The 230,686-nt window shown below is 41.3% G+C and carries 227 protein-coding genes, 5 pseudogenes and 2 riboswitches (2 of these 234 running past the window's edge); of the genes and pseudogenes, 166 read left to right on the top strand and 66 right to left on the bottom strand.

What is annotated here, in order from left to right:
* A protein-coding gene (locus C6W18_RS06995; RefSeq protein WP_105926887.1) for a hypothetical protein crosses the window boundary here: on the top strand, window positions 1–777 show its 3' portion. Its footprint begins 57 nt before the window's first position; only the last 777 of its 834 coding nucleotides appear in the window; the start codon falls outside the window, past its left edge; the stop codon is at window positions 775–777.
* A gap of 209 nt (window positions 778–986) precedes the next feature.
* On the opposite strand, the gene C6W18_RS06990 is transcribed toward C6W18_RS06995, so the two are convergent.
* Complete coding sequence (locus C6W18_RS06990) at window positions 987–1,226, bottom strand: hypothetical protein (protein ID WP_105926885.1); 240 nt, start codon at window positions 1,224–1,226, stop codon at window positions 987–989.
* Between the two features lie 240 nt (window positions 1,227–1,466).
* Between C6W18_RS06990 and C6W18_RS06985 the strand changes: the two genes are divergently transcribed.
* The 10 genes from C6W18_RS06985 (at window position 1,467) to C6W18_RS06945 (ending at window position 12,605) form a co-directional block, all read left to right on the top strand.
* Window positions 1,467–3,077 carry a histidine kinase N-terminal 7TM domain-containing diguanylate cyclase gene (locus tag C6W18_RS06985; RefSeq protein WP_105926883.1) on the top strand — a complete coding sequence of 537 codons (1,611 nt, stop codon included), beginning with the start codon at window positions 1,467–1,469 and terminating at the stop codon, window positions 3,075–3,077.
* A gap of 256 nt (window positions 3,078–3,333) precedes the next feature.
* Window positions 3,334–3,789 (top strand): DUF6376 family protein, encoded by a 456-nt coding sequence (locus C6W18_RS06980; RefSeq protein WP_105926881.1) that lies wholly within the window; start codon window positions 3,334–3,336, stop codon window positions 3,787–3,789.
* A gap of 106 nt (window positions 3,790–3,895) precedes the next feature.
* Window positions 3,896–4,201, top strand: a complete 306-nt coding sequence (locus C6W18_RS06975) for a metal-sensing transcriptional repressor (protein ID WP_034316779.1) — start codon at window positions 3,896–3,898, stop codon at window positions 4,199–4,201.
* Window positions 4,202–4,285: 84 nt separating this feature from the next.
* Complete coding sequence (gene copZ, locus C6W18_RS06970; RefSeq protein WP_024423475.1) at window positions 4,286–4,492, top strand: copper chaperone CopZ; 207 nt, start codon at window positions 4,286–4,288, stop codon at window positions 4,490–4,492.
* An 81-nt stretch (window positions 4,493–4,573) separates the two neighbouring features.
* Window positions 4,574–7,009: a heavy metal translocating P-type ATPase gene (locus tag C6W18_RS06965; protein ID WP_105926879.1), complete on the top strand. Its 2,436-nt coding sequence runs from the start codon at window positions 4,574–4,576 to the stop codon at window positions 7,007–7,009.
* The gene (locus C6W18_RS20450) at window positions 7,006–7,140 is read left to right on the top strand and encodes a hypothetical protein (protein WP_262982633.1); all 135 of its coding nucleotides are present in this window, start codon (window positions 7,006–7,008) and stop codon (window positions 7,138–7,140) included. Before C6W18_RS06965 ends, C6W18_RS20450 begins: the two co-directional genes overlap by 4 nt.
* Window positions 7,141–7,500: 360 nt before the next feature.
* The gene (locus C6W18_RS06960; RefSeq protein WP_105926877.1) at window positions 7,501–8,778 is read left to right on the top strand and encodes a cation:dicarboxylate symporter family transporter; all 1,278 of its coding nucleotides are present in this window, start codon (window positions 7,501–7,503) and stop codon (window positions 8,776–8,778) included.
* 18 nt (window positions 8,779–8,796) lie between these two features.
* Window positions 8,797–10,242, top strand: coding sequence for an aspartate ammonia-lyase (gene aspA / locus C6W18_RS06955; protein ID WP_105926875.1), 1,446 nt, complete (start codon window positions 8,797–8,799; stop codon window positions 10,240–10,242).
* 117 nt (window positions 10,243–10,359) lie between these two features.
* Complete coding sequence (locus C6W18_RS06950) at window positions 10,360–11,676, top strand: sensor histidine kinase (RefSeq protein ID WP_105926873.1); 1,317 nt, start codon at window positions 10,360–10,362, stop codon at window positions 11,674–11,676.
* The gene (locus C6W18_RS06945; protein ID WP_034316791.1) at window positions 11,673–12,605 is read left to right on the top strand and encodes a response regulator; all 933 of its coding nucleotides are present in this window, start codon (window positions 11,673–11,675) and stop codon (window positions 12,603–12,605) included. Before C6W18_RS06950 ends, C6W18_RS06945 begins: the two co-directional genes overlap by 4 nt.
* Before the next feature lie 15 nt (window positions 12,606–12,620).
* On the opposite strand, the gene C6W18_RS06940 is transcribed toward C6W18_RS06945, so the two are convergent.
* The gene (locus C6W18_RS06940; RefSeq protein ID WP_105926871.1) at window positions 12,621–13,229 is read right to left on the bottom strand and encodes a TetR/AcrR family transcriptional regulator; all 609 of its coding nucleotides are present in this window, start codon (window positions 13,227–13,229) and stop codon (window positions 12,621–12,623) included.
* An 88-nt stretch (window positions 13,230–13,317) separates the two neighbouring features.
* Between C6W18_RS06940 and C6W18_RS06935 the strand changes: the two genes are divergently transcribed.
* Window positions 13,318–13,866: a hypothetical protein gene (locus C6W18_RS06935; RefSeq protein ID WP_034316797.1), complete on the top strand. Its 549-nt coding sequence runs from the start codon at window positions 13,318–13,320 to the stop codon at window positions 13,864–13,866.
* Between the two features lie 36 nt (window positions 13,867–13,902).
* On the opposite strand, the gene C6W18_RS06930 is transcribed toward C6W18_RS06935, so the two are convergent.
* Genes C6W18_RS06930 through C6W18_RS06920 form a run of 3 tightly spaced genes read right to left on the bottom strand, consistent with a single transcriptional unit; the run spans window position 13,903 to window position 16,470 of the window.
* Entirely contained in the window at window positions 13,903–14,841 is a 939-nt protein-coding gene (locus tag C6W18_RS06930; RefSeq protein ID WP_105926869.1) for a metal ABC transporter substrate-binding protein, read from the bottom strand.
* 13 nt (window positions 14,842–14,854) lie between these two features.
* Complete coding sequence (locus tag C6W18_RS06925) at window positions 14,855–15,727, bottom strand: metal ABC transporter permease (RefSeq protein ID WP_034316802.1); 873 nt, start codon at window positions 15,725–15,727, stop codon at window positions 14,855–14,857.
* Window positions 15,727–16,470, bottom strand: a complete 744-nt coding sequence (locus C6W18_RS06920) for a metal ABC transporter ATP-binding protein (RefSeq protein WP_034316804.1) — start codon at window positions 16,468–16,470, stop codon at window positions 15,727–15,729. Before C6W18_RS06920 ends, C6W18_RS06925 begins: the two co-directional genes overlap by 1 nt.
* Window positions 16,471–16,900: 430 nt before the next feature.
* On the opposite strand from C6W18_RS06920, the gene C6W18_RS06915 reads away from it, so the two are divergent.
* From C6W18_RS06915 to C6W18_RS06885, 7 genes are all read left to right on the top strand, one after another.
* Window positions 16,901–19,000: a heavy metal translocating P-type ATPase gene (locus C6W18_RS06915; protein WP_105927425.1), complete on the top strand. Its 2,100-nt coding sequence runs from the start codon at window positions 16,901–16,903 to the stop codon at window positions 18,998–19,000.
* Between the two features lie 143 nt (window positions 19,001–19,143).
* The gene (locus C6W18_RS06910) at window positions 19,144–19,830 is read left to right on the top strand and encodes a DsbA family protein (protein WP_105926867.1); all 687 of its coding nucleotides are present in this window, start codon (window positions 19,144–19,146) and stop codon (window positions 19,828–19,830) included.
* The gene (locus C6W18_RS06905) at window positions 19,827–20,240 is read left to right on the top strand and encodes a disulfide oxidoreductase (RefSeq protein WP_034316809.1); all 414 of its coding nucleotides are present in this window, start codon (window positions 19,827–19,829) and stop codon (window positions 20,238–20,240) included. The genes C6W18_RS06910 and C6W18_RS06905 overlap by 4 nt, the downstream gene beginning before the upstream one ends.
* A gap of 148 nt (window positions 20,241–20,388) precedes the next feature.
* Window positions 20,389–21,000: a trimeric intracellular cation channel family protein gene (locus tag C6W18_RS06900; protein WP_034316812.1), complete on the top strand. Its 612-nt coding sequence runs from the start codon at window positions 20,389–20,391 to the stop codon at window positions 20,998–21,000.
* Window positions 21,001–21,326: 326 nt separating this feature from the next.
* A complete protein-coding gene (locus C6W18_RS06895; RefSeq protein WP_105926865.1) occupies window positions 21,327–23,342 on the top strand; it encodes a Na+/H+ antiporter in 2,016 nt (671 codons plus the stop codon).
* A gap of 63 nt (window positions 23,343–23,405) precedes the next feature.
* A complete protein-coding gene (locus tag C6W18_RS06890; RefSeq protein WP_105926863.1) occupies window positions 23,406–24,275 on the top strand; it encodes an ROK family protein in 870 nt (289 codons plus the stop codon).
* A gap of 68 nt (window positions 24,276–24,343) precedes the next feature.
* The gene (locus C6W18_RS06885) at window positions 24,344–25,189 is read left to right on the top strand and encodes an aldo/keto reductase (RefSeq protein ID WP_034316820.1); all 846 of its coding nucleotides are present in this window, start codon (window positions 24,344–24,346) and stop codon (window positions 25,187–25,189) included.
* 39 nt (window positions 25,190–25,228) lie between these two features.
* On the opposite strand, the gene modB is transcribed toward C6W18_RS06885, so the two are convergent.
* The 4 genes from modB to C6W18_RS06860 form a co-directional block, all read right to left on the bottom strand.
* A complete protein-coding gene (gene modB, locus C6W18_RS06880) occupies window positions 25,229–25,894 on the bottom strand; it encodes a molybdate ABC transporter permease subunit (protein WP_105926861.1) in 666 nt (221 codons plus the stop codon).
* Entirely contained in the window at window positions 25,894–26,670 is a 777-nt protein-coding gene (gene modA / locus C6W18_RS06875) for a molybdate ABC transporter substrate-binding protein (protein WP_105926859.1), read from the bottom strand. Before modA ends, modB begins: the two co-directional genes overlap by 1 nt.
* A 271-nt stretch (window positions 26,671–26,941) precedes the next feature.
* On the bottom strand, window positions 26,942–28,792 hold the full coding sequence (locus C6W18_RS06865) for an LTA synthase family protein (RefSeq protein WP_105926855.1): 1,851 nt from the start codon (window positions 28,790–28,792) through the stop codon (window positions 26,942–26,944).
* A 125-nt stretch (window positions 28,793–28,917) separates the two neighbouring features.
* Window positions 28,918–29,409, bottom strand: coding sequence for a metal-dependent hydrolase (locus tag C6W18_RS06860; RefSeq protein WP_105926853.1), 492 nt, complete (start codon window positions 29,407–29,409; stop codon window positions 28,918–28,920).
* A gap of 170 nt (window positions 29,410–29,579) precedes the next feature.
* Between C6W18_RS06860 and C6W18_RS06855 the strand changes: the two genes are divergently transcribed.
* The 3 genes from C6W18_RS06855 (at window position 29,580) to C6W18_RS06840 (ending at window position 32,133) form a co-directional block, all read left to right on the top strand.
* Window positions 29,580–30,008, top strand: a complete 429-nt coding sequence (locus C6W18_RS06855; protein ID WP_105926851.1) for a MarR family winged helix-turn-helix transcriptional regulator — start codon at window positions 29,580–29,582, stop codon at window positions 30,006–30,008.
* 82 nt (window positions 30,009–30,090) lie between these two features.
* Window positions 30,091–30,234: a small acid-soluble spore protein SspJ gene (sspJ, locus tag C6W18_RS06850; RefSeq protein ID WP_008347117.1), complete on the top strand. Its 144-nt coding sequence runs from the start codon at window positions 30,091–30,093 to the stop codon at window positions 30,232–30,234.
* 121 nt (window positions 30,235–30,355) lie between these two features.
* A riboswitch (Lysine riboswitch) is annotated at window positions 30,356–30,534 on the top strand.
* A 192-nt stretch (window positions 30,535–30,726) separates the two neighbouring features.
* A complete protein-coding gene (locus C6W18_RS06840) occupies window positions 30,727–32,133 on the top strand; it encodes an amino acid permease (RefSeq protein WP_105926849.1) in 1,407 nt (468 codons plus the stop codon).
* 35 nt (window positions 32,134–32,168) lie between these two features.
* Here the strand turns inward: C6W18_RS06840 and C6W18_RS06835 are convergent, their stop codons facing one another.
* A complete protein-coding gene (locus C6W18_RS06835; protein WP_105926847.1) occupies window positions 32,169–33,107 on the bottom strand; it encodes an iron-hydroxamate ABC transporter substrate-binding protein in 939 nt (312 codons plus the stop codon).
* Between the two features lie 258 nt (window positions 33,108–33,365).
* On the opposite strand from C6W18_RS06835, the gene C6W18_RS06825 reads away from it, so the two are divergent.
* The 14 genes from C6W18_RS06825 (at window position 33,366) to C6W18_RS06760 (ending at window position 50,162) form a co-directional block, all read left to right on the top strand.
* Window positions 33,366–34,418 (top strand): FecCD family ABC transporter permease, encoded by a 1,053-nt coding sequence (locus C6W18_RS06825; protein ID WP_034316849.1) that lies wholly within the window; start codon window positions 33,366–33,368, stop codon window positions 34,416–34,418.
* Window positions 34,419–35,441 carry a FecCD family ABC transporter permease gene (locus C6W18_RS06820; protein WP_105926843.1) on the top strand — a complete coding sequence of 341 codons (1,023 nt, stop codon included), beginning with the start codon at window positions 34,419–34,421 and terminating at the stop codon, window positions 35,439–35,441.
* Between the two features lie 21 nt (window positions 35,442–35,462).
* A complete protein-coding gene (locus tag C6W18_RS06815) occupies window positions 35,463–36,278 on the top strand; it encodes an ABC transporter ATP-binding protein (RefSeq protein WP_105926841.1) in 816 nt (271 codons plus the stop codon).
* A 177-nt stretch (window positions 36,279–36,455) separates the two neighbouring features.
* Window positions 36,456–37,178: a response regulator transcription factor gene (locus C6W18_RS06810; RefSeq protein ID WP_105926839.1), complete on the top strand. Its 723-nt coding sequence runs from the start codon at window positions 36,456–36,458 to the stop codon at window positions 37,176–37,178.
* 3 nt (window positions 37,179–37,181) lie between these two features.
* Entirely contained in the window at window positions 37,182–38,936 is a 1,755-nt protein-coding gene (locus C6W18_RS06805) for a HAMP domain-containing sensor histidine kinase (protein WP_105926836.1), read from the top strand.
* Between the two features lie 137 nt (window positions 38,937–39,073).
* Window positions 39,074–40,510 carry a glucuronate isomerase gene (uxaC, locus tag C6W18_RS06800; protein WP_105926834.1) on the top strand — a complete coding sequence of 479 codons (1,437 nt, stop codon included), beginning with the start codon at window positions 39,074–39,076 and terminating at the stop codon, window positions 40,508–40,510.
* Between the two features lie 68 nt (window positions 40,511–40,578).
* Window positions 40,579–41,589 (top strand): LacI family DNA-binding transcriptional regulator, encoded by a 1,011-nt coding sequence (locus C6W18_RS06795; RefSeq protein WP_105926833.1) that lies wholly within the window; start codon window positions 40,579–40,581, stop codon window positions 41,587–41,589.
* A 61-nt stretch (window positions 41,590–41,650) separates the two neighbouring features.
* Window positions 41,651–43,108, top strand: a complete 1,458-nt coding sequence (locus C6W18_RS06790) for a tagaturonate reductase (protein ID WP_105926831.1) — start codon at window positions 41,651–41,653, stop codon at window positions 43,106–43,108.
* Window positions 43,105–44,598 (top strand): UxaA family hydrolase, encoded by a 1,494-nt coding sequence (locus C6W18_RS06785; RefSeq protein ID WP_105926829.1) that lies wholly within the window; start codon window positions 43,105–43,107, stop codon window positions 44,596–44,598. The genes C6W18_RS06790 and C6W18_RS06785 overlap by 4 nt, the downstream gene beginning before the upstream one ends.
* Window positions 44,599–44,618: 20 nt before the next feature.
* Entirely contained in the window at window positions 44,619–46,010 is a 1,392-nt protein-coding gene (locus C6W18_RS06780) for a glycoside hydrolase family 28 protein (RefSeq protein ID WP_105926827.1), read from the top strand.
* A 172-nt stretch (window positions 46,011–46,182) separates the two neighbouring features.
* Entirely contained in the window at window positions 46,183–47,133 is a 951-nt protein-coding gene (locus C6W18_RS06775) for an ABC transporter substrate-binding protein (protein ID WP_105926825.1), read from the top strand.
* Window positions 47,099–48,157, top strand: a complete 1,059-nt coding sequence (locus C6W18_RS06770; protein WP_034316881.1) for a FecCD family ABC transporter permease — start codon at window positions 47,099–47,101, stop codon at window positions 48,155–48,157. The genes C6W18_RS06775 and C6W18_RS06770 overlap by 35 nt, the downstream gene beginning before the upstream one ends.
* Window positions 48,154–49,440 carry a heme ABC transporter ATP-binding protein gene (locus C6W18_RS06765; RefSeq protein ID WP_105926823.1) on the top strand — a complete coding sequence of 429 codons (1,287 nt, stop codon included), beginning with the start codon at window positions 48,154–48,156 and terminating at the stop codon, window positions 49,438–49,440. Before C6W18_RS06770 ends, C6W18_RS06765 begins: the two co-directional genes overlap by 4 nt.
* A 152-nt stretch (window positions 49,441–49,592) precedes the next feature.
* On the top strand, window positions 49,593–50,162 hold the full coding sequence (locus C6W18_RS06760) for a cob(I)yrinic acid a,c-diamide adenosyltransferase (protein WP_105926821.1): 570 nt from the start codon (window positions 49,593–49,595) through the stop codon (window positions 50,160–50,162).
* Window positions 50,163–50,475: 313 nt separating this feature from the next.
* On the opposite strand, the gene C6W18_RS06755 is transcribed toward C6W18_RS06760, so the two are convergent.
* The 4 genes from C6W18_RS06755 to C6W18_RS06740 form a co-directional block, all read right to left on the bottom strand.
* Window positions 50,476–51,525 carry an NAD(P)/FAD-dependent oxidoreductase gene (locus C6W18_RS06755; protein ID WP_105926819.1) on the bottom strand — a complete coding sequence of 350 codons (1,050 nt, stop codon included), beginning with the start codon at window positions 51,523–51,525 and terminating at the stop codon, window positions 50,476–50,478.
* Window positions 51,526–51,824: 299 nt separating this feature from the next.
* Window positions 51,825–52,793 carry an ABC transporter substrate-binding protein gene (locus C6W18_RS06750; RefSeq protein WP_105926817.1) on the bottom strand — a complete coding sequence of 323 codons (969 nt, stop codon included), beginning with the start codon at window positions 52,791–52,793 and terminating at the stop codon, window positions 51,825–51,827.
* Window positions 52,794–52,827: 34 nt separating this feature from the next.
* A complete protein-coding gene (locus C6W18_RS06745) occupies window positions 52,828–54,132 on the bottom strand; it encodes an NtaA/DmoA family FMN-dependent monooxygenase (protein ID WP_105926815.1) in 1,305 nt (434 codons plus the stop codon).
* A 346-nt stretch (window positions 54,133–54,478) separates the two neighbouring features.
* Window positions 54,479–55,294: an AraC family transcriptional regulator gene (locus tag C6W18_RS06740; protein ID WP_105926813.1), complete on the bottom strand. Its 816-nt coding sequence runs from the start codon at window positions 55,292–55,294 to the stop codon at window positions 54,479–54,481.
* A gap of 474 nt (window positions 55,295–55,768) precedes the next feature.
* Here C6W18_RS06740 and C6W18_RS06735 point away from each other — a divergent pair, with 474 nt between their 5' ends.
* From C6W18_RS06735 to liaR, 6 genes are all read left to right on the top strand, one after another.
* Window positions 55,769–56,161 carry a V-type ATP synthase subunit I gene (locus C6W18_RS06735; RefSeq protein WP_034316899.1) on the top strand — a complete coding sequence of 131 codons (393 nt, stop codon included), beginning with the start codon at window positions 55,769–55,771 and terminating at the stop codon, window positions 56,159–56,161.
* A gap of 15 nt (window positions 56,162–56,176) precedes the next feature.
* A complete protein-coding gene (gene liaH / locus C6W18_RS06730; protein ID WP_034316902.1) occupies window positions 56,177–56,842 on the top strand; it encodes a stress responsive protein LiaH in 666 nt (221 codons plus the stop codon).
* A 111-nt stretch (window positions 56,843–56,953) separates the two neighbouring features.
* Window positions 56,954–57,823, top strand: a complete 870-nt coding sequence (liaG, locus tag C6W18_RS06725; protein WP_105926811.1) for a LiaG family protein — start codon at window positions 56,954–56,956, stop codon at window positions 57,821–57,823.
* 30 nt (window positions 57,824–57,853) lie between these two features.
* Window positions 57,854–58,618, top strand: a complete 765-nt coding sequence (liaF, locus tag C6W18_RS06720; RefSeq protein ID WP_223251669.1) for a cell wall-active antibiotics response protein LiaF — start codon at window positions 57,854–57,856, stop codon at window positions 58,616–58,618.
* Entirely contained in the window at window positions 58,615–59,682 is a 1,068-nt protein-coding gene (gene liaS / locus C6W18_RS06715) for a two-component system sensor histidine kinase LiaS (RefSeq protein WP_034316911.1), read from the top strand. Before liaF ends, liaS begins: the two co-directional genes overlap by 4 nt.
* Window positions 59,679–60,314 (top strand): two-component system response regulator LiaR, encoded by a 636-nt coding sequence (liaR, locus tag C6W18_RS06710; RefSeq protein WP_024423423.1) that lies wholly within the window; start codon window positions 59,679–59,681, stop codon window positions 60,312–60,314. Before liaS ends, liaR begins: the two co-directional genes overlap by 4 nt.
* Before the next feature lie 42 nt (window positions 60,315–60,356).
* Here liaR and C6W18_RS06705 read toward each other — a convergent pair whose 3' ends face one another.
* The 4 genes from C6W18_RS06705 to C6W18_RS06690 are packed head-to-tail and all read right to left on the bottom strand — an operon-like array spanning window position 60,357 to window position 64,389.
* On the bottom strand, window positions 60,357–60,725 hold the full coding sequence (locus C6W18_RS06705; protein WP_034316915.1) for a hypothetical protein: 369 nt from the start codon (window positions 60,723–60,725) through the stop codon (window positions 60,357–60,359).
* A gap of 37 nt (window positions 60,726–60,762) precedes the next feature.
* On the bottom strand, window positions 60,763–61,887 hold the full coding sequence (locus C6W18_RS06700; RefSeq protein WP_034316917.1) for a Ger(x)C family spore germination protein: 1,125 nt from the start codon (window positions 61,885–61,887) through the stop codon (window positions 60,763–60,765).
* Complete coding sequence (locus C6W18_RS06695) at window positions 61,884–62,978, bottom strand: GerAB/ArcD/ProY family transporter (protein ID WP_105926807.1); 1,095 nt, start codon at window positions 62,976–62,978, stop codon at window positions 61,884–61,886. The genes C6W18_RS06700 and C6W18_RS06695 overlap by 4 nt, the downstream gene beginning before the upstream one ends.
* Window positions 62,965–64,389, bottom strand: a complete 1,425-nt coding sequence (locus C6W18_RS06690; protein ID WP_105926805.1) for a spore germination protein — start codon at window positions 64,387–64,389, stop codon at window positions 62,965–62,967. Before C6W18_RS06690 ends, C6W18_RS06695 begins: the two co-directional genes overlap by 14 nt.
* 113 nt (window positions 64,390–64,502) lie before the next feature.
* On the opposite strand from C6W18_RS06690, the gene C6W18_RS06685 reads away from it, so the two are divergent.
* From C6W18_RS06685 to C6W18_RS06675, 3 genes are all read left to right on the top strand, one after another.
* Window positions 64,503–64,670 (top strand): YvzF family protein, encoded by a 168-nt coding sequence (locus C6W18_RS06685; protein WP_003213147.1) that lies wholly within the window; start codon window positions 64,503–64,505, stop codon window positions 64,668–64,670.
* A gap of 87 nt (window positions 64,671–64,757) precedes the next feature.
* Window positions 64,758–66,152, top strand: a complete 1,395-nt coding sequence (gene fumC, locus C6W18_RS06680; RefSeq protein ID WP_105926803.1) for a class II fumarate hydratase — start codon at window positions 64,758–64,760, stop codon at window positions 66,150–66,152.
* A gap of 123 nt (window positions 66,153–66,275) precedes the next feature.
* Complete coding sequence (locus tag C6W18_RS06675) at window positions 66,276–66,614, top strand: hypothetical protein (RefSeq protein ID WP_034317442.1); 339 nt, start codon at window positions 66,276–66,278, stop codon at window positions 66,612–66,614.
* Window positions 66,615–66,635: 21 nt separating this feature from the next.
* Here C6W18_RS06675 and C6W18_RS06670 read toward each other — a convergent pair whose 3' ends face one another.
* Entirely contained in the window at window positions 66,636–67,514 is an 879-nt protein-coding gene (locus tag C6W18_RS06670; RefSeq protein WP_105926801.1) for a TetR/AcrR family transcriptional regulator, read from the bottom strand.
* Between the two features lie 192 nt (window positions 67,515–67,706).
* On the opposite strand from C6W18_RS06670, the gene spxO reads away from it, so the two are divergent.
* On the top strand, window positions 67,707–67,871 hold the full coding sequence (gene spxO, locus C6W18_RS20020) for an anti-adapter protein SpxO (protein WP_003212782.1): 165 nt from the start codon (window positions 67,707–67,709) through the stop codon (window positions 67,869–67,871).
* Between the two features lie 21 nt (window positions 67,872–67,892).
* Here the strand turns inward: spxO and C6W18_RS06665 are convergent, their stop codons facing one another.
* Entirely contained in the window at window positions 67,893–69,224 is a 1,332-nt protein-coding gene (locus C6W18_RS06665; protein WP_034316928.1) for a HAMP domain-containing sensor histidine kinase, read from the bottom strand.
* Window positions 69,221–69,898 carry a response regulator transcription factor gene (locus C6W18_RS06660; protein ID WP_105926799.1) on the bottom strand — a complete coding sequence of 226 codons (678 nt, stop codon included), beginning with the start codon at window positions 69,896–69,898 and terminating at the stop codon, window positions 69,221–69,223. Before C6W18_RS06660 ends, C6W18_RS06665 begins: the two co-directional genes overlap by 4 nt.
* A 336-nt stretch (window positions 69,899–70,234) precedes the next feature.
* Here C6W18_RS06660 and C6W18_RS06655 point away from each other — a divergent pair, with 336 nt between their 5' ends.
* Entirely contained in the window at window positions 70,235–71,620 is a 1,386-nt protein-coding gene (locus tag C6W18_RS06655; protein WP_034316934.1) for a S1C family serine protease, read from the top strand.
* Window positions 71,621–71,661: 41 nt separating this feature from the next.
* Here the strand turns inward: C6W18_RS06655 and C6W18_RS06650 are convergent, their stop codons facing one another.
* Window positions 71,662–72,504, bottom strand: coding sequence for an oxidoreductase (locus C6W18_RS06650; RefSeq protein WP_223251651.1), 843 nt, complete (start codon window positions 72,502–72,504; stop codon window positions 71,662–71,664).
* Window positions 72,505–72,630: 126 nt separating this feature from the next.
* Here C6W18_RS06650 and C6W18_RS06645 point away from each other — a divergent pair, with 126 nt between their 5' ends.
* The 3 genes from C6W18_RS06645 to C6W18_RS06635 all read left to right on the top strand — a co-directional run bounded on the left by C6W18_RS06645 (window position 72,631) and on the right by C6W18_RS06635 (window position 74,378).
* The gene (locus tag C6W18_RS06645) at window positions 72,631–73,077 is read left to right on the top strand and encodes a YusW family protein (RefSeq protein ID WP_189318069.1); all 447 of its coding nucleotides are present in this window, start codon (window positions 72,631–72,633) and stop codon (window positions 73,075–73,077) included.
* A gap of 146 nt (window positions 73,078–73,223) precedes the next feature.
* Window positions 73,224–74,054 carry an ABC transporter ATP-binding protein gene (locus C6W18_RS06640; protein WP_008347057.1) on the top strand — a complete coding sequence of 277 codons (831 nt, stop codon included), beginning with the start codon at window positions 73,224–73,226 and terminating at the stop codon, window positions 74,052–74,054.
* A 72-nt stretch (window positions 74,055–74,126) separates the two neighbouring features.
* On the top strand, window positions 74,127–74,378 hold the full coding sequence (locus tag C6W18_RS06635) for a YusU family protein (RefSeq protein WP_105926793.1): 252 nt from the start codon (window positions 74,127–74,129) through the stop codon (window positions 74,376–74,378).
* 34 nt (window positions 74,379–74,412) lie between these two features.
* On the opposite strand, the gene C6W18_RS06630 is transcribed toward C6W18_RS06635, so the two are convergent.
* From C6W18_RS06630 to C6W18_RS06620, 3 genes are read right to left on the bottom strand one after another with little or no spacing between them, the layout of a single operon-like run.
* Window positions 74,413–74,760, bottom strand: coding sequence for a spore coat protein (locus C6W18_RS06630; RefSeq protein ID WP_105926791.1), 348 nt, complete (start codon window positions 74,758–74,760; stop codon window positions 74,413–74,415).
* 12 nt (window positions 74,761–74,772) lie between these two features.
* Window positions 74,773–75,006: a hypothetical protein gene (locus C6W18_RS06625; protein ID WP_223250686.1), complete on the bottom strand. Its 234-nt coding sequence runs from the start codon at window positions 75,004–75,006 to the stop codon at window positions 74,773–74,775.
* Window positions 75,007–75,050: 44 nt separating this feature from the next.
* A complete protein-coding gene (locus C6W18_RS06620) occupies window positions 75,051–75,188 on the bottom strand; it encodes a YuzL family protein (protein WP_003212904.1) in 138 nt (45 codons plus the stop codon).
* A gap of 199 nt (window positions 75,189–75,387) precedes the next feature.
* Between C6W18_RS06620 and C6W18_RS06615 the strand changes: the two genes are divergently transcribed.
* From C6W18_RS06615 to C6W18_RS06500, 25 genes are all read left to right on the top strand, one after another.
* Window positions 75,388–77,775 carry a 3-hydroxyacyl-CoA dehydrogenase/enoyl-CoA hydratase family protein gene (locus tag C6W18_RS06615; protein WP_105926789.1) on the top strand — a complete coding sequence of 796 codons (2,388 nt, stop codon included), beginning with the start codon at window positions 75,388–75,390 and terminating at the stop codon, window positions 77,773–77,775.
* Window positions 77,776–77,787: 12 nt separating this feature from the next.
* Window positions 77,788–78,963 carry an acetyl-CoA C-acetyltransferase gene (locus C6W18_RS06610; RefSeq protein WP_099727003.1) on the top strand — a complete coding sequence of 392 codons (1,176 nt, stop codon included), beginning with the start codon at window positions 77,788–77,790 and terminating at the stop codon, window positions 78,961–78,963.
* Between the two features lie 14 nt (window positions 78,964–78,977).
* A complete protein-coding gene (locus C6W18_RS06605) occupies window positions 78,978–80,759 on the top strand; it encodes an acyl-CoA dehydrogenase family protein (protein WP_105926787.1) in 1,782 nt (593 codons plus the stop codon).
* 111 nt (window positions 80,760–80,870) lie between these two features.
* On the top strand, window positions 80,871–81,227 hold the full coding sequence (locus C6W18_RS06600; RefSeq protein ID WP_105927424.1) for an arsenate reductase family protein: 357 nt from the start codon (window positions 80,871–80,873) through the stop codon (window positions 81,225–81,227).
* 66 nt (window positions 81,228–81,293) lie between these two features.
* A complete protein-coding gene (gcvH, locus tag C6W18_RS06595; RefSeq protein WP_008347039.1) occupies window positions 81,294–81,677 on the top strand; it encodes a glycine cleavage system protein GcvH in 384 nt (127 codons plus the stop codon).
* 44 nt (window positions 81,678–81,721) lie between these two features.
* On the top strand, window positions 81,722–81,958 hold the full coding sequence (locus C6W18_RS06590) for a YusG family protein (RefSeq protein ID WP_034316955.1): 237 nt from the start codon (window positions 81,722–81,724) through the stop codon (window positions 81,956–81,958).
* Between the two features lie 131 nt (window positions 81,959–82,089).
* Complete coding sequence (locus C6W18_RS06585) at window positions 82,090–82,434, top strand: ribonuclease M5 (RefSeq protein ID WP_105927423.1); 345 nt, start codon at window positions 82,090–82,092, stop codon at window positions 82,432–82,434.
* A 12-nt stretch (window positions 82,435–82,446) separates the two neighbouring features.
* On the top strand, window positions 82,447–82,749 hold the full coding sequence (locus C6W18_RS06580; protein ID WP_105926785.1) for a thioredoxin family protein: 303 nt from the start codon (window positions 82,447–82,449) through the stop codon (window positions 82,747–82,749).
* 120 nt (window positions 82,750–82,869) lie between these two features.
* Window positions 82,870–83,211: an SCP2 sterol-binding domain-containing protein gene (locus tag C6W18_RS06575; RefSeq protein WP_034316958.1), complete on the top strand. Its 342-nt coding sequence runs from the start codon at window positions 82,870–82,872 to the stop codon at window positions 83,209–83,211.
* A gap of 102 nt (window positions 83,212–83,313) precedes the next feature.
* Window positions 83,314–83,422, top strand: a riboswitch (SAM riboswitch).
* Between the two features lie 155 nt (window positions 83,423–83,577).
* The gene (locus tag C6W18_RS06570) at window positions 83,578–84,603 is read left to right on the top strand and encodes a methionine ABC transporter ATP-binding protein (protein WP_105926783.1); all 1,026 of its coding nucleotides are present in this window, start codon (window positions 83,578–83,580) and stop codon (window positions 84,601–84,603) included.
* Window positions 84,596–85,264, top strand: a complete 669-nt coding sequence (locus C6W18_RS06565) for a methionine ABC transporter permease (RefSeq protein ID WP_024423401.1) — start codon at window positions 84,596–84,598, stop codon at window positions 85,262–85,264. The genes C6W18_RS06570 and C6W18_RS06565 overlap by 8 nt, the downstream gene beginning before the upstream one ends.
* A 14-nt stretch (window positions 85,265–85,278) precedes the next feature.
* Window positions 85,279–86,100, top strand: a complete 822-nt coding sequence (gene metQ, locus C6W18_RS06560; protein WP_034316965.1) for a methionine ABC transporter substrate-binding lipoprotein MetQ — start codon at window positions 85,279–85,281, stop codon at window positions 86,098–86,100.
* A gap of 104 nt (window positions 86,101–86,204) precedes the next feature.
* Complete coding sequence (locus tag C6W18_RS06555; RefSeq protein ID WP_003212803.1) at window positions 86,205–86,573, top strand: carboxymuconolactone decarboxylase family protein; 369 nt, start codon at window positions 86,205–86,207, stop codon at window positions 86,571–86,573.
* 215 nt (window positions 86,574–86,788) lie between these two features.
* A complete protein-coding gene (locus tag C6W18_RS20015; RefSeq protein ID WP_167331417.1) occupies window positions 86,789–86,926 on the top strand; it encodes a YuzK family famiily protein in 138 nt (45 codons plus the stop codon).
* Window positions 86,927–87,136: 210 nt separating this feature from the next.
* On the top strand, window positions 87,137–87,922 hold the full coding sequence (sufC, locus tag C6W18_RS06550; protein WP_034316968.1) for a Fe-S cluster assembly ATPase SufC: 786 nt from the start codon (window positions 87,137–87,139) through the stop codon (window positions 87,920–87,922).
* 18 nt (window positions 87,923–87,940) lie between these two features.
* Window positions 87,941–89,254 carry a Fe-S cluster assembly protein SufD gene (sufD, locus tag C6W18_RS06545; RefSeq protein ID WP_105926781.1) on the top strand — a complete coding sequence of 438 codons (1,314 nt, stop codon included), beginning with the start codon at window positions 87,941–87,943 and terminating at the stop codon, window positions 89,252–89,254.
* Complete coding sequence (locus tag C6W18_RS06540; protein ID WP_105926778.1) at window positions 89,254–90,474, top strand: cysteine desulfurase; 1,221 nt, start codon at window positions 89,254–89,256, stop codon at window positions 90,472–90,474. Before sufD ends, C6W18_RS06540 begins: the two co-directional genes overlap by 1 nt.
* Window positions 90,464–90,910, top strand: a complete 447-nt coding sequence (sufU, locus tag C6W18_RS06535) for a Fe-S cluster assembly sulfur transfer protein SufU (protein WP_012011181.1) — start codon at window positions 90,464–90,466, stop codon at window positions 90,908–90,910. The genes C6W18_RS06540 and sufU overlap by 11 nt, the downstream gene beginning before the upstream one ends.
* Before the next feature lie 17 nt (window positions 90,911–90,927).
* Window positions 90,928–92,325 carry a Fe-S cluster assembly protein SufB gene (gene sufB / locus C6W18_RS06530; RefSeq protein ID WP_105926776.1) on the top strand — a complete coding sequence of 466 codons (1,398 nt, stop codon included), beginning with the start codon at window positions 90,928–90,930 and terminating at the stop codon, window positions 92,323–92,325.
* Window positions 92,326–92,561: 236 nt separating this feature from the next.
* A complete protein-coding gene (locus C6W18_RS06525; protein ID WP_142392787.1) occupies window positions 92,562–93,128 on the top strand; it encodes a TetR/AcrR family transcriptional regulator in 567 nt (188 codons plus the stop codon).
* Between the two features lie 58 nt (window positions 93,129–93,186).
* A complete protein-coding gene (locus C6W18_RS06520; RefSeq protein ID WP_105926772.1) occupies window positions 93,187–95,055 on the top strand; it encodes an alpha/beta fold hydrolase in 1,869 nt (622 codons plus the stop codon).
* Between the two features lie 733 nt (window positions 95,056–95,788).
* Complete coding sequence (locus C6W18_RS06515) at window positions 95,789–96,367, top strand: restriction endonuclease subunit S (RefSeq protein WP_105926770.1); 579 nt, start codon at window positions 95,789–95,791, stop codon at window positions 96,365–96,367.
* Between the two features lie 4 nt (window positions 96,368–96,371).
* Window positions 96,372–99,428 carry a type I restriction endonuclease subunit R gene (locus C6W18_RS06510; protein ID WP_105926768.1) on the top strand — a complete coding sequence of 1,019 codons (3,057 nt, stop codon included), beginning with the start codon at window positions 96,372–96,374 and terminating at the stop codon, window positions 99,426–99,428.
* Between the two features lie 42 nt (window positions 99,429–99,470).
* Window positions 99,471–100,679, top strand: coding sequence for a restriction endonuclease subunit S (locus C6W18_RS06505; protein ID WP_105926766.1), 1,209 nt, complete (start codon window positions 99,471–99,473; stop codon window positions 100,677–100,679).
* An 18-nt stretch (window positions 100,680–100,697) separates the two neighbouring features.
* Entirely contained in the window at window positions 100,698–102,314 is a 1,617-nt protein-coding gene (locus tag C6W18_RS06500; RefSeq protein ID WP_105926764.1) for a type I restriction-modification system subunit M, read from the top strand.
* Window positions 102,315–102,646: 332 nt separating this feature from the next.
* On the opposite strand, the gene C6W18_RS06495 is transcribed toward C6W18_RS06500, so the two are convergent.
* The gene (locus C6W18_RS06495) at window positions 102,647–103,852 is read right to left on the bottom strand and encodes a DUF418 domain-containing protein (protein ID WP_105927422.1); all 1,206 of its coding nucleotides are present in this window, start codon (window positions 103,850–103,852) and stop codon (window positions 102,647–102,649) included.
* Window positions 103,853–104,105: 253 nt separating this feature from the next.
* Here C6W18_RS06495 and C6W18_RS06490 point away from each other — a divergent pair, with 253 nt between their 5' ends.
* From C6W18_RS06490 to C6W18_RS06445, 10 genes are all read left to right on the top strand, one after another.
* Window positions 104,106–104,801, top strand: a complete 696-nt coding sequence (locus C6W18_RS06490) for a response regulator transcription factor (protein WP_105926761.1) — start codon at window positions 104,106–104,108, stop codon at window positions 104,799–104,801.
* The gene (locus tag C6W18_RS06485) at window positions 104,788–106,095 is read left to right on the top strand and encodes a HAMP domain-containing sensor histidine kinase (protein ID WP_105926759.1); all 1,308 of its coding nucleotides are present in this window, start codon (window positions 104,788–104,790) and stop codon (window positions 106,093–106,095) included. Before C6W18_RS06490 ends, C6W18_RS06485 begins: the two co-directional genes overlap by 14 nt.
* Before the next feature lie 37 nt (window positions 106,096–106,132).
* Entirely contained in the window at window positions 106,133–106,561 is a 429-nt protein-coding gene (gene psiE / locus C6W18_RS06480; protein ID WP_105926757.1) for a phosphate-starvation-inducible protein PsiE, read from the top strand.
* Window positions 106,562–106,886: 325 nt separating this feature from the next.
* A complete protein-coding gene (locus C6W18_RS06475) occupies window positions 106,887–107,432 on the top strand; it encodes a PadR family transcriptional regulator (RefSeq protein WP_105926755.1) in 546 nt (181 codons plus the stop codon).
* Window positions 107,425–108,171 carry a transporter gene (locus tag C6W18_RS06470; RefSeq protein WP_105926753.1) on the top strand — a complete coding sequence of 249 codons (747 nt, stop codon included), beginning with the start codon at window positions 107,425–107,427 and terminating at the stop codon, window positions 108,169–108,171. The genes C6W18_RS06475 and C6W18_RS06470 overlap by 8 nt, the downstream gene beginning before the upstream one ends.
* A 411-nt stretch (window positions 108,172–108,582) precedes the next feature.
* Entirely contained in the window at window positions 108,583–109,491 is a 909-nt protein-coding gene (locus C6W18_RS06465) for an alpha/beta hydrolase (protein WP_223251650.1), read from the top strand.
* 139 nt (window positions 109,492–109,630) lie between these two features.
* The gene (locus tag C6W18_RS06460; protein WP_105926752.1) at window positions 109,631–110,584 is read left to right on the top strand and encodes an ABC transporter substrate-binding protein; all 954 of its coding nucleotides are present in this window, start codon (window positions 109,631–109,633) and stop codon (window positions 110,582–110,584) included.
* Between the two features lie 73 nt (window positions 110,585–110,657).
* Complete coding sequence (locus C6W18_RS06455; protein WP_034317007.1) at window positions 110,658–111,674, top strand: FecCD family ABC transporter permease; 1,017 nt, start codon at window positions 110,658–110,660, stop codon at window positions 111,672–111,674.
* Window positions 111,667–112,704: a FecCD family ABC transporter permease gene (locus tag C6W18_RS06450; RefSeq protein WP_034317009.1), complete on the top strand. Its 1,038-nt coding sequence runs from the start codon at window positions 111,667–111,669 to the stop codon at window positions 112,702–112,704. The genes C6W18_RS06455 and C6W18_RS06450 overlap by 8 nt, the downstream gene beginning before the upstream one ends.
* A 21-nt stretch (window positions 112,705–112,725) precedes the next feature.
* Window positions 112,726–113,469, top strand: a complete 744-nt coding sequence (locus C6W18_RS06445; protein ID WP_105926750.1) for an IucA/IucC family C-terminal-domain containing protein — start codon at window positions 112,726–112,728, stop codon at window positions 113,467–113,469.
* Window positions 113,470–113,484: 15 nt separating this feature from the next.
* Here the strand turns inward: C6W18_RS06445 and C6W18_RS06440 are convergent, their stop codons facing one another.
* Window positions 113,485–114,363, bottom strand: a complete 879-nt coding sequence (locus C6W18_RS06440) for an endonuclease I family protein (protein ID WP_105926748.1) — start codon at window positions 114,361–114,363, stop codon at window positions 113,485–113,487.
* A gap of 171 nt (window positions 114,364–114,534) precedes the next feature.
* Between C6W18_RS06440 and C6W18_RS06435 the strand changes: the two genes are divergently transcribed.
* The 3 genes from C6W18_RS06435 to C6W18_RS06425 all read left to right on the top strand — a co-directional run bounded on the left by C6W18_RS06435 (window position 114,535) and on the right by C6W18_RS06425 (window position 118,087).
* Window positions 114,535–115,770 (top strand): pyridoxal-phosphate-dependent aminotransferase family protein, encoded by a 1,236-nt coding sequence (locus C6W18_RS06435; RefSeq protein WP_034317020.1) that lies wholly within the window; start codon window positions 114,535–114,537, stop codon window positions 115,768–115,770.
* A 159-nt stretch (window positions 115,771–115,929) separates the two neighbouring features.
* Window positions 115,930–117,129: an MFS transporter gene (locus C6W18_RS06430; protein WP_105926747.1), complete on the top strand. Its 1,200-nt coding sequence runs from the start codon at window positions 115,930–115,932 to the stop codon at window positions 117,127–117,129.
* 229 nt (window positions 117,130–117,358) lie between these two features.
* A complete protein-coding gene (locus C6W18_RS06425; RefSeq protein ID WP_105926744.1) occupies window positions 117,359–118,087 on the top strand; it encodes an NPP1 family protein in 729 nt (242 codons plus the stop codon).
* Window positions 118,088–118,336: 249 nt separating this feature from the next.
* Here the strand turns inward: C6W18_RS06425 and C6W18_RS06420 are convergent, their stop codons facing one another.
* Window positions 118,337–119,494, bottom strand: coding sequence for an oxalate decarboxylase family bicupin (locus tag C6W18_RS06420; protein WP_105926742.1), 1,158 nt, complete (start codon window positions 119,492–119,494; stop codon window positions 118,337–118,339).
* A 65-nt stretch (window positions 119,495–119,559) separates the two neighbouring features.
* Window positions 119,560–120,729 carry a PucR family transcriptional regulator gene (locus C6W18_RS06415; RefSeq protein WP_105926741.1) on the bottom strand — a complete coding sequence of 390 codons (1,170 nt, stop codon included), beginning with the start codon at window positions 120,727–120,729 and terminating at the stop codon, window positions 119,560–119,562.
* Between the two features lie 320 nt (window positions 120,730–121,049).
* Between C6W18_RS06415 and C6W18_RS06410 the strand changes: the two genes are divergently transcribed.
* From C6W18_RS06410 to C6W18_RS06385, 6 genes are all read left to right on the top strand, one after another.
* Entirely contained in the window at window positions 121,050–121,901 is an 852-nt protein-coding gene (locus C6W18_RS06410) for a DUF72 domain-containing protein (protein WP_105926739.1), read from the top strand.
* 63 nt (window positions 121,902–121,964) lie between these two features.
* Window positions 121,965–123,338, top strand: coding sequence for a bifunctional metallophosphatase/5'-nucleotidase (locus tag C6W18_RS06405; RefSeq protein WP_034317035.1), 1,374 nt, complete (start codon window positions 121,965–121,967; stop codon window positions 123,336–123,338).
* 67 nt (window positions 123,339–123,405) lie between these two features.
* Window positions 123,406–123,711 (top strand): YunC family protein, encoded by a 306-nt coding sequence (locus C6W18_RS06400; protein ID WP_034317038.1) that lies wholly within the window; start codon window positions 123,406–123,408, stop codon window positions 123,709–123,711.
* A 75-nt stretch (window positions 123,712–123,786) separates the two neighbouring features.
* Complete coding sequence (gene yunB, locus C6W18_RS06395; protein WP_267587093.1) at window positions 123,787–124,551, top strand: sporulation protein YunB; 765 nt, start codon at window positions 123,787–123,789, stop codon at window positions 124,549–124,551.
* A gap of 217 nt (window positions 124,552–124,768) precedes the next feature.
* On the top strand, window positions 124,769–125,332 hold the full coding sequence (locus C6W18_RS06390; protein ID WP_105926734.1) for a TetR/AcrR family transcriptional regulator: 564 nt from the start codon (window positions 124,769–124,771) through the stop codon (window positions 125,330–125,332).
* A 67-nt stretch (window positions 125,333–125,399) separates the two neighbouring features.
* Complete coding sequence (locus C6W18_RS06385; RefSeq protein WP_105926732.1) at window positions 125,400–128,501, top strand: MMPL family transporter; 3,102 nt, start codon at window positions 125,400–125,402, stop codon at window positions 128,499–128,501.
* A gap of 57 nt (window positions 128,502–128,558) precedes the next feature.
* Here C6W18_RS06385 and C6W18_RS06380 read toward each other — a convergent pair whose 3' ends face one another.
* The gene (locus C6W18_RS06380) at window positions 128,559–129,500 is read right to left on the bottom strand and encodes a M23 family metallopeptidase (RefSeq protein ID WP_223251668.1); all 942 of its coding nucleotides are present in this window, start codon (window positions 129,498–129,500) and stop codon (window positions 128,559–128,561) included.
* A gap of 328 nt (window positions 129,501–129,828) precedes the next feature.
* On the opposite strand from C6W18_RS06380, the gene lipA reads away from it, so the two are divergent.
* Window positions 129,829–130,725 (top strand): lipoyl synthase, encoded by an 897-nt coding sequence (gene lipA, locus C6W18_RS06375; protein ID WP_034317455.1) that lies wholly within the window; start codon window positions 129,829–129,831, stop codon window positions 130,723–130,725.
* Window positions 130,726–130,764: 39 nt separating this feature from the next.
* Here lipA and C6W18_RS06370 read toward each other — a convergent pair whose 3' ends face one another.
* Complete coding sequence (locus tag C6W18_RS06370; protein WP_034317043.1) at window positions 130,765–131,400, bottom strand: YhcN/YlaJ family sporulation lipoprotein; 636 nt, start codon at window positions 131,398–131,400, stop codon at window positions 130,765–130,767.
* Window positions 131,401–131,520: 120 nt separating this feature from the next.
* Here C6W18_RS06370 and C6W18_RS06365 point away from each other — a divergent pair, with 120 nt between their 5' ends.
* The 3 genes from C6W18_RS06365 to C6W18_RS06355 are packed head-to-tail and all read left to right on the top strand — an operon-like array spanning window position 131,521 to window position 133,042.
* Window positions 131,521–131,796: a YutD family protein gene (locus C6W18_RS06365; RefSeq protein WP_003213192.1), complete on the top strand. Its 276-nt coding sequence runs from the start codon at window positions 131,521–131,523 to the stop codon at window positions 131,794–131,796.
* A 19-nt stretch (window positions 131,797–131,815) separates the two neighbouring features.
* Window positions 131,816–132,250 carry a DUF86 domain-containing protein gene (locus C6W18_RS06360; RefSeq protein WP_034317046.1) on the top strand — a complete coding sequence of 145 codons (435 nt, stop codon included), beginning with the start codon at window positions 131,816–131,818 and terminating at the stop codon, window positions 132,248–132,250.
* Between the two features lie 18 nt (window positions 132,251–132,268).
* Window positions 132,269–133,042, top strand: a complete 774-nt coding sequence (locus C6W18_RS06355; protein WP_105927420.1) for a TIGR01457 family HAD-type hydrolase — start codon at window positions 132,269–132,271, stop codon at window positions 133,040–133,042.
* A gap of 45 nt (window positions 133,043–133,087) precedes the next feature.
* Here C6W18_RS06355 and C6W18_RS06350 read toward each other — a convergent pair whose 3' ends face one another.
* On the bottom strand, window positions 133,088–133,588 hold the full coding sequence (locus C6W18_RS06350) for a phosphatidylglycerophosphatase A family protein (protein ID WP_025094161.1): 501 nt from the start codon (window positions 133,586–133,588) through the stop codon (window positions 133,088–133,090).
* A gap of 115 nt (window positions 133,589–133,703) precedes the next feature.
* Here C6W18_RS06350 and yutH point away from each other — a divergent pair, with 115 nt between their 5' ends.
* The 6 genes from yutH to C6W18_RS06315 all read left to right on the top strand — a co-directional run bounded on the left by yutH (window position 133,704) and on the right by C6W18_RS06315 (window position 141,373).
* Window positions 133,704–134,744, top strand: a complete 1,041-nt coding sequence (gene yutH / locus C6W18_RS06345; RefSeq protein WP_105926728.1) for a spore coat putative kinase YutH — start codon at window positions 133,704–133,706, stop codon at window positions 134,742–134,744.
* A 74-nt stretch (window positions 134,745–134,818) separates the two neighbouring features.
* The gene (locus C6W18_RS06340; RefSeq protein ID WP_034317055.1) at window positions 134,819–135,787 is read left to right on the top strand and encodes a 2-hydroxyacid dehydrogenase; all 969 of its coding nucleotides are present in this window, start codon (window positions 134,819–134,821) and stop codon (window positions 135,785–135,787) included.
* A 223-nt stretch (window positions 135,788–136,010) separates the two neighbouring features.
* A complete protein-coding gene (locus C6W18_RS06330; RefSeq protein ID WP_034317058.1) occupies window positions 136,011–137,312 on the top strand; it encodes a homoserine dehydrogenase in 1,302 nt (433 codons plus the stop codon).
* A complete protein-coding gene (thrC, locus tag C6W18_RS06325) occupies window positions 137,312–138,373 on the top strand; it encodes a threonine synthase (protein WP_105926724.1) in 1,062 nt (353 codons plus the stop codon). The genes C6W18_RS06330 and thrC overlap by 1 nt, the downstream gene beginning before the upstream one ends.
* Window positions 138,370–139,290 (top strand): homoserine kinase, encoded by a 921-nt coding sequence (gene thrB, locus C6W18_RS06320; RefSeq protein WP_105926722.1) that lies wholly within the window; start codon window positions 138,370–138,372, stop codon window positions 139,288–139,290. The genes thrC and thrB overlap by 4 nt, the downstream gene beginning before the upstream one ends.
* A 112-nt stretch (window positions 139,291–139,402) precedes the next feature.
* Window positions 139,403–141,373: a S9 family peptidase gene (locus C6W18_RS06315; protein WP_105926720.1), complete on the top strand. Its 1,971-nt coding sequence runs from the start codon at window positions 139,403–139,405 to the stop codon at window positions 141,371–141,373.
* A gap of 45 nt (window positions 141,374–141,418) precedes the next feature.
* Here the strand turns inward: C6W18_RS06315 and C6W18_RS06310 are convergent.
* Window positions 141,419–141,718, bottom strand: a pseudogene (locus C6W18_RS06310) (NifU family protein).
* Window positions 141,719–141,839: 121 nt separating this feature from the next.
* Here C6W18_RS06310 and C6W18_RS06305 point away from each other — a divergent pair.
* Window positions 141,840–142,169 carry a YuzD family protein gene (locus C6W18_RS06305; RefSeq protein WP_105926718.1) on the top strand — a complete coding sequence of 110 codons (330 nt, stop codon included), beginning with the start codon at window positions 141,840–141,842 and terminating at the stop codon, window positions 142,167–142,169.
* 100 nt (window positions 142,170–142,269) lie between these two features.
* Window positions 142,270–142,500, top strand: a complete 231-nt coding sequence (locus C6W18_RS06300) for a WYL domain-containing protein (protein ID WP_034317072.1) — start codon at window positions 142,270–142,272, stop codon at window positions 142,498–142,500.
* Between the two features lie 50 nt (window positions 142,501–142,550).
* Here C6W18_RS06300 and C6W18_RS06295 read toward each other — a convergent pair whose 3' ends face one another.
* The gene (locus C6W18_RS06295; RefSeq protein ID WP_105926717.1) at window positions 142,551–143,618 is read right to left on the bottom strand and encodes an NAD(P)/FAD-dependent oxidoreductase; all 1,068 of its coding nucleotides are present in this window, start codon (window positions 143,616–143,618) and stop codon (window positions 142,551–142,553) included.
* Window positions 143,619–143,873: 255 nt separating this feature from the next.
* Between C6W18_RS06295 and C6W18_RS06290 the strand changes: the two genes are divergently transcribed.
* From C6W18_RS06290 to erpA, 3 genes are all read left to right on the top strand, one after another.
* The gene (locus tag C6W18_RS06290) at window positions 143,874–144,110 is read left to right on the top strand and encodes a YuzB family protein (RefSeq protein WP_008346813.1); all 237 of its coding nucleotides are present in this window, start codon (window positions 143,874–143,876) and stop codon (window positions 144,108–144,110) included.
* Between the two features lie 270 nt (window positions 144,111–144,380).
* Window positions 144,381–145,235, top strand: coding sequence for a diaminopimelate epimerase (gene dapF, locus C6W18_RS06285; RefSeq protein ID WP_105926715.1), 855 nt, complete (start codon window positions 144,381–144,383; stop codon window positions 145,233–145,235).
* Between the two features lie 73 nt (window positions 145,236–145,308).
* Window positions 145,309–145,671: an iron-sulfur cluster insertion protein ErpA gene (gene erpA / locus C6W18_RS06280; RefSeq protein ID WP_034317079.1), complete on the top strand. Its 363-nt coding sequence runs from the start codon at window positions 145,309–145,311 to the stop codon at window positions 145,669–145,671.
* Between the two features lie 136 nt (window positions 145,672–145,807).
* On the opposite strand, the gene C6W18_RS06275 is transcribed toward erpA, so the two are convergent.
* On the bottom strand, window positions 145,808–146,221 hold the full coding sequence (locus C6W18_RS06275; RefSeq protein ID WP_105926713.1) for a hypothetical protein: 414 nt from the start codon (window positions 146,219–146,221) through the stop codon (window positions 145,808–145,810).
* Between the two features lie 206 nt (window positions 146,222–146,427).
* Between C6W18_RS06275 and C6W18_RS06270 the strand changes: the two genes are divergently transcribed.
* Window positions 146,428–146,634: a hypothetical protein gene (locus C6W18_RS06270; RefSeq protein WP_024425965.1), complete on the top strand. Its 207-nt coding sequence runs from the start codon at window positions 146,428–146,430 to the stop codon at window positions 146,632–146,634.
* A 46-nt stretch (window positions 146,635–146,680) separates the two neighbouring features.
* Here the strand turns inward: C6W18_RS06270 and yumC are convergent, their stop codons facing one another.
* Window positions 146,681–147,679: a ferredoxin--NADP reductase 2 gene (gene yumC / locus C6W18_RS06265; RefSeq protein ID WP_079920600.1), complete on the bottom strand. Its 999-nt coding sequence runs from the start codon at window positions 147,677–147,679 to the stop codon at window positions 146,681–146,683.
* Between the two features lie 390 nt (window positions 147,680–148,069).
* Between yumC and C6W18_RS06260 the strand changes: the two genes are divergently transcribed.
* The 4 genes from C6W18_RS06260 (at window position 148,070) to C6W18_RS06250 (ending at window position 150,694) form a co-directional block, all read left to right on the top strand.
* The gene (locus tag C6W18_RS06260; protein ID WP_189318068.1) at window positions 148,070–149,287 is read left to right on the top strand and encodes an NAD(P)/FAD-dependent oxidoreductase; all 1,218 of its coding nucleotides are present in this window, start codon (window positions 148,070–148,072) and stop codon (window positions 149,285–149,287) included.
* A 135-nt stretch (window positions 149,288–149,422) separates the two neighbouring features.
* A complete protein-coding gene (locus tag C6W18_RS20010; protein ID WP_160171266.1) occupies window positions 149,423–149,548 on the top strand; it encodes a YuiA family protein in 126 nt (41 codons plus the stop codon).
* An 81-nt stretch (window positions 149,549–149,629) separates the two neighbouring features.
* Window positions 149,630–149,950, top strand: coding sequence for a YuiB family protein (locus tag C6W18_RS06255; protein WP_034317087.1), 321 nt, complete (start codon window positions 149,630–149,632; stop codon window positions 149,948–149,950).
* A 99-nt stretch (window positions 149,951–150,049) separates the two neighbouring features.
* Window positions 150,050–150,694, top strand: coding sequence for a 3D domain-containing protein (locus tag C6W18_RS06250; protein ID WP_105926709.1), 645 nt, complete (start codon window positions 150,050–150,052; stop codon window positions 150,692–150,694).
* Window positions 150,695–150,734: 40 nt separating this feature from the next.
* Here the strand turns inward: C6W18_RS06250 and C6W18_RS06245 are convergent, their stop codons facing one another.
* Entirely contained in the window at window positions 150,735–151,211 is a 477-nt protein-coding gene (locus tag C6W18_RS06245) for a divergent PAP2 family protein (RefSeq protein WP_034317092.1), read from the bottom strand.
* A gap of 325 nt (window positions 151,212–151,536) precedes the next feature.
* Here C6W18_RS06245 and C6W18_RS06240 point away from each other — a divergent pair, with 325 nt between their 5' ends.
* Together C6W18_RS06240 and C6W18_RS06235 are read left to right on the top strand one after the other, a co-directional pair.
* Complete coding sequence (locus C6W18_RS06240) at window positions 151,537–153,027, top strand: leucyl aminopeptidase (RefSeq protein ID WP_105926707.1); 1,491 nt, start codon at window positions 151,537–151,539, stop codon at window positions 153,025–153,027.
* 141 nt (window positions 153,028–153,168) lie between these two features.
* The gene (locus tag C6W18_RS06235; RefSeq protein ID WP_105926705.1) at window positions 153,169–154,497 is read left to right on the top strand and encodes a Na+/H+ antiporter family protein; all 1,329 of its coding nucleotides are present in this window, start codon (window positions 153,169–153,171) and stop codon (window positions 154,495–154,497) included.
* Window positions 154,498–154,830: 333 nt separating this feature from the next.
* Here C6W18_RS06235 and C6W18_RS06230 read toward each other — a convergent pair whose 3' ends face one another.
* The 3 genes from C6W18_RS06230 to adeR form a co-directional block, all read right to left on the bottom strand.
* Window positions 154,831–155,427 (bottom strand): biotin transporter BioY, encoded by a 597-nt coding sequence (locus tag C6W18_RS06230; protein ID WP_105926703.1) that lies wholly within the window; start codon window positions 155,425–155,427, stop codon window positions 154,831–154,833.
* 115 nt (window positions 155,428–155,542) lie between these two features.
* Window positions 155,543–156,679: an alanine dehydrogenase gene (ald, locus tag C6W18_RS06225; protein WP_105926702.1), complete on the bottom strand. Its 1,137-nt coding sequence runs from the start codon at window positions 156,677–156,679 to the stop codon at window positions 155,543–155,545.
* Window positions 156,680–156,789: 110 nt separating this feature from the next.
* Entirely contained in the window at window positions 156,790–158,019 is a 1,230-nt protein-coding gene (adeR, locus tag C6W18_RS06220) for a sporulation transcriptional activator AdeR (protein WP_034317105.1), read from the bottom strand.
* 405 nt (window positions 158,020–158,424) lie between these two features.
* Between adeR and C6W18_RS06215 the strand changes: the two genes are divergently transcribed.
* The 8 genes from C6W18_RS06215 (at window position 158,425) to C6W18_RS06180 (ending at window position 169,990) form a co-directional block, all read left to right on the top strand.
* Entirely contained in the window at window positions 158,425–158,718 is a 294-nt protein-coding gene (locus tag C6W18_RS06215; protein ID WP_003213769.1) for a WXG100 family type VII secretion target, read from the top strand.
* Between the two features lie 95 nt (window positions 158,719–158,813).
* On the top strand, window positions 158,814–159,053 hold the full coding sequence (yukD, locus tag C6W18_RS06210; RefSeq protein WP_003213579.1) for an ESX secretion system protein YukD: 240 nt from the start codon (window positions 158,814–158,816) through the stop codon (window positions 159,051–159,053).
* Window positions 159,054–159,067: 14 nt separating this feature from the next.
* Window positions 159,068–160,381 carry a type VII secretion protein EssB gene (gene essB / locus C6W18_RS06205; protein WP_034317111.1) on the top strand — a complete coding sequence of 438 codons (1,314 nt, stop codon included), beginning with the start codon at window positions 159,068–159,070 and terminating at the stop codon, window positions 160,379–160,381.
* Between the two features lie 51 nt (window positions 160,382–160,432).
* Window positions 160,433–164,908 carry a type VII secretion protein EssC gene (gene essC / locus C6W18_RS06200; protein WP_105926700.1) on the top strand — a complete coding sequence of 1,492 codons (4,476 nt, stop codon included), beginning with the start codon at window positions 160,433–160,435 and terminating at the stop codon, window positions 164,906–164,908.
* A complete protein-coding gene (gene esaA, locus C6W18_RS06195; protein ID WP_105926698.1) occupies window positions 164,905–167,802 on the top strand; it encodes a type VII secretion protein EsaA in 2,898 nt (965 codons plus the stop codon). The genes essC and esaA overlap by 4 nt, the downstream gene beginning before the upstream one ends.
* A gap of 7 nt (window positions 167,803–167,809) precedes the next feature.
* Window positions 167,810–168,277, top strand: coding sequence for a type VII secretion protein EssA (gene essA / locus C6W18_RS06190; RefSeq protein WP_223251649.1), 468 nt, complete (start codon window positions 167,810–167,812; stop codon window positions 168,275–168,277).
* A 99-nt stretch (window positions 168,278–168,376) separates the two neighbouring features.
* Window positions 168,377–169,120 (top strand): (S)-benzoin forming benzil reductase, encoded by a 744-nt coding sequence (locus tag C6W18_RS06185; protein WP_223251667.1) that lies wholly within the window; start codon window positions 168,377–168,379, stop codon window positions 169,118–169,120.
* A 336-nt stretch (window positions 169,121–169,456) separates the two neighbouring features.
* The gene (locus tag C6W18_RS06180; RefSeq protein WP_099681759.1) at window positions 169,457–169,990 is read left to right on the top strand and encodes an HD domain-containing protein; all 534 of its coding nucleotides are present in this window, start codon (window positions 169,457–169,459) and stop codon (window positions 169,988–169,990) included.
* On the opposite strand, the gene C6W18_RS06175 is transcribed toward C6W18_RS06180, so the two are convergent.
* On the bottom strand, window positions 169,987–171,471 hold the full coding sequence (locus C6W18_RS06175; protein WP_105926693.1) for an esterase/lipase family protein: 1,485 nt from the start codon (window positions 171,469–171,471) through the stop codon (window positions 169,987–169,989). The two genes, C6W18_RS06180 and C6W18_RS06175, sit on opposite strands and share 4 nt — an antisense overlap.
* 180 nt (window positions 171,472–171,651) lie before the next feature.
* Between C6W18_RS06175 and C6W18_RS06170 the strand changes: the two genes are divergently transcribed.
* The 9 genes from C6W18_RS06170 (at window position 171,652) to C6W18_RS06130 (ending at window position 178,028) form a co-directional block, all read left to right on the top strand.
* Window positions 171,652–171,888 (top strand): YuzF family protein, encoded by a 237-nt coding sequence (locus tag C6W18_RS06170; protein ID WP_099681761.1) that lies wholly within the window; start codon window positions 171,652–171,654, stop codon window positions 171,886–171,888.
* 182 nt (window positions 171,889–172,070) lie between these two features.
* Complete coding sequence (locus tag C6W18_RS06165) at window positions 172,071–173,174, top strand: AI-2E family transporter (protein WP_034317128.1); 1,104 nt, start codon at window positions 172,071–172,073, stop codon at window positions 173,172–173,174.
* 65 nt (window positions 173,175–173,239) lie between these two features.
* Window positions 173,240–173,461, top strand: coding sequence for a spore germination protein (locus tag C6W18_RS06160; RefSeq protein WP_003213446.1), 222 nt, complete (start codon window positions 173,240–173,242; stop codon window positions 173,459–173,461).
* Between the two features lie 102 nt (window positions 173,462–173,563).
* Window positions 173,564–173,785, top strand: coding sequence for a spore germination protein (locus C6W18_RS06155; RefSeq protein ID WP_034317131.1), 222 nt, complete (start codon window positions 173,564–173,566; stop codon window positions 173,783–173,785).
* Window positions 173,786–173,879: 94 nt separating this feature from the next.
* Window positions 173,880–174,128, top strand: coding sequence for a YueH family protein (locus tag C6W18_RS06150; protein WP_034317134.1), 249 nt, complete (start codon window positions 173,880–173,882; stop codon window positions 174,126–174,128).
* Between the two features lie 27 nt (window positions 174,129–174,155).
* On the top strand, window positions 174,156–174,563 hold the full coding sequence (locus tag C6W18_RS06145) for a YueI family protein (protein ID WP_105926691.1): 408 nt from the start codon (window positions 174,156–174,158) through the stop codon (window positions 174,561–174,563).
* 60 nt (window positions 174,564–174,623) lie between these two features.
* A complete protein-coding gene (locus tag C6W18_RS06140; RefSeq protein ID WP_105926689.1) occupies window positions 174,624–175,175 on the top strand; it encodes a cysteine hydrolase family protein in 552 nt (183 codons plus the stop codon).
* A 17-nt stretch (window positions 175,176–175,192) separates the two neighbouring features.
* Window positions 175,193–176,662, top strand: a complete 1,470-nt coding sequence (locus C6W18_RS06135) for a nicotinate phosphoribosyltransferase (protein WP_034317142.1) — start codon at window positions 175,193–175,195, stop codon at window positions 176,660–176,662.
* 139 nt (window positions 176,663–176,801) lie between these two features.
* The gene (locus tag C6W18_RS06130; RefSeq protein WP_105926687.1) at window positions 176,802–178,028 is read left to right on the top strand and encodes an EAL and HDOD domain-containing protein; all 1,227 of its coding nucleotides are present in this window, start codon (window positions 176,802–176,804) and stop codon (window positions 178,026–178,028) included.
* Between the two features lie 128 nt (window positions 178,029–178,156).
* On the opposite strand, the gene C6W18_RS06125 is transcribed toward C6W18_RS06130, so the two are convergent.
* A complete protein-coding gene (locus C6W18_RS06125; RefSeq protein ID WP_034317148.1) occupies window positions 178,157–178,510 on the bottom strand; it encodes a YuzC family spore coat inner layer protein in 354 nt (117 codons plus the stop codon).
* A 505-nt stretch (window positions 178,511–179,015) separates the two neighbouring features.
* Between C6W18_RS06125 and degQ the strand changes: the two genes are divergently transcribed.
* From degQ to C6W18_RS06095, 6 genes are all read left to right on the top strand, one after another.
* Window positions 179,016–179,156, top strand: coding sequence for a degradation enzyme regulation protein DegQ (gene degQ, locus C6W18_RS06120; protein ID WP_003213123.1), 141 nt, complete (start codon window positions 179,016–179,018; stop codon window positions 179,154–179,156).
* A 151-nt stretch (window positions 179,157–179,307) separates the two neighbouring features.
* Window positions 179,308–180,231, top strand: coding sequence for a polyprenyl synthetase family protein (locus tag C6W18_RS06115; RefSeq protein ID WP_105926685.1), 924 nt, complete (start codon window positions 179,308–179,310; stop codon window positions 180,229–180,231).
* Window positions 180,209–180,379 carry a competence pheromone ComX gene (gene comX / locus C6W18_RS06110; protein WP_034317154.1) on the top strand — a complete coding sequence of 57 codons (171 nt, stop codon included), beginning with the start codon at window positions 180,209–180,211 and terminating at the stop codon, window positions 180,377–180,379. The genes C6W18_RS06115 and comX overlap by 23 nt, the downstream gene beginning before the upstream one ends.
* A 13-nt stretch (window positions 180,380–180,392) precedes the next feature.
* Entirely contained in the window at window positions 180,393–182,699 is a 2,307-nt protein-coding gene (locus tag C6W18_RS06105) for a sensor histidine kinase (protein WP_105926683.1), read from the top strand.
* Window positions 182,700–182,779: 80 nt separating this feature from the next.
* Window positions 182,780–183,421, top strand: a complete 642-nt coding sequence (comA, locus tag C6W18_RS06100) for a two-component system response regulator ComA (RefSeq protein WP_058013793.1) — start codon at window positions 182,780–182,782, stop codon at window positions 183,419–183,421.
* 26 nt (window positions 183,422–183,447) lie between these two features.
* Complete coding sequence (locus tag C6W18_RS06095; protein WP_034317162.1) at window positions 183,448–183,837, top strand: hotdog fold thioesterase; 390 nt, start codon at window positions 183,448–183,450, stop codon at window positions 183,835–183,837.
* 151 nt (window positions 183,838–183,988) lie between these two features.
* Here the strand turns inward: C6W18_RS06095 and mnhG are convergent, their stop codons facing one another.
* The 7 genes from mnhG to C6W18_RS06060 are packed head-to-tail and all read right to left on the bottom strand — an operon-like array spanning window position 183,989 to window position 189,759.
* A complete protein-coding gene (mnhG, locus tag C6W18_RS06090; RefSeq protein WP_034317165.1) occupies window positions 183,989–184,363 on the bottom strand; it encodes a monovalent cation/H(+) antiporter subunit G in 375 nt (124 codons plus the stop codon).
* A complete protein-coding gene (locus C6W18_RS06085; protein ID WP_034317167.1) occupies window positions 184,347–184,628 on the bottom strand; it encodes a Na(+)/H(+) antiporter subunit F1 in 282 nt (93 codons plus the stop codon). The genes mnhG and C6W18_RS06085 overlap by 17 nt, the downstream gene beginning before the upstream one ends.
* The gene (locus C6W18_RS06080; protein WP_034317170.1) at window positions 184,628–185,107 is read right to left on the bottom strand and encodes a Na+/H+ antiporter subunit E; all 480 of its coding nucleotides are present in this window, start codon (window positions 185,105–185,107) and stop codon (window positions 184,628–184,630) included. Before C6W18_RS06080 ends, C6W18_RS06085 begins: the two co-directional genes overlap by 1 nt.
* Before the next feature lie 6 nt (window positions 185,108–185,113).
* Window positions 185,114–186,592 carry a Na+/H+ antiporter subunit D gene (locus tag C6W18_RS06075; protein WP_105926681.1) on the bottom strand — a complete coding sequence of 493 codons (1,479 nt, stop codon included), beginning with the start codon at window positions 186,590–186,592 and terminating at the stop codon, window positions 185,114–185,116.
* Window positions 186,585–186,926 carry a Na(+)/H(+) antiporter subunit C gene (locus C6W18_RS06070; protein WP_105926679.1) on the bottom strand — a complete coding sequence of 114 codons (342 nt, stop codon included), beginning with the start codon at window positions 186,924–186,926 and terminating at the stop codon, window positions 186,585–186,587. Before C6W18_RS06070 ends, C6W18_RS06075 begins: the two co-directional genes overlap by 8 nt.
* Complete coding sequence (locus C6W18_RS06065; RefSeq protein WP_034317176.1) at window positions 186,926–187,357, bottom strand: Na(+)/H(+) antiporter subunit B; 432 nt, start codon at window positions 187,355–187,357, stop codon at window positions 186,926–186,928. The genes C6W18_RS06070 and C6W18_RS06065 overlap by 1 nt, the downstream gene beginning before the upstream one ends.
* Window positions 187,354–189,759, bottom strand: coding sequence for a Na+/H+ antiporter subunit A (locus C6W18_RS06060; RefSeq protein ID WP_105926677.1), 2,406 nt, complete (start codon window positions 189,757–189,759; stop codon window positions 187,354–187,356). Before C6W18_RS06060 ends, C6W18_RS06065 begins: the two co-directional genes overlap by 4 nt.
* Before the next feature lie 219 nt (window positions 189,760–189,978).
* Between C6W18_RS06060 and C6W18_RS06055 the strand changes: the two genes are divergently transcribed.
* Window positions 189,979–190,188 (top strand): hypothetical protein, encoded by a 210-nt coding sequence (locus C6W18_RS06055; protein ID WP_034317182.1) that lies wholly within the window; start codon window positions 189,979–189,981, stop codon window positions 190,186–190,188.
* A 73-nt stretch (window positions 190,189–190,261) separates the two neighbouring features.
* Here the strand turns inward: C6W18_RS06055 and C6W18_RS06050 are convergent, their stop codons facing one another.
* The 7 genes from C6W18_RS06050 to malK form a co-directional block, all read right to left on the bottom strand.
* Window positions 190,262–191,599 carry a 2-hydroxycarboxylate transporter family protein gene (locus C6W18_RS06050; protein WP_034317186.1) on the bottom strand — a complete coding sequence of 446 codons (1,338 nt, stop codon included), beginning with the start codon at window positions 191,597–191,599 and terminating at the stop codon, window positions 190,262–190,264.
* A 176-nt stretch (window positions 191,600–191,775) separates the two neighbouring features.
* Window positions 191,776–192,735 (bottom strand): ABC transporter permease, encoded by a 960-nt coding sequence (locus C6W18_RS06045; RefSeq protein WP_050944038.1) that lies wholly within the window; start codon window positions 192,733–192,735, stop codon window positions 191,776–191,778.
* A complete protein-coding gene (locus C6W18_RS06040) occupies window positions 192,736–193,782 on the bottom strand; it encodes an ABC transporter permease (protein WP_105926676.1) in 1,047 nt (348 codons plus the stop codon).
* The gene (locus C6W18_RS06035) at window positions 193,775–195,310 is read right to left on the bottom strand and encodes an ABC transporter ATP-binding protein (protein WP_105926674.1); all 1,536 of its coding nucleotides are present in this window, start codon (window positions 195,308–195,310) and stop codon (window positions 193,775–193,777) included. The genes C6W18_RS06040 and C6W18_RS06035 overlap by 8 nt, the downstream gene beginning before the upstream one ends.
* A gap of 159 nt (window positions 195,311–195,469) precedes the next feature.
* Window positions 195,470–196,552, bottom strand: coding sequence for a BMP family lipoprotein (locus C6W18_RS06030; RefSeq protein ID WP_105926672.1), 1,083 nt, complete (start codon window positions 196,550–196,552; stop codon window positions 195,470–195,472).
* A gap of 393 nt (window positions 196,553–196,945) precedes the next feature.
* A complete protein-coding gene (locus tag C6W18_RS06025) occupies window positions 196,946–197,653 on the bottom strand; it encodes a response regulator (protein WP_105926670.1) in 708 nt (235 codons plus the stop codon).
* A complete protein-coding gene (gene malK / locus C6W18_RS06020) occupies window positions 197,646–199,244 on the bottom strand; it encodes a malate sensor histidine kinase MalK (protein ID WP_105926668.1) in 1,599 nt (532 codons plus the stop codon). Before malK ends, C6W18_RS06025 begins: the two co-directional genes overlap by 8 nt.
* Before the next feature lie 185 nt (window positions 199,245–199,429).
* Here malK and C6W18_RS06015 point away from each other — a divergent pair, with 185 nt between their 5' ends.
* Window positions 199,430–199,987: a YufK family protein gene (locus tag C6W18_RS06015; RefSeq protein WP_034317205.1), complete on the top strand. Its 558-nt coding sequence runs from the start codon at window positions 199,430–199,432 to the stop codon at window positions 199,985–199,987.
* A 43-nt stretch (window positions 199,988–200,030) separates the two neighbouring features.
* On the opposite strand, the gene C6W18_RS06010 is transcribed toward C6W18_RS06015, so the two are convergent.
* The 3 genes from C6W18_RS06010 to C6W18_RS06000 form a co-directional block, all read right to left on the bottom strand.
* A complete protein-coding gene (locus tag C6W18_RS06010; protein ID WP_034317207.1) occupies window positions 200,031–200,441 on the bottom strand; it encodes a thiol-disulfide oxidoreductase DCC family protein in 411 nt (136 codons plus the stop codon).
* Between the two features lie 18 nt (window positions 200,442–200,459).
* Window positions 200,460–202,361 carry a transglycosylase domain-containing protein gene (locus C6W18_RS06005; RefSeq protein ID WP_105926666.1) on the bottom strand — a complete coding sequence of 634 codons (1,902 nt, stop codon included), beginning with the start codon at window positions 202,359–202,361 and terminating at the stop codon, window positions 200,460–200,462.
* A gap of 108 nt (window positions 202,362–202,469) precedes the next feature.
* On the bottom strand, window positions 202,470–203,648 hold the full coding sequence (locus C6W18_RS06000) for an MFS transporter (RefSeq protein ID WP_275574574.1): 1,179 nt from the start codon (window positions 203,646–203,648) through the stop codon (window positions 202,470–202,472).
* A 218-nt stretch (window positions 203,649–203,866) separates the two neighbouring features.
* Between C6W18_RS06000 and kapD the strand changes: the two genes are divergently transcribed.
* Window positions 203,867–204,484 carry a 3'-5' exonuclease KapD gene (gene kapD, locus C6W18_RS05995; protein WP_105926664.1) on the top strand — a complete coding sequence of 206 codons (618 nt, stop codon included), beginning with the start codon at window positions 203,867–203,869 and terminating at the stop codon, window positions 204,482–204,484.
* On the opposite strand, the gene kapB is transcribed toward kapD, so the two are convergent.
* A complete protein-coding gene (kapB, locus tag C6W18_RS05990; protein ID WP_034317215.1) occupies window positions 204,481–204,873 on the bottom strand; it encodes a kinase-associated lipoprotein KapB in 393 nt (130 codons plus the stop codon). The genes kapD and kapB overlap by 4 nt on opposite strands.
* Before the next feature lie 90 nt (window positions 204,874–204,963).
* Between kapB and C6W18_RS05985 the strand changes: the two genes are divergently transcribed.
* Window positions 204,964–205,143 carry a hypothetical protein gene (locus C6W18_RS05985; RefSeq protein ID WP_034317217.1) on the top strand — a complete coding sequence of 60 codons (180 nt, stop codon included), beginning with the start codon at window positions 204,964–204,966 and terminating at the stop codon, window positions 205,141–205,143.
* Here C6W18_RS05985 and C6W18_RS05980 read toward each other — a convergent pair whose 3' ends face one another.
* Both C6W18_RS05980 and C6W18_RS05975 read right to left on the bottom strand, forming a co-directional pair.
* A complete protein-coding gene (locus C6W18_RS05980; protein WP_105926662.1) occupies window positions 205,144–206,436 on the bottom strand; it encodes an ATP-binding protein in 1,293 nt (430 codons plus the stop codon).
* Window positions 206,437–206,577: 141 nt separating this feature from the next.
* Complete coding sequence (locus C6W18_RS05975; RefSeq protein ID WP_105926661.1) at window positions 206,578–207,744, bottom strand: MalY/PatB family protein; 1,167 nt, start codon at window positions 207,742–207,744, stop codon at window positions 206,578–206,580.
* Window positions 207,745–207,827: 83 nt separating this feature from the next.
* Between C6W18_RS05975 and C6W18_RS05970 the strand changes: the two genes are divergently transcribed.
* A complete protein-coding gene (locus C6W18_RS05970; RefSeq protein ID WP_034317226.1) occupies window positions 207,828–208,088 on the top strand; it encodes a DUF1871 family protein in 261 nt (86 codons plus the stop codon).
* On the opposite strand, the gene C6W18_RS05965 is transcribed toward C6W18_RS05970, so the two are convergent.
* A complete protein-coding gene (locus C6W18_RS05965; RefSeq protein ID WP_105926659.1) occupies window positions 208,085–208,909 on the bottom strand; it encodes an alpha/beta fold hydrolase in 825 nt (274 codons plus the stop codon). The genes C6W18_RS05970 and C6W18_RS05965 overlap by 4 nt on opposite strands.
* A gap of 170 nt (window positions 208,910–209,079) precedes the next feature.
* Here C6W18_RS05965 and C6W18_RS05960 point away from each other — a divergent pair, with 170 nt between their 5' ends.
* The 3 genes from C6W18_RS05960 (at window position 209,080) to yugI (ending at window position 211,365) form a co-directional block, all read left to right on the top strand.
* A complete protein-coding gene (locus C6W18_RS05960) occupies window positions 209,080–209,580 on the top strand; it encodes an Lrp/AsnC family transcriptional regulator (RefSeq protein WP_003213765.1) in 501 nt (166 codons plus the stop codon).
* Window positions 209,581–210,774: an aminotransferase gene (locus C6W18_RS05955; protein WP_034317231.1), complete on the top strand. Its 1,194-nt coding sequence runs from the start codon at window positions 209,581–209,583 to the stop codon at window positions 210,772–210,774.
* A gap of 198 nt (window positions 210,775–210,972) precedes the next feature.
* On the top strand, window positions 210,973–211,365 hold the full coding sequence (gene yugI, locus C6W18_RS05950) for a S1 domain-containing post-transcriptional regulator GSP13 (RefSeq protein WP_003213420.1): 393 nt from the start codon (window positions 210,973–210,975) through the stop codon (window positions 211,363–211,365).
* Between the two features lie 63 nt (window positions 211,366–211,428).
* Here yugI and C6W18_RS05945 read toward each other — a convergent pair whose 3' ends face one another.
* Window positions 211,429–211,665 carry a DUF378 domain-containing protein gene (locus tag C6W18_RS05945; protein WP_003212952.1) on the bottom strand — a complete coding sequence of 79 codons (237 nt, stop codon included), beginning with the start codon at window positions 211,663–211,665 and terminating at the stop codon, window positions 211,429–211,431.
* 144 nt (window positions 211,666–211,809) lie between these two features.
* Between C6W18_RS05945 and C6W18_RS05940 the strand changes: the two genes are divergently transcribed.
* The 5 genes from C6W18_RS05940 to C6W18_RS05915 all read left to right on the top strand — a co-directional run bounded on the left by C6W18_RS05940 (window position 211,810) and on the right by C6W18_RS05915 (window position 216,674).
* A complete protein-coding gene (locus tag C6W18_RS05940; protein WP_034317234.1) occupies window positions 211,810–212,973 on the top strand; it encodes an iron-containing alcohol dehydrogenase in 1,164 nt (387 codons plus the stop codon).
* 121 nt (window positions 212,974–213,094) lie between these two features.
* Window positions 213,095–214,267 carry an iron-containing alcohol dehydrogenase gene (locus C6W18_RS05935; protein WP_034317237.1) on the top strand — a complete coding sequence of 391 codons (1,173 nt, stop codon included), beginning with the start codon at window positions 213,095–213,097 and terminating at the stop codon, window positions 214,265–214,267.
* A 126-nt stretch (window positions 214,268–214,393) separates the two neighbouring features.
* Window positions 214,394–215,749 (top strand): glucose-6-phosphate isomerase, encoded by a 1,356-nt coding sequence (locus C6W18_RS05930; RefSeq protein ID WP_105926657.1) that lies wholly within the window; start codon window positions 214,394–214,396, stop codon window positions 215,747–215,749.
* A 275-nt stretch (window positions 215,750–216,024) separates the two neighbouring features.
* Complete coding sequence (locus C6W18_RS05920) at window positions 216,025–216,243, top strand: hypothetical protein (RefSeq protein WP_034317243.1); 219 nt, start codon at window positions 216,025–216,027, stop codon at window positions 216,241–216,243.
* 29 nt (window positions 216,244–216,272) lie between these two features.
* Window positions 216,273–216,674: a YugN-like family protein gene (locus tag C6W18_RS05915; RefSeq protein WP_034317245.1), complete on the top strand. Its 402-nt coding sequence runs from the start codon at window positions 216,273–216,275 to the stop codon at window positions 216,672–216,674.
* Here the strand turns inward: C6W18_RS05915 and C6W18_RS05910 are convergent.
* Window positions 216,671–217,657 (bottom strand): potassium channel family protein, encoded by a 987-nt coding sequence (locus C6W18_RS05910; RefSeq protein ID WP_105926655.1) that lies wholly within the window; start codon window positions 217,655–217,657, stop codon window positions 216,671–216,673. The two genes, C6W18_RS05915 and C6W18_RS05910, sit on opposite strands and share 4 nt — an antisense overlap.
* A 126-nt stretch (window positions 217,658–217,783) precedes the next feature.
* Here C6W18_RS05910 and C6W18_RS05905 point away from each other — a divergent pair, with 126 nt between their 5' ends.
* The 6 genes from C6W18_RS05905 to C6W18_RS05880 all read left to right on the top strand — a co-directional run bounded on the left by C6W18_RS05905 (window position 217,784) and on the right by C6W18_RS05880 (window position 221,960).
* Window positions 217,784–218,008, top strand: a complete 225-nt coding sequence (locus C6W18_RS05905) for a YuzI family membrane protein (RefSeq protein WP_105927419.1) — start codon at window positions 217,784–217,786, stop codon at window positions 218,006–218,008.
* Window positions 218,009–218,088: 80 nt separating this feature from the next.
* The gene (locus C6W18_RS05900; protein ID WP_034317468.1) at window positions 218,089–218,763 is read left to right on the top strand and encodes a zinc metallopeptidase; all 675 of its coding nucleotides are present in this window, start codon (window positions 218,089–218,091) and stop codon (window positions 218,761–218,763) included.
* Window positions 218,764–218,811: 48 nt separating this feature from the next.
* Window positions 218,812–220,104: a hemolysin family protein gene (locus tag C6W18_RS05895; protein WP_034317250.1), complete on the top strand. Its 1,293-nt coding sequence runs from the start codon at window positions 218,812–218,814 to the stop codon at window positions 220,102–220,104.
* A gap of 137 nt (window positions 220,105–220,241) precedes the next feature.
* Window positions 220,242–220,643, top strand: a complete 402-nt coding sequence (locus C6W18_RS05890; protein WP_105926653.1) for a secondary thiamine-phosphate synthase enzyme YjbQ — start codon at window positions 220,242–220,244, stop codon at window positions 220,641–220,643.
* A 14-nt stretch (window positions 220,644–220,657) separates the two neighbouring features.
* A complete protein-coding gene (locus C6W18_RS05885; RefSeq protein WP_105926651.1) occupies window positions 220,658–221,689 on the top strand; it encodes a nitronate monooxygenase in 1,032 nt (343 codons plus the stop codon).
* A 22-nt stretch (window positions 221,690–221,711) separates the two neighbouring features.
* Window positions 221,712–221,960, top strand: coding sequence for a hypothetical protein (locus C6W18_RS05880; RefSeq protein ID WP_105926649.1), 249 nt, complete (start codon window positions 221,712–221,714; stop codon window positions 221,958–221,960).
* 21 nt (window positions 221,961–221,981) lie between these two features.
* Here the strand turns inward: C6W18_RS05880 and C6W18_RS05875 are convergent, their stop codons facing one another.
* Window positions 221,982–222,722 carry a protein-glutamine gamma-glutamyltransferase gene (locus C6W18_RS05875; protein ID WP_060698140.1) on the bottom strand — a complete coding sequence of 247 codons (741 nt, stop codon included), beginning with the start codon at window positions 222,720–222,722 and terminating at the stop codon, window positions 221,982–221,984.
* A gap of 156 nt (window positions 222,723–222,878) precedes the next feature.
* Between C6W18_RS05875 and C6W18_RS20610 the strand changes: the two are divergent.
* From C6W18_RS20610 to C6W18_RS20575, 8 genes and pseudogenes are all read left to right on the top strand, one after another.
* Window positions 222,879–223,928: pseudogene (locus C6W18_RS20610) on the top strand (cache domain-containing protein); the annotation flags it as partial.
* Window positions 223,920–224,870: a methyl-accepting chemotaxis protein gene (locus C6W18_RS20605; RefSeq protein ID WP_373465700.1), complete on the top strand. Its 951-nt coding sequence runs from the start codon at window positions 223,920–223,922 to the stop codon at window positions 224,868–224,870. The pseudogene C6W18_RS20610 and the gene C6W18_RS20605, both read left to right, overlap by 9 nt.
* A 125-nt stretch (window positions 224,871–224,995) precedes the next feature.
* Window positions 224,996–226,042, top strand: a pseudogene (locus C6W18_RS20600) (HAMP domain-containing protein); the annotation flags it as partial.
* Window positions 226,037–226,987, top strand: coding sequence for a methyl-accepting chemotaxis protein (locus C6W18_RS20595; protein ID WP_373465699.1), 951 nt, complete (start codon window positions 226,037–226,039; stop codon window positions 226,985–226,987). The pseudogene C6W18_RS20600 and the gene C6W18_RS20595, both read left to right, overlap by 6 nt.
* A gap of 228 nt (window positions 226,988–227,215) precedes the next feature.
* Window positions 227,216–228,253 (top strand): annotated as a pseudogene (locus C6W18_RS20590) (HAMP domain-containing protein); the annotation flags it as partial.
* On the top strand, window positions 228,245–229,192 hold the full coding sequence (locus C6W18_RS20585; protein WP_373465698.1) for a methyl-accepting chemotaxis protein: 948 nt from the start codon (window positions 228,245–228,247) through the stop codon (window positions 229,190–229,192). The pseudogene C6W18_RS20590 and the gene C6W18_RS20585, both read left to right, overlap by 9 nt.
* Before the next feature lie 165 nt (window positions 229,193–229,357).
* Window positions 229,358–230,401, top strand: a pseudogene (locus C6W18_RS20580) (HAMP domain-containing protein); the annotation flags it as partial.
* On the top strand, window positions 230,393–230,686 hold the start of the coding sequence (locus C6W18_RS20575; protein ID WP_411266072.1) for a methyl-accepting chemotaxis protein. The gene runs 660 nt beyond the window's last position; only the first 294 of its 954 coding nucleotides appear in the window; the start codon lies at window positions 230,393–230,395; the stop codon falls past the right edge of the window. The pseudogene C6W18_RS20580 and the gene C6W18_RS20575, both read left to right, overlap by 9 nt.

Raw genomic sequence — 230,686 nt, 5'->3', positions numbered from 1 at the left:
ATTAGTTCATTATCAACTCTAACTAGTTTTGCAGAGTCAAATAATGAGAAACAGCCTGTTTTAGAGGGAGTTTTAGTAGAAGAAACAGTAGAGGGCATAAATTCAAATGATGTTCAACTGAGTAAGAATGTTTTATCTGAGGAATTCGATCTTGAAGAAGAGGTTAGAAATATGCCTTCGATAGATGAAATGACGAAAGATGAGAGAAAACTTTTTGATGAAATAGTAGAAGAACAAACAGAACTTTCAAATGTTAATGAGAAAGAAATATTTAAAAAAGAATTAACAAATTTCTTCGATAAAGAGTCTGATACATATAATGATTTGTCAGCAGCACAAGAAGAGTTAGTGGAAGAAATGAACGATTCAGCTCTAGTAGATAATGATTATTTTGCTTTTGCTAAAGATATATTTGTTTCTTCCTTTGGAGTTAAAGAAATTCAAGCTGCTAAGAAGAAAAAATCATCAGGTATAAAAGTCGGTGTAACTGTTAGGTTTGCAGGTGCAGTTTTCAATGCTGTGATTGGTTTTGCTGTCGGGGGTGGTGTAGGTGCTATACAATCATTTATTATTAAAAAAGGAAAAGCGGAAGCTAAAAGAATATTTACTAAAACCGTGACAAGTAGATTAAAGGCGTGGGGAGCTAAAAAATTAGCGATTTCTATTGGTGTTGCTGTCGCGATTGCTCTGAATTATTTGGATATCGGAACTCAAATTGCTAAACAGTTGGATAAGAGGGATAAACGCCCTAATAATGGTTGGGTGGATATATATTAGGAGGAATTTTGTGAAAAGTATTATGAAGTATGCTGTTATGATTTTGTTTATCAGTGTATTTTTTTATTATTACAATATGTTTGTACCTAAAAATTTTCTGTATATTATTATTGCATTTCCTATTTGTTTTTTTGCTATTAGCATAATTGATAAGTTATTTACTAATAAGTGATTTTTGAAAATAAGCAAGCTCTAAGCTTGCTTATTTGTCATATACCTTTCCTCGAAGAAGTCTGTAAAAGCCTAACAAACAAAGGACACACCACAATCACTGCAATCATCATCAAAAATCCATCCGACACAAGCTCCACAAAAGTTGATTGAATCACATAAACTGCAATCAGCAGTAAATAACTCACCAAAAATATCAACCCAGATCTTCTCTTCTCAAATGGCTTCTCCAAAAGAATCAGCATAAACAAACCTGCCATGATGATCAAAAAAGTCATATTCCTTCTGAGCCTCCTCTTCATAGATCCCCACATTGTACAGATATTTCTTCTGTCACAACATGCTTCTCCGTCAAATTGAGTAAAAAGTATTGAAAATAAGAGGCGTCATCATAAGGAAAACGACCAAAACTTTACAAAAAATCTCCAACCAAATCAAAATCACACCTTCCCATTTTTGACTTCCTCATATATAGTAAGATGAGACTAGTTCTAAATAACTGAAATTGGGGCGTTTACATGGATTCGATTGTTTTACATTTTATTGTGATCATGAGTGTTTCTGGCATTCTGTCCGTGATATTATCAATCATTGCTCATGCAAATCGCCATCGTTATATTGGCTGTCAATTGTTTATGTACATGTCTGGAGCAACTGCGATTTATATTTTTGGGCATACGTTTGAATTATTGGCGCGTACCCCTGAAGAAGTCATGTTCTGGGTTTGTTTTCAATACATAGGTCTTCCGTTTATCGCACCATTCAGCCTCATGATTGTGCTGCAATTTACGGGTTTCCATCAATATTTAACAAAGCGCCGCGTGCTTCTCATCTTACTGATTCCAGTTCTCACAACCATAATGGTATTCACCAACTCTTTTCATTCACTCTTTTACCGAAGCATCACGATGAATACAGTAGACGGATTTTTATTGGCTGATTTTACGATTGGCTATTGGTATATCATTCATGGGGTCTACACATTTGGCTGTTCGATGCTTGCTATTTTTATGCTGGTTTGGTTTTTACGTGTCACAAAAAAAGAATATTTAAAGCAGATCCTCATTTTGCTAGTGGGGATGTTACTGCCAATCACGACATCTTTTATCTATTTGTTAGGCGTTACACCTCTTCATATTGACCCGGTCCCTGTGGTGATGTTTTTAACCAATGCGCTCTACTTATGGGCGATTATGTCGTTCCAGCTCTTTAAGCTCTCTCCCATTGCGATGGAGCGTGTGTTTGAGCATATGTCTGAGGGGGTTCTCATTTTAGATCGATATCGGACACTCATTGATTACAACCCCGCTGCTGCATCGATCATTCCGGCACTTGCGAATAAGAAGGGAATTGGCTATAAAATCGACGATGTTTTCTCAGAAATCATCAAAGAGTCAGCGTTCATTCAGTGGCTGCGTTCTCCGCAGGATCATTCGCAATATGATTTAATGTTGAAAAGGGAAAAAGATCATTCCAGCTATTATCACTTGACTGCTACGTCGCTATTTAATAGAAGAGGAGAGATCGAGGGCAGGCAAATTGTGATCAGTGATGTAACAGAGCAGCGTTTGCTGCAGGAAGAGCTGGAGCGTCGTGCATATATCGATGGATTGACGAATATCTTCAATCGTTCTTCTTTCATCGAACGAACGCAGATGATCTTGGAAGAGGATGCGCAGGATACGGCTGTTATGCTGTTTGATATTGATTTCTTTAAACAAATTAATGACACACACGGACATCATATTGGAGACGAGGCGCTGCGTCATGTTGTCACCATTTGTCAGCAGCATTTACAGATGGACGATTTATTCGGACGATACGGCGGAGAAGAGTTTGCCATTTGTCTGCCGCATCATTCATTTGAAGAGGCATGTCATATCGCGGAGCGAATGAGACATTCGTTTGAGATGAGTTTCTTTGAGAATGATGAGGAAAAAGTGCGAGTGACAGCGAGCTTTGGAATTGCTCATACAGCTTATGATCCCAATGTATTAGAAACTCTTCTATATGAAGCGGACCAAGCCTTGTATATGTCAAAACGCCAAGGACGGAACCGGATTTATGCGTCAACTGGAGCGGACTATATGCTGTATCAAGAGCACGATCAGCCGCCAGCTTCTCATTGACTGTTGTCCTGACATTCGATATGATAAACATAACATTTGAACGGTTTCCTAAAGGGGAGTAGCTTTTACGGTTTGGTCGTCATTACAGAAACACACGTTGTTTCTCGGCCATTCCGGCATGAACATGTTAGCCAGACCTTTGCCTATGACACATGAGGCAAAGGTCTGGCTTTTTTTAAAGTCCTTTTGCATCAGTGTTTTAGGGGAGCAGAACAAATGAATGCTTTCAACACAATAGATGAAAGGATGATCGATCTTGAAAAAATATGTGATGGCTTTCCTATTTTCTGGTACGCTTGTGTTAAGTGGATGTTCCGGCTTGCTTGATCAGGTCAACGATACGACGACATATGTCACAGAGGCAAATGACTATGTAACTGACATTCAGCAGTTTACGGAGGACTTTCCAAAGCTCGCTGAAGAAGCTGTACAAAATACCGCCAAAAAAGCAGAATTGACGCAGCAGCTTGAATCATTGAAGGCCGACATTCAAAACTTTAATGAACTAACTGCTCCAAAAATAGCGGAAGATCTGCATGCACAAATCATTGAAAAAAATAAGGTGCTGTCTGAGGACATTCAAGTCTATTTACAGCAATTGAAAGCTGACAATATCGATGTTGCCGCCATTTTAGAGGACCAGCAAGGGTTGATCAAGCAGCTTCAGCAGTCCGTCAGCCTTCTACAGGATATTGAACAATTAACAAACTAGGACAAACACTGCTCTTAGACGGGCATTCAGCATATCTTTGCCTTTTCCGGTGGAGATATGCTTTAATTTAATTAAAGACAAGTCATAATAGAAAAAAGGTGATCACATGACAGAACATGAAGAAAGACACATTGCTTCGCCTAGAGCCCAGAAGGAAAAAGATCAATTAATCAATCGCTTGAAACGAGTGGAAGGACAAGTACGTGGGATTCAGCAAATGATTGAAAATGATCGTTACTGTATAGATGTCGTCAATCAAATTTCTGCTGTCAATGCAGCATTAAAAAAGGTCAGTCTTCAATTGATGGAAAAGCATACACATCACTGCGTAGCGGATGCCATTAAGAGCGGCAACGGGGATGAAGCCATTGAAGAATTGATGAACGTCTTTACGAAACTGACAAAATCGTAGCAAATAAAGCATCATTTATGTTTACAATGATACCCTACTAGGGTATAGTAAGGTGTAGAAAATGATTGATGGAGGCGATGAGAAGTGGAACAAGCAACACTTCAAGTGCAGGGCATGTCTTGCGGACATTGCGTGAAAGCAGTCGAAGGAAATGTAGGAGAATTAGCAGGTGTTGAATCTGTGAAAGTTCATTTAGACAAGGGACAGGTGGAGGTTTCTTTTCATCCTGATCAAGTCACGTTACACCGAATCTCTGATGTGATTGAAGAACAGGGATATGATGTTGTATAAATGATATACGTGCTGCATGTGACAGCGCGTATTTTTTTCAAAAAAAGATACCCCCATGGAGTATGTGGAGAGGTGAGATGAATGAAAAAGGAAATCGATTTTCAAATTACAGGAATGACCTGTGCTGCCTGTGCAGGACGCATTGAAAAGGGTTTGAACAAGCTGGAAGGTGTGGATGAAGCCAATGTGAATTTAGCACTTGAAACATCTCATATCGTATATGAAACGGAGCAACTATCACCAGATGATCTGACGAAAAAAATTCAATCTCTTGGCTACGATGTTGTGATGGAGCAAGCAGAGTTTGATATAGAGGGAATGACCTGTGCGGCTTGTGCAAACCGAATCGAGAAAAAAATCAACCGGTTGGACGGTGTCGATCACGGATCTGTGAACTTTGCGCTTGAGACACTACAGGTCACATATCATCCGGGACAAACGTCTACAAGCGATATAAAAGATGCCGTTCAGTCCATTGGGTATTCACTAATGGAACCAGCTGAAGATCTAGCAGAGGAAGGGAAAAAAGATCATCGCCAAGCAGCGATAGAGAAGCAAACGGCACGCTTTTTATTCTCGATGATCTTGTCACTGCCCCTCCTTTGGGCAATGGTCAGCCATTTTTCTTTCACGTCTTTTATTTGGCTGCCAGAAGCGTTCATGAATCCATGGGTTCAGCTGGCATTAGCAGCGCCCGTTCAATTCATTGTCGGCTGGCCCTTTTATGTAGGTGCGTATAAGGCTTTAAGAAATAAAAGTGCCAATATGGATGTCCTTGTGGCACTTGGGACATCAGCTGCGTTTTTCTATAGTTTATATGAAAGCATTCAGTCAGCGGTTCAAGGCACACATGAGGCAGCACTCTATTATGAAACAAGTGCTGTACTCATTACGTTAATTGTGCTCGGAAAATTAATGGAAGCAAGAGCAAAAGGGAGATCATCAGAAGCGATTCAAAAGCTGATGGGCTTACAAGCGAAAGAAGCTGTCATCCAGCGAGATGGGAAACAAATGACTGTTCCTATTTCTGATGTGAAAGTGGATGATCTTGTGTTTGTCAAACCGGGTGAGAAAGTGCCGGTAGATGGAGAGATCATGGAGGGGACAACCGCAATAGACGAATCCATGATTACAGGAGAAAGTCTGCCTGTTGATAAAACCGCAGGAGATGCGGTCATTGGGGCAACCATCAATAAAAATGGGTTTATCAAAGTGAAAGCGACAAAAGTCGGGAAAGAGACGGCTCTGTCACAGATTATTCGAGTCGTAGAACAAGCGCAGGGTTCAAAAGCACCCATTCAAAGAATGGCAGATCAAATATCAGGGATATTTGTTCCCATTGTTGTAGCAATTGCTGTGCTCACCTTCCTTATATGGTTTTTCTTTGTTGATCCTGGGAATGTGACTTCAGCACTTGAAACCTTTATAGCGGTCATCGTCATTGCGTGTCCTTGTGCACTCGGTCTTGCTACACCAACCTCTATTATGGCTGGCAGCGGCCGTGCGGCTGAATCAGGCATTCTGTTTAAAGGCGGAGAGCATTTAGAAGTGACCCAATCACTGGACACGGTGGTTTTAGATAAAACAGGGACTGTGACAAAAGGGGAGCCGAGTCTTACAGATGTAGTGGCATATGCAAATTGGACAGAAGATACGCTGCTTCAGCTAGTAGGGTCGGCAGAACAGCAGTCGGAACATCCACTTGCCCGAGCGATTACAGACGGAATGAAGGAACGAGGTCTTGAAGCGGCCGAGGTAGAAAACTTCCAAGCAGATCCTGGTCATGGCATTGAAGCAAAGGCCGCCGGGCGCAAGCTTTTGATTGGGACGCGGAAGCTATTACAGAAACACGATATCCAATATGATCAAGTTGAACCGTCCATAACAACGCTGGAGGAACAAGGGAAAACGGCTATGCTCGTTGCTATTGACGGCGAAGTCGCCGGCATTGTAGCGGTGGCAGATACGATCAAATCATCCTCTCCTCAAGCCATCGCCCGGTTGAAAGAGCAAGGGATTCACGTTGTCATGATGACAGGGGATAACAAGCGCACAGCAGAGGCGATCGCAAGACAGGCGGGTATTGAGCATGTCATCGCTGAAGTTCTGCCTGAGGAGAAGGCTGCTCACATTGCAGCGCTTCAAGAACAAGGAAAGAAAGTCGCCATGGTCGGAGACGGCATTAATGATGCCCCAGCCCTTGCGACAGCGAATATTGGGATGGCGGTTGGAACAGGTACAGACGTTGCCATGGAAGCGGCAGATATCACGCTCATGACAGGAGACCTCCATGCCATTGCAGATGCGCTTGCGTTTAGCAAAAAAACGATGAGAAATATTAAGCAAAATCTATTTTGGGCGCTTGCCTATAATTGTATTGGGATACCAGTAGCCGCATTTGGATTCCTTGCCCCATGGCTTGCAGGAGCGGCAATGGCCTTTAGCTCCGTGTCGGTTGTGCTGAATGCGCTCAGATTGCAGCGGTTGAAACCTGTAAGAGAGGGAGTGGCAGAATGAAGCTGAATGTCAAATGGATTTGGACATTGAGTGCATTAATCTATGTTACTTTCGTACTCATTGGATATGCCATATATGATGAATTTTATGCAAATCAAGTTAAGCCAAGTGAACAGATGCAAAATCATTAAGACTTCGCCAAAAGCGGTAGACAAACCCTCGTATTCTTTGTCAGGTCTGCGCGCCAGTGCTCACGAATGTCAATTCGCTCCGCGCTGGTGCTCGCCCTTTCTAGACTTCAAGGGTTTTCCATTACTCTGAAAAGAAGACAAAATGCTAAAATAAAGATCATTTTAGCATTTTGTCAATAGTCTAAGACTTCGCAAAAAGCGAAGTCTTTTTTTTACAATTTTGTGGATAAACCCACCTTTTTAAACATTTTTCATAAAAAATTCATTTGTTTTTGTTCCTTTTTGTCGTTTTTTGTAGGTTCGTCGTTAAGATGCGATTAAGCAACAAAGAAAGCGTTATCAAAAAAAGGGGGTTCACGTATGAAAAAGTTAGGGTTAGCTTCTCAAATACTCATTGCACTTGTTCTGGGTGTTATCGTAGGAGCGCTGTTTTATCAAAATGAAACCGTTATTAATGTGTTAACGCCAATTGGCGATATATTCATTCATTTAATTAAAATGATCGTTCTTCCAATTGTCATTGCTGCATTGATTGTAGCGGTAGCTGGTGTAGGGGATATGAAAACCATTGGAAGACTTGGTGGGAAAACGATCCTTTACTTTGAGATTGTCACAACGATTGCATTAGCAGTTGGGCTGCTTGCAGCGAACGTCTTCCATCCTGGTACAGGAATTGATATGAGCAACATGGAAAAGGGAGATATCTCAAAATATGAAGAGACGTCTAAGGCTTCTTCCGAAAAAGCTAGTTTCTCTGAAACAATTGTTCATCTTGTGCCAACAAACGTTTTCCAATCAATCGCAGAAGGTGATCTATTACCAACCATCTTCTTTACAGTCTTATTCGGATTAGGAATTGCCGCAGTAGGAGACAAAGGAAAACCAGTGTTAGGGTTCTTTGAGGGCATACTCGAAGCCATGTTCTGGGTGACCAATAAAGTGATGAAGTTTGCACCATTTGGTGTATTCGCACTCATCAGTGTGACGGTGATCAAATTCGGGGTCGGAGCGCTCCTCCCACTAGGTAAACTTGTACTTGTCGTTTACGGCACAATGGCATTCTTCGTTATTGTCGTACTTGGCATTATTGCAAAAATGGCTGGGACAAGCGTCTTTACACTATTTAGAGTGTTAAAAGAAGAAATCATTCTTGCATTCTCAACTGCAAGCTCAGAGGCTGTACTGCCTAGATTAATGGACAAAATGGAGAAGTTCGGCTGCCCGAAAGCGATCACGTCGTTCGTTATCCCAACAGGCTACACCTTTAACCTGGATGGAAGTGCGATCTATCAATCCATTGCCGCCATATTTGTTGCACAAATGTACGGCATGCCGCTTTCCATTTATGAGCAAATTACGTTACTATTAATCTTAATGCTCACATCAAAAGGTATGGCTGGTGTACCAGGTGCATCTATCGTTGTTGTCATCACGACACTTGGTGCAATGGGACTTCCGCTTGAAGGACTTGCCTTCATCGTTGGGATCGACCGTATTCTTGATATGGTTCGTACAACAGTTAACGTATTTGGTAACTCACTTGCAGCGATTGTTATGTCTAAGTGGGAAAAAGTATTTGATCAAGAGAAATCGAAAAAGTATATTGAGGAATTAAAGCAACAAACAAAAGCAGCGTAAAAAAGGAGATCTTTTCAAATGACGAAGCTACAGGATAAGCAAGTTCGAATCGAACGAGACTTTCTAGGTGAAAAGGAAGTAGACACTCAAGCATATTACGGAATTCAAACATTACGTGCAGTGGAGAACTTTCCAATTACAGGCTACCATGTTCATGAGGAACTCATTAAAGCACTAGGGATTGTCAAAAAGGCAGCCGCACTTGCAAATATGGATACACAGCGACTATATGCTGGTCTTGGAGAAAAAATTGTTCAAGCGGCAGATGAAGTGATTGAAGGAAAATGGAACAACCAATTTATTGTCGATCCAATTCAAGGCGGGGCTGGCACTTCAATGAATATGAATGCCAATGAAGTCATTGCAAACAGAGCGCTTGAACTACTAGGAAAGGAAAAAGGCGCTTATACTGAGCTAAGTCCAAACACGCATGTGAACATGTCGCAGTCAACAAACGACGTTTTCCCAACAGCGATTCATATTTCAACATTGAATATGATTGAAAAGTTACTTTATACGATGGAAAACATGCATCAAGTCATGACTGAAAAAGCGCAGGAATTTGATCATGTCATCAAAATGGGACGTACGCATCTTCAGGACGCTGTTCCAATCAGACTTGGGCAAGAGTTTAGTGCCTATGCAAAGGTTCTCGCTCGTGATATTAAACGTATCAAGCAGTCTAGACAGCATTTATATGAAGTCAATATGGGTGCAACAGCAGTCGGAACTGGACTGAATGCAGATCCTAAATACATTCGTCAAGTGGTCGGCTATCTATCTGATATCAGTGGATTACCATTAGTTGGAGCTGAAGACTTAGTCGATGCAACGCAAAATACGGATGCTTATACAGAAGTATCTGCTGCGTTAAAAGTATGTATGATGAATATGTCCAAAATGGCTAATGATATTCGTTTGATGGCTTCAGGTCCAAGAGCAGGCTTTGGTGAGCTTCATTTGCCGCCTAGACAGCCAGGTTCATCGATCATGCCTGGGAAAGTCAACCCAGTGATGCCAGAGGTCATGAACCAAGTGGCGTTCCAAGTCATAGGGAATGATCATACAATCTGTCTCGCATCAGAGGCTGGTCAGCTTGAGCTGAACGTGATGGAACCAGTCCTTGTGTTCAACTTGCTTCAATCTCTCAGCATCATGAAAAATGTATTTGAGTCCTTCGTAGACAACTGCTTGCGTGACCTAAAAGCAGATGAAGCTAGATTAAAAGAATATGTAGAAAAAAGTGCTGGTGTCATGACGGCGGTCAATCCGCACATTGGTTATGAAGCTGCTGCACGAATTGCCAGAGAAGCGATTCTTACAGGCGTATCTGTACGTGAGCTTTGTCTGCAAAATGATGTTTTATCAGAGGAAGAGCTTGATGTCATCTTAAATCCTTTTGAAATGACAAAACCAGGTATTGCTGGCGCATCACTTTTAGAAAAGGATCGTTTAGAAGATTAAGCTGCATTATGATAAGCGCACACCGACAAAGTTCCGGTGTGCGCTTTTTCATGGGCTGTTTGTTTTTCTCAAGCTCACATAGTATACTATCGTCAATTATTAGGGATGTGACTGCATTTGAATCTACTGAAAAAATGGCTGAATACAGAGCCTTATTTAATTGTCATGCTCATTGTACTAACACCGATTGGTGGAGAGTTAAAATTTTATCCGTTTGAGGACAGCTTTCGGGTCAGCTTTGGAACCGTTGTCTTTTTCTTTATCCTGCTTCAAATGAAAAAATTCCCGGCATGGGCAAGCGGAATCATCGCGGGGGGATCTGTATTTGCATTTCGGGTGCTGCTTGATACAGCCGTGTCAGGTCACCTGCCGCTTGAAGAGGCGGTTTCATTAAGGTTTCCTTCCATGCTTTATTATGTGGTCTATGGCACGCTTTTTTATTTATTGCGGGTCAGACGTTTCCGTGACAAACCTTGGCTGATTGGAGCGACAGGCATCATCATGGAACTGTGCGCAAGCGTTGTTGAGATGGTTGCGCTTCGGGGAGCCATTGATGAAATTTTAACGGTGCGGACGCTATTTCAACTATTTGTTTTAGCGATTTTTAGAAGCTTTTTCGTGTTGGCTTGTTATACAATGATTCGGTTATACGAAGAACAGGCGAGAGAACGTCAAATGAAAAAAGAAAAGGAACATCTGCTCATGCTGCTTTCGAACCTTTACACGGAATCTACATACTTTTATAAGACACTTGCACACGCTGAGCACATTACAGCTACTTCCTATCAATTGTATCAATCCCTTCACCACGCAAAAGATGCGGAATCATTAGATTTGAAAAAGCTTGGAAAAACAGCCCTGCAAATTGCAGGAGAGGTGCATGAAATTAAAAAGGATAATCAGCGGATTTTTTCTGCTTTATCAAAGCTGATTCATGAGGAGAAATTTCAGGAGTATGCAAGTCCCGCCCATATTGCAGGTCTTGTGATTCGTATCCATGAAAATTACGCAGAATCACTTAAAAAAAACATCGTCTTTCATTATGATGAAGAAGGGCAGCATCCCGCCTATCATGTGTATACCATTCTATCTTTGTTAAATAACATAGTATCCAATGCCGTTGAAGCCATTCCAGTCGATGGAGAGGTGTCACTATCCATTTCACGGGTAGAGAAAGATGTGATCTTTCAAATCAGCGACAACGGGCCTGGCATTAAAGAGCGTAACCATCATGTTATTTTTAAACCGGGCTTCACTTTAAAATACGACCAGGCTGGGAATCCATCAAGCGGCATCGGTCTTTCCTATGTGAAGGATACAGCAGAGAAACTTGGCGGAAGTGTTGAGATGAAGAGTATCCCAAATAAACAAACGATTTTCACTTTAACGATACCAGTTGATCAAGTCAGTAGAAAAGAGGGGATTGGGAGATGAGATTTTTTATTGTCGATGATGATGAAGCCGTTCGTTCTTCACTGGCTCAGCTCATTGAAGATGAAGAACTTGGCATTGTGGCTGGAGAAGCAGAAGATGGCGCAGAATTAACAGCCAGCTACTTAAATGATTTGCACATTGATATCTTATGTATTGATCTTCTGATGCCGGAAAGGGACGGGCTTGAAACGATTCGAGCAATCAAGGATGAGTTTCATGGGAAATACTTAATGCTTTCACAGGTAGAAACAAAGGAATTAATTGGACAGGCCTATACGCTTGGTGTCGAGTATTATGTGACAAAGCCGATCAATCGTGTAGAAGTCTTAAGTGTGCTCCACCTCATGATTGAACGTCTTCATTTAGAGCACTCGATTGAAAATATTCAGCACTCACTCAAATCGGTGATGCAGTTCCAGCAGCGAGGCCAAACGAAAACGAAGCAGCGGGGGAAAAGTCTTGCAGAGGCAGGTCAGTTCTTACTGGCGGAGCTTGGGATTGTCGGCGAGAAGGGGTCTAAAGATTTATTAGATATGATTCTCTTTACTGATCAGTATCTAGCGCTGCATGTCGATCAGCACGATTCCTTTCCTTCTTTGAAGGTCATTTTCACCGGGATCACGGAGGATAAATTAAATGAGCCTTACACATCAGCAGACATCGCAAGAGAAGCGAAGGCAGCGGAACAAAGGGTAAGGCGTGCGATCAACCAATCATTGAAACACATTGCATCACTCGGGTTAACGGATTATTCCCATCCAACGTTTGAAAACTATGCATCAAAATTTTTCGATTTCACCATTGTGCGAAAGAAAATGAGTGAATTGACAAAAGAGACAAGTGGGAGAGAAGAACATACCCGCATCAATGTGAAGAAATTTGTGCAGGTGCTCTACTACGAAGCAAAGCGTATTTTTATGGAAGATTAAAAAAGACACGCTCTCCTATTGCGGAGGCATGTCTTTTTTTGTGATGGATTGCAGGTGCATCTGCAACACGGAGCGCATGAGCTGAGGCGGTAGACGGTGAGGCTGCAAGATTCCATTCAAAGCAAGCCCATTGACGACCGCATAAAGCCGCTCAGTTTCTAGTAAAAGATCGATATGATCTAGCAGAAGCCTATCCTCTTTCAATTTCATTAAACAAAATTGAACCGTTTGGAAAAGCTCGTCATACATTTCTGCGTTGAGCGGCTGTAAATCTGGTTCAGTGAATGATTTAATGGTAAAAGCCTGCCACACCTCCATTTCAAATCTTCGTTCTTCATCAAGTGGAAGGACTTGCTCCAATAAAGTGAGGACATTTTCTTTAGTCGAACCGTTTAATGAAAGCCCTGCCATTCGCTCCTTGACTCTTTCCTGAATCAGATTCATAGAGAATAGAAATAACTCCTGCTGTGTGGCAAAATAATGCCGCATAGAGCCGGCAGAAATCCCAGCTTCAACAGCTATTTTCCGTACAGAAGCGTTCTCTAATCCCTCCTGTTTAATCACTCTCATCGCAGCTTGAGCGACCTTTTGTTTTTGTTTTTGGTGATCGACGATTTTTGGCATACATTGATTTTAGCACAGCTATTGTTTTTTTAATACGACTGTGTTAAATTTTATTTAATACAATTGTATTAAAAAGGGTGTGGGAATCTTGATTGGGTTATTGATTGTGGCATGTGAGATTGGCTTTTGGTTGTTTATTCTAATGGGTTTAACGCTACGTTATGTGTTTAGACAGAAAAAGTGGGGAGCTTTTTTCCTGATCTGTACGCCGATTTTGGATCTGGTCCTTCTTGCGGCTACTTATATGGATTTGAGGCAAGGGGCGATGGCGAGTGTCATCCACGGACTTGCGGCTGTTTATATTGGCGTGAGTCTGGCCTTTGGGCATCAAATGGTGAAATGGGCAGATGCCCGGTTTGCTTATCGATTTGCAGGAGGCCCGAAGCCAAAGGGAAAACCAAAGTACGGTAAGGAGAGGTCTGTGTATGAAATGGTTGGCTGGGCGAGGCATTTAGCTGCTTGGGTCATCGGAGCCGGTTTACTATTTGGGCTCACCTATCTCATCCAAGCACCAGAGCGAACAGAATCACTGATGCAGCTCGCTAATGTGTGGGGGATGGTTTTAGCCATTGATTTCCTCATTAGCATCAGTTATGTGATTTGGCCGAAAAAACATCCACAAAATATGGCAGGCTAACAAAAAGACAGGCGGACTCACTCCACCTGTCTTTTCTTATGATGACAACCCTTTGTAAATGGTGTCAATATTCCATTTCATCATCTTATAGTAGCTGTCTCCATCTTCACCTTTCTTTCCAATGGAGTCCGTGAATACTTTTCCTTTAATCGGAACCCCAGTTTCTTCAGAAAGGCTTTCAAGGCTGCGTTTATCTACACTTGTTTCAAGAAAGAGAGCAGGAACTTGATGATCTTTGACAAAATGAATGATGCGTTTCATTTGCCCAGGTGTTCCTTCGTTTTCTGTATTGATCTCCCAAATATAGCCCGCTTTCAGTCCATACGCATCTGCAAAATACTTGAATGCCCCCTCACTTGTGACAAGGAGCTTTTTGTCTTTTGGTAGCTGATCAAACTTGTCTTTTGCTTCATGATGAAGAGCTTGAAGCTTCTTGATGTAGGCGTCTGCATTTTTTTCGTAATCTTCTTTATGTTCGGGGTCCGCTTGAATGAGCGCATTCCGGGCGTTTTGGGCATAAATAATGCCATTCTCAACATTCAGCCAAGCGTGGGGGTCCTGCTGACTTTCCAGCCCTTTTGAAGATAAATGCTTTACTTTGACGCTCTTACTCAATTCGGCTACAGGTGCATCATTCCCATTCTTGCCGCTCGATTCAAGCAGCTTTTGAAACCAGCCGTTTCCTGTTTCAAGGTTTAAGCCATTATAGAGAACAAGGTCTGCATCCGTCGTATGCTGAACATCCTTTGGCAGTGGGTCAAATTCATGTGGGTCTGTACCAATGGGAACAATGCTGTGAATAGAGACATGCTGGCCGCCTACTTCCTTCACGATGTCATAAAGAATAGAGTAGGTCGTGACAACTTTTAATTTGCCATCATCTTTGCCGGAATTATTTTGTTGAGTAGAACAACCTGCGATGACCATAAGGGCAATGAATACTGCGGTCAAACGGATTACAAATACCTTCTTCATATAGGTCCTCCTTTTACATAGACGCTTCCTTTTTTAACTGCGCTCGTTTTTGTTTTGATTTTAATGATCTCCATAAAATTCCTTGCTTTGGTGAAAAGATAAAGGCACTGCCGAATAAAATAGTCGCGACTAGCACGATGGAAGCACCAGACGACAAGTTATACGTAAAACTCAGCCCAAGTCCCACGATGGCGGAAATGGCACCGAAAAATGCAGATAAATAAATCATGATCCATAGCCGGTCTGTCAAAAGATAAGCGGTGGCGGCCGGCGTAATAAGCATCGCAACGACAAGAATAATACCAACGGTTTGCAGCGACGCGACGGTTACAAGGGTCAATAATGTCATAAGAAAATAATGGATCATTCGATTCGGTAAACCGTAAACAGAAGAAATCACCGGATCAAACGAACTAATGAGGAGTTCTTTGTAGAACACGATGACGGCCAGTAAAATAAAAATGCCGATTCCGAGCGTAATCCACATATCAGAGGAACGGACAGCTAGTACGTTTCCAAACAAGATATGATATAAATCACTGGAACTTTTCAAAAATGTAATTAAAATGATCCCAATTGAAAAAAAGGCGGTGAATACAATGCCGATGGCCGAATCATTTTTGATGCGGCTGTTTTGACTGACATATCCGATGCCAATCGCTGTTAGCACACCAGTTAAGACGGCTCCGAAAAAAAAGTTAATTCCTAGCATATAGGAGATGGCGACACCGGGCAGCACAGCGTGTGAAATGGCATCTCCCATCAGTGCCATGCCGCGTAAAATGATAAAGCAGCCAATGACACCGCAAATGATGCCCACCATGACGGAAGTAAATAACGCTTTTTGTAAAAACGCATATTCAAAGAGTCCGGTTAAAAATTCCATTACACGTCTCCTCCTACTGATTTTAAGAATGGTAGCTGCGTTTCATATGCCTCCAGCATCACCTCTGGACGAAGGATGTCGTGCACTGGTCCTGCTTTGATCAATTTTTTATTTAAAAGAACGAGATGGCTGAAGTAATCATCGGCCTTACTTAAATCATGGTGGACGACCAAAATGGTTTTCCCATCATCTCGTAATTCCTTCAAAATGCGAATCATCGTTTCTTCACTTGCCATATCAATCCCGACAAAAGGTTCATCTAAACAAAAGAGCTGTGCGTTTTGAGCAAGTGCTCTTGCAAGGAAGACACGCTGCTGCTGACCGCCGGATAATTCACCGATCTGTCTTTTGGCAAAGTCCTGCATCCCGACTTTTTCTAAGCAATGGTATGCATAGGCTCGGTCTTCTTTTTTAGGTCGTTTCATTAGTCCAAGCTTCGGATATGTTCCAAGTAGAACGGTATCCAGTACGTGAATAGGAAACGTCCAGTCTAGATCATTTCTCTGCGGTACATATGCGATCTGTTTTCTGACTTGTTTAAAGGGCTGTTCAAAAAAGTGAATATCCCCTTGATCTTTTTCAATTAAATCCAAACATGCTTTCAATAAAGTAGATTTACCGGCACCATTTGGACCAATGATTCCTGTCATCGTCCCTTCCTGTATGGAAAGAGAGATGTTTTCTAATGCATCCTGTCCGTGATATGAGACATATAGACGGTCGATTGTTAAAGCATTTGACATCTCTTGCGGCCCCTTTCGATCATCATTGCATTTCCTAAAGATATATGCACACATTAAATAATTTTGACTAAAGGATGAAATGATTCTCTTGCGCTAATTTGTTTCCTTAGGGAAACTTTTATCTTATTCTAAGCGTAAGTCCTTCTTTTGTAAAGAGAAATACTGTTTTCTTATTATGTGAGAGATCAAACGATCGTTTTCATGGTATGCGAGAAGCGGGGGACATGAGCATGGCTTATTGAAAATCAAAGTGACAGCATTGGACACAAAAAAACCATTCATTTGCTCATAAATGATTGACAGTTTATAAGATCTCCTCATATAATAAGGGTAATTCAATATATGAATATGTGCTCATATATAATATCTACAGCAGCTGATAGGTTTGATTGAATCAGGGAAGGCTACTTATATAGAAAAAGGTGAGAACATGAAGAAAATGAAGGATGAATACGTATTAAGCGGTCTTGATTGCGGAAACTGTGCACGTAAAATTGAAACAGGTGTCAGCAAAATGGATGGAGTTGAGGCATGCTCGATTAATTTTGCGACAGGTACATTAACTGTGACACATGCAGATACACAAGAAACCATGTCAAAGCGCATTGAAAAAACCGTTCAGTCCATTGAACCTCATGTGAGTGTATCACCTAAAGAAGAAGGGCATCACCACGATCATGATCATGGGACAAAGAATTTGAAAACGATTGTGCTGAAATTAATTGGCGGTGCAGTCATTGGAACAGCAGCTTATTTTATACCTGAAGATGGTTTACTGAAGTTCATCATGTTTTTCGCAGCGTATTTACTAGTCGGCGGTGATGTCGTCTTTAAAGCGCTGAAAAATATCGTGCGCGGCCAAGTATTTGATGAGAACTTTTTAATGACCATTGCAACGGTTGGTGCTTTTGTCATTCAGCAATATCCTGAGGCACTGGCTGTCATGCTGTTTTACCAAGTTGGAGAGCTCTTCCAAGGGGCGGCAGTGAACCGTTCAAGACGATCAATTAGTGAATTAATGAATATCCGCCCTGAATATGCGAATCTCAAAATGGGACTTGAAACGAAAAAAGTGAAGCCGGAAGAAGTAAGAGTTGGTGATCGCATCGTCGTCAAACCGGGTGAAAAAATTCCGCTGGATGGACTTGTCATTGAAGGTTATTCACTCGTGGATACCTCTGCACTAACAGGGGAATCTGTTCCTCGAGATGTAGAAGCAGGGAAAGAAGTTTTAGCAGGATTTGTGAATCAAAACGGGATTCTTGAAATTGAAGTACAAAAAGAGCTAAGCGAATCGGCTGTCACGAAGATTTTAGATTTGGTCGAGAATGCGAGCAGCCGAAAAGCACAAACAGAAAACTTTATCACCAAGTTTGCAAAATATTATACCCCTGCTGTCGTCGTGCTTGCCTTATTGCTTGCCTTTGTGCCGCCGATTTTCATTCCATCAGCACAATTGTCTGAATGGGTTTACCGGGCACTTGTCTTTCTCGTGATCTCTTGTCCTTGTGCACTTGTTGTGTCCATCCCATTAGGATTCTTTGGGGGAATCGGGGCAGCATCTAAACGAGGCATCCTTGTGAAAGGCAGTAACTATTTAGAAGCATTGAACGCTGTGCGTTATGCTGTGTTTGATAAAACAGGCACCCTCACAAAAGGGAACTTTACGGTGACCAATATCGCAACAGCCAATGACAAATGGTCAGAAGGGGAGCTGCTTTCTTTTGCGGCTCTAGCAGAAGCACATTCCTCGCATCCTATTGCTGAATCAATTAAAGCTGCATACGGTTCGCCGCTTGATGAGAGCCAGATCGAAGCATATGAGGATATTGCTGGACACGGAATTAAAGCCACGATTAGCGGTGTCCATGTATTAGCGGGAAATCACCGCTTGATGGAACGAGAAAGCATTGCGTATGAAAAAGAAAAACGTAGCGGCACCGTTGTATACATGGCCATAAACGGCGAGTTTGCTGGATCTATCTTGATTGCAGATGAATTAAAGGATGATGCGATCGAAGCTGTCTCTGCTTTAAAAGCGTCTGGGATTAAAACAGTCATGCTCACTGGTGACGCCAAACAAGTAGGGACTGCGGTCGCCCAGCAAATTGGTATTGACGAAGTGCATACTGAATTATTGCCACAGGATAAAGTAACGAAATTAGAAGAAATCGATCAGAAAAAAGCCCCTCAAGAAAAATTATTGTTTGTTGGGGACGGCATTAATGATACTCCGGTATTAGCAAGAGCAGATATAGGGATTGCGATGGGCGGACTTGGTTCAGATGCAGCTGTAGAAGCGGCTGATATCGTCATCATGACGGATCAGCCATCAAAGGTAGCAGAAGCCATCGCTGTCGCTAAAAGAACGCGAGCCATCGTTTGGCAGAATATCGCATTTGCTCTTGGCGTCAAAGCAGTTTTCCTCTTACTTGGTGCATTCGGTATTGCAACCATGTGGGAAGCAGTCTTCTCGGATGTAGGTGTAACCGTACTGGCTGTTCTAAATGCAATGAGGGTCATGAAATGAAATTGTAAGGAAAAATTCATGAATAGCGTCTTTCATAATGGACCCCCTCTTGTTAAAATAGAAGAAGTTGGATAATGGCATTTCCTTGAGCTATTATCCTTTTTCTTATTTTAAGGAATGAAAAAGATAAGGTAGGTGCTTTTGTGAGTAAAAAAAATAATCAATCTTCATCCATCAAGTTTGCTGTTATTTTAACCATCATTGCAGCTCTTCTCATCGGTATTTTCGTTGTCATTGGGGGAGGCAACAGCCAAGAAGCACAAACAGTTGACGGGACACCTTCTATTAAAGGACAGCCTGTCATGGGAGATAAAAAGGCAAAAGTGCAAATTGTCGAGTTTGGGGACTACAAATGTCCATCATGTAAATCATTTGAAACCGACATTTTCCCAAAGCTGAAAGCAGACTACATAGATAAAGGCGATGTATCTTTCTCGTTTATTAACTTACCACTTCCTGTTCATGGAGATGGTGCGGTGTTAGCAGCACTCGCTTCTGAAGAAGTGTGGAAAGAAGACCCAAAGAACTTCTGGGCATTTCATGAAGCTGTCTATGATGCACAGCCAGATAGTGAAGCAGAATGGGTCACACCTGCTAAGCTGACTGAACTAGCGAAAAAGACAACAAAAATTGATACGGACAAGCTAAAAGACAACTTATCGAAGAAAACGTATCAACCACAGCTGAACACGGATGATCAGTTGGTAAACCAGTTCAAAGTAAATGCCACACCAACTATTATTATTAACGATAAACAAGTCCAAAACTTTTATGACTATGATGAAATCAAGGAATTAATCGATCAAGAGCTCAAAGGGAAAAAATCATGAAGAATAAGCTGATTTACTTATACAGCGCTTGGATCGTCTCTATTGTTGCGACGATGAGCAGCCTGTATTTAAGTGAAGTAAAGAAGTTTATCCCGTGCGATCTGTGCTGGTTTCAGCGCATTTTCATGTACCCGCTCGTGCTTTTACTTGGAATTGCTACATTCCGCGGCGATGTCAAAGTGAAATATTATGTTCTGCCTTTGGCTGCGATTGGTGCTTGTTTTTCCATCTATCATTATATGGAACAAAAGATACCTGGTTTTGCATCTATTCGCCCTTGCCTTAGCGGCATTCCTTGTTCCTTTGATTATCTGAATTGGTTTGGTTTTATCACCATTCCACTACTAGCCCTTATTGCATTTATTCTCATCATCATCAGTATGCTGCTGTTAAATGCAAAAGAAGATTGAGTGAAAAAGCCTGCTTTTGAAGCAGGTTTTTTTATTTTTGCAAAAAGATAAAATTTAAGGAAAATTTGTATTGCTTTTCGCCTGTGTCAGATATACATTAAGGGTGTAGTGTTAGATGATCAGACAATGGTAAGGAGATAAGCGGAAAATGGCATGGGAAGTCTTAAGTATCATTGGTATTGTCGCATTCGCCATTAGTGGCGCGATTGTGGCAATGGAGGAAGAGTACGATATTCTTGGTGTGTACATTTTAGGGGTTGTGACAGCATTTGGCGGTGGAGCGATTCGGAATCTATTAATCGGTCTTCCGGTGTCGGCTTTATGGTCACAGGGCAAGATGTTTACGATTGCCCTTGTATCCATTACGATTGTGTTTCTATTTCCAAAGCTTTTGCTCAAGCACTGGAGCACATGGGGGAATTTCTCGGATGCGATCGGGTTAGCAGCGTTTGCGATTCAAGGCGCATTATTTGCTGTGCAAAGAGAGCTCCCGCTCAGTGCGGTCATTGTGGCAGCCATTTTGACTGGAAGCGGCGGCGGGATTGTGCGTGATCTCCTGGCAGGGCGCAAGCCGCTTGTTTTAAAAGCGGAGATTTACGCAGTATGGGCAGCACTTGGCGGCTTATTTGTAGGACTTGGTTTAGCCCAAGGAGAGCTCGCACTGTATTTGCTGTTTCTCATCCTCGTCACATGCCGGGTTTGTTCCTACTTATTCAAATGGCGGCTTCCCGCTAGGTCTTATTTTTTAAATAAAGGGTGAAACAAGAAAGAGCGATGTCGCTCTTTTTTTTGTTCATTGTGTTTTATGCAAGCTGGATGTCAGCAGATGATGGAGTTTTCGTGTAAAATAGAAGCAGGGTCTTTGTTCATCTTTGGAACAATACATGTGATAAAAATTTTGTCAGTCGGCTGAATATTTGGATTCAGTCTTTTTTTGCCTAGATGGATTGTTATGTGTTGGTTTCACTTTTTGCGGAATACTAAAGAAGCACTCATGATGGGACGGATGGATCAAAATGAAAATGAACACATCTTTGCACGTAAGCAAAACATGACGAAAAAATGAAATAGGAGGGACATGTACTAGTGGAAATTTTTTTAGCAGTGCTTGTATTACTAGCACTCATTGCATCATCTAATATTATCAATCGATTCGTACCATTTATCCCAGTTCCGTTAATTCAGATTGGACTCGGAATTTTAATTGCCGCTTTTCCTTCAGGTTTACATATTTCTTTAAATCCTGAACTATTCTTCGTTTTATTCATTGCGCCGCTGTTATTTAATGATGGGAAGCGTACGCCAAGGGACGAGCTATGGAAATTAAGAGCGCCTATTCTTCTCTTAGCACTTGGTTTAGTGTTTGCGACAGTGATTGTAGCAGGATATACCATTCATTGGATGATTCCAAGCATTCCGCTTCCAGCCGCATTTGCGCTTGCAGCGATTCTTTCACCAACAGATGTGGTCGCAGTAAGTGCCTTATCCAGCCGTGTGAATATGCCAAAAGGCATCATGAGGCTGCTGGAAGGCGAAGGGCTGATGAACGATGCATCAGGACTTGTTGCCTTTAAATTTGCCATTGCTGCAACGGTTACTGGGGCTTTTTCAATTGCTGAGGCATCCTTTAGTTTTGTCCTTATTGCCGCTGGTGGATTATTGACTGGATTTATTCTATCCTTTTTTATCATTCGTTTCCGCTATTTCCTCCGCCGTTTAGGAATGGACGATGTCACAATGCACATCATCCTGCAAATCCTCACGCCATTTGTGATTTATCTAGCTGCTGAAGAAATCGGCGTATCCGGCATTTTAGCGGTTGTTGCTGGTGGTGTGACGCATGCAATTGAGCAAGATCGAATGGAAGGAAATTTAGCAAAACTGCAAATTGCTTCTTCAAACACATGGAATATTATTTTATTTATTTTAAACGGCCTTGTTTTCGTTTTACTAGGATTACAGATTCCTGATGTATCCACAGTTATTTTCCAAGATGAAGCATTTAATAATATGCAGGTCATCAGTTACATTTTAATCATTACACTCTGTCTCATGGTTCTAAGATTCTTATGGGTATGGCTGTTCTGGGCAGGTAACTGGAGTGTAACGAAAAAGCAGAATGTGAAAAAACCGAAGCTGCGGGCTTCGATGCTGATGACATTCTCTGGTGTTCGTGGTGCTGTCACTTTAGCCGGTGCCTTCTCAATACCATTTACGCTTGCGGACGGATCACCGTTCCCCGAGCGGCATTTGATTATTTTCCTCGCAGCAGGCGTGATTTTATGTACACTCATTTTAGCTAGTGTATTATTGCCTCTTTTATCTGAGAAAAAAGACAAGCAAATCGATGTGGACTTAGATACAAAGATTCAACACGCGAAACGGAAGTTACTTAGAAGTGCCATTAAAACCTTAAGAGAGGGAATGAATGAGGACAATAGGGAAGTGTCACTTACACTCATCAATGATTACCGGATGAAGCTGAGAAATATTCAGCGTGAACCGTACCAATTTGGGATGAGAAAACAGGAACGAAAAATCAGATTGCATGGCATTAAAGCAGAGCAAATGAAGCTTCAGCAATTAATTGATGAAGAAAAATTAGATAAAGAAGAAGCCTATGAGCTACAGGAGAGATTTCATGAGCTGGAAATGCTGTATTCCAACTCCTTTAAAATTCGTTTTTCAAAAGTGAAGTTTCTGCGCTTGCTTCAATGGCTCCAATTATGGCGGCCGGATGAGCGCGTTTCAAGCGGTATTTTAGAAAACGAGGGATCGTACAAACAAATCCGTAAGAAAACCGCTGAAGCTGCAGTAGATTCGATCAAACAGCATATGACAGATGAAAATAAACAAACATGTCATCAAGTCATTGGTTTTTACAATCAAGTGATTTTCCGCTGTGAACACGGTCCATCTTTCTTTCAGCAAAAAGATCGTGCCTTTGACCGGAAGAAAAAGGAGCTCAACTTCCAAGCTGTACAGACAATTCGTAATGAAATTCAAACCTTATATGAAGATGGCGAAATCAATCGTGATATTGCCCATCATTTAAGGGAGTATATCAATGACATGGAAGCAGTCTTGCTAACCAATACGTGATGTTGTCATCTTCTCCCCTATGTTTTATGATGAAGAAAGAGAATGCGCAGGGGGAGATCAATGATGGCGTATTATGGAGCAATTGAAGCTGGAGGTACAAAGTTTTGTTGTGCAATTGGCAACGAGCATGGGGAAATTGTAGAGGAATGGACCATTCCCACAGAGCACCCGGAAAAAACATTACAAACACTCATTCCATTTTTTCGAAAACATGCAATTGAAGCGTTAGGGGTCGGCTCTTTTGGTCCGATCTGTGTCCAAAAGGACGATCCTTTTTACGGTTATATCATGAACACGCCGAAATCTGAATGGAAGCATTACCCGTTCATCCCAGAGCTAGAGAAACAATTAGGAGTACCTGTCTCTTTTACAACAGATGTAAATGCGGCGGCATTAGGTGAATTGACAAAAGGGGCAGCCAAAGGGCTGAACAGTTGTATGTATATCACGGTCGGCACGGGGATTGGTGCCGGGGCTGTTGTGAAAAATGAGCTTCTTCATGGTCATTCACATCCAGAAATGGGACATATCCTGATAAGGCAGCATGAATCAGACCAGTTTGCAGGTGTCTGCCCAGCCCATGGTTCTTGCTTAGAAGGGCTGGCAGCTGGACCAGCGATTGAGAAAAGGTGGGGAAAACCGGCCAAAGAGCTTGCTCAGGAAGAATCTGTTTGGGCACTTGAAGCGGATTATTTGGCACAGGCTTTGATGCAATACACGCTCATTTTAAGCCCAGAACGCATCATTATGGGCGGAGGCGTGATGAAGCAAAAGCAGCTATTTCCGCTGATTCGAGAGAAGCTTGCTGCATATGTAAATGATTATGTAGACATGCCGCCGCTTGATACATACATTGTCTCTCCTGGACTTGAGGACAAGGCTGGCATGACAGGCGCTTTGCTTTTAGCCATCGAAGCGAAGAGAAACGTCTGATAATAGAGTTTTGAAGCGCAACATGAGATAATGAAATAGATGGAATCTATGAAAAGGTGGTTGTTAACATGGTCAAAAGCTTGAATGATACCGTAACACTGAATAACGGAGTGGAAATGCCTTGGTTTGGTTTAGGTGTATTCAAAGTGGAGGACGGCAATCAAGTGGTAGATGCCGTAAAAGCAGCCATACGAAACGGATATCGCAGCATTGATACGGCTGCTGTTTATAAAAATGAGACAGGCGTAGGGAAAGCCATTAAAGAATCTGGCGTGAAACGAGAAGATTTATTCATTACGTCTAAAGTATGGAACACAGATCAAGGCTATGACAAGGCGCTAGCTGCATTTGATGCAAGTTTAAATCGTTTAGGTCTTGATTACTTAGATCTCTATTTGATTCATTGGCCTGGACCAAATGCAGATACATTTAAAGACACATGGCGTGCGCTTGAAAAGCTTTATAAAGATGGTAAAGTCAGAGCCATTGGCGTCAGCAACTTCTACGTTCAGCATTTAGAAGAGCTGTTAAAAGAAGCTGAGGTTGTTCCAGCTGTGAACCAAGTTGAGTTTCATCCGAAACTGACACTTGTCGAGTTACGTCAATACGCAAAAGAAAAAGGCATTCAAATTGAAGCGTGGTCTCCGCTTATGCAAGGGAAGCTGCTAGATCATGACGTATTGAAGGATATTGCTGCACGCTACAACAAATCTGTTGCTCAAGTCATCTTGCGCTGGGATCTGCAAAGCGGCGTCGTGACGATTCCAAAATCGATCAATGAAGAACGCATTAAACAAAACGCAGACATTTTTGACTTCGAGCTTTCTCAAGAAGACATGGAAAAAATCGATGCATTAAATAATAATGAGCGCGTCGGCTCGAATCCAGAGACGATGACGGTTGGGTTTGAATAAATGAAAAAATCCTCTTTCTCTTTTGAGAAAGGGGATTTTTTACGTGCTGCTTCGGCGCACAGCCAGCAGCATGATAAAAGACAAGATCACAATACAAATCGTCCAAGCCCAAGCAAGTTCCATTCGTCCAGAATCGATGGCCACATAGATAGCGGTTGGGAGTGTTTGAGTTTTTCCTGGGATGTTGCCGGCAAACATTAAGGTCGCCCCAAATTCTCCAAGAGCCCGCGCAAAACTAAGAACGCTACCTGACAGCAGGGAAGGCAGGGCAAGTGGTACGGTGATATAGGCAAAGACTTGGAATGAATGAGCACCGTCTACTTTTGCAGCACCTTCAATGTCTGACTCAATTGTAGAAAACCCCGCTTTTGCTGATTGATACATGAGCGGGAAAGCCACAACCGTTGATGCAATAACTGCCGCCCACCATGTGAAGATGACAGGCTGATGGAAGATCCATTCAATGGCGCTTCCAATCACACTATGCTTTCCGAACATGACAATCAATAAAAACCCTACGACCGTTGGTGGGAGGACAAGCGGCATCATGAGGAGCGTTTCAACGATCATTTTCCCCTTAAAAGATGTTCGTGCCATCCAAAAGCCAATCGTTGTGCCAAAAACAGTAGCCAATAGTCCGCTGACGATGGCAACTTGAATCGAAAGCCAAATAGGAGATAAAAAGTCTTCAGTCAGCATAGGCATTATTTCACTTGAAAGCCGTACTTTTTAAAAATTGATGCGGCTGTATCTGATTGGAGATATTGAAAAAATGCCTTGGCTTCCTCTAAATGTTCTGTCCCTTTTACAATCCCTACAGGATAAATGATGGGAGAATGCATGTCCGGTTTTGCCTCATCCACAATCTTTACTTTTTTGGAAACGAGGGCGTCTGTCTTATACACAACACCTGCTTCCACATTTCCTGTTTCCACGTAGCTTAGAACTTGACGCACATCTTTGCCGTAGACAGCGTTCTTTTTCACTTGATCCCATATGTTCAGCTTTGTGAAAATCTCTTTTCCGTATGTACCAGCAGGAACAGATTCAGGTGTACCAAGAGCAATCTTTCCTTTTAAGTGCTGGACGTCTTGAAAGCTTTTGATAGAGGAAGAGCTCTCTTTTGGCACAATGAGGACAAGCTCATTTTGTATGGCATCCTTTATATGATCCTGATCGATGTCTCCAGATTGGACAAGTTCATCGAAGGGCTCCTCAGCCGCAGAGAAAAAGAGATCCGCTTTTGCTCCTTGAGCGATTTGCTGCTTCAGTGCGCCTGATGACCCGAAATTATTCGTTAATGTCACGTTCGGATGCTGATCGTTAAAGGCGGATTCAATTTCCTTTAGTGCATCTTGAAGGCTTGCAGCTGCTGAAATTACAAGCTCCATCTTTTTGCTCTTATTTGATGACTTCATCTCTGTTTGACATCCGGTCAGGAGCAAACATATGGTGATGAAGGCTAAGAATGTATACTTCATGTTCACACCTCTCATCATTCAATATATCGTGTATCTCTTATTATAATCAAACTTAACTGACCATTCATAGACTTTCAGCGTGTAGGCAAGCCCTCGCATTCTGTGCCAGTCCTGTGTGCCGGTGCTCACGAATCCCAAATTCGCTGCGCTCCGGTACTCGCCTTTCCTAGACTGCAAAGGTTTTCTATCACGCTTAAAAGAAGACAAAGGGCTAAAATGATCTTTATTTTAGCCCTTTGTCAACAATCTGAAAGCCGCCATCTGGCGGCTTTTAATGCTGATAAAAACGAAGTAAATTCCCATTGATGACTTTGTCTGATAAGGACAGCTCTTTATTGGCTTTTTCTATATACGGCTGACACACATCATCTTGTTCAACAGGCTCTTTTGTTTTTTGGTCATAGCAGGTGTTCTTTGTATAGAGATAATCATCTGTAATGAAGTTTCCATTTCTCAGAACAGCGAAAGGCGTCCGTTCGTTTGAAAATAAGTCATTTCCAAATTGAATGGCATCCTTGGATTCTATACCGAGCAAGTGAAGGAGTGTTGGCTTCACGTCCATTTGGCCGGCTGTTTCAGAAATTGTTTGCGGTGCTTGATCCGTGACACCAGGAATGTAAATTAAAAATGGTACCCGCTGTAGTTTGACAGCATCAAATGGTGTGATTTCATCCTTTTTGAGGAGATCCGCCATTGCCTCATGATGTGCCTCTGAGATGCCATAATGATCACCCATGAGGACGAACATCGTATTTTCATACAGTCCTTCTTCTTTCATGCGGTTAAAAAATGTTTTAATGGCTTCGTCTTGATAGCGAACGGTCGTCACGTAGCGGTTTAAAATGGCGCTAGACGAATCATATTCATCAATAAATTGATCCTTTGGGTCGATTTCAAATGGAAAGTGGTTAGTCAATGTAATGAACGTGCTGTAATAAGGAGTCTTCAACTTCTTTAAATAATCAATGGATTGATCAAAAAAGTCGATATCCTTTAAGCCCCAGCCAGTCGAATTCTGTTCATTGACATCAAACGAATCGACATCATAAAAGCGATCAATCCCAAGCGATTCATACATTACATCACGATTCCAAAACGTTTTATTATTCGCATGAAATTGAACGGATTGATAGTTCTCTTTTTTCAATTGCTTGTATAACGTGTCATATTCGTTGTCACTCGCTGTGAAAAAGACAGCGCCGCTGCTAGATGGATAGAGGGAATTTGCGACAATAAATTCTGAATCCGATGTCTTCCCTTGCTCTGTCTGCTGATAAAATTCATCAAAATAAAAACTCTTTTTGGCCAGTTGATTTAAAAAGGGTGTGATGTATTGTCCATTCACTTTTTGGTCAACGACAAATTGCTGCGTAGATTCAAGTGAAATGAACACGACGTTCCTGTCTTTAGCAAGTCCAAAGTAGTCTTCGTTTGGTGCACTGTAATCAGCCTTTGTGTAGTTTGCAACTGTTGAAAGTGTATCTTCGTCTGCAAAGGCTTTTTGTCCAATACGAGCCGTTTGGGCAGCGCCGTCATACAGGTGGAATTGGAAAAGCCCAAGGTTTCGTACGATGACTTCTCGATCATAAGAGCTTGTCAGAAATCGAGGATGATCCATCATGGCTGAGCTGACATGAAATAATAGAAAGCTGCAGCATACCGCATAATACGTTTTGATCGTTTTGAATGACGCTTTTGGAGCCAATGGTTTACGTTTTAACAGCCACGCCAGTACCACGAAATCAATGAGCATTAGCACAAACAGCGGGTGGAACAATTCAGTCATACTACTGCCCATATCTCCCATGTTCTTGGCTTGAAATAACACGGGTATCGTAATGAAATCAATATAAAATCCGTAAAAGATTGTATTTGATATGAGAATCGCCGTCAGTATAAAATTTGCGGTCAATAAAAAAACCTTTTGTTTGGTTTCATTTAAAAAAAGAGCTATCCCAAACAAAGGGAGCAAAAAGCTAAGTGGATTGATCAAAAGCAGCCATTCGTGAAACAGATTGGCCGTTCGTATATGAAATCCGAATTGATAAATGATGTATGTTTTCATCCACATAAAGAGGATGGAGTACACTAAAAACCAGTGATCTTTGAAAAACGCTTTCATTTATGTAGCTCCTCACCATTCTGTATTCAGCTGCAAGGCAAAAACACTTATCTTAAAACTACTAAAAAAATGAGGAATGATCAATTCATATCCTGTCTTTTTTGCAAAACTCTTTTTTCATTCTCTTAGAACTGGAATGGGACGGGTATACCGCAAATGACGGCGATGTAATAGCAGGTGACGATTGTGAGAGCAGCTAGTACGACTTGTTCACCTGTGCTGCCTGTTTTGACATAGAAGGGGAGACGTACTTTCATGGTAGCTGGGAACAAAAATTTAATGCCGTTCACTGTTCCTGCATCAAGGATGAGGTGGCTTGCCATCCCAACTAGTAAACCGATACTAAGGCTGTCATTTGGAATGTATGTGGTCGCAATAAAATAAATGATCAGCAGAAATAATAAACTGTGTGTAAAGGTGCGATGACCGAAAACATGACTAATTAGTGTCGAGAGCAGGGGGAATTTCCTGCCGATTTTACTTTTTGTATGACAAATATCTGGGATAAGGGCACCTACAGATCCAGCAGCAGCCATAATGACTGGGTCGAGTCCGTAGTAGTAGGCGACGGCTGTGGAGGCGGCAATTCCGCCCATGATATGTGTTTTTCCTGTCATGATGCGTACTCCTGTTCTATCTTTAGTTCAAGTACTCACTATATCAAGGGTGAATTCATTCATCAAGGCTTATTTTTAAAGAAAAAAGGACAAAATGGTTGGCTGATTGGAAAAACATTCTATAATAAGAGGGAAGTCATGTTGATACTAACGATAAGGATGCGATTCGGATGAGTAATGCAGACATTTTAAAAGAAATTGTTCTTGTACATTATGAAGTTAGCCGTAAATTAAACCGCAAGTTACTTGAGTTAGAAAAAGACATCACGCCTCCGCAGATATATGCTCTTTCTATTTTGATACAAGGCAAAGTGTCACATGCCGAAGAGCTAAAGCAAAGACTTTCTTTAAACCCAGGTGCCGCCTCGATTTCACTCAATAAATTATGTGAGCAGGGCTATATTCAGAGAGAACGGGACAAGGAAGATCATTCACTTGTCCGGTTAGAAGCCACGGAAAAAGGGCTGGCTATTTACGAAAAGCATACACGCCTTTTTGGAAAGGTGATTCAGCATATGATGTCAGACTTCACAAAGGAAGACTTGCAGACCTTTTTGACTTATTTGCAAAAAATGAGACAGACCTTTCATGATGAATGAGCCACTTCTCCTTGTATAATGCTGAGCGCTGTAGCACAAATTAAACAGGCAAACGCATTTTATGAAAAGGGGGGAAGCAGCGATGTCATTTTTCCAAAAGGATAAAAAGGCAAAAAGTGAAAAAGACCATCAGCAGGTAGATCAGCTGTTAGAAGAAGCAAGTAAAGAACTAGCAGGCGATCCGCTTCAGGAAGCTGTACAGAAGAAGAAAAACAATCATCAATAAGCAGGTAAAAGGCAGAGAATCACTCCTCTGTCTTTTTTCTATGTTTTTCCCTTTGACAGATGTGAGAATGTTTGATAACCTTCGTGTAGTAAAAATGAATAGAAATCCTCACGCTATGTCTCAGTGAGGTAGAGGTTGCGCGGATGATGAGTCACTCATGGGAGAGATGGAATCGTTGATCATGAGAAAAAAGGCATCAGCGCCGAAGTGTAGAGAGAGCTCCAACTTTCTTTATGCTGGGTCTGCATTGAATAAATGCAGGACTGCCACGTCTAAAAAGCGTGGAGGGCTATCCGGAGATCAAGGTGTATGTTTTGAAAAGCATGGACTTTTGTTCAGGCTTTTTTTTATGTTCTGAGTGATAAAGATAAGGGTATGCTGTTAAGAAAGTGACCCATAATGAACATAAAGAATGCAAGTCATTGCTTCACAAATATATCAATGAAGATACTACCGGGTCTGGTCCAAAGTGAATAAAACGGAGGTACGGAAATGGAACAGACAAAAAAATGGGGTTTTTGGTTATTGACGGCATTTGTCGTCGGAAATATGGTAGGTTCAGGCATCTTTATGCTGCCAAGTACGCTTGCCCAGCACGCAAGTCCTTTAGGTGTGACGATGGCATGGCTTGTCACAGGTGGCGGTGTGTTGATGATTGCACTTGTATTTGGGCATTTGTCTATTCATAAGCCGCAGCTGACGGCTGGACCACAAAGCTATGCAAGGGCGCTTTTTAAAGATCCGAAAAAAGGAAAAGCAGCCGGTTTTACAATGGTATGGGGATATTGGGTGGCAAGCTGGATTAGTAACGTCGCGATTATTACGAGCCTTGCCGGCTATTTAACAACCTTTTTCCCGATTTTAACCGTCAAGACCGTGATCTTTACCTTTGGGAAAGAAGCGATCACACTTGGTCAGCTCATGACCTTTATCGTATGTACCATCCTTCTATGGGGAACACATACCATTTTAATCACAAGCTTAAGTGCTGCAAGTAAATTAAACTTTATTACGACCTTTTCAAAGGTGCTCGGATTCGTCCTTTTTATTGTAGCGGGCTTATTTGCATTCCAAACGGCATTATTTGAGCATTATTACTTCCCGGTTGCATCAGGGGGCGAAGGAGTGCTCGGACTTGGAGGCCAAATTCATCATGCGGCCATTTCCACCCTATGGGCATTTATCGGAATCGAATCTGCGGTTATTTTATCAGGGAGAGCGTCTTCACAGCGTGATGTGAAACGTGCAACGATTACGGGTCTTTTAATCGCACTTTCGATCTACATGATTATTACCCTGATTACAATGGGCGTTCTGCCGCACGATCAATTGCAAGGCTCAGACAAACCATTCGTGGACGTGCTTCAGCTTATTATTGGGCCGGCTGGCGGGATTGTCATGGCACTGCTTGCGATCATTTGTTTATTTGGTTCAATGCTTGGCTGGATCTTACTCGGTTCAGAGGTACCTTATCAAGCAGCAAAGGCTGGCGACTTCCCAGCAGTGTTTGCAAAAACAAACAAAAAAGGCAGTCCTGTCTTCGCTTTGACTGTCACAAATATCATGTCACAGCTGTTTATTTTCTCAGTCATGTCACGCACGATTAATGAAGCCTTTACCTTTTTAACAACATCAGCGACACTTGCGTATCTCATTCCGTATATCGTGTCTTCGATCTACAGCTTTAAGGTCATCATGCAAGGTGACACGTATGAGCTTCAAAAAGGTAATCGAACAAGAGACGGGATCATCGCGCTTGTTGCTATGGGGTATTCTGCTTGGGTCATTATTTCAGGAACAGCTGATTTGAAAACATTTGGTCTCGGAATAGGCCTGTTCTTAGTTGGTATTCTGCTTTATCCATTCATGTCAAAAGGATTTGCCAAAGGAACAGAATAAGGAAGACGTTTCTCCAAAAATGGAGAAACGTTTTTTTATGATGTGGATGTTAATCGGTCCACAATAAACTCTAGCTGTCCTTCTAGTGATACTGGGTCATTAAAGAAGTAACCGACCGGGTCTATTTCAAATACATGTTTATTTTGAACAGCAGGAAGTGAAGTCCAAATGCTGCTTTTATACACATGGTCACCATTACTTTTTGAGCCGCTCCATGGGCTGGTGAAAATATAATCGCCTGCAAACTCTGGCAGCTTCTCAAGAGAAATATTTGCATAGCCGACACCACTGTCGATGGCTTCTTTTTGGACGGCTTTCGGTGCTTTTAATTTCAGCTCGTCATAAATAATTTCACCGCCGCGTGCAAAGGTGTTACCGAAAATATAAATGCCTTTATCGAATGGTGATACGATCGAAACGGTTTTGTTTCCTACAGCTTTTGTTACTTTTGGTTTCACTTCAGCAATTTTGGCATTCCATTTTGTGATCCAATCTGCTGCTTTTTTCGGTGTGCCTGTCATTTTTCCGAATTCTTTTAGTTGATCTTTAAAAGAATATTGATTGTATTTAATCGCAACTGTTGAGGCAATTTTTTGATATTGATCAAATTTTTCATCTTCTCCCCAAGCAATAATCAGATCTGGCTTCAAAGCTGCTACTTTTTCAACAGAGGGAGTCTTTCCAAGATTTTTGACCCCATCTGTTTTTCCTTGATAGAAAGGATTTTTAAAGATGGACGCAGTTGCAGCAATTGGCGTCTTACCAAGTGTGATAAGGTCCCCATAGTAGCTATCTGCAAGTAGCACAATTCGTTTCGGATCTTGAGGGAGTTTGACCTCGCCCTTTGCATCCTGATAAGTAATCGTGTCATTTTTTTTGGCTGTAGATTTTTTATTTGAAGTGCTGCCGCAAGCAGCTGTAAAAAGCATGAGGATGGTTAAGGAAATCAAAAGAAATCCAGTTCGTTTTTTCACAAAAGATCTCTCCTATTCAATCATTTTTGATAATGATTCTCAATTTCAATTATATCGTAACACGATGGAAGCAAAAATACATCGGCTATTTAGTACCTATATCAAAATGAAGAAATTCTCCTATTTTTTCAATGAAAATAAAGAAAATTATCAGAACAATGATTTCAAAAAGAAAAGAAAGTGATATACTAGACTTCGAGATTGATAATCATTATCACTGATAAGGAATAGATATGAACGGAAAGGAAGAGACTGGTTTTGGGCTCACAATCGAATAAACAGCTGCCAGCCAAAGACGATGTGATCGAAATTGTCACGAAGCCCTTTGGAACAGCAGTTGTTGTCATCATAGGAATCATCGCTTTAGCATTTGGTGTTTTTTTATCGGTATCATTAGGAGCGGCGAACATTCATTTGCACACTGTGTGGGATGCCGTCTTTCATTTTGATCCACAACAAACTTCACATCAAATCATCCGGGAATTAAGGTTGCCTCGTACAATTGGAGCAGCACTCGTCGGTGCCTTTTTAGCCGTATCGGGGGCTATTATGCAAGGCATGACAAGAAATGCGCTTGCGTCTCCTGAAATTATGGGTGTGACAAATGGCTCTGCATTTGCGATTGCCATTGCGTTTGCTTTTTTCCCAGGACAATCTTCTTTTACATTAATTCTTTGGTCATTTGTTGGTGCAGCACTCGCTGCCTCTATTGTGTTTGGTGTCGGTACTCTTTCAAAGGGTGGATTGACCCCAGTGAAGCTCGCACTAGCTGGTACGGCTGTTGGGGCACTTTTAAGCTCCATCTCCTCAGCAATTGCCATCCGGTTTGACGTCGCTCAAGATATGAGCTTTTGGTATGCTGGCGGTGTGGCAGGTGTGAATTGGAGCAATATTCACATCATTATTCCGGTTGCGATTGCAGGACTGATCATCGCAATGATTCTTGCCCGCTCAATCACTGTTCTCAGCTTAGGGGATGAATTGGCAAAAGGACTTGGACAGTACACGAAAACTGTCAAGGTACTTGGAATATTGGTCGTCATTCTACTAACAGGTGCTGCCGTGTCAGTGGCCGGTTCTATTGGTTTTATCGGGCTTGTGATTCCTCATGTCACTCGTTTCTTGGTCGGAGTTGACTATCGATGGATTATCCCATGCTCAGCTATTTTAGGGGCGGTTCTGTTAATTTATGCAGACATTGCTGCAAGGCTGGTCAATGCCCCATTTGAAACGCCAGTCGGTGCCATTACTGCAATTATAGGCGTTCCTTTCTTCTTATATTTAGCTAGACGTGAAAGGAGCGGGATTTAGATGGAAATGGTGCAGCAGGCAAAGAAAAAGAAATACAAACGAACGATGCTCATGATCTTTTTGGCGATCGTGGCTGTGTTCCTTATTAGTTTAAATACCGGAGAAATTCGCATTTCTCCGATGGATACATTGAAAACATTTTTTGGATTCGGAAGTGAAATGGATGAGCTTGTATTATTCGAGTTCAGACTTCCAAGAATGGTCATCGCTTTACTTGTTGGCGCATCTATTGCTGTATCAGGAGCGATTTGGCAAGGTGTTTCTCAAAACGGTTTAGCCGATCCCGGCATTCTTGGTGTCAATGCGGGCGCAGGCTTTGCAGTGGTTTTGTTTATTTTTGCTTTCCAAGGCTCTATGTCAAACTTAGGTGATTTTACGATCTTTGTACTGCCGCTCTTCGCTTTTGTAGGTGCAGGCTTTGCTGCATTTCTCATCTATGTGTTAGCGTGGAAAAAGGGCATCACACCTGTTCGTTTGATCTTAACTGGTATTGGCGTCAATGCTGCATTTTCAGCAGCGATTGTGGTGATTCAATTAAAAATGAGCCCAAATGATTTTAACCAAGCCATTGTGTGGTTATCTGGCAGCATTTGGGGCTCAAGCTGGACGTATGTCCTGGCTGTCCTGCCATGGATGCTGATTTTCCTTGTATTAGCGATTGTAAGAGCACGCTACTTAAATATCATGAATTTGGGTGACCAGCTTTCCTACGGCTTAGGGATTTCGGTTCATAAAGAAAGAAGCTTTTTTATGCTGGTTGCTGTTGCATTAGCAGGTGCTAGTGTCGCTGTTGCAGGAAGTATTTCTTTCTTAGGATTAGCTGCGCCACACTTGGCGAGAAAGCTTGTTGGACCGAAGCATCAAGCAATGATCCCAGCCTCCGCTCTGATTGGCGCGCTACTATTATTACTGGCAGATACACTTGGCCGCGTCATACTTGCACCATCAGAGGTGCCAGTTGGTCTTGTCGTTTCGGCTTTAGGCGCACCTTACTTCATTTACTTATTGATGAAAACGAACTAATAAGGAAGGAGAGTACAACATATGAAATCGCTCGAAACAGAAAATCTTTGTATTGGCTATAATGACCGTTTGATTGTAGACGATTTAAATATCAGTATCCCAAAAGGCAAGGTGACGACATTGATTGGACCGAATGGGTGCGGGAAATCAACGATTTTAAAAACAATGTCCCGTATCATGAAGTCCAATCAAGGAGCTGTTTACTTAAATGGCCAGGCCATCCATCAAACGCCAACAAAAGAAATTTCAAAACAAATGGCGATCTTACCGCAGACTCCCGAAGCTCCAAGCGGGCTGACAGTCTACGAGCTAGTGTCATATGGACGTTTCCCACATCAAAATGGATTTGGACGCTTATCAAATGAAGATAAACGAATCATCAGATGGGCGCTTGAGGAAACTGGGATGATCGCTTTTCATGACCGGCCAATTGAAGCACTCTCAGGTGGACAGCGTCAGCGTGTATGGATTGCGATGGCACTTGCTCAGGAAACAGAGCTGCTCCTATTAGATGAACCTACGACATATTTAGATCTTGCGCATCAGCTTGAGATTCTTCAGCTATTAGAACGCTTAAACAGAGAGCAGGGCCGAACTGTGCTGATGGTCATTCATGATTTGAATCATGCAGCGCGCTTTTCACATTACATGATCGCCCTCAATCAAGGAAAAGTCATAAAAGATGGTACACCTCATGAGGTCATGACCAAAGAGGTACTCGGTCAGGTGTTCCACATTGATGCAGAAATTGTTCTTGATCCTAGAACAAATAAGCCGATCTGTTTAACATATGACTTAATGAATCATGAAAGAAAGCTAGAAGCTGTGAATGGATAATAGATGGACAAGGAACTCGGTGTGGCTACCGGGTTTTTTTGTGTTCCCCGAAAATACCTAGTGCTTCCATTTTCTCCAGTTGATATTTTTTCGCTTTTATGCAGAAAAGAGGTACTTTTTTACTTTAGACAATGGTAATATACGGTTAGAGATCATAGCTGGAAAGGAAAGAGATGCGTGGAAACAGCAAAAATATTGATTGCAGATGACGAAGAAGCAATTGTAAAAATGGTTGAACGCGTATTAAAAAAAGAAGGATTTCAACATATTTATAAAGCCTACCATGCAGATGAAGCATTAGATATAGTCAAAAACGAGGACATCCACCTCTTACTTCTAGATGTGATGATGCCCGGTAAATCTGGCTTTGACGTGCTTCCTGAAATGAGAAAATATACGAAAGCACCCATTTTCTATTTAACTGCAAGAACGTCTGATGTAGATAAACTGACTGGCTTTGCGCAAGGCGCAGACGATTACATCACAAAGCCATTTAACCCGTTAGAGCTAGTGGCTAGAATTAAGGCCCACTTAAACCGAACATATATCTCCTTACAGGAAGAGCAAGAAGAGGCTCAAAACCAATATGAATATGCCCATTTCTCCTATCATCCTCATGCAGCCGAACTGAAAGTGAGAGGAGAGATGACGGCATGCTCAGCTCAGCTTCTATCCTTGCTGAAGTACTTTTGTGATCATCCGAATGTGGTTCTTTCAAAAGATCAAATCTATGAGAAAGTATGGGGCGTCCCGTCGTATGGTGATAACAACACCGTCATGGTTCATATTCGAAAGCTGAGAGAAAAGATTGAATTAGATCCAAGTCAGCCTGAATATATTGTGACCATCCGTGGTATGGGATATAAATTTATTCCGCACCCTGTGAAGGTTCTTAATTAATTCATGAATTTACGAACAAAACTTTTCTTTCACTTTGTCGGACAGATGTTTATCGTTATTGCGATTCTGCTGATCGGGAATACGTTCTCTGAAAATCTATATTATAAAAAACACTATGAGAATATGACCGAAACTGGTTTAACAAAGGCTGATGGGGATACACTCATGAGCTGGCTCTATTTTAACGAGGATGGCAAAATGGAAGCCGAAGATCAACTCAAGCAAGCAGTGAAAAAACGTGACGGTTGGCTACAAGTGATTGATTCAAAAAAACATAACGTATATAGCTATCACCTTCCTAAAAATATTCCAACATCCTATCAAAAGGATGAAATGATCAAGATCTTTGAAAAAAGACAATTTAAAGATTATAAGATGTACTTCTGGCCAATTGAGATTGATCAAGAAAGCTTTATCGTGTTATATGGGTTCAAAACGAACAGCACAAAGGTAGCCAATTATCTTAAGCAGCATGAGAAAAATCTGGCTGCACTTTCTCAATATTCGCTTGAAACGAAAGAATTCTTGAAAAGAATGAATGGATCGGTGCACCTGTTCAATGAAGAAGGAAAATACTTAAAAGGCATTCGAGCCAAAAACGATTTGAAGCATAACATAACAGATGTTGAATTGCTTAAGTACCAATCGAAGCCTTGGGAGTTTAGAAGTGACCTATCTTATATCAGAGTGAATAAAAATCTATATTTGATCGTTTCGGTACCAAACAAAGTATATAGCCCAGACGAATTGTATGATAAAGAGACAGATGCTTTAAATCAATATAGAACCATCTTGATTGCAGGTCTTGCACTCACTATTATTATCGTCATGACATTATGGTACTCGTATCGCTATGGGCTGCCGATTTATCACATTATTCGCTGGCTGATTTTTTTATCAAGAAATAAATTGCAGGAACCCACAAACAGAAAAGGGATTCCAGTTAGTAAAAATAAAAAGGGCCGTATTAAGCGGGAATACCGGTTGTTTGAGGATATCCTCAAAACAATGGATCAGCTCACGAATACCTTAAAAGAGAATGAAGCAAACCGCAGAAAAATTCAAACCACAAGAGAAGAATGGATTGCAGGATTGTCTCACGATTTGAAAACGCCCCTTAGTACGATTTACGGCTATGGACTGATGCTTGAATCCAATCAATATCAATGGTCCAAGGAAGAAGTCATGGAAATGGGACAGGTCATCCGTGAAAAATCAGAGTACATGTCGACCTTAATTGAGGATTTAAACCTCACGTATCGACTAAAAAATAGCGCATTGCCTATTAATCGAAAACCTGTCGAGCTCGGTGAATTCTTAGCATCCATTATGGACGAGTTTTCAAGGAGCTCATTTTCAGAAGATTTCCCATCCTCCTTCGAAGATCAAACTGATGGTGTCATGTTTGAAATCGACAAAGCCTGGTTCAGACGAGTGATTGAAAACCTGCTAGCGAATGCAGTCAAGCATAACCAAAAAGGAACTCATATTACAGCTACCTTATCTGAAACAAATGAGGAAGTTCGGATCGAAATGAAAGACAACGGATGCGGAATGGAACAAGAAACGGTTGACCATTTATTTAACCGCTACTACAGAGGAACAAATACGAACGATCCAACGAATGGAACAGGACTCGGGCTGGCGATTGCAAAAGAGCTCGTCTTGCTGCATGACGGTGATATTCAAGTTGAAAGTGAACTAGGTGAAGGAACAACTATTGCGATTGTCCTAAAAAAATCAACACCTGTAAAATAGCCAAAAAACGATTTTCCTTTCAAAAGGAGATCGTTTTTTCCTGTTTTAGGATTGAAATCAACTTTGTAAACGATTACAATAAAATTGTTAACGTGAACAAATTATGTTTGATTCTATAAGAGAGATGGGGGAGTTTCATGAAAGCCTTTTTAGATGAGCAGTTTTTACTAAACAGTCAAACGGCGGAAAAGCTATACCATGAGTTTGCAAAAGACCTTCCGATTATAGATTACCATTGTCATTTAAGTCCAAAAGAAATCTATGAAAATAAAACATTCCAAAATATAACCGAAGCATGGCTTTATGGAGATCATTACAAATGGCGTGCCATGAGAGCAAATGGCATAGCCGAAACGCACGTAACAGGTAATGCATCAGACCATGAGAAATTTTTAGCGTGGGCAAAGACCGTTCCAATGACTATAGGAAATCCGCTCTATCACTGGACCCATTTAGAACTCAGGCGATATTTTGATGTTGAGGAACTTTTGAATGAGGAGAACGCAGACATCATCTGGAAAAAAGTAAATGAAAAGCTGCAGGGAGAGGGTTTTGGTGCGAGAGACTTCATTGTGAAATCGAATGTTGAAACGGTTGTGACAACAGATGATCCGGTCGATACGCTTCACTATCATCAGAAACTGCGGGAAGAAGGATTCTCTGTGCAAGTGCTGCCAGGGTTTAGGCCTGATAAGGCACTCGATATAACGAATGATCTGTTTGTCGAGTATGTTCAACAGCTGGCAGAGGTTTCCGCTATCACAATACAATCCTATCAAGACTTTTTAAAAGCGCTTCGTGTGAGAATTGATTTCTTCCATGAACAGGGCTGTTTGATCTCAGATCATGCCATCAATGAAATGACGTATGAAGAAACGACAGAGGAAGAAGTCGAAATCATCTTTCACAAAAGGTTGTCTGGGCATCCATTGACGGAAGAAGAGAAGATCAAATTTAAAACGCAGACATTCATTGTGCTAGGTCAGGCATACTGTGAGCGGGACTGGGCGATGCAGCTTCATATCAATGCGCTTAGAAACAACAATACGAAAATGTTTGAGCGGCTTGGACCTGATACGGGATATGATGCGATGAATGATGAGGACATTGCCAAGCCGCTTTGCCGCATATTAGATCGCTTAGAACAAGAACACGCACTACCAAAAACCATCCTCTACTCCTTGAATCCTAGGGATAATGTGGTGATTTCAACATTGGCTGGAAGCTTTCAAGATGGGAAGACACCTGGGAAGATGCAGCACGGCACAGCCTGGTGGTTTAATGATACGAAGCAAGGAATGACAGAGCAGATGATGGCTCTTTCCAGTATTGGACTGATCAGCCGTTTCATTGGTATGCTGACAGATTCACGAAGCTTTCTGTCATATACAAGACATGAATATTTCCGAAGACTGCTTTGTGATATCATCGGAGATTGGGTAGAAAAAGGAGAAGCACCACTTGATCTCGAACTGCTCGGAGGAATCGTGAAAGGAATCAGCTATGAAAATGCCAAGCAGTATTTTCAATTTGACCGGGCAAAGCAGTTCCAGCATCAAAGCAAGATTACATGAAGAAAAAGGCGAGAAAATGAAAGCGGTTTTATGATAAGATGGTAAAAAATCATAAAAGGCGGAATAGCATGACAGTCACAATCAAAGACATAGCAAAATTGGCAAATGTCTCTCATACCACGGTATCAAGGGCTTTAAATAACAGTCCTTTTATTAAAGAGAAGACAAAACAAAAGATTTTGTCGATTGCAAAACAACTGAATTATTCACCGAATGTCCATGCCAGAGGCCTTGTATCACAAAAATCATTTACAATCGGTCTATTCTTTACGAGTTTAACAGAAGGCACATCCTCAAGTTTCTTTGTGGATGCGTTAAAAGGCGTCAACAGTGTCATGACAGAGCACTATAATCTGTTTGTACGAGGAATTGACGACTTTCACGATTACACGACCATTCATAAACAACGCTATGATGGCATTTTGCTCATGAGTCAAAGCGAGCACGATGAAGCGTTTATCCATCATGTGAAAAAACAGGGCATTCCCATCATTGTGCTGAATCGCCGTGTGGAAAGTAATGAAGTAATGAATATATTAGCTGATGATAGTCAAGGGGCATACCAAGCAGCGGACTATTTCATTCAGCACGGTCATGAACAAATCGCTATCATTGAAGGGAAAGAAGGCTTTAAATCGACTCAGGAAAGAAAAGCTGGCTTTTTGCAAGCGTTAATTGATCATCATGTGCCCATGAAGAAAGAATACATGATCACAGGCGACTATCACATGAAAAGCGGCTATGATTCAATGGAAACATTGCTCTCTCTTGATGATCCGCCAACAGCGCTTTTTTGCTCAAACGATGACATGGCCATTGGTGCAATGAATGCTTTATATGCAAAAGGCAAAACGTGTCCAGGCGATATCTCTATTATCGGTTTTGATGATATTGCATTTTCATCCTATACCACGCCTGCACTCACAACAGTGAAAAAGCCGATTGAAAAAATGTGTGCACTTGGAGCAGAAGCCATCCTTTCAGTCATAAACGGTGAAGAGCAAGAAGAAGATCATATGGAAAAAGTGTATGTACACACAGAACTAATGATCAGAGATTCAGTTAAAAAGGTGCAGTAATCAGCACCTTTTTAGGAAGAAATGTTCACGTGTGCATAAACATACAGGGAGGGGAAACCATTTGAAACGACTATCTAAAGCTATATACCCGGCGGCTGAGTATCCGGAAACGATTTTGCAAATCGGTGAAGGGAATTTTATGCGTGGATTTATCAATTGGCACATCCAAAAGCTGAACGACTGCACAGATTTTAAAGGAAGAGCCGTTGTTGTTCCTCCTCGAAAAGGGTCAGTTACAGCTTTAAATGAACAAGATGGTTTGTACACCTTATGTATTCAGGGCTATCATAACCAGAAAGAAATGAATGAACGCATGGTCATCCAATCGATTAGCAGAGGAATCAGTACGTATACCGATTACGAAGGCTTTTTACATGTAGCTGAAAGCCCGGATTTGCGCTTCGTCTTCTCCAACACGACAGAGGCAGGGCTTGTGCTCAGAAAAGAGGATCGCTTGGAGGATCGGCCACAGGCGAGTTTTCCAGGAAAGCTAACGGCCTTTTTGTATCAAAGGTTTAAAGCGTTTTCTGGAGATGAGCAAAAGGGGCTGATTATCCTGCCTTGTGAATTGGTCGAGCACAATGGTGATCGATTAAAAGAATATGTGATCGGCATGGCAGCTGAGTGGGATCTTCCGCCAGCCTTTATAACTTGGATAAAGGAAGCCAACACGTTCTGTAATACGCTTGTGGATCGGATTGTACCTGGATTTTCTCAGGAAGCGGCTGAAGCCGTACAAAGGGAAGAGGGGTATAAGGACGAATTGCTTGTCACGGCAGAATATTATCACCTGTTTGTCATTGAAGCCCCTGCCTTTGTGGAAAAAGAGCTTCCCTTTCAAGAAGCAGGACTGAATGTGCTTTTTGTAGAGGATATTGCGCCTTACAGAATGAGCAAGGTCCGCATTCTAAATGGGGCACATACAGCGATGGTGCCGATTGCGTATTCTTGTGGTTTAGAGACCGTAAAAGAGGCTGTGGAAGATGAGCATGTTGGTCCGTTCATCCGACATATGCTGGAGGAGGAAGTACTGCCAGGGCTGAAGCTTCCTGAAGATGAGCTGGTTCTTTATACACAATCTGTTTGGGACCGCTTTTGCAATCCATTTGTGAAGCATCAATTACTGGATATTGCTTTGAATGGTGTATCTAAATTTCAAACGCGTATTCTCCCGTCCTTGCTTGATTATGTCGTGCTAAAGAAACAGTTACCAATGAAGCTCATCTTTTCACTGAGCAGTCTCATTTATTTTTACAGAGCAAGCCCAGATAAGGTAAAGGATGATGAGACTGTGATGACATTGATGAAGGAAGCCTGGGAAGAGGAGAACCATTCCAATGACACGATTGCAGTCCACATTCTTTCAAACGAGCAATTATGGGGAAGGGATTTAACCGATATAGAAGGATTGAGCCACGCGGTAGCCGATCAGCTTACCTTCATACAGGAGCATGGGATGAGAGCAGCTGTTCACCGAATGCTCCATCATCAATATGAAAGTCAGGGGGAGAAGGCATGAAAGACTTTATTGTGATTCACCCTTCAGATAATGTAGGGATCGCTTTAAAAGTGCTTGAGCAAGGTGAGGAGCTACAGCATCAAGGACATCCCGTTGTCTTAAAAGAGACCGTCGCAAAAGGTCATAAATTTGCTTTGGCTGATATTAAACAACGAGAGAATATCATCAAATATGGTTATCCGATTGGTCATGCAACGAATGCGATTTCTGCCGGAGAATGGGTGCATACGCATAACATTAAAACCAATCTATCAGGCAAGCTCGATTACGAATATCGGCCTTCTTTAACAGAAAACCCCTATGAAAAAACGAATCTTACATTTAAAGGCTATAAACGAAAAAATGGCGAAAGTGGCATACGCAATGAGCTTTGGATCGTCCCAACCGTCGGCTGCGTTAATGGTATTGCCGATCAAATCATCCAAATATTCACTGCTGAAATGGGCGGAAACATTCACCCTTTTGAAACAGCTCTTGTATTAAAGCACAATTATGGGTGCTCACAGCTTGGGGACGATCATGAAAATACAAAAACCATTTTACAAAATGCCGTGAAGCATCCAAATGCAGGAGGGGTACTCGTTCTAGGGCTTGGTTGTGAAAACAATGATATTGAAGATTTTCAATCGACATTGGGTGAGTATGACCGTGCGAGGGTGAAATTTTTAAGAAGCCAAGAAGTAGGGGATGAAATTGAGACGGGAGTTGCATTACTCAAGGAAATTTATGACGCGGCGAAAGAAGATCAGCGTGAAGAGATCCCGTTATCTGAGCTGAAGATCGGCTTGAAGTGCGGAGGATCAGATGGGTTCTCAGGTATTACTGCAAATCCGCTTTTGGGCAGGCTGTCCGATTTTATTGTGGCCCAAGGCGGAACGACGGTGTTAACAGAAGTGCCCGAAATGTTTGGTGCTGAAACAATCTTAATGGAGCGAGCGGAATCAGAAGAGACATTCGACAATATTGTGCAAATGATCAATGATTTTAAACAATACTTTCTGGATCATCGACAGCCAGTATATGAAAATCCTTCCCCGGGAAATAAAGCAGGTGGAATTTCGACATTAGAAGATAAATCTCTCGGCTGTACACAAAAAGCAGGTACTTCTGATATCAAAGATGTATTGAAATACGGAGAACTGCTGAAACGAAAAGGACTGAATTTATTAAGTGCGCCTGGTAATGATTTGGTTGCTTCATCCGCCCTTGCAGCATCTGGCTGTCAGCTGGTGCTCTTTACAACAGGCAGAGGTACACCGTTTGGCACATTTGTCCCAACGATGAAGGTATCAACCAATACAGCCTTATATGAAACAAAAAAACACTGGATTGACTTTAATGCTGGGGAATTGCTTGAGGATGTACCAGAAGATGTTGTGTTAGAAAAATTCATTTCAACAGTTATTGATGTGGCGAGTGGAAAGCTATTAAATCATGAAAAAAACAATTTTAGAGAGCTGGCTATTTTTAAAACTGGTGTCACACTTTAAGGCGATTGGGGGATGAGAAAATGTCTAAAAAACGGGATTTGATGTATATCACAGCAGGAACGGTACTAACAGGAATCGGACTCGCACGTTTAGCAAAGCAAGGGAAGAAAGACAAAGTAGTAAACGGTATGGATCATGTGTTAAAGCAGATAAAAGCGCCAATGTTCCCCGATCGTGAATTCAATGTGATTCATTATGGTGCAGACGAAAAAGGGATTGAGCTTTCTACAAATGCTATTCAGTCTGCAATCGACGATGCACATCGTTTGAAAGGGGGGCGTGTGCTGATTCCTGAAGGGACGTTTTTGACAGGAGCTCTTGAATTGAAAAGCAATGTAGAGCTTCATCTCCATGAGAACGCCTATGTGACATTTAGCCAAGATCCACGCGATTACCTTCCACTCGTACTGACAAGATATGAAGGAATAGAGCTTTATAATTATTCTCCGCTCATTTATGCTCACCATGCAGAAAACATCGCCATTACAGGAGCTGGAACGCTTGACGGGAGAGGTGATGAGCATCATTGGTGGCCTTGGAAGTATGGAACGAATGGTCAGCCCTCTCAGGATCAAGATCGACAGCTTCTGTTTGAAATGGCTGAAAAGAGAATACCGGTGGAGGAAAGAGTTTTTGGAGAAGGTCATTATTTAAGATCGAGCTTTATACAGCCATACCAATGTCAACAAGTTCTCATTGAAGGAGTAACAGTAAAGGATTCACCAATGTGGCAAATTCATCCGGTGTTAAGTGAAAACGTCATCGTCCGCGGGGTCAATATCATCGGGCATGGACCAAACACAGACGGTGTGAATCCAGAGTCTTGTCGGAATGTGCTCATTGAAGATTGTTATTTTGATAATGGAGATGATTGTATTGCCATTAAATCTGGCAGAAACGAGGACGGACGTAGAATCGGGGTCCCATCTGAAAATATTGTCATTCGTAGAAATGAAATGCGTGATGGACACGGCGGAGTGACGATCGGGAGCGAGATCTCTGGCGGGGTCAGGTATGTATACGCAGAGGATAATTTAATGGATAGTCCAAACCTTGACCGGGCACTGCGCATTAAAACCAACTCTGTCCGAGGCGGTACCATTGAACACATTTATTTTAAAAACAATACAGTCAAAAGCTTAAAGCATGAAGTTGTCTGTATCGACATGATGTATGAGGAAGGAGATGCTGGTCCTCACCGTCCTGTTGTACGTCATATTGAAGTAGAAGGACTAAAAAGCATTGGCGGACGATATGGTGTGAAAATAGCCGCATACTCACATTCCCCTGTCACACATTTCAAAATGAAAGATTGTGTGATAGATGATGTGACGTATCCACTTTCTTTAGAGCATGCAGTCTCTCCTTCTTTTCAGAAAGTCGTCATCAATGGGGAACAAATCAACCGTTAGAAGAGTGAAAAACAGTCTTTTTAGAGGCTGTTTTTCTTTTATAACGTCAGAAAAGACGCTTTTAGAAATCACATATACAACCTATCTGCACTGTAGTATAATATTCCCGAAATTAGAAAAGAATTGACGAAAGAGATTTCGTCAAGCAGTACATAAAGCAGGGGGTTCATTCATGAAAAAGTTAACAGCCATTTGGCTATCTTTATTGCTAGTGATGGGTGTTTTAGCAGGATGTGCAGGTGCTGAAACAGATCACAAATCAACGGGTTCACAAAATAAAGAAACAGCAGCTGCGGCATTTCCTGTATCGATTAAAGATGCAGCTGGCAAAACAGTTGAAATCAAAGAACAGCCCAAACGAATTGTTTCTTTAATTCCAAGTAATACAGAGGTTGCCTATGCACTTGGTCTTGGAGACAAAATCGTCGGACGATCAGATTTTGACAATTATCCAAAGGAAGTAGAAAAGGTAGAGAAGATTGGTGGTCTTGAATTCAATGTAGAGAAGGTCATTTCATTAAAACCTGACCTTGTATTAGCACATGCATCACAGATGGGATCAAAAGATGGATTTAAACAGCTTGAAGATGCAGGTATTCAAGTGCTGACTGTAAATGATGCCACTTCCTTTAAGGATGTGTACAAATCGATCAATATGATCGGTGAAGCAACAGGTGCAAAAGAAGCATCAACAAAGCTTGTAGACGAGATGAAAGCAAAATTGAATAACATCAAGAAACAAGCAGAGGCGATCTCTAAAGACAAACAAAGAACAGTCTTTGTTGAAGTGTCAGGTGCTCCTGAAATCTATACAACAGGTCAACATACATTTATGGACGAAATGCTTTCTGTCATTCATGCAAAAAATGCCGCGGCCGACCAAACTGGCTGGGTGCAAATGACGGAAGAATCGATTATCAAACGAAATCCTGATGTCATTGTCACAATTGATGGTTCCAGCTTAACTGATCTGAAAAAAAGAGACGGCTGGAATACGATCAAAGCAGTCAAAGAAAAACAAGTCTTTCAATTGAATACGGATCTCGCATCAAGACCGGGACCGCGATTGGTTGAAGGAGTCGAGGCTCTTGCGAAAAGCATTTATCCTGACACGTTCAAATAAATATATCATCGCATACACACTAAGTGCTTTACTTCTTGTGGTAAGCATTGGAATGGGAATCTCATTTGGCAGTTTAGGGATTCCCATTCCTTCTATTCTTCGTATATTTGTTCATGAACTATTTGGTGTCCAGGTCGGAACCATTGATACCATTGATCGCAATATTATGATGAACATCCGACTGCCGAGAGTGATATTAGCGGCATTAGTCGGGGCAGCGCTGGCGTTATCTGGTGCAGCCTTTCAAGGTTTATTAAAAAATCCTCTCGCTGATCCTTATACGCTAGGGGTTTCTCAAGGGGCATCTGTTGGAGCCGTTGCGACTTTATTTTTTAGCTGGCAGCTCCCCTTGTTGGGCAGTTTTACACTGCCTTTTTTCAGTATGACAACAGCGCTTGTAACACTATGTCTCGTCCTCTTTTTTGCACGTCTTGTTCATCGGGGGATGAGCATCTCCTCTTTAATCTTGACAGGAGTGATTTTTAGCTCTTTTTTGGGAGCGCTTATTTCATTAATGATCGCTTTAACGGGTGATGATCTAAAAGAGATTATTCATTGGCTTCTTGGCAGTGTGTCCATGAGGGGTTGGCGTTATATCGCCCTTTTCCTCCCTTTCTTTCTCGTTGGTACCTTTGCGCTCATGTTGATGGGGCGAGATTTGAATGTCATGACATATGGCGAAGAAAAGGCAAAGCTATTAGGGGTTCATGTGAAACGGAGCAAATATGTGGTTCTGCTTGCTGGTTCAATTTTGACTGGAAGTGCGGTAGCAGTATCAGGAACGATCGGATTTGTGGGACTTGTGATCCCGCATTTTATCCGTCTTTTAGCGATCACGGATCATCGGCATCTGCTGCCTTTGTCTATGCTGAATGGCGCTTCCTTTCTCGTTTTAGCAGATGTGTTATCCCGTACCATCATTGAGCCGACTGAATTGCCTATTGGCATCATTACTGCGTTAATTGGTGCACCTGTATTTGGCATCATCCTCATTCGCAGATATAGAGGAGGAACGCATCTATGATTCAAGTGAAGGATGTCAGAGGTGGATATGGTGAGAAAGAGGTCATTCGTGGCATCAGTTTTAATGTGAAGCAAGGAGAATTTCTCGGTATACTTGGACCAAATGGGAGCGGCAAGACGACCTTGCTCAAAATGATAGCAGGTATTTTAGCACCAGAGAGCGGTCAAGTATGTCTGAGCGGTCATCCAATTCAATCCTACCGCTCAAAGGTGCTTGCGCAAAAACTAGCTGTTTTACCGCAGAAAACCGAGCAGGCCTTCTCGTTTACAGTCGAAGAAACTGTTCAATTTGGGCGTTATCCTTATCAAAAAGGATGGCTGCAATCTGTCACGAAAGAAGATGTGCAGGTCGTAAGCAGAGTGATGGAACAAACGGATGTTGCTCAATTTAAGAATCAATCCATCCATGAGTTAAGTGGGGGAGAACAGCAGCGTGTGTATTTGGCCCAGGCGTTAGCTCAGCAGCCTGAATATTTATTACTGGATGAACCAACAAGTTTTCTTGATTTAGCCTATCAAAAAGAATTGCTTGATTTAATTAAAGAAGAGACCACTTCCTCTAGATTAACGGTGGTTGGTGTGTTTCATGATGTAAACATCGCCAGTCTTTATTGCGATCGGCTTCTGTTGCTCCATGAAGGAAAGGCTGAAATGTTAGGACAACCGCATCATGTCTTGACGACAGAGCGGATCAACCGTGTGTATGAAACAAGTGTTACACCGCTTCAGCATCCACTGCGAGCAAACCCACAGCTGATGATTGAACCTGCTGCCACTTCTAAAGCATCAAGTGTGAAGTTAGCGGATGGCTGGAGAGCACATGGCTCAAAAGGAATGACGTTTTCCATCAAACAGCCGCTTCGTATACTTTCTTCACATGAGAAAAGCGGAGGCTTCTTTTGGAAAAGATCACTCGTAACGGGAAATGAGACCCTTCATGAAATGCTAGATGGTTGTGAGGACAGCTTGTTTCTCGGCCAATCTGACGGACCAAAGCAATACGCCGCAGAAGACAATGAAGAGGATATGGTTCTTTACGGGATGCGTCAGCAAGAAGAGCTGACTGTTTGGCTTGTGCTGAAAGGGTCTTTATCAGATGGAGCGTCTATTCAGCTGATGGGCCAGCTTATGCAGAACATTCAACAAAAGACGAGCATCCCCATCCATCATCTTTGTATCGCTTCTGCCTATGCGAAAGAGAAGGAACCTGATGTGATTTTACTCGAAAGATTACGAAAGAAAGTGCACCGGCTTCTTCATACATTGGCTGCAATTAAAAAGTGAACTGACTCGTTCACTTTTTTGCGTTTCAGTCATCGTTTCGTATTCTAATCGACAGAACATGAAAATCACAGTGTTTCATAGTAAAAACAAATACATCCTATCCACTTCAAGGGTATACTAAGAGGACAAAGTAATGAACAAGGGGGAAACCGATGAAACTTTATACAAAAACCGGGGATCAAGGCCAAACAGGCTTGATTGGCGGGAGAGCCGATAAAGATGACATAAGAGTAGAAGCGTACGGTACGTTAGATGAGGCGAATAGCTTCATTGGACTTGCGCATGCAAACTTACGACAGCATGGCGAATTGTTTCAAGATATTTTGTCAGAGCTGATCGTCATTCAGCATGAGCTGTTTGACTGCGGCGGTGATTTAGCAGCGGTGAAACCACGTAAAGAAGGCAAATTAACAGAAGAATCGGTGGCAATCCTTGAGCAAAGAATGGATGTATATGTAGAGGAAGCCTCACCGCTCACCAAGTTTATTTTACCGGGTGGCCAGGAAGGCGCTGCTTTCTTACATGTGGCGCGGACAGTCGTCAGAAGAGCAGAGCGGCATATTGTGACGCTGGCGAAACAAGAGGAGATTCCAGCAGTTACGCTCACATATGTGAACCGGCTTTCTGACTATTTGTTTGCAGCAGCACGTATTGTCAATCATCGGCTCGATGAAGCTGATGTTGAATATGAACGAAGTGCAGACGTGTTTCGCAGTGTGTAGACACTATCGCAGTTGCGTACAGAGGCTGTCGAGAAAATCTCGACAGCTTTATTCATTATATTGTGACTTTTCCTTGATACGATGACCTAAATAAAAATCAACGAAATGTGATTGTTTGAGTGTGTATTCCATGGACTTAATGAGCGTCACATATAAGATTATGACGATATAAGTAAGTACTGTCTCATATGAAACGTAGTAGAGAATTTGAAATCGAGAAATAACTTTTCAGACATCCCTTTCCCTCTGTATGCTTAGAAGCGATCGAGCTTGCTATTCATTGTCTAACCCTTGCTCAAATTCGCACTGCCATTTATTTCGTATACAAATGCTTCATTAGCTCCCTGTTTTTTTGAACAAACAAGTCATTGTGCGAGGAAACCATCCCATGCGCGCTGGCATCAGGCATCACATATTGTTTTGCTTGGTTCACCGCATTCGCGGCATCTTGAAATGCTCCTGCAATCAAATGTAATTTTCCTTCATGATGCAAAATATCACCTGCTGCATAAATGCCCTGAATCGACGTTTCACTCCTCGGAGTTCCGGCGATCCAGTAATCCTTCTGTTCCAGCTGAATCGCACTGTTCGCCAGCAATTCTTTGTCTCGCTCGTAGCCATGATTGATAATGACCTCATCTACGGCCAGCTCAAATAAGGCCTCGTCCTTATTATTTTTCAGCACGACCGTTTCGATCCGCTCATGATCTGCCGCCGCGACTAGCTTTTCAATCGATGTATGAAGCAGGCATTGGACAGAGCTGTTTCTAAGGCGCGATATTTCGGCTTCATGTCCTTTCAGGGCATCCTTCCGATAGGTCAAATATACCTGCTTGGCAATCGGCTCCAGCTCATTCGCCCAGTCAATGGCTGAATTACCGCCACCTGAGATCAACACAGTCTTCTCTTTAAAGCGTGCAAGCGATTTGACCGTATAATGCAAATTTCTGACCTCGAATCGTTCTGCTCCCTCGATGTCCAATTTAATCGGCTTGAGAATTCCTCCTCCAACAGCCAAAATGACGGTCTTGGAGCAATGTGTTTGGTTGGTGGCCGTATGTAGAACATAGTTGCCTGCTTCATCTTTAGAAATGGAGGTGACCTTTTCTCCAAGAACAACCTTCGGGTGGAATGTCATTCCTTGGGCGACAATTTGTTCGATCAGTTGCGAGCCTGGAACAGGCGTCAAGCCTCCTATATCCCAGATCATCTTTTCCGGATAAACATGGACCTTCCCGCCAAGGAATGGCTGGAATTCAATCAGTTTTGTTTTCATTTCACGCAAGCCGCTATAAAAGGCGGAAAACAATCCAGCAGGGCCACCGCCAACAATCGTTACATCATATATTTCCTTGTCATTCATCGTACATTTCGCCTCACTTCTTTTGACTTCATTTATTTTCTTTTTTTAAAATTGCAGATAAGCCGTGTAGCTGGAGAAGAAAATCGTCTTCCTGATCATTTCCATCTAATATCAATGAATAATGAAATGATTTTTTTCCCCGAATCGAATTGAACAAGTGACTGCTACACAGCTCCATCGCTGATTGATTTCAATCCATAAAAAACCGATATGAGGATGTTCTTACTAAAAAGAAGGCCAAGCCAAAAGATTTGAATCCATCTCTTGCTCAACAACTGAAGCATTTCCGCTCTCATCCATTACTTATCTAGGTGCTGCTGCAAGCTTTTCAAAAACTTGATTCGGCTGTAAGCAGGTCCACCCTCCAAAAGCGGATCAACTACGTTGACATAGACCTGTTCCTTTTTAAAGGCCGTTATATTTTGGATAACGGGATTCCTTTTCAGGTCATCAAATGCATTTTGTGCCTCTTGATTTTCATTCGTAGAAAATTGTACAAATAAATAATCCGGATTCATTTCCCCCAACTGCTCGACAGAGATTGCTTCTTGCGTTTTTGCCAGACTAATCTGTTGAGGGACCTCCAGACCCAACTCGTTATACAAGATCGGATTAAAGTAAACATCCTCCGGGTATACGAAGGCTTGTGCTCCCCGAATTCGAATTGCGGCTATTTTTTTCCCTTGGAGTTTCTCTTTTAACGATGCCTTTACAGCTTTGATATCTGTTTTGTATTGTGCAAGGATTTTATCTGCTTCAGCCTGTTTCCCTGTTAATTCTCCCATTAGCTCTAAATTGGCCTCCCAATTGGTCGCAATATGGGATATCAAAATTGTCGGAGCAATTTTCTCTAATTTATCCTGCACCACTTGTTGAAACTTGGAGGAGCCTAAAATAACGTCAGGCTTCAATTTCATTATTTTCTCAAAATTCGGCTGCTGTTTCTCACCGATTGATTCCGAATTGTTTGTTATTGAAGCAAATATTTCTGGAAACTTCCCTCCTACAGATATTGCTCCTGTAGGATGAACATCAAGGACAACCGCATCTTCCATGGCTTCCATCGCCCCAGTAATGACAATCTTTTCGACCTTTTTCGGGACGGTATACTTTTCTCCAAGGTATTCTACTGTTCTTGTGTCTGAATTTTCTTCCGTGTTGCTTCCCGAGGCTGTGTTTGATTGCTTCGATTTGTCTCCTCCTCCGCATGCAGCCATAACAAGCATGAATAATGTAATCAAGACCATGAGTATTAACTTTTTATTCATCTTTCCAGTACTCCTCTCAAATCGTATATTGTCGTTATTTAATCCCCATATGCTCACGCAAGGTATTGCCTGTATATTCGCTCCTATACAAGCCATGTTGGGTGAGCATAGGTACCAACTCGTCAAAAAATAATTCCAGTGATTGTACCGAGCCCGGAAGAGCAATGAATCCGTCCATTGCACCCGCTTCAAACCACGTAGTAATTTCTCTTTGTGCATCTTCAACCGTTCCCACGACCACCCAATGCGCCGATCCGATGACCTCCGGCCTGAATAGCAGCTCTTTTACAGTAGGCTGCTGTTGTACAATCAGACTGCGCAGCAAATCAGCATGTGTCTGACTACGTACCGGATGATTGATCCCTTGCAGCAAATCGGCAGTAACGGGTTGATCCAAGGGCAGGTGACTAATATCGAGACCGAGAATCGATTGAATCGATGCATAGCGATGTGCAGTGCTCAGATGGGTATGCGCCTTCCGATATAATTCACGCGCCTCGTCACGCGTCTTTCCTAAGAAGAAATACAAACCGGGCAGAACACGAACCGCATCTGGCTGGCGGCCATGCCTTCTTGCTCGCATTCTTAGGTCTTGCCGTAATTCGATGCCTGAGGTGATATCAGGGGTCGCTGCAAAAATAGCATCCGCAGTCGAAGCGGCAAAATTTCGTCCCGTTTCCGAAGCACCAGCCTGAAACAAGGGGATCGATCCCGACTTATGGGTCGGCAAATTGAGCGGTCCCTTAATATTGAAGAAATCACCGTCATGATGAATGGGGGAAATCTTCTCCTTGTCGGCAAATTGTCCCGTTGTTCGGTTGATGAGCAATGCCTCATACGGATAACTCTCCCAAAGCTTGCGTACAACATCCGTAAATTCCATCGCTTTCGCATACCGCTCTTCTGACGACGGCATGGGTGCATTACTGAAATTATCGGCACCGTCGATAGAAGTGACAATATTCCAGCCAGCACGTCCGTTACTGATCCAATGCAAAGACTGAAGCTGTCTAGCCACCACATAGGGCGGATTGAACGTAGTTGAGGCAGTTGTCACGAGTCCGATTCGATCCGTCTCACTAGCAATCGAGGCAAGCAAAACGATTGGATCAAGGCCCCCAAAGCCAGGCGATTGATCCAATACCTCTGTGTTGAGAAGCAACGCATCAGGCTTAAAAAGAAAGTCAAGTTTAGCCTTTTCCGCTCTCTTCGCTAGCATGACGTAAAAGTTGCTCGAGTATAAGTGTTCTACCATGCTGTCAGGCTGCTGCCAACCTGTCCCTTTCAACCAGGTTGTTGACAGGGACAACCCGATGCAAAGCTGTCTTTTTTCAGTCAAGTCTTCACCTCCTTGCTGTTGCAGAGCACTGTGTATATCACTCTGCAACAATTGAAAATGATAATCATTATCAATAGATAGTATAGCAAGGACCTCATGAAATGCGAATACACAAATGACGAATATAACATGCATTATTATCTAATCTGGTCTGACTGAATAATGGTGAACCTGATGGACTTCAATGGCTGAGGCATTCATGCTGTTCGCTCCGTAGAAGGATGGGGCTCCAATAAAGTCCTTTGGTTAACCGTCGCAGAAGGGGATGATTCCAATCAAGGTTGAACGAATGAGTTAGGCTGCATTGATTGTAGAAAACAACGTTTTGAGGTGAAATATAAGGCTCCTACAGATGATGATCTAATTTTGAGATGTATGCGCTGGGAGACACACCAAATTTCTTTTTAAATACTCTGCTAAAATATAGCGGGTTGGGGTAGCCGACAGTCACAGCAACATCGCGGATTGGAATGTTTCCTGCCTTAAGTATTTCACGCGCTCTTTCCATACGATACTGGATCACATAGTCAATTGGGTGAAGTCCGGTATATTTGTGAAAAAAGTATGAGAAGCTTTTTGGATTCATATCATACAATTCAGCTAGATCATGGAGTGTCAATGGATTCATATATTGCCCTCTAATGTAAGCAACGGCTTCCTCAATGACCCTTTTGTTTGGAGAGCTATCTCTATCTCGCTGCTTACAGCCCATCAGAACTTGATACATGATGCGTAGAGATAACTCTTTGACACGAAGCTTTCCCATTCCGCCAGGTGTATGAACATTCTGATGGAGCATGGTCAGCAATTCTATTACTCTCGGATTTGCTCCCGGTTCTAGCTTAAAAGGTTTATTACATTCAGATGCCTTATCACGGTCCAAGCTATAGAAAAGTGAATGGTACTCGTACTCTGACTGGCCGATAACTTGCAAGGCAAGCTGACTCTTTGGCGTTACATGTAATACTGAACCTGGTTGCAGCTCGTAGGCCATTCCATTGACACTCATTCTAGCTTCCCCACGAATGGTAAAAAGAAAGCCATGATTTTCCGCCTTAAACTCACGTAATGTACTATTAGGCTGGATGACTAAACGATAAACATCTTGTATGTCAAAAGAACCTCTAGCAAATAGGTTGGCTAATTTATCTCCATCTGTCAATGTACTGCACCTGCTTCCTCTTTACGTATTTTTTATATAGTAATTCCCCCTGTATTTTATCATACGATTAGCACCCTCAAGAGATAGAAATAGTGAAAGACGATGCTTATGATCAATCAATAAAATGGGATAGTGAAAAATATGATTCAAACATCAAAATCTTCATAAATATGCTATAGAACATAGCTTAGATCCCTTTGAGAAGAGTCATTTCAACAGAATCGATGGGGCATCTTTAAGTTCCTTGTTACCAGGGCTTACAGTGAACGTAAAATGAATCTATTTAAGGTCGTTAACTACTTTCAACTTGTAAAAAAGCTTCTCTACAAGCTGAGTGCTTTTTTAATTAGATTCAAAGGCAAGTCTGAGCATAGTTACGACTCTGGTCGCAATCAAAGATCAATCTGCGACACGTTTTGCTGGCTTTCTTTTTTGACTATAGTAAAAGCAAGGAGCAAGAAAGGAGGCATGAAGATGAAAATAACAGGTAAAACAATCATCGGTTCGATTCTTATGTTTGTTGGTTTATCCATCTTCTTTGGTGGTTCACTCGGAGGGCTGATCCCAACTCTAATTGGGGCGTGGCTCATCTATGTAGGTGTAAAAAAATATGATAAAGGCAGTAAAACCACAGGCGTCATTTTAGCTGTCATCGGTGTGCTACTCGTCGTGCAATCTCTGCCATTTTTACTCGGAATCGCATTTGCTGGAGCACTTCTCTATTTTGGCTGGACGATGCTAAATGGTGAATCTGCTAAAGAATCATCAGGCAGATCATATAGGGAGCCAAACACGGCACCGCACATGGAAGAACCCATCAACACGTCATTTGATCAAGAATGGGAAGATTTTTTAAAGAAAAAATAAAGGGAGGAATATCAAATGGTATTAAGAAGAGTAAGAGATATGTTTGTTGCAACCGTCAATGAAGGCTTAGATAAATTGGAGAATCCACGTGTGATGCTGAATCAATACGTTCGTGATATGGAGGACGATATTGCCAAAGCGAAACATGCGATCATCAAACAACAAACAATTCAGCAAGGCTTCCTGCGTCAAGCAAGTGAGACAGAAGCATTTGCTGATAAGCGAAAGAAGCAGGCTGAGCTGGCATTTCATGCGGGAGAGGAAGAGCTTGCACGAAAAGCGCTCACTGAAATGAAGTATTTTGAAGATAAGCATAAGGAGTATCAGGATGCCTACCAGCAATCTGTGAAACAATTGAAAGAGCTGAAAGAACAATTGCAGCATTTAGAAACGAAGCTGCGTGATATTAAAGACAAGAAGCAAGCGCTCATTGCAAGAGCCAATGCCGCACAAGCAAAGCAGCATATGAACGAATCCATTAATAAAGTAGACAGTGAAAGTGCATATAAGGAATTTCTTCGAATGGAGAATCGTATAGAAGAAATGGAGACAAAAGCAGGCAGCTATGCACAATTTACAGAGCAAGGTGCATATGCTCATCTAGATTATGCCGATGAGGTTGAAAAAGAATGGCAGAAGCTCAAGTTGGAGAAGAAGCCTGAACAGCAGCAAGCAAAATAAGGAATATGTGTCAAGTCGGAAGAAAAGTAGGTTTTTTCTTCCGATATTTGATTTCTTTCTGGTTCGCTTTTCCTTATAATAAAAAGGTCAAAAGATAAAGGGATGATATGAATGAAGCGGTTAATCGGTCTAATTTGTATACTTGTAGGAGTTCTTTTAATGATTGGGATGCTTTTCAAAAATGGAGATCTCTTTCATTTGAGTTTCTCCCGTGAAAAAGCGGTGACAACAGCTTCAGCGAAAAAAGATGAGGTTGATCAATTGGATATCTCTCTTTCTCTATTTCGCGTGAAGGTGGTGCCTGAGAATCGTTCTGATATTTCCGTGTCTGTTGTCAATGGAAAAGGAAAGATGTATGCGGAGCAAACAGGCGGTACATTCAAAATCCGTGCTGAAAATAAAGGATTCTTGTTTTTCTCTCGCTTTGAAAAGGGAGAACTCTTAGTGAAGATTCCAACAGATTATCATAAAAATGTGAAGATTACGGGTGGAAGTGGTGTGAGTGAGGTAGATGGCGAAGGGAAGCTGTCTCTTCAAGATGTGACGCTCAAATCAACGAGCGGACGCCTGACAGCTGAGAACTTCTCAGCAAAGCGTGTTGAAATCAATACCACATCCGGCAGATTGGCGGTATCTCATATCGATGCCGAGGATAGTGATATCAGTACAACATCAGGTCGTGCGGATATTAAAAATGTCAAAGGGCAGCTGCAATTGGGTATGACAAGCGGTAGGTTGACTGCCAGCTTTGATACAATTGATGCACCTGTCTCCTTTCAAATGACATCTGGCAGTGCGAAGTTTAACTTACCAGATGAAGGGGACTTCAAGGTTCAAACAAGGAAAACGACTGGAAGTATCGATCATTCTTACAACTTTGATCAGGTCGATAATGAAGGACGAGGCTTTATGGGCACGAGAGGAAAAGGAACGCACTTAGTCGATATTGAAATGACAAGTGGCAACTTAAAACTACGGTAATGAACGTGAGAGAGGAAGGAGGCGAGTCAACTGCGTTTTTCAAGAAATCAAATCTTAGGCATCATTGTTGTGATTTTTGGTATTAATCTATTTCTCAAAATTATTGGGATCGGAGCAGATTTGTTTTGGCCTGTGTTTTTTGCTCTAGCTGGCTATTGGCTGCACTCACGATCCAAACGTTGGCTCGGTTCAGTTTCCTATATTTTTGCCGGCTTTCTCTTCTTGAAGTTTCTGCTCAATATCACTTTTAGTTTAACAGGATATTTATTTGCTGCCTTTTTGATCTATGCTGGTTATCGATTATTGAAGAACAAACCCGTTTTTGATGTCGATAAAAAGGAATCATCAAAGAAGGAAAAACCTTCACTGAAAGTCAATCTTGAAAAAAAGAGCGACCAAAAGAAAACAAAAAGCCAGACAAAGCCAAACAAAGAGCATGACTTTTTTATCGGTGAAGTCAGGCTGATGAAAAAGCCGTTTCAATTAAGTGATTTGACGATTTCAGGCTTTATTGGTGATGTCAAAATCGACTTATCAAAGGCCATCATCGCGGAAGAAGAAAGCACGATCGTGATTAGTGGACTCATCGGAGATGTAGATATTTACGTACCGCAGGATATTGAAGTATGTGTGAGTGCTTCTGCTGCCATTGGTGATATGAAAATCATTGATGAAAAAAGAAGCGGGTTCGGCAGTAAGGTCTATGTGATGACCAATGATTACGATGAGAGTAAGCGAAAAGTGAAAATCTCCATTTCTCTACTGATTGGGGATGTGGATGTGAGGTACTTATGAAAAAACTGCACTTAGGCATCCAGTGGCAATCGGTTCGTCTCGCAGTAGGGATCTCGCTCGGTGTTGTCATCATGACGACGCTGCCGATGTTTTTATATTATCAGCTTGACCCCATGATCCTGCTGTCTACGCGGTGGTTCGGCATCCCGTTTTTTTGTATTTTACTCATCATTAGTCTCGCCATTGGCGTTTCAGCGGGCCATGTGTTTGGCTACCAGCATAAGAAGCGTCTGGATCAGCTTGTGGAGTCGATTTTGAAGTTTGAAAATGGGAATTTTGCGTATAGGCTGCCATCTCTAGGTGATGATGAAATTGGCTTAGCGGCCGATCAATTAAATGAGATGGCGAAACGGATTGAGGGGCAAGTAGCCTCCTTACAAAAGCTCTCAAATGAGCGGGCTGAATGGCAGGTTCAAATGAAGAAATCGGTTGTTTCAGGAGAGCGTCAGCGTCTAGCACGTGAACTACATGATGCGGTCAGCCAGCAGTTATTTGCGATTTCCATGATGACCTCTGCCATTCTTGAAGGAATGAAGGAACAGGACGAAAAGGTTTTAAAGCAAATGCGTCTTGTCGAACGAATGGCTGGCGATGCACAAAATGAGATGCGCGCACTACTTCTGCATCTAAGGCCGATCACGCTTGAAGGAAAAGACTTGAAAAAAGGCTTGATTGAGCTGCTAAATGAATTCCAGGCAAAGCAGCCGATTGATATTGATTGGGAAATCGAAGATGATGTCCCGTTATCTAAAGGGGTGGAAGATCACCTATTCCGAATTGTGCAAGAAGCCCTTTCAAATGTGTTTAGGCATGCAAAGGCGACAAAGGTAACCGTGCGACTGCTCATTAGAAATCGGCAAGTGCAGCTGAAGATTATCGACAACGGTATTGGTTTTCAAACGGATCATGTGAAGACGACGGCCTCCTACGGACTTGAATCGATTCGAGAAAGAACAAGTGAAGTGGGCGGTGTCGCAGAGATTATGTCATTTGAGGGAAAAGGAACACAAATTGATGTGAAGGTTCCCATTTTTGATGAAGGAAAAGGAGAGAACGTTCGATGATTCGAGTGCTTTTAATCGACGATCACGAAATGGTGAGAATGGGGCTTGCCGCCTTTTTAGAGGCACAGGCTGATATTGAAGTCATCGGTGAAGCGTCAGATGGACAAAAAGGTGTAGAGCTAGCGGTTGAACTAAAGCCAGATGTGATTTTAATGGATCTTGTGATGGAAGGGATGGATGGTATCGAAGCAACGAAAAGAATTTGTCAGGAAATCGAAGATGCCAAAATTATCGTTCTGACGAGCTTTATTGATGATGATAAAGTCTATCCAGTCATTGAAGCTGGTGCTTTGAGCTACTTATTAAAGACATCCAAGGCAGGAGAAATTGCTGATGCTATTAGGTCTGCGAGTATCGGCGAACCAAGACTTGAATCAAAAGTGGCTGGAAAGGTCATGAATAAACTCCGTCATTCATCAAATGGGTCAATCCTGCACGATTCATTAACAGCAAGGGAAATGGAAATATTGAAGCTGATTGCGGATGGGAAATCGAATAAGGTCATTGCCGAGGAATTATTTATTACAATTAAAACGGTGAAGACGCATATTACCAACATTCTTTCAAAACTCGATGTAGAAGATCGCACACAAGCGGCTGTGTATGCACATCGCCATAAGCTGATTCAATAAAAAAACAGCTTTCAAATGAAAGCTGCTAGAACATGCGTAAAATTAGTCCTTCTGTCCTGTGATCGGACGTTCGGATAGTTGATGGAGTTCAGGAACTGGAAAAGCCTCCTGCTCCACGGCCGATTTGTCTTCCAGGGTTTTCTTCATTTCGGATAATAGCTTTACGCTCTCCTTTGCCACTGCTGCTTTTTTCTCCTGCAAATCAATGATCTGTGAAAGTCCGACGAATAATCCGCCTCCAATCAGAAGGAGCGCAGGGGTTTGTCCATAATAAATCACGATCAATAATGTGCTCGAAAAGCTGTCGGCTTCAATGAAGAAATCTTCTTTTGACTGCATGAATACAACGATTAACAGAAGTATTCCTAAAATCAAAAATAGAATGCCGGCCGAAAGTAAAGCTCGTTTCATGATTGACACCCTTTTTTTCTTACCATTTTAACATACTCTATAAGGATTGTGTTGCGCCCTTAGTCCCGAAGTCACGGATTTTCACATTTGCCTTGTAATGAATATCCGATTCACTAAAAATCTCATCCCAATGCTTTGCTTCTTTTCGAAAGTCCTTCGGGTATGCAATACTCGCTTTTTGATAAAATCCACAAATATCTGCTTTGAACTCGTGCTGTAATACTTCGGTGAAATTCTTCACGTTGTTCTCTATCTTCTGTTGAACAATTTTCTCTACCTTTCTCAGGTATTTTTCATCAAAGGCATTTTCACGCTTATTCCAATCCTCTGACAACCTTCCCTCTATCTCAACCGTCACATCAAATTGATATCTTCCGCTGGCTGATTTAGTTGTTCGAACCTTTTGCTTTAGTTTAAACAACTCATATGAATAGATATTATTTTTATCGTCTTTGAATTCAATTACTCCACCCTTTGCTTTACCGGTTAATAGATTATAGGCCTGTACATCGAGAAGAGAGAGATTCGTTAAAAAGCGTTTGTTTTTAATAATAGAAGCTCCGTCAATCATTAATTTTCCTTTGTCTTGAGAGACCCTTGGGATAGCAAATGATACATTGTTTTGCATGGCTGATGAAATATCCCCGAGAGATACAGGGGGAAATAATTGAATAGATGACTTTGTGTTCTGAGCAATATCATATAGGGTCGATGATGCTGGTTGCCCATCATCATTGATTTTAAGCAGTTCACCAGGTTTTTCAGAGGTCATGAATACTAGGCTGCCTCTGCGAGTTTCATTATCCCGAATAAATTGGTTAATCACCAAATCAAAATCGTTTTCATTAATGAGCTCTTGAGAAAACAGATAAATTCTCAGCTGCTGTGCGAAAATGCGGTGACTTTTGAGCGTAGTGGATCGAAAGATTTGGTGTACAGAATTACCGTTTGTTTCAATGATTTTGGTCGGGTCTTTCACACTAGCTTGCTGGTCAATTTTTTGAGGCACGAGTACTTGCAAGGATAGCTTTAATTTATGATCATGATCACCTTTGTCAAGTGCATAGCCGATGGCCATGTTCAGTTCTTCAATATTTGTACTGTCCCAGCAGCCGCATAACAAGATAAGGGGCAAGAGGGTGAGGACCGCTCTCTTTTTCATGTTGATTTTCTCCTCCTTTTCAGAACCACAATAACGAATAAGAGAAAGGGGAGTATTCCGAACAAAAGGAAAAATAGATTGTTCACATATATTAAATAATTTCGCACTGTATCGACATCCTTTGGGAAAATGGCCGCAAAATAGATCACAATTGTCATCAGCGCGAGCACCATTATTTTAGGAAGCTTGGTTAGTTTTGAGACACCGATTGCTGCAAAGAATGTATAACCAACAAAGCTTGTATAAAGCTGGACAAGCCATACGATCAGTAAAAATGATTCAAATCGTTCAATAAAAATACCTTGGATATCAAAGGATTGAAACAAAGCGATGGTTGGCCAAGTCAACGTCGCCGTTTCTTTTACAGTGAGCGCACCAACGACAAGCACATAGGTGAAGATATAAATGATCGAAGGTATCAAAAAGCCGACTGTACTGTATGCAAAGGTGTGTTTTTGAGTTTTCATATATGCGGGCATAAACAGCATCATCTCGATCCCTACAAAAGATATTGCCGACGCATTGAGTGATTTCATGACAGGGGAGAAGCCTTCTCCTAATACGGGCCGGAGATTATCTAGCTTAAACTCTTGTAGACTGAATCCATAGGCGACAAATAAGATGATAAGTGTGACGATGAGAAAAAAAGGACACAGCCTGGCAAAATCACCAATCCCACCAATTACAAGATAAAAGCCGACCAAAATAAAGCTAAGCATTGTGACAGTTGTTGGCGTGTTTTGAAGCAGGAAGAACTTCACCATTTCCGACATGGCCCGTACTTCATAACTGGCGACGCCAAGAAAATAAATAATGATCAACAGGTTGGCAATAGAGCCAATCCATTTCCCAAGCCCTTCCTTCGTATAATCATAGTAAGAGGAGAAAGGAACCTTTTTCATCATGAGCACGTTCACAAAAATAAACACAATGTAAACGGAACTCATCAGTAAGAGTGCAATCCAGCCGTCAGGTGTAGATGCAGCCTGAGCCATCGCTCTTGGCATGATCACCATACTTGCGCCTAGTGTGGTATTGGCAATAATGGCACTTGCCTGATAGCTTGTAATTGACTCTTTATGATTGACCATGTCGTTCTCCTTTCTTTTGATTTTTCAAAGGCAATCGAATGATGGAATTGTCTTCGTTTTTATAGCTGAACACAAAATCCGGCGAGAAGTACGGTGTGCCAAAGCTTTTTTGGCGAGTCAAATGTGTAAGTAGTACGAGCATGAACAGCACAAGCCCGTATAAGCCAAATGCAGCCGCCGTAAACATGGATACAAAGCGAAGCACGCGGAATGACATGCCCATCCCGTATTGAGGAACGGTAAAGGATGCAAGTGCAATAACACTCACGATAATCACCATGATCGAACTCACAATATGAGCTTGTACGGCAGCCTGTCCAATGACCACTCCGCCCACAAGTCCGATCGTTTGACCAAGTGGATTTGGCAGCCTTAAGCCAGCTTCCCGTAATAGCTCAATGGTCATCTCCATAATGAGTGCCTCCACAATAGGTGGAAAGGGGACATTCTCCCTTGTGCTTGAGATCGAAATGGCCAAAGTAGTTGGCAGAAGCCCTTGATGGAAGGACACGAGAGCAATATAAATTGCTGATAAAAACAGCGTGAGAAAGATCGAGGTAAATCGCAGCAAACGAATAAGAGAGGCGGCGATCCATCTTTCATAATAATCATCAGGTGATTGCATAATCGTCGCAAGGGAAGCAGGCACAATTAATATAAAAGGCGAATGATCGACAAAAATGGCGACTCGCCCATTGTTCAAAGCAGAGGCGACTTTATCAGGCCGTTCTGTGTTTTGAATTTGCGGAAAAGGAGAATACACATTGTCTTCAATGAGCTCCTCAAGAACACCAGAGTCTTGTATATCATCAATGGTGACTTGTTTGAGCCGTTTTTTTACCTCTTTTAAAACAGAGGTTTCAACGATACCGTCAATGTACATGATGGTCACTTGGGTGTATTTCTTTTCCCCGATCTTCATGTTAACTGTTTTGAGGTCAGGGTTTTTCAAGCGCTGTCGCACGAGAGCCAAGTTCGTGTTTAAATCTTCAATGAAGCCAACTTTTGGCCCTCTTACGACTGTTTCAGATGTAGAATCCCCTAAACTGCGTTTCTTCGTTCCCTTCGTCTCTAAAATATAAGCATGTTGAAATCCGTTAATCAGTACCACACAATGTCCTTGAAAAATCGCATCGATTATTTCTTCAAATGTCTTCACCGTACGGGTTGTCATCATCGATAAATTGGATTCCATCTTCTCTTTTGTCAGAGAGGTATGATCTTGCAGCAGCAGCTTTAAGAAGGTTTGAATGTGCATGGTTTCGTTCATTTCTTTAATGTATAAATAATAAACAACCTGTCCGTGAGGTAACGTTTTTTTCTCATGGATCAAATCGTCCATATCCTTTAACTGCGGGAGAATGACGGAGAGATTATCGTATAAGTGCTCTTTCAATGGAGTTTGATTCAAAAGGATCACCCGCCTTAACATCTTTTTCTTAGCATTACCTGCTTGAAAAAACAATATTCTGTGTTACATTATTTTGTGGTAAAAGAAAGAATGAGGGTTTTGGAGGAAACAAGATGGCACAAATTCGTTTAGCAGGAACAAAAGAGGAGATTGACCGTATTCTACAGTCGTTTGACAAGCATTACGAGGTGACGTATACGTCAAAGGATTACGGAAAAACGAACCCAAAATACAAATATTCGAAAGATGTTCGCGTTTATATTGAACTAAAATTAAAATAAAGATAAAATTTTAATTGAAAACGCTTAAAGGATTTTCGTTTTTTGTATAGAATAGAGTTGAGTGATGAAGCTATGGAGGGATACATAATGACGGAATTTAGAATCGAAAAAGACACAATGGGCGAAATCAAGGTGCCAAAGGACAAGTTCTGGGGTGCACAAACACAACGAAGCAAAGAAAATTTCAAAATCGGTTCTGAGAAAATGCCAAAGGAAGTTGTGAATGCGTTTGCAATTTTGAAACGTAGCACAGCGATTGCCAACGAACGTCTTGGCAACCTTGAAAGTGAAAAAGCAGAAGCGATTGCTGCTGTATGTGATGACATCATCAGCGGAAAGTATGACGAGCATTTCCCGCTTGTTGTTTGGCAGACAGGTAGTGGAACGCAAAGTAACATGAACATGAACGAAGTCGTTGCAAATAGAGCAACTGCTTACTTGAAGGATAAAAATAGTGAATTCAGCATTCATCCGAATGATGACGTAAACCGCAGCCAAAGCTCAAATGATACATTCCCAACTGCTATGCACGTAGCAGCTGTTTTAGCTGTGTACAAAAAATTAGTACCTGCGATTGATCAGTTAAGAGCAACTCTTGATGAGAAAGCAAAGGCGTATCAAGAGATCGTCAAAATCGGTCGTACGCACCTGCAAGATGCAACACCACTTACAGTTGGTCAAGAAATTAGCGGCTGGGTTTACATGCTGGATCGTTCGAAAGAAATGATTCTAGAATCAACTGAGAAAATGAGAGAGCTTGCGATTGGCGGAACCGCTGTTGGTACAGGGATTAACGCACATCCTGAGTTTGGTAAATATGTCGCTGAAGAAATCAGCCAGCTGACAGGTCAAACATTCAATTCTTCACCAAATAAATTCCATGCGCTAACAAGCCATGATGAAATTACGTATGCACACGGTGCCTTAAAAGCACTTGCGGCTGATTTAATGAAAATTGCCAATGATGTGAGATGGCTTGCAAGTGGTCCTCGCTGCGGAATTGGCGAATTAATCATTCCTGAAAATGAGCCAGGAAGCTCTATTATGCCAGGAAAAGTCAACCCAACCCAAAGTGAAGCTTTAACAATGGTTGCAGCGCAAATCATGGGAAATGATGCAACAATCGGTTTTGCAGCAAGCCAAGGAAACTTTGAGCTTAATGTATTTAAGCCGGTCATCATCTATAACTTCCTGCAATCAGTTGAGTTACTTGCTGACGGTATGAACTCATTCCATGACAAATGTGCAATTGGAATCGAACCAAACCTAGAAACAATCGAGAAAAACCTGAATAATTCATTGATGCTTGTGACGGCACTTAACCCGCACATCGGGTATGAAAATGCAGCGAAAATAGCCAAACTTGCGCACAAAGAAGGATTAACATTAAAAGAAGCAGCACTTCAATTAGAGCTCTTAACAGAAGAGCAGTTTGAACAGTTTGTCAAACCAGAAGAAATGGTGACACCGAAAGCAAAATAAGGAACCAGGGGCGGCTGCCCCTGGTTTTTATTTGAACAAAAATATAGAGGTGAATGTTTGTTGAGAACGTTAAAAACAAGATTTATCAGATGGTTACGTACACGTGATGTAGAATTTTTTCAAGTGATCTCGCACGACTCTAAAGAGTCGGCCTTTTTGTTATATCTTGATCAAAGGCGGTCGCAGGATGGTAATCATATTGATGTATTTTTGATCTCTCATTTTGACCTGTCAGAAGAAACATATGAAGATGTTTTAAGTTTCAATAATGATATGCTTGGCTCTAAGCCGAATTGTTCGTATTGTATGGACACAATATCAGTGGAAGAAGAATTTGAATTTGATTTTCCTTGTGACATGCTTGCCATTCAAAGATATGTAGATAACCTACTAAAAAGAGTTCAAGCCAACAAACTTCCTGCACTGACAGAAAAGGATTTTAATTATTTATCACAACAATAAACCCAGGGGCTGCCCTGGGTTTTACAAGTGATCCTCTTTCAAAATGCGCAAAAGTGATTCAGAGATGGCTTGAAGCGGCACGTGCAATTTCAGTTGATACAGCATGCCTTTGACGATAACTTGTCTTGGCTTTTGTTTGTTGAACTCATTTTCTAAAATGCCAAGCGCTTCAAATAAATCAGGCTCGTCTTTCACTTCATAGTGTTCTTCTGCAAGCTCTCTTAATTCTTTTAACAGAGATTCTGTCAGCGGGTCGAATGACCGTTCATAAATAGGACCAAACCAATCACTCGCTTGATCTACGGAAATGAGCGGAACATCGTTTCTCTTCATCATGCCGCCCATCAAATCATCAATACGGTGAATCATGGTTGTGGCAAGCTCCTCAGCCTCTAGCTGAAAATCATATAAAATCGCAAGCTCAAAATAAACGTGACTCATGCCCTCTATCGTCAAACAAAGATCAGCCATATAAGGAATAGCAGCGTCTCCATACACCTGTTTAATGTTATCAATGTGAAGCTGGATGGTCGCAAGCCTAATTTGTTTCGCGAGCTGCTGCGTTTCTTCATTCAATGGAAGCGCTCTATCGCTCAGCTGCATTTTAATAAAATCTTTTTGCTGCAAAATATTATCGTAATAGACAGTGAGCTGTTTACGATAGGCTTCTTTTGGTGTGCCGCCCTCTGTTTGAACCTCGTGAATGCGGGTAAATACCTTATCGTAATAGTAATGCAAGATCGAAATGAGCAGTGCTTCCTTTGATTTAAAATAAAGGTAAAAAGCACCCTTTGATATATGGCAATCATCCGCAATTTCCTGAACAGACGTTGTATTGTAGCCTTTACTGGCAAATAATTTCATGCCGGCCTCAATAATCATTTTTTCTTTCTTTTTCAATATGGATGTCATCCTTTCTTACCGAGAGACAAATGTCTTAGGGAACGTACGCAAAGAGATGTGACTTATCGGTCATAAACGACGAAAGTTTTCAAAAATTAATCAGATTGTAACTTGTTTTTTACAGTGTAATTCTTTATATTATAAAGTAAGGTGACCAACTGGTCAAAATATGTGAAAGGATGATGTTCTATGAGAGAAATCGATGATATGATTAGACGCTTGCGAACAAAAGGGATTCAAGTAGAAAAAGTCAAAATGCCGAAAGAAACCACAATTGAAAAGAAATGGATGTATCAAGCTGGCAAGAAGATCAAAGCCACATACCGTGATTTCAATGGGTATTCATTCATCTAAAAAAAGACTGCGGTCAAAAACCTACAGTCTCTTCTTTGGAACAGTGATCGTATAACGTACACCTAGATCATCATTTTCAATAGATATGGACGCTTGATGCATTGAAAGGATTCTTTTGACAATGCTTAATCCAATACCGAATTCGCCCTTTTTTCCCTTACTAAAAGGTTCGTATAGGTTGGATAGCATATGTTCTTCAATTGGAGGACCGTCATTCCGAATGACAATGCGGACTTGTTCCTCTTCCTGCTTCATATGAATATCAATTTTACTTTTCGCGTAGCGAAGTTGATTTTCTAGTACATTTTCAAATAATTTGCTCCATTGTTCTGGATCGCCTTCAAGTGTAGCCTCATCATCTAAGTCCACGTTCCACTGCAATTCATTTTTCGACCAGCGTATTCGGTCGACCACTTCCAGCATCGTATTACTCACGAGGAAGGAAGAATGTGCAGGGTGTTGTTTTGATAAATAATCAAGCTTTGTTAAGTACAGCAAATCCTTGATTTTCTTCTCAAGCTTTTCCGCTTCACCTTCGATGACTTCTACCGTTTGTTCAAGATCTCCTTTGGGAAAAATACCATCTTTAATGGACTGCGTATAGCCGCGGATGACCATGACAGGTGTCTTTAAGTCATGTGATATATTTTGCAAAAGTGTTCGTTCCGTTTCATCCTTTTGAATGAGTTTTTGCCTCATTTCTTCAATGGTGTGACCGAGCTTGCCGATCTCATCTTGCCGGTCAACGATCACAGGGTCGTCCCAGTCCTCTTGTGCAATCCGCTTCACGTGCTTTTCAAACGCAACGATCGGACGCGATAAGTAGCGTGCAAGCCAAATAGATGGAATCCAGCTCAGTAAAATAACGGTGCCTAAGATAAATATCAGCTGTTTAAACAGCGTAAAGGACAAGTCGTCTCGATAAGAATCTGGTGCATAGGACAGGAGAATATATTGTGTATTGCCTGTTGATACCTTTTTGATCACAAAAAAGATATGCTGGCCATTGACCTCTTCAGAATAGCGTTTTGTTGCGCTTTTTTGCTTTTTCACAAAGGATTGGACCTTCTCAATAAACGCATGCGGGAAAAACTGCGCCATCTGGTTTAATTCATCAGACGGGATCAGAATGTGCTGAACCGAGCGATTTTCTGGAGTCGACTTTGGCGAGCCGTCTCGGTTCAACGGGTATTCTGTTAGCACTTGCTGTTCATTTTCAATATTTTTATAAATTTCATTCGTGAAGAAATTGCGTAATGTGTTTGAAAATAAAATGATCAGGACAATCGAAATCGTTAGCAAAATACCGGAGATCACGACCCAAATTTGAAAAGCGAGTGGTTTGTTCTTCATCCCTTTAGCATCCTATAGCCAAATCCATAGATGGTCTCGACTTTTAAGTCAGGCATTTTTTTGCGCAGCCGTCTGACAAGGTCATCGACAACACGATCTGTCCCGAAGTAATCGTGTCCCCAAATCTTGACGAGTATATCTTCTCGTGAAAAAGCATGTCCTTGATGATGTGTAAATAAGAGCAGCAAATCAAATTCCTTAGAAGTTAAGTTAATGAGCTGATCCCCTTCATACACCTCTCTTACATCCTCATGAATAACATAGGAGGAAACGGGAGTGATACTTTGCTGCTGCGGGGTACCGCTGTTTTTATACACAAGCTCCAGCAGTTTTTGCACCCGGATAATCAGTTCACGCGGAAGAAATGGTTTCGCAATATAATCACTGCTCCCTAGCTCTAAGCCGAGGACACGATCAATATCTGCATCACGTGCTGAAATGAAAATAACCGGTACGTCAGGTGACGCGGCCTTGATTTCTTTAATGAGTGTGTAGCCGTCTGTATCAGGCAGCATGATATCTAAGATCCATAGATGCGGCGGATTGTTCATTGCCTCACGTGCCGCTTCTCCGGTTAAAAAAGAGGAGACATTCCAATTTTCACTTTCTAAATATTTGGTTAATAGTTCATTTAAGTTTTGTTCATCTTCAACTAAATATATGGTGTACGACAAAGTCTTCCACATCCTCTCAACGTCATTATAACGGGATACAAAGGCGGCATGTCAACAATCACACGCTTTTTTCACAATTTCACATATTCTTCTCATCATTATCCCATAATGTTTGATTATGATAAGCTCAAGGGAAAAAAGGGCATAGACAAAAAGCTGATAAATAGGTGCTTTTCACCAATGTGCGCACCTTGCTTTTTTTCTATGAATAAGTATTATATAATTTGACATATTGCCATAAAGTATTTTCAATGATTTTGCCATTAAGAGGACATGAGTCCTATCTACACATATGAATGAAGCATGTCATGAAAATGATGCAAAGGAGTGCAAGCGATGGATTTCCGAAGAGAAGATGAAGAGAAAAAGATGAATCATCAAGAAGACGCACATCAAGAAGAAACACATCAAGAGAATGAACAACAAATAGACGAACCACAAAAAGAGAAAGAACTCGTTTTTCACCATCATGAAAACGAAACATCTGCATCTCAGGAGAGTGTGACAAACAAATCTCCTCAAATGATGGATGACCGTGCTTCTAAAAAAGAGAAAAAACGGAAGGCAGCATGGCTGAGCCCGATTCTTGGAGGGATTATTGGCGGAGGTCTTGTGCTTGGCATTACGCCGCTTTTGCCGCAGTCACAGGATACAGCCGCAAACACTCAAACCCAAACAGCGTCAAGTGAACCAGCAACCTCTGATAATTTCTCAACAAAACAAATCACAAATGCTACGAATGTAGCTGATATGGTAGAAGATTTAGAGCCGACTATTGTAGGGGTTTCAAACTATCAATCTACACAAAATTCGTTCGGTCTTAGCGGTGATTCAACAGAAGCTGAAGCTGGAACGGGTTCAGGTGTCATCTTCAAAAAGGATGGCAAGAAGGCGTACATTATTACAAATAACCACGTAGTCGAGGGTGCCAATAAATTAAAGGTCACGCTTTATGATGGGAAAACAAAAGAAGCGAAGCTAGTTGGTAGTGACGTCATGACAGATTTAGCCGTTGTCGAGATTAACGCTGACGGTATTGATAAAGTGGCAAGCTTTGGTGACTCTTCTAAGCTTCGTGCTGGAGACAAAGTAATCGCCATTGGAAATCCGCTCGGTGCGCAGTTCTCAGGTACTGTGACAGAAGGGATTATTAGTGGTGTTGACCGTACCGTTGAAGCGAATACGTCATCTGGTACTGTTGAGATGAATGTGCTGCAAACAGATGCAGCGATCAACCCAGGGAACAGTGGAGGTCCACTGATCAATACGAATGGTCAAGTCATTGGTATCAACAGCTTGAAAATCAGCGAAAGCGGTGTGGAATCACTCGGATTCGCGATCCCAAGTAACGATGTGAAACCGATTGTAGATGAGTTATTGAAAAATGGAAAAGTCGAACGTCCTTACCTTGGCGTACAAATGATTGACCTTGAGCAAGTGCCTGAAACGTATCAGGAAAATACGCTCGGATTATTTGATAAACAAATCGGCAAAGGCATTTACGTAAAAGATGTATCAAAAGGATCACCTGCACAAAAGGCAGGCTTGAAATCTGGAGATGTGATCATCAAGTTTAAAGGGAAAGACGTGGCGAACAGCTCTCAGCTGAAAGAAATTCTTTACAAAGAAACAAAGATTGGCGATAAAGCCACAATGACCGTTATCCGTGATGGGAAGAACAAAAACCTAGATATTACCCTTGGACAGTCTGATAACGAATAAATGAAAACAGGTGGATGAAAGGTCCACCTGTTTTTTTGTGCTTATTTTTTTGATGAGAGTGTACGTAAGATGATTTTTTCCCACAAGTTCCAAGGCAAGAGTTGCTTTGCTATGAATGAAAGTCGAACGCCTTTCCCAACAAGATATCTTAGTTGTTTTAGCTGTTTCTTCTCTGCAAGTGTGACAACGAGATCCGCGACTTCACGAGGATCTCCGTAGTTTGATTTCTGGGCATCGATGTAGCCCATCATCTTTTGATAGATGCTTGTGTATTTAGAATCTTTTGCTGGCTGAATCATCTGTTCGTTCATGGAGGTGTTCCAAATATTTGTTTGGAAAGAGCCTGGCTCGATCAAGGCCGCCTGTATCCCAAACGAAGCCAGTTCAATCCGCAAGCTCTCAGTATAGCCCTCTAAAGCAAACTTGGACGATACATACGGAGAGAGCGCGGGCATTCCCATTAACCCGCTGATGCTGCTCATATTGAATATCTTTGCACCACTTGTCATGAACGGAAGAACCGCTTGTGTCATTGCCATTACACCAAAGACATTCACCTCGAACTGCTCGCGGTACGTGTCAATAGGAACCTCTTCAGCAAAACCAGCATAGGCTGTCCCTGCATTGTTCACAAGCAAGGTGATGGGTGCATAGGCATCTAGCTTTTTCTTAAATGCTTGAATCGACTGCGTGTCCGTCACATCTAATGCTTCAATATGTATAGATTCGAATAAAGAGGCTTGCTTCATTTCTTCGGCGAGTTTTTTGGCATTGGCTTCCTGCCTGACACCAGCAATCACTGTATAACCTTGCTTGGCGAGGCGCATCGTGATGAGTTTTCCAAAGCCGCTATTGGCACCAGTCACAATGGCTGTTTTTTTCATCATCTGGTTCTCCTTTTGGCGTATATGTTTTGTTTTCATTTACCATAACACAGTGTTTAGTTGAATAACGAAAAGAAGCTTGGAGAAGAATAAAAAACGATGATGTGAAATAGGAGGAAACACATGATGTGTTGGAAGAAGGCGGGACTAATAGGAGTGCTGCTCTTTATGCTGTCCGGCTGTCAATCAATCGAACCGTTACAACATACAAATGAAGCAGAAGCAGAGAGTCTGTCAGCTGTTCAAATGAAGGAACTGCCATTTCAGCATCTGCACTTCCAAGTACAATATGGACAAAAAAACGAGCTATACGAAGCTACCTACCGTCAGGCGAGCGGCAAAGAAGAAGCGCTCATTCGCGATCATATGAATGGTGTCCGCTATGAGGGAGAAGAAGCTCTGCGAGAGATGAAAATGAAGTTAAATGATATGTCTATTCCTAGTGCAAAGCTGAATGAGACGTATGTAAATGAACTGTTAGCTGCTTTTAATTTAGATGACGATTATCAGCGGATTCAGGTCGATATAAAGCTCGAAGATGGGACAAAACGTACATTCCAAAAAAAGAAGTAAACGAGACTTTCTCAATTTTTAATTGAAAATGATTTTCAAGATCACTTAAATCTGATACACTAAATTGAGATAAGTGATCTTTTACGTCTATACATAGACGATATTCAATATAAAAATTTGGATGAGAAAAGGAGCGTTTGAGCGGAATGAGTGCCATTTCTACTGAAGGTTTAAGCTTAGGCTACGGAGAAACAATGATCATAGATGAACTAAATGTATCAATCCCTAAGGGTGAAATCACAGTATTTATTGGCAGCAATGGATGCGGTAAATCCACGCTACTTCGCTCTTTGGCCCGTCTTATGAAGCCAATGGGTGGTTCTGTCCTGCTTGAAGGTCATTCCATTGCAAAATTACCAACAAAGGAAGTAGCGAAACAGCTCGCCATTCTTCCACAAGGACCAGAAGCGCCAGAAGGATTAACCGTGCATCAGCTAGTGAAGCAAGGTAGATATCCTTATCAAAATTGGCTGAAGCAGTGGTCGAAGCAAGACGAAGAAGCGGTGAATCGCGCACTGAAGTCAACAAAGATGGAAGACCTCGCTGATCGAACGGTTGATTCATTATCAGGTGGACAAAGACAGCGTGCATGGATTGCGATGACGTTAGCGCAGGAGACAGATATTATCTTGTTAGATGAGCCGACGACGTATTTAGACATGACGCATCAAATTGAAATCCTTGACCTTCTTTTTGACTTAAATGAAAAGGAGCAGCGCACGATTGTGATGGTTCTTCATGACCTCAATCTCGCATGCAGATATGCGCATCACCTTGTTGCCATTAAAGACAAGTCGATTTATGCAGAAGGAAGACCGGAAACCGTCATTAACTGTGATCTCGTGAAAAATGTCTTTGATATGAACTGCCAAGTGACAACAGATCCTTTATTCGGAACACCATTATGTATTCCGCACGGCAGAGGACGTTGTATTGTACAGCAGGCACAAGCCGAGACATTTCTTGCTGCAAGATAATCGTATGTCAAAAGCCTGACATCTGTTACGCACAGAGTCAGGCTTTTTTCTTAAAAAGGGGGCGGAAAATGAATGGGAAATGAATTAGACGAAAAGCTTGAAGGCTTGCTTGATAAATATACAGAGCTGCTGCTTGGTGAAACGACCGAAGCACTGAAAAAAGATGTGAAACAGTGGGTGATCTACTCACACATTGCAAAAAGCATGCCGCCTTTAGCAAAGCATTTTAACGAAACGTATCCAGAGGCAAAAGAGGAGATCAAAGAAACCATTCAGCGGATCAAGCAACTGAATGAAGCACATCGAGCTAAAAAAGATTGTTAAAAACCTGCCAGCTTTATACTAGCAGGTTTTTTCTTTATGACATCTGTGATGAACCGTATGGAGATTGATCTGTCAGTGTTTGCTGGAATTTCTGGTGTGCCTGCTGGAGTTTTTGCTGGTCAGCCGCTTCAACAGAATACCAGCCATATCTGAACATGACATCATATAAATGTCTTTGTGTTTTCTGTGTTTCAAGCGCAATTCGCTGAATATCTTGGTAAAGAGATTCATGACTGAATTCATTGAGCGCTGTGTTATATCCACTTGTCATATATTTCTCAGTCGACAGCAGATCTGTGATAAAATCACGATCATTCATGTTTGTTGTCGCGGGAACCGGGGTTTGTGGATTCCCGATTTTTTGTTGGTTTTGTTGTTCCATGTTTTTTTCCTCCTATTGCATAAAGCCAGTAGACTGGCCTTGCCCTGAGCTGCCTAAATGCTGAAGAATTTGTGTGTAATGCTGATGGTGCATTTGGCCCACTTGGTTTAATTCTTGTTTCAATGTTTGGTCCTGGCAATGCTCGGCCATAAAGTGAGCCTTTTTCATAGCGATCAAGTTCCAATTCAGCATATCCTCTAAGTACAAGGAATCCTTTACTGAAATGACTTGCGGGGGCATATTCATTTGCTGATTGTTCAAGGTGTGTTCCTCCTTACAATTTTGTTTCCTTACTGATTCTTTTTATATTGCTGATTTTGACTGGTCTTTTTTCCGCCTAGGTCTGCTTCCTGTGATGGACCTGCGTTTCCTTTTACACTTGCAGCACTTACGCCTGCTTTCGATGGATTTTTCTTCAAACGAGACATGTGGACATCACCTCCATTCTTACATTTCCCCCTCGTCTTTAATTCATACGCTGTAATGTCAAGCACAAGAGAATGTGTAAATTTTTGAAATCTGCTATTGAACTGTTTCCGAAAATCTTTTAAGATAAAGGAAGAGGTATTGCTTTTTTTTGGACAAAAAATGAATGACTGTTCATTCAAAATGTTTAGGGGGATATTTATGGGCAAACATATTCGCAAGGCGGCTGTCATTGGTTCAGGTGTCATGGGCTCAGGCATTGCTGCGCATCTAGCCAATATCGGGATACCAGTAACATTGCTAGATATTGTGCCAAATGAACTGACAAAGGAAGAAACGGCAAAAAAGCGCACGCTTGATCACCCTAGTGTTCGGAATAGATTAAGTCAAGAAGCGATGAAAAAGTTGTTAAAGCAAAAGCCAGCACCTCTTACTTCAGCAAAAAACCTATCATACATCACACCCGGAAATCTCACAGATCACCTTTCCTTATTATACGAAGCTGACTGGATCATCGAAGTCGTCACTGAAAAGCTCAGCATTAAACAACACGTATTCTCTCTCATTGATGAGCACCGCAAAGAAGGCAGTATCGTATCAAGCAATACTTCTGGTATTTCTGTTGAAAAAATGGCAGAAGGCCGATCAGATGATTTTAAACGCCACTTCTTAGGCACTCATTTTTTTAACCCAGCTCGATATTTAAAGCTCTTAGAAATGATTCCTATTCAAGAAACAGATCCAGAAGTACTTACATTTATGAAAACGTTTGGTGAGGATGCTCTCGGAAAGGGCGTTGTTGAAGCGAAAGATACGCCGAACTTTATTGCCAACCGTATTGGTACTTATGGACTACTTGTCACAGTGCGTGAAATGCTTGAGAACAAATACACAATCGGAGAAGTGGATTCTGTCACAGGTCCCCTCATTGGCAGACCGAAAAGTGCGACCTTCCGTACACTTGATGTGGTCGGACTCGACACGTTTTCTCATGTTGCCCGCAACGTATATGAACAGGTAGAAGGAAAGGAGAAGGATATTTTCCAGCTGCCTGAGTTCATTGAAAGAATGCTTGAAAAAGGGTGGATTGGCAGCAAGGCAGGGCAAGGATTTTATCAAAAAAATGGGAAGACCATTTTAGAGCTTGATCCTGTGACACTCACATATGGAGAACGGACGAAGCTGAAGGACCCAGGCATTGAGATGGCGAAGCAGCAAAAGGGAACAAAAGCAAAATTGAAAGCGCTTATTTATCAAGATGGGCGTGCAGGGCAATTGCTCTGGAACATGACGGCACCAGTACTTCTTTATTCAGCCCAACTCAAAGGCGAGATTGCGGATGATATCCAGTCCATCGATAACGCCATGAAATGGGGATTTGGCTGGCAGCATGGCCCATTCGAGCTATGGGATGCGATTGGTGTCAAAAAAGCTGCCAGTCGAATGGAAGCAGAAGGTCACAGCATCCCAGCATGGGTGCAAGATATGCTGTCAGAAGGACATGAAACATTCTATCAAGAGAATGCCGAAGGAGAGCGTGCTTTTTATCAAAATGGGGCTTATGAACAGGAGAAAGGAAACGAAAAGAATATTTCTCTAGCTAGATTGAAAAAGAAACAAGGTGTCATTTTCAAAAATACAGGTGCAAGCTTAATGGATATCGGTGATGATGTCGCCTTGCTTGAATTCCACTCTAAAAGCAATGCCATTGGGCTTGATGTCATTGATATGATCAATCGCGCTGTAGATGAAACGGAAAAGAATTATAAAGGGCTTGTCATCGGAAACCAAGGGAAGAACTTCTGTGTTGGCGCAAATCTTGCCCTGATTTTAATGGAAGCGCAGGACGATAATTTCTTTGAAATTGACTTTGTCATTCGCAGGTTCCAGCAGGCGATGATGAAGGTGAAATATAGCGAGCGTCCAGTCGTTACTGCACCGTTTGGCATGACGTTAGGAGGAGGGACGGAGCTTTGTCTCCCGGCAGCGGCTATACAAGCGTCCAGTGAAACGTATATGGGACTTGTGGAAGCAGGGGTCGGACTGATTCCGGGCGGCGGAGGAAACAAAGAGTTATATCTTCGCCATCTGCAAGGAGCATCTAAACCGTCGCAGACCGCTATACAAGATGCAACGCTGCAAACTTTTGAAACGATTGCGATGGCAAAAGTTTCGACTTCAGCTGAGGAAGCGCGTGATATGAAGATGCTGCGCGTGAATGATCGGATTAGCATGAACGGTGATCATTTAATCTATAATGCGAAACAACTGGTTCTTTCTCTTGATGAAGCAGGCTACCGTGCGCCGCTCAAGCAAAAGGTACCCGTCATGGGAGAAACAGGCTATGCAGCGATGATATTGGCTGCTGAAAATATGAGATTGTCTGGATACATTTCAGAGCACGACATGACCATTGCGAAAAAGTTAGCTCATGTCATTTCTGGCGGTAAGTTGCCATTTGGTACAGAGGTGGATGAACAATACTTATTAGAGCTTGAAAGAGAAGCCTTTTTAAGTCTTGTAGGAGAAGTGAAATCACAGGCACGCATGCAGCACATGCTCGTCAAAGGAAAACCTTTACGTAACTAGGGGGGAGTCAAAATGAGAGAAGCAGTCATTGTGGCTGGCGCAAGAACACCAGTAGGGAAGGCCAAAAAAGGATCGTTAAAACATGTCAGGCCTGATGATATGGGCGCATTGTGTGTCAAAGAAACGCTAAAGCGCGCGGGTGATTACGACGGGCAGATCGATGATTTGATTATCGGATGTGCGACGCCAGAAGCAGAGCAAGGGTTAAATGTGGCCCGGAATATTGGGGCATTAGCTGGGCTGCCTTATACGGTACCTGCCATCACCATTAACCGCTACTGTTCGTCTGGTCTTCAGTCTATCGCTTATGCGGGTGAACGAATCATGCTTGGTCAGGCAGAAACGATTTTAGCCGGAGGAGTCGAATCGATGTCGCAAGTCCCTATGATGGGTCATTCCATTCGTCCGAATGCTCTGTTGGCAGAGCAAGCGCCTGAATACTACATGAGCATGGGTCACACGGCGGAGCAAGTGGCGCAAAAGTATCAGGTCACACGTCAAGATCAAGACGCCTTTGCGGTGAGAAGTCATCAAAAGGCAGCAAAGGCATTGCAGGAAGGAAAATTTTCAGATGAAATTGTGCCCGTTGATGTAACGGAAAGACGGGTAGGAGAGCAATATCAATTAGAAGAACATCCATTTACGTTCTCACAGGATGAAGGCGTGAGAGCTGGCACAACAGAGGAAATTCTCTCAACCTTACGACCTGCTTTCTCAACAAAAGGCACAGTGACCGCAGGAAACTCTTCACAAACAAGTGATGGCGCGGCATGTGTGATGATGATGGATCGCGCGAAAGCATCTTCTCTTTCACTTCAGCCACTTGCCAAGTTTAGAGCGTTTGCAGTTGGCGGTGTACCGCCTGAGGTGATGGGAATAGGTCCAGTTGAAGCCATTCCGCGTGCGCTGAAAATCGCTGGGCTTGAGCTGAAGGATATTGGGCTATTTGAATTAAACGAAGCCTTTGCTTCTCAGGCGATTCAAGTCATTCGTCATTTAGGGATCGATGAAGAGAAGGTGAATGTCAATGGAGGGGCGATTGCGTTAGGGCATCCGCTCGGCTGTACAGGAACGAAACTAACGCTGTCACTGATTCATGAAATGAAACGGAGAAACGAGCAATTTGGCATTGTGACAATGTGTATCGGCGGGGGCATGGGAGCAGCAGGCATTTTTGAATTGATCTAAAGGGGGAAATCAGGATGAAAGCAATGGAAGATGTAAAAAAGGGTGGAAGCTTTTTAATTGATGAGACGAATTATGAGCATATCTTTACACCAGAGGATTTCTCTGATGAGCATCAAATGATTGGAAAGACAACAGAGGATTATATTTTACAAGATGTTGTTCCGTATATAGATCAAATTGAAAATCATGAATTCGAGCATTCTGTCCGCCTTCTAAAAAAGGCTGGGGAGCTTGGACTGCTTGGAGCTGACGTGCCTGAGGAATTCGGCGGACTTGGGTTAGATAAAATCAGTTCAGCCATCATTACTGAAAAATTCGCCAGAGCAGGTAGCTTCTCACTTTCCTATGGCGCTCATGTTGGCATTGGTTCTCTGCCAATCGTGCTGTTCGGAAATCAAGCGCAAAAGGAAACGTACCTACCTGGACTCGCCTCTGGCGAGACCATTGCAGCGTACGCACTAACAGAGCCAGGATCCGGCTCTGACGCTCTTGGGGCAAAAACAACCGCGGTCCTGAATGATGCTGGAACCCATTATGTCCTCAATGGAGAAAAGCAGTGGATCACGAACTCCGCATTTGCAGATGTCTTTGTTGTGTATGCGAAGATTGACGGTGAACACTTCTCTGCTTTTATCGTAGAAAAGGATTTTCCAGGTGTCAAAACTGGACCTGAGGAGAAAAAGATGGGCATTAAGGGATCATCGACGAGAACGTTAATTTTGGAAGATGCCCAAGTGCCGAAGGAGAATTTGCTTGGTGAAGCAGGCAGAGGACATGTGATAGCCTTCAACATTTTGAATATCGGACGCTACAAGCTGGCTGTCGGCACAATCGGTGCATCAAAACGGGTCATTCAATTATCGGCGGAGTATGCGAACCAGCGTAAGCAGTTCAAAACACCAATTTCTCAATTTAGCTTAATTGGAGAAAAAGCAGCCAATATGTCAGCAAAGCTTTATGCGATGGAAAGTGCTGTTTACCGCACAGTCGGGCTATTTGAACAGCGGATGGGTCTATTAAGTGAAGAAGAGCAAAAGGACGGGAAACAAATTGCTCAATCCATTGCTGAATATGCAATTGAATGTTCTCTCTGTAAAGTGCTTGGCTCTGAAACATTAGATTATATCGTGGATGAAGGTGTGCAAATTCACGGCGGTTACGGATTCATGCAAGAATACGAGGTGGAAAGAGCCTATCGTGATTCAAGAATTAACCGTATTTTTGAAGGTACAAATGAAATCAACCGTTTGCTTGTACCAGGCACATTCTTGAAGAAAGCGATGAAAGGGGAGCTTCCGCTTCTTCAAAAAGCGCAAACCTTGCAGGAAGAGCTGATGATGATGATGCCGGAAGAACCAGGTGATCAGCCGCTCGATCAAGAAAAATATTTGCTCGTCCATGCGAAAAAGATCGCCTTGATGGTGGCAGGTATGGCAGCGATGAAATACGGGAAAGCATTAGACAAAGAGCAAGAAATTCTTGTGAATATAGCGGATATCGTCAATGAGATTTTCGCTGCTGAATCAGCGATCCTGCGTACAGAAAAAGCACTCGCTCTATCAGGCGCAGAAAAGAACGCTCAAAAGCTCGCCTACACACAAATTTTCACGCAGGAAGCCTTTTTCAAGATTGAAGCCCATGCAAAAGAATCCTTGATCGCGATGGAAGAAGGGGATTCACTGCGCATGAGCCTATCAGCTCTCCGCAAACTGACAAGATTCACGCCGATCAATGTCATCGCCAAAAAGCGTGAGGTGGCTAAACGGATCTTCGAAGCAGAGAAATATATTGTATAAGAACGATTCGAAAGGTGCGGATATCACTCCGCACCTTTTTGTAAGCATACATTTAGGTTTTTAAAATATTTTGTGATAAAATGTTGTCACAATTTGCAGGAGGTGAAAATGGTGGCTTTAGATTTTTACGAATACCCATCTTGCGGTACATGCCGAAAAGCAAAAAAGTGGCTTCAAGAACACAATAAAGACATCAACAGCATACATATCGTCGAAGAGACGCCTGATAAAGAAACCCTAAAAGCCCTTTACGAAAAAAGTGGTTTAGAGCTGAAGAAATTCTTTAATACAAGCGGACAGAAATACCGGGAGCTACAACTGAAAGATCAACTTCCTGCAATGTCAGAGGACGAGCAGCTAGAATTACTCGCGTCTAACGGAATGCTAATCAAGCGTCCGATTACAACAGACGGTAAAAGAGTCACGGTTGGATTTAATGAAGATACATTTAAAAGCGTCTGGAAATGATGTAACTTTCATTCAGATTGTGGTATCTTCAATATAGACGGAAAGAAAAGACTGGAGGGGTATTGAATGAGCACACCAAAAGATTTACGTTATTCAGAAGAACATGAATGGGTCAAAGTAGAAGGAGATAAGGTGCGTATCGGTATTACGCATTTTGCTCAATCTGAGTTAGGCGATATCGTGTTCGTTGAGCTTCCTGAAGTAGGAGACAAAATCACAGCGGACGAGCCTTTCGGAAGTGTAGAATCAGTCAAAACTGTTTCTGAACTTTATGCACCGATCAACGGCACAATCGTTGAAGTGAACGATGAGTTGGATGACAGCCCGGAATTCGTGAATGACTCTCCATACGAAAAAGCATGGATGATTGTTGTAGAACCAGCTGATGCATCTGAAATCGAGAACTTAATGACAGCTGAACAATACGAAGAAATGACAAAAGAAGACTAATTTATGTGAAATTGGACACTCTACCTTTATGGGGGGTGTCCAATTTGTCTTTTCAAAAAGAACAGGTGGATATAACAGAACATGTCACTGGGCGATTCAAAGAAAGCGGCATGGTGCTTTACCATCAAAATGAAGAGATTGGCACGATGATTAGTGAAAATCAATATGAGTTGAAATCGGGTTATTCCTATGATCAAAATCGTTTTTATCGTCTGTCAGATACATTGACCCACGGGACAGAACAATATGTAGACTGTGACGATGAAAATGGCTGGTGCTAATCACAGTTAAGGCTGCAGTGAGTGAGTGCTGCAGTCTTTTTGTCGACCAAGTGCCCGATCTTTACAAGCTGAATGAAAGATTGTAATCTAAGGAAGAAGTGAATCAACGTCAAAAGGGCCGGGTGATCGTGATGAACGTCGAGATAGAGAAGGTCATCATTGTAGAAGGTAAATCAGACAAACAAAAGCTAAAAGAAGTCATTAGTGAACCTGTTACCATCATTTGCACCAATGGCACGATCAGTACATCGAAGCTGGATCAGCTCGTGGACGATTTATTGGGAAAAGACGTTTACATATTAGCAGACAGTGACGATGCTGGCGACAAACTGAGGAAGCAATTTCGAAAAGAATTCCCTGAAGCACTTCATCTGTTTGTCGACAGAACGTACCGTGAAGTGGCCGCTTCACCGTCAGCCCACATTGCATCTATCATATTAGCTGCAAACATTGATGTTCATTCGAAATATTTATGAGGGTGGACGTATATGAAAGAGATTGAAGAACATGAATTCAAAGAGATAGAGGACGATTTATTTCTTTTGTACTTATATACACCGTTTTGCGGAACATGCCAACTGGCAAAGAAAATGCTCACAGTGGTAGATGCCATGCAGCCGGATGTTCCATTTTATGAGAACAATTTAAACTATTCACCAGAATTTGCGAAAGCATTTGAAATCGAAAGTGTACCTTGCTTTCTACTGTTTAAAAAAGGTGAAATTATACAAAAAGGCTATGCCTTTCACTCAGTTCCATATCTTCATGAAATGATTGAAACCGCTAAATAAAGCGGTTTTTTGTCATATTTCAAGCAATTCATTTGAAAATTTGTCGAGCTATTTATAAAGGACAAGCCGATGTTTGTAGAGAAATGTTATGTATAACCAAATGACAGGGAGGTTATACATGTGGAAAAAGTGAAAGCCCATGGAAACGCAGGGCAGCGATTATTGCTAAAGCCGCTACTCTCCTCCTCATCCTTGAAGATTACATTTGAGGCGGAAACAGACTCTTGTACATTGATTGTGGATGAACGTGGTGAAGTGAAGAAACTACCTGCAATTGAGTTATCGGATCTCATTTTTTATGGTGAGAGGAAAGAAATTCTTCAATTATTAGATGGAGACATGTCCTTGCAGCAGCTCATTGGCAGGGGACAAGTCAAGGTCAAAGGCTCATTCCGTGCACTTCTTAGACTAGAGGCTGTGCTTTGGCTGACGAACGGTTTTTTTCGAAAAATGATAACGTAGTCGTTTACTTGGAAATTAGCGATTTACAGCGTTGACATATCTCGGGTAGCATGATATTCTACGTTAGTAAAAACATGAACATCACATAAAACAACATATTTTCTCTTATTAAGAGAGGTGGAGGGACGTGCCCTATGAAACCCGGCAACCGTCAGCATAGCTGAAATTGGTGCCAATTCACTCAAAGCCGCAACGCTTTGAAAGATGAGAGAAAGGCGTATTTGAAATAAAAGGCCTTTCTGCTTGCGTTGCAGTTAGGTCTTTTTTACTGACCTGGCAACAGGCTAGAGTCATGACAGCACGAAGAATAAATGAACGTATGTGATGGCAACCTATAGATTCAGCAAGAAAGCAGGTGAGCAGACTGTGATCCATTTACAGAATGTATCAAAAACGTACCACTCAAAAAGCGGAAATGTTGATGCCGTGAAAGACGTCAACTTGGATATTGGTAAAGGTGAAATATTCGGAATTATCGGGTATAGCGGTGCCGGAAAAAGCTCGCTTATTCGCCTATTAAACGGTCTGGAGCTGCCAACAGAAGGAATTGTTGAAGTGGCAGGCAACCGGATCAATGAAGTATCGAATGCGAAACTTCGGAAAGCAAGACAAGAAATCAGCATGATTTTCCAGCACTTTAACCTACTTTGGTCAAGAACAGTGAGACAAAATATTATGTTCCCGCTTGAGATCGCAGGTGTACCTACATCGAAACGGAGAGAGCGTGCGAATGAACTGATTAAATTAGTCGGTTTAGAAGGAAAAGAAAATGCGTATCCGTCTCAGCTTAGCGGCGGACAAAAGCAGCGTGTGGGGATTGCGAGAGCATTAGCAAATGATCCAAAGGTTCTTCTTTGTGACGAAGCAACATCAGCGCTTGATCCGCAAACAACGGATTCTATCCTTGATCTTTTAGCGGATATCAATAAACGTTTAGGGCTGACAATTGTGCTCATCACACACGAAATGCACGTCATTCGCAAAATTTGTCATCGCGTCGCGGTCATGGAAAATGGACGCATTGTCGAAGAAGGCGAAGTATTACGCGTCTTCAGACAGCCGAAGGAAGAGATGACGAAGCGATTTGTACAGCAGCTTGCTGAACCAGAGGAAGCGAAAGAAACAATCGAGCACGTCTTAGAGCGTGTAAAAGAAGGTCAGGTCGTACGGTTGTCCTTTATTGGCGATTCTGCCGAGCAACCGCTGATCACTGAAATCATTCGATCCTTCAATGTCGATGTAAACATCCTTCAAGGAAAGATTTCTCAAACGCAGGAAGGCGCGTTTGGAACACTCTTTATCCATATAAATGGAGAAGAGACCGAGGTAGAAAAAGCCATCGCCTATATCCAAAGCAAACAGGTTGAAATTGAGGTGATGACACATGTTTGAGAAATGGTTTCCGAACGTTGATCTAGACGTCATCTGGAGTGCAACAGGTGAAACAGTGTATATGACACTCATTTCATTGGCATTTGCTTTTGCAATCGGGATTATCCTAGGACTCCTGCTCTTCCTTACAGGAAAAGGCGGTCTTTGGGAAAATAAACCGATCAATGCTGTCATCGGTGCAGTCGTCAACATTTTCAGATCGATTCCTTTTATCATTTTAATTATTCTTTTATTAGGGTTCACGAAATTCTTAATGCATACAATTCTAGGTCCAAATGCAGCACTCCCTGCCCTTGTCATTGGGTCAGCTCCATTCTATGCACGTCTTGTCGAAATTGCACTGCGTGAAGTAGACAAAGGAGTCATTGAAGCAGCACGATCAATGGGAGCTAAAACGTCTACGATTATTTTCAAAGTATTGCTGCCAGAATCATTGCCAGCCCTCATTTCAGGTATTACCGTAACAGCTATTGCTCTAATTGGCTCTACTGCGATCGCAGGTGCAATTGGAGCAGGCGGACTTGGTGACCTTGCTTATGTGGAAGGATACCAATCTGGTAATACAGATGTCACACTTGTAGCTACTGTGTTTATTCTCATCATCGTCTTTATTATTCAAATAATCGGTGATTTGATTACAAATAAAATTGATAAACGTTAAGGGAGGATTTATTCATGAAGAAATTGATTTTAAGTGCACTATTTCTAGCATTTGCAGGCATCTTAGCTGCATGCGGTTCATCTAATAACGCAAGTGATAGCAAAACCATTACGGTTGCCGCTTCAAAAACACCCCATGCCGAGATTCTTGAAGAAGCAAAACCACTTCTAAAAGAAAAAGGCTACGATCTAAAAGTGAAAGTACTTAGTGATTATAAAATGTACAACAAAGCGTTAGCTGAAAAAGAAGTGGATGCAAACTTTTTCCAACATATCCCTTACTTAAACGAAGAAAATAAATCAAACAAAGATTATAACCTAGTAAGTGCTGGTGCTGTTCACCTTGAGCCTTTTGGTATCTACTCTAAGAAATACAAATCAGTCAAAGAGATTCCAAACGGCGGAACGATCATCATGACAAACAACGTAGCTGAACAAGGCCGTATGCTTGCACTATTGCAAAATGCTGGTGTCATTAAGATTGATCCTAAAGTTGATACAATCAACGCAACAGTAAAGAACATTAAAGAAAACCCGAAGAACCTAAAGTTCAAAAAAATCGCTCCTGAACTAACAGCGAAAGCTTATGAAAACAGTGAAGGCGATGCCGTGTTTATTAACGTCAACTATGCGATTCAAAATAAATTGAATCCGAAAAAAGATTCAATTGAACTTGAGCAAACAAAGAACAACCCATATGCAAACATCGTGGCGGTTCGCAAAGGTGAAGAAAAATCAGATAAGATCAAGACATTAATGGAAGTTCTTCACTCTGATAAAATCAAAGAATTCATCGACAAAAAATATGACGGTGCTGTACTACCGGTATCTGAATAACAATGTGTTAACCTCGCTTTCATCAAAGCGAGGTTTTTTTGTGTATTTTTTCAAATCTCGCTCATAATAAAAACGTACAAATGACCTGAAGGGATGGAATCAAGATGAACGAACAGCATATGAGCGGATCCATGCAGCAATCACTGACTGATTATAAAACGGCAATGGGTGAATTTCAGAAGAAAATGCCGGTGTTTGGGAAGAAATTTAATGAATTTACGGAGCAGTGCTTCCAAAGCGATTCATTAACGCAAAAAGAAAAACAAATGATTGCCCTTGGCATTAGCATTCATGCACAGGATGAATACTGCATGATTTATCATACAAAGGGAGCGCTCGATCAAGGGGCGACAGAAGAGAATTTACTAGAGGTCGTTAGTGTGGCGGCAGCGTTCGGAGGCGGGGCAGCCCTTAGCCAAGGAATCACTGTCGTTCAGCAATGTATTGATGAATTTGGAGGACAGACGCATTAATAGAAGGAAAACATGGTATCTTTCCATCTCGGAGAGTTGAGTGCTTCTCATCCGAGTGTGTGAGAAAATATGCCAGCATAACGCGTTATATCCCTTTTGAGTGAAGCAGCATTCCTTTGATATAATAAAGCTACACTAAAAGAAGGGAATGGTTTATTATTTGTTCGGACCAGAGTACACTGGGATTGGATTATACCGCCGAGATGGAAAAGGCCATGCATAAATCTCATGGCATGAGCTATGCAGAGTACGAAAGAGACCATGACTTACGGATGAAAGTGGAATATAAACGAGAGCAGTCCTATCGAGATGAGAAAAGGCAGCTCGCAAAAATGAATATACGAGGCTATTGATAGCTAAGGGGCGGGGAGAACAGTTTCCCGTCCTTTCTTTATGGAAACAGTCTTTTCGACATAAATCCTTTTATCTACCTGCATTTTTTGTTAGAATTTTGAGAGCATCCTCTCACGCATATCGTGAATGTGTTGTATTCAGTTTTAATTTGTTATAAAATTAGAATGAGAATAAATTGAGAATAATGATTATTTTGGAGGTATCGATATATGACTGCTTCGACATTAACAATTAAGGACTTGCACGTTGAGATTGAAGGGAAAGAAATCTTAAAGGGTGTAAACCTCGAGATAAAAGGTGGAGAATTCCACGCAGTAATGGGACCAAACGGTACAGGTAAATCTACTTTATCTGCTGCCATTATGGGTCACCCGAAATATGAAGTCACAAAAGGTAGCATCTTGCTTGATGGCGAAGATGTACTTGAAATGGAAGTAGATGAGCGCGCTCAAGCAGGTCTTTTCCTTGCGATGCAATACCCATCTGAAATCAGCGGTGTGACAAATGCTGACTTCCTTCGTTCTGCTATTAACGCACGCAGAGAAGAAGGCGATGAAATCTCTCTTATGAAATTCATCCGCAAAATGGACGAAAACATGGAGTTCCTTGAAATGGACCCAGATATGGCACAGCGCTACCTAAACGAAGGATTCTCAGGCGGGGAGAAAAAACGCAACGAAATTCTTCAATTAATGATGATTGAACCAAAGATCGCCATCCTTGACGAAATCGATTCTGGTCTTGATATCGATGCCTTGAAAGTTGTTTCTAAAGGAATTAATCAAATGCGCGGCGAAAGCTTCGGCTGCTTAATGATCACTCACTATCAGCGTCTACTGAACTACATCACACCAGATCATGTCCATGTGATGATGCAAGGACGTATCGTGAAATCTGGCGGACCAGAACTTGCACAGCGTTTAGAAGCAGAAGGCTATGACTGGATTAAAAAAGAGTTAGGAATTGAAGACGAAACTGTTGGTCAAGAAGCGTAAGCGTTAGGAGGATTATTGATGACATTAGAAACGAAATTATCAGTAGATCAAGATTATGTCAAAAGCTTCTCCGAGAAGCATCAGGAACCGGCATGGATGAGTTCCCTTCGCTTACAGGCTCTTGAAAAAGCAGAAGATCTCCCAATGCCAAAGCCTGACAAAACGAACATTTCAAAATGGAATTTAACCAATTTCAAACAGCATACAGTCGAAAGTGCGCCATTTGCATCATTAGAAGAGCTTCCAGAAGAAGTGAAATCGCTGATTGATCTAGAGGACACGGATAAGACGGTCTACATTCAGCGTGATCAAACGCCAGCATACTTGTCTCTTTCAGCTGAAGCAAAAGACAAAGGCGTGATCTTCACTGATATTCATACAGCGATCCGCGAACATTCAGATTTAGTGGAAAAATATTTCATGACAGACGCGGTGAAAGTGGATGAGCATAAACTAACAGCTTTACACGCTGCTTTAGTTAATGGTGGAGCTTTCCTCTATGTACCGAAAAATGTAGAGCTTGAAGCACCAATTCAAGCAGTCTACCTTCATGAAAATGACGAAACCACGTTGTTCAACCATGTCATTGTCGTAGCGGACGATCATAGTGCTGTCACATATGTAGAAAACTACATTAGTACTGCAAAGCCGGAAGAAGCGATCTTCAACATCGTTTCTGAAGTATTTACAGGAGCAAATGCTCGCATCACATACGGTGCAGTAGATAACCTTGCAGAAGGTGTCACAGTGTATGTGAACAGACGCGGTATGGCAAATGGCCGTGACAGTAAAATCGAATGGGCGCTTGGCCTTATGAATGATGGAGACGTAGTGTCTGAAAACATCACAAAGCTCATAGGCGATGGCACATTCGGTGATACGAAATCAGTTGTTGTTGGCCGCGGGAATCAAACGGAAAACTTTACAACAAGCATCATCCACTTCGGTAAAAACTCTGAAGGGTATATCTTGAAGCATGGTGTGATGAAGGATCAAGCATCCTCTATCTTTAACGGAATTGGTAAAATCGAGCATGGTGCAACGAAGTCAAATGCAGAACAGGAATCACGTGTCCTCATGTTGAGTGAGAAAGCACGCGGTGACGCAAACCCAATTCTTTTAATCGATGAAGATGATGTAACAGCAGGGCACGCTGCTTCTGTTGGACGTGTAGATCCAATTCAATTGTATTACCTCATGAGCCGAGGGGTTTCCAAAGAAGATGCAGAAAGACTTGTCATTTATGGCTTCTTAAATCCAGTTGTCAAAGAACTGCCGATTGAAGGAGTTAAAAAGCAGCTCGTTTCTGTGATTGAAAGGAAAGTAAAATAATGAATATCAAAGACGTTCGTGAGCAGTTTCCAATCCTTCATCAGCAAGTGAACGGACATGATTTGGTGTATTTGGACAGTGCGGCGACTTCTCAAAAACCAAGAGTGGTCATTGATGCAATGAATGAGTATTACCGGTCTTACAACTCGAACGTCCACCGGGGTGTTCATACCCTTGGAACAAAAGCAACGGACGCATACGAGGGTGCCAGAGAGAAAGTTCGTGCATTCATCCGTGCTTCATCTGTCCAGGAGATTATTTTTACTAGAGGTACAACAACAGCACTGAACACAGTGGCGATCAGCTATGCAAGAGCAAACCTCAAAGAAGGCGATGAGATTGTCATTACGCACATGGAGCATCATGCGAATATCATCCCTTGGCAGCAAGCAGCAAAAGCAACTGGCGCCACATTAAAATATATTCCGTTACAGGAAGACGGCACGCTATCGCTTGAAGATGTGAAGCAAACGATCACACATCAAACGAAAATCGTCGCTGTCACACATGTCTCAAACGTACTAGGAACCATCAACCCGATTAAAGAGATCACCAAAATTGCGCACGATCATGGTGCCATTATTGTCGTCGATGGTGCGCAAAGTACCCCGCACATGCAAATTGATGTTCAGGATCTAGATTGTGACTTTTTCGCATTCTCTGGGCATAAAATGTGTGGACCGACTGGTATCGGTGTGCTTTACGGGAAGAAGGACCTTTTGAATAATATGGAGCCTGCTGAGTTTGGCGGTGAAATGATCGACTTTGTGGATCTATATGATTCCACTTGGAAAGAGCTGCCGTGGAAATTTGAAGCGGGAACACCGATTATTGCAGGAGCAGTCGGACTAGGAAAAGCGATTGATTTCTTAAATGAAATCGGTATGGAGGAAGTCAGCCGTTACGAGCATCAGCTTGCCACTTACGCGCTTGAGCGCTTTAAGGAGCTTGAAGGTGCGACTGTTTATGGACCGCAGCACCGGGCTGGACTTGTGACGTTTAACTTAGACGACGTCCATCCGCATGATGCGTCAACTGTTCTGGATACAGAAGGTGTCGCCATTCGTGCTGGACATCACTGTGCACAGCCGCTCATGAAATGGCTTGGTGTATCAGCGACTGCAAGAGCAAGCTTCTATCTGTATAATACAGAAGAAGAGATTGACGAGCTCATTGCAGCGCTCCGTAAGACAAAGGAGTATTTTACGAATGTCTTTTAATGTAAACTTAGACACACTGTACAGACAAGTGATTATGGATCATTATAAAAATCCGAGAAACAAAGGTGTGTTAAACGACAGCATTGTCGTCGATATGAACAACCCAACGTGTGGTGACCGCATTCGTCTTACGATGAAAATCGAGGACGAAAAAGTCACTGATGCGAAATTTGAAGGAGAAGGATGCTCTATTTCGATGGCATCTGCCTCTATGATGACGCAGGCGATTAAAGGGAAAGATATTGAAACAGCTTTGAAAATGTCTCAGATTTTCTCCGATATGATGCTAGGAAAAGAATACGACGATTCCATTGATCTTGGTGACATTGAGGCGCTGCAGGGAGTGGCAAAATTCCCAGCCCGCATCAAATGTGCAACATTATCCTGGAAGGCGCTTGAAAAAGGCGCATCTGCCGAAGATAACGGCAAATCATAAGATTGGAGTGAAAATGGATGGCTAAAAAAATGCCAGATGTTGGTGAATATAAATACGGCTTTTCTGATAAAGACGTTTCCATTTTCCGTTCAGAGCGCGGACTGACAAAAGAGATCGTTGAAGAAATTTCTCGTATGAAAGATGAGCCTCAGTGGATGCTCGACTTCCGTTTGAAATCTCTTGAGCACTTTTACAACATGCCGATGCCACAATGGGGCGGAGATTTAAATGCATTAAACTTTGATGAAATTACGTACTACGTAAAGCCATCAGAGCGTTCAGAGCGTTCTTGGGATGAAGTACCAGAAGAAATCAAACAAACCTTTGATAAGCTTGGTATCCCTGAAGCAGAGCAAAAGTACTTAGCAGGTGTATCTGCTCAGTATGAATCTGAAGTGGTGTACCACAATATGAAACAAGACCTTGAAGACTTAGGGATTGTGTTTAAAGATACAGACAGCGCATTAAAAGAGAACGAAGACATCTTCCGTGAGCACTGGGCAAAAGTCATTCCTCCGACTGACAACAAATTTGCTGCGCTTAACTCGGCTGTATGGTCTGGTGGTTCCTTTATCTACGTACCAAAAGGGATAAAAGTAGATACACCACTTCAAGCATACTTCCGTATTAACTCTGAAAACATGGGTCAGTTCGAGCGTACACTGATCATCGTGGACGAAGGCGCACATGTGCATTATGTAGAAGGCTGTACAGCACCAGTGTACACAACAAACTCACTTCACAGTGCGGTAGTTGAAATCATCGTGAAAAAAGGCGGCTACTGCCGTTATACAACGATTCAAAACTGGGCAAACAACGTCTTCAACCTTGTGACAAAACGTACGGTATGTGAAGAGAATGCGACAATGGAATGGATTGATGGTAACATCGGTTCTAAGCTGACAATGAAATACCCAGCGGTTATCCTAAAAGGTGAAGGCGCTCGTGGTATGACATTAAGTATTGCCCTAGCAGGTAAAGGTCAGCACCAAGATGCAGGTGCAAAAATGATTCACCTTGCACCAAACACATCTTCAACGATCGTATCGAAATCGATTTCCAAACAAGGCGGGAAAGTCACATACCGCGGAATCGTTCACTTCGGACGCAAAGCAGAGGGTGCACGCTCAAACATCGAGTGTGACACACTCATCATGGATAACAAATCAACATCTGATACAATCCCTTACAATGAAATCTTAAACGACAACATTTCATTAGAGCACGAAGCAAAGGTATCAAAAGTATCAGAAGAACAACTTTTCTACTTGATGAGCCGCGGAATTTCTGAAGAAGAAGCAACAGAAATGATCGTCATGGGCTTCATCGAGCCATTCACAAAAGAACTACCAATGGAATACGCAGTTGAAATGAACCGCTTGATTAAGTTTGAGATGGAAGGTTCTATTGGTTAATAAAAAACATTGATACACAACGCTTTTTGAAGGCATTTAATTTCGAGTGATACCACTTGTTAATTAAAGGCCTTCATGGCGTTGTGTTTTTTAGTGAATGGGGAAAAGTATACAGTGTGAATCCTCAACAAATGGCTTTAGTTCGAGAAGCCAGGTCCATCCCTCCAAATAAACATAAATACTTGCAATATTTAAATTAGTACTATATAGTACTAATTATGACAAAGGTAAAATTAATGAATCAAAAACGTGTAATTGAAGTAGCTGCAACATTATTTTTAGAAAAAGGGTTTGCTTATACAAGCATGGATGAATTGGTACGTGTAAGCAAAGTATCAAAGTCTAATGTGTATTATCACTTTTCTAATAAGGAAGAATTATTAGAAGGGGTCGTTGATTATTGGATTGACATGTATCAATCTGCAATGGATGACGTACTGTCTCAGACCCAATTTTCAGTTGAAGATCGAATTCAACTGTTTTTAAAGCAATTATCACAAGGAGTTCAGTCGAGAGAGTATAAGGGGAGCTGTCCATTTATTACTCTTTATATTCAAAGCCCTGCAAAGGCCACACAAATAAAAGAAAAAATAGGTCTTTTTTTCACAGGATTACAAGAGAAAGTTTCTCTATTACTGAAACAAGGGGTAGAGAAGGGGGAATTCATACATACGATTCAGATTGATGAGGTGGCATCACTTTTTATGACAAATCTTGAAGGAGCGTTATTTCTTTCAGAAACATTGAAGGATGCCACTGTCATCACAAAGACAGCAGATCATTTATTTAACTTGCTTCGATAAAAGAAGCATTTTTTTTACATCAAATTAGTACTGTTTAGTACTAAAAAGGAGCCTTCATATGAAAACAGTATTTTTAATTGGTGGAACGGGCTTTATTGGGAAGCAATTAGTCGAAGAATTAGTGAAAGAGGATGTGAACATTCTTCTTTTAGTAAGGTCGAAAAGCAAAGCAACACGCATTTTTCAAGAAAGAGGCATTTTAAAAGAGGCAGTGATGCACTTTGTTGAAGGTGATTTGACGAAAGTTGATTTGGGTCTAAGTGCTGAAGATCAGGAGAGGGTATTGAAAACGGATGTGATCATTCATGCAGGTGGACCCATGGATATTCAAGCAACCAGTAAAGAGGCAGCTTCTGTCTTTTTAAATGGCGCCAAATACATTAGTGAGTTAGCTAAAAGTATTCATCAATCGAAGGGCTTGCAGCAATTTATCCATGTTGTCGGTTATATGAGCCCCTTTGATGATCAAAATAGCAAGATTGCAATTGACGTGTTTGAAGAAGGAAACGATTATTTGAAAATAAAAAATCCTTATGAGAGGACAAAATTTTTAGCAGATCTTTATATCCGTCAACAGGCATCAGCTGTAGGTTATCCGCTTTCTGTCATTAATCCGCCAACTGTCGTTGGTAGTAGTAAAACAGGGAGTACAGAGCAAATTGCAGGATTGGGTTTGCTTGTAAAGAGTATGCGAAGAGGGCTCATGCCGGTGATTCCTGGAGGTAAGGACTATCGGTTACCACTTATTTCAAACGATGAGTTTGCGAAGTTTATTGTACAGGTTTTCAAGTTGGAGCAGCCGGCTATTCAAACATATACACTTGTTGAAGACAAAGAGCACGATCAGAACATTGCTGAGTTATTAAGTATGATGTCGGAAAGTATGAATATGAAGGCACCAAAAATCTCTGTCCCAATGCCACTTATGAAAGGAATAATGAAAAGTGGAGTAAGTAAAATAACAAAAATTCCTTCCGATGGACTGAATTTTATGACAAAACGAACATTTTCAAATGCTTCAACGAAAAAAATGATGGGAGGAGAGTGGTTTAAGAAGACGAGTGTCATGAAGTTTTTACCTGCCGTAGTAGCTGATCTGGATTATCGAATGATGTATCAAAATGGCCAGTATCATTATTTATTTAAACGAACATTATGCGATCATAATACCCTTTACCAATTACAAGGAGAGGGCAAACCGTTTATTTTATTACATGGGTTATTGAGCGATGGAGAGGATTTATTTCCTTTAGCACAAGCGCTTCATGAAAAAACGGGTCAACCTGTATGGATCTTGGATCTTCCAGGCTTGGGACGTTCTCCTTTTAAACGAGAGAAAAATCTTCTAGATATCTATTTGAATGTAGTGAAAAAGTTATTGGAGAAAGCTGTGAATGGTGCACATCTAATTGGCCATTCATTCGGTGCATTTATTCTTCTGAAAGCTTTGGCACAAGATTACATAGATGATAAGAAGTATTCAATCACTTTACTTCAGCCGCCTGTTGCTAAAAAAAATGCTAAATCGCTACCTCAATTGATGAACAAATGGTCATTAAAATTGGCAACTCCTCATTTGATAGAGCGTTATTTATTAAGACATGGTTTGTTTGAAAGGACGGAGAGCATCCCTGAATATTATATTGAAAAATTAAGTAACAGTTTTACTTCTCCTAGAATTTTAAATACGACGGTTCAGCTTAACGATTTATTACTGAAAAACGATCAAGGAGATTTCAATGAAGCAACAAAGTATAAACTTCACATGATTTGGGGGAATTATGACAAAGGCTATTCTGCTCCAACGCATCTTGGTCAGGTTGATTTTGTTCCATATGGCCATCATTTTCCTCTTAGCCATCCGAGTGAAACGGCAGCATTAGTCATAAAAAATAGCATACTAGCAGATGAGAGTGTGGGTAAATAAAAAGTGTGTAGTAAGATCTTGGGGCAGTTGTATTTTCTTAGATTGATGGTGATGTGGGCACACCTACAAATAAGCTTGAGATGGAAGGTTTAATCGGTTAAATTTTAAAAAACTATATTTATCAAGGATTGAATAGTGTAGAAGGCGAACTTTTGAAGTTCGTCTTCTTCTATTTTTCAGTAATATCTAGATAAATGCCCACTGTTGTTTGAATAGATTTATGCCCCAAAGCACTTAGAAACAAAATAAAATTATTCCTCATTAAAGAAGTAGTATTACGCATGTGTATGTTTTAAAACCATGTGTACCTTTATATTTTGTACATTTTACTGTGTCTTGAAAAGTTTCCTTAAGCACACCAGTCATGAGGAGACGAACGCACTGTGAAAATAGAAAATTGTAACCAATGGGATTACTTATGATGAGATTTTAAAGGCTTCTGTTTGTTCGTGTGGAATTTTAAAGCTGAATTTGGTTTTAGCGGTTTGAGGTAGTTTGTGGTAACAAAAATGACATTGAATAGAGGATGCATTTTCGCAATGATAGTTTAATAAGTTGCGCGGTAGAGTAAAGAATCGGGAATTACAAAATAGTTTCAGTAGGCTTTTTCAAAAACGATAATATGAAATACATAAATATTTCATATTATCGTTGACGAAGTAATCTCGATATGCTTTAATTTGTAATATAGAAATATTTCAAAAAATCACATCTGTGATTAGGGGCGATTTATTTGGAGAAAAGAAAATTAAATGAATTTGTAACGTTCGTTCCTGGTATTAATCCAACAAGAGCACAAAAGCAGTTTGAAACTCAAAAAATAAATTATTATGACCAAGCGTCTTTTGAAGCTGATTATCATCGTGAGGACGTAGCTGTTGAAGAAAAGGCAAAACCTTTATTTCAAAGTAACCTATCGTTAAATGAAGGTGATGTTGTTATCAGTAACTCATTGCAGCTAGCAACAATTGTCGGAAAAAATAATGTTGGTAAAGTGTTGTCTCTCAACTTCACAAAAATAGAGTTTGATAGCGAACAACTTGATAAGAGATATTTTCTTTTCTTGTTTAATGCTTACAAAGATGTGAAGCAGCAAAAAGAAAGGGGGTCACAGGGGACTGGCCCTATTCTAAGAATTCCGCTTCGTGCGCTTGGGGAAATTATCGTTCCTGTTGCTCCGATCGAGGAACAGAAGAAAATAGGCGCTATATACGTAGAAACACTGAAGCTGCAAAATAAGTTAAGCCAATATGCAGACTTGATTGGGCAGTTTACGAGCTCGGTAATAGAAGGAACATTAAAGGGGGAGTAATGAAATGAAAAGTCAATCGGAATTAGCATTTGAAAATGAAGTTATCGATTATTTGACCAAAATCGGTGGAGTAAAACAATGGGATTACAAAAAAGACATTAAAACAACTGAACAACTTTGGGATAACTTTAAAATAATCCTAGAACAAAACAATAGCGCACGATTAGATGAGCCCTTGTCTGTTACTGAATTTAACCAAGTGAAGAAAATCATCACTAGTATCGAATCACCTTACCAGGCCGGACAGTTTTTGTATGGCGTTAATGGTGTTTCTGAAATTGAAGTTGACCTTGATAATGGTAGACATGTGTTCTTGACAGTATTCGACCAAGCCCAAGTCGGTGGCGGGAATACCGTTTATCAAGTAGTAAATCAAATTAAGCGGCCAAAAGTTGTTGATGGTAAGCCGACTCGCAGGTTTGATGTGACTTTGCTCATTAATGGTTTGCCGATTATTCAAATTGAATTAAAGAAAGCACTTCATAGCGCTACGGAATCTTTAAATCAGATGGAACAGTATATAGCTGAAAAACAATTCAGCGGTATCTTTTCAACTTTGCAGATTTTAATCGCGATGACACCGTTTGATATTCGTTATATGGCAAATACCCCACTCGAAAACTTTAACCGAGCTTTTGCTTTCAACTGGCAAAATGAAGATGATGCTCGCCCTATTCGATCATGGAAGACGTTTGCGGATAAAGTGTTGTCCATTCCAATGGCTCATGATTTGGCAACACGTTACATGGTACTAGATGGTACAAAAAATAAAGAAAGTATCAAAGTCATGCGTCCCTATCAAGTCTATGCCACAAAGCGTGTACTTGATAAAGTTAGAAAGTTTGACTTTAAATATGATGGTGGTAAATTAGGATACATTTGGCACACGACAGGCTCAGGTAAAACAATCACAAGTTTTAAGACAGCGTGGCTGGCAAGCCGCCTATCAAATGTAGATAAAGTGATCTTCTTGGTTGACCGGATCGCACTTACCAACCAAACAGCAGATGCTTATAAAGCCTATGATCCTGTTGCTGGTTTTGAAGGGAAAACTGGTGTTGTGGGTGACACAGCCAATATCTCAGACCTTCATCGCAAACTAACGAAGAAAAGCGATAAGAACATCATTGTGACAAGTATCCAAAAAATGTCACGTTATGTAGTGCGGGACAGCTTCAAGCCACTTAATGAAAATATTCTTTTTATTGTGGATGAAGCCCACCGATCAACTGGCAGTGGTACTGAAAATGAAGGGATGCTTGAATCGATTCGAAAAGCAGTTCCTAATTCTGCTTGGATTGGTTATACTGGTACACCAAAATTCCCTGAAACACGAGAAATCTTTGGTGAACTATTACACGCATATACCATTAAAGAAGCGATTGCGGATAAAAATGTATTAGGGTTTAACGTTGAATTTAAGGAAACGATCGAAGCTCCCGAAGATCCTACCGAAGATGATATTGATGATAATATTCGTGGTAGTGTTTATGACTATAGTCCAGAACATGTGAACTTAGTAGTGAAAGACATCTTCGATAACTGGAAGAAACGTTCAAATGAGCGTAAATATAATGCCTTGTTTACAGTTCACGTTGGTGGTAATAAAGCAAGTACACCAAGAGCGATGGATTATTTCGATAAGTTTGCAGAAGAGAATGCGAATCGTCCAGCAGATCAACGATTAAAAGTTGCGGTGAGTTTCTCGGCAGATACATCCAATAGTGTTCATCAACTGAAAACGAACGAGAACTTGCACAGAGCTATCAAAGCCTATAACGCAACGTTTGGTACAGCTTTTGATATGACGACAGTTAAAGCCTACACAGAAGACTTAGCAAGACGTTTGAACAAGACAACTGATGATGGCAACTATTTAGATTTAGTCATTGTTGTGGATCAACTTTTGACCGGTTTTGATGCACCTGAGATGAATACGCTCTATATTGATCGAACGCTTAAGGGTGGGAACTTGATTCAAGCATACTCACGTACAAATAGAATACATAACCTTGTCGATAAGCCTTGGGGAAATGTCGTGAATTATCGTTGGCCGGAGCAAAACGAGTATGAAATGAATAAGGCTTTTGCTATTTATTCAAATCGTGCATCTGCCGACGAACAGCTTCCACTTGAAGAATTGAAGAAAGGCAACGAAGAGTCTGGTATTACTTCTAAACCATTTAGCAAGGTCCAAGCTGAGATGCAAGAAGTCATCAAGAAGCTTTCCACGCTCACAGACGATTTTATACAATTACCACCAAGTGAAAAAGCACAGGATGAAGTTTTTGAGAATCTGAAAGAGTATAATCGTTTGTTAAGTCAGTTGAAACAATATACCGAAGACGATGATAAAAATCCTATTTCCGTCTATGATAATCCCGAAGAGTTTTATGAACGTCTTGGTATTACTGAAGAGCAGGAAGTTATTTTAACAACTGTCATTGCTGGTGAGTTGAAAGAACGACGTGCAAAGCGAGAAGACATTGATATTTCTCAAGTCAATCTCTCTATGGTTCATATTCACGATGTGACCATCAACTATGATTATTTGATTGATTTGATCGCCCGGATGGCTGATGAAGTGCATGCGAACGAAATGTCGAAAGCGGAAAGTACACGTGATGAAATCCAAGTTGAAATCGCCAAGTCTGACAATGAAAAAGAAAAATCTAAGGTGAGTCATTTTGTATCTAAGATTTTCTCAAAAGAGTTTGAATTTGATCATTATCCAGCACCTCGAAGTGTTGAAAAAATGAACCAAGCTATGGATAAAGCACAAAAGGATACGAATATCCAACTTCTAACGAACTTCATCCGTACTTGGGGACTTGATAACAGCACAAAACCTAAGGAACTTGAAAACTTGATTAAAAAACACCGATTAGGTCAAGAAGATATGGATAAACAAGGGGAGTTAACCGCAATCTTGAATGACGCAAGGGCTGATTATAAAGAAATTGCAGTTGAAGAGATTGCAGCTTTAAGTTGGGTTCGGTATCGAATTGAATTTCGTAAAGCATTTTACGAAATGGCCGACGAAATTAAGAAGGGGGAATAGTCAAGTGATAAAATTATACAGACTACAAAAAGGAGATCAGAAATGAGCGATAAAATAACAAAATCACCTCAAATCAGATTCACAGGATTTACCGATGCTTGGGAACAGCGAACATTCTCTGAATTAGTTAATCGTGTATCAAAATCTAGTGAAGTGGATGAATTGCCACGAGTTGAATATGAGGATATTGTTTCAGGTCAAGGGGAACTAAATAAAGATATTTTTACCAAAGAAAGTGATAAAAAAGGTATTGAGTTTGAATTCGGAGATACATTATTTGGAAAATTGCGTCCGTATCTTCAAAATTGGCTATTAGCTGATTTTAAGGGTATTGCCGTAGGTGATTGGTGGGTTTTACGTCCTAACGAAATGGATAGCAAATTCATTTATAGTTTAATTCAAAGTAGCAAGTACCAAATTGTAGCCAATCTATCAACTGGCTCAAAAATGCCACGTTCAGACTGGAATGTTGTGTCACAAACTGAATTTTCTGTGCCTACAGATAAGGGAGAACAAGCGAAAATTGGACAGCTTTTCAACCAACTAAACCACCTCCTCACCCTTCATCAGCGTGAGTTGGGACTGTTAAAGGATACGAAAAAAAGTCTACTTCAGAAAATGTTTCCGAAAGATGGAGCCAATATTCCAGAAATTCGCTTTGCAGGATTTACTGATGCTTGGGAACAGCGTAAGTTAGAAAGTATTTGCGGAAAAATCAGAAATGCTTTTGTTGGTGTAGCAACGCCATATTATGTGGAAGGTGGTCATTTTTATTTAGAATCAAATAATGTTAAGGACGGACAGATAAATAGAAATAAACAAGTGTTCATCAATGATGAATTTTACAAAAAGCAAAAAAATAACTGGCTTCATACTGGTGACATAGTTATGGTTCAATCTGGACATGTTGGACATACAGCAGTGATTCCTGAAGAATTAGATAATACTGCTGCTCATGCTTTGATTATATTTTCAAACTACCGAGAAAAAGTTGATCCATACTTCTTAAATTATCAGTTTCAAACCCATAATTCAAAAAAGAAATTGGGTAACATCACAACTGGTAATACTATAAAGCATATTTTGGCATCCGAGATGAAAAATTTTCAAGTTGATATTCCAAAATACGAAGAACAAAAAAAGATTGGTAACTTTTTTAAACAACTGGATGACACTATCACTCTTCATCAGCGTGAGTTAAATTCACTTGAAAATTTGAAGAAAACACTGCTTCAACAAATGTTTATATAAGAAAAGGAGATGACACAAATGAGTAATGCAAAAGATATTACATCAAAACTATGGGGAATGGCTAACAAACTACGTGGGACAATGGATGCAAGTGAGTACAAGAACTATATTTTGCCATTTATGTTCTATCGCTACTTATCAGAAAATCAAGATGAATACTTAAAAATCAATGATCTGGAAGAGTTCTACGAAGTGACAGATGAAACTGAAAAAGAAGATTATCTTGAGGAAATTAGTAAAGGTATCGGATATGCGATTGATCCTGCCTACACTTGGGACAAAATCGTATCAAAAATTGAAAATCATAAAATCAAAGCTAGTGACTTCCAAGATATGTTTGACTCATTCAATACAAATGCAAAACGTAACGCGATTGCAGAAGCTGATTTTGCTAATGTATTTTCAGATGTTAACCTTGGGGATACACGTCTAGGTTCAAGTACAAATGAACGTGCAAAGGCTTTGAATGATATCGTGTTGATAATTAACGAGTTCACTTTCAAAGACGATTCAGGGCACGACATTTTGGGTGACGTTTATGAATACTTAATTGGACAATTTGCTGCAAATGCTGGTAAAAAAGGCGGGGAATTTTATACACCTCATGAAGTTAGTCAAATCCTAGCAAAGATTGTGACGAATGATGCAGATGGATCTGACGGTCAATTCCGTGTTTATGACCCTACAATGGGATCAGGTTCACTTCTTCTAACAGTCCAAAAAGAATTGCCAAATGGTGATGAAGAAGGAAGCGTTGAGTTTTACGGTCAAGAGTTAAATACGACGACTTATAATTTAGCTCGCATGAACTTAATGATGCATGGGGTTAACTATCGCAATATGGAGTTGAAACGAGCAGACACACTTGATGCTGACTGGCCATTTGCTGAAAAAGATGGCACACAAATTCCTTTGAAGTTCGACGCTGTCGTATCAAATCCCCCATACTCTCATAAATGGGATACAAAAGACGTTGATCGAGAAAAGGATACACGTTTCAAGGGTTATGGTGTAGCACCTGCATCTAAAGCAGATTATGCTTTTGTACTGCATGGACTTTATCATTTAGACAAAACTGGAACAATGGCTATCGTATTGCCGCACGGGGTACTATTCCGAGGTGCTTCTGAAGGTAAAATCCGCAAAAATATCATCGATAATAATCTATTAGATACTGTTATTGGATTACCTGCTAACTTGTTTTATGGCACAAGCATCCCAACCTGTGTCTTGGTATTTAAAGGTCGTGAAGCTCGCAAGAATAAAGACATATTATTTATTGATGCTTCAAATGAGTTTGTAAAAGGAAAGAACCAAAACAAACTCTCCCCTGAAAACATCGACAAAATTATTGAAACATACAGTAACCGTAAAGACGTTGAAAAATATGCTCATGTGGCATCTTTGGATGAAATCAAAGAAAATGATTACAATTTAAACATTCCACGTTATGTCGACACGTTTGAAGAAGAAGAAGTAATTCCACTTTCTCAAGTGGCTCAAGAGTTGGTAGAAGTTAAAGCAGAAATCGCGAATTCATATGATAATTTGTTTGGGTTATTGAATGAGCTGGAAGGGACAACAGATGAAGCCAAAGAAGAACTGAGTAAATTTATCAATCTTTTAGGTAAATAATAGTTTGAGAAAAGTGCTAAGGATTTAAAAACTTGGCTCTTTTTGGCTTTTAATAAATACGTTCTTGAATAACAATTATTTTATGTGGCTTCAGTATATATCAAATTCGTATGCAACAACCGTGAACAATTTAAAATAATAATCTCTTTTAAAACATTTGAAGAAATGACTTTATATCAAAGATTTGACCGGTTTTATTGTTAATTAGTTCGTGCCGTTACGAGCAACATTAATCAAGTTTCGAGATGGAAGGTTCAATCGTAAATCAATATCGAAAAAGGCGAACTACTTTCAGTTCGCCTTTTTCTTACTCTTTTTAGCTGCCATGTCAGTTATTTCGCCACATGGAATGTATTTGATTTTGGTTTGTCATGTACTTTTCCATACGTCAGCTGCCGCCAGATAAACTCCATCGGTCCGTACTTAAACCGCTTTAACCAAAACGTACTGAAAAGCACAAGGAAGGCATACACGCCAATTCCAATGAAGAACGTACCAGCCGGCTGAAGGTGATCGACAAGCCCCGCTCCATACTTTAGAAATAGCATGGTTCCAATGATCGAGTGAAGCAAATAACAGGTCAGGGACATCCGTCCGACTTTTGTAAAGACCATTAAAGCACCTCGCAGCTGAGGAACGTGCAGAAATAGCATCGCAAGTGAACTCATATAGAACATACTGCCAGTTAATCCGCCGTTTTGTTCAAGGGCAGAGATAGTGTCCATCCAGAGCGTATTTTCAAAAGGATTGACCGCCGTAATGATCGTACTGCCTTGTGTGATGAGAAAAGCGATTGTACAAATGATCCAAATGCGATTCCAAATCGCTTTTTTCGCCTCCATGTTTTTAAAAAACTCCATTTTTACAAAATAAACACCAAGTAAAAACATGAAGAACATGGAATAGACCGTGAAAAATGAGCTGGAAGCCATCGTCACCATATCGGCCCATCGATCACCAATGGATGCTAGATAAGTCAGGCTGTTGTGGCTAGACAGCTCGAAATCAGCAAAATCCGGCTTGCCTGATGATCTCGTACTGATGGTATTGAGCAGCATTGTGAATAAAGGCGTGAGCAATTGAATCACAAAGAGTGTGATCAGCCAGTACAGGATGGTTTTGGCTGTGCGTTTGTAAAAGAAAAGCAATAAAAAGCCAGCGACTGCATAATAGGCCAAAATATCACCAATCCAAACAAAGGTGACATGCAGAAGGCCGAATCCTAAGAGAATCGTTAATCTGCGAGCAAACAGCTTGTTCGGACTGTCCACCTTCTGAGCAGCTCGATCCATAAAAATCATAAACCCAACCCCGAATAGAAAGGAAAATAACGTAATGAACTTCCCTGAAGCAAACCAATTCACCAAGTTGTGAAATACATCATTTGATTCCATTTCGAACCCCTTTGCCGAATCCACGATCAAAAAGTAATTGACCAGAATAATTCCCATTAAGGCGAATCCCCTTACGATGTCTAAGAAATGAACCCGATCCCGCAGACTCATCGGTTGTCCGTGTGCTACTTTGTTTGCATTCATATCCATGCTCCTTTTCCTGTTATGATAGATGTGATTCGGATCTGATCATTGATCCTTACAATGAATCAATATAAAGACCAATTCTTAACAATTTATGAAGAAGCAATTTTTGGGAAATAAATGTGACAAATTGATGGCAGACCTTCACTTTCATATCCTGTTAAGATTTATACCGTATTCTTTTCAAGTAGCTAGATGATATATAGTAAAGACATAAAAGAAAGTACATCACTTATCATGAGGTGAGATAGACATGACCCATCGAATATTAGTCGTAGAGGATGATCAGGATATTGGAGACCTTTTGCAGGAATCCCTGACACGTGCAGGATATGAGGTGCTAAGAGCGATGAATGGCGAGCAAGCATTGCAGCTTGTGAACGATTCGCTCGATTTGGTGATGTTGGATGTGATGATGCCAGGCATCTCAGGCATCGAAACGTGCCAGCAGATGAGAGCCTCTTCTAACGTCCCCATTCTATTTCTGACAGCCAAATCAAGTACATTCGATAAAACCGAAGGCTTACTTGCCGGCGGGGATGATTATATGACAAAACCTTTTTCAGAAGAGGAGCTTCATGCTAGAGTCATTGCACAATTACGCAGGTATACCGTCTATCAGGAAAAGAAGGAACAGGATGAGACTTTTCTTGTTGGGGGCAAGCTAAGAGTGAGTGAAGAATTTAACGAAGTATGGAAAGAAAATCAGCAAATCAAGCTGTCTGATTTAGAATATCGTATGTTGAAGCTGCTCATGAGCAGGCGAAACAAAATATTTTCTGCGCAAAATATTTATGAGAGCGTGTGGGGACAGCCATATTTCTATTGTTCCAACAATACGGTGATGGTGCATATTCGAAAGCTGCGTGCCAAAATTGAAGATGATCCGGCTCGTCCCGTGTATATCAAAACGGAATGGGGAAGAGGCTATCGATTTGGCACATCGTAAATATTCGCTGACCAAAAAGCTGGCATTGCTCATTTTGGTGGCTGCCGTTGTGAGTGGAACTGTCTTTTTGACGCTGCAAAAGATGACCGATCACCTGATCGAAGGATATTTGAGTTCGGATGAGTATTATCAGGAAGAGTCAGCCAAGTACATTCAAAAATTCAGCCGCTACGTGTCAGAGAATGAGCTGTCTTCAACTGATCGAAAAGCGTTTGGTGAGTGGGTGAAAAAAGAAAATTACATTAATCTCACCATCTTCAAGGATCAAGTGCTACAATATGATTCCATTTATTCCGCTGCCGATGAATCGGCATATGGAAAAGAAAAGGTGAACCAGTACGCTCAGCATCATTCGTATCCGGTTCAGTTCAGCGACGGTGAAGGCCGTGTTATGGTGGACGGCTTTTACTCATCTCGATATCACGATCTTGCCTTTACACTTGAACTGCTCGGGGCGACGCTTATTTTTCTCATCATTGTTCTTCTTGGCATTCGCAAAAGTTTACGCTACCTGCAAACGATTCACCAAGAAATCCATATTCTTGAAGGTGGCGAGCTGGACTATGAGATGACGGTAAAAGGGCATGATGAATTAGCCATGATTGCCAAAAGTATTGAGGATCTTCGTAAAGCTTTTCTGGACAAGCTTCAAGCCATCGACGAGTTGCAAGGAGAGAGCCGCAGCTTGGTGACCGAAATGTCACACGATATGAGAACACCGCTGACATCGCTGATGATGAACCTGGAGTTTGCGAAAAAAGCGGAGACTGGAGCGGATACCCGCAAAGATCAATATATAGCCAATGCCTATGGAAAAGCACTGCAATTAAAAAACTTGTCTGACAATCTGTTTGCCTATTTTCTGCTTGATAAAGAGCATGAATCTGAGCTTGAGACCGTTGCAGTCAAAGAGGTGATTTATGATCTTCTATCAGATCAGGTCGCTTTGCTGCATCAGGAGAATTTCACGGTCCATATTTTAGGCGAAATGCCGGACAGCTATATCAACGTGAATATCGAGGAGCTTGGCCGAGTGTTTGATAATGTGATGTCAAACTTACGTAAATACGCAGATCCAAAAAAGGACATCAATATGACGTTTTTATCCGATCAAGAAATCTTTGAGATCCATGTGAGCAATGCGATAAAAGAGATGAATGTCACGCCGGAAAGCAATGGACTCGGTGAACGAAGTATTGCGCGAATGATGTCTCGCATGCAGGGACAGTTTGAAAGTAAAGAAAGAAACGCTACTTACTACATCGTGCTGCGTTTTTGGAACATCAAAATGTAGACGACAAATCAATATACTGGAATGGAGAGACTATCCAATGAAACGATTCAACAATTTCCAAAAGGTACCTGATCTCTTGCAAGCCCTTCTGAATATCTGTCTGTTCTTTCTGGCAATCGCTTTAAGCGTTCTTTTGATCAGTGAAACTTGGTACATTGTACAATTTGTCTACAAGACATTGTTTAACAAAGGAGAAAGCTATTATGGCATGCTGGGAGAACTGCTGATCTTCTTTATGTACTTTGAGTTTATTGCCTTAATTATTAAATACTTTAAATCAAACTTTCATTTCCCACTTCGGTATTTCATTTATATTGGCATCACAGCTGTCATCCGTTTGATTATCATCGATCATGAACAAGCTGTATCGACGTTCTGGTGGGCGCTGGCCATTCTTGCCATGACCTGTGCACTCTTTATCGCCAATAAAAGACATTCTGCTCAAGATCATGAGGAAGTGAAGTAAAGAAAAAAGACGAATGGTTACCGTTCGTCTTTTTTTAGTTTGATCGAGGTGGATGACTCATGAACAATCATGAGTCATCTGTCTATTAATGAACGGTTAAAAATTGAGGAAAAGCTCAATGAAATTGATGAAGTTCAACCTGATCCAATTGATCACTCATCGTATTGCACACCTCTTCATTTATAAACATCGCGCTAATGCTTGCTTACAGGATTTTTTAAGAGCTCTGAAAAAGTGTTTAGCATGAAAGAAAGTTTTAATCTAATCTTGAAATAATACTCAATGTTGAGTATCGTTTAAATAGATATTGCTTAGGAGGAATCTGATGACGGACTTATATATATTAGGATTAATATCGATGAAACCGATGTCAGGGTATGATGTTGAGCAGAATTTAAAAAATACAATGGTCGATAGATGGGGAGGAATTCTAGTTGGCTCAATCTATTATGCGTTAAATAAACTAGAAAAAGGAAACTATATAAAAGTTTGTGAAACTAGGACGGTAGGGAAAAAGAGTACTAAAATTTACGATATTACAGAAATTGGAAAAAAACGCAAGAAAGAATGTGTGATGAAATGTCTTGTGGAATCTCAAAATACTTATCCAACTCAACTTTTTGCTGGACTAATGTTTGCTGACGAAATCGAAAAACAAGAAGCTGTTAAATCATTAAATCTTCAAATTGAAGCGCAAAAAAGACATTTAGCAGAAATAAAAAAGGGTGAAGAAGAAAAAGAGAAACAAATGAATCTATCTCCTTTAACAAGACTAACGTTTGATTACATTTATGAAATGGAAGAAATGAAAATGAAGTATCTTTATGAAGCTATTCATTTAATGAAGACGGGGGAGTTAACCGATGAATAAAATCGATCATATTGTTATCAATGTTGATGATAAATATCAAAAAGACAAAAAAATGATAGATATGATACAACAAAATGGTTTTCCGTATGCACCTAAAAAAGGTAAAAGAACAAAGGGCTTTAAAATAAGCAATCTTTGGATTGGAAAGGAGTATCTTGAATTAGTGAATATCACACAGAAGGATGGCGGTGGCTGGAAAAAAGATTGGACAGATTTGTATCATCGAGGCACAAGAGGAGCCATATGCTTAATGATTGATGTATCAGATATTGATTCTTTACATCAATCGCTTTTAGACAAAGCATTTGATGTACAAACGCCAGAAAGAATTGAATATAAATTATTTGGACTACTTAAAATTTCATCACTATGGAGAAACATGTACTTACCTTATTTTGAAAAAGAGGCCTTTCAAATTGGATTTCAGCAATTAGATAACGAAGATATTTCTGAAAAATTTCAAAAGAAAATGACTCCCAATAGTATCAGTCATAAGATAATGGGGATGACCAAAATGATAATCAATGGCAAGTGGACTGAATTAGACTACAATATGATTGAGAATACCTTTCGTAATACTCAAAAAGAAGGCAATGCATTAAAAATAAAACTTAATAATGGAAACGATATAATCTTTGTTGAAAACAATGATTTTTCCCTTCACGTAGAAATGGATAGTCAAAGTTTGCAATCTAAGTCTATAACAAAAATAGAAAATGTATATTTAGTAAACAATTAGATTCAATACATACAGATCATCATAAAAAATGATTGTTGTTCTGAAATTCATCAGCCTATGGCTTATTGTTGTGACCGCCGAGTAAAATGAACATCATTAACTGGAAAAAAGTATGTCATCATCAATGGATTTGTTCATGAAGAATTATCGTTGAATGCAGACTTAGAAATTGATGCTGAAAATTAAAAAAGCTTTCTAGAAATATTGTCATTGCACTGCCCCAAAAAGCATGAAAAACTATGAAATAAATTACGTCTTCCCTATACCCGAAGCAAAAAAAGCGTTAAAACAAATTGTTGCCATTATTCAAAGCAAGACCTTCCCTTTCGGGAGATTACTTAATAGGATGTAGTCATGAGAATGGCCGGTATCGCTTGCCATTCTCGTTTCTGTTTGAAGGAGTGAAAAAAATTGAAAGATACCGAGTTAGAACCGTTCTCATTTACGAGTATGCAGCAGGCAGCCCCTGTTCATATTCCAGAAAGACAATTGATTCAATCACATGACGGCATGAGCCTTGCTTATTATCCGTTTTTATCAGAGAAGAAGGCACAGGCGAATGTGATATTGATCCATGGCGGAGGCGCCCACAGTTTGGCTGGTTATGAGCATATCGCCCATACGCTACAACATGATTTTCATGTGAATACGTTTTTACTCGATCTAAGAGGTCACGGCCATTCTCATGGAAGGAAAGGTGATACACCCAAAGTCACGGATGTGTGGCAAGATATCTCGCAGGTTGTAAATGCCATCAAACAGAAGTATAAAGGAGTCATTTATCTTTGCGGTCATTCATCTGGAGCGGGTTTGCTGCTCAACTATATGTCTTGGTCTCAAAAAAGAGAGGTAGACGGTTACTTCTTTATCGCACCTGAATTTGGCTACAAATCAGACACTGCGAAGCTTAATCAAATCCCTTTTGCAACGGTTCAAGTATGGAAATTTGTCCTGTCTGCGATGACAAAAGAAAGGCTGATGAGTCATTCAGAAGCCGTACGTTTCCACTATCCAGCATGGGCCGTAGCGCAAGATCCACTTCTTTTGACCGCAATCACTGTCAATATGTCTCTTGCTTTAACCCCATCTGCACCTAAAAAACAATTTGCGATGATGGATCAGCCTTATGGTATGTTTGTAGGAAGTGAAGATGAGCTATTTGAAGTAGAAAAATTTCTTCCATATCATGCGCTGCCGAATAATCAGATTAAAAAACAATCAGTCTATCAAGTGTTAGCAGGGCATACCCATTTGTCAATTTTACTAGAAGCGGGAAAACAGATTGGCTGCACCATCCAAATGTGGAAAAATTCCATTTAATATGTACAACTAGTCAACACTCTCCCATTTTCTTAAAAATTTACATTGACACCATCCTTTTCTATGATAAAATCATAGTGTGATAATGAGAATCGTTATCAAACGATATAACTACATATAGAATGGATAGGTGAGGTACATGTTCAGAAAATCTTTTTGGTCGTTGTTAGTTGTGCTCTCCATCGTTTTACTTGCAGCTTGCGGCAGCAATAGCAGTGAAGGCAAGTCAGATAGTAAAGAGAAAACGAGAACCGTTGAAAGCGCTATCGGTTCAACTGAAATAAAAGGATCGCCTAAACGTGTGGTGACGCTGTACCAAGGAGCTACAGATGCAGCAGTCGCTATGGGTATTAAACCAGTTGGTGTTGTAGAATCATGGCTTGAAACACCTACTTATAAATATTTAAGAGATGATTTAAAGGATGTTAAAATTGTTGGGCAGGAAACACAGCCAAACTTAGAGGAAATTGAAAAGCTTAAGCCAGATTTGATCATTGCATCAAAAGTTCGTCATGAACAAATTTTTGATCAGCTCAAAGAAATCGCTCCAACTGTTGCAACAGAAACAGTATTTACTTTTAAAGATACAGTGAAATTAATGGGTGAAGCATTAAACCAACAAGACAAATCGAAAGAATTGCTAACGAAGTGGGATGATCGCGTCGCTGACTTCAAAGAAAAGGCGAAAAAAGACATCAAAAACTGGCCAATGAATGTGGCAGTTGTCAACTTCCGTGCAGATCATGCAAGAATCTATCAAACTGGTTTCGCAGGGTCGATTTTAACAGAGCTTGGCTTTGAAGGTCCTAAGAATATCAAAGATAAAAAACAAGATATCGTGACACTAACAGACAAAGAGAGCATTCCACAGATGAATGCAGATGTGATCTATTACTTCATGGATGATCAGGATAAGGCAGTTGAAAAAGCATATAAAGAGTGGACAAGTCATCCTTTATGGAAGCAGCTTGACGCAGTCAAAGCGAAACAAGTGCATAAAGTCGATGAAATCACTTGGAACATGGCAGGCGGTATCATTGCTGCAAATATGATGCTTGATGATATTTACGATCGTCTAGGAATTGATAAATAAGACATACCAGAGGAGAAAATGTGAAAACACCATTTTCTCCTTTTTTCCATAACAGATTGAAAGCGGGAATCAGATGAGAAGTTTATTAAAAAAGGATTCGAGTAAGGCACTGCTATTTGCTGGATTCATTGTGTTGATGTTGGTCTTTTTTATGCTCAGTATTTCCCTTGGGCAAACCTCGATTTCCCTCAAAGCCACCATCCATGCTTTTCTTCATTTTGATGAATCAGATCCAAACAGTGTCATTGTCATGACATCCAGATTATCAAGAGCTTTAATCGCAACGGTCGTTGGATCAAGTCTAGCCATTTCAGGTGCACTGATGCAGGCCTTGACGAGAAATCCGCTTGCTGCGCCTGATTTATTAGGAATTAATGCAGGTGGACTATTTTTTATCGTTATTTCGATTGTCTTCTTTTCAACAGAGTCGTTAACAGGCTATATGTGGACAGCCTTTTTAGGTGCTGCGATTGCAGGAATGCTCGTTTTTCTATTGGGCTCCATTGGGAGAGATGGACTGACGCCGGTCAAAATCGTGCTCGCAGGTGCTGCCATATCCGCACTGTTTGCATCCTTTACTCAAGGACTTTTAATCGTGAATGAACAGTCGATTCAAAGTATCCTGTTTTGGATGGCTGGTTCCGTGTCAGGAAGAAGTATTGATATGTTGCTTCCTGTTTTGCCTTATATAGTAGGGGCAACTGTTGTCGCGCTGCTTCTTGGGCGCTCGATTAATGTCCTTTTATCAGGAGATGATATTGCCAAAGGGCTTGGTCAGCGTACGCTACTACTGAAAATCACGATGGGGGTACTTGTCGTGTTTTTAGCAGGAGGTTCCGTCGCTGTTGCAGGCTCGATTGGATTTGTTGGTTTTCTTGTTCCACATATTGTGAAAAAGCTTGTCGGACCTGACCACCGCTGGGTACTGCCGTATTGTGCCGTCGTAGGGGCGTCGCTTTTACTTGTCGCAGATCTTGCGGCTCGTTTTCTGATTATGCCGCAAGAAGTGCCGATTGGTGTCATGACGGCGGTAGCAGGAGCGCCTCTATTTGTTTATCTCGTACGCAGGGGGTTGAAGACAGGTGGCTAAAACATATACAGTGCGATCAAAGGGTGGACGCATTTCATTTCAATTTTCAAAGCGGACTTTTTTCATTTTACTTTTATTGACGGCCATTGCCTTTGGTTTATTTATTCTCAGTCTCTGTATGGGCAGCAGGTTCATTCAGCCGATGGATGTGCTGCTTCATTTAATCGGTCAAGGAGAGGGAAATCATTTTGTATTAAATACACTGAGAATCCCAAGAACGCTGCTTGCTGTCTTAGTTGGGGCCGCGCTTGCTGTATCGGGGCTTATTTTACAAGGGTTAATTCGAAACCCGCTTGCATCGCCTGATATTATTGGAATTACGAGTGGTGCTTCGTTTGGTGCGATTATGTTCATCGTCTTTTGGATGGGCACCGTGCCAATTGCTTATCAGTCATTATGGGCAATTGCAGGTGCTTTTGTGGTATCGTGTTTGATCTATTTGCTTTCATGGAAAAAAGGGGTCAAACCCATCACGCTTGTCCTGATGGGAATCGGTATTTCCGCCATTATGAAGGCGTGTGTGACGTTTACGCTTGTTCTCAGTGATACGATGACAACGACAAAGTCATACATATGGCTGACGGGCAGTTTATATGGTTCTACGATGAAGGACGTCACCGCGATGCTTCCTTGGGTGATGATCATTTTACCGATCGTCATGGTGTTAGCAAGAACGATGAATGTGAAGGAGCTTGGAGATGACCTTGCAACAGGTCTTGGGGTAAAAGTACAGGCAAAGCGGTTATTCTTTCTGCTGATGAGTGTGACATTAGCTGGTATTGCGGTGGCATTTGCAGGCGGCATTGAATTTGTCGGACTCATGGCACCGCATGTCGCAAGGATGATCATCGGCCGTTCTTTCATTGCGCTTGTCCCAGCCTCTGCGCTTGTTGGGAGTATTCTAGTGATGCTGGCAGATCTTGTTGCTAGAACCGCGTTTCTACCGTTAGATATACCAGCAGGTGTATTTACGGCGGCAATTGGTGCACCGTTCTTTATTTATTTGTTATATCAACAGCGAAATCGATAAACGAAAGATGGGGGTTTTGATATGAGGCCAGAGTGGGTTGAGAGAGAATTACTTGATTTCGGGGTACACATCACAAAGGGACCAATGACATCTGATCGCACACTTGCTGCGCTTTTTTCAGAAGAATCCGTCACGCGTTTATTGGAAGCTGAAAAGTCAGCCATGCACGCACCAAATCTAGCAGTGGCGGCCTCTATGTTTTCAAAGCGCTATGCATACTTAGCTGTTAGTTCCACTTTGTATTTGATGACGATGTATGATGGCGTCTATCAGTTTTCACCAGCGGCCTGTGCATTTAGAGAGGATCGTAAAATCGAAATTGATGAGACGTCGTGTTCATTGGTTCAGCTGGATGGAGATCGTCATGAGTGGAGAGAGCAGGTTGTACGCACGCTGTTTACGCAGTGTGTCACACCGCTTTTAGACGTGCTGAACCGCACATCAAGACTTCCATATTCTATTTTGTGGGAGAACGTAGCGGTTCGTATCAACTCTCTTTACCGCAGCATGATACGGGAAGCTGAAGAGACTGCGGTGAAACAGCGCGTTCAGGAGGATTATCTTTTTCTGAAGCAAGCGGCTGGGGATGTATTTGGAGCTCAGCAAAATCCTTTTCAACACAGTTTAAACTTAGACGACAGTTTACTGGAAACATCTAATCGAAAGACATGTTGTATGTATTATAAGCTGGAGAAAAAATCGGAGAGTCTTGATTATTGTCTCGTCTGTCCGCTTGAAAAAAAGAAAGGCACTGCTTGTTCATAGCAGTGCCTTTTTGTTTTATTCCCAAATCGCGCTTGCCCATTCAGGGTGATCGATGAAAGGATTGCGGTTGTGCTGATATGTTTGATAAATGATCTCGTTGCGATTCCGTTCGATTTGATCGACTGGATCTTGCTTGTGCCATTTCAGAAGCACGGACATTTTGCCGTGAAGAGGGGAGCTTCCATTATTCACTTTGTTGTTCAACTCTAAATCTGGAAAGCGATCATCACCTTCGTATCGAACTGCCATATAAAAGAGCATTCTCGCCACATCCCCTTTGACCCGGCTGTGAGGTTCGAAGGAGTCGCTATCGTAGAAGTTGCCAGGCGCTCCTTTGTATTCATTTCCACCTATGTCGAAATCTAAATTTCCGCGTGTGCTATTCGTTTGCACATCTGTCGCACGAAGGTGATGGAGATCTGTCCCAGGTCCTTGGCTTGTCCCAAAATTGCCATGAGACTTTGCCCACACATGCTCTCTATTCCACTGGCCGACATTTCCACCACTCGCTTGCTTTGAGCGGGAGACTCCGCTATAGAGCAAAAGAACATTGTCTGGATGATTTGGATCTTCGTCTGTATTCTTTAATGCATTCCATACCTCATTGTAGGATAGCTGCGTATGATCATCGATAATATCGTGTAAAGCTTTCTTAAGAGCGGGTCCTGATTTGCCAGTAGCAGATTGGTAATAGGAATCGATTTGATTTGTGGCGGTTGTTTGCGCTTGTTGAGCAGATGTTTCGGTTTGAAGCTGTAACGGGGAAAAGGTGATCGTTTGGCTCGGTTCATTTAGAGAGAATCCTTGAGCATTCGCAGCTGGAGGCAGCGGGGTGGCTAACGTCCCGAAAATCATGATCCCGGCGGCCACAGTTCCAAACAATGTTCTTTTCATTCTATTTCCTCCTTGATAGAGAATGTATTCTCTTTATTTCTATCATATTGTCATGAAGAAATAAATGGATTTATCGTAAATTTTATGTAATCAATTCGTGAGAAAAGAGATTGCTATTTTAGAAGTATTGCTGTATAAGTGGGCATATAAGCATGGACAGCAAGGGAGAGGATGGATAACGTGAAAGAACTGCAAACACCTTCGAGAACCATTATGACACCAGGACCTGTTGAAGTAGACCCGAGAGTGCTACGTGTGATGAGTACACCGATTCTCGGTCAATTTGATCCTGCATTTACACAGATTATGAATGAAACCATGACCTTATTGCGGTCACTTTTTCAAACAGAAAATGAATGGGCTTATCCGATTGATGGTACGTCACGTTCAGGGCTTGAAGCTGTGCTTGCCAGTGTGATCGAGCCTGGAGATCTAATGCTTGTTCCTATCTTTGGACGCTTCGGTCATTTGCTCATTGAAATAGGGCAGCGCTATGGTGCTGAGGTACATACAATGGAATGTGAATGGGGAACCGTTTTTGAACCTGGCGACATCATCCATGAAATGAAACGAGTCAAGCCTAAAATCGTCGCGATGGTCCATGGTGAAACATCCACCGGGAGATTGCAGCCATTGCAGCAAATTGGTGAAGCGTGCCGAGCGCTTGATGCTCTTTTCATTGTAGACGCTGTGGCAACAATTGGCGGGGTCGAGGTCAAGGTGGACGAATGGAAGATTGATGCGGCGGTTGGCGGTACACAGAAATGCTTGTCTGTTCCATCAGGCATGTCTCCTATCACATATAATGACCGGGTGGCGGCTGTCGTTGAATCGAGAAAGAAAGTAGAAAAGGGGATTGCGACACAGGACGAACTGCAAGAACAGATGGATATTTCTCCAATCAAAAGCAATTACTTTGATCTAAGCCAGCTGCAAGATTATTGGAGCCCAAGGCGATTAAATCATCATACGGAAGCGACAACCATGCTTTATGCACTTAGAGAAGGGGTTCGACTTGTGCTGGAAGAAGGGCTAGATGAACGTTTTCAGCGTCACTTGTTTCATGAAAAAGCTTTAATGAAAGGTCTTGAAGCGATGGGGCTTGAATTATTTGGTGATCCGGGTTGTAAAATGCCGGTTGTGACATGTGTTTTGATCCCAAGTGGTATTGATGGCGAAGCGGTACGTGCCGATCTGCTCCATCATTTTGGAATTGAAATTGCGAGTTCATTTGGACCGCTTGCGGGGCGTATATGGAGAATCGGCACAATGGGCTATAGCTGCCGAAAGGAAAACGTTCTGTTTGTTTTAGCAGGACTTGAAGCGATGTTGATCAAATACGGCGCGGCCATTACATGCGGAGCAGGGCTACAGGCGGCTCTTTCTATCTATGAACAAGCTGAATAAAGTGATTTCCCATACTCGCATCTGCGGGTATTTTTTATTTGGAAAAGAACCCTAATTTTTGAAAAACTAGACTAATAGGCGACGATATCGCTATACTGGAGAAGTTCTTATCATTTTTGTCAGCATTTTCATTTATTTTGCAGAAAGAGGTTTTTTGATATGAAAAAGATGGGCAGATTATACATTTTGATGCTCAATATTTTTATTGCCATGCTTGGCTTTGGCCTCATTGTTCCTGTCATGCCAAGTTACATTGAAGCCTTTGGTGCAACAGGAAAAACACTTGGTTTTCTCGTTGCTGCAACGGGTCTTACACAATTTGCATTATCACCAATCGCCGGTGTACTGACCGATCGATTTGGACGGAGAAAATTGATTATTGCTGGGATTGCTGGCTTCACCATTGCCCAATTTATTTTTGCGTTTGCCGATCAGCTTTGGATGCTGTTTGTGTCTCGGTTTTTAGGCGGAGCTGCAGGGGCGTTGCTGATGCCGGCTATGTTTGCATACATCGCCGATATCACAAGTGAAAAGGACCGGGGGAAAGGGATGGGCCTATTTAGTGCAGCGATGACACTAGGTTTTGTCATTGGACCAGGCGTAGGCGGATATTTGGTTGAGTTCGGGATCGCTTTTCCTTTTCTTATCGCAGGTTCTTTTGCAGCACTGTCTACCTTGTTATCCATCCTGTTTTTACCTGAAACACTAACAAAGGAAAAGCAGGAAGAAGCGCGGTTGAACAAAGACATTCATTTCAATCCTTTTGTACAGATGACTCATGCTTTAAAGACATCCTATGGCTTTTTGTTTATATTGGCCTTTGTCCTCAATTTTGGCATCATTCATTTTGAATCGATTTTCGGTCTATATGTAGACCAAAAACACGGATTTACACCGAAAGATATAGCGTTTGTGATTACGGTGGCCGGACTTGCAGGAGTACTTGTCCAAGGTGCGTTAGTGAATACCTGTGTGAAACGATTTGGCGAGATGCGTGTCGTGCGTTATGCGCTGCTAGGTGCGGCTATCATGCTGATTGCCTGCCGTTTTGCGCCGTCTTTTTGGTTGATCTTTACAGGTTCGATTTTATTTTTGTCGGCTACCTCTTTTGTTCGTCCAGCCCTCAATACATTACTGTCTAAGATGGCGGGGAATCAGCAAGGGGTAGCAGGCGGTCTCAATACATCCTTTATGAGTCTTGCCAATATCGTCGGACCGAGTCTTGCGGGCATTTTATTTGATGTGAATATTGAGCTTCCTTTTATGTTTGGGACACTTGTGCTTTGCGCCAGTTTTATTGCATCTATCGTATGGGCGAAAAAAGTAGAACATACTCATGCGATGCCAAGAAGATTGTAGTTGATCTACAGTCTTTTTTATTGAATAAAGTCTATTTAGAAAAATTCCAATGAGAACTAGTATATATTTGATCTAGGTAAAAATAAGAGTAATCTATAAACGTTTGTGAATAAAATACTGAATTATACATTTTGTGCAAAAAATGATTGATAGGGATTTTCTGCAATGGTAACATCAATCTCGACAGCATGAGGCAACTGAAAAATCAAGAAAAAAGGGGATTGAGAGAATGAAGAAGTTTATTTTTGCCATGATCTTTTTTGTCGTCACCCTATTTAGTGCAGCGGTGCCACCAGCAGTTCATGCGGCAGAGATTGATCATGACAAAGTGGTTGGTTTTAGGGAAGTCAATCCAACAACGGTTACCCAAAAAGCTGCGAAAAAGTTTCAGCCTTATCTGAAAGTATGGCATGGGTGTGTGCCATTTCCAGCTGTAGATGCTGCTGGAAACACAAGCAGAGGATTAAACATAAGCGGTTCACATAATGGAGGCTGCAGCAACAATATTGGTCAAGTATATTCACGTTCAGATTGGTACAATGGCAGCTGGGCGATGATGTATGCTTGGTATTTCCCAAAAGATAATCCTTCTCCAGGCTTTGGTCATCGTCATGATTGGGAATCCATTGTTGTTTGGATTGATAACCCAGCTGTTGCCAACCCGCGTGTATATTCCATTGCCTATTCTGGTCATGGGCAGTATAAAAAAGTAGCACCAAGTGCGGCAAGTATTTTAGGGACAAATCCATTGGTAGGCTATGATAGCAACTGGCCATTGAATCACGAGTTAAACGTAAGCGGCAATGTGAGCGGAAAAGGAATGCAGCCTTTAATTGGCTGGGATGATTTGACGCCTGCTGCAAGACACGCATTGAATACAACAAACTTTGGAAGTGCAAACGTACCGTTCAAAGACAGTAACTTTAAAAACAATTTAGCAAAAGCTTGGTACCGATAACTTTAACGTCCTAAAACAACGATAGAAAACGCAGATTGTTGACAAAGGGCTAAAATGATCATTATTTTAGCCCTTTGTCTGCTTTTTTTCAGCGTGATAGAAAACCTTTGCAGTCTAGGAAGGACGAGTACCGGAGCGAATTTGAGATTCGTGAGCACCGACACGCAGGACTGACACCGAATGCGAGGGTTTGTCTACACCCTGAACCGATCATATAAAAACGATCGGTTTTTTTAAAACAAGCTAGCATCATCTCTCATATTTAACGACAGGGGATTTTTCCTTATGAAGCGCACGAATCAAAGCATCATCTACATGTAAATGCTCTTTCACTAATTGAGGAGGGGTTAAGGCCATCCACTGATTCAAAGAGATATCTGCGAACCGATCACTTTTAAAAATTTCTAGAAACCAAAGGCTCGTTTGGCCGATATTTTGTATGTAGTGCCCCATACCAAAAGGAACATAGCCGACATCACCTGCTCTGTAATTAAAGGTGCGAGCAGTCCCGCCCGCTCCAAAGACCGTCATTTTGGCTGTACCGGTTAAATAGTATTGCCACTCGTCATTATTAGGGTGCCAGTGCATTTCTCTCATGCCTCCAGGTTTCACTTCAACAAGCGCAGCCGCAATGGTTTTAGAAACCGGGAAATTGCGTGAATCGACGATTCGTACTGTTCCGCCAGACGTCGTGATTGGCTTTTGACGAAGAAGCCGGTACGTAAAGGGAGGTTCTATACTGCCATATGGATCAGGTACTTTCTGACTTTCCAATGATGCCGGCGGAGAGCCTTGAAACATATAGCGCTGCTTATTCGGAATGTGGTCGAACTGTTTCTCTGAAACGCCAAAATTGGCGGAAAGAATGTCTTTCGGTGTATGGGCAAACCAGTCTGTGATGGTGAACGTATCAAATTCAGAAAAAGTGCCATCATCAAAAACTAGAAGAAACTCACAGCCACCCTCAAGACCTTGAATGGAGTGCGGAATGCCAGGCGGAAAATACCACAAATCTCCTTCTTCTACATCAGCGATCATATTTCGTCCTTCTGCATCTACAGATGTGATCCGGGCTTTGCCTAAAATCATATACGCCCATTCCGCCTGCTTATGCCAATGAAGCTCACGAACGCCTCCGCGTGTAAGCCGCATGTTTACACCAGCAACAGTTGTTGAAACAGGCAGCTCTCGCTCCGTGATTTCCCTCGACCAGCCGCCATAATTCAAGTGCATATGCGTATCTGAATATGAAAATTTTAAGTTAGGGATCGTCCCGGCATCGGTTTTAGGAGGAACCAGCATATCTGGATTCTCCATATCTCGAAGGACGTCTCGCGGTCCTAAATCGGTTGCACCGGCGCCATCTTCTCGAATCGGCTGCGGGATGTGACGAAGCTCCTCATCCATTTGTCACCACTCCTCGTGTCTCACTTTTTCTCCTCCAAACTATATGAAGCTCCGAAAAAAAAGATTCAATAAGAATGGGAGGAGAGATACATTTGAATGCGTAAAGCTAAGCGAAGCCGCAATGTTGCGTCAGGGTCTTTTAGGTTGATTCGAAGCAATTCCTCGCACTTTTCCAGTCGATAAATCACAGTGTTGCGATGAACATATAAACGCTTGGCTGTTTCTGAAATGTGGCAATGTGTTTCTAAATATACAGATAAGGTGTGGAGAATACTTTGGTCGACTATTGATGGTTCATATAATGGGTGAAGGTGCAGTTGGTGGAACGTGACTAAATCCTTTCTTGGAATCAGCTTCAATAAATCTGGCACGTCCTTTGCCTGATAGAACTGAATATATTCAGTCTGCGATGAGAGCTGGCCTGCTTGAAAAGCATCCAATGCCTCCCTATAGCCCTCATGCAGATGAGTGATGAGATGTCCCGTCAGGCTCACACCAAAGGAAATGGTACCATTCACATATTTTTTCACGAGCAGCTGCAATTGTTTTAAAAAAGAGATGAGCATGCCGCTTACCTCAGACCAGCTGCCTGTCTCTTCCATCAATAGAATACCCATATCACCTTTGACAAACAGAAAGGCGGGAAATGGACAGCTTGGAAGTGCGCTTTCAAGCAAATCAACCACTTGATCTAAAACGATTTGCTGCTCAATGACACACGTGGAATCACTACTCTGATCAAACTGACAGACCATACATAAATAGGTGCTTCCTGTGCTTAATCCAAACGACTGTGCAAGGCGGACAACGTCTTGCTCGGAAGACATCACACCTTCTATCCATCTGCGAAACCCTTCATTTCGGGCTCGCTTGGCCGTTTGTTCGATGGCGTGTTGCTTCATTCGTGCAATAGACAATTCATTTACTGCTTGTTCAATCATCACATGCAGTTCTTTTTCCTGTGGTGGAATGAAGGAAGGAATCACTAAATAATCACATGTTTGTTCGGTGATATAAATGGGAAAGACGGAAAAGGTTTGCTTAGCATGTACCATAGAAAAATAATGGCTTGTCGTGCTCTGAAAAAAGTGAAGGACTTGGATCAACTCTGGACTTGTCATCATTGTGTGTGTGGTGTAGAGAATGCGTCCATGACGATTCAGTAAATAGGCAGGTTTGTGAATACTTTGGGTCATTATTTTAAATGCTTCAACATGATTATCGGCCATGTTCATATCCACTCAATCTCCTTTATTGAGAGCCAAAGCTGTTGGTGAAGATGAATAAAAAAATGGACAAACGCTGTCAACATCTCTGATATGCATTATGTTATCAGCTAAAATCATTTTACATAGAAAGTTGTCAACTAATATCACAAGCAAACAGGGTGGGCTGGACACAATCGCATGCCATCAGTCATCTTCATTCAGAATTACGGGCAAATGTGATATGTTGTAGACAGAAGAATTTCTTTCAGAAATATGGGTATCCCAAGAGACAAAGGCTTTGATGTGAGAAAGCCGCCTATACCCGTAAGTGGCAAGAGGTGAGATACATGATTTATATCGGATTAACTGGCTGGGGGGATCATGACAGTCTTTACCCGCCGAAAATAGGAAGCGCTCAAAAGCTGTTTCACTACGCGTCAACGTTCCCTATTGTGGAACTGGATGCAAGCTTTTATGCTGTTCAGCCTGAGCGCAATCATGAAAAATGGATAAAGGATACACCGGACACCTTTCAATTTGTCGTGAAAGCATACCAAGGAATGACCGGACATCAAAGAGGCGAGATTCCTTTTGCTTCGAAGGAAGAAATGTTTGACGCTTTTATCCTCTCAATGACTCCGCTCATTCGAGAAGGGAAGCTGGCCATGGTCCTGTTTCAATTTCCACCATGGTTTGATTGCAAAAAAGAGCATGTCCAATATTTAAGATGGTGTAAGGAAAAGATGGGTGACATTCCGTGTGCCCTCGAATTCCGAAACCGGACATGGTTTTCAAACGAATTTTATAAGCAAACCTTGTCCTTTATGGAGAATGAAGGGTGGATTCATTCCGTCTGTGATGAACCACAAGTCGGAGAAGGATCCATTCCGCCAGTCATACATGCCACACACCGTGATAAAACATTAGTCCGTTTTCACGGAAGAAATAAACAGGGCTGGCTTCACCCGGCAGACCATGAGAACTGGCGAGAAGTACGTTACTTATATTTATATAATGAAGCTGAATTAAAGGAATGGAAAAAGAATCTCGACATCCTGCATCAACAATCGAAAGATGTATATGTCGTGTTTAATAATAACTCCGGCGGAGATGCAGCGGCGAATGGCCAGCAAATGATTGATTTGCTGGATATTACCTATTCAAGCTTATCTCCGAAGCAGTTAGATTTATTTAGTTAAATGAGAGCTGCGGCTTTCAAGCTGAATGAAACGGTTCAGTGACAACTTGAGGGAGAGATCAACATGCTGCAGAAGCTATGGTTATATCATACAAACGACTTGCACAGCCACTTTGAGAACTGGCCAAAAATCGCAGCTTATATTGAAGAAAAGCGTCAAGTTCACGATCAGATGCTTTTGTTTGATATTGGCGACCATATGGACCGAGTGAACCTAGTGTCAGAAGCTGATTATGGAAAGGTAAACGTCAAGCTCCTCAATCAACTTAGCTATGATGGGGTCACAATTGGGAATAATGAAGGCATTACGCTGCCTCATGATCAACTGGATCAATTATACAAAGAGGCTCAATTTCCAGTGATTCTGTCTAATTTATTTGAGAAAGGGAAAAGACCATCGTGGGCAAAGCCTTATCATATGATCACAATGAAAAATGGCCTGAAGATATGCCTCTTAGGGGTAACGATTGCTTATACACCTGTATATGAAAAGCTTGGCTGGGACATTACAGACCCGTTTGACAGCATACGGGACATGCTGCAAGAAGTACAAGGACAGGCTGATGTGATTGTGCTCCTTTCCCATCTTGGTATCATCCATGATCGGGAGGTAGCTCATGATTTTCCCGAAATCGACATCATCCTAGGCTCACACACGCATCACCTGTTAGAACATGGTGAGATGGACAATGGTGTACTTCTTGCATGTGCTGAAAAGTATGGGCATTACATTGGCTGTGTAGAGCTGACCATTGACACAACGCGCAACGAGCTCATAGAGAAAAAAGCGACAGTGCAATCAGTGGATCAGCTCATTAGTGAATCGGATGAAGCCATCACAACCTTACAGCAAGCTGAAAGAAGAGCAAAATCACTCATGCAGGAAAAAGTGACATCGATCGAGACGAAGCTTGAAACAAAGTGGTTCGATGAATCTCCGCTTCCTCAGCTGTTAACAGATGCCATTAAAGAATGGTGCGGGGCAGATATCGGCATGATGAATGCAGGCATGTTGCTTGATTCATTAGAGGCTGGTGTTGTGACAAGAGAAGAAATCCACCGAATATGTCCGCATCCAATTAATCCAATTCGGGTGACGCTTACCGGTAAACAGCTGCTAGAAACCGTTCGACGGGCATGTGAAGAAAAAATGGAACAGCTGCGCATCAAAGGCTTCGGCTTTAGAGGTGAGTTGATGGGGAAAATGCTATACAGCGGACTCACCTATACATTAGAAGAAGGCGAAGCCAGACGGGTGAAAGAAGTCTTTGTCCATGGTCAATTAATCAAAGAGGATGATTCATATACGATTGGCACAGTAGATATGTATACACTCGGCTCCCTGTTTCCTCATATACGTGACCATGAACATATTGAATATTTCATGCCGGAATTTTTACGTGATGTGCTGAGCTGGCGCTTGAAGGAAGCAAGATGAAATCCGCTTCAGCCTAACAACACTCGCCCTCCCTTCACATAGATTGTGATGAAGGGAGTGAAGGGATTTGGTGAATTTAACACCGATTACAATTGATGGCCATTCCTTTACAGCCGTCACCGTCAAACTGCCGAAGACCAATTTTATGGCAGTGACAAACGAGCATGGTTATATTATGTGCGGTGCACTTGATGTCGGGCTCTTAAATGAAAAGCTTGCAGATAGAGGAATCATCGCAGGAAGAGCGGTCGGTGTGAGAACCATCGAGCAATTGCTTGATGCACCTTTAGAATCTGTGACATACGCCGCAGAAGCGCTAGGCATTCCAGCTGGAACAATCGGCAGAGACGCATTATTAAAAATGGTGAAATAAAATGGAGAGATGATTCCTATCCCCCCGCCTGTCTGCATACACTTGTAATGGAGAAGGGGGGATTTTTTATTGAGAATGAACCGCCGTTATCGCCCCTACAAAAAGGGCCCTTTGCCGTTTCGTTACGTCATGCTACTTGCCATATTATTTTTTGTGCTCTCAACGGTCATTAGTCTATTCTTCATTAACCGTTCTATTAAACCAACTCTGATTCACATTGCTGAACTAGAAACAGAGCGAATCGCCAATCATCTGATTCAATATTCTGTTCAAGATTTTGCAGACGATCAGGAGAATATGAAGGATATGGTGGTGATGAATACAAGCGAGAACGGAAAAGTGACGACGATCGATTTCAATGCGCAAGCAACATCGAAAGCAATGGCTGACCTATCACGTCACCTTCAAAAAAATTTAGAGGACATTGAAAAGGGGAATTTTCAAAAGGAAGCGAAAGAGGCATTAAAAGATCAAACAGATGGCCATGACGGCATTATATACAATATTCCACTTGGGCAAGCGTCCGGAAATGCACTGATCGCAAACCTAGGACCAAAAGTGCCTGTACGATTTAGTGTCATTGGTGACCCGCATACGGATGTTGAAAAAAACATCAAGCCTTATGGCATTAACAATGCCTTGATTGATATTAGTGTTCTGATTGAAGTGAAGGTGAGAGTCATCATTCCGTTTGCATCTGAAACGATCGTCGTCAAAAATTCCGTACCTGTCTCCATCCAAGCCGTTCAAGGGGACGTGCCAGATTATTATAATGGCAGCGGGACGAACTCAGGCGCTCCATCGATTGTTCTCCCAGAGAAAAAGGAGAAGGAAGAGTAACAGCCCAATGAAAGAATTGGGCTGTTTTAGCATGACAAGCATCTCTATTTTTCAGTGTGGGTATGAAAGTGATTAAGACATAACATGATGTTTTACTTTAATCTTTCATTCACAAGCTGAACAGAGCAATGGGAAAAAATGATTGGAGTGCTTGATTTAATTGTGAAAATAAGATAGTATACTTTCGAATGAACGTTCATTCGAAAGGAGATAAATGATGACGCCAAATAAACAACAAAGTATTTTAGATGCAGCTTTAAAGCTGTTTGCAAATCGTGGATATGATGGAATTACTATTCCAATGATTGCTAGAGAGGCAAAAGTAGGGACAGGTACACTCTATCATTACTTTAAAAGTAAAGAAGAGCTGATTAACTATTTATTTCAAAGTTCAGTTGAAAAGTTTAAAAACACCATGCTAGGTAACTTTACTTCTTCTGCAGGTGATGTTCGTGAACAATTCCGCTACCTTTTTTTTCAAATGGTTCAATTCTCCAAAGAAAATCATGCATTGCTATTTATTGATTCCCATGTAAACCAGTATTACCTTAATGAAAAAAGCAACAAACTATTTAATGATTTCTTAGAGTTATTGAAAGAACTTCTGGAAAATGCAAAGGATCGAGGGTTTATATGTAATCTTCCTTCTGATGCTCTCATTGCTATTGTTTATGGTGCATTTGTAAGGTTGTATAAAATTATTGAGGCCGGACAGCTGGAAGAAAGTGAGGAACTGATCAGTCATTTTGAAGAGCGGTGCTGGAAAGCTATTAGAATCTAAAGGATTCTAATTCCACCTCAATTCGAATGAATATTCATTCGAAAATGATAAGAAGGGAAGATACTGTATGAAAAGGTTAAATAGATTTAGAATCGCTTCTCTTATATTGTGGATAACGGTTTCAATTATATCGATTATCACTATGCCTAATATAGATGAACTTGTAAGAGAAAAGGGGCAAATTGAAATTCCGCCTGAAGCTCAAAGTGAGTTAGCTAAAGAGATGATCAATAAGATAGATCAAAATAAAAGTGATTCTTATCAAATGATTGCTATTTTCAATAGTGGTAGTAAACAAGCACTTACTAAAGCACAAAATAAAGAAATAGAAAAGACGGTAAGAAACGTTAAAAGTAACATAAAGGATCTTGGAATAACAGAAATTATTTCTCATCTAGATAATGAGGATACTAGAAAACAATTAGTATCTAAAGACAAAACAACGATATTAATGACAATATGGGTAGATAAAAATCAAGGAACAATAACCGAAGTAGAAAACAAACTAAACTCTCTCATAGATAAGAAAGATACGAAAACGTATTTAACAGGAAGTGACCTTGTCTTAAATGATTTTCTCGATTCTACCCAAAAAGGGGTTAAAAAAACAGAAGTCATTGCCATTATTTTTATCATAGCTGTTTTAATGGTTGTCTTTCGTTCACCGATCGTACCATTGATTTCTCTTCTGACTGTTGGGGTTGCGTATCTTGTTTCTATGGGAATTGTTGCAAACTTAGTAGATGTGTTTAATTATCCCTTCTCAAATTTCACTCAAGTCTTTCTTATCGTAATACTTTTCGGAATTGGGACTGACTATAATATTCTAATTTATACACGTTTTAAAGAAGAATTAAGTGCAAATGAAGATATCTTGCTTGCAATAAAATCTACATTTAAATCAGCTGGTAAAACGGTTTTATATAGTGGATTTGCAGTGTTGATTGGTTTTATCACGTTAATATTAGCTGAATTTAAACTATATCAATCTTCATCAGCTGTAGCCATTGGAATAGGAATACTGCTTCTGGTGTTAATGACATTGAATCCGGTCTTCATGATTCTATTGGGGAAAAAGATGTTTTGGCCATCTAAACATTTTGAGGAACATGGCAATAGCCGTGTTTGGGGCTTTTTATCGAAACATTCAGTGGCACGGCCTATAGTAGCTCTTATTTTTATCATGATTTTATGTGTGCCTTCTTTCCTTCATGATAATGGGAAACTGAACTATAATGACCTACTTGAAATAAATGATTCCTATCAATCTAAAAAAGGGATTAACACTATAGAAGAACATTTCTCTCCCGGTTTTTCATCGCCTACTACATTGGCAATACAATCAGATGAGAAAATGGATGACCAATCATCATTACAAGCACTAGATGAATTAATTGAAGCAGTTTCAAAAATAGAAGGAGTAGCAGAAGTTTATGGACCAACCCGACCTGCTGGAAAGAAAATAAAAGATCTATATATCAAGGATCAAAGTGAAGATCTCACAAAAGGGTTGGAGAAAACAAATGATGGAGTAAACGATATAAACAATGGATTAATAAATGCTGAGAATGATTTGGACAAAAGAAATACAAGTGATCTAGATAATGTACAAAAGCTCATTGATGGGACGAGCAGTGTGAAGGATGGCGTCAATAAACTAGAGGGGGCATTGAATCAATTAACTGGTGGAATGGAATCAGGTACTGCAAGTGCGGCAGAAATAGAAGAGGGTTTAGTAATAGTCAGTAAAAATTTACATCAACTTTCAAAGGCAACATCACAATTAAATACAAGTTATTCTAAATTAGAGGAAGGATTAAGCTCTTTTAGCGACAATTTTCAACATTTAGATCAAGGAATTAAAGGGGCGAAACAAGGATATGAGCAAATAGAAATATCAATGGAAAACTTGATTCAATCTCGACCTGATTTAGCAAGTGATCCGAATGTGAAGCAGACATTAGGAATTGCTAGAAGCGGTAAAGAGCAGCTCGCCTTATTATTAGAGAAACTAGAAAAATCAACCCCGCAATACAATTCAGCAATGTCTTCTTTTAGTGAAGCAAATACTTCTCTAGCAAAGGTGAATGAAGGTATCAAAAAGACGGAAACAGGTGTCAATAAACTTAAGAAAGGCTCATCACAATTACGTAATGGATTAAAAGAAGGGACTAGTGGATCACGTATCATTTTAAACAATACGTCTAAGATGAAGTCTGGGTTAACAGAAATTAATAATGGACAAAAAGATTTATTGACTGGACTCAACAAATTAGAAGATAAAATCGAAAAACTACAATCTGGTCTTTCAAAAAGTACAGAAGGATTAGACGAAGTCAGTTCAGGCCTTAACGAGGCACAAACCCACCTAAGTGGGTTAAGTCAATCAAAGGCTGCAGAAACATTCTATATCCCTCAGAATGTATTAAAGAGTGACGAATATCAAAAAGTATTAGATCAATATATGGGGAACGATAGAAAAACGGCACAAATGACGATCATTTTAGATGTAAACCCTTATTCGCAAGAAGCGATGTCGATTATTGAGAAAATCCACAGTCAAGTGAATACCAGTATAAGTAAAATGAAATTAAACGATGTAAAAACAGCTTTAGGTGGTAAATCATCTCAAAATCTAGATCTAAAAGAAGTATCAAGCAAAGATTTTATGCGTACGGCATTGTTGATGATTATTGGTATTGGACTCATTCTTATTTTGATAACAAGGTCCTTTTGGCAGCCTATTTTCATCATCTTTTCATTGCTTTTAGCGTATAAGACTTCACTTGGTATAAGTCAATGGATTAGTCAATATATGATAGGGATAGATGAGTTAAGTTGGAATGTCCCGTTCTTTAGTTTTATTATGATTGTTGCACTCGGAGTAGACTATAGTATCTTTTTAATGATGCGTTACAGAGAATTAGAACCTCATTCTTTGTCTTCAATTGTAGGTGCCGCAAGATCTATTGGTGGAGTTGTTTTATCAGCTGCTGTTATTTTAGGAGGTACTTTCGCAGCGTTAATTCCTTCGGGTATCATCACATTGATACAGGTTGCTATAGTTGTCATCATTGGTCTAATTTTACTTAGCCTCATTATGATGCCCATTTTCATCCCATCATTAATGGCAATAACGCACAAGATTAAGTTTAGGAAGGAGAGCTAGCTACTCTTTAATTAAAATCAAAGACCATCCAGGATAGAGGATGGTCTTTGTTCATCATTATCGTTTCCGCTCAGCTCTTTCCCACGCGCGCAGATGAGGATATGGATCAAATGACCATTCGGTTCGTCCGTTGTCCTTATACATGCCATAGTGAAGGTGTGGAGGAAACTTTCCTGCTGTGCCGGGAGGGCCGTAACCGGAGCTTCCGACAGACCCAATGACCTGACCAGGTTCCACAATTTGGCCTGTCTTCAGTCCTTTTGCAAAGCCATTTAAATGAGCGAAATAATGATAATGATTATGAATATCTCGTATGCCAATCCGCCAGCCGCCAAAGCGGTTCCAGCCTTTCATTTCAATAACGCCATATGATGTCGCACGAACAGGAAGACCATAATGAGCAAATAAATCAGTGCCCTCATGGATTCTTCTGCCTCCAAAGCCTCTTGCATCTCCCCATGTACTCCGGTAGCTGTAATCAGCTCCGACTGGAAGAGGAAATGCATGCTTTCCGAGGTCAAGATGGCCGTAATGCTTATATAGCTTCATAAAGGATGAAATGATTCCAACGGTTTGATCACGTCCATAATAGTCCCATAAGGCAATTTTTAATTGGTCGATGCTGCTGCCATAGTGAAGCAAGTATTGAGCAAACGTAAACAGTACATCTTCATCGTTATCGATTTCAGCTTTTCCATCCCCGTTGCCATCAAGCCCAATGCCGTCGAACACTTTAATGCTTAAGGGAGAGGTATCCTGCTTATTCGGGTTTTCTGGTCCAATCCACATTTCCCGGGGAATGTAGATGCCAATGACGCCTTTTTGTTTCGGTAAATCTCTTCTGCTTTTTCGAATATTGTGTTCATACTGATCAACAGCAGCAAGTACATACCATGGGACCTGTGTCGTGATGGCGACTTTTTCGTATAGTGCCATTCGCTGCTTCAACTCATCTGGCTGCTTGCTCGCCCCTTGTGCATGAACAGGTAAAGGTATCATTGAAAGAGCGATGATGATGGCTAAAACCACTTTCACAAACGTCCATCTCCTTTCTTCGAGCATCATCTTCTACCGTTTAGTGTGGTTAGATCGCTATATTTCATAAGAAGAAAATGTTAGTAATTTTCTTCTGATTTTTTAGGAGGCTTTTGGGTATTTTTGTAGCTCATTCTCTTGTTGTTCAATCTGTACTATGTTAAAGTGTCTAAAGAAAAGGCTTTAGGCCGAAGATTCAATTTTTTGTAGCTGCTGGTGGCTGCATCCATCGTATATAGCAGGAAGATTTTTGTATATGCACCTTTAACGAATTCATATGGAGATGATGGAATTGGCAAAGAAGGAAGAGCACGTAAGAAAACCGGACTGGCTTAAAATTAAGTTGAATACGAATGAAAACTATACCGGTTTGAAAAAAATGATGCGGGAAAACAACCTGAATACTGTTTGTGAGGAAGCGAAATGTCCGAATATTCATGAATGCTGGGCAGTGAGAAGAACCGCTACATTTATGATCCTTGGTTCTGTTTGTACGCGCGCATGCCGTTTCTGTGCGGTGAAAACTGGACTTCCAACTGAGCTTGACCTGCAAGAGCCAGAACGCGTTGCAGATTCAGTGGCTTTGATGAATTTAAAGCACGCCGTTATAACAGCGGTTGCAAGGGATGACCAAAAAGATGGCGGAGCAGGCGTATTTGCTGAAACCGTGCGTGCCATTAGAAGAAAAAGTCCATTCACCACAATTGAAGTTCTCCCTTCAGATATGGGTGGCAATTATGATAACTTGAAAACGTTGATGGATACACGTCCTGACATTTTAAATCACAATATTGAAACAGTACGCAGGTTAACACCAAGGGTTCGTGCACGTGCTACATATGATCGTTCATTAGAATTCTTGCGTCGTGCAAAAGAAATGCAGCCTGACATTCCAACGAAATCAAGCATTATGATTGGACTCGGTGAAACAAAGGAAGAAATCATTGAAGTCATGGATGATCTTCTTGCTAATAACGTCGACATCATGGCGATTGGTCAGTATTTACAGCCTTCGAAAAAGCATTTGAAAGTTCAAAAATACTACCATCCAGATGAGTTTGCAGAGCTTAAGGAAATTGCAATGTCAAAAGGCTTTAGCCATTGTGAAGCTGGGCCGCTTGTCCGCTCTTCCTACCATGCAGACGAACAAGTAAACGAAGCGTCTAAAAAGCGTCAGGCGCAAGCATAACAAAGAAAACGCCAGAGCTCTCTGGCGTTTTTTCTCGTATTAATTTTGGCCGTAAGGGGCGTTTCTTCTCATGGTGCGGTCGGAATTCGTCATGCCATTTGCATCTTCTTGATTTGAAATATCCCCACCTTGAGGGGAATATTTCATTTGTTGAATCGTTTTTGTTAAAATTTGATCAAAATCACGTGAATTGGTTTGAAGACGTGAAAAATTGGCAATGGATTGAAAGTGCTCTGGGTTATCAGAGACGTATACATGATAATAACGAGGGAGAACGGAAACCGCCGTTTTCTTCACTTGATCGGCAGATTCATCTCTGTTTTTGTTTCCTGTACGATACACAATGAGTGCATCCTCATCTGTGACAAGTGTCGCTGCATCTTTGATGTTTGGCAGCTGTACAGCTAAACTTGTAATGACGTGGGCAAGGTGCTCGCGATTTAAAGCAGGTGTTTTTTCTTTCTGATCCGTTACTTGCTGCCGCTGATAACGAACATATCCTGCTCTATTTGTGTCTGCTTCTGGCATGTTAGAATTATTTCCTTCATGGCGATCAGACAACCGGATGGTTTTACTTGAAGAATCTTCATCCATCTGCTTGTTCATACCTGATTGAAAGCCGCACCCGCCTAAAAGCATGCAGAGGAGAATAGTGGCTGTCAGTTGTTTCATCATAAATGTGACCTCCTTTTTTCTTTAGCTTCGACTAAAACGGAAAAAACATGCTTTAGCAATTGATGGAGTTCTTCCAATGAATTATCATTAAAGATGGATCGTTTAAAAAGAGGTGAGAAGATGATCGTTATTCAGAATGCTACCTTTGATCTTGTGAGAGATATCAAAGACGGCTTTGATGAGGAAGCGTTTAAAGCAAGGTACTCAGATATTTTAAATAAGTATGATTATATTGTGGGTGATTGGGGCTACAATCAGCTTAGGCTGAAAGGGTTCTTTGATGACCAAAACCAAAAGGCCACATTTGATACAAAAATCAGCACACTCGATGAATACATTTATGAATACTGTAACTTTGGCTGTGCCTATTTTGTCTTAAAACGAATCAGAAAATAACGCAAAGGGGAGCGTCATGATGTATTTCGTAGACAGAAAGAAGATTGAAGAGACATTACGTTTTTTCGAAGAGCAATATGATTTGATGCGCAGTCATCAAACATGGACAAGTCCTCTAGAGAAAAAAGCGCTGGAACGAATCGTTCACCTGCTCGTCGAATGTATTCTTGATACGGGGAATGACATGATTGATGGCTTTATTATGCGTGATCCAGGAAGCTATGATGACATCATGGATATTCTTGTCGACGAAAAGGTCGTACCAAAAGAGGAAGGCAGCCAGCTGAAAAAGCTTGTCTCGTGCCGCAAAACGCTTGTTCAGCAATATCAGGAAGTGGATCATCACGACTTATTGCAGGTAATCAGCGAGGTAGAACAGGCGCTTCAAGTATTTCCGAACAGAATCCGCACCTATTTGGAACAGGAGCTTGGACCAGTATCAGCATTTAAATAAACCATTGGAGTTGTGAGCATCATGAAATACAAAGGCTATTTAATTGATTTAGACGGGACGATGTATAAAGGAACAGAAAAGATTGAAGAGGCTGGACAATTTGTTCACAAGTTAAATGAGTTGAACATCCCTTATTTGTTTGTCACGAATAACTCTTCACGCACCCCGAAGCAGGTAGCGGAAAAACTTGTTTCTTTCAATATTCCAGCAACGGAAGAACAAGTCTTTACAACAAGTATGGCGACGGCAAACTATATTGCGGAACAAAAGAAAGATGCGTCTGTTTACGTCATCGGCGAAGAAGGGATCAAGCAGGCCATTGAAGAAAAAGGGCTGACGTTTGGTCAGGAAGATGCTGATTTCGTTGTTGTTGGAATTGATCGAGGCATTACATATGAAAAATTAGCAGTAGGTGCAATTGCCATCCGTCAAGGAGCACAATTCGTTTCGACAAATGGCGATATCGCCATTCCAACGGAAAGAGGGCTGTTGCCAGGGAACGGCTCGTTAACATCTGTCCTGACAGTCACTACAACGGTGCAGCCAACGTTTATTGGAAAGCCAGAATCGATCATCATGGAACAAGCCATGCGGGTGCTCGGGACAGATGTATCTGAGACGCTCATGGTCGGTGATAACTATGATACCGATATTATGGCAGGGATGAATGCAGGAATGGATACATTGCTCGTTCATACAGGCGTGACCACAAAAGAGCTGCTTCAGCAGTATGACAAGCAGCCAACCTATGTCATAGATTCTTTATCCGAGTGGATCGAGCGATTATCATAATCAAAAAAGGGGACAAGCGTTAGACGCGCGTCCTCTTTTTTTGGTTTATTCCGCATTTCTCGCACTATGTGCCAATCTGCTTGATGCTGCTGCAGCAATGGCACCGACAATGTCATCTAAAAAGGTGTGACACTCGCCTGTGGATTTATCGTTGAGTTTTCCGAGAATTCCTGGTTTTTCTTTATCGATATATCCGTAATTTGTAAAGCCGATCGATCCATAAATATTGACGATGGCGAAGGACAAAATTTCATCGACGCCATACAAGCTTTCGTCTGTTTCAAGAATCGATTGCAGCGGCTCGGTCAGCTTCTTTTGCTCCGCTAGAACATCTAGTTCAACACCTGTTAAAATAGCATTTTGGACTTCACGTTTTGCGATGACACGCTCCACATTGTGGATGCACTCTGTCATGTCTAAGCCAGGATGATACTTTTCCTGTAAAAAGTAGACAAGGTCTGCTATATCTTGAATGGTTACGCCTCGCTCTTGTAAACGGCGTCTTGCTGTTTTTTCTACTTCGTTCATCTCATGATGATGCGGCATGTATTCCTCACCCAATCCTCGTAATTTGTCCACAACGTTGTGAAAAGCTTCGGATAGTAAATAGTATTCATAAATCCCTCAACCTGCGACTACGATATGATATGAGACTGATCATATGAACGCAGGTGAAAACATGAAAGAAACCATTTATCACACATTTGGTATTGATGTTCGTCAATTTATGCCATATGGGAGCTATCAGAGCTTTCAAACGGCGAAGGCTCTCTTCCTCATTGTTCCAGTCTCTCATTTGCGAGAAGAAGAACTCACAGAGCTTTATCATATCAGTCAGTATTTACTGAATAACGGTGACCCATACGTCGCTGTATTTGAATTAACGAATGAAGAGAAACCGACCTTTACTCATGGGAAGGAGCTGTACGCTTTATTAAAGGCAGCACCGCCGATCACAAGCCGATCGTTTCAGCCTGCGTCAGAGCTGGCGGCTTTTCATGTAAGGGGAAGAGGATTTCCGTATGAGGTATCTGAAACAAAACGGGTGGGGGCCTGGAAGGAATTATGGGCAAAACGGTTAGATCAACTGGAAGGCTTTTGGGTGCAGCAAATGCATCAAAAACCGCTTGAACGGTTTGAAAAAAAATTCATTGAATCCTTTCCGTATTATCTTGGGTTAACGGAAAATGCCATTCAATATTTAGTTGATACAGAGCTGGATGATGAACCGAAAGAATGTGACTCAGGCACTGTCTGTCATCAGCGTTTTTCACGTATGACATGGCCGCATGAGCAGCCGCTTCGTTTACCTGTTGATTGGGTCTTTGATCATCCAACCCGGGATATTGCCGAATATTTAAGAGAAACCTTTGTCCAGCATAAGGAAGATTTAATTGAAGAAGGATTTTCCTTTCTGCAGCAATATGAGCAAGTTACACCCCTTTCATCCTTTTCAAAGCGATTGTTATATAGCCGCCTTTTGTTCCCGCTTCATTATTTTGAAATTGTAGAAGGCTACTACATGTCGGGAGAAAATGAAAAATCATATTATGAAGAGCGGTTAGATTACGTCTTAAATGATGCCAACCGCTATGAATATTTTCTCAAGGTTTTTCAAGAAATGAGTGCCATGCGTAGCGGAGGGAATCTCATTCCCCCCGTTGCATGGATTCATCAATCCGCTGATTTGAAGTTTCAGTGAACAAACGAAACGTCTCTTTTCTCTAGAGGCGTTTTTCGTTATGCTTAAAGAAATGAACCAAAGGAGTGTTCTTCTTGACGAAACCATATGTCTATATCACAAGAAAGCTAGATGAAGCATCACTTACACCATTAAAAGAAGTCGCTCATATTGAGATGTGGCCGAGCGAAGATGAGCCATGTCCAAGAGAAGAGTTAGAAAAACAATCTGCTAAGGCTGATGGGCTTCTCACAATGCTGTCAGATCAAGTGGACGAGGCACTTTTATCAAATGCCCCGAATGTAAAAGTGGTCGCGAACCTTGCTGTTGGTTATGACAATATTGATCTTGGGGCAGCTAAAAAGCATGGTATCACAGTGTGTAATACACCAGACGTATTAACAGAATCCACAGCTGATCTAGCCTTCGCCCTGCTGATGGCATCAGCTAGACGGATTGTTGAGGCGAGTGACTGGATTAAAGAAGGAAAATGGACAGGCTGGGGACCGCTTCTTCTTGCCGGTGCCGATGTTCATCACAAAACCCTTGGGATTGTCGGAATGGGCAGCATTGGAACAGCGCTTGCCAAGCGGGCAGCGGGCTTTGATATGAAGGTGCTTTACCATAACCGTTCAAGAAAGCCGAAGGCAGAGGCTCAACTAGGTGTGACCTATGCCACCTTTGATGAACTGCTCACGCAGTCTGATTTCATCGTCTGTCTAACCCCTTTAACTCCGGAAACGAAAGATATGTTTAATGAAAAAGCATTTGATCTGATGAAAAACTCTGCTTATTTTATTAACGTATCAAGAGGACAGACTGTAGATGAGGATGCTTTATATGAGGCTGTTACTACAGGGAAAATTGCAGGAGCAGGCCTCGATGTATTTAGACAAGAGCCTGTCAGCCCGGCTCATCCGTTAACGACATTACCTAACGTGACGGTTCTCCCTCATATCGGAAGTGCAAGTGTTGAAACGAGAAAAACGATGATGCGTTTATGTGCTGAAAATATTGCGCTTGTCTTACAAGGTCAGCAGGCCAAAACGCCGGTTCATCCATAATGTAAGGCTTCCCGACTTTCGGGAGCTTTTCTTACAAAAATATTTTGAAAATATAGAATCTTGATATTAATAGCTGTTAAGCGGTTTCATTCTTACATTCTTATATTTTATTACCTTGTCAAAATGAGGATACCCCTTTATAATGTGTGTACATTGAATGTCTGTGTTAGGTTAACAAATGTCTTTTTAGAGAGGACATTTACGGAGAAAGGTGGAATTTCAGGTGAAGGCAATTCGAGTTGGACTACTAGGATTAGGAACAGTGGGGAGCGGTGTCGTTAAGATTATCCAAGATCATCAGGATAAATTAATGCACCAAATCGGCTGTCCGGTATTAATACAAAAAGTGCTTGTGAGCAATCCCGATAAAAAAAGAGATGTGGATGTAGCAAGAGAAGTCTTCACAACTGAAGTGTACGATGTGATTAAAGATCCAGAGGTCGACGTCATTATTGAAGTGATGGGCGGCATTGAAGATACAAAACAATATTTAATAGATGCGTTAAACGAGAAGAAACATGTCATTACAGCCAATAAAGACTTAATGGCGCTTTATGGAACGGAGCTTTTACATGTTGCGAAAGAAAATGGCTGTGATCTTTATTATGAAGCAAGTGTCGCTGGAGGGATTCCGATTCTGCGTACACTGGAGGAAGGATTAGCCTCTGACCGAATCACAAAGATGATGGGCATCGTGAACGGCACAACGAATTTTATTTTAACGAAAATGAATGTCAATAAAAGCGCATATGAAGATGTATTAAAAGAAGCGCAAGATCTCGGCTTTGCAGAAGCAGATCCAACAGCTGATGTAGAAGGACTGGATGCGGCAAGAAAAATGGCCATTCTTGCAAGACTCGGCTTTTCGATGAATGTTGATTTAGAAGATGTGAAGGTCAAAGGCATCTCTGACATCTCTGATGAGGACATTAATTTTAGCAAACGATTTGGCTATACAATGAAGCTGATCGGTATTGCCCAAAGAGACGGAGAGAAAGTGGAGGTCAGTGTACAGCCAACCTTACTCCCTGATCATCATCCGCTATCATCCGTCAACAATGAATTCAATGCTGTGTATGTCTACGGAAGTGCTGTGGGAGAAACGATGTTTTACGGACCTGGAGCAGGAAGTCTGCCAACGGCAACAGCTGTGGTTTCTGACTTAGTCGCAGTGATGAAAAACATGCGTCTTGGCGTGAATGGAAGCCGATTTATCGCAGCGCAATTTGAGAAGAAAATCAAATCATCATCGGAAGTCTTTGCTCAGCAATTCTTAAGAATTCATGTCAGAGATCAAGTCGGGGCATTCTCCCGGATTACATCTATTTTTTCTGAAAGAGGCATCAGCTTTGAAAAAATCCTTCAGCTTCCTGTGAAAGGGCAAGATGAGCTGGCTGAAATTGTGATTATTACACATCAGACTTCAGAAGAAGATTTCTCTAATATCCTGCAAAAATTAAACGATCTCGACGTGGTGGTTCAAGTGAAGAGCACGTACCGAGTAGAAGGGAACGGTTTAAGCTGATGAAGTGGAATGGACTCATTGAAGAATTCCAAGAATTCTTACCAGTAAACGAACATACACCCAAACTAACATTAAATGAGGGGAATACACCGCTGATCCACCTCGCCAAGCTTTCTGAAAAGCTGGGAATTGAGCTGCATGTGAAAACAGAGGGTGTCAATCCAACGGGCTCTTTTAAAGATCGAGGAATGGTCATGGCCGTCGCAAAGGCAAAAGAAGAAGGCAATGATACGATCATGTGTGCATCGACAGGAAATACTTCAGCAGCGGCTGCGGCTTATGCAGCTCGCGCTGATATGAAATGTATTGTCATCATTCCAGATGGGAAAATTGCCTTCGGTAAGCTCGCACAGGCTGTGATGTACGGAGCAGAGATCATTGCCATTGACGGCAACTTTGATGATGCGCTTAAAATTGTTCGCAGCATCTGTGAAAAAGCGCCGATTGCACTCGTAAACTCTGTCAATCCTTACCGAATTGAAGGACAAAAGACAGCGGCATTTGAAATCTGTGAGCAGCTAGGCTCTGCGCCAGATGTATTGGCGATTCCTGTTGGAAATGCAGGGAATATCACAGCCTACTGGAAAGGCTTCAAGGAATATCATCAGCAAAAAGGAACTGGTCTGCCTGTTATGCGCGGTTTTGAAGCAGAAGGTGCAGCAGCGATCGTTCGAAATGAAGTAATTGAGCAACCAGAAACAGTAGCAACAGCCATTCGTATCGGAAATCCAGCGAGCTGGAAGCAAGCTGTGGCAGCTGCCGATGAATCAAATGGAAAAATTGATGAAGTGACAGACGAGGAAATTCTTCATGCGTATCAATTGATTGCACGTGAAGAAGGGGTGTTTGCAGAGCCAGGCTCATGTGCATCCATTGCGGGCGTACTCAAGCAGGTGAAATCTGGAGAAATCAAGCCAGGCAGTAAAGTCGTCGCTGTATTAACAGGCAACGGGCTGAAAGATCCGAATACGGCCATTGATATTTCACACATCAAACCGGTCACACTCGATGCAGATGAAGATCTAATTCTCGAACATTTAGAAAAGGCCGCACGCGTATGAGTGAAGCCTCCATGCTTTTTTCAATCACAGTACCGGGAAGCACTGCCAACTTAGGACCAGGCTTTGATTCAGTCGGAATGGCGCTCAGCCGCTATTTAAAGCTATCGGTCTATGACTATGATAGCTGGCTGTTTGAAGCAGAAACAGATGTCGTGTCTGGTATTCCATCAGGCACCGATAACCTGATTTATCAAACAGCCAAAAAGGTCGCAGATGACTTTGGAAAAACACTCCCGCCTGTTCATGTCAAAGTGTGGAGTGATATTCCATTGGCTAGGGGGCTAGGCAGCAGTGCTGCCGCTATCGTGGCCGCCATTGAGCTTGCCAATCAGCTGCTTGAATTGAATATGTCAGATGATCAGAAGCTCTTTTTTGCAAGTGAGGTAGAAGGTCATCCAGATAATGCTGGTGCTTCGCTATTTGGTGGTTTACTAATCGGCCTTCATGAAGAAGAGAAGACACATGCCGTCAAAGTGCAGCATGTGGATATAGATGTAGTGGTCGTTATTCCTTTTTATGAAGTGTTGACAAAGGATGCCCGTGATGTCCTGCCAGAGGATCTTTCCTATAAGCATGCCGTCAGTGCGAGTGCTGTGAGTAACGTCCTTGTCGCCGCCTTAATGACGCAGAACTGGCCACTTGTAGGGGAAATGATGAATAAAGATTTGTTTCATCAGCCTTATCGCACCATGCTTGTCCCAGAGCTGTCGAAGGTGGAGCATGTCGCTTCACTAAAAGGAGCGTATGGAACTGCATTAAGCGGTGCTGGGCCGACAATCCTTACCATCGTTGAAAAAGGGAAGGGAGACGCGCTGAAAGAGCAGCTTGCCCAAAACTTCCCGCATTGCGAAGTAGATGTGCTGACGGTGCCAGTAGAAGGCGTCGTTGTCGAACATCATTCTGTCAATCAAGTGTAGAACGTGCGGTGAATACGCACGTTCTTTTTTTATACTTGTTTTTAAGGGCAGAAGCAGGGATTATTATTTAGAGGATCGAACTATTTTTTATACATAAGGGGGAGATACATTCATGAAGAAATTGATAACTGCTGAAGATTTAACGAAGATTGTTTCTGTTTCTCATCCGGTCTATTCGCCAGATGGAAAAAGGACGGTCTTTACAAAAGTCACTGTGAATGAGAAAAAGGATGATTACAATATCCATTTATGGGTTCGAGAAGAAGAAACAGAGGAGCTGTTTCAATGGACATTTGAGGATGGTAAGCATCATCAGCCAGCTTGGTCAAAAGATGGAAAGCAGCTTGCGTTTATTTTGCAGAAGCCAAAGGAAGTCCCTCAGCTCGCTCTCATCCAGAGTCAAGGAGGAGGCGTGCGTACCTTAACGAATATTCCATATGGGGTATCTCATCCTGTATTTTCTCCAGATGGATCTTTCATTTATGCGGCTGTGTCATTAAAACAATCAGAATCTGTTCATGATGAAAAAAAGGAGGAGCGAGATGACTTTGCTCCGGCGGTATATGATGATTTGACGTATAAAGCAGATGGAAGAGGCTTTTTAGATGGGCGTTTAACGCAAATCGTGCAAGTGGATGTCCGTTCAGGAGAGGTAGAGCCTGTCACGAGTGAGCAGCATCATCATGTGAATCATGTAGTATCTCCGTGCGGGAAGTGGCTTGCCTATATTCAATCAAATCCTCAGACGTTTTACATAAGTGATGTATGTCTTCTCTCATTAGAGGATGGTACGTCCAAGAAAATCACACAATCAACAGGCGCTTATTCCACCGTATCATTTTCTCCAAACGGAGAAAGCCTGTTATACATTGGACATGAGCGCGAATTTCAAAATGCAACGTTCCCGTCATTATGGCTGTATGATCTGAAGGAAGAAAAGACCGTTCAGCTATCAGAAATGCTCGATATGTATGTGGGCAACTGTATGGCAGGGGATAGTGTCATGGGTGAAGCCAATCAGCTTCCCCAATGGACAAAAGATAGTCAGGGGTTTTATGCGCTTGTCTCTGATCAAGGAAGTACAGGGATTTATTATTTCTCCATTGAAGGTTTAGCCTATCCTGTTCGACTAGAGGCAGAACATATCACGAACTTCAGCCTTCATCCTGATGAATCAAAATTGCTGCTTAGCCGGCTGTCACCCGTTTCACCAAGTGAGTTGTATGAGCTGACATTAGGGGAATCATTACTAAAGCAAATCACGTTCGAGCATGACGCCTTTCTTAAGGAGCATGTCCTATCAGTACCGGAGCCATTTTCGTTTCAGTCGAAAGAGGGCGACGATGTACATGGGTGGTTCATGAAGCCTTCTCAGATGGAAGATGGGAAGAAATATCCCCTCATTCTAGAAATTCATGGCGGACCGCATGCGATGTATGGTCACACGTATTTTCATGAATTTCAAATGCTCGCCTCTGAAGGCTATGCGATTGTGTACGTCAATCCTCATGGCAGTCATGGGTACGGACAGATGTTTACCGATCGTGTGAGAGGAAGCTATGGTGACGTTGATTATGAGGATGTCATGCTGGCTGTTGATCATGTGCTGGAAGCCTATGATTTCATTGATGAAATGAGGCTTGGAGTGACAGGCGGGAGCTATGGTGGTTTTATGACCAACTGGATTGTCGGACAGTCAGACCGCTTTCGTGCAGCCATCACACAGCGGTCCATCTCGAACTGGATTAGTTTTTATGGCATCAGTGATATTGGCTATTTCTTTACAAGGTGGCAGATTGATGGGGATATTTATGATTCGGTTGATAAGCTATGGGATCGTTCGCCGCTCAAGTATGTGAAACAGGTGAACACGCCGCTTCTCATCTTGCACAGCGATGAAGATTATCGCTGCCCAGTCGATCAAGCAGAGCAGCTTTTTGTGGCATTGAAGGAGCTTGGAAAAGACACAAGGCTGGTCAAATTCCCGAAAGCATCACATGATTTATCAAGAAGCGGTCATCCGGGGCAGCGTATTCAAAGACTGACCTTTATTCAAGAATGGTTTAGAGAAAAGTTATCCTAATGAAAAAAACGACCCAAATCGGGTCGTTTTCATGTCATATATGAATTAGAAAACCTGTTCAACTTCTACAACGCCAGGCACTTCTTCTAATAATGCGCGCTCAATACCGGCTTTCAATGTAATGGTTGAACTTGGGCAGCTGCCGCATGCACCAAGAAGACGTAATTTGACAATACCATCTTCAATGTCTACAAGCTCACAGTCTCCACCATCACGTAATAGAAATGGACGAAGTTTGTCTAGTACTTCCTGTACTTGGTCTTTCATTTCGACTTCAGTCATTAGATACAATCGCTCCTTTCACAACATATCACCATTATATTCATCTGGACGATAAAAATCTATTGATTGGTTTCAAAGTTTCCTTCTCATTATAGCACAATCTCATCTTGAAACAAAAAGTGATTTTGACTTTTTTCATACAGAAAGTTCAGCTAAAATAAAGGAAGAATAGGGGGCTTGTCAAATGAACCAAACCGTTGATCTTTATGTATATGGAAGAGATGTACTGTGCGCTAGCTGCGTGAATCTGCCTTCTTCAAAAGATACATTTGAGTGGTTAGATGCAGCGTTAAAACGAAAATATCCGAATCAGCCGTTTCGCATCACATATATTGATATTGAGCACCCGCCAGAAAACGAATGCCAAAAGGAATTGTCTGAACGAATTCTTGATGATGAATTCTTTTATCCACTTGTCCTAGTGGAGGATCAAATTGTTGGAGAGGGCAATCCAAAATTAAAAGACATTTATCAAGAAATGGAGAAATACGGGTACAAAGAGAGCAGTGAATAAGCTGTTCTTTTTTTGAGAAAACAGATAGAACATGCGTTCCTTTTTGTGTTGAAAAAGAACGTTTGTTCGTATATAATGGAATAAAAGGAGCGTGAGCATCATGAATTATTTACTGAAACAATCTCTTCATCAGCAAATACCGATTGATATGATTTATATGAAGAAAAACGGAGAGTGCACAAAGAGAAAAATTATAGTACACCGTCAATCGGAACAGCTCATCCAAGCGTATTGTTTATCGAAGAAGACAATGAGAACTTTTCGTAAAGACTGCATCCTTGCCCTTGCTCCGATCAAATTGACCAATCCATCGGCACATGCCGTTTCATAGAAAAAAGCTCCTTCGTCAGGAAGGAGCTTTGAGAAAAAATTCACATGAGTTTAGCCATTGTGATGCTTGTACATCCAAAGAAGTCCAGATTTTAGGAGTCTTGGCACACGGCCAACAAGTGGACGATCCGCAACTAAGCCAAAGCCGGCTTTTTTCCCTAAAGAGCCTAGTACCCCTTTTAGCTTAAACTGAGGATAAGCTTCAGGAAGCGGCTCGTTTTTCCAGCGTTTTTGTAGAGTTTGGACAATTTGTTCTGCCTGCGCCTCGGCAAGCTGTGCACTTGGGGCATGCGGTAGACTTGCGCAATCACCCACGACATATACATGCTCATCTCCAGGGAGATTGTGATGAGGAGTTAATACGACGCGGCCTTGTGCGTCTTTTTCAACATCCATGTCTCTTATCACTTTGCTTGGCTGAATGCCTGCTGTCCACACAATGACTTCTGCTTCAATCGCGTCGTCATGGTTGTAAACAACGCCTTCTTCAACCTTCGTTATATTGGCGCAGTTAATGATCTGTACATCATTTTCTTCAAACCATTTCTGCACATATAAACTTAATCTTTTTGGGAAGCTTGATAGAATCAGTTCTCCACGGTCAAAAAGAATAATGTTTAAATCGGTGCGGCTTTCTCGCAATTCACTGGCTAGCTCTACCCCGCTAAGTCCAGCCCCGACAATGCCAACTGTTGCGCCTGCACTCAAATTGTTTAATTTGTTATACGTATGCCTTGATTGATCAATGGTTTGAATGCTGTATGTATGTTCTTTTGCACCAGGGACATTATGGTACTTGTCCTCACAGCCAAGTCCAATGACCGTGTCATCATATGGAATGGGTTCACGGTCGCTGAATAAGATCTGTTTGTTTTCAATATCAATTTTTTCTACTTCCCCGTATTGAATATCCAGCTTCGGATGCTCTGGAAAAGATACTCGAATGTGATGATCAGAGATCGTTCCAGCAGCAAGTGCATAATATTCTGTTTTTAAACAGTGGTAAGGATTTCGATCAATTAATGTGATAGTAACATCATCAGGTAATTGATTTGGCAATAAGCGGTGGAGAACCCGCATATTCCCGTAACCTCCGCCGATCAAGACTAAATTTTTCATGACGATTCTCCTTTTCCCCCTAGACATTGAAAAACACTTATACTAAAAAACTTTAAGTTAAAATACCAAATAAAATTATATCGAATTTACTGTGAAACCACAATAATTGTTTCAAAATAACCTACATATTCATCAGTTAGTCCTAAATAGTAAAACATTTTACGAGGAATAGGCGTAACGTTGTAGAAGAAGCTCATGTTTTGACTAATAGAAGGAATTTCGGTAGGATGTAAAGGCGATGTGAGGTGAAGCACAGTGTTTCCATTGATCGAATTTTGTGTAAGTAATCTTGCACAAGGGTCTCAAGAAGCAAAAGAGAAGCTTGAAAAAGACCCAAACCTAGACGTTATGGAATACGGCTGTTTAAGCTACTGCGGCAAATGTATGGACTCCCCATTTGCGCTTGTAAATGGAGAATTTGTTTCAGGAGAAAATGCAGAGCAGCTAGTTGAGCGTATTTATGCTTTTATAGAGGAAAATGACATGTTTTAAATGCACCGCATGGGTCATGAGGTGCATTTTTTTCACACTTCCCGCTTCCATTTTTAAGGAGAATGAATAGAAAGCGCATTCAATATGTTATGCTAATAAAATATCATCAAAATGAAGCATCACACGAGAGAAAAAGAGGCATATGCATAATAAAAGCCCTTTGCCATGGCAGCAAAGAGCTTCTATGTATGAAAAACGGGGGATGATAAGATTGTCTCCTGAATCGACTCCTTTTATACTATAAAGAAACAACATTTTTGGAGGACGCTCATGACATCATTTCAATTCACGAAAATGCACGGATTAGGAAATAATTATATATATGTCAATCAGATGAAGGAACAGCTTCCAGAAGAGCAGCTATCAGAGATAGCGATCCGCGTGTCTTCTGTTTATACAGGAATCGGTTCAGACGGGATGATTCTCATTTGCCCATCAGATGTTGCAGCTGTGAAAATGCGCATTTTCAATAATGATGGATCAGAGGGGAAAAACTGTGGTAACGGGCTGCGCTGCGTCGCAAAATATGTGTATGAGCATCAAATTATGACAGACACGACGTTCCAGATTGAGACATTGTCAGGACTCGTTGAAGCTACTGTCCATATCAAAGATGATCACGTTCAGTTAGTCACAGTAGATATGGGAAAACCACGTTTCGAAAAAGAAGCGATGCCGATGCTTGGTGAACCGGCCAGCACAACCATCAATGAGGCACTTGATTTTGGCACGGCGACTTTAAATGGAACGGCTGTTTCAATGGGTAACCCGCACATCGTTTTCTATTTAGAGGACATTGAGAAAGCTCCGCTCGATACACTTGGACCAATCATTGAAAAGCATGACATGTTCCCAGAAGGCGTCAATGTAGAATTTGTTGAACGCGTCAGTGAAACGGAACTGCATTTTCGCGTGTGGGAAAGAGGATCAGGGATTACGCAAGCGTGCGGAACAGGAGCATGTGCTGCGGCTGTATCAACGATTGTGAATGGACATGCGAAAAAAGAAACGGACATGACCGTTCATCTAGCTGGCGGAGACCTTATCATTCGCTGGAAAGACAATGACCATGTGCTGATGACAGGACCTGCTGAAACAATTTGTGACGGCATATTCTATATCTAAACCATTTATTTGAGAAAAGGCATCATCACGTTTATAATTGAAAAGAAACATCCAGTCAAAAGGAGGGATGATCGTGAGTACACCAGTAACGATTACAGAAGCTGCTGCATTGCAGATTAAAGATATGATGAAAGAACACGAAGAAGAAAATGCGTTCCTGCGAGTGGGCGTAAAAGGCGGCGGCTGCAGCGGTCTTTCATACGGAATGGGTTTTGACCATGAAGTCTCAGAGAAAGACACGCAGTTTGAACAGCACGGCATAAAGGTCCTTGTCGACTCCGAAAGCCTTGATATCATGAACGGCACCATCATTGATTTCAAACAATCACTAATGGGCGGCGGTTTCACCATCGACAATCCGAACGCCATTGCGTCATGTGGATGTGGTTCTTCTTTCAGAACAGCCACGAATACCGGTTCGCCGGAAGAGTGTTAATCATGTGATCTTGAATAAAAAGATAAGCCTTCTTTTTCGTTTTTTTGTTAAATAAAACGATCGAGAAGGCTTTTTTGTCTGATTGAGAAAGACGGGGTAAAGAAAAAAAGACACTCATCCAGCGCCTCTTTCTCCATCATTCTTCTTCTGTTTTTAAAAGTTCTTTATCAAGGATATAAACCAACTCCTGTGTACTAGACAAATAGATCACCACTTCTTTATTGACATCTTCCACGTGGACTTCAGCCTCAACTCGAATCTTTACTGGTTCTCGGCGATACATCACTTCAAATGTACCAATTTCTTTCGTTTCATTGTCTTTTTTCATTTTCTTAACTTCGGTATGTATGTGTTTAATTTGTTGATCACTCAAACCGGAATCTACAATCGAAGTGGAAACATGTTTTAAAAAAGTCTCTAGATTGTCAAAGTCAATATTCAACCCTGCTGCGAATTCAGCATCGCGTTTGTTAAATTCTTTTGCAAACAGTTCAACCGAGCCACCAATGATGAGTAACAAGCTAAAACTGATCATTAAACGCTTAAACATCTTTCCACCTATCTTTCATCATGATCTTCCTCACTTCTTATATATCGGTTCAGCAAATGAAACCTTCATTGATTTATTCGCCTCAAGATTACTTCGTAAATCGCTCAATTTTGTTACAGCTTGCCCGAACAACTGGCTATTTCCACTCGAAAAGAGTATCATGAGAACCAAACATAAACTGTAGTCAGAAAAGAGGTTGCTGAGGTTTGAGTGAACAAATCAATTGCAGGAACTGTCATGAACTGATTCCGTATCGTTCCAAAACGTGTCCATCTTGCGGGATTGAGAAGCCGCTTCCGAAAAAGGAACGTGTGAAGGATCGGGTGATTTTGGTTGTGGCAGGGATTGTTGTGGTGCTGCTTGCTGCAATGGTACTTGGGATGGCGAATGCCTATATTGGGATTTTTAAATAAACGAAAAAGGAGTTCCGCGAGTGGAACTCCTTTTTTTGATCCGTCCTTATTTGTTTTCAAATAAGCTTGTGGAATGAAGAGGCTGTACACGGGCTTTCGGGTCCATGTAGGCTTTCGCATTGTTGACAGCAGTTGGTGCTTCACCAAATCCGCTTGCAATCAATTTGACTTTTCCTTCATACGTACAGATGTCTCCTGCTGCATAGAAGCCTTCAATGTTCGTTTCCATTGTGGATTTGACCACGATGGAGTTCTTTTCGATTTCAAGGCCCCATTGTTTAATTGGTCCAAGGGAAGAAACAAAACCGAAGTTGACGATCACATCGTCCACATCAAGCACTTGTTTTTTGTCTCCTTTGACTTCTTCGAGCACGATCTGTTCAATGCGGTCTTCACCAATGAGCTCAGTAGGCACAAATGGTGTCAGCACATTGACTTTCGAGTTGTGCAGGTTCTCTACACTGTGCTCATGTGCGCGGAATTTATCACGGCGGTGAATAATGGATACTTCTTTTGCAATTGGCTCAAGCATCAGTGCCCAGTCCACCGCAGAGTCTCCACCACCAAGCACAGCGACACGTCTGCCAGCAAATTGGTTCAAGTCATTAATGAAGTAATGCAGGTTGCTTCCTTCAAATGATTCTGCTGCACTTAGTTCAAGCTTTCTCGGTTGGAATGCACCGTTACCAGCTGTAATGATGATCGTCTTAGAATAATGAACCTCTTGATTTGTGACAAGTTTAAAAATACCGTCTGCCTGTTTTTCAACCGTTTCAACTGCTTGTTCTAAGCAAATGGTTTGATCAAATTTATCCATTTGTTCCTTTAAATTATCAACTAATTCTTGTGCGCGGATTTTTGGGAAACCAGCCACATCATAAATATATTTTTCAGGGTAAAGAGCGGATAGTTGACCGCCGAGCTGAGGAAGGCTTTCAATGATTTTCACACTTGCCTGTCTCATGCCTCCGTAAAACGCAGTAAACAATCCAACTGGGCCGCCCCCGATAACGGTAATGTCATATACCTTAGAATCTTCTTGCATTCCTGTAATCCTCCCAAATGAAAATTGTTATCACTATATCATATCATACCACATATGACCGTTTGACTTGTTTTGAAAAACTTGTCGTTTTTTGATGCCGGTGCTCTGAATACGAGGAAAAAGTGAGAAAGACCGTTTATCATAAGGATTTTCAGTTTAAAGCCTTGAAAAAAGGAGCAGAACTCGCTATTATTGTTAAGGGAACTAAATATTAATTTTTTATGAATTTTTGTCGGATACGGTCAAATGCTTTCGTTTTTTGTAGGTGAAAGTTCAGATTTTCACATACTTATTTTTTGTTTAAATTTCATAAAATGCCGCAAAGCGGTTGAGAATAACGATATGTAATTCTTTATCCGTTTTACAGCAAATTTAAAAAAGGTGGATGTGATTCCAGTGAATAAACCGAAAATCGTTGTATTAGGTGCAGGTTATGGCGGATTAATGACTGTAACAAGATTAACAAAACAGCTTGGCACAAATGATGCGGACATTACTCTTGTGAACAAGCATAATTATCATTACGAAACAACATGGCTACATGAAGCAAGTGCAGGTACACTTCATCATGATCGCTGTCGTTATCAAATCAAAGATGTGATTAACAGTTCCCGTGTCAACTTTGTACAAGCAACAGTTGAAAGCATTGATAAGGAAGCGAAGAAAGTTGTGACATCAGATGGCGAACTTTCTTATGACTACCTTGTTGTCGCACTTGGTGCTGTTCCTGAAACATTTGGCATCGCAGGACTGAAAGAATATGCATTCTCCATCTCTAACATCAACTCTGCTCGTCAGCTTCGTGAGCACATTGAGCTTCAATTTGCGACGTATAATACTGAAGCTGAAAAACGCCCAGAGCGTTTGACAATCGTTGTCGGCGGTGCAGGCTTCACAGGTATTGAGTTCCTTGGTGAGCTTGGAAACCGTGTGCCTGAGCTGTGCAAAGAGTATGATATTGATCAAAAAGACGTGCGTATTATCTGTGTAGAAGCTGCGCCAACAGCTCTTCCAGGATTCGATCCTGAATTGATCGACTATGCGATGAACTACCTTCAAGGTAAAGGTGTTGAGTTCAAAATCGGTACAGCGATCAAAGAATGTACGCCTGAAGGCATCATTGTTGGAAAAGACGATGATACGGAAGAAATCAAAGCTGAAACTGTTGTTTGGGCTGCAGGTGTACGCGGTAACCCAATCGTTGAAGCAGCTGGATTTGAAAACATGCGTGGTCGCGTAAAAGTTTCTCCAGATCTTCGTGTACCAGAAAATGATGATGTATTCATCATTGGTGACTGTTCATTGATCATCAACGAAGAAATCAACCGTCCATACCCACCAACAGCACAAATTGCAATGCAGCAAGGTGAAACAGTAGCGAAAAACCTTGCAGCACTAGTAAAAGGTGGATCTCTTGAAAGCTTTAAGCCAGACATCAAAGGAACAGTTGCTTCTCTTGGTGAACACGACGCTGTAGGTGTTGCGTTTGGTAAAAAACTTCAAGGGACAAAAGCTTCTGCAATGAAGAAAATCATCGACAACCGTTCTTTATTCATGGTTGGCGGACCAGGACTTGTTCTGAAAAAAGGAAAATTCAAGTTCTTCTAAACCGTAATAGACGAAAACGTGTATCCTCGTGATACACGTTTTTTTATGAAATACGGAATATTTTCTCACTTGGTACTGGACAGAAAAATGTGTTATGATAAATTATCAGAAAATTTAGACTAAGGAGTGAGCCATATGAAGGCACAAACAAAAGAAAAGACGTCAGCCTGTCAATATTGTTCAGGAAAAGGATATTTTCAGCTACTGCTTGGCGGCTCTGAAACATGTGAGGAATGTAAAGGGACAGGAAAGCAGCATTAATCTATCTGCTTTTTCCATTGATTGACTTCATCTCTATTTCCAAGTTAAACTAATGATGGGATATTTGGGGGTGGAGATGAAGTGATCAGTTTACCAGTCGTTATCATTTCAGTTATTTTATTTTTCGTGTTATTTTTTGGCATTGGCTTTTTGCTGAATATGCTGCTAAGAATGTCATGGATTATGGCAATTTTATATCCAATTGTATGCCTTTTCATTATCAATAATCAAAAGATGGTGACATATGTAAGAGAGCCAGGTATCGCTTTTTCAGGGATAGGAGACCGCATCGTCTCACTTGCTGTGGCAGATATCATCATTTTATTAAGCGGCTTAATTGGTGCGATTGCATCAGGTTTTGTCATCAATGCACTTCGAAAAAGAGGATATCAAATGTTTTAACTCACTTGTTTACACGCAAGTGGGTTTTTTTGTTTCTCCTTTGCATAGTTTCCATTTCGTTTGGAAACAAATAGATGGGTAGAGGAGTGACAAATAAAGATGAAAACATGGATGAAACGCTTGTTCATGACAGCCCTTTTCGTGCTTGCATTGATGACAAGCTTTACGGGCATATCTGGAGTAGAACCAAGTGATCTCGCTGCATGGGTGAAAGAGACCGATGCCGGCAAGCAAGTATCTTCTTTTTTTCAACAACAAAAAAGACAAACGATGGTGGTCAAAAGCGATGACTTGCGAGCTGCTTCTCTCGAAGAAGCGTTTAATTGGAATGAATATCCGAAGCAAAAGGTCGTTGCCACAGGCTATACAGCAGGTGTGGAATCAACAGGTAAAACAAAGGAACATCATGCATATGGCATTACATATTCAGGCGTCAAAGTGAAACGTGATTTATATTCAACAGTGGCAGCAGACCCAGCTGTCTTTCCAATTGGAACCGTGCTGTTTATCCCAAACTATGGCTATGGTGTGGTCGCAGATACCGGTAAAGCCATTAAAGGTCATAAGCTTGATTTATACTATGAAACCGTTGACGATGTGTATAGAGAATGGGGTAAAAAAGTGCTGGATGTCTATATTATCAAAAAGGGCGAAGGGACTTTAACGGAAAAAGAGTTAAATCAGCTGAATGAAGCGGAATCGATGCAAGTTTTCCGTCAGCAGTTTCAAGCCAATAAAGAATGAAAAAGCTTTGGGCCATTTGAGGTCCAAAGCTTTTTCGTTTTTACATGAAGTAATAATCTAAGAGGAGTGTCAGCAAGATTCCTGTTAAGCCGCCGAAGAAGACTTCAATCGGCTTATGCCCAAGAAGCTCTTTCAATTTCTTTTGTTTCTCTTTTTCTTCCGCACTTGGGAAATTCTTTGCTTCGGCAACAAAATGGTTAAAATCTGTCACCAGTTTGTTGAGAACAGTGGCCTGTTCTCCTGCCTGTCTGCGAACACCTGTCGCATCAAACATCGTAATAATGGCAAAGATGGCGGAAATGGCAAAAATAGATGTTCCTAACCCGTGCTCTAAAGCCACTGCTGTTGAGAGAGCTGTTACGGCTGCGGAGTGTGAACTTGGCATTCCGCCTGTGCTTGTAATGAGCGACCAATCAAGTCGTCTAGAAAAAATAAATTGAATGGGTACTTTTACAAATTGTGCAAATAAGATGGCTGCAAGGCTGGCAAGCAGCGGGAAATTCGTCAGTACGCTCATGAACAAGAAACATCCTCTCTGTAAGAAAAAATATCGTGCGAAATGATTGACTGTTTACCCTAGTAAGATGAAAAAAATAATAGCAGTAATAAATGTTGCCAAGTCCATGTTCATTATAACATTAAAGAAAGTAGATGTGGAACGAGGAGAACATGGACAGGCTGCTAGGAAGGGCACCACTTTTTCATGATGCCCTTCCGCGTGTGAAAATATAAATGTTCATGAAATGAAGACAGACTGGCAATGATCGTATAGGCACGCAAATTTTGATATAATAGAAGTTCCAATGTAAAAATGGAGTTCATTGAAGGAGCGTGTGATAAATATGTTTTTCTCGACAAATGAATTGCAACATAAAGATACACTGGCCATCGGACTTTTTCAAAAGAGCCAATTATCAGGAAAAGCAAAAGAAATGGATGAATTACTTGAAGGAAGAATCACCGAATTATTAAAAGAAGGTGATATTTCATCAAAAAGAAATCAGCTTTCGAAATTTTTCCCATCCCCTGAAACAGGCATCAAACGCATTTATTTTGTCGGGCTTGGGAAGGAATCAGATTACACATTTGAAGAGGCAAAAGAAGCCTTTGCGCATTTATTTAAAAAGCTTCATCAAGATAAAAAGCAATCGGTTTCGATCTTGCTGGATACGTTTATAGGAAAGGATCTGTCTGCTCATGATGCAGCCCATGCCCTTTCTGAAAGCTGCCTCTTAGCTACATATGAATTACAAGATTTTAAACATAAAACGAATGAACCGGATCGATTTATCGAATTTGTTTATGCAACGACGGATCATGACACCGTTGAAATTCAGGCTAGTCTGAAAGTGGGCGAAGTCTACGGACAATCGGTCAATTCGGCTCGTACACTTGTGAATATGCCGCCGAACATGCTCACGTCCTCTGACCTTGCTTCCTATGCGGCAGAGCTTGCTTACAAGTACGAATTTGAGATTGAAATCTTAGATAAAGAGCAAATGGAAGAGCTTGGGATGGGCGGTATTTTAGCCGTCAATAGAGGCTCAACAGAACCACCAAAGCTCATTGTGTTGAAATATCAAGGCAAGGAAGAATGGACAGATGTCATCGGCCTCGTCGGTAAAGGCATCACGTATGATACAGGTGGATATTCATTAAAGCCAAGAGCAAGTATGGTGGGGATGAAAACAGATATGGGCGGCTCAGCCTCTGTTTTAGGCGCGATGGAAATCATCGGCGAGCTTCGCCCAGAGCAAAATGTGATTGCTGTCATTGCCTCAACAGATAATATGATCTCGGCAGACGCAATGAAGCCGGATGATGTAATTGTGTCACTGAGCGGTAAAACAATCGAAGTGCTCAATACGGATGCAGAAGGACGTCTTGTTTTAGCAGACGGTGTGACATATGCGAAGCAGCATGGTGCCTCTGTTCTTGTAGACGTTGCAACATTAACAGGCGGGGTCATTGTGGCGCTTGGAAATGAGACAACAGGTGTCATGACCAATAACAATGAACTGTACGCCCAGTTTAAAGAAGCATCAGAAGAATGCGGTGAAATGATTTGGCAGCTGCCGATCACTGAAAAAGATAAAAAACGAGTACGAAACAGCAAAATGGCTGATCTCAATAACTCTCCAGGTCGAGATGGTCATGCGATCATGGCAGGTGCTTTCATTGGTGAATTCGCTGAGGACACCCCTTGGGTTCACTTAGATATTGCAGGTACAGCGACAACAGAAAAACCTTCATGCTTTGGACCAACAGGGGCAACAGGCGTGATGGTGAGATCATTGGCGACATTTGTGGAACGATTCGAAGCAAAGAAATAAAGGTTAGGGCTCTGCCAGCTGGCGGGGCTTTTTTTATGTAGGACATACGCCATTTGACGAAGTATTTTTTCTGTGGTAACATACGTTGGTACTTTAATTATCTACTACATTAGTAAACTAAAGGATTTCGGGGGTTTCACCATGAATGCAGTTGTTTTAGCGGTTGTTTTAATGTTGATATTAAGCTTACTGCGAGTCAATGTGGTTATTGCGCTGGCACTTGGCGCTTTAGCGGGTGGGCTTGCAGGTGGATTAGGTCTTGGAGGAACAGTTGAAGCCTTTACTGACGGGCTCGGTGGAAATGCGACAGTTGCGATTAGTTATGCGCTTTTAGGGGCCTTTGCTGCGGCGCTGACGAAAACGGGTCTTCCAGATGCCATGGTTGAAGGAGCAGTGAAGCTTCTAGGAAAAGAAGGAGACTCAAGAAGAAAAACATTATCAAAAGTGCTCATCATTCTTGTCATTTTGATCGTATCCTGTTTTTCACAAAACGTCGTTCCTGTTCACATTGCCTTTATTCCGGTCTTAATCCCGCCATTATTAAAGGTGTTTAACGAGCTTCAAATTGACCGCAGACTGCTAGCATGTGTCATGACCTTCGGACTCACTGCACCATATATTTTACTTCCAGTCGGTTTTGGACAGATTTTCCACGGAATGCTCCGTGACAATATGAAGGATGCAGGTCTAGCTGTGAATTTAGCAGATATTCCATATGCAATGCTGATCCCTGTTGGGGGTATGGTGCTAGGATTGATCGTCTCTCTTTTCGTGTATCGTAAGCCAAAAATATATGAGGATCGCGATATTACAGATGTAGAGAAATCAGCGTATACGAAAAAAAGTCTATTCTTTGCTGGTCTTGCCATCCTCGTGTCATTGATTGTCCAGCTTTATCTGTCTCAAAGCCTTGGCGTGGAAGGTATGATCTTCGGTGCACTTGCAGGACTGCTTGTCTTGTTTGTGACCGGAATGATGAAACGCGATGAAGCAGATCAACTGATTACATCTGGAATGAACATGATGGCATTTATCGGTTTTGTCATGCTTGTTGCGGCTGGATTTGCCAACGTTTTAACCAAAACAGGAGACATTGAAACGCTTGTTAAAGCATCTTCACAATTTATCGGCAACAGCCAGAGCCTTGCGGCAATTTTAATGCTGCTTGTGGGTCTGCTTGTGACAATGGGGATTGGATCATCATTTGCAACGATTCCGATTATTACGACCATCTTTGTTCCACTTTGTTTACACCTAGGGTTTAGTCCAATGGCGACCATTGCAATTATTGGTTCAGCTGCGGCTGTTGGGGATGCAGGTTCTCCAGCAAGTGACAGTACGCTTGGACCGACATCTGGTTTGAATATAGATGGACAGCATCACCACATTTGGGGTACATGTGTCCCGACTTTTATCTATTATAATATCCCGCTTGTTCTGTTCGGCTGGCTGGCAGCTATCATCCTTTAACATAAAAAGCTTGTAGAGAAAACAATGTTTTTTTCTATAAGCTTTTTTGTTTTGTGCTGTTTCTCTCTATTTATCAGATGTCTGTGAAGCAATCTGATTTTCCGCTGTTCGAATGTCAATAAAAAATAGGACAAAAGTAAAACTAAAAGGCATGAGTCCGATACAATATCGAACCCATGCCTCGAAAGCTGTCTCATAAAAAACCCGTGTCTAAGTTTAGGGGGTCACTTCAAACCAAGACAGGCTCTTTTTCTTTGATTAAATAAATATAAGAAACAAATTCAGCTTTCTACAATCGTACGTTCCTCGATAATGAGGAATCTTTTTTCATATTTATGACGCAGCTTGTTGTTTTCGAAAGGATGTGGCTTTTGAAACAGAGCGATAAATTTTAGGTGCCAGCATCGCAAGTAAAATGGTAAAAGCGTAATCTTTCACCATAAACCAAATCATGAAGAACCACGTGGTTTGATAGGAAATCGGTACATTCAGCCACACATTTAACGCAAGGTACGTATAAGTCGTCCCGATCACATATATTACGGTCGTTCCAGCAATGGCTGCAAGCAAAAAATGGCCAAAGCCAGGGTGTTTTCTTTTCTCTAAAATGAATCCAGCTAGCCAGGCAGCAGGAATATACGATAATACAAAACCACCGCTTTTGCCTAAAATGACCCCAAAGCCCGCTGAGAACTGTGCGAATACAGGTGCACCAGCAATTCCGACCAAGGCATATACAATCATAGCCAATGCGCCAAGCCGTCTGCCGAGCAAAAGACCAGCAAGTATACAAAAAAATGGCTGCATTGTGAGTGGAATTCCGCCGACCTGCAAAAACGGCACAATGGATGTGATATTGGCTCCAATAGCCATGAGTGCAGCAAACATTCCGACTAGCACAAAATCAGCGGTTCTTGTTTTCTGTTGCATGATGTTTCCCCCTGTCTTATCTGTACAAATAGATTAAGGGGATGAGGAGTATTTGTCAACCTGTTTTCGTTATTGGTTAACAATAAAACCCGCCCATCAAAAGGGCGGGTCTGTATTAAGCTTCTGTCATAGAAGACGCATCGATCGCTTGATGAACAGGCACATAATCATAGCTGAGATCACGAGCGACGGCTTCATATGTGATATGTCCGTTCATAACATTGACACCTTCTGCGATGGCTTTGTTTTCTTGAATGGCTTTTGCAGCGCCTTTATTAGCAATTTGCAGTGCGTATGGAACGGTTACATTCGTTAAAGCCACAGTCGATGTCCGTGGAACTGCTCCAGGCATATTGGCGACTGCATAATGTAAAATACCGTGTTTTTCATAAGTAGGCTGATCATGTGTTGTGATATGATCTATTGTTTCGACAATGCCGCCTTGGTCAATCGCTACGTCTACTATGACGGAACCAGGCTTCATTTGCTTCACCATTTCTTCTGTCACAAGCGTCGGTGCTTTGGCACCTGGGATCAGAACGGCACAAATGAGAAGGTCTGCCTCACTAACTGAATCTGCAATGTTGACAGGATTGGACATTAACGTTTTCATTTGATGACCAAACTGATCTTCCAGCTGACGTAATCGTTCCGCGTTTACATCAATGAGTGTCACATCTGCGCCAAGTCCGATGGCCATTTTTGCTGCATTTGTTCCAACAACACCGCCGCCTATAATAGTGACCTTCCCTCTTGATACCCCTGGCACGCCTGCGAGCAAAATACCTTTCCCGCCTTTTGGCTTTTCTAAAAATTGTGCACCGATTTGAGCGGCCATTCTACCTGCCACTTCAGACATAGGGGTTAACAGGGGAAGTGATTTTCCGTCCGTTACCGTTTCATAAGCAATGGCTGTGACACCTTTTTGTTTCAATGCTTCAGCCAAGGAGGGCTCTGCGGCAAGATGCAGGTACGTAAATAAGATGAGTCCTTCTCTGAAATATGGATATTCCTCAGGTAATGGTTCTTTTACCTTCATAATCATATCAGAAGATGCCCACACATCTTTCGCTTGATCAAGAATCTCTGCACCAACAGATACATAATCGTCATCAGTGAATCCGCTTCCAGAACCAGCGTTTGTTTCAATTAAAATCTGGTGTCCAGCTGAAAGCAATTGAGAAGCTGCTCCTGGTGTTAATGCCACTCGGTTTTCATTGTTCTTAATTTCTTTCGGAATGCCGATGATCATGTTTATTCCTCCTATGCTTATCTATTGATATTGTATGTCTAGTGTATCCTGAAAGTTTAGAAAATTCTTCGGTTGAAATAAAAAATAAAAAAACGCCTCTTTGTGAAATTTCACAAACGGACGTTTTTTAGCTTCATATCAAGATAAATGGTCATTTTCTCATTCATGTTTTTTAAATCAATTTCTGCAATGTCTGTAATCCGCTTTAGTCTGTAATTCAATGTATTGATATGAATGTTTAATTGCTTTGCGGCGATATTGGCATTGCTGTCACAATCAATAAACCGTTCAAGGGTTTCGACTAGGTTGGAATGATGCCTTAGGTCGTAATCCTCTAGCTTCGATAAAGAGTAACTGGAGTAAGACGAGCCCTTTCGCTTTTCAGCAAGCACATCTAAATATTGATAGATGCCGAGTTCAGAAAAACTGTTTAAACGTTCCGTTTCAACAGGAAAGCGTTCTTTTGTTTTTAATACAGCCAGTGCTTCTTTATAGGATGGCTGAATCTGAGAGATATGATCGTAAATTCCGCCAATCGCCGCCTGAACGTGATGGATATGATAGCGGTCAGACAGCTGCTTTAGCATGCCGCTTGTGAATTGTTTAATATCTTGCAGCGGATGCTCTGTTTTTGGCGAGACAAGAATAATGAATTCGTGAAAATCAACAGTCGTTAATAGTACCTGCACTTGCTGCGTTGTTTCAAGCAGATAGGACAGCTTTTTTTCCGTCTCCTCTGTGAGTTCGTCACGAAGGCGAAAGATGATAATGGCGTACGTGTCTGGACATCTCATGCCAAGTCTCAAAAATAGGTCAAGCATCTCATCCTTTTCATGAATATGGCCTGTGAGCATCTTCCAAAAAAGCTCTTGATTGCGTACTTCTGTTTTCGTTTTTCGAATTTGTAAATTGAGTAATTTGTTTTTAACGGCGTTTGCTGCCATTTTGAGAAGGTCCATTTCTTCTTCTGAAAAAGGCTGCGTGGATTCAATGGCCCAGATAAATCCGAGCACCTCTTTGTCTTTCCATATCGAAATAGCGACCCTGCTAGATAAACCCACTTCTGCAATTTGAGGTACACGAAGCGGTTCATCTGTTTTAAGGAGTGTAGGAATGATGCCGTCCTTCCAAAGCCGATTAATGACTTTTTCCGGTACACGGCGGGAGATAATGGTTGAAGTTCTGGCGGGATCAGTGAAATCATTGTGTGTGCTATATGCCAATAATCGATGATGAGTATCTTCTATAGTAATAGGGCAATTGAGCACATCACTAATTTGGTCTGCCACATCCTCTAAACGATCAAGACTATACTTAAACGGATCTGTCTTTTTTGTCATAAAAACCCCTGCTTTTTCGAATATTTCACGTACTTACATTATGAAGAGAATGAGGTACGTAAATCAATAAAAAAATGTCATAAACTTAAAAAAACAGAAAGCGATAGATCTGAGTGATTTGGTCATAAATGGATACCGAAAAGAAATAGTACAATAATAATGTAGTAAAAAATCAATAGGTGAAAAGATTCATTGGGGCATGTGCGTACTTATTAAGAATATATGACCAAAAAAATGTTAAATACTAGATAAAAAGCGAAAAAACAGTAATTCCATAGACTCATTTTGTAAAATAAAAACAGATTTGTTTGACTGTGTATCATTTCTGTTTTTATAATAATAACGTCAAAAAATAAGTGGATTAGCCCATTATATGGCGGCTATGCACGGGAGGTAATGAGGAATATGTCAGGAATTATTCGCGTAACCCCAGAAGAACTAAGAGCGACCGCTAAGCAATATGGTGTTGAAAGTCAAGAAGTGTTAAACCAAGTTGATCGTCTAAATAGAATGATCTCTGATTTAAAAGGAATGTGGGAAGGTGCTTCTAGTGAAGCATTTGCTGATCAATACGAACAGCTAAAGCCTTCATTCATCAAAATGTCTGATCTATTAACAGATGTCAGCAATCAGCTTGATCAAACTGCAAATACACTTGAAAGCACTGACCAAGACATCGCAAGCCAAATCCGCGGCTAATCAAAGTGATTTCCTTTCTAAGTGTGAAAAGCAGAAAAAGCGCCGAGTCTGTCAATTGATGCCGGCGCTCTTTCTATTTTGTGAGGTGGAAATTTGTGTATATCGATATTACCATCGACTTAAAAAATTACGATGGCAGTGTGTTTGATTTGAGACTATCAAATTATTTACATATTAAGCAAGTCATCCATATCGCCTGGCAGGCAAAACAAATCTCACTTCCTAAGCGAGAAGGTGGATGGGTACGTGTAGTCAATAAGAAAGCTGTGTTTTCAGGCGAATATAAGCTGTCAGACTGTGGGATCACCACAGGGGACAGGCTGGAAATACTATGAAAGGACTTTTGTAAATGGCAGATAAAAAGAGTTCCTATTTAGAAGAACAATTAGAAGCAGTCATGAAAAAAGAGGAAGGCACCTACACCTTCATTTTTCAAAGAGAGACAATTAAACTCTTAGACGGTTTAGAAGCGGCACCGATCAAAGACATCAACCCTTCATTTAAAAAAGACATTCAATTAACCGAAGGTGAGGTCATGATCTCAATTGAACCGCCTCCTGCCTATCAGGAATTTCGTTTCATCCATGCAAAGGATGAAAAAAGCAAATGGATTTTTTCATACCAGCTTGTCGATGCAGTTTGCAAACACGACGTGAAGCGGCTGCATCCTATTGTTTCTCCTGAAAACATTGTTTTTCATCAAGGCTTAGCTCCTGCATTTTTGCATTACGGTGTCAAAGAAAGCATCCCGCCATATGAAACCGATGAGCATCGCCTGTTAAAAGAGGTCAAAGCCGTCATTCTTCGAGTGGTTGACCATGAGTATCAGTTTCAGGAATATTTGGCTTATCATGATACGTTGAAATTATCTGAGGTGGCAAAGGAAATCAGTGAAACGCAGTCGCTAGAAGAATTGTCCACCCTTATTCAGCAAAAGATCGAAGCGCTTGAAACGAAAGAAAAAACGCTATTAACCATTCCTAAAAAGAAATGGAAGATCGAACGATACATTGGATTGGGGCTACTTGTCCTTTTGATTCCGGCATTGGTATATACCATTTACACCTTCTTTTTCGCGATGCCGAAACAAGAAGCGTATGTCGAGGCAAACAAATATTATCTCAACAAACAGTATAGCCAAGTGGTGGATACGTTAGAAAGATATCCAGCTAATCAAATGCCAGTCTCTCTTCAATATGAACTGGCCATTTCGTATGTGCAAACGAACCAAGGCAGCCTGTTACTTGATCAGCACAAAAAAGAAATCACGGATACGTACACATTGCAGACTGATCCACAATACTTCCTTTTCTGGATTCACATTGGACAAGGCAATAGCAAGGAAGCACTTGATATTGCACGGGTACTTGGGGACGATCGATACATTTTCACTGCACTCGTTGCCTATCGAAATGAAATCCAAAATGATGATCGTCTCTCTGCTGAAGAAAAACAAAAACAGCTAGATCCAATCATTAAGGAAATGGCGAAATATGAAGAAAAAGAAACAACGGAGACAAGCACCAATGACTCCTCAGGCGCAAGCCAAACAGATGAAACAACTGAACAAAAAGAGCAATCAAAAGCCGATCAGGAGAAAAAAGAGAAAGAATCTGATTCGAAAAAGAAATCCTCTCAGACAAAAAAAGATGAGAAAAAATAATTCTTTCGATACAACTGACAGTTGGTGCTGTCCTATGAGGAGGTGGAGCGTTTGAGTCTTCTTTTGGTTTTTTATGAGGAGGATTATCAAACCGTCCGTTTAGATGAGCAGTTCAATCGAGAAGCTGTGATTGGACCTGAAATAGAGCATACCGTGACAATCTCTTCACTTTCATTTGATGAAGGAGCGATTCGTTTATCACCTGATGAATCGAATGATGGTTTTTTTATTTACCAAGGAGAAAAGAAGAAAGGCAAATTACTTCTACATGAGCCATGTGAAATTGGATCACTCACACTCATTTTACTGGATGCACATCATGATCAACACATTTATTACCTAGGAAATAGAGTAGAGGTGTCTTTTTCAAATGAGGAGAAAGATGAGATCGATGTGTGGAAAGAACAAGCTCATGCTATGTTTCGAGATGCTAAGCAATTCACTTTAGAACAAATTGAAGGAACTTGGTATGTCCTACCTCAGGAAGAGACGATTTATGTGAACGGAAAGCAAATCCACAGACCAGAAAAGATTTATGCAGGAGATGAGCTATTCTGGAACTTTCTGACGGTTACACTTAAAGATGATGATTTATTGCAAGTGACAGGATATGAACCATTTCAAACACGTTTAGAAAAAACAAGACCACCAAGCACAGAAACAAAACAAAAATACCCTTTATACAGACGAACACCGCGTTTAATTTATGATCTGCCTGATGATCGTGTTTCATTTAGTTTTCCTTCACAGGAGAGTGAAAATAACGGCAGAGGGCTTTGGCTTGTTGTCCTCCCGCCGCTTGTGATGCTCATTGTCATGGGGGTTGTTGCTCTTGTCCAGCCGCGCGGGATCTTTATTGTTGTATCGATGGCGATGTTTATCATGACGTTAATTACATCGTCCGTTCAATACTTTAAAGAGAAATCACAGCGCAAAAGACGGGAAGAGAAACGGCAGCGAGTATACTCTCTTTACTTAGAAAACAAGCGGAAAGAGCTGCAGGAGCTGTATGACCGCCAGCAATATATTCTGACGTATCATTATCCGTCCTTTGAACAAATGAAGTACTTAACGTCAGAAATTAGCGGACGTATTTGGGAAAAGACGCTTGTCAGTGACGACTTCTTGCAGCTGCGTCTTGGAACGGGTGCAGTTCCATCAAGCTATGAATTATCGGCGAGCGGCGGCGATATGGCCAATCGTGACATTGATGACTTAATGGAACAAACGCAGCACATGCAAAAAGTCTATCGTGAGGTGAAGGGTGTACCGATAACATTCGGTCTTGCTGACGGTCCAACAGGATTAATTGGAAAGCCTGCGATTGTGAAAAATGAGCTTCATCAGCTTGTTGGCCAGCTTGCTTTCTCGCACAGCTATCACGATTTGAGATTTGTTTTTATCTTTAATGAACATGAGTATGAGAATTGGGAATGGATGAAATGGCTTCCGCACTTCCAGCTGCCTCATACATACGGTAAAGGGTTTATTTACAATGAACAAACACGCGACCAGCTTTTGTCCTCAATTTATGAAATTTTACGTGAGCGTGATTTAGAAGAAGAAAAAGAGAAAAAAATCTTTACGCCTCATTTTGTGTTCATTGTGACAAATCATGAACTCATTGCTGAACATGTTATTTTAGAATATTTAGAAGGCAGCCGGACAGACCTCGGCATCTCCATTATCTTTGCCGCAGAAACAAAGGAAAGCTTAGCTGAAAATATTTCAACGCTTGTCCGTTATATTAACGAAGAAGAAGGAGATATTCTCATTCAGCACAAAAAGGCAGTACGGATTCCATTCCGGCTTGATGCACATCAACGCTCGGACAATGAGCTGTTTGCCAGAACACTGAGAACGTTAGACCATCAAGTCGGAATGACCAACTCGATCCCAGAAACGGTCTCATTCCTTGATTTGTTTCATGCCAAACAGGTAGATGACATTGGCATTCGTGAAAAGTGGCTGACATCTGAAACAGCAAAATCATTATCTGTGCCAATCGGTTATAAAGGAAAAAACGATATTGTCGACCTGAACCTGCATGAAAAAGCACATGGCCCGCACGGCTTGTTAGCTGGCACAACGGGATCAGGGAAAAGTGAATTTTTACAGACGTATATTTTATCCTTGGCTGTACACTTTCACCCGCATGAGGTTGCCTTCCTGCTGATTGATTACAAAGGAGGCGGCATGGCGCAGCCGTTCAGAAATATTCCGCATTTACTTGGCACCATCACAAATATTGAAGGCAGTAAGAACTTTAGTGAAAGAGCGCTTGCCTCGATTAAAAGTGAATTAAAGAAAAGACAGCGGTTGTTTGATCAGTATCATGTGAATCACATCAATGATTATACGAAGCTCTATAAGGAGAAAAAGGCTGAACAGGCGATGCCTCATTTGTTCTTAATCTCTGATGAGTTTGCTGAATTAAAAAGTGAAGAGCCGGATTTTATCAGAGAGCTTGTAAGTGCCGCACGTATTGGCCGAAGCCTTGGTGTCCATCTCATTTTGGCCACACAAAAGCCAGGCGGGGTCATTGACGATCAAATTTGGAGTAACTCCCGCTTTAAGGTCGCACTAAAAGTGCAAGATGCGTCAGACAGTAAGGAAATTTTGAAAAATAGTGATGCCGCGTCGATTACCGTCACTGGCCGGGGATATTTACAAGTAGGGAACAATGAAATCTATGAATTGTTCCAATCGGCTTGGAGCGGTGCACCATATATGGAAGATGGCTACGGATCAGAAGATGACATTGCCATTGTGACAGATACTGGACTCATCCCGTTATCAGGGGTAAGCACAGAGCCGGCAGTGAAAAAAGAGACAGTGACGGAAATTTCTGCTGTTGTGGATGAAATTGAACGTATGCAGCAGGAGCTTGGGATTGAGAAGCTCCCGAGTCCATGGCTTCCACCGCTTGAAGAGCGTATTCCAAAAACACGTTATGCATCGAGTGAAGAGCATGTCTTCCATTTTGCGCTTGTCGATGAGCCAGATCAGCAAAGCCAGCATCCGCTTTCTTATCAAATGATGGAAGACGGGAATATTGGAATCTTCGGTTCCTCTGGCTACGGCAAATCGCTTGCTGCCACGACACTGCTCATGAGCTTTGCGGAGAGATATTCACCTGAAGAATGGCATGCGTATATTTATGACTTCGGAAACGGGACCTTGCTTCCGCTAGCCAAACTGCCGCACACGGCTGATTATTTCTTAATGGATCAAATGAGGAAAATTCAAAAGTCGATGAAGCGTCTGCGTGAAGAGGTTGAATACCGCAAGCGGTTATTCAGACAGCAAGAAATGAGTCATATTAAAATGTACAATGCTTTGAATGAGAAAAAGCTTCCGTTCATTTTTATCGTGATCGACAACTTTGACGTTGTCAAAGACGAAATGCATGATCTCGAATCTGAATTTATCCAGCTGAGCCGTGATGGACAGTCTTTGGGCATTTACTTCTTGATCACAGCGACTCGGGTAAACGCTGTGCGCCAATCACTCATGAACAACCTGAAAACAAAGATTGTTCATTACTTGATGGATCAAGGAGAGGCGTATTCGATTATTGGCAGACCGAAATTCAGCTTAGAGCCGATTCCGGGACGAGTCATTATCAACAAGGAAGAGCTTTATTTTGCGCAAATGTTCTTACCAGTTGAAGGAGAGAACGATCTCGAATTGTTTGAGCATCTGAAACAAGAGATTCAGCTTCTTCATGAGCGCTTTCAAGAGGCTGAAAAACCAAAGCCTGTGCCAATGCTGCCTGATAAGCTGACAGTTTGGGAGCTTGAGAGTCATTTAGAAGAGCAAAAACAGCCTTACGACATTCCAGTAGGATTAGATGAAGAATCTGTGGCACCTGTTTACTTTGATTTGAAAAAGAATAAACACTGCCTCATCATCGGTCAAACGCAGCGAGGGAAAACAAATGTGACAAAACTGATGCTTGATCAGTTGTTAGAGGCAAAACCTGAAAAGCTGGCCGTCTTTGATTCAATCGATCGGGGTCTTTCCCATTATGCAAAAGAAGAGAACATCAATTACCTTGAAACAAAGGATGATATCACCGAATGGGCAGAGGAAATGGACCGCTTATTCAAGGTGCGGGAAGAGATATACGTTGAAGCTGTACGACAAGGGGAGACCGATCAGTTGTCATTTCCTCAAGTTGTACTTGTGATCGATGGCATCACACGTTTTCAGCAGACGATCGATCCGCGCTTGCAAGATCAATTGGCTGATTTCATGAAGTCATATGCACACCTAGGCTTTAGCCTGATTGCATCAGGGAATCATACCGAATTCAGTAAGGGCTATGATGCATTGACTAATGAAATCAAACAAGTTCGTCATGCCATGTTACTCATGAAAAAATCAGAGCAAAACATCATACCGCTTCCGTATGCAAGACAAGAACCAGACATTCAGCCAGGCTTCGGGTATTTGGTTGAAAACGGGAAAGAGAAGAAAATCCAGGTTCCTTTATGTGCGGTAGAAAGGAAGAGTGTTCAATGACAGAGCAGCAAAAAAGCTCCATCAAAATCGTATCCACTATGATATTGATTCTTGTTTTGCCGGTTTTATTTTTCCATCTCATTGGGGATGATCCGGCAAAACAGAAGAAGAATGCCACACGTAATATTGCTGTGGTCAATGAGGATATGGGAGCGAGCGAAAGTGAAAACACCGCTCGTTTCGGGCAGGATGTGGTTGCAGCATTATCAGAGCGTCCCGATTATACATGGACCGTAGTCAATCGGAGTGCGGCGGAAAATGGACTGAAAAACAGAAAGTACGACGCTGTCCTCTATATTCCGTCTGATTTCTCTAAAAATGTGCTGAGCTATGATAAAGACCATCCTGAAAAGGCATCCATTCAATTTTCGATTCAAGATCAGCTCAATGCAGTCAATAAAGAAAAAGTGCAAAGAGAGCTGGAAAATGCGCAAAAGAAAATGAATGAACAGATGTCGACGTTATACTGGAGTTTTGTGTCACAGGAAATCGGCAATGTCAGAGAAGAGTTTGAGCATATTGTCGGCAAAGAAGTCGAATTCCAAAACACGATGTATAACTTCTATAAGCCAAACTCGAACAAACTATCTGATGCCGTCCAGCAGCAGAAGAAACAAATCGAAGAATTAAAAAATGCGATGACCGATTCACAAAAACAGTATAAAGACGGTTTGAGTACAACAGAAGAAGCGAAGAGCCAGCTAAAGGACTTTGTGAAAGTAGTGGATCAATATCAGCAGTATCAAGACAAACAAAAGGATCTCTTGATCAAAGCGCAATCCGCAAGCAAAAAACAAATCCAGCAGGGGCTTAAGCAGCTCGCTGACATTCAAAACCAAAATGCCCGCAGCTTTAGTGATCAAATGGGCGGACTAAAAACAGACATGAATGGGGTACAAAGCCAGCTGAAAACAACAGACAGCGCCATTCAATCTGTTCAAAAGTCAAGAGAGGACGCCATTCCTAAGCAAGCAACGGGATTAACGGATCTTGTGATGGCGTCTCAGAAGGAACTGATTAAAAACTATGAAGATCGTTACTTAGAAGACTATCGAAATAAGATATCAGCCTTACAGACGAAGCTATTGGCAAAACGGCAAGAGTTGATGGATGAGCCTGAGCCTCCAGTTGACTCTGATGATGACGGGCAATCAGATCAAGATAATGAAAACCCAGAAGAGATTGGGATTAACCTAGATGAAGAAACAAATGAGCTCTCGCAAATTTCAACAGAAATGGACGATCTTGCAGATCAATTAGGAGAACAGGAGACGCCGCCTTCTACTGAAGATGGTAAAGAAGGTGAAGGCGATGAAAATCCTGCTCAGCCAGATACCGGCAGCACGAATTCATCTCAGGATGACCTTAAAGCACTCTCGACTCGTTTAGAAGAAGTGAAAAAGAAGATTCAAGAAAAAGCTACCGCTCATAATGACCAATTGAAGGACAAAGTGAGTCAGATGAGTAAAGAGCTTGAGAGCCTTACGAAAAAAGTAGAAAAGCTTGAAAAGATGTTCCTATGGTTACAAGATCGATATAATGTGATTCCAAATGAAATCAAAAATCAGGAATCCTCTATTTTAAGCAAAGTAAAAGAGCTGAAGCGCAGAAACTCTCCGATTGGTGAAGCCTTTAAGGATAACCTTTTTGAGAAAAAGTTTGAAACAAATTCAACAAAAACTAAAAAATTAATGGAGTATTCCAATCAACTCGCCCAGTTAGAGATGATGATGGTTAATGTCTATCAACCATCTAATAACTCTTCTCTACTAGACACAAAAGGAGAGGAAATCCAGTCCATCCTCTCCATCAAAAAAGAAGAAACAGAAAACTGGGACACGCTCAAAAATCAAATGCTGACGTCAAACGATGATGTGTCTACTTTTATTGATGAGATGCAGAAATTTTCAGATGGCTATGCAGAATATATCTCGACGCAGCAGGCAAGTATGGAACAGGAATTAAATACGATTTCTGAAAGTGCGGACAATGTGGCTGAGCAAATGGCTGATCAAGGAGATGCGGTGTATACGGCAGACCTTGCAGGCAGTTCCATTGTCGTTAGTGCGCAGGATTCAATCGGTCAGGAAGTGCTTCGTCTTTCTGAAAATATGAGTTCGTTAACCGACCGCCAAAAAGGGGTGGCGGATTATACGAATAACATTGAAGAGAGTGTGACTACGGTTCAAGAAAAGGCGGATACGCTGAATGAAAACTGGAGCAAGAATGTAGATTCAACGAAGCTTGTTCAGCATGATTTAAATGGTATTTTAGGAAACACATTAAGCGATCAAGTCAATAGCAACTATGTGTATAACCACTTAGCCAACCCGCTGAAAATTAGCGGGGATGTGCCGGAAGAAAAAACGCAGACTGTACCACCAGTAGTCATTTTGATCATTGTGATGATTAGCAGTTTATTGATTGGCTTTTTTAGCTCGTATTATGCGGCGGCTCCGATGCTGGTCAAAGGTGCACTGTTTGGCATTTTGAATCTTTTAGTTGGGCTCATGATCAGCTTGTTTGGACTTAACATCTACAAACTCGCAGATGATCAAGCCATTCAATGGTCGATTTTCACGATTTTGCTGTTGGTGACTTGTTCAGCCTTTATTCGCACGGCTTTCCTTTTCGGATCTATTGCCGGATGGATGGCAGCAACGGCGCTTATTTTCTTCTTTGTCGCTCCGTTAATTGATTTGGTGATGCCGAATTTCCACTTTACAAATCCGGTGACAGACGTGTATATGTCGATCCAATACGGGAATGGGGACAATCTTGGAATGGGTATCACAGGGTTAGTGATTTTAACGGTCCTCTTAATGGTCATACCACTTGTGACAAAGCTATGGAAAGATAAGACAGAGGAACGTGATGTGACACATGAGGCTTAATCTGTTCATGAAAGGGATGGCACTTTGTGTCATATCCCTTTTTCTCCTCATCCCTGCTGCTTTCGCTGCTGGTGAAGATACGGATACAAACGTCAAGCCGAATGAATATCAGGAAAAGGAACTCAATATTAACTCGAGTATATTGAGGGATCAAACGAAATACGAACAAAGCAAAACAACGACAAAAGTCAAAACAGACATTCATTTTGCTGAACCGCCTAAAACTTCGGGTGGGCATCTTTCTCCACAGCTATTCAGTGATCTGAAAGAGAACCCGCCTAAAACACCAGCTCATATGATGAAAGAGATGAACATCTCTTTTAGCGATTCGGCTGTATCAGCACCTTCTGTCGATGATCATGAGAAGCAGACATCAGCGCTGCTTCCTATCATTTTTGGTTTCTTGATTGCCTCTGGCATCGTCGTGATGATCATCCTGATTCCAAAAGTGAATGTAAAAGCTGAAAAGAAATAGCCTGTCTCTTTTAAAAGGGGCAGGCTTTTCTATATGCAGATTACTTGATGTCAAGCCGATTCACTACGTAAAATAGTGTTATCAAGGGAGGGGATTGTCATTCGAATTTCAATCGTTACAGGAGGATCAAAAGGATTTGGCCTAGCACTTGTGAACCGGCTGCTTTCACGTGGGGATCATGTGTACACTGCGGCAAGAAGTGCAGCACCAATATCCGATCCAAAGCTCACACATACACAGGTTGACCTGACAGATGAAGTAGCAGCTGCCGCATGGCTTCAAGATATTCTGTCCCCGCAAACATTGGTAGACGCTGATGACATCTTATTCGTCAATAATGCTGGAATGGTGACCCCTATCAAACGCGTTGGGCAAGGCGGACAAGAAACGCTTCATCAGCATTATACGTTGAACCTTGTCATTCCTGTTTTGCTTAGTCATGTATTTGCTGAACAGACTCAATCATTCAAAGGGAAGAAAACAATCGTTCATCTTTCTTCTGGAGCGGCTAAAAACCCATACAAAGGATGGAGTGCGTATTGCAGCTCAAAGGCGGGACTCGATATGTTTATGAGGACTTTACATGAGGAACAGCAAAACGAGGCGCATCCTATTAACACGTTTTCCTTTTCACCTGGGACGATTGATACAGATATGCAGGGAGAGATTCGGAAGTCATCAAAACAGGACTTCGAACAAATTGAACGTTTTCAGCAATTATATGAAACAGGCACACTGAAGAGTCCAAATGAAGTCGCAAGTATTTTGCTCGACCTTTTAGCGGATGATCCAGTTGGCGGATGTGTATACGATGCACGTGAATATGTGAAAAAGCAGTCATAACGACTGCTCAGCGTGAAGACAAACCCTCCCATTCGGTGTCAGTCCTGCAGGCTAGTGTTCACGAATGTTCGCTCTGCGCCAGTACTCGGCCTTTCTGGACTTCAAGGGTTTTCATATCACGCTAAAAAGAAGACAAAGAGCTAAAATAAAGTTCATTTTAGCCCTTTGTCAACAATTTTGAAGCAGTCATAACGACTGCTTTTTTCTTATGGTACAAGCAAGAACGGCTGATTTGGCATAAGCTAATCTTGAGACTCACAGGAAATATGACAGAACATTTGAGTTTCTTTTCAGAATATGTTAGGATGCTAAAAATATAGATAAGGAGGGGTCTCCATGAGAAAGGTTACATTAATGGATGTTTATACCCATCCAGTCGCTCAAAAGTATTTAAATCGTTCAGGAAAAGCCCATGCAATTGCTTGTGCTTATCACGCATTCAAGCTGGCGATGCAGGCAGGAATTAACCCAGACCTTGCTGTGAAAGCAGCGCTCTTGCATGACATCGGTCACTATGAATGGTATACTGCCGGCGGAGAATGGGATTACGAGACATATAGACGCAATGATATTCATGCCATTAAAGGAGCAGAACGGGCTCACAAACTGCTCATACGGCTCGGAGAGGAACCAAAAGCAGCCAAAGATATTGCGCTGGCGATTCTGCTTCACACGGATTCTTATTTGCCAGAGGGCGACCTGCATAAGGACACACTCCAGCAAATTGTGAAGAAAGCAGATGAAATGGATGAAGAGCCTGGTGGACACCATCACTACCGCCAAATAGATGAATCACTTGCACTTAAAAAAATTGCTGATTTGGATCAGAAGGTGCAGCAGGCACTTCAGCCCATGAAACGCTCTGTTTAGTATGGGATGTCTCCATGAATATTTCCATGCTGATCCACATACAATGTGCGAATAACGGTACGGTTAAACGCAGATGTTCCTGAAGTCGTGAGTCCCGTGTAATGTACCGTGACGGAATAAGCACCTTCTTTTTTCAATTGAACGGCTGATGAAGAGCTCGTTTTAAGTGGATGATCCTTTTGTGCATCCTTAAAGTAAACGGTCTCTACTGTTTTGCTTAACCGTTTGATCAGACGGCTCGAATGTGTTGATGCATCCCCTGATTTCGCTGCAACAATTTTGATTTCGTCATTTAATGGTGAATCAAAGGATACAAGCAGCAAATAAGGAGTCTTTTTTCCTGAATTCGATCGAATCGTCCATTCTCCAGGAACGGGTTTATTGATCTGCACATGGTGTGAATATGCGCCTTCATATGGGAAAGATGCTTCCGATGTCTTAAGGTTTGTTAAGACGTCTCCATTTGGGGCGACGATTTCCGGCTGTGCTTCCTCTCTTTCATTTAACCACTGAATCGATAAGCCATTCGTTCCTTCCTCTACATAGAATGCTTCTGTTTTATCCTTTTCACTTTCGCCACCTTTTACGTAAACATCTGTATTCAGCTCAGCAGAGACTGACTCTTGTTTCGGGTTATCATCATTTTCAGCGCTTGCGGTGCTTGCCAGCAGCTGATGTTGGAACACTGGGAACATGCTTGTGCCGTTTTTGATCGAATAGTGATCCCATTTTCCCGTTAGGATATTGTTTGCGTATGATAGCCTTGTGCTGCTTACCGTGACAGCGCCATCGTTTGCACCAAAGCTTTTTAAATACATGCCGCCTAAATAAAGCACACTGCCAAATGTTCCCCATTCCGAACCAGAATAGGTGACATATTTATTGGGAAACGTCTCTAATCGGTCAGTTTCACTTCGAAAAGCCGCCATAAGACCCGTTTGCAGAGAATAGAGTGCATCGCTTTTTTGTCCAAGTATTTGCGCAAGCCAGCTCCCGCCCTTGCTATACGCTAAATCGGCAAGCGGCGTCCCGTAATGAGGGGACCCGAGTGTGATGACCTTATCAACATATGGATGGGCATTGTAATACACAAGTGCTGACTGTGTATCTATTCCGCCTTTACTATGACCGATCACAATGAGTTTTCTTCCGAAAAAATCATAGATTTCTTTTAGCTTTTCTGCTAATAGTTTGCCATTCTTTTTCATGTCCTGATCTGGATGCAAATCTATGAATGCGCTCTCGTATCCGTTCAGAACAGCCTGTTTTGCCATATCGTTTCGATCGAACCAAGTGGAGGAAGAGCTATTAATACCATGAACAAAGACAAGAGGGGGTTTTGACTCTTCTTTTTGAACTGGCTCTTCTCCTTTAAACCACTTTCCTGGTGTTCCAGGGTCATCTCCAATTGTGCCTGCATACGCATAACTTGCAGAGGATAGAAAGAGCATGACAGCAACGATACAGATTAATTTTTTCAAAATAATTCACCTCTTCAAATGATTTAAATTGTTGGCAGCACCAATCTATTATACTTCTAAAAAATGTAAAAAAATATAATTTGTAAAAATATGGTATTAATGTTGTAGTTTTGCTGAGTGACACTCACATGGGTCATTGCATACGCTGTAGGTAAATACACAAGTAAAGGGGCAGGTAGGATGGCACAACAAGGAAGTCCACAGCTTGTTTCATTAGTTGATCCATATGTTTATCAAACATTGCAGAAAGTGGTCGGTATGAGATTGATTGTTCAAACAGTAAAAGATACTGTGCGTGGAAAATTGAAGGAAGTCATGCCGGATCATATTGTGATTGAGGCGGGGACAAAATCAGTTTTTTATGTGCGGATCCAGCAAATCGTGTCGGTGATGCCTGATCACAGTGAAAGAGTGTAACAAGCAGACGCATAGGTGTCTGCTTTTTTCATGCTTACAGAATGTATATCTGCAAATAGTGCATGATATACCAATTGTTCTTTTTTTTCATAAAATGTGGTTCTAAAACAAGAAGCAGTTGACAGAAGGTGGGTTGAATAGTAGTTTTTTAATAAGATCAATATGTAACAGGAGGAGCATCTTTGTTAAAATCTAAAGTTCATTTTTGGACATTCCAAATACTACTTGTTTTACTCATTGTGTATGTATCAACAAAGGTTTCGTTTTTATTTCAACCGATTATTTTATTTGCGTCAACACTGTTTGTCCCTATCTTGCTGGCAGGTATTCTCTTTTTCATTTTTAATCCAATTGTGCGATTCTTGTCCAAGAAGATTCCTAGGTCACTCGCCATCCTGATCATTTATCTCCTGTTCATCGGGCTCATCACATTCATCGTCAATGCTGCCGGACCTGTCATTGTCACGCAGTTAGGCGGACTTGTCAAAAGCTTCCCTGGATATGTGACGGATATGCAGAAATTTATCAACGACTTCTCACACTCTAAAACATTTACTTGGATGATGAATCAAGATTATGTGTCTGTCTCAAAGTTTGAACAGACGATCGTTTCGACATTAAAAGATTTACCGGAAAATATTGCTTCAAGCATGTCTGCGGTGTTTGGCGTGATTGCAAATATTGCCCTTGCCGTGATTACGGTTCCGTTTATTTTATTTTACATGCTGAAAGACGGACATAAGTTTCCGGACAAGCTCGTTCAATTTTTGCCAATGCCTTACCGCAAGGAAGGGCTGAAAATCTTCAAAGAATTAAACGACACGCTTGCTGCTTACATACAGGGGCAAATTGTTGTTTGTTTATTTGTCGGAGTTGCTTGTTTTATCGGTTACTTATTAATTGGTGTGAAATATGCGCTCATTCTCGGCATTATCATTGCGGTCACAAACGTGATTCCCTACCTTGGGCCATATCTTGGCGCGGCACCAGCTGTGCTCATTGCCTTTCTTGATTCGCCTGGAAAAGCGGTTGTAACAGTAATTGTTATTCTTGTCGTCCAGCAAGTCGATGGAAACGTCATTTCTCCATTGATCATTGGGAAACGTCTTAACACACATCCATTGACCATTATCCTGCTATTAATTGGGGCAGGAAGCTTTGGCGGAATACTAGGCATGATCTTTGCGGTCCCTGTCTATGCGCTGCTCAAAGCCATCACACTGAATATTGTGAGATTGGTTCAGTTGCGCCAGCGTTCTCGAAAAGAACAGCATTTAAACGTATAGGACAGATGCACAAATTTCCCCTTTTTGCATAAGATGATTTACATAAGCAGATAGGGGGGATTCTGATGCCTGCAATCGTTGGACCTATTCATATCGAGTCATTAGGAGGAAACGGTGCGGCTACTTTCGGTGATGTTCTGGCCATTGCCCCTTTGGCCGTAGACCACTCTACTGGCGGGGCGGGAGCCTTTAACTCAGGCGATTATATGTCCCTCACAAGTGATCCAAATGCCACCATGCTGTGGGACTTCACACTGTTCGGCCAGCCTCAATCATTTAATGCATAGAAGACAGCTGATGATAAGATGTATCAGCTGTCTTTTTTTATGTTGGATATACACGTATTTATGCGCTGGGCATATGATGAGGGTAGTAAAGGTGGTGGAAAGATGCCAGCTATTGTTGGGCCTATTCATATTGACCGTGTCATTGGAAACGGTTCTGCACATTTCGGTGATGTTTTTGCAATTTCTCCAAAAAGTGTCGATCACTCCGCCGGTGGTTCAGGCACTTATAATGCAGGAGATTTTGTCCAATTTTTCAACAGTCCAAACGTCACGTTTGTTTGGGATTCAAACCTCATCAGCCAGCAAAAGAGCTTTAATGCGTAGACAGCTTTGAAAGGGATCCCTTTTCAGAAGTTGTCTTTTTTTATGGTACAATGGATATGGATGTAAGAAGAAAAAGAGGTGTGAAAAGAGTCAAATGAAAATAAGAAAAGCGCACATCACAAGCGGGCCACCAAAGACCTACAATGTATATTTACATGAAAATAAAAAAGAATATAAAACGCTTGTCGCCGTACCTGATATTGAATGGAGTATTTCCATTGCGTATGAGGACGAAAAAGCGCAGCTTGAACAATCACTTGAACAATCCTTAATGGAAAGAGTAGAAACAGACGAAGCCCGTGAGCTCGCACTAAAGATTGTGCACTGGGTCACAGAAATGTAAATTCAGAAACCAGGAGTGAACACAGCGATGAAAGAAGAATCCGTAGACTTTTATTTGCAGCAAGGGATATTTGGACATGCTGAAACAAAACCCGATGAAAGAAGAATGTTTCTCGGTTCATTAAGGGAACGAGCGCTTCTCGTCCTGACAAAGGGACAGGTATCAAGAAATAAACCGTATCAAGAGGTAGAAAAAGTATTAAAGGCCAATCGGCAAGCCACTGTTCTTTTAAATGGTGAATTGTCTTATGCTTCTTATTCTCAATATGTCAAAATGGCAAATGCCAATGGATGCTCTTTTAAAGTGGTGAATCATCACGAAGCACACTCGCCTTTTGGTCTTGTCATAGAGGCGCCAAGTGCGATCAATCAAGAGCACATCTATATAGAAGATGAGCTGTTTCAAAACGCTTTTTCTCGTGAATCTGTTGAATAGGTTTCCCTAGTGAAATGAATAGGCTATAATGATTCAAAAGAGCATATGGGAGAGATGCGGATGGGCAAAGCATTGATTTGTATTGATTATACAGTTGATTTTGTTGCAGACGATGGAAAACTGACATGCGGAAAGCCTGGGCAGGCGATTGAACCTAAGATCACAGAGATCACTTCTTCGTTTATTGATGAAGGACACTTTGTCGTCTTTGCGGTCGATCATCATGAAGAAGAGGACCCTTATCATCCAGAGACAAAGTTATTTCCGCCCCATAATATTCGCGGGACAGAGGGAATTGAACTTTATGGAAAACTAAGTTCACTATTTCACACGTCAAAACATTTAAAACATGTCTACTATATGGAAAAAACAAGATACTCTGCTTTTGCAGGCACACAATTAGAAATGAAACTGCGCGAGCGTGGCATCACTGAACTTCATTTAGCCGGAGTGTGTACCGATATTTGTGTACTTCATACAGCTGTTGATGCGTACAATAAAGGCTTTGAGCTTGTGATCCACCAGAAGGCCGTGGCAAGTTTTAATGAAGCGGGGCACAAGTGGGCACTTTCTCACTTTGAGCAGACGCTTGGTGCGAAAGTGGTTAAGTAAGGGAAGGAGAATGGAAGTTGGAGCATCGGTTTATTGACGACAGTTTATCACTACATACAGATCTTTATCAAATTAACATGGCAGAAACGTATTGGAGAGACGGCATTCATGAAAAGAAGGCAGTCTTTGAACTCTTCTTTAGAAAGCTTCCATTTGACAATGGCTTCGCTGTATTTGCTGGTTTAGAGAAAGCGGTTGAATATTTATCGGACTTCTCTTTCACCGAAAGCGATCTTGCGTATTTAAAAGATGAACTCGGTTATAAAAGCGATTTCATTGAATACTTAAGCGGGTTGTCCTTTACAGGTACACTTCATTCAATGCGAGAAGGCGAAATTGTCTTTGCGAATGAGCCAATTATGCGCATCGAAGCAACACTAGTTGAAGCGCAGCTCATCGAAACGGCACTGCTCAATATTGTGAATTTCCAGACGCTGATCGCAACAAAGGCGGCTCGGATCAAGGGAATCATTGAAGATGAGACAGCATTAGAATTCGGAACAAGACGTGCGCATGAAATGGATGCAGCCATGTGGGGAGCAAGAGCGGCACTGATCGGTGGATTCCAGGCTACAAGTAATGTTCGTGCAGGGAAACGCTTCAATATCCCAGTATCAGGAACACATGCCCACGCGCTTGTACAGGCCTATCGCGACGAGTATACCGCATTTAAAAAATACGCAGAAACACATACAGACTGTGTCTTTTTAGTCGATACGTATGATACCGTCAGATCAGGCATTCCGAATGCGATTAAAGTTGCGAAAGAATTCGGAGACAAAATCAACTTCATTGGTGTCAGACTTGATAGCGGAGACCTTGCATACTTGTCTAAAAAAGCTAGAACGATGCTGGATGAAGCAGGGTTCCATGACGCAAAAATCATTGCATCAAGCGATCTGGATGAACACACGATTATGAATTTAAAAGCACAGGGCGCAAAAATTGATGTGTGGGGTGTTGGGACAAAGCTGATCACAGCATTTGATCAGCCAGCCCTCGGTGCTGTGTATAAGCTTGTGTCGATTGAAGAGAACGGCAAGATGAATGACACCATCAAAATTTCATCTAACCCAGAGAAAGTCACAACACCAGGCCGTAAACGTGTGTACCGCATTATCAATCAATTGAATCATCACTCGGAGGGCGACTACATTGCTCTTGAAGAGGAAGATGTTCAAAGCGAAGATAAGCTGAAAATGTTTCATCCTGTGCATACATTTATCAGCAAATTTGTGACAAACTTTGTGGCAAAGGATCTTCACGTCCCAATCTTCGAACAAGGAAAACTTGTGTATGATAATCCGGATATTCAAACGATTCAAGCCTATGTGCAGGACAGTCTCGGACTCTTCTGGGAGGAGTACAAACGAATCAGTAAACCAGAAGAATATCCAGTCGATTTGAGTCAAAAATGCTGGGATAATAAGATGCAATTTATCCATGATGTGAAAAATAAAATCAAAAAAGAGCTTTATGAAAGCTAAGTGTGGAAGAAAAGGAGATCATCAAGCCGGATGGTCTCTTTTTTTTCTTTTGACCGGTTCAAAATGAACCATTGGGGCAATCATTTGGTATACTGAAAGCACATCTTGTTTGTCATTGCATAAAGGAGGATTGGGGCAGTTGAGGGTGTTTGTTGCGAGACAGCCTATTTTTAACAGAAAAGAACAAGTCGTATCATATGAGCTGCTTTATAGAGATAGTGAAACCAATACATATAGCGCTGAAGATGGTGATCAAGCGACAACGGACCTCATTATTAACAGTTTTTTAAACATTGGCATCGAAACACTCACAGAAGGAAAACGATGCTACATTAATTTCACCGAAAGCTTGCTTTCGTCTGATCTGCTCACCTATTTTGATCCGCATCAGCTTGTGGTCGAGATATTAGAAAATGTACCGATTACCCCGGCACTTATTATGAGATGTAAGCAATTAAAAAAATGGGGATATACGATTGCACTCGATGATTTCTTTCTTAACGGAACGCATTTTAGTGACAAGTTGCTTGACGAACTCCTCTATTGCATTGATATTTTAAAAATTGATTTTCTGAAGACAACATCGAAAGAGCGAAGAGATATTCTGAATATATATAAAAAGTATCGACTTCGATTCCTTGCAGAAAAGGTAGAAACGCGAAAAGAATACGAAGAAGCGCTAGAAGCCGGCTTCCATCTGTTTCAAGGGTATTTCTTTAGTGAGCCGCACGTGATATCAGGACGAGCATTATCGACTAGCTTCCATGCGTACCATCAGCTTTTAAATGAGCTAAGCAAGGAACAACCGAATATCCAGACAGTGACACATTTTATTGAGAGTGACCTTTCGCTATCATACCAATTATTAAAAATGCTGAATTCAGGCGGCATGAGACGTCTTTATCAAATTAAGAGTATCCGGCAGGCGATTATCCTGCTTGGGTTTAATGAAATTCGGCGCTGGATCTTTATCCTTTCATTTAAAGAACTGAATGTCCAAGCCAACTCAAGCCAAAAAGAAATTATCAAAATGTCATTCATTCGTGCGAAAACGTGTGAACTCATTGCCAATCATACTGAAAGAGAGCATCCAGCCTCTTATATGCTGACAGGCATGTTTTCACTCATTGATACGCTTGTCAGGGCAGACATTACAGAACTTGTGAAAGAGCTGCCGCTTTCTGATGAAGTTGGCGAGGCACTTCTTGGCTATGAAAATGATTATTCTTTTGTGTTAGACGTTGCCAAACGTATTGAACGAAATGAATGGGATGATGAGATGTTAGATGGGAATCTCCCGAAGCAAGAAGCCTATGGCTGTTATATAGAAGCCATTGAATGGTGTCATAAAATGTTTGAATCTTAAGCGTGTAGATAAACCCTCGTATTCGACTGCAGGACTGCGCTCCGGTGTTCATCCTTCCTTCTTAGACTTCAAGGGTTTTCAAATCACGCTAACAAAGAAGCCGCTCACGTCAGAGCGGCTTTTCTTTGTTATCCCCACTGTAGAAGCAGAAAAAGCCTGCTCGAAGTTAGAGACAAGTAGATGCGAATGCCTTCTGGACTAAAGCGGATATCAATATTGCTTTTCACACCGATTTGCTTCAGCATTCGGATGACACTTGTCGTATCAGAGCGTTCAGCAGCCTCCATAATTCGTTGCGCAAATGAAAGCGAGCTGGAAATCTGCTGTGTAATGAGTGAAGCATCAGCAACAAGACGGGCTGATTCCTTTGCGGCTCGTTGAAACGAGTGGGCATCTACTGGAGGAAAAGTCATAGGCGTGCGCGGGTATGCACTGTTCATTGCGGGAACCTGCAAAGTAGGATAAGGAACATAGTAAAACACATGGTCACCTCTTCTCTCATTGAAGTGAAATTGGACGGATATCTGTTCTAAATGTATGTAGAAAATCAGAATAAAGAATCAAAATGATCTTTCTATCTTTGGAAATTCATCATAAAAATAGGTATTTTTGCGGTCAATTTCGGTGAATGTCGCCAAAAAATTGCGGTGTCCACAGTAGAGTCTGTCGTCTGACCTATGCCACGTAAAACCGAGGATACGGAAGGGATCGTATGTTCTATTGTGAGAGAAGTGTGACGAATGATGCCTATTCTTGTCGCGAAAATGACGCAATTCCTTTGAAATTGAGATAAAAGTATGATTTGAAAAGTCAGAAAATGATGAAAAAAGACCTATTGAATTTTGCGGTATCACGCACACATTTTGTGCATACTTTTCGGTGAAAAAATACTCAATAGCATTTACACTGTTAGTAACAGATCAAATACTTATGACCCAATCACCATACACAAATACATTGATCTTCCAAAAAAGGAGAGTGGAATCGATGGAAAAGTATGAAATCGAAGAACTTAAACAATTATTATGGAAACTTGAAAACGAAATTAGAGAAACAACGGCTTCTCTTCATAACATTAACAAAAGCATTGATCAATACGACAAATATGAATATGTGAAAATTTCTTAAAGACTTGATAACCATCAAGTCTTTTTTTTATCCAAATACATACAAAAAAAGGATATATTATTATATAATTGTTAAATAGTGATGTCAGTGGACATTTACTTATTTCTTTTTAGTAAAATAAGAGGCGAGAGGGTGAGGTACAAGACCGAGTATGCTAAACTATCTAGATAATACAAAAATCAAGCAGAATATGTCTGATTTTATTCAACGTGCAGTCAGACAGAATGATTTACAAAAGCTGCTTCTCGAATTTACAGATATAAAGAATGAATTTCCTCTTGGTCAATTGGCTTACCAGCATTATGAGGCATTTGGCGGACAAGACAAGCGAGCGATTACACAATTGGCAGCAGGGATTGAACTTCTCATATTATCAGCCGATATATTAGATGATATTGAAGATCAGGACAATGATTCGTATCCTTGGATGAAGCGTAAGAGCGGAATTGCGATTAATGCGGCGAATGTTCTTTTTACATTGAGTTTTGAGGTCTTTTCAAAGCTTGACCATGCAACAGAGCTGTTAAACAGTGTATATTCCTATTCCATTCAGTCAATGCAAGGGCAGCATATGGATATGACACTGGAGCCGGAGAATGAGCAGGATTGTTTAAATATCATGAAGTTAAAGGCAGGATCACTGTTTGTATTACCCTGTGTACTGGGGGTTATTTTGGCGACAGGTTCTTTTGAGAAGAAAGTAGAAGAGTATGCTTATTATCTAGGAATGGCAGAACAGCTTGAAAATGACTATTTAGGTCTTTTTAATAAAGATAATACTGATTTTAAAAGAATGCAAACATTACCGCTAGTATATTTAAAAAATGAATTTAATCTATCCAGTTCAGACTTGCTCAGTTATTTTCAATCAATGGATAAAAGCTTCGGTTCTGAAGAATTAAAGGATAAATTAAAAAAATCTGGTGCTCAACAATATGTATTTATTATGAGAAACCTTCTCAGAAATAAGTTTAAAGAAGCATTCAAGAAACTACATTTAGAGGCTTCAAAAAAGAAAAAACTGATACTTTTTTTAATTGGAGATGGAGAAGATGAAAATTCAGGAATTGGTTAGTTATTTAGTGGAGAATCCTTCAACATTAAATCAAATCGTTAATGGGAACGCATCATTGCTTCACGTTGATCAAGAAACTGCAAGTATTATTGTTGACGGATTCCAGAAAGAAGATGTTATTAAAGCAATCATATGGGCAACTGCTTGAGTAGATAAATATTATGAGAAAGTTTTACTCTAAGTTAACAGTTATATTAGTTATCCTTAGCTTCATCTATGTGATTTACATCTCTTATATCAACGTATTTAATATTTTTGTTGGAGCAGCTGTTAAGGAAAATAGTCACGGTCAACTTGAGGTAGTGGATGTCGATAATTTTACAGATAGCTATCTAGCTGGAGTTAGGAAAGGCGATATCATACTTGAAGTGAATGGGAATAAAAAACCAGTTGAAGAAGTTAAAAGAGGTTTTTTAGCTAATGTTAAAAGTTTAGTCGTTGATAGACATGGTGATAAAATTGATTTAGAGAATGTAAGGTTATTGAGTCAAGCGAATCTATTTATTTATCTAATACCAGTCATTCTTTATTCCATCTGTCTATTTTGTATATTTATGATTTTAAAAATGAATAAAGCAAACCAAAAAGAGTCAGCTTATATTTTAGCTTTATTTCTTTTGGCGGTGTCTATAGGTTATGTAAGTTCTGGTGGTTCTGGAAAAGGAGAGGCTATCAGTCGTATTCTTGTAATCGTTACAATGAATAGTGTACCTCCACTATATATGCACTTTATGTATCAATATTTAAAAGAATTAGGAACAGAAATTATTCGTCGTCGAGTTCTTTTTTATTTGTATCTAGTTCCAGTTACTAACGTTTTATTAGTTTTATTCTATAAAAATAAAGCAGGACCAGTAGATCTATTAGCATATGTCAATTTACTTTCATTTTTTGTTCTGGCTTTCCTTTCGATTATTATCACTATAAGGGCTGCTAAAAAATTGAAAGACAATGAAGTCAGCAATGTACTTCGAGCATTTGCACTCATTTTAATCTCAGCATTCAGTCCGTTCATGCTATTTTTTATCATTCCTTATTTTTTTGGTATATATTTTATTTCACCTTATGTTGTTGCATCGTTTGTTCTTTTAATTCCTTTTTTCTTAGTCTATCAATTTATGTCAAATAAGCTGTATAATGTTGATTTCTTTATGGGGAGGATTAAATACTACGGTTTTTTAGCGATTACACCAACAATACTAGTGGTTGTTATTTTTGATTTTATTCAAAAGCCAAATGCAAATTTCTATACAGTGAAATTTACGATTATCACGTACATTCTTATGCTCACCGTCTTCTACTTTAAAGAAATTATCGATTTCCGTTTTCGATTGAAGCGTTTTTCAGAGAAGCATAATTATCAGGATAGTGTATTTAAATTTACACAGCTTATTCGTGAGGCGTCATCACTTCATCAAGTATTGTATCATTTAAAATACACCATCTTAGAAGTACTAGTTGTGAACAAAGCCTTTGTGCTTGAAGTGAAGGCAGATGGACAAATTGTTGAAATTGATGAATCAATAGAAGAAAGCCAGCTATGGAAAGATTATGTGGATCAATTTCAAGATATTTTGGGTGAAGTTGGTAAAATCATCGGGTTGGATAAAGGATTCATGATGAAAATTGGTGAGCGGGGCGGTCACTCGTTTGTGATTTGCTGTTTATCTAATTTACGGACACCTAAGCTGACCCGCGATGAAATTTCATGGCTGAAAACATTGGCATTTTACACAAGTGTCAGTTTAGAAAATGTCGTCAAGATCGAAGAACTGATGGAGCATCTGGAGGATTTGAAACAGCGTGAAGCCAATCCTGCTTGGCTGAAAAAGATTATGTTTGCGATGGAAGAGAAGCAGCGCTCAGATTTAGCGAGGGATCTTCATGATTCTGTGTTGCAGGATTTGATTTCACTGAAGAGACAGTCCGAGATGTTCTTAACCAATTTCCAAAACAACCAATGCCCAACATCTATTGAAAATTCATTGATCTCATGGAATGAACAAATGTCTAAGGTGATTCAAACCACGAGAGAAACATGTCATGAACTTCGGCCGCAGTTGCTTTATGATTTAGGTTTAGTGAAGGCGATATCGAAGCTAATTTCTCAAATTCAAGAGGAAGCACCGTTTCATATTAGACTGAATACGACACGCTTTGATAAAGAGCTGGACATTGATATTGACTCCCAGCTCAATATTTACCGGATTGTTCAGGAGTTGTTATCCAATGCCTTGAAACACTCTCAAGCCAACCAAGTCTTAGTCATGCTCATTTGTATAAAAGATCAGGTTGTCCTGCATTACGAGGACGACGGAGTAGGTTTCGATGTAAGCCAGCTTGATCAGCATACGAGAAGCATGGGCCTTTCAGGCATAAGGGAAAGAGTCAAGGCGTTAAATGGTAAGCTTCAAATTCACACAGCCCCCGAAAAAGGGCTCAAGGTGAAAATTGAAATGGAATTGTAACGATTTATTAAGGATTAAGACTTGGCATCTGCCAAGTCTTTTATATAAAATGGAAGTGAGTGATTTAAAGGGAGGAAGACATGAAGAAGATATTGGTCATTGATGATCATCCGGCTGTCATGGAAGGGACAAAAAGCATATTAGAATCAGATCAGCAGTTATCAGTTGATTGTTTAAGTCCTGATGCAGAAGCCGCCTTTTTAAAGACGCATGACTTTTCCATCTATGATGTGATTTTGATGGATTTAAATCTCGGGGATATCAATGGAATGGACATTGCGAAACAAATTCTAGAAACAAACCAACAAGTGAAAATTATCATTTATACCGGGTATGAAGTGGATGATTATTTTGAAGAGGCCATTCGGGCTGGATTGCATGGTGCAATTAGTAAAACAGAGACAAAAGACAAAATTATTGAATACATACACCGTACATTGCAAGGAGAAGTTGTCATTCAGCTATCCTATTTAAAGAAATTAATTTCACAGCAGCAAGAAAAGCCAGAACAGGCGCAGCAGACCGATCACGAGCTGTTAACAGAGCGAGAGTGTCTAATCCTCAGAGAAGTGGAAAAAGGCTACACGAACCAAGAGATTGCCGATGTGCTTCATTTGAGCAAACGCTCGATTGAATACAGCTTGACCTCCATCTTTAATAAGCTGAATGTCGGATCTCGAACAGAAGCGGTGTTAATTGCAAAATCTGAAAGTGTGCTGTAAACGAGTGAAGGGAGAGGGCATTGATGATGGATGTGAGTGGATCAAATACACTGCTTGAGGCACTGGGTATTGAGATTGTAGAGTGCAATGAGTCACGATGCATTGCGACAATGCCGGTTGATCACCGAACGAAACAGCCATTTGGCTTACTGCACGGAGGAGCATCTGCTGCTCTAGCAGAAACGGTGGCGAGCTTGGGGGCTGCCGCTCATTTAGACTTAACTCAGCAGGTTTGCTCAGGTATTGAAATCAATGCCAATCATTTAAAATCTGTACGTGATGGAGTGGTGACAGCGACAGCTGTTCCTGTACATGTAGGGCGTCGTACAATGGTATTTCAAATCGATATAAAAGATGATCGAGACCGGCACATCTGTACCTCAAGATGCACACTTGCTGTCATTGATCGCATATAAAAAAGCTCCCGGTGCAGCGGAAGCTTTTTTTTAGGGTTTGTTGAGCGATAAAATTGATATTTGAATCTTTTCTTCGGTAGAAATAAATGAAGGACCTAACATGTTAGGTCCTTTTTTATTCGTTTATCCATAAAAGGAAGTACAGCGGCTTTTATAAATAAGAATCTTCTTTCCGCTTAATCACAAAGTTACGAAAACCGCCATAATCATCTTGAACACTGCGTTTGTCCATCTTGACTCCAGTATTGTAGGCGGCTCTTCCGATCAAATGAGCGCCGACTGGAGCTGTCAGGAAGATAAAAACGATCCCAAGTAGGATTTTCGCAGAGATGATGCCTGCAAGAAACCATTCATGAAAGAATACACCTACTAAAATGAGGACAACGCCAAGTGTCGATGCTTTTGATGCAGCATGCATACGTGTGTAAACATCCGGCAGACGGAGTACGCCAATGGCCGAAATCAGACAAAGGATGGCGCCCAGCATGATAAAGAAAATGACAATAGCTTTAGCGATGACGATCATTTTCAATCACTTCCCCTTTCTCAAGGAATTTGGAAAAAGCGACAGTACCAATAAACGCAAGGATGCCGAGCAGTAAAATAATTTCAAAGAATGTTGTGGTTTTCAGTAAAATTGAAACGATGGCTGTCATCCCAATTAAATTGATTCCTATCGCATCAAGCGCACTCACGCGATCAGGAATAGAGGGCCCTTTAATGACCCTTATGACAAAAAGCAGGGTAGATAGTGCGAGAATACCAAGTGCAATTTGCAAAATGAGTTCCATTACTTACCGCTCACCTCCTGAATCGCTTTTTCAAATGAAACCCGAATATCGTGAATCGCTTTTTCAGCATCTTCAATATCCATGGCATGAATGTATAAAATCGAGCGATCGTCCGAAATATCAATGACCAGTGTACCTGGTGTCAATGTAATCATATTAGCTAGTATGGTGATTTCCCAATCCGTTTTTAAGTCCGTACGAAAGGCGAAAATACCAGGCTTAATCTTAAGCTTTGGAGATAATACCGTCTTTAATACACTCAAATTGGCAAGAAGCAGCTCTCGAATAAAAATCAACACGAGCTTGAAAATAGCGTAAAGGGCATAGCCGTAAAAACGCTGCGGGAAGAATCGCCGCAGCATAAAAATGGCAACCATTCCTAGTACAAAGCCTGATACAAAGTCCGCGGCTCTGTATGTATCATTCATAAACATCCATGTAAAGGCGAGGAGAGCATTTAATAATATTTGAAAGGCCATGTTTATCTACTCCTTCAGCACAGCTTGAATATATTTTTCTGGTGTTGAAAGCATTTCCGCAGCTTGATTGATATAAGGGGCAATGAACTCTGTCCCTAATCCAATCGCAAGCGATAAGACAACAAGCAGTACGCCAGGGTACACCATGCCTCTAATTGATGGCTTTCTTCTACGCATATCCTGTTCCTCGCCCCAAAATGCGAGCATGAATATCCTCATAACAGAATAGAGGACAAGAAGACTGGACATTAAGACAAGGATAGAAAACGTCATGTGTCCAGCAGAGAATCCACCTTCAACAATTTTTAGCTTTCCAACGAACCCACTCAGCGGAGGAATTCCTGCAAGGGATAAAGCCGATATGAAGAACATCCAGCCGAGCAGAGGCTGGGATTGAATCAGCCCGCCCATTTTTTTGAGATTGTTTGTGCCAGCGTACACAAACAGTGCACCTGCCAGCATAAATAATGCGCCTTTGATCACCATATCGTGAATGAGATAATAAATGGCGCCTTGGAGTGATGCAGGTGTATTGGCTGCAATTCCAAACAAAATGACCCCAACAGCTGTGACAATGTTATAAATCACGATTTTTTGCACATCAGAATAGGCGATAGACCCAATCACACCGAATATCACCGTTAGTGCGGCAAGCCAAGCCATGAGCGTGTGTGTGAATCCTGTATCATGTATAAAAATTAACGTAAAGACTCTGGCAATCGCATATAAGCCTACCTTTGTCAGCAGTGCGCCAAATAGAGCCGAAATCGCTGCGGGCGGTGCATGATACGATCCTGGCAGCCAGAAATAAAGCGGGAAGACCCCAGCTTTTAAGCCGAATACAATGAGGAATAGGATCGAAATGACTGTGATCAACCCTGTTTGCCCGGATTCAGCTATTTTCACACTTAAATCAGCCATATTCAGTGTGCCGGTGACTGCATATAAACAAGCCACACCGACAATAAATAATGCCGATGAGATGATATTAAACACTATATATTTCAATGATTCACGAAGCTGAGGCTTTGATCCGCCTAGCACAATGAGCATGTAAGACGCCATCAGCAGCAATTCAAAGAATACAAACAGGTTGAAAATATCTCCCGTTAAAAAGGCACCGCTGACGCCAGCTAACAAGAACTGTACGCCGGAATAATAGAACAGTCGCTCTCTTTCTTTTCCAATCGTTTGAAAGGAGAAGAGAATTGTGACAAGTCCAACAATTGAAGCAGTCAGCACGAGTAGTGCCGCGAACTGATCGGCCACAAGCGCAATCCCAAATGGTGCTTTCCAGCCGCCCAAATAAAGAGTTTGTATACCACCTGTGAAAATCGTTTGGACCAAATATAAATTACATATAATGGCTGAAAGAGACGCAAAGACACTAAAGCCTCTCGACAGCATGATGTTCTTATTCATAAAAATCAATAGTGTCGCGGATAGTAATGGAATCAAAATAGGCAGGATCACGAGATTATTCATGCTGATCATTTCCTCTCATTTGATCCATGTCATCTGTTCGCAGCTCTTGGAAGGCACGGAAGGCCATGACGAGCAAAAAGGATGTCACACCAAAAGCAATGACAATGGCTGTTAAAATTAATGCTTGTGGCAATGGATCTACATAGGATGTGAGCCCCTTTTTTAAAATAGGAGGTGCTCCTTTTTTCAAGCCGCCCATTGTTAATAGAAGCAAATGGACGCCGTGACTCAAAACGGCAGTACCGACGATGACCCTTAGAAGGCTTTTTGAAAGCATTAAATAGGTCGCCGCCATAAAAATAATTCCGACGATAATAGACATTAGAAATTCCATTATTCCTTCTCTCCAATCGTTTGAATAATGGTCATGGTGACACCAACAACAACTAAATACACACCGATATCAAACAGTACGGCAGTCGCCAGCTCTGTTTTCCCTAGAAACGGTAGTTGGAAATAATCAAATGCATGGGATAGAAAAGGGGCACCGAATAGAAATGATCCCATTCCTGTCAGGATCGCAACGAGCAGCCCAGTCGCTGCAACATAAATAAAGTTAAACGGGAGAATGCGTCTCACTGTTTTCAGGTCATAGGCTAAGAGCAGAAGGACGACAGCCCCAGCACTCATCAAGCCGCCAATGAACCCCCCGCCAGGATTGTTGTGTCCCGCAAGAAATAGGTGAAGTGAGAAAAGCAAGATGATGAATGCTGTGATTTTTGTTGTGACTTGTAAGAGCATATCATTCGTATCAATCTTTCTCATCGTCGCACTCCTCTCTTCCGTTTTCCTTGAGCTTTTAATAACCCATAAATACCGAGTGCCGCAATGGCGAGCACGGTAATTTCAAAGAGTGTATCAAAACCCCTGAAATCTACAAGAATGACATTGACAATGTTGTCACCGCCTGCAAGCTTGTAGCTGTTTTCAATAAAGTAAGTTGAGATTGTGTCAAGTGACTGCTGACTTGTGGAAGCGAAAGCTAGACAGGTGACAACAACTCCAACGCCTAATGAAATGATCAAATTGGTCAATTTGAACCTTCTCGTTTTTTGCTTCAAGCTCAGCTTTGGCAAATGATAGAAGCAAAGTAGAAACAGCGCAACAGAAATCGTCTCAATAATCAACTGCGTCAGCGCAAGGTCAGGTGCTCTGAAAATCACGAAGAATAATGACAGCGTGTACCCCATGACACCTAAAGCAATAATGGCTGTTAAGCGTGAACGAGCGAATACTGTGGTGACAGTTGCCGCCACCATCACAAGTGAAAGGATGGCTTCATACGTGCCGATTGGTGCAGCCTGCTCCGTTTTGAATGAGAAGGCTTGCTGATAAAACATCACGCCGCCAATGACGATAATCATGAACCCAAACACATAGACAAGATAGTCACGCAGAAAACCAGTCATATAACTGTTTGTCAGGCGATATGAGCCTTTTTCTAAGCCTGTCAACGAACGATCATATAAAGCGTTAAATGACCACTTTTCTTTAAAGATGTTGTACATTGGACGCCATTTTGATAGCGTCAAATAGCCGATCGTGCCGAGCGCAACAACACCTATTGTCATATAAAGCTCTGGCTGGAATCCATGCCATGCTTCAATTTTCACAGCAAAACGACTTCCTGTTTCAATGGCTTCAGGAATGATCGCAGCAATCGCGGGTTCGATGACAGAATAGGCAAGAATATTAGGGAAAAAGAAGAAAGTGACCACAAGTGCAGCTAGAATGATTGGCGGAATCAGCATGCCAATCGGTGCTTCATGCGGTTTTTTCTTCAATTGATCTACATTCAGACGACCTCTAAATGTTTTAAAGACGAGCATCATACTATATATGAACGTAAACACACTAGCGAGCCAAGCGACTGCTGGGAAAATAGCACCCCATGTTGAAACGTCAGTAAAGCTGATGTCAGAGATCCGTATCATACTTGTGAAAAATAGCTCTTTACTTAAGAAGCCATTAAATGGCGGAAGTCCGGCCATTGAGAATGTACCGATTAACGTAATCGTAAAGGTAATAGGCATGATGGTCATTAATCCGCCTAACTTCCGAATGTCACGAGTACCCGTTTCGTGATCGATAATACCAGCTGCCATAAAGAGACTGCCCTTAAAGGTAGCATGGTTAATGAGATGAAAAATAGCAGCAAGAACGGCTGCGCCAAAAAAGGCAGGATTGTTTTCATGAATCGCAGCTGCGCCTACTCCAAGCATGAGCATAATCATGCCGAGCTGACTAACCGTCGAATAGGCCAGAATGGCTTTCAAATCGTTTTGCCGGACGGCGTGGAATGATCCCCAGAATAATGTGATAAGTCCGACGATAGAAATGGTCCAGAACCATACTTCTGATATAGCAAAGATTGGACTGAAGCGGGCAACAAGATAAATGCCGGCTTTCACCATAGTAGCAGAGTGCAGATAACTGCTCACAGGGGTTGGTGCTTCCATTGCATCAGGCAGCCAGATATAGAATGGGAACTGCGCTGATTTCGTAAAGGCACCTAGTAAGATCAGGATCATGGCAGGAATAAAGTAAGGTGATGCCATAATGAGCTGAAGCTGATTGACTGCTTCACGAATACTGAATGAATCAGTGATCAGGTAGATGAGGATAAAGCCGCCAAGCATAGCTAATCCGCCAAAAACAGTAATAAGCAGTGACTTGGTTGCTCCGTAACGAGAGCGTTCACGCTTATACCAATACCCAATTAAGAGGAAGGAAGAGATACTCGTTAGCTCCCAAAACAAGTAAAGAACCACCATGTTGTCAGAGAGAACGACACCTAGCATTGCGGTCATAAACATTAATAAATACGTATAGAAAGAGCCAAGCTGTTCCTTTTCCTTTGATAAGTAGAAAATACTGTACAACACCACGAGTGCGCCAATACCTGTAATTAATAAAGCAAATAACAGGCTAAGGCCATCTACATACACAGTGAAATTCATCCCTAGAGAAGGAATCCATTCAGCCTGTGAGAAAAGCGTTCGTCCATTCGAGGTGATATGAAGCATTTGGATGAAATAGGTAAATAATAGAATGGGCAAGATGAGAACAAACCATCCCGTATGTATACGCCTTACATATTTAAAAAGGAAAGGTACAACAAAGGCAAGTAAAAAAGGTGATAGGATGGCGAAGTGAATAAGCTGCAAGAAAATGAACCTCCTTTGATCAATATAAATTCACGTTCTAAAGAACTGGTAATTAAAATTATAGCGTAAATACAGCCATAGTGCATTGGTTTGAACTGATTTACTGCAAACTGCATTTATTTTGAGTTCTTTTGACCACAAAAAATATTTTATCAAAAATAAAACTCGTTGTATATTGTTTTGTATTTCGTACATGCTTTTCTTAAAGGAGCTGATCAAATGAAACGAAAGATCGCCATCAGCTTAAGCATATTCTGCACGATTTTAGGAGGAGCATTCTTGATTGACCGAAATGATCAAAAAAGGTGGCAAGCAGGGAGTGAATGGCCATTATTTACAGAACATCTTCTCCACATGACCTATCAAGAAGCCAAACAGTATCCTTTTCAGCCTCGAGAATATGTACGAATTGTATTAGCTGATGACTGAGATCATATAGGAGAAAAGAAATATAAAAAAAGCATGTGCTCTTTGAGAGCCCATGCTTTTTAAGTTGTATTTTTTAAGTAAACATTCTAAGTAAGATCGTTGCGCAAATAACAGTTGCTGCCCCGCCAAGACGTGTAGATACTTGTGCGAAAGGCATGAGACCCATTCTTCCAGAAGCTGAAAGGATCGCAACGTCACCAGTACCGCCTAGTCCGCTGTGGCAGCCAGTCACAATCGCAGATTCAACTGGATACATGTTCATTAATTTCCCAACGAAGTAACCAGAACCAACCATTGCTAGTACAACAGAAATACATACGCATACAAATGGAATAGAGATCACAGTTGCTACATCATCAAGCGGAATGTACAGAATGCCAAGACCAACCATAAGAGGCCATGTGAAGCTTCTTGAAACAAACTTGTAGAACTGCTGTGAGCCATTTTGCAGATGCTGAGGCATCACGTTTAAGTATTTGATTAAAGCTGCAAGAACAATCATTAAGATTGGACCTGGAATATGAACAAAGCTTTCTAACAAACCACCAAAGATGAAGGTTGTACAAGCAACGAGTACACCTGCACCCATTAAACCGAAATCAACTTTTGCATCCATATCTGGCTGCTCGAAAATTTCGTTTGCTTCTTTCGATTTCACAAGACGGCCATTCCCGTTCAATTCAGGACGTTTTTCACCAAGCTTCTTCATTGCGCCAGCACAGATAATGGCAATGACGTTCCCAATAACAGCAGCAGGAATTAATTGAGAAATTAATGACTCTGCTGATACACCAAGAATTTGTGAATAAGCAATAGATAATGGCAGAATCCCTTCTCCAACACCACCGGCAATAATCGGTACAATGATAAAGAAGAACGAATGATGCGGTGTGTAACCAACTAAAAGACCAACAAGAATTCCGGCACTCACAGCTGCAATTGTACCTGCAACAAGAGGAACAAACATACGAATAAGGCCTTGTACTAAAACCGTTCGCTGCATCCCGAGAATACTACCTACTACAAGAGCAGAAATATAGAAGTAAAGGAAGTTAGACGTTTTCATAAGAGACGTAACCGCTTCCAATGAGTTCGGATTCAGAACATTAAAAAAGACCAGGAACGATGGTACGAATAAAGAAAGAATCGCCGGTCCACCAATATCTTTTAAGATTGGAATACGTTGTCCTACATCTCCAAGGAAAATCCCCAAAATCATAATAACAGCGAAACCACCAAGCATATTTGCTGGAATTTTATTAAAATAAGCGGCAGTTAAAATAATCGCTGCAAGTACTAAATACACAGGAAGATCAATAACACCAATTTTCCAAGACATGATCTTTCGGAAAACGCTTTTATTATTGTCAGAATCATTTGTAATCGATTTCAATTGTTGTGCATTAGCCACGTAAACACCCCCAAATGCTATTTGTCTCAATTGTAGAAGATTCAATGACACTCTTCTATTTATTAAACTAAATTAAGTGTAATAAAAGTAAAATAAACAGGAGGTTTTATCGTTTTTATCATACAAAAATCCCCTGAAGATAGCTTGTCCTTCAGGGGATTGATCATACATTGTATTTATCGTTTTCCTTTTAAATAGGGTGTGCCAAGTGCTTTTGGTGCATCTGCACGTCCGATGAAGCCAGTAAGTGCTAGGATCGTAAGCACATATGGGGCAATGAGCATGTACACGTTCGGTATATCTTGAAACAGTGGTAAGAGAGAGCCAATGATGCTTAAACTTTGTGCAAATCCAAAGAATAAAGCAGCGCCCATTGCGCCAAATGGATGCCATTTACCGAATACAAGCGCAGCTAAAGCGATGAAGCCTTGACCTGTAATGGTTGCATGTGAGAAATCAAGCGCGATGGTCGAAGCATAAACCGCTCCGCCAAGACCGCCAAACAGTCCACTAATGAAGACGCCAATATAGCGCATCCGGTACACTTTGATCCCCATTGTATCAGCAGCCATTGGATGCTCTCCAACTGCACGGAGACGAAGACCAAACGGCATTTTAAATAAAACGAACCAAGCAACAACCGCAAGAACTAATGCGAGTATGGATGTATAATAGACATCTTTAAAGAAAATATCACCAATGATTGGAATATCACTTAAAAGGGGAATATCTCCTTTATAGAAAGGCTCTGTAATTTTATCAGTTTGTGCTTTCCCGTAAATGAGTTTCACGACAAACAGTGTAGCGCCAAGCGCAAGCATGTTAATGGCAACACCACTGACCGTTTGATCAGCTCGAAATGTAATGGTCGCAACAGCGTGAATAAGTGAGAACAATCCGCCAATGGCCATTCCGACGAGAAGCCCAAGCCACGGGGTCAAGGCCCCAAACGTATCAGCAAAAAATAAGTTAAAGATAATACTTGAAAATGCTCCGACGACCATCAAACCTTCAAGACCGATATTGACAACACCTGATCTTTCTGAAAAGACGCCTCCAAGAGCGGTTAAAATAAGTGGTGCAGCATAAACAAGTGTAGCTGGGACGATGATTTCAAGAATTTGCAGAAATCCCACTTATTTTCCCCCCTTTTTCTTCATTTGTTGAATGACAAGACGGATAATATAGCTTGAGGCGACGAAAAGAATAATGATCGCAATGACAATATCAACGACCTCAGTCGGAACGCCAGATTCAAGCGGCATGTTTAAAGCACCGACCTTCAAACCACCAAGTAATAGTGCAGCAAGTACGACACCAATGGCTGTATTTCCGCCTAATAAAGCGACGGCGATTCCATCAAAACCTACGCCAGTAAACGAGCCTTTGATGGAGGCATATTCAAACGTGCCAAGCCCTTCCATAGCGCCTGCAAGCCCTGCAAAGGCACCTGAAATGAGCATTGCATAAATGATATTACGGCGAACGTTCATGCCGGCATAATGTGATGCCTGCTGGTTCATCCCAACAGCTCGCAATTCAAATCCTTTAGAGGTTTTTTGAATAATGACCCACATCACGACCGCAGCAATAATGGCAACAAAAATCCCGTTATGCATACGTGAGAAATCGGTTATTTGCTCAAAAAATCCAGAGCGAAGTGATGCAGTGGCATCAATTTTTTCTGTTTTATCTTTATTGTTTGTTAAGACATTTGAGATCAAATAGTTTGTGACATGAAGGGCAATGTAGTTCATCATGATGGTGACAATGACTTCATGCACATAAAAACGTGCTTTTAAAAATCCAGGAATAAAGCCCCATAATGCACCAGCAGCAGCTGCGGTGATGAGTGCCAGCGGCAGATGGATATACATAGGTGCATGGACGGTTGTTCCGATCCATACAGCAGCTACCCAGCCAATGAGCATTTGACCTTCTACCCCGATATTAAAGAGGCCTGTCCGAAATGCAAAGGCAACAGCAAGTCCTGATAAAATATAAGGTGTCACTTGTCTGATGGTTTCTCCCATATAATAGGTTTCACCGAAGACGCCATTCCATAGGGCGCCATAGCCTTCGATGACACTATAGCCGCTTGCAAGCATAATAATGGCCCCAACGAAAAGACCAAGTACAATGGCTATAAGCGGAATCAGCAGATTTGTTAAGCGATTAGACATTTGCTTCTTTCCCCACTTCCTGTTGCGTACTTCCAGCCATTAATAGACCAAGCTCTTGCTCTGTTGTTTCTTTTGGATCAACAATGGCAATAATGCTGCCTTCGAAAATCACAGCAATCTTATCACTAACATTGATAATTTCATCAAGCTCAAAGGAGATGAGCAAAACGGCTTTGCCTGTGTCTCTTTGTTCAATGAGACGTTTATGAACAAATTCAATCGCACCAACATCAAGTCCTCGTGTCGGCTGAGCGGCAATTAATAAATCAGGATTTCGGTCAACTTCACGGCCGATAATGGCTTTTTGTTGGTTACCGCCTGACAGGGCGCGTGCTTCTGTATATTCACTCGGTGTCCGTACGTCATATTCCGCAATGATTCGTTTTGCTTTTTGATAAATGTTTTTCATATTCATCAAGCCAAACTTTGAGTAAGGACGCTGATAATATGTTTGTAAGGAAATATTTTCTCCAATTGAAAAATCGAGCACAAGTCCGTGCTTATGACGGTCTTGTGGAATATGTCCAATACCAGATTCGGTGACCTTACGAGGCGGGAGATTATGAATGGCTTTCCCGTTTAGCTTGATCGTGCCGGATTCTGATTTTTTCAGACCTGTAATGGCTTCAATTAATTCAGATTGACCATTGCCATCTACCCCAGCAATTCCTACAATTTCGCCAGCCTTCACTGAGAGGTTCAGATGTTTGACTGCTTCGATTCCTCGTGCGTCTTTTACTGTCAGATCTTGAATTTGAAGCACTTCCTCAGCAGGAGAGGCTGCTTTTTTGTCTGTTTTAAAAGAAACCTCCCGGCCGACCATTAAGCTTGCAAGCTCGTCTTTATTGGTGCTTTCCACATCAAGTGTACGAATGCCTTGGCCTTTTCGAATAATGGTGACGCGATGACAGGCATCCATAATTTCTTTCAGCTTGTGGGTAATTAAAATAATGGATTTGCCTTCATTGATTAAGTTTTTCATAATTTGTATGAGTTCTTTTATTTCTTGAGGTGTTAAGACGGCTGTTGGTTCGTCGAAAATCAAAATGTCAGCGCCACGGTAAAGTGTCTTTAAAATTTCTGCACGCTGCTGCATGCCAACAGAGATGTCAGATACTTTTGCGGCAGGATCTATTTTCAAACCATAGCGGTCAGAAAGCTCTTGCACTTGCTGTATGGCTTGTTCTTTATCAATTTTTCCAAACTTCTTTGGTTCTTTCCCTAAAATGATGTTTTCAGCAACAGTGAATGTATCGACAAGCATAAAGTGCTGATGCACCATTCCGATGCCTAAATCACTTGCATCATTTGGACTAGAGATGGTAACAGGTTTTCCGTGTACCTTGATTTCACCTTTTTCAGGCTGATATAGTCCGAAAAGTACGTTCATGAGCGTTGATTTTCCAGCGCCGTTTTCACCAAGCAGCGCATGAATTTCGCCCTTTTTTAGCTGTAGCGTAATGTTGTCGTTTGCTACAATGCCAGGGAATTCTTTGCGTATATTCAACATTTCAATGACATAATCCACAGGTTTAACCGCTCCTTTTTTAGGGTGCTGATGAAGATAAAAACTAGCAAAAGAAAAGCTGCAAAACAAGGCTGCAGCTTTTCTTTTACCACCTTTTACGAATAAAGAGGAGGTAAAGGAGAGGCAAGGGGATAAGGCGTGCTTATCCCGATGCTCAAATTAAGCTTTAAAATCTTTTAGTTCATCACGTGTTGCAGGGATTTTGACTTCGCCCTTGATGATCTTTTGTTTCCATTCTTCTACTTTCTTCAATACATCTTTGTCAAGGTTGTCCTGAGATGGAGAGATGTCAACGCCGCCTTCTTTCAGACCGTATGTGATCACTTCGCCGCCAGGGAATTTACCTTCTTTTGCTTTCGTCGTTAAATCTTGTACCGCTGTGTCTACTTTCTTAATCATAGAAGTAAGGGTGACACTTTGCTTTGTTCCAGGTACTTTTCCTTCGTCATACTGGTCTTTATCTACACCGATGACCCAAACTTTACGGTTAGGATCAGCTTTTTTCAGGTTTTTCGCTTCTGTGAAGACACCAGTTCCAGTGCCACCAGCTGCATGATAAATGATGTCGACGCCAGATTTGTACATGCTTTCAGCTGTTGCTTTACCGATGTCTGCTTTATCAAATGCACCAGCATATTTCACTTCAACTTTTGCTTTCGGGTTAGCTGCTTCAACGCCTGCGCGGAATCCAACTTCGAATTTTCTGATTAATTCAGAGTCAACGCCGCCAACAAAACCGATTTTGTTCGACTTTGTAGAAAGAGCAGCTGCAACACCAACAAGGAATGATCCTTCGTTTTCGTTAAACATAATGCTTGCTACGTTGTCTTTTTTCACTACTGCATCAACGATACCAAAGTGATTTTTTTTGCGTTGATCTGCGATTTCACTAATAGAATCTTGCATTAAGAAACCAATTCCATAAATCAGGTCGAATTTCTCACGAGCAAGTGTGTTTAAGTTTGTTGTATAGTCAGCGTCTGATTTAGATTGTAAGTAATCAAAGCCATTTTTACCTTTTGTTAAATTGTTGTCTTTCCCAAATGCTTGTAGACCTTCCCAAGCTGATTGGTTAAACGATTTGTCATCGACACCACCGACGTCAGTTACCATTGCAACAGTGAATTGATCTTTATCTTTTTTGTTTTCACCGCTGTTTGAGCCAGAGTTGCCGCATGCTCCAAGGATGGTTCCTGCTGCTACGACTAAGGACAATGCTAGTCCAATTTTGCGCTTCTTCAAAACATAACCCCCTATAAAATTTAAAAGTTTCAGAAAAGTCTCGCGAAAAATGACCGATCCCTCTCTTCTCTTCCTTGTGAAAAGGGTATTTTATCCTGCTTTCTCATGAAACTTATGGAGTGCAGGAGAGAAGATGTAAGACATCAGACTTATATCTCGTTGAACTAATCAATCATAATTTATCATTTCCCATAGAATAAATAAATAGAAATTTGTTTTATTTTTAAAAAAATGTTAAAAGGTTAAATTCGATGTCTTTTTATAGGCTGAAATATGATATAATGCCGCTTTTGCAATGTGCTCTATTACAGTGGAACCACTGATATCAAGGGGTTTGTTACATCTTATGCCATAAAAAAACATCTGGCCTTTGTGAAGGTCAGATGTGTCAAATTATAGATATTGCTGAATCAAATTCATATTGCTTGTATTGAGTTTATATTGGAAAACAGGACGTCCAATTGTCCCGTACGCCATTTCCACATCAACTACTTCGATGTCCTCAAGGAATTTCAAATATTTTCTAATTGAGACTTGAGAGATTTCTGTATGATTGGCTAGGTCTTCGGTCGTGAAAGCTTGCTGACCAAATGATTGAATGCTTGTCCAAATGAGTTTTAGGGTGCTTTTGGTCAGGCCTTTTGGCAGAAGGACTTTTTCTGCCTCCGCTTTTTTATGAAAGAGCTTCGCATCTAAATCATTTTGCGAGATGCTATTCATGGATTGGTACAAGGCGTGTTTTCTTTTATACTCTGCCAAAGCTGATTGGAATCGTTCGAACTCAAAGGGCTTGATTAAATAATCAACGGCTCCGTTTCGCATCGTTTGCTGCACAACGTCGACTTCATTGGCAGCAGAAATGACAATGACATCAACGGAATGATTTTGCTGACGAATTTCTGATAATAGTGCCAGTCCATTTTGTCCAGGCATATAAATATCGAGCAGTACAAGATGAATGACTTCTGTTTTTAATAAGTCTAGTGCCTTCTGAAAGGAGGTGGCGATCCCCTTTAACTCAAAGCCATTTATTTGGGTCAGGTAGCGTTTGTTTAGCTCCCCAACCATTGGGTCATCTTCTACTATTAACACATTAATCATGTGAATCCTCCTTTTGTTTATACGGAATGCGGAGACTAAAGGTCGTTCCTTCTCCTTTTTCACTCGTAACAATCATATGTCCGTTCAATTTTCTGATGCTTTGGTCAACGAAGTAGAGCCCGAACCCTCTGTCTTCTCCTTTTGTTGAAAAGCCTTGATCAAACATGATGTTCTGTTCTTCTTTTGTCAGACCGACACCTGTGTCCGTAATTTCAATATGAAGCTGCTCCTGGACGTATCGGAATGAGATCGAGATGTTTTTGATATCTGTATGAGAAACAGCATCGAGTGCGTTATTTAACAAGTTGCCAATAACGGTAATGAGATCATGCGTCACTGCTGGGTCTTCTGTGTTTGGGACTTGTGTGCTGCAAATAACTTCTAAGGTAGCGCCTTGTTCCCTGATGTAGCTTTGTTTTCCTAGTAAAAATCCTGCTAAGACAGAGTTTTTCACATGGTTGATGATTTCATTTGTTTCTGTTTGCTGATAAATCGCAATATCTTTGATATAGGTGCCAAGGTCATCGTAATTTTTGAGCTGGACCAATCCTAAAATCACATGAAGCTTGTTCATGAATTCGTGTGACTGGGCACGAAGGGCATTGGCATACATTTTGACGCCGCTTAGCTGCTCAGCGAGGTGTTTGACTTCTGTTTTGTCACGGAAGGTAGCAATCGCTCCAACAATCTCACCTTTTACCGTAATCGGCACCTCGTTAAAGACAAGTTCCAGTCCATTCATTCTCACGTCACGATCAAGCAGAGGCTTGCGTGTTTCAATCACTTGCTTTAAGCCGCTTGAAGGGAGGAGAGTCTGAACATCTTGTTCTCTAGGGTCAACTTGAATGCCCATATTATGAAAAAGGCGTTTCGCTTCTAGATTGGCGAGCTTAATCTTACCGTGCTGATCAACGGCAAGAATGCCTTCTTTTGTTGATTCTAGCATGGCGCTTCGTTCTTTTAATAATGTGGCGATTTCATCTGGCTCCAGTCCAAACATAATCTTCTTCACTTTTCGTGCAACAATGAGTGCACCAATAATGCCAGATAGAAGGCTAAGCGATGTGACGAAGTAGAGTGGGAGTAAGCTTTGGTGAATAATCAAGTCAATTTCCTTTAACGTAATCCCTACTGCCACAGCCCCGAGCTGCTTTCCATCTTGATCATAAACAGGAACAAAAGCACGCATGGACCTGCCTAGTGTTCCAGAAGCTGTACTAATATGTTCTTTTCCCTGTAATGCTGCTTTTTCATCACCGCCAGCAAACGGCTTTCCGATCTTCTGCGGATTCGGATGTGTTTTGCGGATGCCGTTCATATCCATGACGACAACAAATTCAGTTTTGGTGATTTGCTGAACACTTGTTGTATATTTACGCAGTGCTGAGTATGAATGCTTTTCTAATGATTTCGCCGTGATCGGTGCCTCTGCGACCATTTTGGCAGTGGAGAGGGCAATGTCACGTTCCTGCTGATGAATGTTCTTGGCTGTTTCCGACCATATCGTAAAGAATGTGATACAAAGGGAGATCAGGACAACGATACAGACAAAGATCGTCAGCCGTGTTTGCAGTCTTAAAGTTTTTTTCACGAGTATACCCCTAACGCACGATTTTTTCGTAATAGTAATACTTTAACGGGAAAATGTAAGTTTGTGAAGGAATGTACGTGCAAAATCACAAATTTGATTTTGTTCCCAGTTTACGTTGAAAGCATCTTGTCAATCCGTTTTAAGTGAGCCATAATAAATGTGAGCTTATGAGAAAGGAACTATTTATGAAAAATACATATTTGACTGGATATTTTCCGCTGATTTCTATTTTACTATTCAGCTCTGCTTTTTCGATTTTTACAGTAGGCATCATCACTGATTTCTTGACTCAGGCAGGTATTTTAAAAGGAATGCTGGAGTTCTTTTCAGAACAGGGCATTCGTCTTGCTCTCTTTGCCGCATGTGCACTTGTTTATTTTATGATCTTATCTGCTTTAAAACTGATTGCAGATACGGTTTTAGAGTTGGCTTTACTCTTTTTCGCAAAGGACCCTGAAGGGGAGAACTTAAAGAAGATTCGGATTGCATCCGTTGTTTATTTGTTTGCCAGCTTACTTGCATTTCTGTTGACACAGCAGCTTATTTTGCTTGTGGGACTTTTTGTTTTAGCAAGTCTTGTCTATTTTATCTGGGTTGTCGTCCGCATTTATCAATCGCTTTCTATGCTGAATTTAATTGGATTTATGATGTTTATTTTGCTATTTTGGGCCACGTTTTTGATCGGCATTTTGTACTTATTTATTAAGCTTTATAACAGTGTGATGGCGAGTCTGCCTGCTTAAACAGACGAAAGAAAGCATCCTCCGATAATGGAGGATGCTTTCTTTATGGAAGAAACCGTTTTTTGATATTAGGTGTAGGCATCATACAGGATGTTTTTTGACCAAACCATTTGTAGCGATTTTTCGCGATCAGCTGATAAAACCAATCACGGATTGGACGCGGTATGGCGAGGAGCAAATAGCTCCATCTGTATATGCCTTTTAAATGCCGTGCAGCTTTTAAAATGCCTGTCGACTTCATATAAAGGGTGCCTTCTTCAATATAAATAAATGAATTGAACTCATCTAAAGGCAAACCATGTTCTTGTAAAATTCGCTGCCCTGTATCTGATTGTAAAGAAGCAAACATCATCCGCTCATTCGGATCGCGCTTAATCACAAACTGAACAGCACCGCTGCACACGTTGCAGACACCGTCAAATAAAATTAAATGGGGTGGATGTGTTGAATGCATCGCAATCAAACCTCCTGTTTATCTGGCGTATTGCATCGTATTTTTCCAAATACGTAAGTGCGGGCTTGAGTTATAAATAGATTCAACCGTCCCTCTATCTCTTCCGACCCATACACCCATTGTGTATTGATCTGTCAGTCCAACAAACCAAATGTCTTTGTAGTCATTGGATGTTCCCGTTTTACCACCAATGTAAGGGGAATTGAAGTTCGCTTTTTTCCCTGTTCCACTTTTCACAACGGAGGCAAGCAGCTTGCGCATCGTTTCATTTGTACGCTGAGAGTACACTTGCTTCGGCGATTCTTTCCATTTGTAAAGGGTTTTGCCGTTTAAGTCTGTCACCTTTGTGATTGAATGACTTTGCGTGTAGGAACCTTGATTACCAAAGACGGTATACGCATCTGTTATTTCTAGCGGTGAGAAGCCTTTCGTAAATCCTCCAAGTGCAGAAGGAAGGCGATAATCATCTGCTACAATATGTTCGAATGAGAACTTCTCTAAATAGCTGAAGCCTTTTTTGACACCGACTGTATCCAGCATTCGGATCGCAGGGGTGTTATAAGAATTCTTAAAGGCTGTTTCAAGTGTGACTGTTCCATACGTTTTATGATTATAGTTCTGCGGACAGTACCCGCTGCTGCAAAACTTGCCGGCACTGATGGTGCTTGATGCCGTTGCACCGGTTTGATCAATATAAGGACCATAGTCTAAAAGCGGCTTAATCGCGGAACCAGGCTGTCTTTGCGCTTGATAGGCGTAGTTGAAATCAAACTTTTTATAGTTTTTCCCGCCAGCAAGTGCGACAATTTGATGGGTTTCATGATTAATGACCGCTGATCCGCCTTCCACACCTTGATAGGGCAATTGAGCATTAAGCTGATAAACCGCTCTTTGCTGTAAGGAAGGATCAAGTGCTGTATAAATCTTCACGCCATCTTGGAGCAGGGCACTGACCTTTTCAGATAATTCCTTTTGAATGGCTGTTTTCGCTCCTGCAGTTTTTGCTTTCTTCAATCGTTTTGTAAAGCCTTCCTGATCAGACACAAGATCGGTAAATTCCTCATTGGCATATGTCACATAGTCAGGGTAAAGATTTTTCTTTTCGCTTAAAGACAGGCTGATTTTTTCTTTGACGGCTTTTTTGTATTGTTTCTTGGTGATGACGCCGTCTTTCTTCAAAATACCAAGCAGCCGTTCTTGGCGTTTCTTTGTGTGCTTGAATTGTTTCAATGGGTCATATAGCGTCGGGTTGTTTGGAATAGCAGAGATAAAGGCCATCTGTGCAAGCGTTAAAGAACTAAGCGGCTTATCAAAATAGTAATTAGCCGCAGAACCAACACCATAAACACCGTTACTGAAATAAATCGTATTTAAATAGCTTTCGAGAATTTCATCTTTCGTGAATTTCCGCTCTAGTTCATAGGAATAGAGCAGCTCTGTAAACTTTCGGCTGAACGAACGTTCATGGCTTAAATATAAGTTACGGGATAACTGCTGTGTGATGGTACTGGCTCCTTGGCTAATGCCGTGGTTTTTGACATTTGCAGCAAGCGCACGGACAACCCCCATAAAGTCAATGCCTTTATGGTCATAGAAGTTGCGGTCCTCTGAGCGAAGGAACAGCTCCTTCACAGGATCAGGAATTTTATCGTATTTCACGAAAACTCGGTTTTCATCGTTCGATACGATCTCGGAGATAAGAGAACCATCCCGATCATACATATAACTGTTTTGGGAAAAATCTATCTTTTCCAGCTTAATTTTTTGATCAAGCACTTCGTTAACAGGCTTTACACTTGCAGCTTCTTCCTTTGATAGATAAAAAGTCAGAACAAATAATGGGATGAGGGCAGCAAGTAATAACCAACCAATGATTGCACGAAACATGAGGTCACTCACTTTCTTCAGATTTCTAGCCATATCGTACCATTCTTTTGCGGATACGAGAAGGTTATTTTGAGAAAAGAATGGGCGTGAAGTCTAGTGGAGAAGGCATCTAGACAGGAAAAAAGAGTATCTGATGCTTGATCAGACACTCCTTTCTTTTGTCTTTGATTGTGAGCGAACTGCCCATAAAAATAACGCGCCAAAAAGAAAAATGCCGGCGGTCACATAAAAGACAGCTGGAATCCCATAATGACTTGCTACAATGCCGCCAATGACTGGACCGACGACATTCCCAAGAAAACGGAAGCTGACATTGTATCCGAGCACTTCCCCTTGCATGGAGGCAGGTGCTTTGATTCGAATATACGCCGTCGTACACGGAATAATCCCGCCTAGTGCCATCCCGTACAGAAAACGGAAAATCACTAACATCACGTAGGAATCCGCCATTGCTTGCGGGATGAATAAAATAGAGGAGAGGATGAGTAGGGCAAGCAGCACCTTATCATGTCCGATTCGATCTCCAAGATCTCCCCATTTTCTCGTAAACAGCAAATTTCCAAGTCCTGTTGCAGAAAATGCCAGTCCCGCATAAAAGGCGAGATTGACCGGGCCGTGCAAATCATGAATGTATAAAGCTAAAAGTGGCTGAATGCTAAAGTTCCCCACTTGCGTAATAAACGTTAAAAGCATCGTGACCACAAGCAAAGGCTGTTTGAAAATATGAACGAGGACATCTTTTCGTGAGTAAGTGACGCGCTTTGCTTCTTTTGAGCGGATCGGATGCTCCTTCACACCGAAGATAATGACAATAGCCGACACATAAATGACAGCGGCTGTTAAGAAAAACGTATAAATGAAGCCAACGCTGTCTGCCATGAAGCCGCCCATTAAAGGACCGAACAATCCTCCGGCGACATTACTCATTTGCATGGTTCCTAGTGTTTTACCGGCCGTTGCCTTTTCAGTCTGAGCAGAGATCAGCGCCATTGAAGTAGAGATAAATCCTGTTACAAGTCCCATGAAGAGCCGTAGTGCGAATAGCTGATAAACGGTTTGAACAAGCCCCATTAATAGAATACTTGTTGCAATCCCAATGCCGTTAATCAGCAAAATCTTTTTATAACCGTGCCTGTCACCAATTCGTCCCCAAATTGGAGAAATCAGAAAGGCCGTTAAAAACGTGACCCCAAAGACATAGCCGCTCCATCTTTGGACAAATTCATTCGAATAGCTGCTATCAAGAGATTCTATGTAAAGTGATAAAAAAGGGACGATCATTGTAATGCTGGCAGAGACAAAAAAGTTCACAAACCACATGATGTACAAGTTTTTTTTCCTGTTTGTGATAGAGACCACCTTCTTTATTTATTTCGTGTTCCTTAATAATTATAAAGGAAAATAAGCGATCTTTCATCTGATGAATAGGTTGGGCATAGTGAATCTGCATTATTTTCAAGAAAATGAAGTGATTTCAAGGTCCGTCTTAATATAATGATATCAGGATGAAAAACAGACGAGAAAGTGGGGTGAGACTGGTGGAACAGAAGACGCTGCTTGTGGTCGATTTTGAATTTACGATGCCTGATGGAAAATATCATCCACAAAATTTTTACCCTGAAATTATTGAGGCTGGGGTAGTGAAAGCAACAAATGACACGATCATAGACACGTTCTCAAGCTACGTCAAACCGAAAAAGTTTCCGAAGCTGACAAAGCGCTGTAAAACTTTTCTCGGAATTACGCAGCAGGATGTAGAGAGCGGGATTTCATTTGAGGTGTTTATTGAGAAGCTCGTGTCACTTGATGGGGGCGAAGACTGTGAAATTATCACATGGGGAAATATGGACATGAAGGTACTGAAGCAAAACTGTATGCTCAATCACATTACCTTTCCTTTTAAAGGAAAGCTGCGGGACCTCGCTTTTGAATATAAAACGTTTTTTGGTGATAGAACACTTACAGGGCTGCGAAAAGCGGCAAAGGAGTACGGCAGTGAAGGAGCTGGTAAGCATCATAAAGCACTCGATGATGCCATGACCACTTATCAGCTGTTAACCCTTTTTGAAAAAGACAGAGCCTATGTGGAAAATCCGCAAACAACCAAAATTGGTGAACTCATCGACTTCTCTCACTTTTTTGATTCGACTGATTAGCGGGCGTCTTCTGGAAAATAATCTTTTTCAAGAGAAGATAGGCACGCTCTTGATTTTTCAGCCCATTTGGAATCATCCGCACTAAGCGTTTTTTTCAATTTGTCTACGGCTTCTTTCAGTGACAATTGATAATCAGGTATGTCGCCATCGTAAGGCTTCACCATATGATGGGGGATATTCGTCTGTTCTCTATAGGCCAAAGCTCGCCTCTCCTGAAAAAAGGGCACGTCTGCTTCTTTAGGATGATGCAGGTCGCCTTGAGTCGGATGTGTCAGAACCGCTTTTACTTGAACGAGATAGGTCGATGGTTTAACTGCGGTCACTTCCCCAACGTAAACACCTGTTTTATAAAAACCTTTCACAACTTGTCCAATTTGAATGTCTGTCATGTGAAATTCCTCCATTTCCTTCTCGCGGGAAGGTATTTCATTTCTTTTAGCCAATATAGTGAAGTAAACGAGCAAAAGGGGGAATGGCGAATGATGTCGTTCATCGCACTCTTTCTACTGTATTTTCCTGAAGATAAAAGGGAGTACATCCCAGCGGCAATCACCACCGTGCTTTTCTTTATTGCTGCATTTATTTGCTTTCGTCTAATCGTTCGTGCGTCTAAGAAGCAGGAGCAGATAGATGAAAAAAGGACAAAAAAAATGGATTGATCATTTTCTTCTTGTGTCTTCAGGAAACTTCACGGTGACTGTTGTACCAGACTGTAGCGAGCTTTTGAAACGAATGGTTCCATGGTGATTTTCTATGATAGAAAAAGTCACTGTCAGCCCAAGTCCAGTCCCTTTATTTTTCAAGGTGTAATATGGTTCGCCAAGCTTTTTCATTTGGCTTTCTGTCATGCCTACACCGTTATCAATGAAATAAAGGCATATTTTATGATTTTCTTTTGAAGCAAAAAGTTCAACTTTCCCTTCGTGATCGGGGGCGGCTTCAATCGCATTTTTGATTAGATTAATCATGACTTGCTTGATCTTCGTTTCATCACCTTGAATGTATAAGTCTGGTTCAATGGATTGATGAATCGTGACCGATTTGAAATTCGCATAGGATGTCATCAGCGATGCACATTCCTCAAGTAATTTAGACAGATTGAGAGATTCAATTTGATAATAGTTTTGTTTTGCAATATCAAGATAACTTGTGATAATGTCCTGCGCGCGGTCTAACTCGGACAGAACGAGATTTTTATAATCCTTATTGGTCGACGGCTCCTTTGCATTGTCACTAGAAAAGAGTAATTGAATAAACCCTCTCACAACTGTAAGCGGATTGCGTACTTCATGGGCGACACTTGCAGCGAGCTCACTCACAATGGTCAGCTTTTCTGACTGGACGAGCTGTGTTCTCATTTGCGCATTTTCTTTGACGAATTCAATGGAATAGATACATAGTACAAGAAAGAATATGTAGTAAAGGGTTGAGAAAAATAACTCAAGGAACTTTTGCTGCATAATAAAGGCTGGGCTATATTCCATTAAGCTGACCGCAAACAATCCAATGTAAATGAACATTCCTTTGGATAAACCAATGAGTACTCCGTAAATCAGCTTTTTCAGCTTCGGATATTGACGCCATTTACGGTAGAACAGGAAAGGGATGAAAAAGTAAATCGGTACAACAATGAGTCCAACCCATAAAAAAGAGCCATACATCACGAATTTGACAATGGAGCTAAACAAGATAGCGACGATTCCAGCAGTGTACCCTCCATATAAAATGGCAAGTACAAGGGGAATGGATTGAAGCCCCGTCTGCAAATCTAAAATCGAACCAACTGGATATATAATACATAGAGCTGAAGAGATGGATGCAAATATTGTGATGAGCAGTTTATTCCTTTTTGGGAAATGAGCAGGGGTCCGGCTTAGCCATAGCGCATGATATAAAAAGATTGGAAATAGAATAAAAGATACATGGAGCAGAAAATCCTTGAACATTTCCATTTAAATGCTCTCCTCGTAAATAATAGTAATTCCTCTCATTATATCATTTCATGTACAAAGTAGATATGATAAAAGGAGGGTTTTTTTCTTTAAAAAGAACACCCGCTAGGATGTTCTTTTGTATAATTGGTCTTATTTGGTTCATAGAGTGAACGCTTGATGAAGGCGTTTCAGACCTTCTTTCACCGTTGAAAGAGGACAGCCGAGATTCATCCGAATAAAGCCGTCTCCTTCAAGCCCATACACGTGTCCAAGCTCTAGAATGACTTTCCCCTTTTTGAGCAAATTCCGTTTCAATTCCGCTTGAGTCAATTGATAATCACGAATGTCCAGCCACAATAAATAAGAAGCATCTGGTTTCATATAACGCATATTCGGAAGATGTTCGTCAATATAGTCCATGGCAATCTTCATGTTGTTTTCGAGATAAAGAACAAGTGAATCGAGCCACTCATCCCCCAGGCGATAGGCCGCTTCCATCGCAGGAATGGCAAATGCATTCAGTTTGGCCAGCCCGTTTCTTTGCAATTCATGAGTGAAAAGGGTTCTTTTTTCTTCATCGGAAATGATAATGGCAGATGCCTGGAGCCCAGCTAAATTAAATGTTTTACTCGGCGCAATACAGGTCACTGTGATATGTTCTATGTCGTCAGAAAGACTAGCAAAAGGCACATGCCGCTTCCCGGAAAGCATCAGATCAGAATGAATCTCATCTGAAACGACTGTTACACCATGCTGCACACATAAGTCTCCTACTCGTTTTAATTCGTCTTTTGACCACGCTCTCCCAGAAGGATTATGCGGATGACAAAGGAACATCAGCTTCGCTTGTGGTCTGCTCAGTTTTTCCTCTAAATCATCAAAATCCATCATGTACCGGTTGTTTTCTATTTTTAAAGGATTGGTTGAGACCGTACGCCCATTCCTTTCAATCATTTGATAAAAAGGCGTATACACTGGTGACTGAATGATCACTTCATCATTCGGTGCTGTAAAGGCTTGGACAGCAAAACTAAGTGCCGTCACGATACCTGGTGTGAAGGTGACAGCATCTGTCTGAATCGTCCATCCATGTCTTCTTTTGAGCCAGTCAGCCACTGCCTGCTGCGTATCCTGATCCTGAAATGCATAGCCAAATACGCCGTGATCTAATCGTTCTTTTAATGCATCAAGGACGACCTGGGGCGCTTTAAAATCCATATCTGCCACCCACATCGGCAGTGCATCTGTTGTGAGGAACAAAGACTCTGCTTGATCCCATTTCACTGATTTTGAACCTTTACGTATGATCTGTTCGTCGAAATTCATGAAACCCACCTCTAGCCGTTTTTCAACCATTGTTGGTTGTGCTAAAATAAACATCACAAAATTTATTATAAGCGGTGATACCCATGAAAGATAGTCAAGCTGTAGAAGAGATGATTCAATTCATTAAGGCATGGGACCCTTTTCATTATGGAGAGGACTTTTATGAAACGGAGCCTGCTGACGTCATCAGTGCGTTATACGACGCAGAGGACCCGTTATCTTTAGCAAAAGAGATTCAAGCCATTTACCATCACTCATTTGAGCAGCTTCTTCCGATAGAGAACTGTCAAGATATAGCGAATCAGCTTTTTGTCATAAGAGACAGCAGCTCCTGCTCACGCTAAGACAGGCTGAAATTGCCGATTTGATCAGACACAAAGACCGGATTTTCCTCAGGAATGAGGTGCCCGGTTTTTTTTAATGCATGTAAGGTCGAATGCGGCAAATCTTTGTGCAGTCTTTCGCCTACTTGAATGGGAACGATCCGATCTTCCTTGCCCCAAATGAGCAGCACGGGTGTCTCCATTTTCTTTAGGACATCTGACGTCAAATCACCTTCTCGGTGCCGCACCAAACGTAAAAGACTTCTAAAGATTTTATCATCAGAAAAAGGCTTTAAATATCCGTCCACCATCTCTTGATCAATAATCGAGTGATCATGCACAACAGCGGTTAAATTATTCATAATGCCTTGCTTTAAAAGTTTTCTTTTTAGAAATAGATAAAAATAAGGAATATACGTGCTATAAACAAGCGATCTTCTGGACTTATTCAAATACCCCGAGCTGCATAAAAGAACCGCCTTTTCAAATAGGTCTGGGCGTTCGGAGGCAGCGTATAAGGCAATTTGTCCGCCCATTGAATGACCTACTAGAATTGCATGCTGAATCTGCAAGTAACCGGCTAGTTCAATAATGATCTTGCCCATATTGCGATAGCTGTAAATAAAGGTATTCGACTTCTCAGACTGCCCAAATGGAGGCAGATCGATCGCAATTAAATTGAAGTCTTGTTTCAGAAGCGGGATGAGCTTACGATAGCTGAAAGTAGAAGAGAAGAGACCGTGAATCAAGATCAATGTCTTCTTTCCCACATTTGGATAGTGCTCGTAATAGATATCTAAACCGAATTTACTTTTCATATAAGCTGGCTGAACAATGTCCACACTCATCACTCCGATACTCACTCTCTGTTAGGTGACTGTATTGTACCCTAAAAAGTGGGTTTTAAGCTACGATTAGAATCTTTTCCCTGCTTAGCATAATGGGAAAAACGTGCTATAATGTTCAGAAGATTTTTTAAAACTAGCTTTTACATGCAGAGGTGTGAATTCAAATGAAACTAACAGAAAAAGAAACTGAAATATTAGAGATTTTAGATGAAAACAGCCGCGCCGATTTAAATACAATTGCGAAAATGGCAGGTGTGACAACAGAAGAAGCCGAAGCCATTATTCAAAAACTTGAAGATCAAAAAGTCATTATTGATTATTCGACCATGATTGACTGGCGTAAAGTGGATGGTCACGAAGGCGTCACAGCCATGATTGATGTGAAAGTGACACCGAAAAGAGGCGTCGGATTTGATGAAATTGCTGAACGCATTTACAGGTTTCAAGAAGTTGAGTCCGTATATTTAATGTCAGGTGTATACGATCTTTCTGTTGTGATCCGCGGAAGATCCATGTCTGATATTGCCCGCTTTGTATCTGAAAAATTATCGACACTTGATTCCGTTGTTTCAACAACTACCCACTTCATTTTGAAAAGATATAAACATGATGGGAAAGTGTTTGAAACAGGAGACGATGACAAAAGAATCGTGGTGTCTCCTTAAATGAAAAAGTCTTATTTATCTGAAACGGTACAAAGCATTCAGCCGTCAGGTATTCGGAAATTTTTTGATCTCGCAGCCACAATGGAAGGGGTCATTTCCCTTGGTGTCGGCGAACCAGATTTCGTGACAGCTTGGAATGTCAGAGAAGCAAGCATTATGTCATTAGAACAAGGACTTACCTCTTATACGGCGAATGCAGGTCTGTTGTCTTTGCGAAAAGAACTGAGCCACTATTTATATAAGCGATTTCACATCGATTACAGTCCTGAAGAAGAACTCATTATTACGGTAGGCGGAAGCCAGGCCCTTGATTTAGCCTTTCGCGCAATTTTAAACGGCGGCGATGAAGTGATCATTCCAGAGCCTTGTTTTGTAGCATATGGAGCACTGACGACACTTGCTGGCGGAGTACCTGTCTATTTAAGTACATCGGCTGAAAAAGATTTCAAAGCGGATTCTGCGGATCTTCGCACGAAGCTGACGCCTAAGACAAAAGCCATCTTACTATGCTCTCCATCAAATCCAACAGGATCTGTTTACTCAAAGGAAGAGCTCGAAGATATTGCCCAATTTGCAAAAGAGCATGACCTTTTAATCATCACCGATGAAATTTATGCAGAGCTGACGTACGATGAAGCTTTTACAAGCGTTGCGGCGATTCAAGATATGAAGGAAAGAACGATCTTGATTTCAGGCTTTTCAAAAGGGTTTGCCATGACAGGCTGGCGCTTAGGATATGTGGCAGCACCACCTATACTGCGCGAGGCCATGCTGAAAATACACCAATATTCTATGATGTGTGCTCCGTCTATGGCACAATATGCGGCAGAAGAAGCACTGAAAAATGGACTTGAAGATGTAGAGAAAATGAAGAAAAGCTACAGAAGACGCCGCAATTTGTTTGTCGGCTCTCTCAATGAACTTGGACTGACATGTCACCAGCCAAATGGAGCCTTTTACGCCTTCCCATCCATCAAAGGCACGGGCATGTCCTCAGAACAATTTGCTGAGGAGCTGCTGCTAAGCGAGAAAGTAGCCGTTGTTCCGGGAAGTGTATTCGGTCCCAGCGGTGAAGGTCATATTCGCTGTTCATATGCTTCGTCACTCGATCATCTTCAGGAATCACTGTCAAGAATCCAGCGCTTCTTGCAGGATAGACAAGTGAAAAAAGAAGCACCGGCCATCTTAAAATAAAAAAAGGCATCAATCCATATGGACTCATGCCTCACAAATTAGGGGGGAATACTAGAAAGCATTCTTGTTTTCAGGTATTCCCCCTTTTGATATGATCTAAACCCTTTTAAAAAAAATTTTGCGTAACTGACCGTTCTATGATATAGTTTTTAATTGCGTATAAACGAATATTAAAACATTTATTTAGGAGTTGTTATCATGGCGACAAAGTTTGAAGTAGGCAGTGTTTACACTGGTAAAGTAACAGGATTACAAGCGTATGGTGCGTTTGTTGCATTAGATGAAGAAACTCAAGGACTTGTGCATATTTCTGAAGTAACACATGGTTTCGTAAAAGACATCAACGAGCATCTTTCAATTGGTGACGAAGTTCAAGTGAAAGTTCTTTCTGTTGATGAAAAAGCTGGTAAAATCAGCCTTTCTATCCGTGCTACACAAGAAGCACCTGAAAGAAAAGAAAGCAAACCAAAGAAACAAAGACCACAGCAAGTGAAAGAAGAAGCTGCTACACCACAAGGTTTCAATACGCTTAAAGATAAACTTGAAGAGTGGATTGAGCAGTCTAATCGTAAAGATTTAATCAAGAAATAAAAAAAGCACCGCTTCAAACGGTGCCTTAGGCTGCCTCGTGTAGGCGGCCTTTTTTATGTCTTTTTAGCGAACCTCTGGATTCGGCTCGTCGCGGCGAACAGCTTCTTCGCTTGGCTTGAACAATAGACCAAGATTAACAAGACCTGCAATTCCAACAAGACCATAAATAATACGTGATAATGCAGAGCCTTGTCCGCCAAAGATCGCTGCTACTAAGTCAAATTGAAAAAAGCCGATTAGTCCCCAGTTAATAGCACCAATAATCGTGAGCACGAGGGCAATACGTTGAATAGCACTCATCGTGATTCCTCCTTTCGCTACAGCATCAATACATTTATATTTTGCAGATTTTCAGCCAAACTATGCGTAAGAAAATGGATTAAAGCAAATTACTTTACTTTTGGAATGAATGAGGCGCATAATGTAGCGCGAGGAGGAGATCACATGGATCGATTTACTTATTGGAACCCAACGAAATTAATTTTTGGAAAGGGAGAAGTATCAGCCCTTTCAGATGAACTCAAACACTACGGAAAAAACGTATTGCTCGTATATGGTGGAGGCAGTATTAAACGAAACGGCCTTTATGATCAAGTTGTCAGCATCTTAAAAGAATCAGGAGCTGCAATCACTGAACTTGCTGGTGTTGAGCCGAACCCGCGCTTAACAACGGTAAGAAAAGGGGTTGAGCTTTGCAAAGAGAATCAAGTTGATTTTATTTTGGCAGTCGGTGGCGGTAGTGTCATTGATGCAACGAAAGCAATCGCAGCTGGTGCAAAATATGATGGAGATGCTTGGGATATCGTTACACGTAAGCATGTTCCAATGGAAGCGATCCCGTTCGGTACTGTATTAACACTTGCCGCAACAGGCTCTGAAATGAACTCTGGATCCGTCATCACAAACTGGGAAACAAATGAGAAGTATGGCTGGGGGAGTCCAGCAGTCTTCCCTAAATTCTCTATTCTTGATCCAGTAAACACATTCACTGTACCGAAAAATCATACGATTTATGGAATGGTCGACATGATGTCACACGTGTTTGAACAATATTTCCATCACACGGAAAATACACCTTATCAAGATCGTATGTGTGAAGGACTTCTACGTACCGTCATTGAAACGGCACCGAAGCTGATCAACGATCTAGAGAACTATGAGCTGCGTGAAACCATCTTATTCACTGGTACAATTGCACTCAATGGAATGCTTTCAATGGGCGCACGTGGTGACTGGGCATCTCATAATATTGAGCATGCGGTATCTGCTGTCTATGATATTCCTCATGCAGGCGGACTTGCGATCTTGTTCCCGAACTGGATGAAGCATGTCATTCAAGAAAACCCAGCCCGCTTTAAACAATTAGCGGTGCGTGTATTCGATGTAGACCCTGCGGGCAAAACAGACGAAGAAGTAGGCTTAGAAGGGATTGAAAAACTGTCTGCTTTCTGGACAAGCCTAGGTGCACCAAGTCGTTTAGCTGATTATGATATCAACGATGAGAAAATGGATTTAATTGCAGACCGTGCAATGGCACGCGGTGAATTTGGTCAATTTAAAAAGCTAAACAAAGAAGATGTCCTAGCCATTTTGAACGCTTCTTTATAATCGAACAACAAAAGATAGCTGCTTTCGAGCAGTTATCTTTTTTTTGAGTTCAACGCGTACTTATGTTACAGTAGTCTTTCATGTTTTTGGATATATTCGTTGTAAGGAGATGTTTCAACAGATGGAGAACTTTATTTACTATAATCCAACGAAATTAATGTTTGGAAAAGGACAACTAGAAGGACTCAAAAGCGAACTCGCTCGTTATGGGAAACGAGTGTTACTTGTATATGGTGGAGGAAGTATTAAGAAAAATGGTCTTTATGACAATGTCATCAGCGCGTTAAATGAAGCAGAAGCTGAAATATTTGAGCTGTCTGGCGTTGAACCGAACCCTCGCCTCACAACGGTGAAAAAGGGAGTAGACATCTGCCAAAAGGAAAAAATCGATTTCTTATTAGCAGTTGGCGGCGGAAGTGTCATCGACTGTACAAAAGCGATTGCAGCTGGAGCAGAGTATGAAGGTGATGTTTGGGATATTATCTCAAAGAAAACAACCGCTCAAAAAGCATTGCCGTTTGGCACCGTGCTGACGCTAGCGGCGACAGGTTCAGAAATGAACCCAGACTCTGTGATTACAAACTGGGAAACGAATGAAAAATATGTGTGGGGCAGTTCAGTAACTCACCCTGCCTTTTCTATTCTAGACCCTGAGCATACGTATTCTGTGCCAGAAAACCAGACTGTTTATGGAATGGTCGATATGATGAGCCATGTCTTCGAGCAATACTTCCATAATGTAAAAAACACGCCTTTACAGGATCGGATGTGTTTTGCTGTTCTTCAAACGGTGATCGAAACAGCACCAAAACTGCTTGAAGACTTACAAAGCTATGAGCATCGTGAAACGATTCTTTATGCAGGAACCATTGCGTTAAATGGGACGCTGCAAATGGGCTACTTTGGAGACTGGGCGTCTCATACGATTGAGCATGCTGTATCGGCTGTCTATGACATTCCGCATGCAGGTGGACTTGCAATCCTCTTCCCGAATTGGATGCGCCATACACTTGATCATAATGTGGAACGTTTCAAACATCTCATGCTGAGCATGTTTGACATCGAAACAGAAGGAAAAACAGATCGTGACATCGCATTAGAAGGAATCGATAAGCTGTCAGCCTTCTGGACAAGCCTCGGTGCACCAAGCCGTTTAGCAGATTATGATATTGGTGAAGATCAACTAGACAAAATTGCCGACATCGCGGCGAAAGAAATGGAATACGGTGGTTTTGGAAACTTTATGAAACTAAACCGTGATGACATTCTATCTATTTTGAAAGCCTCTTTATAAATCGGAATGCCGCTTCTCATGAAGAGAAGCGGCTTTTTGCTGCGCCAGTGACGATCACTTGATTTCAATAGCTAGTTCCGCTAAAGTGGAAGGGATAGAACTAACGTAATGGAGGGCTTACAAGCGATGACACATATTCAATTTGACTACTCGAAAGCGTTACCTTTCTTTCAAGAACATGAGCTTACATATTTAAAAGATTTTGTGAAGGTGGCCCATCATAATATTCATGAGCAAACGGGTGCAGGCAGTGATTATTTAGGCTGGGTTGACTTGCCTAAGCAGTACGATCGCGAAGAATTTGCCCGCATTAAAAAGAGTGCAGAAAAGATTAAGTCTGATTCTGATGTTTTACTCGTTGTAGGAATCGGCGGCTCTTATCTTGGCGCACGTGCAGCGATTGAATTTTTGAACCACTCTTTCTATAACACTTTGCCAAAAGGCAAACGTAAGACACCGAAAATCATTTTCATTGGAAACAATATCAGTTCTTCTTATTTAACAGATGTGATGGACCTGCTGGAAGATGCAGATTTCTCCATTAATGTGATTTCAAAATCTGGAACAACAACAGAGCCAGCCATTGCGTTCCGCATCTTTAAAAAGCTCCTCATTGAGAAATATGGTGCTGAAGAAGCAAAAAAACGTATTTATGCGACAACTGACAAGGCGCGCGGTGCACTCAAAACATTAGCAAACGAAGAAGGCTATGAATCATTTATCATCCCTGATGATGTAGGTGGACGTTATTCCGTTTTAACGGCAGTCGGTCTATTGCCAATCGCTGTGAGCGGTGCAGACATTGATCAGATGATGGAAGGTGCTGCAAAAGCAAGCGAAGACTTCGCTTCATCTGAGCTGTCAGAAAATGCGGCTTATCAATATGCTGTAGTCCGTAATGTCCTTTACAATAAAGGCAGAACGATTGAAATGCTGATTAACTATGAGCCAGGCCTTCAATATTTCGCAGAATGGTGGAAACAATTATTCGGAGAAAGTGAAGGGAAAGATGAAAAAGGAATCTATCCTTCATCAGCTAACTTCTCAACGGATCTTCATTCACTTGGTCAATATGTTCAAGAGGGAAGAAGAGACTTGTTTGAAACGATCGTGAATGTAGACAAGCCGCGACATGAGCTTGTCATTGAAGCTGAAGAACAAGACCTTGATGGCTTGAATTATCTAGCAGGAAAAACGGTTGATTTCGTGAATAAAAAAGCATTTGAAGGGACGATGCTTGCCCATACAGATGGAAAAGTACCGAATCTAATCGTCACCATTCCTGAGATGGATGCTTATACATTCGGATATCTTGTTTACTTCTTCGAGAAAGCATGTGCGATGTCTGGTTATTTACTAGGCGTCAATCCATTTGATCAGCCTGGAGTAGAAGCGTATAAAGTGAATATGTTTGCTTTATTAGGAAAACCGGGCTTCGAAGAGAAAAAGGCAGAGCTTGAAAGCCGTTTAAAACAATCATAAGAGCAAAAAAGCACACCTTTGGATAAGGTGTGCCCTTTGTCTTCTTTTCAGCGTGATTGAAAACCTTTGAAGTCTAGGAAGGACGAGCACTGGAGCGGAGCGAATTTGACATTCGTGAGCACCGGCGCGCAGGACTGACACCGAATGCGAGGGTTTGTCTACACGCTGAGCACACCTTTGGATAAGGTGTGCCTTTTTTTGTTTTCTCATGGTTTCAGTGCAAGCCTCCCTATGCATCGTACATAGAATAATCAATAGAGGAGGGTGAAGAAGCGATGAGAACCAATCATATTTATATTCACGACATTTCCGGGCAGGCGATTGTCAACTTTGGCAATGTCGGACGAATCTGTTCGATGAGTGCTGTGAAGGACACATCAGGTGCTGGCAGTGCGAATGAGACTAGTACATCATCCAGCCAAAGCTTGTTTGATGCCACTTTTACAAATAATGTGCAAATGACGAGAGGAGGATGCATGAATTCCTCTCTTTAACGAACCCTAAACAAAAAGGAGGGTTTCGTATGATTCATGTACCATCCAGGCTGACAGATGAAAGCTTTTCTCTTTATCATTTGGAAGAAACCATGAAGCCGCTCGGCTATGTCATTAATGGCAATTGGGATTATGATCACGGGTATTTTGATTATAAAATTGATAACCGTGATGGCTATACCTTTCTCAGAGTTCCTTTTACAGCCGAGAAAGGTCAGCTGGATCAGCCAGGCGTTGTGGTGAAAATGGGACATCCATTTCTCTTAAAGCATGTGTATCAAGACAAATTAGATGATCATGCGATGGTTGGAAATGCGGGAGCATCCTTTAACCAATTCCAAGAACCAAAAGAGAAAGATGGAGATGTGTCTAAAGCTTATACCGAAGTTGGCTTTTCACTCGTCAAGGAATTAGAAGATGCACTGCTTTAAAGGCTGATTAGCTCATCCTCTGGATGAAGCTCATATCCAAAAGGAGGATTCATCATGGGTCCTTCTTTTTTTTGTACGCCTACAATGATCACATGATGCTCTAGAAAGTGATGGAGCGCCGTTAAGAACGTTTCTCCCGCTAATGAAGCTGGTACGGGAATGATGGTGACATGTTTATGCAGTGTCATATTTCGTTTTTTCTTTAATGTCATAAGCTGTTCCTTTAAAAGAAAATGTTCGACCATTAAATGATTGACAGCATCAGATGTATGGATGACTTGATTGGCTCCAGCACGCTCGGCATTTTTTACGTAACGATCTGTTAAGATCTCAATTAAGCAGTATAACGAAGGATTTAACCCTTTTGCTGCGAGCAAGGTTAAGACACTCTGCATATCGGCTGTCACTTCATTTTCATGCTGATCTGCGGTAATCATGAGTGTATCAGCGCCTGTAATATTGGCTTTGCGCAGTGTGACATCTTCCGTACCATGCCCTTTAATAAAATGAACATTTTCTAAAAGAGGTCCTTCCTTCAAGGAGTCATCAATGAGCACAATGGGCATGGCCGGATCAATCGTTTGGAAGGATTGAAGCAGTTTGTTGGTTTTCTCATTCCAGCCGATGATAATCAGGTGTCCTTTCCCTTTAAAAGCAACTTTCCCCTCTACATAATGGTGCTGCTTGCTAAACACAGCTGCGGCAAGCGTGGCGAAGTAAGCAGTGACAAAGCTTGCGCCGATAAAAATCAGAGCCATACCAGCCACTTGTCCAGGCATGGTTTGCGGCACAAAATCACCGTATCCAACAGTAGAGATTGTAATGAGCGCCCACCAGATCCCATCAAAGATCGTATGGTACTGTTTTGGTTCAAGGAAGACGATTAATTGACCAAAAAAAAGAAGTATGAAACAAATAATGATGGCAATGCGAAAATAAAGAGGCCACCTTAGCCAAGCGATAAATAAACGGTTTGATTTCATTGGACTCTTCCTTTCAGGAGAATGCTAATGTCAGTATGCCCGATTGAGGAAACATTTTTTCATCTTCGTCATGTATTGAAACAGATCCCATATCGTAAAATAAGAGAGGAGAAGGAGGGAATTCGAATGTCGTTCGTTCAAAAGACCGTACTTCTTTTTATTGGCGCACACTTTTTGTCATCTGCTGTGATCTTATTAGTGTTTGATTTAAACGCTATGAATCATTTCACGAGTGATTTCTCGTGGCTGCGCTTTTTTCAAGACCTATATGGGACAGTGACCTTTTATACAGCATGCTTAGGAATGTTTTTCTTTTTCATTGGAGCAGTCATCCCCCTTAAAAAGACCTAGTGCTTTTTGCTGTACACATTACATAAAAGTATTTAAAATTGTAAATAAATATATAAAATAAAAGGAAGCTGATGAGCATGCTGTTTTTTTATTTTTTAACATTTGCCGCATTGGGATTGTCATTTTGGGCACAATTTAAAGTGAAGAATAATTTTGAAAAGTATTCAAAGGTCGAAGCAGCTAGTATGAAAACAGGTGCTGAAACCGCTCGATATATTTTAGATCGCAACGGGTTATACGACGTACCTGTTGAACCGGTAAGAGGAACTTTGACTGATCATTACGACCCGACGCAGCGTGTGGTTCGTTTATCTGAACCAGTGTATTATGGCCATTCTATTTCGGCCATTTCAGTCGCATCGCACGAGGTTGGACATGCCTTGCAGCATCAGGAATCCTATGGTGCGCTTGTTTTGAGACATAAGATCTTCCCTGTCGTGAACTTTGCATCTGGTGTTGCCCCGCTTCTTTTCCTTGGAGGATTATTGCTTGGCAGCCTTAACTTAATCGGGCTTGGGATCATTTTGTTCTCAGCTGCTGTATTTTTTCAGCTTGTGACATTGCCTGTCGAGTTTAATGCAAGTTCTCGTGCAAAAGATATCATTGTTTCAGAAGGAATCATTAGAAGCAGTGAAGAAAGAGGCGTGAACAAGGTGTTAAATGCTGCAGCACTTACGTATGTAGCAGCGGCCCTTGTCTCCCTGTTTGAATTGCTTCGTTTTGTAATGATCTTCCTAAATGGCCGTAATGATTAATTGACGCCAGAGGAGGTGAGCCCTTACCAATGTTAGGTAAGGGTTTTTTTGTATATTTTAAACGTATTTTTAGTCATATTACTCATTGCTGCGACAGCATTCTTTGTTGTCACTGAATTTGCGATTGTGAAAATTAGAGACTCCAAAATCAACCAGCTGATTGAAAGTGGTGATAAAAGAGCCATCCATGTTCAAAAGCTGACATCCAATCTTGATGAATATTTATCTGCCTGTCAACTTGGTATCACCATCACTGCTTTAGGTTTAGGGTGGTTAGGTGAGCCGACGGTGGAGCATTTTCTGCATCCGCTTTTTGATAAAATGGGGCTTCATTCAGCATTGACAGACATCTTATCGTTTATCATTGCATTTGTGATCATTACGTTTTTACATGTCGTCGTTGGAGAACTGGCGCCGAAAACAATTGCCATTCAGAAGGCAGAGGCTGTCAGTCTTGTGACGGCAAAACCACTGATTTTTTTCTATAAAGTCATGTACCCGTTTATTAAGGCGTTAAATGGTGCTGCGCGAGGCATTGTGAAATTATTTGGTTTTCATTCTGTCAAAGAACATGAAGTGGCGATCAGTGAAGAAGAATTGCGTCTCATTTTGTCTGAAAGCTACCAGAAGGGAGAAATCAACCAATCTGAATACAAATATGTGAATAAAATATTTGAATTTGATAACCGAGTGGCGAGAGAGATCATGATCCCTCGTACAGAAATATCAGCCATTGAGATTGAACAGACGCTTGAGGACGTCACGCATTATATGCTGAATGAAAGGTACACACGCTATCCTGTCATCAAAGAAGACAAAGATCACGTGATTGGTGTCATCAATAGCAAAGATGTCTTTAAAGCAAGCTTCCTGAATCAAGAGGTTTCCATTGAAGACTTAATGCGCCCGGTGATTCGGGTGATTGAAAGCACCCCTGTTCAGGAATTGCTTATTTTGATGCAAAAGGAACGGATTCATATGTCGGTGCTTGTAGACGAATACGGCGGAACAGCCGGGCTTGTTACAGTAGAAGACATACTAGAGGAAATTGTGGGAGAGATTCGGGACGAATATGACCAGGATGAGACCCCACATATTGTGAAAAAAGGGGACTTCCACTATGTGATGGACGGGAAAGCCTTGATTGATGAAGTAAACGATTTATTGGATTTAGCTATTGAGAATGATGATGTCGATACAATTGCTGGCTGGATGATGACGCATAAATTCGATATTGATATTGGAGATACGATTGAAGCAGAAGGCTGTGAATTTAAAATCTTAGATGCAGAAGACCATCATATTCGTACCATTGAAATAAAAAAGATTCACTTTTCTTAAAAAACCTCGGAGCTCTTGACGAGGTTTTTTTGCTTGGTAAACTTTAGGTGGGAAGATTGATTTCGGCCAATTGTCAGTGATTTGTTTCACATAAAAAGGGTATGGTTTTATAGAAATAACAAAAAGGAGCAGCTCATATGAAAAAAATCAATGTACAAACAGACAGACGTGATGAGATGATAGACGTCACGCACGAAGTCCATCAATATGTCAGGGAAACAGGTATCCAAAACGGAACCGTCATTGTCTATTGTCCACATACGACAGCAGGGATCACCATTAATGAAAATGCGGACCCAGATGTCAAACGAGATATGCTGCGCCGGCTTGACGAAGTCTTTCCGTGGGAACATCCAAAGGACCTGCACATGGAAGGAAATACAGCAGCACACATGAAGGCTAGTTATACGGGCGCATCTCAGCAAGTTCTCATCAATCACGGTGATCTTGTACTTGGAACATGGCAGGGAATATATTTCTGTGAGTTTGACGGGCCAAGACATCGTCATTTTTATGTTCAGGTGTCATCAAACAAGTGAGGTGTGAGAGAAAGATGGGGGAATTCACGACGCTACTACAAATCAAACATGGGATCATCCAAGCCCCAATGGCAGGGGGAGCCGTGACGCCGCAGCTCGCAGCAGCTGTTTCGCAGTATGGGGGGCTTGGTAGCTTAGCAAGTGGTTATGTGCAGCCTGAAAACATGAGAAAGCAGATCAGACAGGTCAAACAGCTCACATCTCGTCCATTTCAGGTCAATGTCTTTGTACCAGAGCCAATTCCAGATGTAAAAAAAGAGGATGTGGCATTTTGGGAAAAACGGCTGCCTGTATTACCAAAAGCACATATGATGCCTAGCGAAGAGGAATTATGGGATGATTTTGAACAGAAAATCAACAATCTTCAAGAAGAAGATGTGCCTATCGTTTCATTTACATTCGCCTGTCCGAATGAGCAAACGATTCATCGCTTAAAACAAAAGAGGATCTTTTTAATAGGAACGGCCACAACAAAAGAGGAAGCATTGCTTTTAGAGGAAAAAGGAATGGATGCCATTGTCCTACAGGGAAGTGAAGCAGGGGGACACCGCGGCACCTTTTTACCTTCAAAAGGAGATGCCTTGCAGGGATTGATCAGTTTAATGTCTGACGTCAAACAGATATGTCATGTGCCTTTGATCGCCGCAGGGGGCATCATGGATCGAGCAGGTGTGAAAGCAGCTATGGAGCTTGGAGCGGATGCTGTCCAAATCGGTACACGATTTTTAGCCAGTCAAGAAAGCGCTGCAACGGAAGTGTACAAAAACGCCATTTTACAGGCAGAAGGCAGTGACACAAAGGTCACAAGGCTTTTTTCTGGGAAAAGAGCAAGAGGCATTGTGAATCAGTGGATGGAGGAAGAAAAGCCGCATGAAGATAAGGTTCTTCCCTATCCAGTACAGCATGTATGGACAACACCTATGCGAAAAGCGGCAGCTGCTGAGGGAAATTCTGAACAAATGGCTCTTTGGGCAGGACAGGGCGTTGGCCGCATTCAATCCATTTTAACCGTTGAAGACATCATGAATGAACTCACGCAGACATAAATTCATGAGGGGGTATGACAGGATGGACATCTTAACCCATTCATACCGAAAAAAAGGACAAATCGAATTCGTGTTTGATGCTTTTCCGCACTCTTCTGCCGTCCTTACCCCCATTCGTCATTACTATTTTGTTCGTTACGTGAAATGGAGCCGGCACGATCCCCCGGTCACTAGAAACGATCTAGAAAAAATGGAGATCCTTGCGAACAAAATGCTTGGCACGCTCCAAGATTATCGCAAACGCAAGGCATACAAAGGCCCCTTGTCATAACCAATAGACAAGAGGCCTTTTTTAGCTGCCGAACATTTGCCTGAGATAAATGACATCCATCCTGGTGGTCTGCGGCAATAAATAAGCGGATTGAACAGCACCTGGCCGCCTTCTGTTATTTAATTTGTCAATAATTTCTGCTGCTGTTAAAATCCCAAGCCCATGACCGTAATATTGATCTTCTCCTAAGTAAATGACATTTTCTCCACGCCATTGTGACTGCTGATAGCTAAACTCCGGATTCTCGAAATATAAACAATCTCCGTAAATAAAATCATTTCCGCGCTCTGTATAAATCGACAATGTATCATAATGCCAGTCATACAGCGTTAAACTTCGAAGCCTTCGATTGAACTTCTCGTCTCCTACCGTTTGCAGGACCCCCATATAAAACACAATGACAATTGCCGTTGCACATTCAAATGCATATTTTGAGCCATTTTCAAAAATGTCTTTGATCCCTCTAGATGGTTCAACTTGATAGCGTAATTCTAGTGCTCCTGCCTCTGATACACGCCAAAATGCGTCATTTGCACGAGACCTTTGAAAGATGGCAAATGAGGCACCACTTTTATTCAAATCTCTTGCGGCATTCATAATGTTCGATCTTAAGGTCACCTCAAATAACAAATCAGATGCTTGCCTATAGCGGAACGTATCATTTGATGCTTGTAACTGCATCAAAATGATTCGTTTTTGTCCCTCTAGCTGGAATGATGCCAGCTGCTCATTTGTCACTGGCTGTCCTGAAAGGATAATCATATGAAAAGCGCCCCCTTTTGTATTAGCGTATGCGCGATGCTTGGGCAAGGAATCTATTTGTGAAAATAAACAAAAATGCATCCTTTTTATTTGAAAAACATGAAAATAATATGAAGATGTCCGATATAAAACATAACCTTTAAAAGGAGGAAAAACATGAAAAGTGCAATAAAATGGTTGAAAAAACCATCGATTTCAAAGAGACTGATCATTTCATTCACACTTGTTCTCGTCTTACCAATCATTACACTAAGTGCGATTTCATATCAGATTGCCAAACAAGAATTAGATCATGAAATCATGTACGGAGCGAATGCAAGAGTCAATGAGTTGAATGACATGATCGAGCAAAAGCTTTTGAACAAAGAAAACGCGGTGAAACTCTTTACCGAAACGTCCAATGCAGACGACTTTAAAAAGAAAAACCAGCATGAACTTTATGAGCATTTTGAGATATACAGCAAAATCAATGAAGATGATGTAGTTGGTTTTTATGCAGCAAGTAAAAAGCGTGATTTCATTCAGTTTCCTAAAGTAGACATGCCAAAAGGCTATGATCCAACGAAACGCGATTGGTACCAACAAGCAATGCAGGATGAAAAAGGTGACCCTGTTGTCACCAATCCATACATCTCTGCTACAACAAATCGCATGGTTGTCACGATCGCCCAGCGCCTGAAGGACGGATCGGGAGTCATTGGGATCGATATCGATGTTCAGGACATTGTTGATAAAATAAAGGGAATTAAAATTGGACGAGAAGGTTATCCAATTATTGCAAATAAAAACAAACAAATTGTGGCGCATCCAGAAGAAAAATCAGGCTCTAATGTCACAGAAAATATTTCATCTATCCTTTACAGCGGCAAAGAAGGAAATGCAACTTATGAGAATAAAGGAGAGCAAAAGCGTCTCGTTTTTGTCACGAATGATTTAACAGGTTGGAAAATTGCTGGAACGATGTTTGTATCAGAAACAGAAGAAGCAGCTCAGCCAGTTTGGAATTCTGCCATCATTCTTTTAATATCTTCATTTATCCTTGGCGGCATCGCAATCTTCTTCATCGTTCGCTCCATCACAATGGGGCTTAGAAAGCTTGTTGATTTCTCAAACAAAGTGAGTGAAGGCGATTTAACCGAAACCCTTGAAACCAAATCGAAGGATGAAATAGGGGATCTGACAAGAAGCTTTAGCAAGATGAGTGAATCCCTTCGTGAAGTCATTCGAGCTGTACAACAATCTGTCGACAATGTGGCTTCGGCTTCAGAGGAGCTGACCGCAAGTGCCAGCCAAACGAGTCAAGCAACAGAGCATATCACGATGTCGATTGAACAATTTTCAAATGGAAATGAAGCACAAAACGAGAAAGTCGAATCTAGTACGAATCAGCTTGTGGCGATGAATGAAGGATTACAAGGCATGTCACATACTTCATCAGAAGTGGCGACTGTCTCACTTCAATCGACGGAGGCTGCTGGTCAAGGCGGCCGCATTGTTGAAAGCACAGCCAATCAAATGAAACATATCGATACGTCTGTGCAAGAAGCAGAACAAGTCATGAAAGAATTAGAATACAAGTCTAAAGATATTACGAGTATATTAAATGTGATTAACGGCATTGCGGATCAAACGAATTTACTTGCGCTTAATGCAGCAATCGAAGCAGCAAGAGCAGGTGAATCAGGGCGCGGCTTCTCCGTCGTTGCAGAGGAAGTGAGAAAACTAGCTGTCCAATCCGCAGATTCAGCGAAAGAAATTGAGAAGCTGATCCAAGAAATTGTGTTAGAAATTGCTAAATCTCAAGATATGTTCAAAGCGGTCAATCGAGAAGTAAATGCAGGACTCGGCATGACAGAAGAGGCAAAAGAAAGCTTCCAGAACATTTATGAGGCGGCAGAAGGAATGTCGAGAAAGCTTACCCAATTAAACGATACGGCCATTGACCTATCAAGCGGTTCAAAGCTTGTTTCACAAGCCATGCAGGAAATGCGTCAAGTCTCAAGAGAAAGCGCAGCGAACATTCAAGACATTGCTGCTTCAGCTGAAGAACAACTGGCATCTATGGAAGAAATCACATCTTCTTCTGTGACACTTGCCAATATGGCAGAGGAACTAAAAGAGCTAACAAGCCAATTTAAAATTAATTAAAGAACGAAGAAAAAATATCCAGAATTATCTGGGTATTTTTTTTATTTTTAAACGTCATTTCCAGTCTCTAAAAATATACCTTTTATCCGATAATAACTTTAGAGAAGTAAAGGGGGAAAGATAAAATGGGAAAAATGATCCAATGGTTCAAAAAACCATCCATTTCAAAAAAATTAATCATTGCCTTTTTGGTAGTCCTTATCCTACCAACCGTGGCACTGACAATTAGTGCGTTTTTCACATCAAAGACAGAGTTAGACAAACAGATTATGGGCAGTGCCATGAGTCAGGTCAATGCATTTGATACCTTAATCAATGAGAATATTGGAAACAAAGCAGATGCTGTGACACTGTTTACAGACTCTCTCAAAGCTTCTAATCTTCAAGAAAAAAATAGAAATGCGACCATTAAAGAATTGCAGCAATATGGAAAAATTAATGAAAAAGATGTTGCTGCTATTTATGTAGGCTCTGAAAAGGGATTGTTCATGCAATACCCAGTTCAAAAGATGCCTAATGGCTACGATCCAAGAGAGCGTCCATGGTATCAAGAGGCGCTCAATGCAGAAAGCGGCAAACAAGTCATCACAAAACCATACGTAGCAGCATCCACAGGCAAAATGGTTATCACCATTGCTCAAAAAACGAAAGATGGTTCAGGTGTCATCGGGGTTGATATGGAAATTGATAGCCTGCTTCAAAAATTAAAAGAAATCAAAATTGGGCAAAAAGGCTATGCCTTCATCATGGAAAAGGATAAAACTGTCCTAGCAGATCCAACCCAAAAGCCAGGAAGCCAAGTCAATGAAAACCTAGCGAATATTATTTTTAAAAACAAAGAAGGAAGCGGCAGCTACACACTCAAAGGAACAGATAAAAAGGTGGCGTATGTGACCAATGAATTAACCGGCTGGAAAATCGGTGGAACAATGCTCGTATCAGAAGTAGAAGATGCGGCAAAGCCAGTTTTCCAAACAGCCATTATCGTGTTCAGTGTGACACTTATCGTAGCAGGAACCCTCATCTTCTTTATCGTCCGCTCTATATCAAAGAGATTATCCAACCTTGTCCGCTTCTCGAAAAAAGTCAGCAATGGAGATTTGCGTGATAAGCTTCAGATCCAATCAGATGACGAAATTGGGCAAGTTGGTAAAGGCTTTAATACGATGATTGACTCATTAAGATCCCTCATTGGTGCCGTTCAAACCTCAGTCGAAAATGTCGCTTCTTCATCAGAAGAACTGACCGCCAGCGCAGGACAAACAAGTAAAGCAACAGAGCATATTACATTAGCCATTGAACAATTCTCCAGCGGAAATGAAAGTCAAAATGATAAAGTGGAATTGAGCTCAGGCGAGTTAGAGGAAATGAACCGAGGCCTCCAGCACATGAATGAATCTGCTGAATCGATTACCGCGTCATCGATCAAATCAACAGATATCGCAGGGGAAGGCGGACAGCTTGTTGAAAAAACCGCTTCTCAAATGAATGTCATTGATCAGTCAGTGAAAAAAGCAGAGAATGTGATTGGCGCACTTGAAAGTAAATCAAAAGACATTACACAAATTCTAGGTGTCATCAATGGAATCGCCGATCAAACGAATTTACTTGCACTAAATGCAGCGATCGAGGCAGCAAGAGCTGGGGAATCCGGCAGGGGCTTCTCCGTAGTAGCAGAAGAAGTAAGGAAACTTGCTGTTCAATCTGCCAATTCAGCGAAAGAAATAGAGTATTTGATCAATGAAATCGTTCAAGACATCGATGTATCACAGGAAGTATTCACTGCGGTGAATCGAGAAGTTCAATCGGGCTTAAGCTTCACTGAACAAACGAAAGTAAGCTTCCACAATATTTTCGAAATGACAAAAGAAATTTCAGACAAGCTCCAAACGATGAATCAGACCGTTGTTCAGCTTTCAAAAGGCTCGTCACATGTTTCAGAGGCTGTCCGTGAGATCGCAGACGTATCACGTGAAAGCTCCGCAAATATTCAAGACATTGCCGCCTCAGCAGAAGAGCAACTGGCATCAATGGAAGAAATCAGCTCGTCCTCTGCTACACTCTCTTCTATGGCAGAAGAATTGCGTGATTTGATTAGCAAATTTAAGGTTGAATAGACACGCTGAAAAGAAGACAAAGGGCTAAAATTAAGATCATTTCAGTCCTTTGTCAACAATCTGAGAGCCTCCAGCTAGGAGGCTCTTTTTTTAATCGAATAAATCAAAAGAAATAGGTAATTATGCTTATTTTGGTTGAATATTGAACATTAAACCTTGAAAAATAATTCATATTACCTAAGAATAGAGGAGAAAGACCACAAATCATAAATCAAAAGGAGTAGAGTAATGAAAAAAATCAACTTTTTTAAGCACTTGACGATGTCGAAGAAATTAATTACTGCATTCTTAGCGATTCTCCTAGTGCCAATTCTCGTATTGGCGGCATTTTCTTATGAAGTGGCATCCGATTCTCTCAATGATGAGATTATGTCTAGTGCTGCAAATGGTGTCAAACAATTAAACGAACTCATTAATAAAGATGTACAGCCTAAAATGGACATTGTGTCATACTTATCCAAATCGGTGAAAAAGAATGAATTGGCCTCTAAAAACAAAGATTTACTCAAGGTGAAATTAGAGCAACTATCGGAAACCGATGAAGATGTGGTGGAAGTATTTATTGCAGATCAAAATGGTAAACTAACGGAGTATTCCGAGATCCATAAAGGCAGTGCAAAGAGCGCAAAAAATGAACCATGGTTTCAACAATCGATGGAAGATGAGAAACTCATCATTTCAGATCCTTTTGCCGATAAGTCATCAGATGACCTGCTCATCACAATATCAGAACAATTGGCAGATGGTTCTGGTGTGATCGGGGTCAATATGCGATTGAACACTATCGTGAAAGATACAAACAGCATCAAAATTGGCCAAGAAGGCTATGCCTTTGTCTCCACGTCAGATAAGCGTTATATTGCCCATAAAACGGACAAGGCTGGGACAAAATTGACAGGTGATTTCACCGTAAAGTTGTATGACAAAAAAGAAGGCAGTTTTGAATATGAATACAACGGACAGCCGAAGCAAATGTTTTTTGACACAAATGAAGCGACAGGCTGGAAGGTTGCCGGGACGATGTATGTCAACGAAGTGAAGGAAGCCGCACAGCCAGTGCTCGACTTAACAATGATCATACTTGCAGCTGCAATTGTCTTAGGCGGAATCGCGATTTATTTTATTATTAAATCGATTCGAAAACCACTAATAGAGCTCTCTGAATCGGCTGAGAAAATCAGTCAAGGGGATCTTACCCAGCATATTGAGGTGCGTACTCACGATGAAATCGGCAAGCTTGCGCAGAGCTTTAATGATATGTCAGCAAAGCTGAAACAAGTCATTCAAGCCGTCCAGAATTCAATTGAAAATGTGGCTGCCTCATCTGAAGAATTAACGGCCAGTGCGGGACAGACAGCTCAAGCGACTGAGCATATTACATCATCTATTGAACAATTCTCAAACAGCACTGAACATCAAAATGATATGATCGAAAAAAGTTCAGTCCAGCTCAACGAAATGGATCGCAGCTTATCGCATATGGTCGACACCACCTCTCATATGATGGATTCGTCGATTGAATCGAGCAAAACCGCTCAGGCTGGTGGAGCACTTGTTCAAAAAACAGCAGGTCAAATGCAGACAATTGAGCAGGCAGTGAAAGAAGCAGAGCTTGTCATTGCAGGCTTAGAGCAGAAATCAAAGGACATTACAAACATTCTAGGTGTCATCAACGGCATCGCAGACCAGACGAACCTTCTTGCCTTAAATGCAGCGATAGAAGCTGCACGAGCAGGTGAGGCAGGAAGAGGCTTCTCTGTTGTCGCAGAAGAAGTTCGCAAGCTGGCAGAGCAATCAGGAAGCTCTTCAAAAGAAATTGAAAGCCTGACGAACGAGATTGTAGAGGAAATTGAAAAATCACAGAAAATGTTTAAACAAGTAGCGGGAGAAGTTCAATCTGGATTAAACATTACAGATGAAACGAAAGTGAGTTTTGAGAAAATTACCCATAAAACATCTGAAATGACCGAACAAATGAAACAAATGAACGGATCAGCCAAAGAGCTTTCGCATGGCTCGAACGATATTTCACATGCGGTCAATCAAATCAAAGAGCTTTCAAGAGAAAGCTCCGCAGGCTTCCAAGATATTGCGGCTTCTGCAGAAGAACAGCTAGCATCAATGGAAGAAATCAGCTCATCCTCCGCCACTTTATCACAGATGGCAGAAGAACTAAGAGAGCTCATTAAACAATTTAAAATGTAAGAGATATAGTGAAACACCTGACGTTTTGGCGTCAGGTGTTTTTCTATTCCTTGCACATAATTTGGTTATTTTGGACTTATTTAGACTTTAATAAGTTAAAAAAGTAAATAACCTAGTAGTACTTCCGATATATATACTATCTTACTAAAAGGAGTTTTCTTTTTTATGAAATTCATACAGTATTTCAGAAAGCCATCTATATCAAAAAAGCTCGTATTCTCTTTCTTATTTATTCTCTTATGCCCAATCATTGTATTGGCATACTCTTCATATCATACTGCAAGCACCTCCTTAAATGATCAAATCTTGCAAAGCTCAAAGGAAAATGTAGAGCAGCTAGATAAAAATATTACGAAGGTTGTGAAAGTGAAAACAGACGCAGCCGATTTCTTTAGTCAATGGATCACAGAGAAAAAACTCAAGCAAAAAGGAACAATTGATATTCAAGAACGCTTTGAGCAGTTCATGAGTATGAATGATGACACAGAAGGTATTCTTGTTGCTTCAAGTGATGGCAAAGTGTTTTCAAGATATCCTAATAAAAAAATGCCTGCTGACTATGTCGCAACTGAGCGAGATTGGTATAAAGATGGCTGGGCGAAAAATGGTGAGTTGTCTGTTTCAGCTCCGTACCCAACCGCATCAACCGGTACTTTTGTTGTGACTATTTCTAAAAAACTAGATGACGGATCAGGTGTCATCGCGATGAACCTAGACATTGCGAATCTAGTGAAAGAGTCCAATAGTATTAACATTGGTAAACAAGGCTATGCCTTTATCGGAAGCCCTGATCGTACCTTTATTGCCCATCCAACGAAAAAAGCTGGGTCAAAATTATCTGGTGAGTGGTTAGAAAAACTCTATTCACAAGATAAAGGATCTATGAGTTATATGTTTGAAGGAAAAGAAAAGCAAATGGAGTTCACCACAAACAAGGCGACAGGCTGGAAGATTGTCGGTACAATGTTTGTAAGTGAAGTAAAAGAAGCTGCGCAGCCAGTCTTTAACATGGCCACTATTATTTTAGCCGGCGCCCTCATCATTGGCGGTATTCTCATCTTCTTTATCATCCGTTCAATTACAAAACCACTTTCCACTCTAGTCTCATCTTCGAAGAAGATCAGCGAGGGAGATTTGACAGAAAAAATTGACGTCAGGTCACAAGATGAAATTGGACAGCTTGGCACAAGCTTTAATGAAATGAGTGAGTCACTAAGAGATGTCATTCAAGCCGTACAAACATCTGTTGAAAACGTGGCTTCATCATCTGAAGAACTGACGGCAAGCGCAGGTCAAACAACCAAAGCAACAGAGCATATTACATCTTCAATTGAAACATTCTCGAACGGTAACGAAAATCAAAGTGAAATGGTCGAGCAAAGTGCAAACCATTTGAAACAAATGAACGAAGGTCTAAATGAGGTTGCTCAAACCTCTGATGTGATCACAGCGTCATCTGTCCAATCAAAGACAGTAGCAGAAACAGGCGGACAG

This window comes from Bacillus sp. LLTC93, assembly GCF_002993125.1.
Taxonomy (GTDB): domain Bacteria; phylum Bacillota; class Bacilli; order Bacillales; family Bacillaceae; genus Bacillus; species Bacillus zhangzhouensis.
Note: the sequence above shows the minus strand (reverse complement) of the source record. Positions and strands in the feature narration are given on the sequence as shown.

Bases quoted from the DNA above. Each gene is read 5' to 3' on its own strand.
- C6W18_RS20585 (WP_373465698.1), top strand. From the start codon at position 228,245: ATGTCAGCAAAGCTGAAACAAGTCATTCAAGCCGTCCAGAATTCAATT.
- C6W18_RS06245 (WP_034317092.1), bottom strand. From the start codon at position 151,211: ATGAGCGTACTGACGAATTTCCCGCTGCTTGCCAGCCTTGCAGCCATC.
- C6W18_RS06860 (WP_105926853.1), bottom strand. From the start codon at position 29,409: ATGACAGGAAAAACACATATCATGGGCGGAATTGCCGCCTCCACAGCC.
- dapF (WP_105926715.1), top strand. From the start codon at position 144,381: ATGACATCATTTCAATTCACGAAAATGCACGGATTAGGAAATAATTAT.
- C6W18_RS06940 (WP_105926871.1), bottom strand. From the start codon at position 13,229: ATGCCAAAAATCGTCGATCACCAAAAACAAAAACAAAAGGTCGCTCAA.
- C6W18_RS06765 (WP_105926823.1), top strand. From the start codon at position 48,154: ATGATTCAAGTGAAGGATGTCAGAGGTGGATATGGTGAGAAAGAGGTC.
- C6W18_RS06990 (WP_105926885.1), bottom strand. From the start codon at position 1,226: ATGACTTTTTTGATCATCATGGCAGGTTTGTTTATGCTGATTCTTTTG.
- C6W18_RS06295 (WP_105926717.1), bottom strand. From the start codon at position 143,618: ATGAAAAATTTAGTCTTGATCGGCGGAGGTTACGGGAATATGCGGGTT.
- C6W18_RS06505 (WP_105926766.1), top strand. From the start codon at position 99,471: ATGAGCGATAAAATAACAAAATCACCTCAAATCAGATTCACAGGATTT.
- C6W18_RS06425 (WP_105926744.1), top strand. From the start codon at position 117,359: ATGAAGAAGTTTATTTTTGCCATGATCTTTTTTGTCGTCACCCTATTT.
- C6W18_RS06615 (WP_105926789.1), top strand. From the start codon at position 75,388: ATGGGCAAACATATTCGCAAGGCGGCTGTCATTGGTTCAGGTGTCATG.
- C6W18_RS06945 (WP_034316791.1), top strand. From the start codon at position 11,673: ATGAGATTTTTTATTGTCGATGATGATGAAGCCGTTCGTTCTTCACTG.
- C6W18_RS05940 (WP_034317234.1), top strand. From the start codon at position 211,810: ATGGATCGATTTACTTATTGGAACCCAACGAAATTAATTTTTGGAAAG.
- C6W18_RS06705 (WP_034316915.1), bottom strand. From the start codon at position 60,725: ATGAAACGAGCTTTACTTTCGGCCGGCATTCTATTTTTGATTTTAGGA.
- C6W18_RS06435 (WP_034317020.1), top strand. From the start codon at position 114,535: ATGGATAACGTGAAAGAACTGCAAACACCTTCGAGAACCATTATGACA.
- C6W18_RS05880 (WP_105926649.1), top strand. From the start codon at position 221,712: ATGGACATCTTAACCCATTCATACCGAAAAAAAGGACAAATCGAATTC.
- comX (WP_034317154.1), top strand. From the start codon at position 180,209: ATGAAAATTCAGGAATTGGTTAGTTATTTAGTGGAGAATCCTTCAACA.
- C6W18_RS06580 (WP_105926785.1), top strand. From the start codon at position 82,447: ATGAAAGAGATTGAAGAACATGAATTCAAAGAGATAGAGGACGATTTA.
- fumC (WP_105926803.1), top strand. From the start codon at position 64,758: ATGACGGAATTTAGAATCGAAAAAGACACAATGGGCGAAATCAAGGTG.
- C6W18_RS06065 (WP_034317176.1), bottom strand. From the start codon at position 187,357: ATGAGAAAGATTGATACGAATGATATGCTCTTACAAGTCACAACAAAA.
- C6W18_RS06460 (WP_105926752.1), top strand. From the start codon at position 109,631: ATGTTCAGAAAATCTTTTTGGTCGTTGTTAGTTGTGCTCTCCATCGTT.
- C6W18_RS06625 (WP_223250686.1), bottom strand. From the start codon at position 75,006: ATGAATATGCCCCCGCAAGTCATTTCAGTAAAGGATTCCTTGTACTTA.
- C6W18_RS06115 (WP_105926685.1), top strand. From the start codon at position 179,308: ATGCTAAACTATCTAGATAATACAAAAATCAAGCAGAATATGTCTGAT.
- C6W18_RS06180 (WP_099681759.1), top strand. From the start codon at position 169,457: ATGAGAAAGGTTACATTAATGGATGTTTATACCCATCCAGTCGCTCAA.
- C6W18_RS06890 (WP_105926863.1), top strand. From the start codon at position 23,406: ATGGCGTATTATGGAGCAATTGAAGCTGGAGGTACAAAGTTTTGTTGT.
- C6W18_RS06700 (WP_034316917.1), bottom strand. From the start codon at position 61,887: ATGAAAAAGAGAGCGGTCCTCACCCTCTTGCCCCTTATCTTGTTATGC.
- C6W18_RS05985 (WP_034317217.1), top strand. From the start codon at position 204,964: ATGATGTCGTTCATCGCACTCTTTCTACTGTATTTTCCTGAAGATAAA.
- C6W18_RS05975 (WP_105926661.1), bottom strand. From the start codon at position 207,744: ATGAATTTCGACGAACAGATCATACGTAAAGGTTCAAAATCAGTGAAA.
- C6W18_RS06585 (WP_105927423.1), top strand. From the start codon at position 82,090: ATGAACGTCGAGATAGAGAAGGTCATCATTGTAGAAGGTAAATCAGAC.
- sufC (WP_034316968.1), top strand. From the start codon at position 87,137: ATGACTGCTTCGACATTAACAATTAAGGACTTGCACGTTGAGATTGAA.
- aspA (WP_105926875.1), top strand. From the start codon at position 8,797: ATGACGAAGCTACAGGATAAGCAAGTTCGAATCGAACGAGACTTTCTA.
- gcvH (WP_008347039.1), top strand. From the start codon at position 81,294: ATGAGCACACCAAAAGATTTACGTTATTCAGAAGAACATGAATGGGTC.
- C6W18_RS05875 (WP_060698140.1), bottom strand. From the start codon at position 222,722: ATGATTATCCTTTCAGGACAGCCAGTGACAAATGAGCAGCTGGCATCA.
- sufD (WP_105926781.1), top strand. From the start codon at position 87,941: ATGACATTAGAAACGAAATTATCAGTAGATCAAGATTATGTCAAAAGC.
- C6W18_RS06385 (WP_105926732.1), top strand. From the start codon at position 125,400: ATGAAAAGGTTAAATAGATTTAGAATCGCTTCTCTTATATTGTGGATA.
- C6W18_RS06040 (WP_105926676.1), bottom strand. From the start codon at position 193,782: ATGTCTAATCGCTTAACAAATCTGCTGATTCCGCTTATAGCCATTGTA.
- C6W18_RS06075 (WP_105926681.1), bottom strand. From the start codon at position 186,592: ATGAATAATCTCGTGATCCTGCCTATTTTGATTCCATTACTATCCGCG.
- C6W18_RS20010 (WP_160171266.1), top strand. From the start codon at position 149,423: ATGAAGGCACAAACAAAAGAAAAGACGTCAGCCTGTCAATATTGTTCA.
- C6W18_RS06840 (WP_105926849.1), top strand. From the start codon at position 30,727: ATGGAACAGACAAAAAAATGGGGTTTTTGGTTATTGACGGCATTTGTC.
- C6W18_RS06095 (WP_034317162.1), top strand. From the start codon at position 183,448: ATGGATGTGAGTGGATCAAATACACTGCTTGAGGCACTGGGTATTGAG.
- C6W18_RS20015 (WP_167331417.1), top strand. From the start codon at position 86,789: ATGCATAAATCTCATGGCATGAGCTATGCAGAGTACGAAAGAGACCAT.
- C6W18_RS06820 (WP_105926843.1), top strand. From the start codon at position 34,419: ATGGAAATGGTGCAGCAGGCAAAGAAAAAGAAATACAAACGAACGATG.
- C6W18_RS06815 (WP_105926841.1), top strand. From the start codon at position 35,463: ATGAAATCGCTCGAAACAGAAAATCTTTGTATTGGCTATAATGACCGT.
- C6W18_RS06085 (WP_034317167.1), bottom strand. From the start codon at position 184,628: ATGGAACTCATTTTGCAAATTGCACTTGGTATTCTCGCACTATCTACC.
- liaH (WP_034316902.1), top strand. From the start codon at position 56,177: ATGGTATTAAGAAGAGTAAGAGATATGTTTGTTGCAACCGTCAATGAA.
- modA (WP_105926859.1), bottom strand. From the start codon at position 26,670: ATGAAGTATACATTCTTAGCCTTCATCACCATATGTTTGCTCCTGACC.
- C6W18_RS06370 (WP_034317043.1), bottom strand. From the start codon at position 131,400: ATGATGAAACAACTGACAGCCACTATTCTCCTCTGCATGCTTTTAGGC.
- C6W18_RS06410 (WP_105926739.1), top strand. From the start codon at position 121,050: ATGATTTATATCGGATTAACTGGCTGGGGGGATCATGACAGTCTTTAC.
- C6W18_RS06470 (WP_105926753.1), top strand. From the start codon at position 107,425: ATGAATAAAATCGATCATATTGTTATCAATGTTGATGATAAATATCAA.
- C6W18_RS06160 (WP_003213446.1), top strand. From the start codon at position 173,240: ATGCCTGCAATCGTTGGACCTATTCATATCGAGTCATTAGGAGGAAAC.
- C6W18_RS06920 (WP_034316804.1), bottom strand. From the start codon at position 16,470: ATGTCAAATGCTTTAACAATCGACCGTCTATATGTCTCATATCACGGA.
- C6W18_RS06965 (WP_105926879.1), top strand. From the start codon at position 4,574: ATGAAAAAGGAAATCGATTTTCAAATTACAGGAATGACCTGTGCTGCC.
- C6W18_RS06520 (WP_105926772.1), top strand. From the start codon at position 93,187: ATGAAAACAGTATTTTTAATTGGTGGAACGGGCTTTATTGGGAAGCAA.
- C6W18_RS20605 (WP_373465700.1), top strand. From the start codon at position 223,920: ATGAGTGAATCCCTTCGTGAAGTCATTCGAGCTGTACAACAATCTGTC.
- C6W18_RS06760 (WP_105926821.1), top strand. From the start codon at position 49,593: ATGAAACTTTATACAAAAACCGGGGATCAAGGCCAAACAGGCTTGATT.
- C6W18_RS06865 (WP_105926855.1), bottom strand. From the start codon at position 28,792: ATGAAAGCGTTTTTCAAAGATCACTGGTTTTTAGTGTACTCCATCCTC.
- thrC (WP_105926724.1), top strand. From the start codon at position 137,312: ATGAAGTGGAATGGACTCATTGAAGAATTCCAAGAATTCTTACCAGTA.
- C6W18_RS06010 (WP_034317207.1), bottom strand. From the start codon at position 200,441: ATGCATTCAACACATCCACCCCATTTAATTTTATTTGACGGTGTCTGC.
- C6W18_RS06565 (WP_024423401.1), top strand. From the start codon at position 84,596: ATGTTTGAGAAATGGTTTCCGAACGTTGATCTAGACGTCATCTGGAGT.
- C6W18_RS06555 (WP_003212803.1), top strand. From the start codon at position 86,205: ATGAACGAACAGCATATGAGCGGATCCATGCAGCAATCACTGACTGAT.
- C6W18_RS06215 (WP_003213769.1), top strand. From the start codon at position 158,425: ATGTCAGGAATTATTCGCGTAACCCCAGAAGAACTAAGAGCGACCGCT.
- yutH (WP_105926728.1), top strand. From the start codon at position 133,704: ATGAACGCAGGTGAAAACATGAAAGAAACCATTTATCACACATTTGGT.
- C6W18_RS06960 (WP_105926877.1), top strand. From the start codon at position 7,501: ATGAAAAAGTTAGGGTTAGCTTCTCAAATACTCATTGCACTTGTTCTG.
- spxO (WP_003212782.1), top strand. From the start codon at position 67,707: ATGAGAGAAATCGATGATATGATTAGACGCTTGCGAACAAAAGGGATT.
- C6W18_RS06420 (WP_105926742.1), bottom strand. From the start codon at position 119,494: ATGGATGAGGAGCTTCGTCACATCCCGCAGCCGATTCGAGAAGATGGC.
- C6W18_RS06360 (WP_034317046.1), top strand. From the start codon at position 131,816: ATGTATTTCGTAGACAGAAAGAAGATTGAAGAGACATTACGTTTTTTC.
- comA (WP_058013793.1), top strand. From the start codon at position 182,780: ATGAAGAAGATATTGGTCATTGATGATCATCCGGCTGTCATGGAAGGG.
- C6W18_RS06885 (WP_034316820.1), top strand. From the start codon at position 24,344: ATGGTCAAAAGCTTGAATGATACCGTAACACTGAATAACGGAGTGGAA.
- liaG (WP_105926811.1), top strand. From the start codon at position 56,954: ATGAAGCGGTTAATCGGTCTAATTTGTATACTTGTAGGAGTTCTTTTA.
- C6W18_RS05955 (WP_034317231.1), top strand. From the start codon at position 209,581: ATGAAAAAGTCTTATTTATCTGAAACGGTACAAAGCATTCAGCCGTCA.
- C6W18_RS06695 (WP_105926807.1), bottom strand. From the start codon at position 62,978: ATGGTCAATCATAAAGAGTCAATTACAAGCTATCAGGCAAGTGCCATT.
- modB (WP_105926861.1), bottom strand. From the start codon at position 25,894: ATGCCTATGCTGACTGAAGACTTTTTATCTCCTATTTGGCTTTCGATT.
- C6W18_RS06750 (WP_105926817.1), bottom strand. From the start codon at position 52,793: ATGAATAAAAAGTTAATACTCATGGTCTTGATTACATTATTCATGCTT.
- uxaC (WP_105926834.1), top strand. From the start codon at position 39,074: ATGAAAGCCTTTTTAGATGAGCAGTTTTTACTAAACAGTCAAACGGCG.
- C6W18_RS06755 (WP_105926819.1), bottom strand. From the start codon at position 51,525: ATGAATGACAAGGAAATATATGATGTAACGATTGTTGGCGGTGGCCCT.
- C6W18_RS06645 (WP_189318069.1), top strand. From the start codon at position 72,631: ATGTGTTGGAAGAAGGCGGGACTAATAGGAGTGCTGCTCTTTATGCTG.
- yunB (WP_267587093.1), top strand. From the start codon at position 123,787: ATGAACCGCCGTTATCGCCCCTACAAAAAGGGCCCTTTGCCGTTTCGT.
- yugI (WP_003213420.1), top strand. From the start codon at position 210,973: ATGGCGACAAAGTTTGAAGTAGGCAGTGTTTACACTGGTAAAGTAACA.
- C6W18_RS06080 (WP_034317170.1), bottom strand. From the start codon at position 185,107: ATGGCCTTTCAAATATTATTAAATGCTCTCCTCGCCTTTACATGGATG.
- C6W18_RS06315 (WP_105926720.1), top strand. From the start codon at position 139,403: ATGAAGAAATTGATAACTGCTGAAGATTTAACGAAGATTGTTTCTGTT.
- C6W18_RS06300 (WP_034317072.1), top strand. From the start codon at position 142,270: ATGAATTATTTACTGAAACAATCTCTTCATCAGCAAATACCGATTGAT.
- C6W18_RS06930 (WP_105926869.1), bottom strand. From the start codon at position 14,841: ATGAAGAAGGTATTTGTAATCCGTTTGACCGCAGTATTCATTGCCCTT.
- C6W18_RS05945 (WP_003212952.1), bottom strand. From the start codon at position 211,665: ATGAGTGCTATTCAACGTATTGCCCTCGTGCTCACGATTATTGGTGCT.
- C6W18_RS05890 (WP_105926653.1), top strand. From the start codon at position 220,242: ATGAAAAAAATCAATGTACAAACAGACAGACGTGATGAGATGATAGAC.
- C6W18_RS06445 (WP_105926750.1), top strand. From the start codon at position 112,726: ATGAGGCCAGAGTGGGTTGAGAGAGAATTACTTGATTTCGGGGTACAC.
- C6W18_RS06655 (WP_034316934.1), top strand. From the start codon at position 70,235: ATGGATTTCCGAAGAGAAGATGAAGAGAAAAAGATGAATCATCAAGAA.
- C6W18_RS06015 (WP_034317205.1), top strand. From the start codon at position 199,430: ATGAAAAATACATATTTGACTGGATATTTTCCGCTGATTTCTATTTTA.
- C6W18_RS05970 (WP_034317226.1), top strand. From the start codon at position 207,828: ATGAAAGATAGTCAAGCTGTAGAAGAGATGATTCAATTCATTAAGGCA.
- thrB (WP_105926722.1), top strand. From the start codon at position 138,370: ATGAGTGAAGCCTCCATGCTTTTTTCAATCACAGTACCGGGAAGCACT.
- C6W18_RS05885 (WP_105926651.1), top strand. From the start codon at position 220,658: ATGGGGGAATTCACGACGCTACTACAAATCAAACATGGGATCATCCAA.
- C6W18_RS06455 (WP_034317007.1), top strand. From the start codon at position 110,658: ATGAGAAGTTTATTAAAAAAGGATTCGAGTAAGGCACTGCTATTTGCT.
- C6W18_RS06025 (WP_105926670.1), bottom strand. From the start codon at position 197,653: ATGATTAATGTGTTAATAGTAGAAGATGACCCAATGGTTGGGGAGCTA.
- C6W18_RS06235 (WP_105926705.1), top strand. From the start codon at position 153,169: ATGAATGCAGTTGTTTTAGCGGTTGTTTTAATGTTGATATTAAGCTTA.
- C6W18_RS06000 (WP_275574574.1), bottom strand. From the start codon at position 203,648: ATGTGGTTTGTGAACTTTTTTGTCTCTGCCAGCATTACAATGATCGTC.
- C6W18_RS20450 (WP_262982633.1), top strand. From the start codon at position 7,006: ATGAAGCTGAATGTCAAATGGATTTGGACATTGAGTGCATTAATCTAT.
- C6W18_RS06405 (WP_034317035.1), top strand. From the start codon at position 121,965: ATGCTGCAGAAGCTATGGTTATATCATACAAACGACTTGCACAGCCAC.
- esaA (WP_105926698.1), top strand. From the start codon at position 164,905: ATGACAGAGCAGCAAAAAAGCTCCATCAAAATCGTATCCACTATGATA.
- C6W18_RS06005 (WP_105926666.1), bottom strand. From the start codon at position 202,361: ATGGCTAGAAATCTGAAGAAAGTGAGTGACCTCATGTTTCGTGCAATC.
- C6W18_RS06785 (WP_105926829.1), top strand. From the start codon at position 43,105: ATGAAAGACTTTATTGTGATTCACCCTTCAGATAATGTAGGGATCGCT.
- C6W18_RS06070 (WP_105926679.1), bottom strand. From the start codon at position 186,926: ATGGAATTTCTAATGTCTATTATCGTCGGAATTATTTTTATGGCGGCG.
- C6W18_RS06610 (WP_099727003.1), top strand. From the start codon at position 77,788: ATGAGAGAAGCAGTCATTGTGGCTGGCGCAAGAACACCAGTAGGGAAG.
- C6W18_RS05960 (WP_003213765.1), top strand. From the start codon at position 209,080: ATGAAACTAACAGAAAAAGAAACTGAAATATTAGAGATTTTAGATGAA.
- C6W18_RS05930 (WP_105926657.1), top strand. From the start codon at position 214,394: ATGACACATATTCAATTTGACTACTCGAAAGCGTTACCTTTCTTTCAA.
- essA (WP_223251649.1), top strand. From the start codon at position 167,810: ATGAAAGGGATGGCACTTTGTGTCATATCCCTTTTTCTCCTCATCCCT.
- degQ (WP_003213123.1), top strand. From the start codon at position 179,016: ATGGAAAAGTATGAAATCGAAGAACTTAAACAATTATTATGGAAACTT.
- C6W18_RS06390 (WP_105926734.1), top strand. From the start codon at position 124,769: ATGACGCCAAATAAACAACAAAGTATTTTAGATGCAGCTTTAAAGCTG.
- yumC (WP_079920600.1), bottom strand. From the start codon at position 147,679: ATGCAAGAAGATTCTAAGGTATATGACATTACCGTTATCGGGGGCGGC.
- C6W18_RS06365 (WP_003213192.1), top strand. From the start codon at position 131,521: ATGATCGTTATTCAGAATGCTACCTTTGATCTTGTGAGAGATATCAAA.
- C6W18_RS05920 (WP_034317243.1), top strand. From the start codon at position 216,025: ATGAGAACCAATCATATTTATATTCACGACATTTCCGGGCAGGCGATT.
- C6W18_RS06155 (WP_034317131.1), top strand. From the start codon at position 173,564: ATGCCAGCTATTGTTGGGCCTATTCATATTGACCGTGTCATTGGAAAC.
- C6W18_RS06230 (WP_105926703.1), bottom strand. From the start codon at position 155,427: ATGCAACAGAAAACAAGAACCGCTGATTTTGTGCTAGTCGGAATGTTT.
- C6W18_RS06780 (WP_105926827.1), top strand. From the start codon at position 44,619: ATGTCTAAAAAACGGGATTTGATGTATATCACAGCAGGAACGGTACTA.
- C6W18_RS06735 (WP_034316899.1), top strand. From the start codon at position 55,769: ATGAAAATAACAGGTAAAACAATCATCGGTTCGATTCTTATGTTTGTT.
- C6W18_RS06540 (WP_105926778.1), top strand. From the start codon at position 89,254: ATGAATATCAAAGACGTTCGTGAGCAGTTTCCAATCCTTCATCAGCAA.
- mnhG (WP_034317165.1), bottom strand. From the start codon at position 184,363: ATGATCGTCATCGCTAAAGCTATTGTCATTTTCTTTATCATGCTGGGC.
- C6W18_RS06240 (WP_105926707.1), top strand. From the start codon at position 151,537: ATGTTTTTCTCGACAAATGAATTGCAACATAAAGATACACTGGCCATC.
- C6W18_RS06140 (WP_105926689.1), top strand. From the start codon at position 174,624: ATGGGCAAAGCATTGATTTGTATTGATTATACAGTTGATTTTGTTGCA.
- C6W18_RS06925 (WP_034316802.1), bottom strand. From the start codon at position 15,727: ATGGAATTTTTAACCGGACTCTTTGAATATGCGTTTTTACAAAAAGCG.
- adeR (WP_034317105.1), bottom strand. From the start codon at position 158,019: ATGACAAAAAAGACAGATCCGTTTAAGTATAGTCTTGATCGTTTAGAG.
- C6W18_RS06275 (WP_105926713.1), bottom strand. From the start codon at position 146,221: ATGTTTAAGCGTTTAATGATCAGTTTTAGCTTGTTACTCATCATTGGT.
- C6W18_RS05980 (WP_105926662.1), bottom strand. From the start codon at position 206,436: ATGGAAATGTTCAAGGATTTTCTGCTCCATGTATCTTTTATTCTATTT.
- C6W18_RS20595 (WP_373465699.1), top strand. From the start codon at position 226,037: ATGATTGACTCATTAAGATCCCTCATTGGTGCCGTTCAAACCTCAGTC.
- C6W18_RS05905 (WP_105927419.1), top strand. From the start codon at position 217,784: ATGTCGTTCGTTCAAAAGACCGTACTTCTTTTTATTGGCGCACACTTT.
- C6W18_RS06305 (WP_105926718.1), top strand. From the start codon at position 141,840: ATGAACCAAACCGTTGATCTTTATGTATATGGAAGAGATGTACTGTGC.
- C6W18_RS06855 (WP_105926851.1), top strand. From the start codon at position 29,580: ATGAGTAATGCAGACATTTTAAAAGAAATTGTTCTTGTACATTATGAA.
- C6W18_RS06150 (WP_034317134.1), top strand. From the start codon at position 173,880: ATGAAAATAAGAAAAGCGCACATCACAAGCGGGCCACCAAAGACCTAC.
- sufU (WP_012011181.1), top strand. From the start codon at position 90,464: ATGTCTTTTAATGTAAACTTAGACACACTGTACAGACAAGTGATTATG.
- C6W18_RS06170 (WP_099681761.1), top strand. From the start codon at position 171,652: ATGGCACAACAAGGAAGTCCACAGCTTGTTTCATTAGTTGATCCATAT.
- C6W18_RS06500 (WP_105926764.1), top strand. From the start codon at position 100,698: ATGAGTAATGCAAAAGATATTACATCAAAACTATGGGGAATGGCTAAC.
- C6W18_RS06650 (WP_223251651.1), bottom strand. From the start codon at position 72,504: ATGAAAAAAACAGCCATTGTGACTGGTGCCAATAGCGGCTTTGGAAAA.
- C6W18_RS06525 (WP_142392787.1), top strand. From the start codon at position 92,562: ATGAATCAAAAACGTGTAATTGAAGTAGCTGCAACATTATTTTTAGAA.
- C6W18_RS06665 (WP_034316928.1), bottom strand. From the start codon at position 69,224: ATGAAGAACAAACCACTCGCTTTTCAAATTTGGGTCGTGATCTCCGGT.
- C6W18_RS06440 (WP_105926748.1), bottom strand. From the start codon at position 114,363: ATGAAAAGAACATTGTTTGGAACTGTGGCCGCCGGGATCATGATTTTC.
- essB (WP_034317111.1), top strand. From the start codon at position 159,068: ATGGCAGATAAAAAGAGTTCCTATTTAGAAGAACAATTAGAAGCAGTC.
- metQ (WP_034316965.1), top strand. From the start codon at position 85,279: ATGAAGAAATTGATTTTAAGTGCACTATTTCTAGCATTTGCAGGCATC.
- C6W18_RS06350 (WP_025094161.1), bottom strand. From the start codon at position 133,588: ATGCCGCATCATCATGAGATGAACGAAGTAGAAAAAACAGCAAGACGC.
- C6W18_RS06055 (WP_034317182.1), top strand. From the start codon at position 189,979: ATGAAACGAAAGATCGCCATCAGCTTAAGCATATTCTGCACGATTTTA.
- C6W18_RS05915 (WP_034317245.1), top strand. From the start codon at position 216,273: ATGATTCATGTACCATCCAGGCTGACAGATGAAAGCTTTTCTCTTTAT.
- C6W18_RS06630 (WP_105926791.1), bottom strand. From the start codon at position 74,760: ATGGAACAACAAAACCAACAAAAAATCGGGAATCCACAAACCCCGGTT.
- sufB (WP_105926776.1), top strand. From the start codon at position 90,928: ATGGCTAAAAAAATGCCAGATGTTGGTGAATATAAATACGGCTTTTCT.
- psiE (WP_105926757.1), top strand. From the start codon at position 106,133: ATGAAACGATTCAACAATTTCCAAAAGGTACCTGATCTCTTGCAAGCC.
- sspJ (WP_008347117.1), top strand. From the start codon at position 30,091: ATGTCATTTTTCCAAAAGGATAAAAAGGCAAAAAGTGAAAAAGACCAT.
- C6W18_RS06510 (WP_105926768.1), top strand. From the start codon at position 96,372: ATGAAAAGTCAATCGGAATTAGCATTTGAAAATGAAGTTATCGATTAT.
- C6W18_RS06490 (WP_105926761.1), top strand. From the start codon at position 104,106: ATGACCCATCGAATATTAGTCGTAGAGGATGATCAGGATATTGGAGAC.
- C6W18_RS06685 (WP_003213147.1), top strand. From the start codon at position 64,503: ATGGCACAAATTCGTTTAGCAGGAACAAAAGAGGAGATTGACCGTATT.
- C6W18_RS06475 (WP_105926755.1), top strand. From the start codon at position 106,887: ATGACGGACTTATATATATTAGGATTAATATCGATGAAACCGATGTCA.
- C6W18_RS06620 (WP_003212904.1), bottom strand. From the start codon at position 75,188: ATGTCTCGTTTGAAGAAAAATCCATCGAAAGCAGGCGTAAGTGCTGCA.
- C6W18_RS06380 (WP_223251668.1), bottom strand. From the start codon at position 129,500: ATGATACCTTTACCTGTTCATGCACAAGGGGCGAGCAAGCAGCCAGAT.
- liaR (WP_024423423.1), top strand. From the start codon at position 59,679: ATGATTCGAGTGCTTTTAATCGACGATCACGAAATGGTGAGAATGGGG.
- C6W18_RS06805 (WP_105926836.1), top strand. From the start codon at position 37,182: ATGAATTTACGAACAAAACTTTTCTTTCACTTTGTCGGACAGATGTTT.
- ald (WP_105926702.1), bottom strand. From the start codon at position 156,679: ATGATCATCGGCATTCCGAAAGAAATTAAGAACAATGAAAACCGAGTG.
- C6W18_RS06985 (WP_105926883.1), top strand. From the start codon at position 1,467: ATGGATTCGATTGTTTTACATTTTATTGTGATCATGAGTGTTTCTGGC.
- C6W18_RS06915 (WP_105927425.1), top strand. From the start codon at position 16,901: ATGAAGAAAATGAAGGATGAATACGTATTAAGCGGTCTTGATTGCGGA.
- C6W18_RS06430 (WP_105926747.1), top strand. From the start codon at position 115,930: ATGAAAAAGATGGGCAGATTATACATTTTGATGCTCAATATTTTTATT.
- liaS (WP_034316911.1), top strand. From the start codon at position 58,615: ATGAAAAAACTGCACTTAGGCATCCAGTGGCAATCGGTTCGTCTCGCA.
- kapB (WP_034317215.1), bottom strand. From the start codon at position 204,873: ATGACAGACATTCAAATTGGACAAGTTGTGAAAGGTTTTTATAAAACA.
- C6W18_RS06105 (WP_105926683.1), top strand. From the start codon at position 180,393: ATGAGAAAGTTTTACTCTAAGTTAACAGTTATATTAGTTATCCTTAGC.
- C6W18_RS06605 (WP_105926787.1), top strand. From the start codon at position 78,978: ATGAAAGCAATGGAAGATGTAAAAAAGGGTGGAAGCTTTTTAATTGAT.
- C6W18_RS05910 (WP_105926655.1), bottom strand. From the start codon at position 217,657: ATGAAATCAAACCGTTTATTTATCGCTTGGCTAAGGTGGCCTCTTTAT.
- C6W18_RS06640 (WP_008347057.1), top strand. From the start codon at position 73,224: ATGAGTGCCATTTCTACTGAAGGTTTAAGCTTAGGCTACGGAGAAACA.
- C6W18_RS06495 (WP_105927422.1), bottom strand. From the start codon at position 103,852: ATGAATGCAAACAAAGTAGCACACGGACAACCGATGAGTCTGCGGGAT.
- C6W18_RS06905 (WP_034316809.1), top strand. From the start codon at position 19,827: ATGAAGAATAAGCTGATTTACTTATACAGCGCTTGGATCGTCTCTATT.
- C6W18_RS06975 (WP_034316779.1), top strand. From the start codon at position 3,896: ATGACAGAACATGAAGAAAGACACATTGCTTCGCCTAGAGCCCAGAAG.
- C6W18_RS06145 (WP_105926691.1), top strand. From the start codon at position 174,156: ATGAAAGAAGAATCCGTAGACTTTTATTTGCAGCAAGGGATATTTGGA.
- C6W18_RS05935 (WP_034317237.1), top strand. From the start codon at position 213,095: ATGGAGAACTTTATTTACTATAATCCAACGAAATTAATGTTTGGAAAA.
- C6W18_RS06900 (WP_034316812.1), top strand. From the start codon at position 20,389: ATGGCATGGGAAGTCTTAAGTATCATTGGTATTGTCGCATTCGCCATT.
- C6W18_RS06250 (WP_105926709.1), top strand. From the start codon at position 150,050: ATGAAAACATGGATGAAACGCTTGTTCATGACAGCCCTTTTCGTGCTT.
- C6W18_RS06635 (WP_105926793.1), top strand. From the start codon at position 74,127: ATGGGAAATGAATTAGACGAAAAGCTTGAAGGCTTGCTTGATAAATAT.
- C6W18_RS06775 (WP_105926825.1), top strand. From the start codon at position 46,183: ATGAAAAAGTTAACAGCCATTTGGCTATCTTTATTGCTAGTGATGGGT.
- C6W18_RS06795 (WP_105926833.1), top strand. From the start codon at position 40,579: ATGACAGTCACAATCAAAGACATAGCAAAATTGGCAAATGTCTCTCAT.
- C6W18_RS06415 (WP_105926741.1), bottom strand. From the start codon at position 120,729: ATGAACATGGCCGATAATCATGTTGAAGCATTTAAAATAATGACCCAA.